We start from the raw sequence: 174,594 nt of genomic DNA, 5'->3' as shown, positions 1-174,594 counted from the left end.
GCCCGACATGGCTCAGGCGGGGGGTACCGACCCGGCCAAGCTGCCGGCGGCGTTGGCTGGCGTCACGGAGTGGGTGCGGGCTCAGGTCTGACCGACGCGCGGCGCGGCCGATACGGGGACAGCGCACCCCGAAGGCGAAGGCGATAGAATCGGCAGGTTTCCGCCTTCGCGAGCGTCGCGCCCCGCGCTCCCCGTTACGACCCATGAGCGAATATCAGTACTGCCCGCGCTGCGCGACGCCGCTCGTCGAGCGGTCCGATCCCGCCGAGGATGGCGGACGGCTCCGGCGGATCTGTCCCGAACAGGGCTGTGGCTTCGTGCACTGGAACAACCCCTTGCCTGTCGTCGCGGCCATCGTCGAATGCGAAGGCAAAATCCTGCTTGCCCGCAACGCGGCGTGGCCCGAGGGTATGTTCGCGCTGATCACGGGTTTTCTCGAACACGGGGAGACACCCGAGGCCGGCATCGCGCGCGAGGTGCGCGAAGAGACGGCGCTCGAGGCCGATACGATCGATCTCGTCGGCGTCTACGAGTTCATTCGCAAGAACGAGCTCATCATCGCCTATCACGTGCGCGCGCATGGGACGATCGCGCTTTCGCCGGAATTGCTCGAGTATCGGCTCGTCGAGCCGGCCAAGCTGCGTCCGTGGCGCGCCGGGACAGGCCAGGCGGTGGCGGAGTGGATGCGGCGCCGCGGCTTGCCGTTCGAGTTCGTCGACAGGCCCGGGCAATAGGCTACCGGTCGCCCGTCGCCTTCACGCTTCATCTCTTAACGACACGGCTGCACGCGCATGAAAAAGCCCCTCGCACAACCGCGCTCCGCCTATCGCCACTTCCTTCCCATCACAACGCGCTGGATGGACAACGATGTCTACGGACACGTCAACAACGTCGTCTATTACAGCTACTTCGATACGGTCGTGAACGAGTACCTGATCCGCACCGGTGTGCTCGATGTCGAGCAGGGTGCGACGATCGGCCTCGTCGTCGAGACGCAGTGCAATTACTTCTCTCCGCTCGTCTTTCCCGAGCGCGTCGAAGCGGGGCTGCGCGTGGCACGGCTCGGCACGTCGAGTGTGCGCTACGAGATCGGGCTCTTCAAGGAGGGGGCCGACGAAGCCGTCGCCCAAGGGCACTTCGTGCATGTTTATGTCGATCGCGCGACGCGCAGGCCGGCCGCATTGCCCGAAGCATTGCGCGCGGCGCTCGCGCCGCTCGTCGTCGAAGCGCGAAGCTGAGCGGGCATGCAGGCCTTCGTCGTCGATGCGCTGAACGGCGTCAGCTATGGATTGCTGCTGTTCATGCTGTCGTCGGGGCTGACGCTGATCTTCAGCTTTCTCGGCGTGTTGAACTTCGCGCATGCGAGCTTTTACATGCTGGGCGCTTATATCGGCTGGTCGCTCGCCGCGAGCGTCGGCTTTTGGCCCGCGCTCGTCGTGGCCCCGCTCGCCGTAGCGGCGCTCGGCGCGCTCGTCGAGCGCCGGCTGCTGCGCCAAGTGCGCGCACACGGCCCGCTGCATGAACTGCTGCTGACGTTCGGGCTGGCCTATCTTGTCGCCGAAGCGGTCAAGCTCGTTTGGGGACTCGGCGTGCTCGCGACGCCGGTACCTCCCACGCTCGACGGCCCGCTCATCACGCTGCCGTTGCTTCATGGCGCGACGCTGTCGCGGTATCGCCTCTTCGTCATGATCGTTTCCGTCGCGACGCTCGCGGTGCTCTGCGCCGCCTTGCGCTTTTCTCGCGCGGGCCTCGTATTGCGGGCCGCATTGACGCACCGCGGGGCCGTCGAGGCGCTCGGCCACGACGTGCCGCGCATCGGCATGCTCGTCTTCGCCCTCGGCACGGGGCTGGCGGCGCTCGCGGGCGTAATCGGGGCACCGCTGGCCGTCGTCGAACCCGGCATGGCGGAGGCGGTCGGATCGATCGTCTTCGTCGTCGTGATCGTCGGCGGTCTCGGCTCGCTCGGCGGAGCCTTCGCCGGGTCGCTCTTGATCGGGGTCCTGCAGACGTTTGCCGTCGGCAGCACGCTTTCGCTCGGCAGGCTCGCGGCGGCCCTCGGCGTCCGCTTGCCCGTGGCATGGGCGGCGCTCAGCGTATCGCAGATCGCGCCGCTCGCGCCTTACCTGCTGCTCGTGGCAATGCTCGCCAGCCGGCCTGGCGGGCTTCTCGGGACCCGGGCCGACGATGCCTAAGCTCGCTCGCGAAGAAGCGCCGATCGATCGCGGCGTCGGTGAAGCGCTCACGTCCCCAGCCGGCGCCGCCGCACCTTGGATCGCCCTCGCCGTGTATCTCGGCCTGCCGGTATTCGTCGTGCATGACAGCGCGCTTTTCGCTTTCCTTGCGCAAAGTGCCGTCATGATTGTCCTTGCCCTCTCGTACAACCTGCTGCTCGGCCAGGCAGGTCTACTATCATTCGGCCACGCGGCCTATGCGGGGCTCGCCGCGTTCGTCGCCGCGCACATGTTCAATCGTGGCGGCATCGCACTACCGTGGCTCCCCCTCGCGGGCGGTGCGGCGGGCGCCGCGTTCGGAGCGGTGTTTGGCTTCGTCGCCACGCGGCGCGCGGGAACCGCCTTTGCCATGATCACGCTCGGTATCGGCGAGCTTGCGTCGGCTGCGGCATTGACGCTGCCAGCCGGATTCGGCGGGGCTGCGGGCGTTTCGATCGATCGCGCGAGCGGGCCGCCCTGGGGCGGATGGACGTTCGGGCCGACGCGCGAGGCGTATGCGGTCATTGCCGTATGGGCTTTGTTGTCAGTGATTGCCATGTTCGCGCTCACGCGCACGCCGTTGGCTCGTGTCGCGAACGCCGTGCGCGACAATGCGGCGCGTGTGGCGGCGCTCGGCGTCGATCCACGCCGTGTCCGGTTTGTCATGTTCGTCATTTCATCGTTCTTCGCAGGCGTCGCGGGGACGCTAGGGCTCATCGATATCGAGCTCGCGTCGGCGGATGGCGTCGGCATGGCGCGCTCGGCAAGCGTGCTGATCGCGACGGTGATCGGCGGCTCGGCGACCTTCTTCGGGCCTGTTGCGGGCGCACTCGTTTTGTCAATCTTCAGCGTCGTATTGGCAGGCTTGACGCGCGCCTGGCCGCTCTATCTCGGGCTCTTGTTCGTCGTGGTGGTGATGTTTGCGCCGGACGGCATTGCCCGATGTCGGGGCAGGTCCCGCTCGCGTGTCGCGCGGTATGGCTGGCGGAAGACGTCCTTTGCCTGCGCGCTGGCGATCATTAGCGCGCTTTCCTGGATAGCCGCACTCGTGGTGACGGTCGAGACAGTTTACGCACGCCGTTTTGCAGCCGATGGCGGGGGCCACTGGTCATTGGGATCAGTGGCGTTCGACATTGCCTCACCGTCGACGTGGGTGGCTGTGGCGGCCCTCTGTTGCCTCGGGGCCTTTGCTCGGCATAATGCGCGCCGACAACTGCCACAGCGAGAGGACGTTCGATGACGACAGCCGAGGCGTTGCGGCTCGATGGCATCACGTGCCGGTTCGGGGCGACGCGAGTGCTTTGCGGGGTCGACTTGTCGGTTGCGGTGGGGGAACGGCGCGCATTGATCGGTCCGAACGGCGCCGGCAAGTCGACGCTCTTCAACGTGATGGGCGGCACCTTGCGGCCGGACTCAGGGCGCGTCGTGATCGCCGGCGACGACGCGACGGACAAGAGCCCTGATGCGCTCGCGCGCATGGGGCTCGGACGCAGCTTTCAGACGACGCGGATATTCGCCCGGCTCACTGTGCTCGATAACTTGCGCTGCGCGGCGCTATGCGGGCGCAGCGGTCAACGTGGCCGACTGCCAGGGCCGGGTGGGCTAGGGCGACTGTTCGCGTTATTGAGATCGTGGAGCCGCTCGCCCGATATCGAGGAGCGCGCGCAGCACACGCTCGAGGCACTCGAGCTGAAACATCTCGCATTCGCCTTGGCGGGGACGCTCAATTACGGCACGCAGCGCCGGCTCGATCTCGGCATCGCCCTCGCGAGCGGCGCGCACACGTTGTTGCTCGACGAGCCGATCGCCGGCATGAACCGTGAGGAAGCGGCGCATGCGGTCGCGCTGCTGCGTGAAGTCAGCGCGGACAAGACGCTCGTGCTGATCGAGCATGATCTGGATGCCGTATTCGCTCTCGCGGATCGTGTGTCCGTGCTTGTCGCGGGGCGCGTCATCGCGACGGGGACGCCGGCGCAGATCCGTGCGGACGAGGCGGTCCGGGCTGCCTACCTTGGCGCGACGCCCATGAGGGATCGGCGATGAGCGCGCTCATGCAGACGCGCGATTTGCGCGCTTGGTACGGCGAGGCGCAGGTTTTGCATTGCGTCGATATCCACGTCGAACCGGGGGAAATCGTCGCCTTGTGCGGCCGTAACGGCTCGGGACGTTCGACATTCGCCAAGGCAGTCGCTGGCCTCATTCGGCGAGCGGGCTCCGTCCGCTTTGCGGGCGAAGAGTCGATTGCCTTGCCGACGTTCGAGATCGCCCGGCGAGGGGTGGGCTACGTGGCTGAACAGCGCGATGTGTTTCCGACGCTGACGGTCGATGAAAATCTGCGGCTTGGCGTGAAGCCGGGAAGGGCAGCGCGTGCGACCACGGTTCGCTTCCTGCATGAGGCGTACTCGCGGTTCCCGCTGCTCGCGCAGCGCCGCACGACGCGGGCGGGCGTGCTGTCGGGCGGCGAGCAGCAACTGCTTGCGCTTGCACGCGCACTGATGGGCGAGCCGCGGCTGCTGATCGTCGACGAGCCGACCGAAGGACTCTCGCCGCAGGCCGTCGAGGCGGTTCAAGCGTGCCTGGCCGGGGTGCGAGCGAGGGGCGGCGCGGTCATATTGATCGAGCAGCGGTTGACGACGGCGAAAGAAATCGCCGACCGGGTGGCGGTCATGGGGCACGGACGAATCGTATTCGATGGCCGCGCCGAAGATCTCGATACTCGGGTCGTCGACGAATGGATCGCGTTGGGCGGCGCTCCCGGCGAATGAATATCACGCCGCGTCGTGGCGCCGGCTCTCACTGAATCGCGCGGCTTCAGCGATCGTCGAAAATCATCGTTCCGGTGAAATACCCGGAATTGCCGATAGTCCGAATGTTGTCGCAACCCCGTCAATGAGAGAGGTCGGGCGGCTAGGATCGCTCAGCTGCCGGAGCCGGCGGCATGGGCGCGACAAGTCTTGTGACCGCGTTTCGCCCATCAACCTTGAAAGGAGAAATGCATCGTGAGCGATCCCGTGTTGCATGTCACCAACCATTCGACCCGAGACGTCTTCATCGCGGGGGATCCAAACTGGGACGATCAGCAATTGATGATCAACGGACAGCGAGCGAAAGGCGGGCAGCGGCTGGCCCCCGAGCAGTCCGCGACCGTGAGCGTCCGCTGGGGGCCGCAGGAGAATGGCGACGAGCATATGTTGGGCGTCATCTTCGCTGACGGCCGCCGGTACCATTACGGCCCCGCGGGTGCCTATCAGATGTCGATCGGCCAGCATCCGGAAACCGGCTTGCTCGGCGTCAGCGACGAGCACGTGATCAAGCGCCCGGCCATTCAATACGCGACGACGAACCAGACGCCCTGGTCGATGGACGTCGAGTTCGTCGATGCCCGTGTGAGCGAGTCGCCGCGTAATCTCGCTTTCTAATTCGCCTAACGAGCATCCCGCTGCATGATCCAATCATGCGCGGGATCGTTCTTGAAATGCCAGACGCGCTGCGGGCCGGCCATGACGTTCAGGTAGTACGAGTCGTACCCGTACGGCACGACGACCGGATGATAGCCGCGCGGCACCATCACGACGTCGTGGTTCTCGACCGCCATCGATTCGTCGATGTCGCGCAAGTCGGTATAAACGCGCTGGAAAGCGAATCCTTGCGACGGATCGAGGCGATGGTAATACGTCTCTTCGAGCGCGCTCTCGAGCGGGATGTTGTCGGCGTCGTGCTTATGCGGCGGGTAGCTCGACGAGTGGCCGCCCGGCGTGCGCACCTCGACGACGAGCAGCGATTCCGCCGGCTCGGTCTGAGGCAGGATGTCGCAGACGTAGCGCGTATTGAGGCTCTTGCCGCGCACCGACCGGTTCATCTGCGACGGTTCGATGAGGCGCATGCCGTAGCGGCCTTCCGCCGGCGCGCTGGCCACGCCGAGCTCGGCGTCGCGTTCCGCACGCACCGTGGCGCGCACGTTCGGCGGCAGGTAGAGCGCATAAGGCGCCGCATCCTCGAATACGCTGTCGCGCGCGCCCAGGCTCGAGAAACGCTGGCCGTCGGCTTCGATCGTGACCGCACCCGTCAGCACGACGATGCAGACTTCGCGCGCGGCTTCGTGCACGTACAGCAACTCGTCGCGGCCGAGCCGGTACGCGGCGAACCCGACGTACCGCCATCCCGCCGATTCGGGCGTCACGCGCGCGATGGTCATGCCGTCGCGTTGGGCTTTGACTAGTAGAGTCATGCGTCCTCCTTGATGGCTTCTCGCTGCGCAAGCGGTGCATCGACGAGCGTGCGCAACGTACGATAGCCCTTTTCCGCGTACTCGTAGCTCCGCGCGATAACCGGATCCTGTTCGGCTTCGACCACGAGCCAGCCGCGATAGCCGATCTGCTTCAGCCTGTCGATGACGGCCGCGAAATCGACGGCCCCGTCGCCGGGCACCGTGAATGCGCCGTTGATCACGGCCTCGAGAAAACTCCAGTCGCGATTGCGCGCGAGCTTGACGACGGCCGGGCGCACGTCCTTGCAATGCACGTGGCAGATGCGCGAGGCGTGGGCATCGAGCGTCGCGAGCGGATCGCCGCCCGCGAACGTGATATGGCCCGTGTCGAGCAGCAGGCCTACGGCTTCGCTCGTGCGCCGCATCAGTTGATCGACGTCGGCCGGCGTTTCGACATAGGCGCCCATGTGGTGATGATAGGCGACGCGCACACCGTGCGAGAGCGTATAGCGCGCGAACTTGTCGACGCGCTCCGCGTACCTTTCCCATTGGGCATCGTTGAAGAACCTGGGGCGCTGAAAAAGCGGTACGGGCGAGCCCTGGATCGTGCCCGAAACTTCGCCGTAGACCATGACGGTCGCTCCGTTTTTCGCGAGCAACTCGAGATGCGGGCCCACGGCTTCGATTTCTTCCTCGACGCTGCGCTCGGCGAGCCGGCCCGAGTACCAGCCCGAGACGAGCGCGAGATCGTACTGGGCAAGCAGCGTTTTGAGCGCCTGCGGCTCGCGAGGGAACTTGTTGCCGAGCTCGAAACCGGCATAGCCGATCCGGCGCCCCTCGGTCAAAGCGACCTCGAGCGGCGTTTCGCCGCCGAGCGACGGCAGATCGTCGTTCATCCACGACAGCGGGTTGATGCCGATGCGGACTTCGAAGGCGGTCATGCTCAATCCTTTAATCTATGACGTGATGTTGCGTAAGGTGTCATGGCGGCGGCTTGCTGCCTTTCGTCAGCCTCGCTTGCGCTCCGCCACCTTCGTTTCGTAAGCCGCACGCGCATCGCGCACCTGTTCGCGCGTCGAGACGGCAGGCACTGCGACTTCCCACCACCAGCCGCCGTCCTCCGTCGTGCGGGCGGGATCGGTATCGATGACGAGCACGCTCGTCCGGTCCGATGCACGTGCACGATGAAGCGCGGCCTCGAGCTCGGTGACGTTCGCAACGTGCTCGGCATGGGCCCCGAGCGAACGCGCGTGCGCGGCGAAGTCGATATCGGGTGCGCCGAGCGGGCCTTGCAGGCAATCGTCGAGCAGGTTGTTGAACGGCGCGCCGCCGCAAGCCTGCTGCAGCCGGTTGATGCAGCCGTAGCCGCGGTTGTCGAGCACGACGATGATGAGCTTCGCGCCGAGCATGACCGATGTGGCGATCTCGCTATTCATCATCAGATAGCTGCCGTCGCCGACGACTACGACGACCTCGCGCTCGGGCCTTGCAAGCTTGGCGCCCAGGCCGCCCGCGATCTCGTAGCCCATGCACGAGTAGCCGTATTCGACGTGGTAGGCCCCGGGGCGGCCCGCGCGCCAGAGCTTGTGGAGCTCGGCGGGGAGGGTGCCCGCCGCGCAGACGACGATGTCGTTCTCGGGCGAGCGTGCCGCCGAGCGCTGGATCGCGCCGATCACGTCGGCGTCGTAAGGCAGCTTGCCCGGTTGCGGCTCCGCATGCGTGCGGCGTCGCACCGTCTCGCGCCAGTCGATCGCGAGGGTGCGTGCCCGCTCGGCCCACGCATCGCGCGCCGTCCAATCGGCGAGGCAGGCGCTCAGCGCATCGAGCGCGGCGCACGCGTCCGCCACGACAGGAAGCGCGCGATGCTTGATGCCGTCGAACAGGTTCGCGTTGACGCAAACGACATCGGCGTGCGCAAACAGCGTATTGGAGCCCGTCGTGAAATCCTGCAGCCGCGTACCGATCGCGAGCACGCAATCGGCTTCGTGCGCGAGCGCGTTCGCGGCGCTCGAGCCCGTCACGCCGACGGCACCGACGTTGAGCGGATGATCCCACGGGAGCGCGCCCTTGCCGGCCTGCGTTTCGCCGACCGGCACGCCGTGGCGCTCGGCGAACTCGCGCAGCGCTCGCGTGGCGCCTTCGCTATACAGGACGCCGCCGCCCGCGACGATCATGGGGTGCGAGGCGCGCGCGAGCCGCTCGACGGCGACATCGAGCTCGACCGGGCTCGGCGCGGGAGCCGCGAAATGGACGACGCGTGTTTCGAAGAACTCGACGGGATAGTCGAACGCCATCGCCTGTACGTCTTGCGGCATGGCGAGGGTGACAGGGCCGCACAGCGCGGCATCGGTCAGCACGCGCAGCGCGCGCGGCAGTGCCGTCAAGAGTTGCGCCGGGTGGAAGATGCGATCGAAATAGCGCGAGACAGGCTTCAGCGTATCGTTCGCGGAAATGCCGCCGTCCTGGAAATCTTCGACTTGCTGCAGGACCGGATCCGGCGCGCGCGAGACGAAGATGTCGCCCGGCAGTAGCAGGACCGGCAAGCGGTTCACGTGCGCGAGCGCCGCGGCGGTCACGAGATTGGTCGCGCCGGGGCCGATCGAAGTCGTCACGGCCATCATGCGCCGCCTGAAATGCGCCTTTGCGTACGCGATCGCGGCGTGCGCCATCGCCTGCTCGTTGTGCGCGCGCAGGGTCGGCAGCACCTCGCGATGTTGATAGAGCGCCTCGCCGATCCCCGCAACGTTGCCATGGCCGAAGATCGCGAAGACGCCGCCGAAGAGGGAGACCGTCTCTGAGCCGCCGTTGCCGTCGCCGAGCGCGACGCGCTGCGCGGCGAGATAGCGGACGAGCGCCTGCGCCGCCGTCAGGCGGACCGTGCTGCCCGCCGCGGTGGCCGTCACGCTTGACGTGCCCTCGCTCACGGAGATGGCTGGACCGTTCATGCTGCCTCCTTGCGGGCGCTGGCGGCGTGCGGCGGCGTGCCCGCGCGCGCCGCGCGCCATGCGCTGATCAGCGTTTCGAACGTGCCGCGCACGCTGGCGACGACCTCTTTGTCGTCGATCTCGCCGGCAAGCCACGCGCGGCTCGGCTCATGAAAAATCGTACGTCCGACCGTGAAGCCCTTGCAGGTCGTCGATGCGGCCGCTGCCCGGAAACCCTCGCTCAACTGATCGACGGCGGCCGACAGCCCAAGCAGCACGACACCGCGACAATACGGATCGCGTTCCGCAATGAGCGCATCGATCGCTTTCCATTGCTGAGACTCCATCGGCGCGAGCTTCCACCATTCGGGCTGGATACCGAGGTTGTAGAGCCGCTTCAGCGCGCGATAGACCGTGTCCGGTGCATCGGGCAACGAGGGCCGCTTCGGCGGGATGACCTCGAGCAGGAGTTCGTGGCCGCTTGCCTGCACGGCGTCGTAAAGCGCGCGCAGCTGCGCTTCCTGCTCGAGCCGTTCCTCGAGCGGGTGATCGGGGTGATAGTGAACGAGGCACTTGACGACATGATCGCGCGGCCAGCTGGCAAGCGTCGTGCCGATCGAACGGCCGTGGTCGAAGACGAGCGGCATCGAGCCCGGCAACTCGACGGGTCTGCCGATCCACCATCCGCGGCCCGTGGCGGCATTGAGCGCGTCCTGGCCGTAGCGATCGTCGATCAGGACGCCGATGCGGCCTTCGAGACCTAGCGATCGTTCCGTTTCGCCGACGGCTTCGACGAAGAGTTGCTTCAGCCGCGAAATCCGGTCTTCGCTCGCGCCCGTTTGTTGCGCGAGCTCGAAGAACTGGTTGCGATGATCGAATGCGAACCCGAGCACTTCGTCCCAAACGCGGCGCTTCACGCTCACGCGATGCAGGCGCGCGAGCGTTGCATCGCGATCAGGCCTGCGCATTTTGAGCGGATCGCGCTCGGCCGCCGCGCGGAAGTAATCGAGCTCGGCCGGTGTCGGCATGGCCGGCGCGCAGCCATGGCGCGAGACGACGAGCGCGCCGCAGATGTTGGCGGTATGCGCGCAACGCTCGAGCGGCGCGTCGCGCAGCCACTCGGAAAGAAACCCGGACGCGAATGCATCGCCGGCGCCGAGCACGTTGAGCACTTCGACTTCGACGCCGCGATAGGTCGGCGCGTCGTCGATCGAGGCGGGCACCCTGCCGTCGATGATCGTGCAGCCCAGCGGCCCGCGCTTGACGACGAGCGTTGCGCTCGTCACCGCGCGCACCATCGTCAGCGCATCGATGAGTTCATGCTTGCCGCCCGCGATGCGAAACTCTTCCTCGGTGCCGATCACGAGATCGAAGAGCGGCAAGATCCCATGCAGATGCGCGGTCACGCTTTCGCTCGCGATGAAGCGCGTTTCGCCGTCGGCCTTTCCGGTGAGGCCCCAGAGCACGGGGCGATAGTCGATGTCGAGCACCGTGCGCACGTGATTGCGGCGCGCATACTCCAGTGCCCGGCGGCTCGCGCGGTTCACGCGCTCCGTGGAGAAGTGCGTGCCCGTGATCAAGAGCGCCTTGCTCGAGGCGATGAACGCTTCATCGAAGTCGCGTTCGTCGATCGCCATATCGGCGCAATTCTCGCGATAGAAGATGAGCGGGAACGTATCGCGGTCCTTGATGCCGAGCAGGACGAGGGCGGTCAGCCGGTCGGGATCGATGCGCGTATGGCTCACGTCGCAGCCTTCTTGCGTGAGCGTTTCGGTGAGGAAGCGGCCCATGTGGTCGTTGCCGACGCGCGCGAGCATCGACGAGGCGAGCCCCAGGCGCGCGCAGCCGAACGCGATGTTCGCCGACGAGCCGCCCAGGTACTTCGCGAAGCTCGAGACGTCTTCGAGACGCGCGCCGATCTGCTGCGCGTAGAGATCGACGGCGAGCCGCCCGAGGCAGATGATGTCGCGCGTCCGGTTGGGCGCGAAGCGGCTCGCGTTGGGGTTGGCAGCGGCGGGGGAGTCGTGGGAGGCAGCCATGGAAAGTCCTGAGTAAGCGGTAAGCCTTTTATCGCGCCGAAGCGTCAAATCGTTGCGCCGTCGAGCTCGGCGATCATCTTTTGCATCTCCGCGCCGCCGGCCATCATGTCGAGCACGGCGTCCTTGCTGATCGTTTCCTTCGTGAACGTGCCCATCGAGCGTCCGCGATTGAGCAGCGTGAACGAGTCGCCGATCGGGTAGGCGTGATGGACGTTGTGCGTGATGAAGATGACCGAGATGCCGCGCTCGCGCGCCTTGTGAATCAGCTTCAGCACATTGAAGCTTTGCTTGACGCCGAGCGCGGCTGTCGGCTCGTCGAGGATCAGCACGCGCGCGCCGAAATGGATCGCGCGCGCGATCGCGAGGCATTGACGCTCGCCGCCCGACATCGTGCCGATCGGCTGGTTCGGGTCGCGCACGTGAATGCCCATTTCGGCAAGCTTGTCGCGCGCCGTCGTCGCGGCCGTCTCGATGTCCATGACGTTGACGAGGCCGAAGCGCTTCTTTTGCGGCTCGCGGCCCATGAAGAAGTTGCGCGCGACCGACAGCAGCGGCACGAGCGCGAGGTCCTGATAAACGGTCGCGATGCCGCGATCGAGCGCGTCTTTCGGCGACGCGAAATGCACGGGCTCGCCGTCGACGAGGTAGGCGCCTTCGCTCGGCTGATGGACGCCGGCGAGCGTCTTGATCAGCGTCGATTTGCCCGCGCCGTTGTCGCCGAGCAGGCAATGCACTTCTCCGCGGCGCAGCCGCAGCGTCACGTCCTTCAATGCGATCACGTTGCCGAAATAGCGGCTGACGCTCTCGAGGGCGAGGATGTAGTCGGCTTGCTCGGGCGCGGCTTCGACCGGCGTCTTGACCTCTTTCGCGGATTCCGTGTTCGGTACGGTGGTGGTCATGATGTTCTCCGTTGCGTTCGACGTTCGACGTTCGACGTTCAGCGCGAGGCCGCCACGCGGCTGCGGACGTAGTGATTGAAGAGCACGGCGAAGAGCAGCATGATGCCGAGGAAGACGCGGAACCAATCCGAGTCGATGTTGGTGTAGCTGATGCCGATCTGCACGACGCCGAAGATCAGCGCGCCGAAGGACGCGCCGACGACGGAGCCATAGCCGCCCGTGAGCAGCGTGCCGCCGATGACGGCCGCGATGATCGCCTCGAATTCCTTTTGCAGTCCGCGGTCCGCGGCGGCCGAGCCGATGTCGCAGACTTGCAGCACGGCGAACAGGCACGAGCAGAATGCGGTCAGCACGAAGAGGCGGATCTTGACGCTCTTGACGGGCACGCCGACGTTCTTCGCGGCATTCGCGTCGCCGCCCACCGCGAAAATCCAGTTGCCGAAGCGGGTCTTGGCGAGCGTGAAGGCGCCGATCGCGGCGAGCGCGAACCACCAGACGATGACCTTCGGCACGCCCGGCACGAGCGGCTGGCCGTTGTCGAGCAGCTTGACGAGACCGATGTGGCCGAGCCACGTGAAAAAGCCGTGAAAGGCGACGCCTTGGAACAGCGCATGGGCGAGGGCGCTCTTCGCGGCGACGTCGCCGACACCCGAAATAATCGTGCGGTCGGCGAACATCACCGAGAGGGCGAGCGTCAGTCCGCGCAGAATGAAGAGAAACGCGAGCGTCACGATGAACGAGGGCAGTCGCGTGCGCATGACGAGGTAGCCGTTGAGCGCGCCGAGCGCCATCGACCCGGCGAACGCGAAGAGGATCGCGAGCTCGATCGGCCAATGAAAGTACATCGTCGGCAGCGCGACCATCATTCCCGCGAAGCCGATCATCGAGCCGATCGATAGATCGAACTCTCCCGCGATCATGAGCAGGCACGCGCCGACGGCGAGGATGCCGAGATAGGCCGCGACCTGCGACCAGTTCATGATCCCGTCGAGGTTGAACATGCCTGAATCGCCCGCGCCGAGCGCGAAGACGATGAAGACCATGACCGTGCCGGCGAGTGCCGCGAACTCGGGCCGGCCGAGCAGGTGCTTGAACCACGATTCGCGGCGCAAGCGCTCGTCGGCGGCGGTTGGGACGGCAGGCACGCTGCCCGCCGGGGGGCTCGACTGCTCGGGCTTGCTCACGTTGCCGTGGTGGAAGTGGTCGACGACGCCCATCGAATGTCTCCTAAGCGCGCGGATGGATCGGCGGAGGCGCTCCCCGGGCCGGCCGACCCACGCCGCGCTAAAGCTGGTTCAGAGTTGAAACTACGCCTGGCGGGCAAGCATGGCTGCCTGCTTCAGCGGTACTGGCCTGCGAATTTGACGACTTTGTCGATGTTGTCCTTCGTGATGAAGCCGGGGCCCGAGCGGATCGTCGTCGGGTCATAGACGGGCTGGAGCCCGTACTCCGCAAGGCGCTTCTTGAATTTCTCGTTGCTTTGCAGAATCTTTTCGATCTTGGCCGGGTCCGTCACGTGGTCCTTCTTCACGATCGCGAGCACGGCGACAGGGATATAGCCTTGCAGATACGGCTGCTGGTCGATCGCGAACTGGATCGTGCCATCCTGAATGCCCTTCGCGATGTCATCCGAGAAGTCGAACGTCGCGAACCAGATCTTGCCGGCCTTGCCCATGTTCTTGAGCGCCTTGATCGTCGGCTCCGCCGAATTCGGCCCGAGCGCGAGGACGCCGCCCGTATCGGGGTGGTTGCGCAGATAGGCTTCGACCTTCGTCTGGATGCCAGTCGGGTCCGTGCCCGCGTCGAGGGTCGAGCTCTTGAAGTCGACGCCGAGCGCCTCGGCAAAGCCGCGGCAACGCTCGAACGATGCCGGGTTCGTCGCATAGTGGTTGACGCAGAGGAACGATTTCACGCCGGCCGCCTTGGCCTTCTCTCCCGCCGCATGACCGGCAGCATATTCGGGCTGGCCGATGTGCATGATGGCGCCGAGTTCCTTGCTCTGCTTCTCGGTGCCCGAGTTGATCGTCACGAGCGGGATGTGCTTGTCCGTCACCTTCTTGATCGCGCTTTTCAGCACGTCGTAGTCGGCGATCGTCACGATCACGCCGTCATAGTTGCGCGCGGCGGCTTGCTCGATGAGGCGCGACATATCCGAAAGATCGCCGTTCGGCGGGTTCCGGTAATCGGTCTGAACATTGAAGTCCTCGTCGGCCTGCTTGATTGCGTTCTTGATCGTGTTCCACCACGAATCGGAATCGGGCGCGTGGCTGATCAGGACGAAGTGCGCGTCGGCAGCTTGCGCGGCCGGTGCGGTGAAGGGGCCGAATGCGAGCGCGAGCCCCGAAACGAGCGTTGCGGCGAGCGTCTTCAGCGCGGCCTTGCGGTTGCCAAGTCTCATTTGTCTCCACCTGTTGGAAGTTATGTTGTCTCGAACGGCCCGGTGAATGGGCTACGTGAGCCGTTCACGGAAAGAGTAGGCGAACTTGCGGCGAATTGCAAAGAAAATTTCATCTCCGGAGGGAATGGAAAATCCATTCCATTTCGTCGTGGCGTTGCCTATAATCGGCATCAATCGCTTCTCGCGTGAGCGGTTCGCCGCGCGGTCCGAAACGCTTCGAGGCGAGCGCGGCCGGGAACGGCGGCAATGGCGGGACGATGGGGCAGATGAGCTCGGCCGCCCGGGCGCGGGCAGACTGGCGGGGAACGACGAGGAATGGAAGCCATGCAGGAAGACAGCACCGACGAGTTGCCGAGCGTCGACGAACTGATGCAGCGTGTCGCGGATTCGTACGAGTCGCTGCCGCGTCAGTTGAAGAGCGTCGCCTCGTATCTGGAGCAGCATCGCTCGAGCGTGATGGTGGACCGCACGAGCGACATCGCGGCGAGTTGCGGCGTGCACCCGTCCGCCGTCGTGCGGTTTGCCCAGCGCTTCGGCTTCTCCGGCTTCTCCGACCTGCAGGCCGTCTTCAAGCAGGCGTATACGGGGCAGAGCCCATCGGGGCAGACCTACAAGCAGCGCATCCGCAAGCTCATCGACGACAAGCCGGGACGCCTTTCGGGTCGTGCCGTCGCGCGCGAATTCATCGTCGCGTGCAAGAACGGCCTCGACGAGCTCGATTCGTCGCTCGACGACGAGCAGTTCGACCAAGCCGTGACGATGCTCGAGCAAGCCGAAAACATCTATGTGGTCGGCGTGCGGCGCTCGTTCGCGGTGGCGAGCTACATCGCCTACGCACTTCAGCACACGGCCAAGCGCGTGCATCTCGTCTCCGGGTTCGGCGGCATGTATCGCGAGCAGATCCGCAGCGTAAAAAAGGGCGACGTCGTCATCGCCATCAGCTTCGAACCTTATGGCCGCGAGACGCAGTACTGCGTGCGTCTCGCCCATCATCATCAGGCGCAGACGCTCGTCATCACGGACAGCCGCCTGTCGCCGCTCGTGCGCTACGCGAGCGCGCCGCTGTTCGTGAAGGAAGGCAGCGCGTTCGCGTTTCGCGCGCTGACGAGCACGATTTGCCTGTGCCAGGCGCTCTTTATCGCATTGGCGTACAGGCTCGAACTCAAAGTGGAAGAGTCCAAGGACACTGGAGGATACGATGACTGAGAAGGGACACGGCGCGATGGACGTCGTGGTGTTCGGCGCGGGCCGCATCGGCCGCATTCATGCGGGCAATCTCGCGCGGCAGCCCGGCGTGCGGCTCAAGTACGTCGTCGACGTCAACCGCCAAGCGGCCGAAGCGCTGGCTCGCGAGCACGGCGCCGAGGCTGTCGAGGCCGACGTTGCGCTTGCCGATCGCGGGGTGGGCGCGAGCGTCGTTTGCTCGAGCACCGATACGCATGCCGATCTCATCGAGCGTTCGGCGGCCGTCGGCAAACACATTTTCTGCGAAAAGCCCGTCGACCTGACCGTGGCGCGTGCCCAAGCCTGTGCGCAGGCCGTCGAGCGGGCCGGGGTGGTCTGCATGATCGGTTTTCAGCGCCGTTTCGATCCGACCTTCGCCGCCGTGAAGGCCCGGCTCGATGCAGGCGAAATCGGCACGCCCGAAATGCTCGTCGTCACGAGCCGCGATCCCGGCGCGCCGCCCGTCGAGTACATCAAGCGCTCGGGCGGCATCTTCAAAGACATGCTGATTCACGACTTCGACATCTTCCGCTGGATTCTCGACGACGAAGCCGAGACCATCCACGCGACGGGCAGTTGTCTGACGGATCCATCGATCGCGGAGGCGGGAGACGTCGATTCGACGGCGGTCACGATCCGCACGAAGCGCGGACGCCTCTGCCAGATCAATACGACGCGCCGCGCCGCCTATGGTTACGACCAGCGGTTCGAGGTGCTCGGCAGCGGCGGGATGCTGCAGGCCGGCAACGTGCGGCCCACCGAGGTGACGGCGTTTTCGGCGAAGGCGGTCTCCACCGATGTACCCGAGCCGTTCTTCCTGGAGCGTTATCGCGCGGCCTATGCGCACGAGATCGCGCACTTCTTCGAGGCGGTGACGCGCGGCACGCCCGTGCGGACGACGATCGCCGATGGCGTCAAGGCGCTGGAGCTTGCCGAAGCGGCGACGCGTTCATGGCGCGAAGGACGCGCCGTGCGAATCGGCGAAGAGGCTTGAGAACGATACGGCCGGAAGGCGAGAGACAAGACGAGGAGTGAGACGATGACGACGTCAGTCAAGCGCACGCCCGTGCGAATCGGCGTGGTGGGGCTCGGCCGCCTGGGCAAGCGGCATGCGATGAATATTGCGTACCGTGTGCCGGGCGCCGTGCTCGCCGCGGCGTGCAGCCCCGTCGAGGAGGAGCGCGCGTGGGCGCGCGAGGCCCTGCCGGAGCCGCGCGTTTATGAGGAGTACGAAGCGTTGCTGGCCGACCGCGACGTAGATGCAGTCTGGCTCGTCACCCCGTCGTCGCTCCATGCGGAGCAGATCGTGGCCGCATTGCGGGCGGGCAAACACGTGTTCTGCGAGAAGCCGCTCTCTCTCGATGTCGCCGAATGCGAGCGCGTGCTCGCCGTCGCACGCGAGTATCCGCATTTGCAGGCGACGATCGGGTTCATGCGCCGCTTCGATCCGAGCTATGTCGATGCCTACGAGAAGATGACCGCCGGCGCGATCGGCCGGCCATTCATGATCCGCTCGCAAACGACTGACAAGAACGATCCGGAAGGATTCTTCGTCCGTTTCGCGCCGACTTCGGGCGGCATTTTTCTCGACTGCACCGTTCATGACATCGACGTGGCGCGCTGGTTCTTCGGCAATGCGCGCGCCACGCGCGTCTATGCGACGGGGACGATCGCGCTTCACGAAGGACTGCGCGAGTGCGGCGATGTGGATAATGGCGTCGCGGTGGTCGAGTTCGAGGGCGGGCGGCTCGCCGTGTTCTATGCGTCACGGACGATGGCGCACGGCAACGATACGCACAGTGAGGTGATCGGTACGGCGGGGGCGCTGGCGATCGGCCATTACCCGCGGGCGAACCGCGTCGATATCTACGATGCCGACGGGGTCCGCAACGAATGCACGCCGACGTTCTTCGAGCGCTTCGAGGAAGCGTTCCTGCGGGAAGCGCAGGCTTTCGTCGAATCGGTGCGACGGCGAGGAGGGGAAGGCGGTGCAACGCTCGGCGAGAACGATACGCAAGTCGGCGCGACGCTCGCTGACGCGCTTGAGGCGACCCGCATTGGACATGCGCTGCGCAAGGCATTGGCGACTGGTCAGCCGGTGTTGTTGTAGCCTCCACCGAATAACGGCAGTCTCGGATGTCCTAAAATCCGAATGGTTGCCCTCGCCAATTGAGAATCCCTGTACCTTCGCGTCGAACCAGTTGTTTAATTTCGCGTGAGGTAGATCGCTTTGTCCGGTAGCCCCAAACTATATAGGCCGACGCCCGAAGAAGATGCCGCGATTCTGCGCGGCATTGACGAGGATCCCGACACGTACATCCCGTCCGACGAAGAGTTTGCGCAAATGAAGCCACGTGGAACGCTGCGCAAGCGACCAACTCAAACGGATCCGATGTTGTGCGGTAAAATCGGACGGTCGTTCTTCCCGCAGTCGACCGATTCGGCTGAACGCGGGAGGGTTCTCCTCGAAGGTCGATCGCCGATGGAAATTCACAAGGAAGTCGATGCGCGCGGGCTCAACTGCCCGCTGCCGATTCTGCGCGCCAAAAAGGCGCTTGCCGACATGCAGAGCGGCCAAATCCTCAAAGTGCTCGCTACCGATCCGGGCTCTCAGCGCGACTTTGCGGCGTTCGCCAAGCAAACGGGCAACGAGATCGTCGAGAGCTCCACTACGTCCGACAAGACGTTCGTCTTTCTCATGCGTCGTCGCTGACCGCAGCCACGCACCCCCCCGGCCCGCACGGATGCACCGGTAGCGACCGACGTCCGCGCGGTGCTCGCAGTCGATTTCCCAAATCAAGCTCGGCCCTTTTCCGGGGCTCCCTGATTCCAATCGTCCGGGAAATTCCCTTCGCGCACATACCGTCCCGTTAAAGCTCGCGTGGCACCGGCCGTTAACGGGCTTTGGGCGCCGTCTGCCGAGAAGCACCCGCTTACGCGGTGCCGCGGGCGATCCACGGCCGGTGCTCACGACCGGCGCCCGGCATCACGCCGTGGCGCACGATCCATCAAGATCAAGGAAACGACCAATGAAGAAATGGATGGGTGCCGTTGCCGCTGGGGTGGTGGCGTTGGCAAGCGCGTCGGCTGCGCACGCGCAGGTGACGCAGGAAGTTTATGGGCAGGTCGGCACCGAAGGCGTGGGTATCGGCTACGGCCACGTGCTGGGCTCGATGTTCAACGCCCGCGCCGAGTTCAGCGGCTTCGCGCTCTCGCACAGCTTCAATGCGGGCGATCTGCACTACGACGCGACGCTCAACCTCTATCACGCCGGACTTTACGCCGACTTCTTTCCGGCGCCGAGCGTGGTACCGTTCCGGCTCACCGCGGGTGTGCTGATCGGCGGCGATAACGTCGACGCGACGGCGCAGGCCATGTCGGGCACCTATACGATCAACGGGCAGACCGTTTCGGCCCAAGGCCAGCAGATTCATGCGAAGGCGAGCTTTCCGACGCTGCGGCCTTACATCGGCCTGGGCTTCGGTCATTCGCCGCATGCGACGAGAGGATGGGGAATGTTCTTCGATGCGGGTATCGCCTATGGCAAGCCGCATGTCGACTTCGATGTGCCTGCTTCTATCGCGACGGCGGCGGGACAGGCGAACGTCGATGCGGAAGAGCAGGACCTGCGCAACAAGGTCCAGCGCTACCACATCTATCCCATCGTGAAGGTCGGCGTGACCTATCGATTCTAAGCGCGCGCCGTTCGTCTTTCGCTCGAGCGTTCGACGATACGAGTCACGCTCGAGCGCCCCGGGGGGCACGTTGCCCCTCGGGTTTGCGACATTAGCTGTCCATCACCGGCGCACGCGTGCGCAGATAGTTCGCGAAATCCTCCGAGACTTCGGGGTGACGCAACGCGAACTCGACCGTCGCTTTCAGGTAGCCGAGCTTGCTGCCGCAGTCGAAACGCGTGCCGTGATACTTATAAGCCAGCACCTGCTCGTCGGAGAGCAGCGACTGGATCGCGTCGGTCAGCTGAAGCTCGCCGCCCGCACCGGGCTTGATCGAGCGCAGATGCTCGAAGATGCGCGGCTTCAGCACGTAGCGGCCTACCACGCCCAGGTTCGACGGGGCGACGTCGGGCGCCGGCTTCTCGACGATGCCGGACATCTTGATGATGGCGTCTTCCCATTCCTTACCATCGACGATCCCGTACGACTTCGTGTCTTGCGGCGGGATCTCTTCGACGCCGATGACGGAGCTGTGGTAGTGGTCGAAAACGTCGACCATCTGCTTCATGACGCTCGGCACGGCATAGAGCAAGTCGTCGGCGAGGATCACGGCGAACGGGTTGTCGCCGACGAGCTTCTCGGCGCAGAGCACCGCGTGACCGAGCCCGAGCGCTTCGGGTTGGCGCACGTAGAAGCAATCGACATGGCTCGGCTTGATGCTGCGCACGAGTTCGAGCAGCCGCTCTTTGCCGCGCGCCTCGAGCTCGGCCTCGATCTCGTAGGACTTGTCGAAGTGGTCCTCGATCGCTCGCTTGCTGCGGCCTGTCACGAAGATCATCTCGGTGATGCCGGCCGACATCGCCTCTTCGACGGCGTACTGGATCAGCGGCTTGTCGACGATCGGCAGCATCTCCTTGGGACTCGCCTTGGTGGCGGGAAGAAACCGTGTGCCGAGACCGGCCACGGGGAAGACTGCCTTGGTCACTTTTAGCATGGCATTACCCTGGTTTGTCGATTGCTCAGTCGTGTCGAATGCTCGTTGGAATAAATGACTCGTCTACCCTACGTTATGCGGGCAAACGTGCCAGCTGCGCGCTCAGCTTGGCGACAGTATCCCGATATTGTGACAGCCTTTTCTGCTCCTGCTCCACGACCGCAGCCGGTGCTTTTGCGACAAATGCCTCATTTCCGAGCTTTGCCGCACATTTGGCGATCTCGGCATCGAGACGAGCAATTTCCTTGCCTAGCCGTTCACGCTCGGCCGCCACGTCGATTTCGACCTTCAGCACGAGCTTGTCGGAACCGGCAATCGCGATCGGTGCGCCATGCGCTTCGGCATCGAGCGTGGCTTCGTCGGCGATGACTCGCACTTCCGAGAGCCGCGCCAGCGCTTGAGCGTACGGCGCGAACGTGCGCCATGCCTCGGCATTGCCATGCACGAGCAGCGGCACCTTGGTTGCCGGCGAGAGGCTCATCTCGCCGCGCAGGTTGCGGCACGCATCGATCGCGGCTTTGAGCTCGTCGGCCCAGCGCTCGGCCGCCTCGTCGATCTTCTTTTCCTCGGCACGCGGATAGCGCTGCACCATGATCGACGCCGCGCCGTCGGCCGCGTCTTGCGGCCATGCGTCCGTGAGCGGCGCGACCTTCTGCCAGAGCGCCTCGGTAATGAATGGAATGATCGGATGGGCAAGACGCAGCACGGTCTCGAGCACGCGCAAGAGCGTGCGGCGCGTGGCGCGCTGCTGCTCGGGCGTGCCGTTCGTCAATTGGACCTTGGCGAGCTCGACGTACCAGTCGCAGTACTCGTCCCAGACAAACTTGTAGATGGCGTTCGCGACGTTGTCGAACCGGTAGTCGGCAAAACCTTTCTCGACTTCGGCTTCCACGCGCTGCAGCAGCGAGACGATCCAGCGGTCCGCATGCGAGAACTCCGTGTAGCCGCCCGGTCCGCAATCGCCAGGCGCGCACGGCCCCGGCTTGCTGAAGCCGCAGTCGTGTCCCTCACAGTTCATCAGCACGAAGCGCGTCGCGTTCCAGAGCTTGTTGCAGAAGTTGCGGTAGCCCTCGCAGCGCGCGAGGTCGAAGTTGACGTTGCGGCCGAGCGTCGCCATCGATGCCATCGTGAAGCGCAGCGCATCGGTTCCGAACGAGGGGATGCCGTCCGGGAACTCCTTGCGCGTCTTCTTCTCGATCGAGCTCGCCTGCTTCGGATTCATGAGCCCGGTCGTGCGCTTGGCGACCAGCGCTTCGAGCTCGATGCCGTCGACGATGTCGATCGGGTCGAGCGTATTGCCCTTGCTCTTCGACATCTTCTGGCCTTCGTGATCACGCACGAGCCCGTGCACGTACACTGTGTGGAACGGTACCCGGTCCGTGAAGTAAGTCGTCATCATGATCATGCGCGCGACCCAGAAGAAGATGATGTCGAAGCCCGTCACGAGCACGGACGACGGCAGGAAGCATTCGAGATCCTTCGTCTGCGCCGGCCAGCCGAGCGAGGAGAACGGCACGAGCGCCGACGAGAACCAGGTATCGAGCACATCGTCGTCACGCCTCAATGCGCCCGTGTAGCCACGCGCGGCGGCTTGCGCGTGCGCCTCGTCCTCGCCGCGCGCGACGAACACTTCGCCGCTCTCGCCATACCAGGCCGGAATCTGATGGCCCCACCAGAGCTGGCGCGAGATGCACCAATCCTGAATGTTTTCGAGCCACTGATAATAAGTGGTCGTCCAGTTCTCGGGTACGAATTCGATCTCCCCTTGCCGCACCACTTCGAGCGCGCGCTCGGCGATCGACTTGCCCGGGTGGAAGGTCCCTTCGGGCGCCGGCTTGCTCATTGCGACGAACCACTGATCCGTGAGCATCGGCTCGATGACGACACCCGTGCGATCGCCGCGCGGCACCATGAGCTTGTGCGGCTGCACCGATTCGAGGAGGCCTTGCGCTTCGAGATCGGCGACGACCCGCTTTCTGGCCTCGAACCGGTCGAGCCCCCGGTAAACGGCGGGCGCGTTGTCGTTGATCTTCGCGTCGAGCGTGAGGATCTCGATCTGCGGCAGACCGTGGCGCTGGCCGACCTGGTAGTCGTTGAAGTCGTGCGCGGGCGTCACCTTCACGACGCCCGTGCCGAATTCGCGATCGACGTAGTCGTCCGCGATGATGGGGATTTCGCGATCCGTGAGCGGCAGCTTCACGCACTTGCCGACGAGATGGCGATAACGGTCGTCTTCCGGATGGACCATTACTGCGACGTCGCCGAGCATCGTTTCAGGGCGCGTCGTCGCGACCGTCAGGTGTCCGCCGCCCTCGGCGAGCGGATAGCGGATGTGCCAGAGGTGGCCGTTCTCTTCCTCGCTCACCACTTCGAGATCGGATACGGCCGTGAGCAGGACCGGGTCCCAATTCACGAGCCGCTTGCCGCGATAGATGAGCCCTTGCTCATAAAGGCGCACGAACACTTCGACGACGACTTTCGACATCTTTTCGTCCATCGTGAAGTACTCGCGCGACCAGTCGATCGAGGCGCCGAGCCGCCGGACCTGGCCCGTGATCGTCGAGCCCGATTCGCGCTTCCACTCCCAGACGCGTTCGAGGAACTTGTCGCGGCCGAGGTCGTGCCGCGAGACGCCTGCCTTATCGAGCTGTCGCTCGACGACGATCTGCGTGGCGATACCCGCGTGATCGGTGCCGGGCAGCCAGAGCGTGTTGTCGCCGAGCATCCGGTGGTAGCGCGTCAGGCCGTCCATGATCGTCTGGTTGAACGCGTGGCCCATGTGCAGCGTGCCCGTAACGTTCGGCGGCGGCAGCTGGATCGAGAAGCTGGGGCGGCCCGACTCGAACTTCGGGGCGGCGTAGCCGCGTTTCTCCCATTCGGGACCCCAATAGGCCTCGATCGTCCGAGGCTCGAAACTCTTCGCCAGCGTGGTGTCGCTCATGGTTCAAATCCGCCGAAAGATGCGTAAAAAGATCGTGGAAAATGCGTCGAAACCTTGAATTATAAGCGCCCGCGGCCTGCTTGAGCCCGCTTGGCCGTTCGGCCGAGGGCTTCGCGCGGCATCGCGCCGTATAATGGGCGCCGCGCCCCGCTTTTCCGCTCTCCGAATGCCCGATCTGCTCGCCAATCTCAACCCCGAACAACTTGCCGCCGTCACGTTGCCGAACGAGCCGGCGCTGATTCTGGCCGGCGCCGGCAGCGGCAAGACGCGTGTGCTCATCACGCGGATCGCCTGGCTGATCCAGCAGCGGTTCGCCACACCGGCGACGGTGCTCGCCGTGACGTTCACGAACAAGGCCGCCCGCGAAATGATGGGGCGGCTCACGGCCTTGCTGCCGATCGATACGCGCGGCATGTGGATCGGCACGTTCCACGGCCTTTGCAACCGGATGCTGCGCGCGCATCACCGCGACGCCGGCTTGCCCGCGACGTTCCAGATTCTCGATACGGCCGATCAACTCTCGGCGATCAAGCGACTCATGAAGGGCCTCGGCGTCGACGACGAAAAATGTCCGCCGAAGAACGTGCAGTACTTCATCAACAACGCGAAGGAACAGGGCCTGCGGCCGGATCAGGTCGACGCGACGGACACCTTCAACCAGAAGTTCGTCGAGCTTTATCGGGCGTACGAGCAGCAGTGCCAGCGGGAGGGGGTGGTCGATTTCCCCGAACTGCTGTTGCGCTGCTACGAATTGCTCACCCACCACGCGCCGCTGCGCGCCCACTATCAGGCGCGCTTCAAGCACATCCTCGTCGATGAGTTCCAGGACACGAACAAGCTGCAGTATGCGTGGCTCAAGCTGCTGGCGGGGCCGTCGAATGCGATTTTCGCGGTCGGGGACGACGATCAGTCGATCTATGCGTTTCGCGGCGCGAACGTCGGCAACATGCGCGATTTCGAGCGCGAGTTCAACGTACGGCATCTCATCAAGCTCGAGCAGAACTATCGCTCGCACGGGCATATTCTCGACGCGGCGAACCAGCTCATCGCGAACAACGCGCGCCGGCTCGGCAAGAATTTGCGGACCGACGCAGGTCATGGGGAGCCCGTGCGCGTCTACGAGGCCGCGACCGATACGCAGGAAGCAGCCTGGGCCGTCGAGGAGATTCGCGCGCTGATGAACCAGGGCCTGGCGCGCGGCGAGATCGCGGTGCTCTATCGCAGCAACGCGCAGTCGCGCGCGATCGAGCACACGCTCGTCAGTGCCGGGATTCCTTATCGCGTCTATGGCGGCTTGCGATTCTTCGAACGCCAGGAAATCAAGCATGCGCTCGCCTATTTGCGCCTGATCGATAACGCGAACGACGATACGGCTTTTGCGCGCGTCGTCAATTTTCCGACGCGCGGCATCGGCGCGCGCACGATCGAGCAATTGGCCGATGCGGCGCGGCTTTACAACTGCTCGATGGCCGCGGCGATCCCGTATGTGACGGGCAAGGCCGGATCGAGCCTCGCTTCGTTCGCGAATCTGATCGCGAAGATGCGCGCCGAAACGGAGCGCATGAGCCTGCCCGAGACTGTCGAATACGTCGTGCGCACGAGTGGACTTGCCGAGTTTTACGAGGGCGAGCGCGAGGGGCAGGACAGGCTCGAAAACCTGCAGGAGCTCGTCAACGCGGCGACGGCGTTCGTCAGCGAGGAGGGCTATGGGCTCGATACGCCCGCTCGCTCGATACCGCTGTCGCGCGGGGCGAGCGCCGCGCCCGAAATCGGCTTTGCTCCCGACGAGGCCGGCGATCCCGCGACGACGGTGCTCGATGCGCCGGGGCTCGACGAGCCCGCGCAGAATCCCGACCTCATGACGCCGCTCGCGGGCTTTCTTTCGCATGCGTCGCTCGAAGCCGGCGAAAGCCAGGCGCAGGCCGGCGAAGACGCCGTGCAGCTGATGACCGTCCACGCGGCGAAGGGGCTCGAATTCACGGCCGTCTTCATCACCGGACTCGAAGAAGGGCTGTTCCCGCACGAGAACAGCGCCATCGAGCCCGAGGGGCTCGAGGAAGAACGCCGGCTCATGTACGTGGCGATCACGCGCGCGAAGGAGCGGCTCTACCTGTCGCTCGCGCAAAGCCGGATGCTGCATGGGCAGACGCGCTACAACATCCGCTCGCGGTTTTTCGACGAGTTGCCGCAGGAAACGCTGAAATGGCTGACGCCGAAGGCGGAGGCGGGAGCACGCTGGGGCGGCCGCTCCGACAATGCGGGCTGGGGGCGCGATTGGTTCGCGCGCCCCGATCGGCAGCCAGCGCGCTACGGTGGGAGCTACGGGGGCTATGCCGCCACGGAAGGCGCCGCGGCCGCGCTGCCGGCGTTCGCGAACGAGCAGCGCGAAGCGGACACGGGCTTTCGCGTCGGTCAGCAGGTGTTCCACACCAAGTTCGGCGAGGGTGCGATCACCGCGCTCGAAGGCAGCGGTGCCGATGCGCGCGCGCAGGTGCGGTTCAAGCGGCACGGCGAGAAGTGGCTTGCGCTGGCAGTGGCGAAATTGCAAGTGGTCGAGTGAGGATCGAGTGAGCGAGAACGACGGTAAGGCTAACGCAACGCCCCCCTTGGGCATTTTGGCGGCGCTGCCGCAGGAACTCGGCGATCTCGTCGACGCGATGCGTGCGGAAGGAACGATGCGCACGGTCACGCTCGGCCGTCGTGACTACCATACGGGCACCGTGCACGGCGTGCCTTGCGTCGTGACGCTCGCGCGCGTCGGCAAGGTGGCGGCCGCGGCCACCGCCGGCGCGTTGATCCATGCGTTCGGCGTCGGCAAGATGGTCTTCACGGGCGTCGCGGGCGGCGTCGGGCGTGACGTCCGCGTCGGCGATATCGTGGTAGCGGATTCGCTGTTGCAGCACGATCTCGATGCTTCGCCGATTTTTCCGAAATACGAGGTGCCGTTGCTCGGGCGTGCGCGCTTCGACGCGAATGGGGCGCTGGCCGACCGTCTCGCGGCGGCGTGCGAGCGATTCGTGACCGACGAAGGCGCGACGCTGACAGCGCGGTTTCGCCTCGATGGCGTGCGCGTGCATCGTGGAATGATCGTGAGCGGCGATCGGTTCGTTTCGAGCGAGGCGGAGGTCCGCGCGCTTGCGCTGGCGCTGCCTGATGCGCTCGCCGTCGAAATGGAAGGCGCTGCGATCGCGCAGGTCTGCTACGAGCACGATGTGCCGTGCGCGGTCGTGCGCACGATTTCGGACACGGCCGACGATCATGCGCACATGTCGTTCACATCGTTTCTGACCGATATCGCCGGCACTTACTCTTCCGGCATTCTCCGGCGGTTTCTCGATCTCTACGCGGCGGCGTAAGACAAAACGGGCGCCGCCTGGCGCCCGCTTGGGCACCATAGGGGCCTGACCAGCAGGCCTACGCCCTCGCGCGCTTGCTCTCGAGATTCGGCAGGAACACCGTCAGTATCCCGAGCAGCGGCAAGAACGAGCAGACCTTGTAGACGTACGAGATGCTCGTCGCATCGGCGAGATCGCCGAGCACCGCCGCGCCCACCCCGCCGAGACCGAACGCGAAACCGAAGAAGAGGCCCGCCACCATCCCGACGTTGCCGGGAATCAGCTCCTGCGCGTAGACGATGATGGCCGCGAACGCCGAGGCCAGCACGATACCGATCACGACGGTCAGCACACCCGTCCAGAAGAGGTTCGCGTAAGGCAGAAGCAACGTGAACGGCGCGACCCCGAGAATCGACACCCAGATCACATACTTGCGGCCGATTCGGTCCCCGACCGGCCCGCCGATGATCGTGCCCGCCGCGACGGCCGCGAGGAACACGAACAGATGGATCTGCGCGGCCTGCACGCTCAGATGGAACTTGTCGATCAGATAGAACGTGAAGTAGCTGTTGATGCTCGCGAGGTAGAAGTACTTCGAGAACACGAGCAGCACGAGTACGCCGATCGCAAAAGCAACGCGTTGCTTTGAGAGCGTCGGATGCGTGGCCCGGGCGCCGCTCTTCTTCTTCGTGGCCGGATGGCGGCTGTACCAGCGGCCGATGTTCGCGAGCACGACGATCGCAACGAGCGCCGCGACCGAGAACCAGGCGATGCTGCGTTGCCCGTGCGGAATGACGATCATTGCGGCCAGCAGAGGGCCGAGCGACGTGCCCGCATTGCCCCCGACCTGGAACAGCGACTGCGCGAGCCCATAGCGGCCGCCTGAAGCCATCCGGGCCACGCGCGACGATTCGGGATGGAACACCGAAGAGCCGCAGCCGACGAGCGCGGCCGCCAGGAGCAGCACCGGAAAATTGGGCGCAACCGACATCAGCACGAGGCCCGACAGCGTGAAGCCCATGCCGACGGGCAGCGAGTAGGGTTGAGGCCGCTTGTCGGTATAGAACCCGACGAGCGGTTGCAGAAGCGACGCGGTAATTTGATAGGTGAGCGTGATCAAGCCGATCTGAGCGAACGAAAGCGAGAAGTTCGCCTTCAGCATCGGGTAGATGGCGAGGATCAACGACTGAATCATGTCGTTCAGCAGATGTGAGAAGCTGATCGCGCCGAGCACCGGATAAGCGGTGCGCTGAACGGTCGAGGCGCCAGCCGCGGACTGAGGCGGCATGGAGGTCGCGGCGTTCGCCGCAAGGGCGTTTTTCTGCATTGCGAGCTGTCCCGATAGAAGGAATATGAATCCGACGCAGCGGCGTGGCAGTCCCGGTCACCCCGACCGGCGCTGCCCCTGACCCGAGCAAGCGCTGACGCGTCAGCCACGGTGGCTGTTTCGATCAGTTTAGTGTGTCGCGTCCGGACGCCTCAGACAATTTTTGTCGAGATCGAGACATCGGCACCCATTCCATAGACGATTTCGCGGCGCCGTTGTTCGCCGGGGACGAAATCGAAAGGGTCGCTTTCGCCGGCGCCCTTTTTAGCCCCAAGCGTTTTTTGTCTAGCTATAACCGTGCTCGCACGCGGGGAGTGCGCGCGGCTTCCAACGGTTCGCATGCGGGTTTTACCCGGGCCGCGGACACTCAAGCGGGCTGCGCCGCATGCCGTTAATAGAGGATAAGGCCGTATCCAGGCCATCTGCGCGGCTCATGAGGCGGCGCGTCATAAGAAGGGGGTTCATATGAAGGCAGTTTCGCTCGGCAGGCGTTCGGCAGCCGGCTTCATTCCGAACGGCGCGGCGGCCGGCGGTCAATCCGGTCATTCCGGTCAATCGGAAGCCGGTGCGCAAAAAGCGGCGGTCAAGGCGTGGCACGCCGGCCTGTCGGTAAAGGCATCGTTGCGGCTCGCTTTTGCGGTGCTGCTGGTGGGCACGCTCGCGATCGGCATCTTCGCGCTTGCGCAGATCAGCCGCCTCAATGCGTCGTCGAAGTCGATCTACGATCAGGGTCATGTCGCCAGCCGCGCCGCCGAGGAAGTGCGCGCGGGCGTGCTGCGTGCGAGCCGGGCGCAGAAGACGCTCGTCACCGCGACGACCGCCAAGGAGCGCGACGAGCTCGGCGCCGACATCGACAAGGGCCTCGCCGCGATCAACGGGGAGCTCGATACGCTGAAGCAGTACACGGACGCCTCGGACAGCGTCGCGCTCGCTCAGCAAAAGAAGCTGGCCGAGGCCGTGGCAGCCTGGGCCGCGCATCTGCGCGATTTCGTGACGCTCGTGAAGGCGCAGCCGCTCGATCTCACGCAGATGAACTGGCAGGTCGGGACGCAGGACGTTTCGCTGCTCGTCGAGACCGGCAAGCTCGAGAAGCTCGTCGACGAGCTCGTCGCGCAGCGCGGCGTCGAGGCGAAACAGACGATGTCCGCCGCCGCGTTCATCTTCAAGTCGTCGTTCGTGATGATGGCGGTCATGACGGCGGCGCTCATCGTCGTGGCGTTCGTCGTCAGCGAATGGGTCGTGCGACGGCTCACGCGTCAGCTCGGCGGCGAGCCGGCCTATGCCAAGGACATCGCAAGCCGCATCGCTGCGGGAGACCTCGCCTATCCGATCGCGCTCGGCAAGAAAGACGGCTCGAGCATGCTCTATGCGCTCGCCGAGATGCAGACGGGCCTGGCCGCGACGGTCGGCGAAATCGCCGCGAGCGCCGAGGCGATCGCTTCGGCCGCCGGCGAAATCTCGATGGGCAACCTCGATCTCTCCCAGCGCACCGAAGCGCAGGCCGTGTCACTCGAGCGGACCGCCTCGAGCATGGAAGAGCTGACCTCGACGGTGCGCCAGAACGCCGACAATGCCAAGCAGGCCAGCTCGCTCGCGAACAACGCCTCCGAAATCGCGTCGACGTGCGGCGACGTCGTTTCGCGCGTCGTCACGACGATGGCCGAGATCAACGACAGCGCGAAGAGCATCGGCGACATCATCGGCGTTATCGACGGCATCGCGTTCCAGACCAACATCCTCGCGCTGAACGCGGCGGTCGAGGCGGCGCGCGCGGGAGAGCAGGGGCGCGGCTTCGCCGTCGTGGCGGGCGAAGTGCGGTCTCTCGCGCAGCGCAGCGCCGGCGCCGCGAAGGAGATCAAGACGCTCATCAATACTTCGCTCGAACGCGTGCAAAACGGCTCGGGCCTCGCCGAGGACGCGGGACGGACGATGGACGAAGTCGTGAAGGCGGTCAAGCGCGTCACGGACATCATGGGCGAGATCTCGGCGGCCTCGTCGGAACAAAGCGCCGGCATCGAGGAGATCAATCGGTCGGTCACGCAAATGGACGCGGGCACGCAGCAAAACGCGGCGCTTGTCGAAGAGGCGACGGCCGCGGCGCGCTCGCTCGACGATCAGGCCAAGGCGTTGAAGCGCCTCGTCGGGCAGTTCAAGCTGCGCGGGCAGGGCACGTTGGCGAGCAGCCGCTAGTCGCCTTCGCTGTGACCAGGTGCTAGCGCGGCGAAAGGACCACCGTGCAGGTCGTCCCCGCCGCGAGCACGAGCCCGTCCGGCACTTCGTCGATATGGATGCGCACGGGCACGCGCTGCGCGAGCCGAACCCAGTTGAAGGTCGGATTCACGTCGGCGACGAGCTCGCGGCTTTGCGGATTGTCGCGATCGTAGATGCCGCGCGAAATGCTTTCGACGTGACCTTTCAGGACGCCGCCGCTCATCAGCCGCATTTCGGCCTTGTCGCCGATCTTGACGCGCTCGAGCCGCGTTTCCTCGAAGTAGCCGTAGACCCAGAACGAGTGGCTGTCGACGATGGCGAGCTTCGGCGTACCTGCCGTCGCATAGTCGCCGCGATAGACGGAGAGGTTCGTCACGTAGCCGTCGACGGGCGAGACGACCGTCGTGCGCGATAGATTGAGCTTGGCCGCGTCGAGCGCGGCGAGCGCCTGGCGGTATTGCGCCTCGGCGCTCGCCGACGCTTGCAGCGCGTTTTCGCGGCTTTCCTTCGAGACGACGAGACTATCGAGGTCGGCGCGCCTTTGCGCTTCGGCGCGGCGCATTTGCAATTCGGCCTTGCGCGCCGCGACCGCGGCCTCGGCCTGCTCGACGGCGACTTGATAGTGCGACGGGTCGATCCGCATCAACACCTGGCCCTTGGTCACGAGCTGATTGTCGGCGACGGGCAGCTCGACGACGGCCCCTGAGACGTCGGGCGCGATCGTCACGATCTGCGCACGCACGCGGCCGTCGCGCGTCCAAGGTTCGTCCATGTAGTGGATCCAGAGCGCGCGCCCGATCGCGAGCGCGGCGACGAATATGATCGCCGTCGCAAGAAAGCCTATGAGTTTTCTCAGTATCATGGTTCAGCTCGAATATTGGCTCGATCGGTGAAGGTCGATGTCAACGGTAGACGGCGAGCCCGAGCGCCCCGCAGACGATGACGAGCAGGCTCGCGCGAAAAAGCGCCGGGTGCCAGACGACGCGATAAAGGCCCAACGCGCCGAGCAGCCGGTCGATGGCCCAGGTGAGCGCCGCGCCGGCGATCGATAGCGGCACCATGGCGGGGATGTAGGCGCCGAGCAGGGCAATGTCACGAGGCATGGGAAGCTCCGGTCTCGGATGCGCGGGCGCCAACCTCTTCACGGGCGCCCGGCGCGAAAGCGGCGAGCGGCGAATGCGGGTCGATGAGCGCCGTGCGCACGAAATGCAGATGGCTGAGGATGCGCTGCAGCCGGTGGCGCTCGTCGCGCGGCGGCTCGAATGTGATCAGCGCCTGCTGCACGGCGGCAATCGCGTCGATGGTCGCGGCGAGCGCGGCGTCGAGGCTGCGCGCGCTCGGACGCTCGAAGAGCGTCACGAGCGCACCGCGTGCCCTCGAAATGCCGCGGCGCCACGGCATCGAGGCCGCATAGCGCGGATCGGGCGGCAACGCCTCGAGCTCGCCACGCAAGTCGATGACGGCATGGCCGAACTCGAGCACGACGACGAGCCAGGCGAGCGCCTCGCGTGGCGCCTCGCTCGTCTGCTGCTCGATCGCATGCGCCTGAAACGCGAGATCGCGCGCGCGGCTTTCGAACCGTCCGCGGACCCGCGCGAGCGGCGCGCGGCATGCGAGGACCACCTGGCGTCGCAGATCGGCGATGAAATGCGCGCGCAGCCACGGCGTCGAAGGCGGCACGATCAGCGCGAACGCAAGCGCACAGGCGAGCATCGACAGCACCAGCGCGAACGCGCTGTCGGCATAGCCGGACGGATCGTAGCGCATGACGTTGTCGGGACCGGCCAGCGTACAGAAAAAGATGCAATAGCCGGCGCCCATGCCGGCGATCTTCGGCCGCGTCGTCAGGAAGACGCCGAATGCGAGCGGAGGCGTCAGCGCGACGCAGAGCATCGGCAAGCCGTCGATATGCGGATAGACGCCGAACTCGACGACGAAGCCGACGATGGCGGCCAGCACCGTGCCGATGCTCATCTGCGTCGCCATCCGTGTAGGTGTCGGCGACGACGATGCGAGCGCGGCCGTCGCCGCGGCGACGAAGACGAGCGTCCCGCCGTTCGGCCAGGCGGTCGCGATCCAGAACGCGCTCAATGCTGCCATCAGCAGCGCGCCGCGTACGCCCGCGATCGCGGTCGCGACCGCGTTCGTCTTCGGCTCGTAGCGTTCGGGCGAGCGCTCGCGCTCGTGCGTCGCGGTGGCCAGCGACGCATAGGTGAGCGTGTAGGCATGCATGTCGTCGACGAACCGGTAGAGCAGTTCCGACGCGGTATCGAAGTCGAGCAGCGCGCAATCGGGCCGCGTTTCGATGAGCACGGTACGCGTTTGGCGCACGCGTCTCGGCAATTCCGCCTTGTAGGTTTGCAGCGTTTGCGCCGCGCGCGAGGCGTCGGCCGCCGAAAGCACCGGTTCTCCCGGCGTTTGCAAGAGCGTGCCCAACTCCACGAAATACGGTTCGAGTGCTTCCGTCGTCTCGGTCGCCTTTTGCGCGCGCAGGCGGTTCATGAGCTGATGCAACGCATGAAGCCGCGTGGACGCGGTCATGAACTCGCTGTTGAGCCGGGCGAGACGATTGCTGCGCAGGCGCGTCTCAGGCCCTTCGAAGACGGCGATGCTGCGCATCGCCTCGAAGCCGACGAACTCCGCCAGAAACTGAGCGTTGGTGCGTTCGACATGAGCGGGCTCGATGCGCCTCGCGAGCACGGCCGCGACATAGTCGACGAATCGCGAGAATCGCGCGCGCACGGCGCTGCGCATTTGCTCGCTCGCATGCTGCGGCATGACGAGCGCGCTGACGAAGCCGGCGCAGAGCACGCCGAGCGTGACTTCCGAGACGCGCGTCATAGCCGAGATGAACGCGCCGTTGGGCTGCTGCGCGGCCGGAATGCCGATCAGCGCCGCCGTATAGCCGGCCAGCAGGAACCCGTACGAGCGGAAGTTTCGATTGCGCGCCGCGCCGGCGGTGCAGATGCCGGTCCAGAGCGCGAGCGCGCCGAGGAAAAGCTCAGAATGCTGCGCGAACAGCGCGACGAGCACGAGCGTCGCGACGAGACCGACGAGCGTACCGCCGATCCGGTAGAAGCTCTTCGCGAGCACGGCGCCGCTTTGCGGCTGCATGACGATGAAGACCGTCGTCATGGCCGTGCGCGGCTGCGGCAGGTCGAGCCGCATCGCGATCGCGAGCGCGAGAAAAGCGGCGGCGAGCGCTTTGAGCAGATAGACCCAGGTGAGGCCGTCGGTACGCCACCAGTCGACGAGCGCCGCGCGCACGCCGGTGGCGTTCGAGGAGGCGGCGCTGGCCGTTGCGGTGTCCGACATCGTCCGTGCCCTCCGTTCAATGCGCGCCGGCGGCGGCCGCCTTGGCCGCGGCTGGCGCGGCGCCGCCTGTTGCGTTCTTTGTCGCCGCGTCCGCGGAACGATGCGCGCCTAACAGTTTGCGCGACGGTTCGAGGCCGGTGTCGTCGGGGCCGTCGGCGGGCACGGTGAGGCCGCCGCCGAGCGCGCTCATCAAAGAAGCATAGGCGGCGAGACGATCGGCGTGCACTTGCGCGACACGTTGCTTTGCGTCGAGCCAGCGGGTTTCTTCGACGATGACGTTGACGTAGTCGGTGAGGCCACGCTTGAACCCGAGCGCCGAGAGTTGGTAGCTGCGTTGCGCGGCATTCACCGAGCGTTCCGCGTCGCTTTGCTGCTTGGCGAGCGAGCGCAGCGTCACGATCGCATCGGAGATTTCCTTCAGCGCTTCGACCACCGACTGATCGTAATGGGCGACGGCTTCGTCGTAGCCGGCCGTCGCCGCGCCGAGCCGGCCGCGCAGCGCGCCGCCGTCGAAGATCGGCAGCGAGAGCGCCGGACCGCCGGTCCAGCCGCCGTTGGCGGCATGCAGGAATTGGAACAGCGGCCCCGCCACCGCGTAGCCGCCGAGCGAAGCGACGAGATCGATATTCGGATAGAAAGCCGCGTGCGCCACATCGATCCCGCGCGCCTGCGCCGCCACGGCCCAGCGTGCCGCGACGACGTCGGGCCGGTGGCCGATCAGCTCGGCCGGTACCGTGGACGGCAACGAGGCCGGGGCGGAAAGCGAGAGCGTGGGGCGAGCGAGTGCCGCACCGGCCCCGGGTCCCTTGCCGAGCAATGCGGCAAGCCGGTTGCGGGCGAGCTCGATCGCTTCGCGCCGGGCTTCTATCTGGCGCTCGTACTCCGGCAGCGGCGCCTCCGCTTGCGAGAGATCGAGCTGCGTGCCGATGCCGCCGGCGAGACGCCTCCGGGCGAGATCGGCCAGTTGCTTCTGGCGCGCGAACACATCGGTCGCGATGTCGAGCAGCTCATACTGCTCGGCGAAATCGACATAGGCGCGCACGACGTTGACTTCGAGCTCGAGCTGGGCGGCGCGCGCATCGGCCGCGCGCTGACGGGCGACATCCAGGGCGCGCTCGGTGTCGTTCTTGTCCTGCCCCCAGAAGTCGAGGCGATAAGTCAGGCGCAACGCGCCCACGTTGTTCCAGGTAGTGGCGTTGGCGAGCGGGCCCGGGCCATAGTAGACGTTGTCGGGCCAATGCTCGCGCGTGACCGACAGGCTGCCTTCCAGTTGCGGCGATTCGGCGGCCTCGGAAACGCCGGCGAGTGCGGCGGCCTGGCGCACGCGCGCCGAGGCTGCGGCGAGTGTGGGGCTGCCGGAGGTCGCCGTCTCGATGAGCGCGTTCAATTGTGGATCGCCGAATGCCCGCCACCAATCGCTCGCGGGCCAGTGCGCGCTCGCGTCGGCCTCGCGTATGGCATTGCCGACATCGAACGAAGTCGGATCGGGAAGGCGCGATTGCGGCGCGATGCCGTGAGTGCTCGCACAGCCGGCAATTATTATCGGCAGTGCAAGAAACGCGAGCACGACGCTTCGTTTCCGGGTGAGCGACTGCACGACTGTTCTCCTTGGGCGGCGATATCGACTACCGCCGATTATATTTTTCGGCTGATTGTCGAATAAGTCGTAACGGTGTAATGGATCTTTACGGTAACTGAGACAATCGGCATTGCTGATCGTGCAACAATCTGCCTTGCGTGGGATCAACAGGGGATAGTATGGACACGCTGCAAAACATGCGCGTTTTCGTGCGTGTCGTCGAGTCGGGAAGCTTCACTGCGGCGGCACAACACTTGAATACGACGACGGCCTATGCCTCGCGCGCGGTGTCCGATCTGGAAGCGCATCTGCACACGCGACTTTTGAACCGGACGACACGGCGTATCGCATTGACCGAAGCGGGCAAGCGCTACTTGCAGCGGTGCGAGCAGATCCTTGCCTATGTCGAGGAGGCAGAGGCGGAAGCGGGCGACGCGCATGCTCGCCCGTCGGGCAGACTGCGCATCCACGCCATGGCGAGTTTCGGCGGTCATTACATCGTTCCCGCCGTCGGCCGATACCAGCAGCGGTATCCCGACGTCTCGGTCGAATTGACGCTGTCGCAGCGAATCCCGGATCTGCTCGATGAGGGTTACGACGTTTCCGTGGTGCTCGGCTACCATCTGCCCGACTCGGGGCTCGTCTCGCAGCGGCTCGGCAGCGCGTTCAGCATTGCGTGCGCGTCACCGGCCTACCTCGAGCGGCACGGCGTGCCCAAGACGCCGGCCGACCTTTCGAATCATGTCTGCCTGCGGCTCGTCACGCCGGGCTCAGTGTTCGACAAATGGAATTTCGACGGACCGCAGGGTGTCGAGTCCTACACGCTGCCGCCGGCGCCGTTCCAGGTCAACGGCGCCGATGCGATGGCGATCGCGGTGCGCGAGGGGATGGGGATCGCCATCTTGCCGACCTATACGGCCATGAACTGGCTCACCAATGGCGATTTCGTCTGGATCATGCCCGAGTATACGTCGCAGCCGATGACGATTCACGCGCTCTATTCGTCGCGCGAATACCTCGATGCCAAGATCCGCACGTGGGTCGATCTTCTGCGCGAGCAACTCCCTGAGACGCTCGCGGCCGAGGAGGCCGCATTGCGTCGGCATACGCGCGTCTAGACGACCCGCGGGTTCGAGACAAAAGGGCGATCAGTGCTTCGTGCGGTGCCAGTCGAGCATGTGATGGGCCGCGAGCCAGTGATGGATGAAGCCCTCGCCGTGTTCACGCTTGTATGAGAGCGACTCGAAGACCGTCAGTGCGAAAAGCACGAGCAGCCCCACCGCGAGTCCGACCAGGCCGGCGATCGATTCAGCGTCCATGGCAATTCCTCCTTCCGCCATTGCCGGTGACGAAATGCACGCCACCGCGGGCGACGAATACATATTAGGACACTCGGGGCGGGCTTGGCGGGCGACAGGAATCAGCACGAAAGCGCCACGCTCGATCGACACGGACGACGTCGGCGCCTCATTGCGATCTCTGCGCGAGAGCGGCCCTTTCACGCGATGCCTTGACGGCGGCGTGGGGCGCATTTCGTTTAGACTCGCGGTTCCCCTTTGCACGGAATCTTCATGAAACGATTCGCTCTGGCGGCCGCGGCCGCCGTCTCCCTGCTGGCCGGCTGTGGAGATGCAACCATCCATCACCATCGCGCACCGCAGGATCCGCCCGATTACCATGGCGTGCCGACGGACACACGCCCGCCCGCGATGATCGATGCGCCCGGTGCACCGGGCGCGACTCCACCGCAATAAAAGAGGTGCCGGTGCGGTTCGAGGCCGCTCTCTTTTCGTAGCCGCTCGCCCGCGCCGCCTCGGTCAGCGTGCTCGGTAACGAATCGCAACACCGCGCCATGATGTCGGAGGAATGCCGTGCGTTAAAATCGGCGCGTTTTGCTCCGACCGATCCACGACACCGAGTACGTACCGATGAGCTCAGCCGCCCTTTCCAAATACGATCCCTTCGCACGCCTGCTGCACTGGCTTATCGTCGTTCTGCTGGTGGCTCAGTACATCGTTGCCTGGACGATGCCGGAGATTCATCGCGGCACGCAGCCTCTCGGGCTCATTACCTGGCATCTCGAGCTTGGGACCGCCATCATCGCCATCATGATCGTGCGCATCGTCTGGCGCTTCACGCGACATGAGCCGGATGTCATCGAAGCGACGCCGTTCATGCGTCAAGTGGCGTGGCTGACGCATATCCTGCTTTACGTGCTCTTGTTCGTCGAGCCGATCTTGGGCTGGATCAATGCTTCGTCGCGCGGCTGGTCCGTGACGCTCTTCGGCACGATACCGCTCCCGCCGCTATCGGCGACGGGTTCCGCCCTCGGTCACGAAATGGGCGATGTTCATCAGGTCGTCGCATGGGCGCTGCTCGGACTGGTCGGGCTGCATGTGGCCGCCGCGCTCTTCCACCACTTCTTCCTGCGCGATGGCGTGTTGCGCCGGATGGCGTGAGCGCATGCCCCGTCTTTGGCGCAATCGGGGATTCGAATCAACATGTGGGAATTCCCCGATCCAATCCTCGGGTGTTTGAAATCAGCCCGGACGCAATGTCTTTTAGAGCGGCTCCGCGAGGAAGTACTCGCGGACTGCGCTGACAAAATAAATCGGTAAATCCAGAAGAATAGCCGGCAATAAATCTGAAAATCGGGAGAATAACGATAGCTACGGCTCGCGCGACCGTGTGTCTGCCCCAACAGACAAGGCCGAGCGCCGATGCGAAACTGCATTCGACTCAGTTGGCCGTTATGTGCGCTTTCCTCCATGAGTCTCTGACATTACTTCGTCTCGGCCGGCCATTAGGTTCGAAAGACGAATTAATCGATTGTCGATTCCGAGGGAAGCGGCTAAATTCCTAATCGGCGCATGGCGAACCGGTCCTTTGCCTTAATGCGCCGAACCCCCGTTGGCCCGGCCTCGCCGGGCTTTTTTTTGTGCGCTGCGCCAAGGTGTAACGAAACGCTGACACTTTGCGCAATGGCGCGCCCGCGAAAGCGCTCGACGGGACGGGGCGCCAACCGCTCGTCTCAGCCAATGTTCCCATCCCCGCGCGGCATTCCGAGCGCGGCGTCCCACCGTTAGGCGCCCGGCATTTTCCTTGCTTCTTGCCGTCCCTTCGAGCAACCCAACCCATCCCCCACACTTTCGAAGGAGATTTCCCCATGGCAGTCGATTTGACCTTTCGCGCCGGCGAGGCGACCGTACTGGCCGCCGAGGGCCAGGCGACCGATGCGATGCCGGAGATATTGATCGGCCGCGTCGACGGCCCGGTCGGCCATGCGTTCGCGAGCATGATGGCGCAAAGCAAAGGGCACACGGCGATGTTCGCGATCCGCGCGTGCAATCAAATGGTACGGCCCGCCACCATGATTGTTCCGAAGGTCACGCTAAAGGATATGGCGACCATCGACCTTTTCGGCGGCGTGGTGCAGTCCGCTACCGCGGATGCCGTCGTCGATTGTCTGATCGAAGGCATCCTGCCGAAGGATCTGGCGAACGAGCTCTGCATCATCAGCCTCGTATGGATCGATCCGCGATGCGTGACGGACCCGGATCTCGACAAGAAGGACATGTACCGCACGAATTACGAGGCGACGAAACTCGCGATCCAACGTGCGATGAACCACGAACCGAGCGTCGACACGCTGATCGCCAACCGCCATACCATCAAGCACGATATGGATGATTGGAGTTGATCGGCGGCGGCGAACGCCGCAGGCCGCTTGCGTAGGTTGCCCGTAGCAAGCGGCGCCTGTTGTCCGAATCGCGCCGGCCCCGAGGGCCTAGCCCTCAACGAGCGGGCAGATAGCGCGCCGGATCGATCGACTGTCCCTTGTAGCGCAGCTCGAAGTGCAGCGCGACGCGATCGTTGTCGGTATCGCCCATTTCCGCGATCTGCTGGCCCTGCGCGACCGCTTGTCCTTCCTTGACGAGCAGCTTCCGGTTGTGCGCATAGGCCGTGAGGAAGTCGGCATTGTGCTTGACGATGACTAGGTTGCCGTAGCCGCGCAGGCCGTCGCCCGCATAGACGACGGTACCCGGCGCCGCCGCGACGACGGACGTGCCCGCCGAGTTCGCGATGTCGATTCCCTTCGAGCTGCCGCCGTCGAAGCCGCGCACGGTCGTGCCTTGCGCCGGCCAAATGAGCTTGATCGCATTGGCTGGTGCCGCCGGCACTGACCCGAACGCGGCGCGCGCCGCGTCGCGGTTTGCCGCGCCGGCGTTGGACGTCGTGCCGCGCGGCGTCGCTTCGGCGGACGAGCGCGGCCCGTTCGAGCTCGTCGACGCGACGTTGCCGGGCGGCTCGACGCGCAAAACCTGGCCGACTTCGATGGCGTTCGGATTCGACAGGTTGTTCCAACGGACGATGCTCTGGACCGACTGGCGATGCTCACGCGCGATTTGCGTCACGGTATCGCCGCGCTCGACGCGGTAGTACCCCGGTTCGACAGGCGCCGTGCCACATGCGGCGAGCACGGCCGCAAGCGGCAGGCAGGCGAGCCGCTTCATTGTTGTTCTCAGCATTGAACCTCGCTTGGACTTCGACTTCCACGATTGCTTAGGTTTCGCTTCGCGCGCGCAAGCCCGGAAGGGCGCCGCGCGAGAAAAACGTCTGATTTTAGCGGGTGCGAGCGTGCCGCCGCCGTTTCGGGCCGAAATTTGCCGAGCGCGGACGGGCGGCTCGAGCGGGCGCGCTCGGTTTTCAATCGATTGAACCGCCGAATGCCGCCGGTCAAAAAGCGACGCTCAAGGCTTCGCAGCCGTCAGCGAGACGCGGATTCTGAGCGCCGCCTGTTCGTGCTCACCGGGCGCGAGCCAGCGCAGGCCGAATCCGTTGTGGATGGCGTCGGGCAGCCCGAGCCACGGCTCCACGCAGTAGAAGTCGGAACGCTCGTTCTCCGTCCAGCTTGTCACGGCGTACCAAGGCACCGAGCCTGGCCGGTTCAGGTCGATCTCGATTCGCTTGCCGAGCGGCGCGCAGGTGAGCCGCACCGGTTGCTCGGGAACGTCTTGCAGACAATGAAAGCGGTCGTGGATGCGCGCTTCGTCGAGCGTATAGCGCGGCTCGCCCGCCTCGGGCGCGCTGATCGACCCGTCTTCGAGCTGGCGGCGCCGCTCGGTCGGTGGCAGCTCGAGCGTCGTTTCGCCGCGCAGCGTGTGCGGCACGGCGAAATAGAAATGGTGGCCCGCGTAGTAGGGGAGCGGCGCATCGCCCATATTCGCGGTCGTCAGCGTGACGTCGAGAGTGCAGGCATCGACGAGCCGGTACTCCGCTTCGAAGCGAAAGCCGAACGGGTATTGCTTGCGCGTTTCGTCGGTGTCGGCGAGCGTCATGCGGATCCCGCGGCCGTCGGCGTCGAGCGCCGGCGAGAACGGCAGGTCGCGGGCGAAGCCGTGCATCGGCAGCGCGCGGACCACGCCCGCCCTGTCGCGCCACTCGCCGATGCGGCCGTCGACGCGGTGACGCGCCAGAAACGGAAAGAGCAGCGGATTGCCGCCGCGCACGCGCGCGAGCTGGGTCCAGTCGGCTTCGTCGGGCCAGAAGACGATGGGCTCGTCGCCGATCGTCCACGAGAGGAGGCGGCCGCCGAATTGCGGAGCGACGCGCAGCAGCGAGTCGCCGTCTACCAGTTCCACGATGTCGTGCTGTTGAAAGAGTGTCATGCGGTTCTCGCGCGAAATGGGTGATTGCTCGCTTCGGCCGAGCGCCGGACGCCCGGGCCGAAACCGTGATTGTGCGCGAGGTTGGGCTCCGGAAAAACCCTTGGTGGGGAAATCGTGGGTTTTGCCCGCGGCGCGGACTCGCCGATAATGCGCCTTCGCGCCCGCTGTCTGTTCGCCGGGCCGCTTTTCTCGTTCACGCGTCCGCAAGGGCCGCGCCTCGTCAGGGGAGATGCATGGATCTGGCAATGGCAATGGGGCTCGCGTTGTTCGGCATGTTCGCCGGCAGCACGGTGCTCTTCTTTTATCGGCTGGGCCGGTAATATCCTGGGTCGCGGGTCGCCTGGTCTCTCGCCGGCGAGCCCCTTGACTTCCCGGTCGGCGCTGCGATCGACAGGCGCGCTCGAGTCGCGTCTCTTTCTCGGTTCTTTCGTTTCCTTTCGGTTCGCGCCGAGCCGCCCCGTCCCGAGCGTTGCTCGATAGGCCAATTCGCGCGATTTCGGTGACAGTCTGTCCTGCGCGCCCGTGACAATTGACGGCGCTCGGCCTGCCCGCCTTCGCCGTGCATGAGCGATCGATTCGCCGCGTGCCGGGGCGTGCCCGTCTGTCCTCACCGATGATCCGCATTGCGGCGCGTTGCGTCGCCGTACCCGCTCGGCATGAAGCCTGCTTAGCGCGTGAGAAGCTCGGCGGGCGGCCGACGAGGAGACCGATCGATGGCATTGGGCGAGAAGCTGCAAGATTGGCGCGGCAACGCATTGCGCCTCGAAGACGAAGTCGGCAAGGTCGTGATCGGGCAGCAGCAGACGATCCGCCTCATCAACGTGGCGCTTTTCGCACGCGGCCACGTGCTGCTCGAAGGCGGCGTCGGTGTCGGCAAGACGACGGTGCTGCGTGCGTTCGCGCGTGCCGTGGGCGGCGAGTTCGAGCGCGTCGAGGGCACCATCGACCTCATGCCGGGTGATCTCGTCTACCACACCTACGTCGACGCCGAGGGCAAGCCGCGCATCGACCCGGGACCGCTTTTGCGTCACGGTGAGCGGCTCACCACGTTCTTCTTCAACGAAATCAACCGCGCGCGCCCGCAAGTCCAGTCGCTGCTGCTGCGGGCAATGGCCGAGCGCTCGGTCTCGGCATTCGACCGCGAATATCGCTTCCCGCACATGACGGTGTTCGCCGATCGCAACAAGGTCGAAAAGGAAGAGACGTTCGAGCTCGCATCGGCCGCGCGCGACCGCTTTCTCTTCGAGCTCAACATGCCGACGCCCGCCGACAGCGCCGTGCGCCGCGCCCTCGTGTTCGATACGGCGTTTCACGATGCCGATGCGCTGATCGGCGAAGTGCGGCCTGGCGTTGTCGCCTGGGAAGAGCTCAATGCGATCGGCGCCGCGATCCAGCAATCGATCCATGCGAGCGAGACGATCGAGCGCTATGTGCTCGACATCTGGGACGCGACGGAGAATCCGCGGCGCTTCGGCATCGCGCTCGAGGGCGTCGAGATGGATCGGCTGGTCCTCGCGGGCGCAAGCCCGCGCGGCATGAGCGCGCTCTTGCGCGCGGCGCGTGTCAGCGCCTGGCTCGCCGGGCGCTCGCATCTCACGCCCGAGGATATTCATGCCGTGCTCGCCGCCGCACTCGGTCATCGCGTCTTCTTCACGCCGATTTACGAATTTCGCCGCCAGGAGCTCGCGCTGGCGCTGATCGAGCAGATCGTCGCCCGAGTCGCCGCGCCATGACGCAAGTGGGACCCTCGATGAGCGGACGATGAACGGAGCGCGCGAATTCCACTACCGGTTGCCGGTGCGCGCGAGCGGCGTTCGACCGGGCTCGCATCCGGGCACGAGCTTCGGCCCTGGCCAGGAGTTCGCGATGCACGCGCGCCTCGTGGACTATCCGGATCCGCGCCGGCTCGATTTGCGCGCGAGCGTGCAATCGGTGCGCAGTGAATGGCTCGTGCGGCTTCATTTGCAGCGCGTGGCCGTGCCCGTGCATGTGCTCGTCGATGTGTCGGCTTCGATGTGCTTCGGGAGGTCGCGGCCGAAGCTCGACGTCGTCGCCGACTTTGTCGAGGCGCTCGGATTCAGCGCGTTTCGCAGCGGCGATCGCGTCGGCATGACGGCGTTCGACGACGACGAACGCGACGATCTCTTCGTGCCTGCCCGCTACGGCCGCGGCGCCGGCGAGGCCATGGCCGCCCTGTTGCGCGGCACGGCGGCTCGGCAGGCGGAACCGGCTGCCGTCGCGGCACGGGCACGCGGCGATGGGGCGCGCGGTCTCGCGCGCGCAGTCTCGAAGCTCGCGGGCCGCCAGGGGCTCGTCTTCATCGTCTCGGACTTCCATTGGCCGCTCGACGCACTGCCCGCGACACTCGACATGCTCGTGCATGCGTGCGTCCTGCCGATCGTCGTCTGGGACGAGTCGGAACTCGCGCCGCCCGGCGACGGCGCGCTGCTCACGGTCCGCGATCTGGAGTCCGGTGCGAAACGCACTCTGTGGCTCTCGAAGCGCGTGCGCGCCCAATGGCGGGACGCCGTCGCGCAGCGGCGGCGCGCGCTCGCCGAAGTCTTCGCGAAGCATGCGATGAAGCCGTTTTACCTCGTGGGCGACTTCGATCCCGACGAGCTCTCGCGCTATTTTCTGGAGCAAGGCGCATGATGCGGCGCGATCGATATCCGCTCGATATGCCTCGTCTTGCAGCCGCGATTGCGCTTGCTTGCGCGCTCGCGCTTGCCGGTACGCCTCTCCCCGTCGCCGCGGCGGACCTGCAGGCGAAGGTCGATGAACCGCGTGCGTTCGGGCACACGATCGGCGACGTATTGACGCAGCGGATTCTGCTGGCCGCCGGCGATCACGATCTCGGCCGCGTGGAGCTTCCGTCGGCCGGCCGGGTCGACGTCTGGCTCGAGCGCCGCGCCGCGCGCTTGGAGACGGATGCCGAAGGGCGCCGCTGGATGATCGTCGACTATCAGGTCACCAATTCGCCGCGCGACATCACGCGGATCGCGCTGCCCGCGCTCGCCTTGAAGACGGCCGCCGGCGACGTGCTGCACGTGCCGGAGTGGCCGTCGAGCGTCGGTCCGCTCGTGCCGGACGCCGCGACCGACGCCGCGGCGTTGCGCACGATGCAGCCCGATCGCGCGGCGCCGCCGGCGGCGCTCGCGCCAATCGAGCGCCGGCTCGCCGTGACGCTCGCATTGCTCGCAGCCACGCTTGTCGCATGGGCCGTATGGTGGATCCTGCGTAATCGGCGCGAGGCCGCGCGACTGCCGTTCGCGGTTGCCTGGCAGCAGATGCGGCGGCTCGGCCCGAGCGAGGAAGAGAGCGATGCCGCCTGGCGCGCACTGCACCGGGCACTGAACGAGACGGCCGGGCGCGTCGTCCATGCGGGATCGCTGACGATCCTATTTTTACGCGCCCCATGGCTGCTGCCGTTGCGGCCGCGCATCGAGCAGTTCTATCGACAGTCGGAAGCGCGTTTCTTCGCCGTGGCGGCGGGGGACGAGATGCGGCGAAGCGGGCACGCGCAGGCGAACCCTGTCGTGGCGAGCGATGCAGGTCACGATGTCGAAGCAGGGTCGACCGGTGACATCAGCGACATCAGCAATATCAGGGACGTCGGCGACGGTATCGGGGGCTCCCGCGACGGCGCTTTGCGCGGGCTCGTGGCGCTCAGTCGCGCGCTGTTTCTAGCCGAGAGGCGCCGACACCCATGAGCGCGCCCATCGATTTCGCCTCGCCATGGATGCTGTGCCTGCTGCCGCTCGCACTGCTGCCGCTCTTGCCGCGACGCGACGAAGCGCTGCCGTTCTCATGGTCGGCCTGGCTGCCGCCCGATCGCGTGGGCCGCGTGCTCGGCTGGGTCGCGCGCGCCGCGGCGGCGCTGGCGATGGCCGCGATCGTCGTCGGGCTCGCGGGGCCGGGTCGCTCGCATCTGGAAGCGCGGCGCACCGGGCGCGGCGCCGAGATCCTGATACTGATGGACCGCAGCGGCAGCATGAACGACGTGATGGCGAGCCGCGGCGTCAATACCACGGGCGATTCCAAGAACAAGGTGGCGCGCATCGCGATCGGCGAGTTCGTCGACGGACGGCCGAACGACCGGTTCGCATTCATGATGTTCGGCATCGCTCCGATCCTTGCCGTGCCGTTCACGTTCGATCACGCGATCATCCGCGCGGCGATCGACGGCACGCAAGTCGGCCGCGGGATGCCCGATACGCAGCTCGGACGAGGGTTGCTCGCGGCGATCCGCCAGTTCGACGGTCTGCCGTGGACGGGACATCGTGCGATCGTCATGGTGTCCGATGGCGGCGCGCAGCTATCGCCCGACGAGCGTCGGCTCATCGCCGAGGGGTTGGCGCGCAACCGGATTGCGCTCTACTTCATCTATTTGCGCGGCAGTATCTATAGCGCCGAGCTCGGCGCGGCGGTCGGCGCCGGCGACACTTCGCCCGAGGCGCAGCTGCATCGTTACTTTCTGACGTTGAGGACGCCTTATCGGCTCTATCAGGCCGGCGATCCCCGCGCGATGGCCGAGGCGATGAACGAGATCGGCCGGCAACAGAGCTTTCCGATCGCATTCGACGAGCGTTTGCCGCGGCAGGATCGCAGCGACGTTTGCTACGCCGTCGCGCTGGCATGCTGCCTGATCCTGCTCGCCTCGCGCATCGTTCAAGTACGGAGTTGGGCTTGAGACGCATATCGGTTCATACCGCATTTGCCGCCGTGGCGACGGTCTGTGTCGCGCTAGCGGGTTACGACGCCGTGCGGCTCGGCACGGCGAGCCGCATCGATGACGAAGTGCGGGCGATTGCGAACGCGAAGCGCCCGACGGTTCGCAACGAGCCCGTGGTGTCCGCGGTCTCGGCGAAAGGGCCGGCTTTGGCGTCCGATACGGCGGGTGATCCCCCAGCCGGCGACCACGCGCCGCGCGCGGTCCAGCTCGCTCAGGCGATCGCGCTGTCGGCGGCCGGACAATATGCAGCCGCTGGGCGGCGCTTCGAGGCGCTCGTCGAAGACGGGCCGCGCGATGCGATCGGGCGCGCGGCCCTTTTCGATCTCGGCAACCTGTACCTGCGCGAGGGGGCGGGCGAGACGGCCGATGCGGTTCGCTCGCTGCCGATGATCGAGCAGGCGAAAGCGCGTTACCGCGCGCTGCTGCGTGTGGCGCCCGACGACTGGGATGCCCGCTACAATCTCGAGCGCGCGCTGCGGCTTGCGCCGGAGACGCAGGAAGACATGGATGCCTCGAAGGCGGTCACGAAGCATGGCGTCCGACTGCGCGGCGCGCAAAGCGAGGATCTGCCGTGAAGCCGGGCGGGCTCGCATGCGCACTGCTCGGGGGCCGCAACTGGGCGGTGGCCGGCGCGTTCGCGCTGCTCGCGCTCGCACTGGCGTTCCCGCGTGTCGAGCTGCCGCGCGACACCTTCGACTACATTGTGACGTTCGATATCACGCAGAGCATGTATACCGAGGACGTCAGCGTCGCCGGTGCACCGCTCAGCCGGCTCGCTTTCGCGAAGTCCGCCATGCGCGAGGCGCTTGGGACGCTGCCGTGTGGATCGAAAGTCGGCTGGAGCGTCTTCACGGGACAAAATACGTTGTTGCTGGTGCCGCCGATCGAGGTTTGCCGCAGCTATGACGCACTGCTTGCCTCGCTCGACGCCATCGACGGACGCATGCGCTGGACCAACTGGAGCCGTATCGCCGAGGGTGGCGTCTACTCGGCCGTGCGAGTCGCGCGCACCGTCGGCCGCAATGTGGACGTCGTCTTCATCACGGATGGACAGGAGGCGCCGCCGATCATCCCATCGAACGCGCCGTCGCCCGACATTGCTTTGCCCGGCGTGACGGGCTGGCTCATCGGTGTCGGCGGGGATCAGCCCGCTCCGATCCCGAGGACTGACGCGAACGGCAATCGAATTGGCTACTGGAGTGCGTCCGAAGTGATCCAGGTGGCTCCCGCGCCGGGGGCTCCCGCCTCGTCGTCGAGCGGTTCGGATGCGTCTCCCGCGACGGCCGAAAGCCACGAAGAGCTCTCCGAGCTGCGCGGCGAGTATCTGTCGGCGCTCGCCGAGCGCATCGGCTTCGGCTATCGTCGGCTCGTCGATGCCGGCTCGCTTGCCGCGGCGTTGCGCGACGCGCGCTTCGCTCACCGCACGCGCGTGCCGACCGACGTGCGCTGGGTGCCGGCGCTCGCCGCGTTGCTGCTGCTGGCCTGGCGGTACAGCGGCGGACTGAGGCGGCGCCGCGCCGCCGCGCTCGATTCGGGAAATACTCCCGGGCCGTCCGCGGCCGGGCAGGTTCGCGATGGGCTAAGCTTTGTCGCATCCCATTCCGAAATCGATGGGGCGTAGTGTCCTGTCCCGGGACGGGGGCACTAGTAGCCCGCGTGGCGGCGCACCTCCCGCGCCGCTCCGAATAGAAAGGAGAACTAACGATATGGTGGGGACATCCTGGCGAACGGCTCACCGGGAAGCGCGCACGCCGCGCTTGCCTGTATCGGACGGCGGGTTGACGCGTCGTCGCGCGCGGCCGACGGCGCTCGCCGCCGGCGCGCTCCTCGCGGCCGGTGCAATGCTCGCAGCCGGCGCGGCGCACGCTGCCGCACCCGTCGCTTACGTGACGAGTGAGAAGGCCGGCATCGGCGTCATCGATCTCGACAACCTGACACTCGAGAAAACTTTCTCGATCGGCGCGAGCGGTCCTCGCGGCCTGAGCCTCAACGAGGACGGCACGCGTCTCGTCGTCGCCGACAAGAACACGGGCGAACTCGCCGCCGTCGATACGCGCACGGGCAAGGTCGTCGAGCATGTCAAGGTCGGCAAGAACCCGGAATACGTCCGTGTGCATAACGGATACGCGTATGTGACGTACGAGCCGGGCGAAACCGGGAAACCGGAGGGCAAGCCCGACGGCAAGCCGGGCGCGGACGACGATGATGCGAACAAACCCCCGGCCGAGATCGCGATCGTCGACATGAAGAGCTGGCGTGTGATTCACCGCGTGGTCAGTGGACATGAGACGGAGGGCGTCGAATTTTCGCGCGACGGCAAGCAGATGCTCGTGACGAACGAAGGCGACGATACCGTCTCAGTCTACGAAGCGAGAAGCGGCAAGCCCATCACGGTCGTCAAGCTCGCGGCGGGCGGACGGCCGCGCGGCATCAAGGCCTCGCCCGACGGCAAGGAATACGCCGTCACGCTCGAATCGCTGAGCAAGCTGGTGGTACTCGATGCGAAGGACTTCCATGTGGTGAAGACCGTCGACACGAAGCTCGGGCCTTACGGCGTCGTCTACGGGCCGTCCGGCAACCGGCTGTTCGTCGCGGCGGGGCGCGACAAGACGCTTCAGGTCTTCGACGCGCATACCTATGACCATCTCGCCGATGCGCCGATCGGCCAGCGCTGCTGGCACTTCAGCTTCACGCCGGACGACTCGAAGCTGATGTTCGCGTGCGGTCGCTCCAACGCCGTCTATGTGCTCGACGCGAAGACGTATGCGCCGATCAAGCAAATCGGCGATCTGCCGCTCGCGTGGGGGATCGTCACCTATCCGCCGAGCGACGGATCGATCGAATCGCGCTGAACCGAATCAATCCCATCGATAGCGCAGGCCGACCCAGACGCCGCGCGGCGCGCCCACGCCGACGAACTGCTCGGCGACGGGGCTCGCGCCGTTGAACGTCTGGTTCGGTCCCGTGAAGACGTTCTCCCCGAGCACGCCGAAGCTCGCATAGCGTTTGTCGAGCAGATTCGTCACGCGTGCATAGACTTCGAGCTGCTTCGTCACACGATAAGTCGTGTCGAGATCGATCAGAAAATAACCGGCGAGCTTGCCGTTCACGTCCTCGTTGTTTTCGTCGCCGCGCGCGAAAAAGGCGCTGCGATAGCTGAGGTTCGCGCCGATGTCCCACTGATGCGTGGCGCTGTAATCGAGGCGCAGCTTGACGGTATGGGCCGGAATGCCGGGGATGTGAGCGCCGGGCTTGACGGTGATGTCGCCGGCGGCATCGGCGCTCGAATTCGCCGGGACGTGCTCGGTCCACGACGAGCGATAGGTGGCGTCAATATAGCTGTAGCTCGCGCCGAGGGCGAGCGGGCCGAACTGCGTGCGGCCGGCCAGCTCGATGCCCTGGCGGCGCGTTTTGCCGACGTTCTGGAAGAAGCCCTGCGTACTCGCGGCGCTGCTGATGAACTCGATGTCGTCGTCGAGCGTCGTACTGTACGCGGCGGCGCTCCATGTCGTCGCCGAGCCGATTCGCCCGCGCGCGCCGATTTCGAACGTCTTCGAAATGACAGGCTTGAGCGCCGGGTCGGCCAGGAAATCGTTCGGCAGCGAGCAGGGCGCGTTAGGATCCGCGCAGGCGAGCTCGATCGCGGTCGGCGAGCGCATCCCTTCGTTGTAGGTCGCGTAGGCCGTCAGCGTCGGCGTCGGGTTCCAGTTGATGCCGACGGCCGGATTGAAGCGCGAGAAAACATGGCGGGCATTCAGCAGCGGCTGAGTTCCCGTTTGGTCGGCAATCTGCGCGCTCGACCAGTTGTAGCGTCCCGAGAGCGTGAGCGCCCATTGCTTCGTCAGCGAAAGCGTGTCCGTGAAATAGACACCGTAGCTGGCGTTGCGCGTCTTCGCGTCCGTCTTCAACGCGAAATCATCGATACCGATTGCTCCGCGCGACGCATTGAAGACCGCGTCTTGCGAGGATGCCGTGTAGCGCGAATTGGCGATATCGGCGGCGATGCCCGTGACGAATTGATTCTCCATGCCGGCGAGCTTGCCGAGCAGCGTCAACTGCAGGCTGCCGCCGTAGCTGTCCGTCGTCGCGACGGCTTGCTGGTTCGTCGCCTGGACGGTATCGACGTTGCCCGTCGCCGGATCGATCGTGCCGAAATCGGTGTTCTGGTTGCTCGCGAAATTGCTGTTGCGATAGTGCCGGTAATAAAGATTGCCCGAGAGCTCCACGTTGTCGCTGATCGTGCGGTCGCCCGAGAACGTCAGATACCCCACGCTGTTCTTGTTTCCGTCGGGATAGGTGTACGGTTGCGAGGGATTGCCGAGGAACGAGCGCGGCAGCGTTTGTGCGCCGGAAAGCTGGTTGTCCGCGCCGCCGGCCGACAACGAGAGCGTCGTATCGGCGTCCGTATAGCGCAGCTTGCCGAATGCCTGGCGGACGCGGCTCCAGTTTTGTTGGGCCCACCCGTTGTCGTTCTGGGCGTTGGCCGTGAAGTAGTAATCGAGATTCGAGCCGATCGTGCCGCCTTGTTCGATCTGCGCGCTCTTGCGGCCCCACGAGCCGGCGCTCACCTCGGCTTCGCCGCCGGGGCTCGTCTTGCCGTTTTTCGTCGAGATCGCGAGCGCGCCGCCCAATGTGTTGAGACCGTAGGTCGGATTCGAGCCGGGGATCAGCTGAATCGTGTCGATCGCTTCCTGAGGGATGAGGTCCCAGTTCACGACATCGCCGAAAGGTTCGTTCACGCGCACGCCGTCGAAGAACACCGACAGGCCCTGCGGCGTGCCGAGGAGCGGCGAAGCGGTGAAGCCGCGGTAGTTGACGTCGACCTGATACGGGTTGCCCTGCGCCTCGTTGATGTCGACGCTCGGCAGGTTTTTCTCGAAGTAATCGGTGATCGTCGCGCGATGCTGTCGATCGAGATCGCGCGCACGCACGGTCTGAACGTTGGCCGGCACTTGCGCGAGTGGCGTGCCGAGACCGAGCAACGGAGTGGTGCCGATCACGACGACGGGCGCAAGGACGTGCGCTGTGTCCGCGCTCGAGGTGGGAGCCGGTGCGGCTTGGACCGATTGTGATGGCGTTGCCGTCGCGGGAGCCGGCGCCGAAGTGGAGGAGGCGGCGCTCACCGCGGACGCCGCGCCAGGTTGCGTTTGCGCGAAAACGGCGGCGGGCATGCCCGCGAGCGCGCCGCCGACAAAAAGGGCGACGCCGGCGCGTCGTTTGAACGGAGGCCCGCTGCGCTTAGTACCCATTGTCTCCACTCCTGCCGGTTTATTTTGGTCGTGCGTGCTTCGTCGGCTTCTCGCAGGACATCTTGCGACGATGCTGGCTATCGCTATGTTCGAAGCTTCGCATGCAGCGGGCGTAACAGACCCAGGAGGTTTTCCCGATCTGACGACGGGTCGTCTCCCGCGTTGGCGATGGCCGTGTCCCGCACCGCCGAGCCTCGGTACAATCGGCGCGTGAGCCCCTCCGAACGCGACCGCCCGAGCGCACCGCCGCCCCGCACGCCACCGCCGCCGCATGCCGCGGCCTGGCGCGATCTCGCCTGGGTCGTCGGTGCCACCGTGCTGACGCTCGTATTCAGTGCGATCTTCAACCTGGGCGAGCACCTTTACCGCTGGACGCGCGGCGTGGAGCGCCTGCAGCTCGACGAGATGCCCGTCGTCCTTTGCGTGCTCGCGGTCGGTCTCGCCTGGTTCGCGTGGCGGCGCTATCGCGACGCGCAACGTGAACTCGCGTGGCGGCATGCGCTCGAGCAGGAGGCCGAGCGCCTGCTCGCCGAAAACCGTCAGCTCGGCAGAGAGGCGCGCGATGCCGAAGAGCACGAGCGGCGCCGCCTCGCGCGCGAGCTTCATGACGAGCTCGGCCAATACCTGAACGCGATTTCGCTCGATGCCTCGCGTATTCGCGACTTGTCGGCGAGCGCGCAGCCCGAAATTCATCGGCTGTCGCTCGGCGTCGTGGAGAGCGCGATTCATGTCTATCGACAGATCGGCGGCATGATTCGCCAGCTAAGGCCGGTCGGCCTCGACGAATTCGGCTTGCCGACCGCGCTCGAGCACTGCGTCGACGGCTGGCGCGAGCGGCTGCCCAACGCTTCGTTCTCGCTCACGATCGAGGGCGACTTCGCCGGGCTTTCCGACGCCCTGAACATCACGCTCTACCGGTTCGTGCAGGAAGGGCTCACGAACGTATCGAAGTACGCCCGCGCGGCGAATGTGGAGATCTTCGTCGTGCGGGGAACGCGGGAGGCCGACGAAATCGTCGTCACGCTGACCGACGACGGTCCCGGCACGGACCTGAGCCACCCGCGCGGCGGGCTTGGGCTCATCGGCATGCGCGAGCGCGTCGAGGCACTCGGCGGCGAGTTTCACGTCGCGAGCCGGCCCGGCGGCGGCTTCTTCGTCTGCGCGCGTATCCCGGCTCAGGCGGGGCTGGCCGAACCGGTCAGGTGAAGCCCGAGGCGGCTCGCAATCTGGGCGAGCTGCACGCCGTTGTCAGCTCCGAACTTCTGCCGGATCGCCGACTGGTGATTGGCGACCGTCTTCTGCGAAAGACCGAGCTTTTCGGCGATCGTCGGCAGCGTATAGCCTTGCGCGAGCATGCGCAGCACTTCGAACTCGCGCGCCGAGAGCTGCCGCCCGGGTGGGCCCGCGGTGAACGAACTGCGCATCGCGAGCGCGCGCGACACGTCGGGGCTCAGATAGCTGCCGCGCCGCGCGACGGTATCCACTGCTTCGACGAGCACGTCGGGAGCGCTCGCCTTCGTGACGTAGCCGAGCGCTCCGGCATTGAGCGCGCGGCGCACGAAGAGGGCATCTTCATGGACGCTGAAAATCAGCACGCGCGCGTCGGGCTCGCGCGCGTGCATCCTGCGCATCGCCTCGATGCCGCTCGCGCCCGGCAGCGAGACGTCCATGACGACGACATCGGGACGCAGCGCGCAAAACCGCTGGTAGGCCTGCGCGGCGTCGGCGGCCTCGCCGCAGACGCGCACATTGCCGCTGACTTCGAGCAGCCGGCGGTAGCCTTCGCGGACGACGGCATGGTCGTCGACGAGCAGCACTGAAATGTCCTGGTTCATCGCCGTGCCTCCGGCGTGGGCTCAATCGGGATCTCGCCTTGCGAGGCGAGCTTGCGCGAATTGCTGTCGCTGCGAAAGAGGATCGGCTGCTCGTTGGGGGCGGCCGTGCCGGGTGCTAGTGCAGCGTGGGCTTCGCTCGCTTCGCGCGCGCGTTCGACGAAGCGCACGACTTGCTCGTGCGCGGGCGACTTGTCGCAGACCGGATCGGCGTTCGCCGCATCGCCCGTCAGCAGATAGGCCTGGCAACGGCAGCCGCCGAGATCGTTGGTTTTCTCGTCGCAGCTGCGGCACGGCTCCTTCATCCAGTCAAAGCCGCGAAAGCGGTTGAACGCCGCGCTTTCGTACCAGATGTCCGAAAGCGGCGTGTCCCTGACGTTCGGGAACGTGAGCCCCGGCAAACCGCGCGCCGCATGACATGGCAGCGCCGTGCCGTCGGGCGCGACGCCGAGGAAGACGGCACCCCAGCCGTTCATGCAGCGCTTCGGACGCCGCTCGAAATAATCGGGTACGACGAAGAAAATCCGGCAGCGCTCGCCGTGCGTCTTGCGATAGCGTTCGACGACGGCCTCGGCGGCCTCGAGCTGCTCGCGCGTCGGCAGGAGTTGAGCGCGGTTGGCAAAGGCCCAGCCGTAGTACTGCGTGTTGGCGAGCTCGAGATACTCGGCGCCCATTGCAAGCGCCATCTCGATGATCTTGTCGACGTGCGGCAGGTTGTAGCGATGCAGCACGCAGTTCATGACCATCGGGAAGCCGTGCGCTTTGATCGAAGCCGCCACACGCCGCTTGAGATCGAACGTGCGCGTGCTGCTGAGAAAGTCGTTGAGCTGTTGCGTCGAGTCCTGAAAGGAGAGCTGAATGTGATCGAGGCCGGCGGTCTTCAGGTCGTCGAGCCGTTTATCGGTCAGACCGATGCCCGACGTGATCAGATTCGTGTAGAAGCCGAGCTTGCGCGCCTCGCCGACGAGGATTTCCAGATCGTCGCGCATGAGCGGCTCGCCGCCCGAGAAGCCGAGCTGCGCGGCACCGAGCGCGCGCGCCTCGCGCAGGATGCGCACCCATTGGTCGGTATCGAACTCGCGCGTGTTCGTCGCGTAGTCGACCGGGTTGTAGCAGAACACGCAATGGAGCGGGCAGCGGTACGTGAGCTCCGCGAGCAGCCAAAGCGGCGGGGCGACGCCTTCGGGCTTGCGCTCGGCGCTGGCGGTTGCCGCGGCGGTGGGAGAGGAGAGATCGGTCATGGCGTCTACTCCAGCCAGCCTCGAGTGCGCGCCTCCGTCACGAACGCGAGCACCTCGCCGCCGATGCCGGTCGCGTTGAACGCCTTCTCGAGGTCGGCAATCAGCATGTCGATGTCCCGTGTGCCGTCGCAGCGCTTGAGAATCTCGGCCGCGCTCTGGTTGAGCTTCACCATCCCTTCAGGATAGAGCATGACGTAGGCGTTCTGCGCCTCTTCCCATTGCAGGCGGAAGTGCGATTTGAGGCGCAGGTGCGCCGATGGGGGCGTTGACTGCGCCGCATCGTCTGGCGTAGGAGCGTTCGGATTCATCACGGGAAAGCCTTCTCGATGGAGTCGAGCATCGACCAGAGGATATCGAGCTTGAACTGCAGGATCGTCAGCGCGCGCTCCTGTTGATCGCGCCGTCGGAAATGATCGAGCGTCACCTTGAGCCCGTGCTCGACGTCGCGTTGCGCGAGCGCGATGCGCGAACGGAAATAGGCGAGCCCTTGCGGCTCGATCCACGGATAATGCTCGGGCCACGATGCCAGGCGGTCCTTGTGAATCTGCGGCGCGAACATCTCCGTCAACGACGAGCAGACCGCCTCTTGCCACGGCGCGCGGCGCGCGAAGTTGACGTACGCATCGACGGCGAAGCGCACGCCGGGCGTCACGAGCTTGAGCGACCAGAGATCGTCGCGCGACAGCCCGACCGCGTCGCCGAGCCGTGCCCACGCCTCGATGCCGCCCTCGTTGTCGCCGTAGCCGTCGTGATCGAGGATGCGCAGCACCCAGAGCCGACGCGTCTCGCGATCGGGGCAGTTCGAGAGAATCGCCGCATCCTTCAGCGGGATCTTGATCTGGTAGTAGAACCGGTTCGCAACCCAGCCGCGAATTTGCTCGGGCGACGCGCCGCCCGTATTCATCCGCACATTGAACGGATGATGGATGTGGTAGGCCGCGCCCTTCGCGCGCAATTGCGCTTCGAATTCCTCGCGCGTCCAGGCCGGCTCGCTGGGGGCGACATCGCGCACGGGGGCGGTGCCGAATGTGTCGTTGAGGTCCATTGTTGGTCGTCTCCTCACAACTCGAACGTCATACCGTCGTAGGCCACTTCGATGCCGTGCTCGTCGAGCACGCGTCGCTCCGGGCCATCTTCGATCAGGATGGGGTTCGTGTTGTTGATGTGAATCAGCACCTTGCGGACAGGCCGCTCGCGCGCGCCCGAAATCGAATCGAGCACGGCGATCATGCCGTTCTCGCCCGACTGCGCGAGATGCCCCATGTCGGCCGCCGTCTTCTTCGAAAAGCCGAGGCGGATCATTTCGTCGTTGGTCCACGTCGTGCCGTCGACGAGCAGCAAGTCCGCCCCGCGCATCGCCTCGAGCACGTGCGGCTCGAGCTGGCCTAAGCCCGGCGCGTAGAACGCGCGCCTGCCCGTGGCGAGGTTCGTCACGACGAGACCGATGTTGTCGCCGCGCTGGGGCGCCGCGCGATGCGGAGAATAGGGCGGGGCCTTGCTGAGAAGCGGCAACGGGTCGATTCGCACGCCGGGCAGAGCGGGAATGTCGAGCGGGCGGCCGTCGAGCGCGATCGGACGATGCTCGACGCCGCAGTAATGCGAGAGGATCGGCCCGATCGGAAAGCCCGTGCCGAGATCGCCCCAGACGGCTTCGGTCGCATAGAGCGGAAGCGGCGCGCCGCGCTCGCGCAGCATCAGAAGGCCGGTCACGTGGTCGATCTGCGCATCCATGACGAGCACGGCCGCGATGCCCGTGTCGCGCGCTTGCCGAGCCGGCTGCAGTTCCGGGTTCGCGGCGATTTGCGCGAGCAGGTCCGGCGACGCGTTGACGAGGAGCCAGTCCTCACCGTTCGCGCTGACGGCGATCGACGACTGTGTGCGTCGCGTCGCTTTGACGGTGCCGCGTCGCACGCCGTCGCAGTTGCGACAGTTGCAGTTCCATTGAGGGAAGCCGCCGCCGGCCGCGGAGCCGAGCACCCGAATCTTCATCGCGGCTGCCCCCGCCTGTCGCTCGCAGTCGATTTCGCCCCGCGCGGCAACATTCTCGCGAGCGTGCCGTCGTGATCGATCAGCTCATGCTTCGCCACGCCGGCGATATGGAACGCGATCAACGCGATCAGCGCGAAGGCGATCACGTGATGCGCGCCGAAGAAAATCGCACGCAGCCCCGCATCGTCCCAGCCCCATTTCGGCAGCAAGATGCCCCAAAACCGCGTGCCGTAAGTGTTGAACGAGGAGCCGAGATAACCGGTGACCGGCATCGCGACCATTCCCACGTATAAAAAAACCTGCGTCGTGCGCGCGGCGGCGCGTTGCCACGGTCGCATCGGCGGCAGCGGCGGCCGGTGAACGGCCGCGAGCACCACGATACGGATAAGCACAAGCAGGAAAACTGTCAGCCCGAGCGACTTGTGCAAATTGATCAGCGTCGCTTTGACGGGCAGGCCTTTCGGCAGGCCGACCATATAGAGGCCGAGCGCGATGAGCGCGAGGATCGCGATTCCGATCAGCCAGTGCAGCACAATGAGGCCTGGCGCGAAGCGCGCGGTGCCGCTCGCGTCTCGCTCGTCACGCGTCCCTTCGCGCTCCGGGCGCGCTCCGCTTTCTCGCTTGGCGCGCGGCGCCGAATCGAGAAAGTCATGAGTCCTTCCGGCGGAGTTATCCACGTCATCCTCCTCGATCACTCGATTCCTTCGACTGTCACCACCGTATTGCTTCCCTCATTGAGCGCCGCGGCGCACGCGAGTTCGATGCGCGGGCTCACTCCACGATCAGTATTTCCCCTCGTCCGTCCACGGCCAGGTCGCCCGCATAGCGGGTGGGAAGCCGGTTCGCGGCGAAGCGCGAGAACGGCGCCGGCGCCGTGGCGAGGCTGCGCGCGAAGAGCGCCCAGAACACCTCGAATCCGCGCCCGCCGTCGACGAACGTCGCCGGCAATGCGGCTGGCCGCGTGGCGAGGACGAGCGTGCCGCGCCGCATCCCATACGCATAGTGTGCGCCGAGCTGGCCGCCGATGCAGATCGTGCCGGCGACGAGGCGCGAGGCCGCGAACGCGCCGCAATCGCCGCCGACGAGCACGAGTCCGCGCCGCATCCGGTCGGCTAGCCGTTGGCCGGCGCTGCCACCGATCATGAGCGTGCCGCCCGTCATGCCTTCCATTTCGCCCGCGCGCGCGCCGGCCGCGAAATCGCCGCAGTCGCCGGCCACGGCGAGCCGGCCGCCGCGCATCTCACAGCCGACGAAGTCGCCGGCGTCGCCTTCGATCGTCAGCGTCCCACCGCGCATTTGCGCGCCCGCGTAGTCGCCGATCGGGCCGCGCACCGTCAGCGTGCCGGCATCCATGCCTGCGCCGAGCCGTTCGAGCCAGCGCGCGTCGCCTTCGATGACGACGGCTGGTGCCGCGGCCTCGCCCGCATGGACGCCCGTCGTCGCCGGCGCGCTCTCTTCGGTGCGTGAAACGTCGAACAGGTCGGCGACGGCAAGCGTCTGCGAGCCGGCTCGCAGGGCGAGCCGCTCGATCGACGCGAGCGGCAGCGCGTCGAGTCGCGCGGGCGTGAGCGGCGAGCCGTCGACGGGAAAGGCGGGCGACGCCTTGAGGCGCAGGATCGTCGTGCTCATGCGCGCTTTCCTCCGACGCCGGCGGAAAGGCGCCGCAGCGGAAAGTGATAGGGCCCCAGCTTGCCTCCGTAGTTGCCAGCCGAAATCCGCAACACGCCGGCGTCGCGGCCGAGCGCGGTCGCGGCGACGATGCCGGCCGTCATGGCCGAGCCGACGTCGGCCTCGGTCAGCCCGTCGATCACGATCTCGAGCACGCTGCCGACTTCCGTCGTCAGCTCGGTCCGCGTGGTGAGCCCCGTCAGCGTCGGGCAGAACGCGTCGTTGGTCGACGCCGTCGCGCCCGCGTACTTGGAGCCAACCTTCGAGCCCGAGCGGACGATGCCGCCCGGAAACGGCAGGATCACGTTCGGCAGCGCGCGCATCGCGGCGACGGCGGCCTCCGTCGCGGCGAGCGCCGCCTCGGTGTCGCGCGCGATGAGCAGCAGATTGCCGCCGCCGACGGCCTTGACCGTGGGCACCGTATCCTCGCAGACGAACTCGCCGTCCATGACGGGCACGCGCCAGTAGCGGCGGCCGTCGATCATCTTCGAGATCTGCCAGCCGTCGCCGAAAAACCGCAGTTGGCTGCCCAGATCGGCGTTGTCTGAGAGCGGCGCCTGGCTCGTGGCCGGGTCGATGCCGGCATAGACGGCGGTAGTCGGGCACGTGAGGACGCACTGCCCGACGCGGCGCCCGAGCTGCTTGGCGAGCTCCTTCGACGAAACCGCGAACAGCAGCACGGCGACGCCGGGCCGGCCGTCGGGCGTCTCGCCGGCCGCGCAGTCGCGCTCGATGCCGGCCTCGCAGCCGCAACCGATCACCGATGTGGCGAAGCCGGCGAGCGAGTTCGCCGCGTGGCGCGCCCAAGTCGGCGTGTGCGCGGTGATGACGAGCCGCGTCGCCTTCATCGGGAAGGCTTCGGCGAACGTGTCGTCGATGACGGTGCCGTTGATTTCGAAGGGGCTCGTCATGGAAGAGTTCAACGCGAAGGTTGCGCCGAGCGCGGATGGGCGAGACATTCGACGGGCAGCAGCCGGCCGCCGCGGCAGCAGACGCATGCCTCGTCGTCGCTGATCGCCGCATGCGCGAAATTCGTCGTCAAATGACGCTCGCTATAGGCGGCGATCGTCTGTTCGATGCCGCGGTCGAACTCGGGTGTAACGAAATGGATGCCCCCTGTTGGTGCCGCGATCAGCGTGCCGTCGCGCGCGATCAGCTCGCCGTCCTTGAAGACGTAGGCCGGCATCGAGAACATGCGCTCGCGGTCGGCTTCGTCGCGATAGACGGCGATGTCGGCCGCCGCGCCCGCGCCGAGGTGTCCGCGATCGGTCAGGCCCAAGAGCCGCGCCGGACCGGCGCGCGTGATGATCGCGATCTCGTAGAAAGAGAACTCGCGCGTCAGCTGCGGCAGCGCGCTCGCGACCTGCGCCTCGGGATGCAGCTTCGCCAGCTGTTCGGCTCGAAACGAACGGTCCATCAGCAGCCGGATCAAGTGCGGATAGCTCGTGAACGGTCCGCCGTTCGGGTGATCCGTCGTCATCGCGACGCGCCACGGGTCGTCGACGAGCAGGAAAATCTCGAGCCCGATGATCCATTGCAGGGCGTTCACATAGCTCTTCTCGCGATAGCGGAACGGCACGATGCCGCAGCCCGCGTCGCACTCGATCTCGCCGAGGATCCACTTGCGCGGCTTCGCGAGCGGCGCGTTGCGAAACTGCATCATTGTGTCGCCCGACGCGGTCACGGTCTGGCCGAAGATGACTTGCCCGACATCGATCGAAACGTTCGGCCGTGCGTTCACGGCTTCGGCGATCGCGTGCGCCCCTGACGAGAACTTGCGCGGCCCTTCCGTTCCGTAGCTGTGGAACTGGATGTGGGTCAAATGGATCGGCAGGCCATCGGCCGCGTCCATCGTCGCGATCGTCGAAGCGATGTTGCCGGGCACGCCGAGATTGCTCGAATGCACGTGCAGCGGATGCGGAACGCGCAGCTCGGTCAACGCTCGCGTGAGCGTGCGGACGACGTCGCGTGGCGTGATGCCATAGCGCGCGTGCCGCTCGTCGACGTCGAGCGCGCGCTGGTTGAACTTGAACGCGGAGATGCCGCCCGGGTTCACGACCTTCACGCCGAGCGCCTTGCTCGCATTGAGCGTCCAGCCGACGTAGTCGCGCAGACGCTCGAAGTCCTCGCCCGACGAGAGCAGCTGCAGGAACAGCTCGTCGTTGCCGAGCATGACGTAGGCGCCATGGTCGATGATCGGCGTGTCACCCATCTCGAGGTGCGCGTGGCGCGCGTTGCTCGGCAACATCGCGGGCTCGAACGCGGCGGTGTAGCCCATCTCGGCATAGCGGTAGCCCGTGGCGAGCGTGCCTGGCGTGCAGGTGCCGCACGAGGGCAGGCGCAGGTAGCGGCCCGTCGCTTCTCGCTTCGACTCGTGTCCCTGCGCACCGCGCTCGGCACCGGCGGCGGCGTCGATCGATTCGAGCGCTTCGTGCATTTCGCGCACATCGCGCGTTGCGGCTGAAGTCGCCGCCAGCTCTCGACTCCGATGGTCTTCGGGCAGCAAGAGGCGCGAGAGATTCGTTTTTCCGCCGCCGATATGCGAGTGCATGTCGATGCCACCCGCCATGACGATCATGCCGGTCGCGTCGTACTCGCGGTCGACGGGCGAGCCGTCCGGCAAGGCGATGATGCGGCCGTCGCGGAACGCGATGTCACGGCGCTCGCCGTTCACGCCGTTGGCGGGATCGTAGACGGTGCCGCCTTTCAAACGGATCGTCGTCATGATCGGGCCTTCCGCGAGAATGCGGCGAGCCGCTCGTCGAGGCGCGAAGCGATCGTCGCGATCGTAGGCAGTGAGCTCGCGCGCGCGGCCGCGAGCGGCACGACGACGGTCGCGTCGAGTCGGAACAGATGGCCATCGCTATCGATGCCCGGCGTGGCCGCGGGAATGAACACGGTTGGCGCGCCGCGCGCGGCCGCCTGCTCCGCGAGCGCCGCGTGGCCGACGATGATGGCCGGAACGTCGGCCGCGAGCGCCGGCGGCCAAGGCGAGGGGGCGAGGGAGGCGACCCAGAGCAGCGCGTCGATATGACGGTCCGCGATGAGGCGGGTCGTGCGATAGCGATGCGCGTCGTGATCGAGGGAGGTTCCGCCGCTGCCGTCGCCGTCGCCGTCGCCGTCGTCGTCGCCGCGCGGGGCCGGCACGCGCAGCGGCAAAGGCAGACCCGAGAGCCAAGTGACGGCCTGATTGACCGTGAGGGCGCCGTCGGCGCCGCCGAGTGCGAATGTAGCCGCGCGCGTCTTGTCGTTGATCGCCTTCACGATTCGCTGCAGCCCTTCGATCAGAAGCGAGGCACCCGCCTGGCCGTGACTGCGCACCAAGGCCGCCGGCTCATAGACGAGCACGGCGTATTGCGCGACCGCGATTTTTTCGGCAAGCGACGAGAGTGCGTCGATTGTCGCGGTGCCGTCGTGCCGCAAGGTGCCGAGCGACGAAGGCAACCGTCCGAGCGAAAGCGCCGACCATAGCGCGACCAGATCGAATGGATCGGCGTGCGGCAGCATCGTTTCAGTGCGCACGTGCGGTGAACCCGCGGCGCCGGGATCAGCCTCGCAACCGACGAACACGTATTCGCGCGCGAACTCGGTCGCGCCGAGCATGCGTTCGTAAAAGCGCGGATAGCCTTCGGACGGGCGGCAGCCGAAGAAGATCAACAAGTCAGCGCGCGTCCGGAGCTCGGAAAGGGTCGCGAAAAACGAGCCTCGGTCCTGTACGACGCGCGTGGCGGCGCTCATCGCTTCGCCGTGCAAATGATCGAGCGTCGCACCGCACGAGGCCGCGAGCGCGTAAAGCGCGCGTGCGCCGGCCACATCGGTGGCGAGCGCGCCGAAGAGCGGGTGGCGCGATGCGCCGAGTATCTCGGCCGCGCGCTCGAGCGCCGCATCGAGAGCGACGGGTGTCCCGTCGACGAGAGCGGACAGTGCGTCGGAGGTGCTGAAGCCGGCGAGCGCTTGCGCAAGGCGGGGGCAGTCGTGCCCGCTCGCCGCGAGCGCGCCGTCGGACTGCGCGGTGATCGCGAGGTCGTCGCAAAGCAGCGGGCAGAACGGGCAGGTCCAATCAAGCACCGTGATGGGCGCAGCGGAATTCGATGCGTCTCGTGAGCCGGCGCTCGTCGGATCGTTGGGCGGAAATGACATGTCGCGGCTTCAGCAAGGTCTATGCCGGGGAGCGTCCGTGCGGATGCCTAAAACTCAGCGCGCGACGCACGGATCGGCGCAAGCCCGTTTCATCGCTGTGCGCGGCGGGCCGCCCTCATGGATTGTCGCCCCAACCTTCGCCCACTATGTGGTCGGACGATTGTTCCGGCTCGTGCGGGCGACCGCACGTGCGGGCCGTGCCGTTCCTGTACAGGTTGTGTGTCGTTTTGGAGCAGAGTGTCACCCGCGAAGCCTCGAGCGCGATATCGGCCCGCCGTCCGTTTTCATCCTTCACCGGACGGGCGCATGGCATGGAACTTGTGAGCAAGGTGTCCGTCGTGCAGCGCCGAGGCGATGAGCCAGCCTGTCGCGCCGGCCGCGGCAGCGGCCTCGAGATCCGCCTGGTCGCGGATGCCGCCGGCGCCGATGACAGTCGTGCCGAGTGGCGCGCGCTCGCGAATTCGCGTGAACGTCGCAAGGTCGGGACCTTCGTAGCTGCCCACTTGATCGAGCGTCATCGCGATGACCCGCGACGGCCACCAGGCTGAAGACCGATCGAGCGCGGCATCGCCGATCAGGCGGCCCGCGCGATGGTCGAGCGAAAGGATCGGTGCGAATCCGTCTGTCTCGGCCGCGCGCAGGGCATCCGGATCGCGCAGCGATTCGGTGCCGAAGATGGGAACGAGCGGTGCGAGCGGCGAGCGATCGCGAGAGGCGGTGCGGCTATCCGCGGAGTCGATTCGCTCGATTCGATCGAACAGCGCGCGCATCGCGGCATAGTCGGCAAAGCCTGCGTCGAGCCAGATTTCGATGTCGGGCAGCATCGAGCGCAGCGCGGCGATATGCGCGGCGTGGTCGCCGCGGCCGTGAGCGAGGATCGCGTCGAGGTCGGCGATGTAGAGGGTCGTCGCTCCGATCGCGGCGACGAGCGCGCGTGCGAGCGAAACCGGCTCGCTCGTGCGGGCGAGCGGCGAACGGATCGGGCGGTACGTCGCCCGTTCGCCGCGTTGGGCACGTACGGCGTGGCCGTCGAGCAAGTCGAGAACCGGTATTACCTGCATGGGGCATCCCTTGGCCAAGATTTTTGTCTACGAGTATCTCACCGGCGGCGGCATCGATCCGGCGCTCGCGTGCCAGGGCAGTATCGCCGATCTGTCCGCGCTGATCGGGGAAGGGCGCATGATGCGCAATGCGCTTGTTGCCTCGCTCGCGTCGATCGACGGTGTGAGCGTGACGTTCGCCTCGTCCCGTTTCGAGGCGTTCGATCGCGCCGCCGCGCATTACCGGCCGAACGCGGGCGAGGCCATACCGGCGTTCGTCGCCCGCATGGCGCGTGAGCACGATTACGCCTGGGTGATCGCGCCCGAATGTGACGGCTTGCTTGGGCAGCTTCACGATGCCGTCGGTGCCGAGCGCTGGCTCGGCTGCACCAAGGAGGCGATCCGCATCGCATCGAGCAAGAGCGCGACGTCCGCGCGGCTCGCCGCGCGCGGCATCGCGACGACGGAAGCGCTTGATCCGTTGAACCCGTTGAACTGCGCGGGGCCGGGCGACGGGCGTTGGGTCGTCAAACCCGACGACGGGGCGGGCAGCCTCGACACGTTCGTCTTCGATTCGTATGCCGCCGCGTGCGCCGACTACCAGAGGCGTCTCGCCGCGGGCGGCAGGCCCGTGCTGCAGGCGTGGGTCGAGGGCGAGCCGCTGAGCCTCTCGCTCGTTTGCCGGGAAGGCGACGCGGAGCTCGTCAGCGTCAATCGACAGCGGATCGATCTGATCGAGCGCCACGCACCGGGCACGCAGATGCGCGTCGTCGAGTTCAGTGGCGTGCTCGTCGACGCGATCGACCTAGACAGCCCTCGCGGGCGAACGCTGGCAACGCTCGCGAAGCGCGTGGCGGCGGCGATTCCCGGCCTGCGCGGATTCGTCGGCGTGGATCTCGTCTGGCATCCCGAGCGTGGGCCTGTCGTCGTCGAGATCAATCCGCGCCTGACGGTTGCCTACGCCGGCCTCGTCGCGGAAGACGACGGCCGCGCCCGCCGTCTCACGGAGGCGCTCCTTGCCGCGCACGGTGTGAGGCTCGCGCGATCGGCGCCGTCCGGTTACTTTGCGATGCGGGCCGCCTGCGGAGTCGCCTCGTGAGCGTGGCCGACTCGCTGCTCGCCAACGGCCCGTTCACGTTCGGCTGGGACGTGGGCGGCGCGCATCTGAAAGTGTCGCTGGCGGGCGCGGACGGCAGGGTGCTCGACGTCGGCCAGTGGGCCTGCCCGCTCTGGCAAGGTCTCGATCATCTGAACCGCACGATCGATCTCGTGTTCGCGCGCTGGCCGTCCGCACGCGGCGACGATGCCGAGCATGCGGTGACGATGACGGGCGAGATGGTCGACCTCTTTCCAAGCCGCGAAGACGGAGTGCGCGTACTGGCCGCTACCCTGGCCGAACGACTCGGGCCGCATCTGCGCATTTACGCGGGCGCGCTCGGGTGGCTCACGTCGGAAGAATGCGCATCGGGCTGGCGCAGCGTGGCTTCGGCGAACTGGATTGCCACGGCCAGCCTCGTGGCAACGTCGTTGACGAGCGCGATTCTCGTCGACATCGGCAGCACGACGACGGACATCGTGCCGATCGCGGGAGGCCGCGTCGCGGCGCGCTCGACCGACGATGCCGGCCGGCTCGCCACCGGCGAGCTCGTCTATCTGGGCGCCGTTCGTACGCCGCTTTGCGCGCTTGCGCAGCGCGTCGCGTTCGGCGGCGCCCAAGTGAATGTGATGAACGAGTGGTTCGCGACGACGGCGGACGTCTACCGGCTGACGGGCGAGCTCGATCCGGATTGCGATGTCCAGCCGAGCGCGGACCACGGCCCGAAGACGGAAGCGGGCAGCCGAGTGCGGCTCGCCCGGATGATCGGCCGCGATGCGGGCGACGCGACCGATGACGATTGGCACGCGTTCGCGATGCAATGGCGTACGTTGCAACTGCGTGAAACTGCGCTGAATCTGGCGCGTGTCGAGGCGGCGCATCAGGCGCTGGCGCATGCGCCCATCGTCGGCGCCGGTTGCGGGCGCTTTCTCGCGCGTGCGCTGGCGCGTGAGGAGGGGCGCGGCTATATCGACTTCGCGACGCTGGCAGGCGCATCGGCGCGGCTCGCCGATTGGACGGCGACTTGCGCGCCGAGCGTGGCCGTCGCGTTGCTCGCCACGCGGGAGCGGGCGGCGCGCGATCGGATGGCGGTTCGCGACCTGCGAGCGGCAGGGTCGGCGGGATGAGCGCTGCCGCGTGGAGGCGCGGCGGGGATTAACGATGGGCGGGAAAAAAGACCGCGAGCTTCGCAGCAATTGGCGGCGGAGGTTGGCGGGCCAAGGAACAGGTAGTGAATCGACGAGAGGATCCAGGTCATGTGGGTGGTCAAGATCGGGGGCAGCCTGAGTCACGACCCGACGTTGCGGATGTGGTTGACCGAGCTCGCCGAGGTGGGCGGCGGCCGCGTGGTGATCGTGCCGGGCGGCGGCGACTTCGCGGACAAGGTCCGTCAATACCAGGCCGAGTGGCGCTTCAACGATCTTGCGGCTCACAACATGTGCCTGTTGGCGATGACGCAATATGCGTTGCTGATGCAGGGGCTGCTGCCTGAGCTCGTGCTCGCGTCGAGCGAGGCGAAGATTCGGCGCGCGCTGCGCGCCGGCCGCGTGGCGGTATGGGTGCCCACGGCTTTGATGCGCGACACGCCCGATTCGATGAGCAACTGGGACACGACGTCGGACAGCCTCGCCGCATGGCTTTCGACGATGCTGAACGCGGAGCGGTTGATGGTCGTGAAGTCGTGCCCGATCGACGCCGACGAGCCGCTCGAGTCGCTGGCGGCGAATGGGGTCGTCGACCGGCGGTTCGTCGATTACGTGAGGGAAGCGAACTACCTCGTCGACCTTATCAGCAAGGACGATATCGAACTGATGCGCGACCGGTTGCTGAACCCGACGGCCGCGTGGGCGGCCGATCGGGCGGGGGGGATGGTCTAAGGGCGCGGCGAAAGCCGAACGTCGTCCTGCGACGCTGCCTCGCCGACCGTACCCGCCGGCCGGTGCAGCGCTTCGGCCCATTTGGCGACGCGGCCCGGGTCGATCGCCGAGCGGCGCCCGTCGACGCAAAGCGCTCCCCGAAAACCTGCCACGTCGGGCGCGAGCGCCAAAATTCGATCGAGCTGCGCCCAGCCGAGCGAGCCCGCGATTCCGCTCATCGCGCCGCGTTTGCGCGCGACGCCGAGCCAGCGCCCGAGCGTGGCTTCGTCGACATGGTCGAAGAGCGTCCGCCCGTCCTTGCCCGCCGTATCGAACATGATGCCGACGAAACCGAGCGACGCCGCGTGGTCGACGAGCTCGCCGTCGACGCCCCCGTCGCAGAGCAGCACCGGGACGACGGCGGCCGGCAGGTTCGCGAGCTCATCGAGGCAGCGGCGCGCCGCATGCCCGGGCCTTACGCCGACTTTCACGTAATCGACGCCGGCGTTGCTGACGTCGAGAACGCGCGCGGCGATCTCGTCGAACGCCTCCGTTTCGACATCGCCGATCGTCGCGCTGAGCGGTTTCACGGGATATTGCGCCCGCAGCGTCGTCGCGATCCGGCCGATCCGCTCGATCGGCAGCCCGCCGAGCGCGCCGTCATGGGGTTCCTTCAGGTCGATGAGCTCGGCCCCGGCAGCGGCGGCGGCAAACGCTTCTTCTTCCGAGCGAACGCTCGCAAGCAATGCGGTCATATCGATCTCCCGAAGTCGGACGATTTCAGTTTCAGTGGGAAGCGTGTTCGGCGGCCGCCGAGGCGCTCTGACGGTGGCGCGCAATGGCCGCGAGCAGCCATTCCCAAGCCGTGCGCTCGCGCTCGCCCGCCGTTTTGTCGATGGCAATCTGCAAATAGGCGATCTCTCGATCGACTTTCTCGGCCGGCAGCATGAAGAGCCGGCTCACGAGCACCGCGCCTTCGACGACGGCGGCCTGCGCGCGGTTGAATCCACGAAACGACTCGTGCTGCTCAGTGTGCACGCAGCGCATTCGCAGCACCGGACGCGTCTCATCGTCGTCGATGCGCTCGAGCTCGAGCTCGGTGTGCGCAAGCGATTCGGCAAGCCGCACGCTCGCGACGCGGCTCGCCGCCACTGTCGGCCAATCGGTCGCCGAGCGCGTCACGCAACCCGCGAAGACTCGCACGTCGGTCGTGAAATTGAGGACGGCCGCCCGCGTCGCCACGATGTTGTCGAGCGTCACTGACGGCCGAAACGGGGAAAGGATCGCGAAATCGTCCTCGTAGCGCACGCCCATCGGTGCGATATGAGGCCGGCCGTCATGCGCCGATGTGGTAACGATCGTCTCGAAGATCATGTCGGGAACGGTTACTCGGTAGCCTTGAGCACCTGCTCGTCGCAGTGACGATCGGCCGGCCGGTTTCGCGAAGGGACGAGAGCCGCGAGCCGCGGCTCCCGAAACGGCTTAGCGAGTCGCGATGTACATCGTGATTTCGAAGCCGAAACGCATGTCGGAATAGCTAGGTGTCGTCCATTGCATCGATAGTCCCTCCATACGGTTTTGCGAGAAATACCGACCGCTCGCCAGGCGCGATGCCGGATCTCGATCGGCCCCCGCGGCTACGCAAGCTCCATGCCGGCTCTTGCGCCGCATTTCGCCGCCTCTCGCCGCTTGCGCGCTCGTGTCGCGCCAAGTTGAGTATGACAGGTGTTACGCAATCGTGCAGGGCGATCGATCGACGACACCGCCGATTTCCGCGTCGCTTCGTTGCGCGCTGTCCGCCGCCTCCCACTCGCTCGACCTGTGTTACGAAAACGCAGCAAAGTGTGCCACCCGTCGCCGACACTACGGCCTTGCTTGTCACGCTTCGCTTTCAAATGCACTGCAACATGCGATGGTTCCGACACTGTCGCTGACGATCGGCCCCGATTGACTCGATTGGACAGGCGTCGTTCGGTCATGAGCGAAGGCGAAGAACTGGCCTTCTTCGTGTTTCTCCTGCATCCCGCAAACCCGCTCCGTCATCCGCAATCGATAAGGAGTCCTTTACTTTTCGCGAAGCAAATCGTGAATTTTCATTAGGGACGAGCTTGCTTACAGTGCGGATCAAGCGCTTCGATTTTCCCTTCGATTTCCCGCTTACGAAGCGCATCCGACACGAGGACACGTCATGAACGATTTCAGCCAGGCAGCCGTCCAGCCGGAGGCCAAGAAGCGCAATCGCTACGCCGCCGGCGTGCTGAAGTACCGCGAAATGGGCTATTGGCAGCCCGACTACACGCCGAAGGACACGGACGTCATCGCGCTCTTCCGCATCACGCCGCAAGAGGGCGTCGAGCCCGAGGAGGCGGCGGCGGCCGTGGCCGGCGAATCGTCGACGGCCACCTGGACCGTCGTGTGGACGGACCGCTTGACGGCTTGCGACATGTATCGCGCCAAGGCCTATCGGATCGAGCCGGTGCCCGGCGCGAGCGCCGCCGAGCCGCAGTACTTCGCCTATATCGCCTACGAGCTCGATCTGTTCGAGGAAGGATCGGTGGCCAACCTGACGGCCTCGATCATTGGCAATGTCTTCGGCTTCAAACCGCTCAAGGCGCTGCGCCTCGAAGACATGCGCATACCTGTTGCTTACCTGAAGACGTTCCAGGGGCCGCCGACGGGCATCATCGTCGAGCGGGAACGGCTCGACAAATACGGTCGGCCGTTGCTCGGCGCGACCGTGAAGCCGAAGCTGGGCCTGTCGGGCAAGAACTATGGACGCGTCGTCTACGAAGGATTGAAGGGCGGGCTCGACTTCCTGAAGGACGACGAGAACATCAACTCGCAGCCGTTCATGCATTGGCGCGACCGGTATCTCTTCGCGATGGAGGCCGTCAATCGCGCGCAAGCGGAGACGGGCGAAGTCAAGGGGCATTACCTGAACGTGACGGCGGGGACGATGGAGGACATGTACGAGCGCGCCGAATTCGCGAAGCAGCTGGGCTCGTGCATCGTCATGATCGATCTCGTAATCGGATGGACGGCGATTCAGTCGATGGCGCGCTGGGCGAGACGCAACGACATGATCCTGCATCTGCACCGGGCCGGGCACGGTACGTACACGCGGCAACGCAATCACGGCATCTCGTTCCGGGTCATCGCGAAGTGGACGCGCATGGCCGGCGTGGACCACGTGCATGCGGGCACGGCCGTCGGCAAGCTCGAGGGCGATCCGCTCTCCGTGCAGGGCTACTACAACGTGTGCCGCGAGGCGCGCAACGAGGTCGATCTGTCGCGCGGGATTTTCTTCGATCAACCGTGGGCCGGCCTGCGCAAGGTGATGCCCGTGGCGTCGGGCGGCATTCACGCGGGGCAGATGCATCAACTGGTCGATCTGTTCGGCGACGATGTCATCCTGCAGTTCGGCGGCGGCACCATCGGACACCCGGCCGGCATTCAGGCCGGCGCGATCGCCAATCGCGTCGCGCTCGAGGCGATGATCAAGGCGCGCAACGAGGGCCGCGACATCGCGCACGAGGGGCCCGACATTCTCGAGGCGGCGGCGCGTTTTTGCACGCCGCTCAAGCAGGCGCTCGATACGTGGAAGGACGTGACGTTCAACTACGCGTCGACCGATACGCCCGATTACGCCGTCACGCCGAGCGTGGCTTGAAGTTGTCCGTTGCGACGCGTCGTCGCTTACCGCACCGATCGAAGGTGCCAATCGCCAGCTTTTGGGGAGCTTTGTCATGCGCATTACGCAAGGGACGTTTTCCTTTCTGCCCGATCTCACCGACGAGGAAATCCGCCTGCAGATCGACTATGCCCTGAGTCAGGGCTGGGCATGCTCGGTCGAATTCACCGACGATCCGCACCCGCGCAACACGTACTGGGAGATGTGGGGTCTGCCGATGTTCGACCTGCGCGACGCGGCTGGCGTGCTGCAGGAAGTGCGCGCCTGCCGCGCCGCCTATCCGAACCACTACATCAAGGTCAACGCGTTCGATTCGGTGCGCGGCTTCGAGACGATGCGGCTCTCGTTCATCGTCAACCGGCCCGTCGAGGAGCCCGGCTTCCGGCTGACGCGCACGGACGGCGAGGGCCGCGTGCAGCGCTACAGCATGACGAGCTACGCCGGCGAGCGGCCCGCCGGCGAGCGCTATGGCGTCAAGCGTTGAGGGAGCCATCATGTCCGAAGAAAGCGTCGATCTGGCCCGGCTCTATCGCGATTCGGGAATCGCCGAGGTGCTCGACGAGCTCGATCGCGATCTCGTCGGTCTAGCGCCCGTCAAGACGAGGATTCGCGAGATCGCGGCGCTCCTCATCGTCGAGCGTGCCCGCTCGCAGCTCGATCTGGCGAGCGGACCCCCGACGCTGCACATGTGTTTTTCGGGCAATCCCGGCACAGGCAAGACGACGGTCGCGCTGCGCATGGCCGAGGTGCTGCACCGGCTCGGCTATATCCGCCGCAACCACCTCGTCTCGGTCACGCGCGACGATCTCGTCGGCCAGTACATCGGCCACACCGCGCCGAAGACGCGCGAAGTGCTCAAGCGCGCAATGGGCGGCGTGCTGTTCATCGACGAGGCCTACTACCTCTACCGCCCCGAGAACGAGCGCGATTACGGCCAGGAGGCGATCGAGATCCTGTTGCAGACGATGGAGAACCAGCGCGACGACCTCGTGGTCATTCTCGCGGGTTATGCGACAAGAATGGAAACCTTCTTTCAGAGCAACCCCGGCTTTCGGTCTCGAATCGCGCATCACATCGAGTTTCCCGATTATGAGGAGTCGGAACTGCTCGAAATCGCCGAGCGCATGCTCGCCTCGATGCATTACGAGTTCGATGCCGATTCGCGCAACGCGTTCGCCGAATACATCGCGCGCCGCACGCGGCAGCCGAACTTCGCGAATGCACGCTCGGTGCGCAACGCGCTCGACCGCGCGAGGTTGCGGCAAGCGCGGCGCCTCTTCGCCGCGGCGCTCTCGAATGGCCGGCCGACCGATACGCACACGCTGATGCGGATCACGGCCGAAGACATCCGCGCATCGCGCGTGTTTGCCGGCGAGAGTGCGCCCGCCGAACCGCGGACGATTGCGCAGGCGGCTCGCAAAGGCGAGACCGCGCCACCGCCCGGTCAGATAAGAGAACCCGCCTAGGAGAAGTGCCATGCAAGACGGACGTACGACGCTTTCGAAGTTCCTCATCGACACACTCGACAGGCAGCCGTCGCCCGTCGCCGCCACCGGCTTGTCGGCACTCCTCATCGACGTGGCCGCCGCGATCAAGACGATCTCGTCGGCATTGACGCGCGGCGCGCTCGGCGGCAACTACGGCTCCGCGCAGACGGTCAACACGCACGGCGAGGAGCAGAAGAAGCTCGATATCGCAACGAACGAGATTTTCGTCCAGCACTGCGAATGGGATGGATTGCTCGCGGCGATGGTCTCCGAAGAAATGGAGAGCGTCTATGCGATCCCATCCGCCTACCCGCGCGGCGACTATCTGCTCGCGTTCGATCCGCTCGACGGCTCGTCGAACATCGACATCAACGGCGTCGTCGGCTCGATCTTTTCGGTCCTGCGTTGCAAGGACGGCGAAGCGGGCGAGGCGGGTTTCCTGCGGCCGGGTCACGAGCAGGTGGCCGCGGGCTATGCCATCTATGGTCCCTCTACGATGCTCGTCCTTTCGGTCGGCAACGGGACGCACGGTTTCACGCTCGAGCGCGACGTCGGCAATTTCGTCCTCACGCATTCCGATATCCGTATCCCCGAGGAGACGAGCGAGTTCGCGATCAACGCATCGAACGAGCGATTCTGGGAGGCGCCCGTGCGCCGGTACGTTCAGGAGTGCAAGGACGGCCGCACCGGTTGTCGCGGGCGCGACTTCAACATGCGCTGGATCGCATCGATGGTCGCGGAAGTTCACCGCATCCTGATGCGCGGCGGCGTCTTCATGTATCCGCGCGACTTCAAGACGCCTTCGATGCCGGGGCGGCTGAGGCTGCTCTACGAAGCGAATCCCATGAGCTTTCTCGTCGAGCAGGCGGGCGGTGCGTCGAGCACGGGGCGCGAGCGGATTCTCGATGTGACGCCGAGTGCGCTGCACGAGCGCGTGCCCGTGATCCTCGGCTCGCGCAACGAAGTCGAGCGGATCGCGCGCTACCACCGCGACTTCGATCGCGGCGAGGACAAGCCGTTCACCTCGCCGCTCTTTCAGCCTCGCTCGTTGTTTCTGCCCGAGGCGCCTGTTTGAAGGCGACTCTAGGCCGCACCGAATAGCAAGCAACCATTGGAGACACGAGGCATGTCCGTCAAGCATCCGATCATCGCCGTAACCGGCTCGAGCGGCGCCGGTACGACGACCGTCATGAAGAGCTTCACGCATATCTTCCGACGCGAGCGCATCAATGCGCAGATCGTCGAAGGCGATGCGTTTCACCGCTACGACCGCCTTGGCATGCGCGAAGCGATGCAGCAGCGCGAGCGCGACGGGTTTCGCAACTTCAGCCACTTCGGCCCCGACGCCAACCTGCTCGACGAGCTCGAGGGCCTCTTCGCCTCGTACGCCGAGAACGGCTCCGGCCGGTACCGCCATTACGTGCACGACGACGCCGAGGCTGCGCAGTTCGGGCAAGACGCGGGCACGTTCACGCCGTGGCGCGACATCGAGCCCGGCACCGACCTGCTTTTCTACGAGGGGCTGCACGGAGCGGCCGTCACGGATTCGATCGACGTCGGCCGGCATGCGGACTTGCTCGTCGGCGTCGTGCCGATCATCAACCTCGAATGGATCCAGAAGCTGCATCGCGACCAGACGATGCGCGGCTACTCGCACGAAGCCGTCGTCGATACGATCCTGCGCCGCATGCCCGATTACGTGAACTACATCTGCCCGCAGTTTTCGCGCACGCATGTCAACTTCCAGCGCGTGCCGACCGTCGACACGTCGAATCCGTTCATCGCGCGCGAGATTCCTCAGCCCGACGAGAGCTTCGTCGTCATTCGCTTCGCACGGCCGAAGGGGATCGACTTCCAGTATCTGCTGACGATGCTGCACGACTCGTTCATGTCGCGGCCGAACGTCATCGTCGTGCCGGGCGGGAAAATGGGGCTCGCGATGCAGCTCATCTTCACACCGATGATTCTCCAACTGATGGATCGGCGCGCGCGCGCATGACGCCCGCCGTGATCCCGACGCATAGGGGCATCCCAATGAATGCCATAGCAGAGCCGTCCCCCACGCTTGCGCCAGAGCTCATGGCCAATGCGCTGCGCATGCTTGCCGTCGATGCCGTGCAGCAGGCGAATTCCGGTCATCCGGGCATGCCGCTCGGCATGGCCGAGATAGCGGTTGCGCTTTGGAGCCGCCATTTGCGGCACAATCCGCGCAATCCGGGCTGGCCCGATCGCGATCGCTTCGTGCTCTCGAACGGGCACGGCTCCATGCTGCTCTACGCGCTGCTCCATCTGACGGGCTATGACCTGCCGGTGGAGGAGCTCAAGCGTTTTCGCCAGCTCCATAGCAAGACGCCGGGGCATCCGGAGGTCGGCGTCACGCCCGGTGTCGAGACCACGACCGGGCCGCTCGGGCAGGGCTTCGCGAACGCCGTCGGCATGGCGCTCGCCGAAGCGCTGCTCGCGCGCGAGTTCAATCGGCCCGGTCATCCGATCGTCGACCATTACACGTACGTGTTCCTCGGCGACGGCTGCCTGATGGAGGGGATCTCTCACGAGGCGGCGTCGCTCGCCGGCACGTTGAAGCTCGACAAGCTGATCGTGCTCTACGACGACAACGGCATTTCGATCGACGGTCACGTCGAGGGCTGGTTTGCCGACGATACGCCCGCGCGCTTCGCGTCGTATGGCTGGAACGTCGTGCGCGACGTGGATGGGCACGACGTCGAGGCGGTCGATCGCGCGATCGACTCCGCGCACGGCGCTGGCCGCCCGACGTTGATCTGCTGCAAGACGGTGATCGGCCGCGGGTCGCCGACGAAGTCGGGCACGCACGATGTGCACGGCGCGCCGCTCGGGGCCGCCGAGATTGCGGCGATGCGCGACGCGCTCGGCTGGCCGTATCCGCCGTTCGTCGTGCCGGACGAGGTGCGCGCGCAATGGGATGCGACGGTGCGCGGCGCCGAGCTCGAAGCGCAGTGGGCGCAGCGCTTCGCGTCGTACCAACAGCACTATCCGCGCGAGGCCGCCGAATTCGAGCGGCGCACGCGCGGTTCGTTGCCCGAGAGCTGGACGGCCGCGACGCGCATGATCGTGCATACGGCGAACGGCGCGGGCCAATCGGTCGCGACGCGCAAGGCCTCGCAGCAGGCCATCGAGGCGCTGGCGGCAACGTTGCCCGAGTTGCTGGGCGGCTCGGCCGATCTCACGGGTTCGAACCTGACGGACTGGCCCGCGTCGGTAACCGTGCGCGCCGACGAGCGCGGACTGCATGGCGGCAACTACGTGCACTTCGGCGTGCGCGAGTTCGGCATGAGCGCGGTATTGAACGGTGTCGCGCTGCATCGCGGCTATTTGCCGTTCGGCGGAACGTTTCTGACGTTCTCCGACTATGCGCGCAACGCGCTGCGGATGGCGGCGCTGATGAAGACGCGCTCGATCTTCATCTTCACACATGACTCGATCGGGCTCGGCGAGGACGGACCGACGCACCAAGCCATCGAGCATGCGGCGAGTCTGAGGCTGATTCCCGGGCTCGACGTCTGGCGGCCCTGCGATACCGTGGAGACGGCGCAGGCGTGGATCGGCGCGGTGGAACGGCAGGGGCCGTCGTGCCTGCTGCTGAGCCGGCAGACGCTGCCGTTCGTCACGCGCAGCGATGAGCAGGTCGGTGCGATCGCGCGTGGAGGGTATGTGCTGCGCGATTGGCCTTCCGCTTCTGCAGCGACGGAACCCGGATCGAATGCGGCTTCGCAAACGGTGAATCCGGCATCGATGCGACGCCTCATCCTGATCGCCACGGGTTCGGAAGTTTCGCTCGCCTTAGCCGCGATCGAACCGCTGGCCGAGAAGGGCATTGCCGCTCGTGTGGTTTCCATGCCGTCTACGTCCGTGTTCGAGCGTCAGCCGCAGGGTTGGCGCGATGCCGTGCTGCCGCCCGGCGCACCACGCGTGGCCGTCGAAGCGGGCGTGAGCGCCTATTGGCGGCAATACGTGGGTTTCGACGGCGGTGTGGTCGGCATCGATACGTTCGGCGAATCGGCGCCGGCCGGCGCGCTCTTCACCTATTTCAATTTGACGACGCAGGCCGTCGTGGATGCGGCATGTCGCATAGCCGGCGATTGATGCGCTCGTGACGTCGCCGTTTCCTTCTGGCGGTGACAAGGCACGGCACGGCACGGCTCGGCTGCAAAGATTCCGATCAACTTCGCATCGCAATCCTGAGGAGTCCTAATCATGGCGTTCATTGCACTACGGCAATTGCTCGATCATGCGGCCGAACATGGGTACGGCGTTCCCGCGTTCAACGTCAACAATATGGAGCAGATCCACGCGATCATGCAAGCGGCGGAGGCGACCGCGAGCCCCGTGATTCTTCAGGCCTCGGCGGGCGCGCGCAAATATGCGGGCGAGCCCTATCTGCGGCATCTGGTGCTGGCGGCAATCGAGGCGCATCCCGACATTCCGGTCGTGCTGCATCAGGATCATGGCGCGAGCCCGTCCGTCTGCCAGCAGGCGATCCGCTCGGGGTTTACGTCGGTCATGATGGACGGCTCTTTGATGCCGGATCAGAAGACGCCGGCGAGCTACGACTACAACGTCGAAGTGAGCCGGCGCGTCGTGGATGCGGCGCATGCGGTGGGCGTTTCGGTCGAGGGCGAGCTGGGCTGTCTCGGTTCGCTTGAAACGGGCGAGGCGGGCGAAGAAGATGGCGTAGGGGCGGGGGGCAAGCTTTCGCGGGAAGCGCTGCTGACCGATCCCGAGCAGGCCCGCACATTCGTGGAAGCCACTGGCGTCGATGCGCTCGCGATCGCGATCGGCACCTCGCACGGCGCGTTCAAGTTCAGCCGACAGCCGACCGGCGACATCCTCGCGATCGATCGGATCGCCGAGATTCACGAGCGGCTGCCCAACACGCATCTCGTGATGCATGGCTCATCGTCGGTGCCGCAGGAATGGCTCGAGGTGATCCGCGAGTACGGCGGCGAGATTCCGACGACCTACGGCGTGCCGGTCGGGGAAATCCAGCGGGGCATTGCGCACGGCGTGCGCAAAGTCAACATCGATACCGATATCCGACTCGCGATGACGGGCGCGATGCGCAAGGCGTTCGCGCAGGCGCGCTCCGAGTTCGATCCACGGCAGGCGCTCAAGGCGGCGACGGCGGCGGCTAAGGGCGTTTGCATCGAACGGTTCGAGGCGTTCGGTTGCGCGGGGCAAGCGAGAAATATCAAACCGCTGCCGCTCGAGGCGATGGCGCAGCGGTATCACTGAATGCGCGAGCGGGGTCTGCTATTGGCGAGGCAGATCGATGACAGGCGCAAATGGTAGTTGCTCGCATTGAGAGATCTTGCGAATCCTGCATCGATCTCTAGGGCTTCGAAAGCAGCGCCGCGACGCCACGCGAGCCCGTTTGCGCAGCGATGTCAGCCGCCGTCATGCCGCGGTTGTCGCGCAGCGAGGCATCGGCGCCGCGCGCGAGCAGCAGCTTGACGGTATCCGCCTGATCGTAGCCGGCCGCCCACATGAGCGCAGTCAGATCGTTCTTGTAGCGCGTATTGACTTCGACGCCCGCGTCGAGCAGTCGCTGCACGACGGCCGTATGTCCTTGCCCCGCCGCGTAGACCATTGCCGTCTTGCCGACCTGGTCCGTCGCGCCCGGATCGGCGCCATGCTCGAGCAGCAACGTGACGACGTCATCATGTCCCTCGTAGGCGGCGGCCAGCAGCGGAGTGATTCCATGGACGTCGGCCTGGCGCACGTTCGCGCCGTGCTCGATCAGAAGACGTGCGGTTCCGGTCGCACCTTTCCTGCACGCGGTGATGAGCGCCGTATCGCCTACTCGGTCACGAGAATCCACCACCGCGCCTTCGTCGAGCAATGCTCGCACGGCGTTCTCGTCTCCTGCTTTTGCAGCAACGAGCAGTTGCTGATTCAACGGCTTATCGTCTTCGGCCAACGCGCTCGTCGGCGCGAGCGCCGTCAGTGCAATGGCGCATGCCTCAACGAAGATCGATGCCTTCGTTGGCCACCGCCGTCCGGCCATCGGTCTCATAGTCGATACTCCTACTGCAGGTTGGCAATATAGGCGGCCAGGTTCTCGATATCTTGATCCGACAATCCCTTCGTCACGCTCGTCATATTCCCTGCATCGTTGGTCCGCCGATGCTCGCGAAAATCCTTCAGCTGTTTGACGATGTATTGGGGGTACTGCCCGGCCACGCGAGGGATCTCATTCTGCCCTTTGAACTCGCCGAGGTGACACATCGTGCAAAGCGTGTCCGCCGCTTTCTTTTGCCCGGCTTCGATTTGCGCCGCGTCGGCTTTGACGGTCACCGGCGCCGGCTTTTGCGCCGCGAAGTAGTCGGCGAGATCGAGCATGTCTTCGCGCGACAGTCCGGCCGCGACCGGCGACATGCGCGGATCGCTGCGGCGCCCCTCCTTGAAGTCGCGCAATTCGAGGTAAAGATAGCGCGCCGTCTGCCCGGCGAGGATTGGGTAGTCGGGATTCGTCGAATTGCCCATCGGGCCGTGGCAGACGGCACATGTCGCCGCCTTGGCCTGTCCGGCGGCCGCATCCGCGTACGCGTCCGCCGAAGCGAGGGAAGCCACCCCCAAGCAAAGCAGCAAGCTCGCCCGCGCGAGGCCTGCCCCGCTGATCGGGCGAGCGGCAGCGGTCGATGGCGCCGGCGCTCGCCGTGTATTCATGGCAACGCGAAGACGATGATGGCGTTGCCGCGTTTGTAATCGAGCTGAGTGTTGCCGCCGGCGGCGACGGCCACGTATTGCTTGCCGTTCAACATGAATGACGTAGCGGGCGCATTGACCCCTGCACCGCATTGGAACTCCCAAAGCTTCTTGCCCGTCGCCGCATCGAACGCGCGGAAATAACCGTTGCCCTCGCCGTTGAAGACAAGCCCGCCCGCCGTGGCGAGCACGCCGCCAATCAGCGGCTGGTCCGTCTTGAACGACCAGGCGATCTTGCCGGTATCGACATTGACCGCGACGAGCTTGCCCCACTGCGCTTCCGAAGGAATGACCTTGAACGCGCCGCCGAGCCAGAGCTTGCTGCCGCCCGGATAGGGCGTCTCCTCGACTTGATAGGTCATCGGCTGATGCAGGTTGGCGGCATAGGCGAGGCGTGTCTTCGGGCTGAACGCCATCGGCGACCATTCGACGCCACCGTTCGCCCCGGGAAGCATGCGCGCGCCCTCCGGTGTCGGCAGCGTCCACATGTCTTCCTGCGGAATCATCGCTTCCGAGAATCGGATCAAATGCCCGGTCTTGCGATCGTGGACATAGACGTGCCCGGTCTTGCCCGCTTCGATCACGCCCGGAATCATCTGACCGTCCGGCCCGCGCACGTCGATGAGGATCGGCGGGCTCACCGCGTCGAGGTCCCAGACGTCGTGCGGGATGTACTGGTAGTGCCACTTGTACTGGCCGGTGTTGAGGTCGATCGCGACGAGCGAGTCCGTATAGAGGTTGTCTCCGGGCCGGATCGCGCCGTAGAGATCGGGCGAGGGGTTGCCGACCGCAAAGATCGCCGTATTCGTCGCGCGATCGATCGCGGGCGTCATCCATACTCCACCGCCGAGCGTCTTGTAAAAGTCGCCGCCTTTATCGGCGAGCTGTTTCTTCTCGGCGTCGATGTCGCGGTGCAGGTCACGGCCCGTCGCGTCCTTCGTGGCCCAGACGCCTTCCTGGCCCGTTTCGGGAATCGTGTAAAACGTCCAGAGCGGTTTCCCCGTACCAACATCGAAGGCTTTGACGAAGCCGCGAATCCCGTACTCGCCGCCGTTCGTGCCGATGAGGACTTTATCGTCGACGACGACGGGCGCCATCGTCTCCGAGTAGCCGAGATCGGGATCGCCAATCTGGGTTTCCCATAGCAGGTTGCCGGTTTTCGCATCGAGCGCTATGAGCTTCGAATCGAGCGTGCCCAGGAACAGCCGGCCGCCCGACACCGCCACGCCGCGATTGTTGGGCCCGCAACAAAATGTGATGATCTGCCCCATTTTGTGCGTGTAGTGCCAGAACTCCCGGCCCGTCGCCGCATCGATTGCATAGACGTGATCGAACGACGTGGTGATGAACATGATCCCGTTGACGACGACGGGAGCGGTCTCCATCGATTCATTGAGCGCCGTCTGGAAGATGAACGCCGGTTTCAGCCGTGAGACGTTGCCTTTGTTGATCTGTGCGCCGGGGTAGTAGCGCGTCTGCGCGTAAGAGCCGTTCGCCGAGAGCCAGTCGGCCGTATTGCGCCACGAAGCGTCGAGCCGCTCCTGCGTCACGGGTTGCAGTACGTCGGGCATCTGCGCCGACGTGGTCGTGTTGGTTGCGCGGCTCAGCACTTCTTGTTGCCCGAAAGCGGCCGACGCCGTCAACATCAGCGCGAGCATCGTGAGGCGAACGGGCAGGGTTCCGAACGTGGTTTTCATGGGCGTCTCCTCGCTTCTCTTTTCGGCATTGGCCCGCGTCATCCCGCGCGTGACGGCCATGCCTGATTCAGCGTAGGCGAAGTGCCCCTCTTTTTTCGGACAGGGTAAAGTCGATTACGCCGATCGATGGCGCGGCGAGTCAATCCTCTGACGTTCAGGACTACTCAGCTTTTCTCCTGGTGCTTCGTCATCGTCGTGCCCGGCGCACAGTAGGCGCCCAGATCTTCTTCGGTCCGCTCGACGGCGCATCCCCACTCGAGCGGCGTGTCCTGATTGAAACGCTTGCCCAGCTGCCACGCGATCTCGGCCCGCCCGAGTTGAACACCCATATAGAAGGCATGACCGACATCGGTGCCGAACTGGAGATTCGGATAGAGCGCGAACGGATCCGTGTCGCGCCAATGGCCGTCGCGGTTGTAGACGTGCAGTCCATCGGCCGCCACCTGCACGCGAAAATTCGGGTCGCGCACGCCGCTCGCGAACTCGTCGATCTCCTCGGCGCTGTAGGGAAACGGCCGCCGTTCATGAACGGTCGCAAGCGCGCTGCCGATACCGCCCATTCCCTTGGGCAGCGCCTGAGCCTCGCGCGCGGCGTGCATGACGCGGCGCGCCACGTCGGCTTCGCGCACGGCGCGCCGCGCATGCAGGCTGACAGACGTCGTCAGCACGGCGGCAACGCGAAGCTCGGCCGCCATGCCGAGCAGCACCGCGTTGATGCCGCTCGTATCCGCTTCGGTCAGCTCCGTCACGTTGCCGATGCCCATCATGATGGGCGCGTCGGGATACCGCTCACGTAATGCGACGTATCGCGCGATCGAACTCGCGAGCCCGAACGGAATCGGGTCGAGGATCGGATCGGCGAGAAACGCGCGCCCGCGTGCGGCGAGCGCCTCGATCGCCGCATCGAGCGAGGCGGTATCGCCGGGGTCGCGCGCAACGAGGATCGGTGTCGACGGCACTTCGTCGGCGACCCACAAGGTGTCGAGGTTGAGGCTCATCAAATAGTCGGCGCCCGCGCGTCCGCCGCGCAGCAGCTCCTCCGTGCGCATCGAGTCGACGCTCACACGGAATCCTTCAGACTTGAGCCGGCGGACCGCGTCTTCGAGATGCGGAAACGGCGTTTCCGGCAGACAGCCGACGTCGATCACATCGGCGCCCTGTGCCGCATAGGCCCGTGCGCGTTCGACGATGCCGTCGAGGTCGAGCCTCGGGGCATCGACGATTTCGGCGAAGATCTCCGTCTCGTAGCGAGAGAGATCAACGGTCCGCTTCTTCTGACCGAAGAACTGCGGCAGGTCCTTGACTTCCTCGGGGCCGCGCTCGACGGGCACGCCGTAGTGCGCGCTCAGCGCCTCGAGATCGCCGCGGCAGCGTCCCGGCACGATCACGCGTTGCGCCGAAAGGGGGGACGGGAGGCGCCGTCGAATCATATCGGCCGTCATCAAGGCGGCGACCTGCAGACCGAGTTCGTGGATTTCCCACGTGAACGCCGTCGGCGCCATGCTTTCGAGCACGCGCGTGAGACTCGGCTGCGCGAGGCGGCCCGTCAGGAAGAGGATGTGGTCCATGCGAGATCGAGCGTCGCAAGCCGTTCATCGAGCGCGGCCTCGAGGCCATCGAGTGAGCGGACGAGCGTCGTATGCGCGAAGCGCGCGAGACGCTCGACGTTCTCGAGCTCGATCGCACGCGGTCTGAGTTCCACCCACTCGTCGGGTGCCTGCGTGACCACGGTCGGTTCGGTGTCGCATGCATAGACGATGCCGGGAATGCACTGCTTGCCGGCTTGCGCGTACATGTTGGTCGGCAACGTGTCCGAAATTCCGAATGCGCACTTGGCGACGGTGTTGCTCGTGGCCGGCGCGATGACGATGGTGTGATAGAGGCCGTGATAAAGCATGCCGACCGGCACGCCGCTCGCGCTGTTGTCGCGCACCACGCGAAAGTGCTGCCTCAGCCGCTCGAGCGGCCACCCGTAAAGCGGCAGCACCTCTTCAGCGGCCCTCGAGAGAAACAGGTCGGTGCGCGGCAACCGCAGCGCAAGCGCAAGCGATTCTTCGAGCATGTGCCCGGAGCCGGTCACGCACCACGCGAATCGAGCGTCGGGCTTGAATTCGGTGAGACGGCGAGCGGGCTCGTGACTCATGCGTCGAGCGTGACCGGCGAGCCGTCGTGCGAGAGGCGGATATGCAGTCGATGCATCTTCCGGTAAAGCGTATTGCGACTGATACCGAGCGCCTTCGCGACGTTGCTGACGTTCCACCGATGTTCGTCGAGCATGGCGAGCACGGTTTCGCGCTCGTTGAGCTGGATCGCGTTGAGCGAGGAGATATCGGCATCCTCGGCGAGATGCGGCAACTCGGGCGCCGCGATGCGCGACGGCGCGGCAGGCGCCACCGCAATGCTTGCCGGAGGTTGGCTTGCCTGCAGCACCTCGGGCGGCAGGTGCGCGCACTCGATCAGATGGCCGTCACAAAGCGCGATCGCCATCTTCAGCACGTGGCGCAACTGGCGGATGTTCCCGGGCCACGCGTAGCCGAGCAGCGCGCGTTGCGCCTCGGGCGTGAGCTCGGGCACGTCGGTGCCTTCGCACTCGGTCTCGAGCAGGTGATGAATGAGCGGCAGTTTATCGATGCGCTCGGCGAGCGCCGGCAGGTTGATCTCGATCCCCTTCAGTCGATAGTAGAGGTCCTCGCGAAACTGTCCGCTCTGCACGAGTTCGAGCAGATTGCGGTGGCTTGCGCTGATCAGCTGGAAATCGACTTTCACCGTCGTTTCCGCGCCGAGCGGCGTAACCTCGTGCTCCTCGATGACGCGCAAGAGCCTCGCCTGCAGCGCGAGCGGCATATCGCCGATTTCGTCGAGAAAGAGCGTGCCGCCGTTGGCTTGAACGATCTTGCCGCGCCGGCCTTCGCGCTGCGCGCCGGTGAAGGCGCCCGCGCGATAGCCGAAGAGCTCGCTTTCGATCAGGTTCTCGGGCAGCGAGGCGCAGTTCACGGGCACGAACGGGCCATTGGCAAGCGGGCTGATGCCGTGCAACGCCTGCGCGAAGACTTCCTTGCCCGTGCCGGTCTGGCCGCGCAGCACGATCGGGATCTTGCGCTGGATCACGCGTGCAGCCAGTTGAATTTGCGACGCCATGCGCGGATCGCCGAACTCGAGGTGCGAAATCTTGTCGAGGCGGCTCGCCGTCGCGGGCGCATGGGGCTCGCGCGCTGGCCGGCGCACCGTGGGATCGGTGACGAAAACGCGCGTCGTGCTCGCCGCGCTGCCGGCTTGCGCCGTCTGCGCGACGAGAAAGAAGCGATTCGTGCCGTTCGCGCTATAGACGGTGATCGGATGGAACGATCCGCGTATGCTGCGCGCGATCATCTCCTCGATCGACGCGTTGAAGGCCTCGTCGATCCGCTTGCTGCGCAACTCTTCGAGCGAGCGGCAGCCGAGCTGGAACGCGGCGCTGCGGTTGGCGGCGAGCACCGTGCCGTCGTCGTCGACGGCGATCTTGCCGCCGTGCAGCGTGCCGACGAACTCCGGTCGACTGTGAAACTGGATGATGTTCGCGTGGCGGTAGCGCGAGGAGAGCAGCCGATTCTCGATCATCTGCCTCGACATGCCGACGAGCACGAGCGAATGTTGCTGCAAGAGCTTCGAGCGGCTCGTCACATCGAGCACGCCGGCGATCTCGCCGCGATCGTCGAAGATCGGCGCGGCCGAGCAGGTGAGCGACGTATAGCGCGCATAAAAGTGATCCTGCTGGCAGACGGCCACGCAATCGCGTTCGGCGATGCTCGTGCCCATGCCGTTCGTGCCGGCTTCGCGCTCGCTCCAGAGCGCGCCGATCCGGAAGCCGTCCACGGCGACCGCTTCGGCGAACGGCGTGGACGATACCTGATGGACGATCACGCCGTCGGCGTCGACGAGCACGACCGCGAGCTCGGGATCCGCGAGCTGCTGGTAAAGCGTCGTCATCTCGAGCTTCGAGCACGCGATCAAATCGCCGACCGCTTCGCGCCGCTCCGCGAGCTCGTGCTCGGTCAGCACGGGCGGCGTCACGAACCGGCCGGGATCGAGGCGAAACTCGTTGATGCAACGCGCCCACGATTGCGCGACGGGCTCGCTCATCGGACGGGACGGCAAGTGGTGATTCACTACGTTCAGTACTTCTCTGACGTGCGCACTGCTGTCAGCGAGCAATGACATGGGGTTGTCTCCACGGCGTGCAACATCGCAGGGTATGCGGACAAGATGCATGGGCCGCTGCGAGTGCCGCTCTATTTAACGTTGTCCCCTTCGCACCGCGGTTCATCCTCTACCGCGCGCGCCACGGCTTCGGCCTGCTTCGCCCCTTGCGGCGGGTCTGATCAGGCGTCATGCGATCGGTCGAAACATCCGATCTGTCTCAAAAACTTTACCCTCGATGGCGCGCCTGTTCAATAAGTAGTCGCATTATGTGAGACACCACGCGCGCGATTCTTGCTTTACTTGCCGGACGTGTCTCGCGTCGCCGCCACGGCTCGCCATTGTTGCAGGTTCGGCACAAGCTGTCGCGCGACCGAGATTGTTCTGCTTTTCGTCCCCTATTGCCGAACCACGGCGGAGCCTCAATCATGGATCGTATCGACACCACTCGGCTTGCGCCGTTTCCGTCCGGACCCCATGCGGAAGAGCCGGCAATCGCCGGATCGCCGCACAGCCGGCCGGCCGTCGCCCAGGCGCTCGATATCGTTTTCATCGAAGGCTTCGTGGGACAGACGGTAATCGGAATCGACGCCCCCGAGCACCACGCGCCGCAGCCGGTGCGCATGGACCTCGCCGTCGGCGTGCCGATGCTGAAAGCCTGCGTCACCGACCGCATCGAAGATACGATCAATTACGCCGAAGTACGAGGCGCGCTGCATGCGCTACTCGCGTCGCACGGCGTCGAGCTGCTCGAGGCGCTTGCCGAGAAGGTCGCGCACTTGCTGATTCGCGACTTCGGCGCGCATTGGGTGCGTGTCTCGATCGCCAAGCCGGCCAAGTTCGACGATGTGACCGCGGTCGGCGTGACGATCGAGCGGCGTCGCGGCGCGCGGCCGAGCGTCGCCGGTACCTGGGCCGCGCTCGGGGCGGGGTTCGTTCCGAACTGAGCCCGGCCGGGGCTTCGCCGCTCGAAAGCGGGGAGCCGGGGCCTGTGCCGCCGAGTCAGTCGGTTATCGCTGTGGCAAACCGCAAGCGCGATACGCGTCGGCCTGCAAAGTCTTGAACGACTTCGTCTGATGCCTCGCCGTATCGGTGCGGAACTCGGCACCGCCTTGGCCGCCTAGAGACGCATACTTCGCGAACGTCGATTCGTCCACGAACTCGTCGTACGGAATGACCGCGGCGATTTTGTCGATCACGCACGAGCATTTGTAGACGTTGGCGAAATCGTGCCCGTTGTCGTCCATGCAGGTCAGCACATATTCGACGCGGCCTTGCGTCGGATAATCGTAGCCTCCGTGAGCGGCACGCGGGTCGACCGTATCGCTGCCGGCGGCCAACGCATAACCGCCCCATGCCAGGCAGGCGCCAGCGATCAATGCGCGACATCGGGTTCTCATCTTTGCCGCCTCTCTCGGTTGTCTCCTCTATCCACGATATGCATAACCGTTGCGGGTGTCGATTGGAGTAAACGCTCCGGCAAAATCCCGATGCCGCAGCGTCCCGGGGGGCACGCGCCCCCCGGCCGGAACGAGCATGACCGCCTGCTCGCCTCGAAAGTGGGACGCGTTACTTCGGCGAGAACGGGTGGTGGACGGATGCCTTTTGCGAAACCACGTCGGCCGCGGTCGGCGTGCCGGCGATCGCGCGTTCGATGGATTCCCTCGTCGCTTTGTAGTTGAAGTCGAAGATCTTGGTGTCGTCCTCGGCCTCCCAGTGGATGAACACGCCGACGCAGATGAAGATGTCGTCGGCTTCATCCTTCGGGATCGTACCGGCCTCGACGCAGTCCGCCACGGCGCGCGCGACAGCGGCTTGCGCGGGACCGAACATCTGCACCGCTTGCTTCGCGCCTTTGATCGTCACCTTGTTGAACAGCACCGTATTGGGCTTGGTGGGCAGGTTCGGCGCGACGACCGCGAGCAGCGTCGTGAAGCCGTCTTTGTTGTTGGTCAGTGCGTTGCAGAACGCGGTCTCCGCGGCCGAACCGCGCGGTCCCATGATGAGGTCGACGTGCGCGACCTCATTGCCGTCGCCGATAAGCGACTCACCTACCAGGACGCGATTGATCTTGGCCATGCTCTTCCTCCAATCGGTGGATATGGACTTTCTGTGTGTTGGGCGCCCTCGAGCGATTTGTGCGGCGCGCCGTTCATGCGAGGGCGCATGCCGGGCGCGTAGTTGTCGAATCGATGCACGGTGGCGTTACCTAACAGTTTTCATGCCAGTCGGGGCGCGATCGCCGCGGCGCCATCTTCCGCTCGGCTCATGGGGTGGCGGCGCTCAACACCACGAACATCGTGGCCACCGCGAGGTCCGCGCTGGTGCCCGGGTTCAGTCCGCGCGTCTTCAGTTCGGAGTCCCAACGATCGAGCTCCACTGCGGCCGCCGGCTCATCATTCGTCAGTGCGTTGCGCCAGCGCGCATGCTGCGAGCGCGCCGCGAGCGTGACACTCTGCGCCAGCGGCACGCCGTGCTTGCGCACAATGTGCGAATCGGGCCAACCGCTCAGATACGTGAAGAAGGCTTCGAGAATCGCGAGCTCGCGGTGTTGCTCCGGCATGTCGAGCACGGCGGGCAGGCCGCGCTCGAAGATATCGGCGAACCCGTTCGCATACTGGCGTGCGATGCTGTCGCGCTCCGCGGCAAGCGACATCGCCGTTCGCAGATCGACGGTCGGCTCGGCATGGACGGATTGCTCGGGCGCGTCGCCGAGCCCGCCCGGGTTCGCCAGCGCGATGGCGCGGTAGGCCGCGCGCGCGTCGTCGACGGTGAGCCGCGCGAGCGTGCGCTCGAGTTCGGCGCGCCAGGCGCTCGCGCGCGGCGGTGCCGTGAACGCGTCGAGCGCGGCGGCCAGCGGCGCCACGAGCAGGACGATGCCGAGGTTGGTGTTGCAATCGACGGCCGCGCGCGTCGCGCGGATCGCTTCGAAAATGCGCGTGCCGACGGACGCGCCGCTTATGAAGAGCGGACCAGCCGACGCCTTCGCGCTTGCGATGAACTGCGCGGCGACCATGCCGTGCCCCGCACTTTGCGCGCTGACGTTGCCCGGTTTGGCAACCTCGACGTCGAGCCGGCAAGCCGCGAGAAACGCGCTATAGGCTTTCGCGAGCAAGGGTTGGTGAGAATGGAGCGCTTCAACCATGACGCTGAGGGAGTGCCACGATGCCGGCGCCGTCGACGCCGGTTTCGCTACGGATCGCCGCGAGCTTGCGATCGAGCAGATCGTCGACGAGCGCGCGCGCGATGTCGACTTCGACGACCGATTGCAATCCGCGCCAGGCCGCGACGCCATTGACTTCGAGCACGAGCGGTTCGTCGGCTCGATCGGGGTTTGGAATCAGGTCGACGCCGGCATAGTCGAGCTCGAGCGCGCGGGCGGCGCGAATGGCCGTTTGCGCAAGCGCCGCGTCGAGCTCGGCGCGCTCGCATCGCGCACCACGTGCGAAATTGTGGATCCAGCCTTTGCCGCCGACCCGCCGCATCGCCGCAACGGCCTGGCCGCCGATGACGAGCACGCGCCAGTCGAACCCCGCGCCCCGGCGTGCGTGCTCCACATAACGCTGCAAGTAAGCAACCTCGTGATAAGCCGCGAGCGATGGCAGCGGTGCAAGCTGCCCGGCCGACGGCCCACGACGCTTCGCACCGACGCGCCGCAAGCCGCGGCCTTGCGATCCGAACAGCGGTTTGACGACAAGACGCCGCCCCGCGGCGGCTTCGCGCATGACGAGCCTTTGTGCGAACGCGCTCGATTCCGACGCCCAGGCTGCCGGCGTCGGCACGCCGTGACGATGCAGCAAAAAGCTCGTCATCGACTTGTCGACGCTGCGCTCGATCGCGCGCGCATCGTTGTAGACGGGCACGCCGAGCTCGCGCAGCGCGTGCAGAATACCGAGCCTCAGCGTCACCTGCTCGAACGTGCCGCCTGCTATTGCCCGCACGAAGACGGCGTCGGGCAGGCCGCGACCGAAGCCGGGCACGGCGAGCCCGTGCGGCGCCCATGTCGTATCGATGCGGCAGTCGGCCAGATCGACGCAACGCGCCTCGACGCCGCGCGCGCGCAGCGCCTTCTTCAGGCGGCCCGTGTGCCAGCCGGTCTCGTCGGTCATGATCGCGACGCGCAGATGGCTCGGCGTCGCCATCGTATCGAGATCGGGGAGAGAAGCGATCGTCACGATGCGTCGGCGGGGCCGCTCCATTGCTCGTGCAGCAGGCGGGCGTCGACGCGCCCGCCGTGCCAGGTCGCGCCGCTTTCGAGGCTGCTGACCCAGACCTCGGCCGGCGCGAACAAAGCCGGATCGATCTGATAGAAGTCGTAATTGAACGACGTGAAGATCTCGGCGAAGGGGCGCCCGTAGTCGCGCGAGTTCGACGCGGGCAATTGCTGCGCGAGCGTCTTCGCGGCGGCGTCGGTCCTCACCGTGAGATGGACGCGTCCGCCGTAGAGAATCGCGTCGTTCGTGCGGCCCATCGCCGCGATGCCGTCGGGCGCCGGCGGCGGCAACGGCGCCGAGCCCGACCCTTCGACTACTTCGGCGAGGTCGATGCCCAGCACATGCGTTTTGTGCAGCGCGACTTCGACCACGCGCGCGACGACCTGCACCGTGCCGGCGATGGAGTGCGTCGGCGTGGTCACGATCGTCAGGGTTTCGGGCGCGAGTCCGCAGTCGAGCGCGACTTTGTCGATGACGACTTGCGGCGGCAGACGATCGACTTCGAGCACCAGTACGCCGCGCGCATGACGATCGCGATAGCCGAGCTCGGCGAAAAGGGGCTCTTTCACGGCGAGCGCGCGCGCCGGCCCTGAGCCGAGCGAGAAGAACTTCTTGCCGCCGGTCTGCTCCTTCGTTGCCGAGAGGCTCCAGCCCGCGTACTGGCTTCCGAGGCACGAGAGCACGGGCCAGGAGGTCTGCACGTCCACCATCGTCGGCCAGATCGGCGCGCTCTCGAGGCTCGAGCGCACGGCGACGTCACCGAGTCCGCCCATGCAGATACGCGCGACGAGCACGCCGGCCTCGATGCCGCCCGCCGCGGCGACCCCCGCATCGACGAGCACCGTGCCGGCTTCCGTCCGAGTCGACGAGACGCGCAGCCGCCCCGCTTCGTCGAGGAGGCGGGCGACGAGAGGCTCGCTCAGGGCGTTGACGCTGAGCGTCGCGAGGCCGTCAGGGCCGCTAGCCGTGCTTGACGAGGAGGACATGATCAGGCTCTTCAAAGGTGTCGATTCGTTCGAGCATGCGCTCGCGTTCGTTGTCGAGGGCTTGCTCGACCGTGTCGCGCGACGACGCCGTGGCGACGAGCGTGACGAGCGGCTGGCCCACTTCGATGCGCGTGCCCGGCATCGGCACGTCGCGGCAGCCCGGGTCCGCCGCGCAGGCATCACTGAGCGCGGTGGAGCAGGTGAGCGCACGCGGCGCGAAGAGGACCTGCTGACCCGCGCAGCGCGCGGCACGGCCGCGAGGCGCGTTCGGCAGTAGCCCGCGCAGGCAGGCGTCGAGATGACAGGCGATGAGGCCGAACGGCCAGTGTTCGCGCCAGGCGACCTCGTAAAGCGCCATCGTCGACGACGGGCGCGCGTTGATTTCGAGCAGCGAGAAGTCGTCGCCGTCGAGCAGAAAGTCGCAGCTGTTGAGACCCGTGAGACCGGCGTGCGCGGTGACGGCGGCGATGGCGTCGCGCAGGCGGCGCGCGAGCGCCTCCGGCAATTCGACGGGTCCTATCGAGCCGGTATGAACGAACGGCGAAGCCCCGATCGCCGCGGTCAGCTGCTCGGCGAAACCCAGCACTTGCGCGCGGCCGCGCGCGGCCACGAACAGCGCGGAAAACGGTCGTCCGTTCGCCCGGCGCTGGAAATAGCCCAGTCGCGCACCCGGCTCGGCCCACCGCGGCGCATTCGCGGCCGGCACGACGTGCGTGCCGCCGCAGCCGTCGGCCTCTTTGAAGAGCCACCCCGGCTCGGCCGGCCGCGTCGTCGAGATCGGCGGATGGGCAATGCCGAGCGTGTCGAGCAGCGGAAAGAACCGCGACGGATCGCGCACTGCGGCGGCCGCCCGCGAGTCGTTGCCGATCAGCATGGGCAGGCCGCGCATCTCGCTCAATTCGTCGATGAGCGGCTCGGTGCCGCTGCCCGCGATCCAGCCCACGACGCGCGGCAGTCGAGCGACGCGCCGCAGCGAGGCGACGAGCCGCTCGCGATCGATCGCGAGCGTCTTGCCGCCGACGTCGAACCAGAGCGACGACGCGGCGCGCGTGTCGCGATCGCCGAACAGGTCGAGCGCGGCCACACGCAGGCCGGCCTGCCTGGCGGACTCGGCGAGCATGCGAGCGGAAAGCGCCGCGACGGCGACGAGCGGCGCCGCACTGGAGGGAGCGACCGAGACCATCTGCATCGATGCCTGTGAAGCGTGAGCACGATCGGGCATGGGCGTCAGCCGAGGCCCGCGGCGACGGCGCGCGCTTCGTCGAACGCCTGAGGGAAGCCGAGATAGACCGGCTTTTTGCTCGTCCGCATCTGCACGAAGAGCCGATGCTCGACCTGGTATTTGACGTTGCCGATTGCCAACGCGCCGATGCCGATCGGGCTTGCATCGCCGTTCGGGCCGATCGGCTTGCCGTCGTTCATCACGTTGACGCCGGCGATGCCTTCCGGCGGCACGGCGTTGACGTCGGCCGCGACGAGCAGGCGCCGCGCGTGCGCGAGATCGTCCGAGCTCGCCACTTGCACGCCGGCCGTGGCCGTCGCGAGGAGAATCTCCGTGTCGGCGAGCGCGCCGCGCAGCGCCTCGGGCGATTCGACGCCGACCGCCGTCGTCGCGATCCCGAAGCGCTCGTTGATCTCTTCGCTGACTTGTTGCGCGCGCGAGAGCGACGCATGACTCGCGAGCGTGACGTCGGCACCGAGCGATGCGGCCATCGCGGCCGCCACCCGGCCGACGGCGCCCGTGCCGCCGAGAATCAGCACGCGCTTGCCGCCGAGCTCCATCTCGTGCGCGCGCTTCAGATGTCGCTCCACGAGCGCGACGAGCGCGGCGGCCGTCGTATAGGAGCCGCTCGGATCGGCGAACACCGAGACCTCGAACGGCGGCACCATCGACTTGCGCGCGGTCTCGAGCATGTCGGCGGCGAGCATCACGTCGCGCCCGCCGATGAAGATGCCCGTACGCGATACGCCTTTCGGCCCGCGCGAGAAGATTGCGTCCTGCGTGAGATTGGTGACCATGCCCGCATCGACGCCGCAGTACGGGACGATGACCTGGTAGCCGGCATCGGCCGCCATGTTGACGTCGAACGGGCTCATCTGCGGCGTGGCCGTGAGCATGTGGAGGATATAGGGCCTTTCAGTGGCATCTGACATGGCGGAGCACTCGCGTTGCTGTCTTGGGTTTGGTGGTGATCGCTCAGGCGGCTCCGATGCGCGCTTCGTGCATGCCGGCGATCCGGACGACGGCGCCGCGATTGCGGCCGGTCACGAGCGCGCATTCGATATGGGGCTTGGCGCTCGCCGCGTTGCGCGCCGTCAGCAGTGCCGCTTCGGCTTCCTGCGGATCGGGCAGGAATGCGAACCCTGTCGGCCCCCACGATGTCTGTCCGATTCCGGCTCGGTGGCGAGCCGCCACCGCGCGCAGCGCTGCTTCGACGTCGGGGCTCGAGAACACGCCGCCCTGCACGGGCGCGAAATACTCGCCGATCGTTTGCTGCATCTCGGTGATGCCGTGCCCGAACGCCTCGAAGTCGCATTCGGCGGCGCCGGGCACGATCTCCATCAGCACGAGGTGGCAGAGATGGGCGGCAAGGGCGCGCGGAAACGGCGGCAACGCCGCCAGGCCGCGGCGCTCGGCTTCGCCAGAGAGGCCCTCGCGCGAATGGTCCGTCACGAGCAGCACGCGCCAATCGTCGGGAAACGGCTGGCGCGCGACGAGCGGCGGCAAGCCGCGGGCATTCCTGTCGGAGCGGGCTCCGCCGTCGACGATGAGCCCGCCAGAATCGAAGCCGAGGATGCCGATGCCGGAGCGGCGCCCGCGGCCCAACAGCTCGGCGAGCTCGGCTGTCGTCGCGGCTTTTCCGGCGAGGCGGACGTAGGCCGTGCCGATGGCGAGCGCGAGCTGGGTGCCTGAGCCGAGGCCGCTATGCGCGCGCGGCGTGCGCACGACGTCGATGGCGACGGGCGTTGCACCGTATGCGCTCCGCAGCCGGTCGAGGCACAAGGCGATACGCTCGCGCTCTTCGATCGAGCACCGGCCGCCGATCACGTCCGATTCGGCGATGCGCGCATCGATCTGCGTACCGAGGCCGTCGACCACGAGCCCGATGCTGCCGAAGACGCGACCGAGCGAGCCGCTGGGATCGAGAAATCCGAGGTGCAGCCGGGCGGGCGCCTCCACGGTAACGGTGGCGCGATGAGCGGGACGACGAAAATGAAGCGGCATCGCAAGGATCCTCGTAGGGGGCTTGAAGCCGGCGGATGCCAAGCAGGAGCCGTACCAATCCTCGAGCTGCCCGCCCCGCCGAGCGGCGGCGCGGTTCGGCTGTATGCCGGTTTGACGGCCTCGCGCTCCGTGCGACGCATTGGCCTAAGCGTTTTGTGCCGGGCGAGGCGCACTGTGTCACCGCTTGCGGGGCTTTCCCGCGGCCGCTTGTGAGCTTGAATCAGGCCACCGGCTGGCGCGGGCGGCGTGCGGGTCGTCGGGCAAGGCCGTCTCGGGGAAGCCGGCGGGTCCCGCCGCAGGGCAGGGGCTGCGGCTGCGGCGAACCGTGGGTCAACCTTGTCACGGATTGTTCTTGGGCGCGTCGTACTTGATATAGCGAAAACGCTGATCGTCGGACGGCGTACCCTCGAGTGGGCCGCCTTCGCGCCCCGGTTGCCACTGAACGACTTCCTCGATCTTCTTCGCGAGGGCGAAGTCCTTGTCGGTGATGCCCTTGGCCGTGTGCGTCATCAGCTTGACGATGACGAACGCATAGGAAACCGTGAGGTCCGGATGATGCCAGGCTGCCTCCGCAAGATGGCCGACGGTGTTCACGACCATCAACGTTCCTTTCCAGCTTTCCGTGCGGTACTTGCGCCGCAGCCAGCCGTCGTCGAAATACCAGTGTTCGAGCGGACCGACGAGACGCTCGCGAATCTCTTCCTCGGAATAGACGCGCTCCTGATGGGTCATGACTTTCGCTCCTCGTTTAGGACACCAAAGAAAGATTAGACACCAAATAAAGACCGGACCCGCAAGCGGCGGACCCCCGATCCATGCGTCGAGGCGCGGCGACCGGCTGTCGCTGCCGCAACGCTCGTCCGCGCGGCCTGCCCACGCCGCTATCGCGGAATTGACACAGTATGTCTCGCTTCGAGACGAGCGGTCCGGCACGTTTCGTTGCGGCGACGGCTGCGACGCTCAACCGGAGCCACATGACGCACGCTCGCCGCCCGCGCGCGGCGCCTGCTTGGGAAGGCCGCACAGTACGGCTTTGCCGCGTCCGGTCCGATCTTGCTGCAGTGCGAGAAGCGCAGATCGGCATGGAATATGCGTTGCCCCGCCATACGCCATGAAGCCTGCCGCCCAAAGCGCAAGCGGCAAGTCGAGCAGCAGCGATCAAGCATAACGGAACGGCTCTCGGGTAGCTGATGCAGGAGAGAGCCCACAAAAAGAAGCAGGTGAGCGGCGTGGATCGTTACCCGCATCCGTGAGGGCGCGCCCGGTGCGATGAGGTAGCGTGGGTCATTCGTTCGTGAGTTGAACAGCAAGACAATTCTGGAGGAGACATGAACTTACGCACCATGGTTCTTGGGCTCGCGATCCTCGTTACCGCGGGCCTCAATTCGATGCTGGCGCAAGCCGATCCCGATCTCGATGCAGCAATGAAGAACACGTCGAACTGGGCTTCCCAGGCCGGCGACTACGCGAATCACAGGTACAGCACGCTCAAGCAGATCAACGCGAACAACGTGAAGAACCTGCAGGTCGCGTGGACGATGTCCACGGGTGTGCTGCGCGGTCACGAAGGCTCGCCGCTCGTCATCGGCGACACGATGTATATGCATACGCCGTTTCCAAACAAGGTGACAGCGATCAGCCTCAAGGATCAGACGTTTCTATGGGTGTACGAGCCGAAGCAGGAGGACCAGGTCGTTTCGGTGATGTGCTGCGACACGGTCAATCGCGGTCTCGCCTATGGCGACGGCAAGATCTTCCTGCAACAGGCCGACACGACGCTCGTCGCGCTGAACGCGAAGACGGGCGACGTCGTCTGGACAGCGAAGAACGGCGATCCGAAGAAGGGTGAAACGAACACGAACGCTCCGCACGTATTCGGCGACAAGGTGCTGACCGGCATCTCGGGCGGCGAGTTCGGCGTGCGCGGCCGTGTCATCGCCTACAACATCAAGGACGGCAAGCCGGCCTGGACCGCGTACAGCACCGGTCCCGACAACGAGATGCTGTTGGACCCCGAAAAGACGATGACCTATTCCGACGGCAAGATGGTGCCGGTCGGCGCGGACTCTTCGTTGAAGTCGTGGAAGGGCGATCAGTGGAAGCTCGGCGGCGGCACGACCTGGGGTTGGTATTCGTACGATCCGAAGCTGAACCTCGTCTACTACGGCACGGGCAACCCCGGTACGTGGAACCCGACGCAGCGGCCCGGCGACAACAAGTGGTCGATGTCGATCTTCGCTCGCGATTTGAATACGGGCATGGCGAAGTGGGTCTATCAAATGACGCCGCATGACGAATGGGACTACGACGGCGTCAACGAAGTGATCCTGGCCGACCTCACGATCAACGGCAGCAAGGTGCCGACGCTCGTGCACTTCGACCGCAACGGCTTCGGCTATACGTTGAATCGCGAAACAGGCCAGTTGCTCGTCGCGCAGAAGTATGACCCGGCCGTCAACTGGGCCTCGAGCATCGACATGAAGAGCGGTCTTCCGGTGCGTGTCGCGGCGTATTCGACGCAAGCCGCCGGCGCGGATCACAACGTCAAGAACATCTGCCCGTCGGCGCTGGGCTCGAAGGACGAGCAACCGGCTTCGTTCGATCCGCAAACGAACCTCTTCCTCGTGCCGACGAACCACGTCTGCATGAACTATGAGCCGTTCGAGGTCGATTACACAGCCGGCCAGCCGTACGTCGGCGCGACGCTCGAGATGTTCCCGGGGCCGAGCGATCCGGGCAAGGGCGGGCCGAACGCCGGCAAGACGATTGAAAACTCGATGGGCAACTTCATCGCCTGGGATGCCGCGAAGGGCAAGATCGTCTGGTCCAAGCCCGAGAAGTTCTCGGTCTGGTCCGGTGCGCTGACGACGGCGGGCGGCGTGGCTTTCTACGGCACGCTCGAGGGCTACCTCAAGGCAGTCGACGTCAAGACCGGCAAGGAGCTCTGGAAGTTCAAGACGCCCTCGGGGATCATCGGCAACGTCTTTACCTATGAGTACGACGGCAAGCAGTACGTCGGCGTGTACTCGGGCATCGGCGGGTGGGCCGGCATCGGTCTCGCCGCGGGTCTGAAGAAGTCGAGCGAAGGTCTCGGCGCCGTGGGTGGCTATCGTGAGCTCGCGAAGTACACGGCGCTCGGCGGCACGCTCTTCATCTTCGCGTTGCCTTCCGCCGAAAAGAGCTGAAACCGGCGGTAGCCGGCAGAAGTTGGAAGTCGTTGGACGCCGCGCGGCCGGTGTCTTGATGGCGAGTTCGCGGCTCGCGGCACCGGCATCGTTTTTTACTCGCGCCCGCGCAAAGCCAAGTGTGTCAGGGCATCACAATGAAGGAGACGTTGGTATGAAAGGCCGCTCAATCTTGTTGCTGACGACAATGACCGTCGCCGTCGTCGCATTGCCGGTTGTCTATGCGCAGTCCAAACCGGCGATGGCCGAGCAGGTGGCATACAAAGTCGAAGGCAACGCGGTCGACAAGAAGACGTTCGACGGCTGGCATACGTGGCGAGCCCTCGATTGTGAGCGCTGTCACGGCGCTCAGCAGCAGGGAATGGTTGGACCGTCGCTCATCGACGCACTCAAGCAGATCGACAAGAACGAATTCCATCGCACGGTATTCGGCGGCCGCGTGGCCAAGGGTATGCCCGACTTCAGCTCGAGCGAGCGGATGCAAAAGAATTGGGAGAATCTCTACGCCTATCTGAAAGGGCGATCGGACGGCAAAATTCCTCCCGGCGATCTGAAACTGCTCGACGACGGAAAATAAACCCGGCGCCGAATGCCCTGCGCCCCCGTTGCGGATCTTCCGCAAGCGGGCGGCGCGCGGATGCGAGCATAGGGTTGTCCATCTTTCCGGAGGTCATCGATGCGTCACAGCAAACGAATGTCCGCGCATACCGCGCTTTTGGTCGTGGCGCTCGGCGCCACCGCGCTTGCGAGCGCGGCTGTGCGCGCGGACGGCCCAACGTTGCCGAACAACGACGGCGCGGACGGCGTGCTGAGAGTTTGCGCCGATCCGAACAACATGCCGCTCTCGAATGACAAGGGCGAAGGCTACGAGAACAAGATCGCGGCCGAGATGGCCCATGATTTCGGCTACAAGGTCGAGTACACCTACTTCCCGCAGCGCATGGGCTTCGTGCGCCACACGCTGCGCGAAAAGCTGCCGAATAGCGAGCGCTTCAAGTGCGATCTCATCATCGGTGTGCCGAAAGGCTATGATCTGACGGCGACGACGCAGCCCTACCTGCATTCGACGTACATCATGGTGGTGCCCAACAAGCCGGAGTATGCCAACATCAAGACGCCCGACGATCTGTTGCGCTTGCCACCTGATGAACTGCACAAGCTGCACTTCGGCATCTTTTCGCAGACGCCGGCGGTGGACTGGCTGCTCGCGCACAACCTGATCGATCAGGCCTACTCGTATCAAGTGCAAAGCGGCGATCCGGCAGCTTACCCCGGCGAGCTGATCGAGCGTGACCTCACGGCCGGCAAGATCGATGTCGCGTTCATCTGGGGGCCCATCGGCGCTTACTTCGCGAAGCGTGCCGGCGATGCGGTCAGGGTCGTGCCGTTCCCGCCGGAAAAGGACATCCACTTCGACTATCGAATCTCGATGGGAGTGCGCCACGGCGAAAAGGCGTGGCACGACAAGGTCGATCAATGGATCGGCGCCAACCAGGACAAAATCGACCGGATTCTCACGAGCTACAACGTGCCGCTCCTCAAGCCGATCGATACGCCCGACGAGAAGAAGGCAGGCGACTAGCGATGAAACGCGTACGGCGGCCGTTGAGCCGCATTTCTCGCGCAAGCGCGTTCGCGTCGCTGCTGGCGCTCGCCCTAGCGGGCGCACTGGGCCCGCTCGCCGCGCGCGGAGCGACGAACGAGGCCGCCTCCGCGGCGTCGCAGCCGTCGACCGAAATCACACCGGCCGAGAAGCTTATTTTCACGACCGATCATCTGCACGATGTCGCGCCGCAGACGGAACTCGACTACGCGATGGAAGCCTCGGGGAAAGACGCGGGCGCGGCCGACGTCGTGCGCGTCCTCGTCACGAGCCAGGGCAACACGAAGGGCGACGCGAAAGTCTCCGATCACAGCGGCGCGGTGCCGTTGCCGACGAGCGGGCTGCCGTGCAACCCGGTCATCATCTACTTCCTCGAGCGCGACATCAGCGAGATGCAAACGCTGACCGGCGGGCAGAAGCGCTACTTCCAGCAGCGCTTGCGGCTCGCGCTCGCGCAAGGGCCGACGATCGCGTCGGCGACGAGCCGCATCGGCGGCAAGCCCGTGGCCGTGCGGCAGATCGTCGTTCAGCCCTATCTCAACGATCCGAACGCCGATCGGTTTCCGCAGTACACCGGCAAGCGCTATACGTTCGAGCTCGCCGACGCATTGCCGGGCGGGGTCGCGCGGATTCGCACCGAAGTGCCGGGCCCGAACAACGACTTCGTGCATCCGCTGAGCACCGAGACGTTGACGTTCCAGGCTGCCGTGCGCAAGTTGCCCGAGTCCGGCAAGACGGCACCCGAGAAGTCTTCCGGCGCGCCGCGGGCGAGCCGATAGCCTCAGCACGCGGGTGTCCGCTTGGCGGTGCCCGCGGCGGTTCGGCCCGCGCGCCGTCGCTTCCCCCTCCCTGCAAGATGTAAGGGCCGACCGTGAACTTCATTCGCTCGCTGACTCTGCGGCAGCTGCAAATCTTCATCGTCGCGAGTCGCCACGCAAGCTTCGCGCGCGCGGCGGAGGAGCTGCATCTGACGCAGCCCGCCATCTCGATGCAGATTCGTCAACTCGAGGAGGCGATCGGGCTCGCCTTGTTCGAGCGCGTCGCACGCAAGCTCACGCTGACCGAGGCCGGTGAGCGCCTCACGCATCACGCGAGCCGCATCCTCGGCGAGATCAAGGATGCCGAAGACGCGATGATGTCGCTTCAGCTCGCCGACAGCGGGTCCATTGCGGTCGGCATCGTCAGCTCCGCGACTTACTTCGCGCCCAAGCTGCTCGCGCTCTATTCGAAGCAATATCCGAAGGTCGACGTCCATTTCTCGGTGGGCAACCGCGAGATGCTGCTGCGCCTCCTGCAGGACAACGCGATCGACCTCGCGCTGATGGGGCGGCCGCCCGCCGAGCTCGATACTGTGACCGAGCCGCTCGCCAGACATCCGCAGGTCCTCATCGCGCCGCTCACGCATCCGCTCGTCGGCGCGCGGCGCTTCGATCTGCAGGAGTTGCGCGGCGACACGTTCCTGTTGCGCGAGCCGGGCTCCGGCACCCGCATGGCGGCCGAGGAAATGTTTCGTCAGCACCTTTTCACGCCGGCGAAGATCGTCACGCTCGGCAGCAACGAGACGATCAAGCAGGCCGTCATCGCGGGCATGGGCGTGAGCCTGATCTCGTTGCACACGCTGCTGCTCGAGTTGCGTTCGGCAGAGCTTGCGCTGCTCGACGTGAACGGCACGCCCATCGAGCGCACCTGGCAGATCGTACACATGCGCACGAAGCAGCTTTCGCCGACGTGCGTCCTCTTCAGACGGTTCCTGCTCGAGCATGCGGCGCCTGCCCTCGAGCGCGAGTATGGCGGCTTCGTTCCGCAAAAGAAAGCGTCGCGCGTCGCGGCGCAGGAAGTCCCTTCGAATGGCGCCGACGAGGGATGAACGGGCTCTGAGCTAGACTGTCGGACGCCCGCCTCTAGAGCCGCCTTCGACATGGACACGCTGGAAACGCTGGACACGCCGGTATTGCCGTTCACCTACGATGAAATCGATCGATGGATCGCTTCGCTTCAGCCTACGCTTGCTCGCGAAGCATTTGCCTGCGCGATCGGAGTCTTGCGCGGCGGAGCGCCGCTGGCGCTGATGGTTTCGCACGCCACGGGCGTCCCGTACGCATCGTTGCGCTATGAACGCGCGACGCGGCGCGTCTCCTGGGATTCATCGATCCCAATGCCGCCGCCGGGAAGCAAAGTGCTGATATGCGAAGACATCGCCGGCGCGGGCCACACCCTCGCCGATTGCATCGATTTCCTGCTCGGGCACGGTCTCGACGTCAAGACGATGACGGTCGCCTACGACGATCTGAGCCGCATCCGGCCTGATTACGGCATCGACGGCCGCGGCTATTTCCCGCTGATGCCGTGGGAGCGCCACGCCTATACCGACGCCTATCGCGCGAGCTGGCGACGCACGCGGGCCGGCACCGCCGGCCCCATCGGCGAGGACCATGAATTCGCCGTCTACGCGATCGATCTCGACGGCGTTCTGCTGCCCGACGTGCCGCCGCATCGCTACGAGGCCGACCTCGCCGCGGCGCTCGCCGAGCGGGACGAGCTCCCGCCCTATGCGCATCTTCCCGAGGTCGATTTCGGGCGCACGAAGGCGATCGTGACGGGCCGGCCCGAGATGGACCGCGCGCGCACGGTCCACTGGCTCGCGCGCCATGGGTTCGACGGTCCGCATCTCGTCATGCGCGATCCCTCGAGGCATGACGACAGCCCCGAGCAAGTGGCGGCACACAAGGCGCAGGCCGCGGTGAGGCTCGCCTGCACGCATTTCGTCGAGAGCGATCCCGTACAAGCGATCTTCATTGCGCAATATGCGCCGCTCTTGAGAGTCGTCTGGTGGGACGCCGGGCGCAAGGCCGCGCGATTGATCGCGGCGCAATCATGGCGCATCGCCGCGACCGGGGTCGAATGACGGCGGCGGCCATGGCGGACGGCAAACGCGCACGCCGGAGCGCCGCGCGCGCTGCCCGGCTAGACCGGGGCGCGAGTGTCCTGCGTCGGCGCACGATAGCGATAGATGGCGGCGAGTCCCGTGCGCGAAGGCATCCGCTCCGGAGGCAGCACGATGACTTCGCCGCCGTTGCGCAGCACCTCCTGCGCGACATCGTTGAGCAACGTATCCACTTCGCGATGACCGCGGTGCGTCGGCTCGGCCAATTGCTCCTCCGTCTTGGGCTGGCCGTTCGGTAGCCGGTCGGTCTCGACGAGCAATGCGTCGACGCGGCCCTCATGGGCGGCTTCGACGACTTCCGCCGCGACGTCGGTTGCAAGCGCTTTCTGCGTGGCCTCGCGATACTCGTCGAGACGCGCTTCGACGGGCCGCTCGAAACGGTAGGCGAGTGCACGCGCGGCGACGGCCGCCAGCTCGTCGGCCTTTGCGTCGCCGAAATATCGGTCGATGCGTTCCTGCAGTAAATGGGGGTTCGTCGATACGCGTCGGAACAGCGCCTGATGCTCGGGCGTTGCGGCGAGCAACAGCGGCAGCCGCGAGGGCTGTGAATGGTGTTCGCATACGCCGCGCGCCACCGCGCGGAAGAAGCGTTCCTCGTCCTCGTTGACGACGTCATGCTTCGAGCCGCCGCCGTGATGCGCCGTGTAGCGGTCGCCGCGGTTTTCTCCGCCTTTTGCGCCTTGCACACGATCCTCGCTTTCGGGCATCGTGGCCGGCACGTCCAGCGCGCTGCGTGGTATCGATCGGTGAAGCTCGACCGGCGCGACATGACGAATTGTGCCCTCGTAAAGCGCTGCGCGATGGCGAGACAACAGCAGCAATTGGAACGGGTCGGCGAACTGGAATTGCTCGATGAGCGGCTTCAGATAGAAGGTATCGGCTACCACCGCGCGCTCCGGCACTTCGTCCGCGAGCTTCACGACATGGAAGAAGCCGGGCGCGCCGTAGAGGGCGACGCCTTTGAACGTATGGTCCCAGAAGCCGCGCTCACTGATGAGCGCATCGAACCGCGCGACGATGGGATCGACGATGGCGCGCGGATGCCGGGCGTTGGCATTCTCGCGCAGCCGCCCGAGGAGAGTCCGATAGCGGAGCACGTCTTGCTTGCTGTCGGGAAACGAGCCGTGCACCGGTTGACAGAGGGTGAGGCAGGGGGCTTGTCGCGGTGAGAGCAGCGTGGCGATATCGGGTTGACGGCGTAAATCCATGCGATGCTCCTCGAGAGGTGGGACATTCGGTTAACGTCGCAACGCATGTGCCCGGGGTGCCAGGCCGCGCGTGGCGCGCCGAGACGGACGACGGCACTCGGCGCAAAGCTACAGCAGACCGATTTGTCTCGCCGTGGCGTCGATCGCCGTTTTGGCCTTGGCGACGATCTCGTCGATCTCATGATGCGTGACGACGAGCGGCGGCGACAGCACCATGCGGTCGCCCGTCGCGCGCATGATCAGATTACCGTTGAAGCAGAAGTCGCGGCAGAGCAGGCCCACTTCCGGACCGTTGGCAAAGCGCTTGCGTGCGCGAGGATCTTCGGCGAGCTGCAGCCCGGCGACGAGCCCCGCGCCGACCACCTCGCCGACGATCGGGTGGCCGCCGAACGCGTCGCGCAAACACCGCTGAAAGTAGGGTCCCGTCTCGTGCTGGACATGCTCGACGATCCCTTCATCGCGCAAGAGCTTCAGGTTCGCGATCGCGACGGCCGCCGCGACGGGGTGTCCCGAGTAGGTCAGACCGTGATTGAACTCGCCGTTGTCGATGAGGGCGCGCGCAATGCGATCGTGGATCGCCACCGCACCCATCGGTACATAGCCGCTCGTCAGGCCCTTCGCGAGCGTCATGAGATCGGGCGAGACGCCGAAGTATCGGTGCGCGAACCATTCGCCGGTGCGACCGAACCCGCCGATCACCTCATCCGCGGCGAGCAGTACGTCGTACTTGCGGCAGATGCGCTCGATCTCGGGCCAATAGCTCGACGGCGGAAAAATGACACCGCCCGCGCCTTGAAACGGCTCGCCGATGAAGGCGGCGACGTTCTCGGCGCCGAGCTCGAGAATTTTTGCCTCGAGCTCGCGAGCGCGCGCGAGACCGAACGCTTCGGGCGTCACATCGGCCGGCGCTTCGCCATAGAAGTAGGGCTGACCGATATGCACGATATGGTCGACCTTCGCCGGCATCTGCTCATGCATGTAGTCCATGCCCCCGAGCGTCGCGCCGGCGATCGTCGAGCCGTGATAGGCGTTCTTGCGCGAGATGACATACTGCTTATCGGGCCGCCCCTGCGTTGCCCAATAGCGATGGACGATGCGCAGGACCGTATCGTTTCCCTCCGAGCCGCTGTTGCAATAGAAGAAGTGATTGAAAGGCTCGGGTGCAAGTTCGGCAAGCAGTGCCGAAAGCTCGATGACAGGCGGATGTGTCGTCTTGAAGAACGTGTTGTAGTAGGACAGCTCACGCATCTGCCGATAGGCGGCGTCGGCGAGTTCCTGCCGTCCATAGCCGACGTTGACGCACCAGAGGCCGGCCATGCCGTCGATGATGCGATTGCCGTCGGAGTCCCACAGGTAGACACCGTTCGCTTTGACGATGACGCGACTGCCGATCTGATTCAGCGTGCCCATGTCGGAGAACGGATGGAGATGATGCGCGGCATCGAGCGCCCGATACTCGGCCGTGCCGCGCGTGGTGGTCGTGGCCGCGTGCGGGAGTCCGGCGAGGTCCGTGCGGGCCATCTCGACGGTATCGGCCTGCGGCAGCGCCGCACCGGCGCGCTGCGGCGGGTAGGTCGAGGTTTCGAGTTCGTGGCTCATTTTGATTCCTTCGTTTAGACGTTGAGCAGCAGATGCTTGCGTTCCCACGAGCTGATCACGCGGAAGAACGCGTCGTACTCGGTTTCCTTCAGCACGAGATAGGCTTTGACGAACTGCTCGCCGAGGATCCCCGCGAGCGGCTCGCACGCGGCCATCAGCGTCAGGCCTTCCTCGAGGTTGCGCGGCAGCTGATAGGGCATCCGATAACCATTGCTCGCAAGCGGCTCCGTCGGCGTGAGACGCTGCGTGATGCCGAGATAGCCGGCTGCAAGCGTGGCCGCGATCACGAGATAGGGGTTGCAGTCCACGCCCGGTATTCGATTCTCGATTCGGCGCGCCGCCGGCGCCGAATGCGGAATGCGAAAGCCGACGGTGCGATTGTCGTAGCCCCATTGCACGTTGATCGGTGCGGCCATGAAGCGAGACAGGCGGCGATACGAGTTGATGTAGGGCGCGAAAATCGGCATCAGCGCGGGCGTGTACTTTTGAAGGCCGGCGAGGTAGCTATAGAACATATCCGTCGGCTCGCCGCCGGCGCCGGTAAAGAGGTTGCGCCCGGTCTCTTTGTCGATGAGGCTTTGATGCACGTGCATCGCGGAACCGGGCTCGCCTTCCATGGGCTTGGCCATGAACGTCGCATACATGTGGTGACGCAATGCCGCCTCGCGCACGGTGCGCTTGAACAGGAATACGCGGTCGGCGAGATGGAGCGGATCGCCATGAAGGAAATTGATTTCCATCTGCGCCGCGCCTACCTCGTGAATCAGCGTATCGACCTCGAGCTCCTGGATCTCGCAGTACTCGTAGATGTCTTCGAAGAGCGGATCGAACTCGTTGACGGCTTCGATCGAATAGGCCTGCCGCCCGGTTTCCGCTCGACCCGTGCGACCGACGGGCGGGCGCAGCGGCAGGTCCGGGTCTTTGTTCATGTCGACGAGATAAAACTCGAGCTCCGGCGCGACGACGGGCTTCCAGCCCTTCGCTTCATAGTGCTCGAGTACGCTGCGCAACACATGGCGCGGCGAGATCGCGACCGGCGTGCCGTCGAAGTGGACACAGTCGTGGATGACTTGCGCGGTCGGGTCGACAGCCCACGGAATCATCCGAATCGTCGACGGATCGGGCACACAGACCATGTCGGGGTCCGTTACGCCAGTGAGGCTGCTGTCGTCCGGGTAGTCACCCGTGACCGTCTGGATCATCACGGCCTGCGGCAGGCGCATCGCCTCGCCCGACTCGAACTTGCTGCGCGGGATGATTTTGCCGCGCGCGATGCCAGCCATGTCCGGGATGATCGCCTCGATCTCGGTGACGTGGTGCTTTCTCAAGAATTCATCGATGTCATACATGATCGTTCTCGTTGGTTTGATGGTGCCGGCTCGCGTCGCCCAAGGCCTTCAAGGCCGGACATAGGGGGACGCGACTTCGCGGCAACGCGCGTCATGCGTGTTGCCGGGAAGGGGAGCATGCACGCCGCGTCAGCGGACGGTGCCGCGTGTGACGAAAAGCCAGACGCTCGGCACGGATCGATCGCGCCGGCTGGCCGTCAGGCGATGTGCGCGTCGATGCACATGCGCCGGGCATGCAGCGAAGGGAAGGGGGCTGGAGAAAGAGACGCTACGGCAGCAGCGAGGCGACGCCGTCCTTATCGACGGCAACGAATGCGCGGGACGAAACGAGGTTGTGGCGCCGCACGGAGCGACGGGACAGGACGGTGGAGACGGACGAACACCGGCGAAACTCGAGCGTGCCGCCGCTGCCGTCGGCTGGGGCGCAATCGCCGCGAAGATACCTCGCTGGCTGAGTGCGGTTCCATCTAATAAAAGGGCCTCGGGCTCTCACGATGACCTCGACTAAGGCAACGTATTTCGAGCATATACGAGCGCTAAAAAACTCGTCAAATGTGTTGTGAGAGAAAACGTTGCCAAGTGTCTGCTGAAGCTGCTACAGACTCCTCGCAGCCCGACGTGCCGAGGAAAGAAATGCGCAATTAAATTCGGGAGTCAACATGAAACGACGCATCTCGCATCGACGATATTTCGATTTTTTTGATCGCTTCGACGATTAAATAGCCGCATTAGACGGGATAGATTGACGCGTCGCGTGGGCGCGAACGTGTCGCGGCGAAGCGTGACGTCGAACTCAAATTGGCGCGCGCGCGACGGCATTGAACGCCCCATCTGCCGCGCAAGCCGCGAAGAGCCACCGCCGGAAAGCCGGCGCCGCGGGCGCTTCGGGGCGCGCGGGAGGGCAGACGAGAAAATACCCGCGTGGCGTCGTGACCGGCGTATCGAAGAGCGCCACGAGCTGGCCGGTCGCGATGAGGTCATCGACGAGCGGCGACCAGCCGAGCGCCACGCCTTGATGGGTCAGTGCCGCGTGCATGACCAGCGCGTAGCTGTTGAAGGTCAAGCCATGTTCGTCGGGCGGCGCGGCAATGCCGTAAGCGTTGAACCAGCCGTTCCAGTCGAGCCAGCGCTCGGGCTCGGTCGGCTGCACATGCAGCAACGGAAGGGCGCGCAGATCCGCGGGTGCGGCGAGCGTCGAATGAGCCGCGCGAAACGCGGGCGAGCAGACCGGAATCACCTGCTCGGGAAAGAGGCGTGTCGCCGTGCAGGGCGACCAATCGCCGTCCCCGAACGCAATGGCGACGTCGGCGCGGTCGCGGCGAGGATCGAACGCGTGCTGCGATGTGACCACCTTCACGTCGAGATCCGGCATCGAGCGCCTCAGGCCGGTGAGGCGCGGCATCAGCCAGTAAGTGGCGAAGCCGGCGTCCGTGAGGATCGTCAGCGCGCCCTTGGCACGCCTTGATCGGATGTCGGCCACGGCATCGCGAATCGTCGTGAAGCTCTGGCGGACGGCTTCGTACAGTCGCTCACCTTCGGGCGTCAGCGTTACGCCGCGGTGACCGCGTTCGAATAGCGGCGCGCCGAGGTCTGCCTCCAGCTGGACGATGCGCTGGCTGATAGCGGGCTGCGTCGAATCGAGCTCACGCGCGGCCGCGCTGAAGCTGGCCAGTCGCGCCGCGGACTCGAATACCGAGAGCGCTTGCATAGGCGGCAAACGATCGTGTCCAGACATAAGCGCACCTAATAGGGCCATAAGTTTTGGGCGACTTCACACGCGATTAATGAGCCGACATATTCGATCCCACTCGCTCGGGACGCAGCGCGGATCGAGCGGCGGGTGCATTCGGTAGGCACGGCGAAGACTGCCCGCGAGCGCACCCCGTTTCGCATCTGATTTTAATCGGGCCCGTTCATGAATCCCAGCGCGAGAAAAAATATCCTTATCCTGATGGCGGACCAGATGACGACTTCGTCGTTACGGTCATACGGCAACACCGTCTCGAAGACGCCGCGCATCGATGCGCTTGCGCGCGGCGGCGTCGTGTTCGACTCGGCCTACTGTGCGAGTCCGCTTTGCGCGCCCTCGCGCTTTGCCCTGATGGCGGGCAAGCTGCCGTCGAAGATCGGCGCCTACGACAACGCGGCCGAATTCCCCGCCCAAACGCTGACGTTCGCCCATTATCTGCGCGCGGCCGGCTACCGCACTGTACTGTCCGGCAAGATGCATTTCTGCGGCCCCGACCAGCTACACGGTTTCGAAGAGCGCCTCACGACCGACATTTATCCCGCGGACTTCGGCTGGGTGCCCGACTGGGACCGGCCTGACTCACGGCCGAGCTGGTACCACAACATGAGCTCGGTGCTCGATGCCGGTCCGTGCGTGCGTACCAACCAGCTCGATTTCGATGACGAGGTGACGTTCGCCGTGCGGCAGAAACTCTACGACATGGCACGCGAACGTCAGGCAGGCAGCGATCTGCGGCCGTTCTGTCTGGTCGCTTCGCTGACGCATCCTCACGATCCGTACGCGATTCCATTGCCGTTCTGGAACCTCTATCGCGACGAGGACATCGACCTGCCGCGCGTGACGCTCGGCTACGACGAGAGCGACGCACATTCGAAGCGGCTGAGGCACGTCTGCGAGAACGACCGTACTCCTCCCACCGAAACTCAGATTCGCCATGCACGCCGTGCGTACTATGGAGCGCTTGCATACGTGGATGCGCAGTTCGGCGCGATGCTCGACGCGCTCGAGGCAACGGGATTTGCCGACGACACGATCGTCATCGTTACGTCGGACCACGGCGACATGCTCGGCGAGCGAGGCCTCTGGTACAAGATGACGTTCTTCGAGAACGCGGCGCGCGTACCGCTGATCGTGCACGCGCCGACGCAGTTCGCGCCGCATAGGGTGGCCGAATCGGTCTCGACGATCGATCTGCTGCCGACGCTCGTCGAGCTCGCAACCGGGGCGCGCGAAACTGCATGGCCCGATCCGGTGGACGGCCGCAGCCTCGTACCGCATCTGCGCAACGACGGCGGCCATGACGAGACATTCGGCGAATATCTTGCCGAAGGCGCCGTCGCACCGATCGTGATGATCCGGCGCGGGCCGTACAAATTCATCCATACACCGGCGGATCCCGATCAATTGTTCGACGTCGAGGCCGACCCGCTCGAGCTCGTCAATCTGGCGGAGAGTCCGTCGCATACGCAGCGCGTCGCGGCATTCCGCGCGGAAGTCGCGCAGCGTTGGGATCTCGACGCGTTGCATCGGGAGGTGAGCGCGAGCCAGCGCCGCCGGCGTTTCCATTACGCGGCGACGACACGAGGACGAATTCAGTCGTGGGACTGGCAGCCGTTCACCGACGCAAGCCAACGCTACATGCGCAATCACATTGAACTGGACACGCTCGAGGCGATGGCGCGCTTTCCTCGCGTCGTGCGCGAGTGAGCGACCGCCGGCGGCAACGGAAACCCAATCTAGACGCAGTCAAAACAACCCCACGCAGGAGCGGAAATGAAACGAAACGAACGCCAATGGGCGAGGAGCACCGTATCCACGATTCTATTCGTGGCCGCCGTGTTGCCCACGCTCGCGACGCGCGCGGCGGAGCCGGGCAGTTGCACCGAAGTTCGCATGGCCGATCCCGGGTGGACCGATATCGACGCGACGAATGCCGTGACAGGTGTGCTGCTGAAGGCGCTCGGTTATCGCCAGAGCGTCGCCAACCTTTCGGTGCCGATCACCTACGAAGGCTTGAAGAAAGGGCAGGTCGACGTGTTCCTCGGCAACTGGATGCCGGCACAGGGCCCACTCGTGAAACCGTTCATTGCCGAGCGCTCCATCGACGTGCTGCACGCCAATCTGACCGGTGCAAAGTTCACGCTCGCGGTACCCGATTACGTCGCGGCGGCCGGGGTCCATTCGTTTGCCGATCTCGCGAAACATGGCGAGCAATTCGGCGACAAGATCTACGGCATCGAGCCGGGTGCCCCCGCCAACCAGAACATCACGAAAATGATCGGCGACAAGGCGTTCGACCTCGGCGGTTGGTCGCTCGTCGCGTCGAGCGAGACCGCGATGCTGACGCAGGTCGAACGCGCGGTTCGCGACAAGAAGTGGATCGTGTTTCTCGCGTGGGAACCGCACGTGATGAACACCAAATTCCATCTCGCCTATCTGTCCGGCGGCGACGCGTATTTTGGGCCCGATTATGGCGGCGCAACGGTGAACACGGTGACGCGTGCCGGCTTCGCGGGGCAGTGCGCGAACCTCGGAAAACTGTTCAGGCAATTGACGTTCAACGTCGAGCTCGAAAATCAGATCATCGCCGACGTGCTGTTGAACAAGGCCAACGTGCATACTGCCGCCCTCGATGCCCTCAAGGCTCATACGAACCTGCTCGGACCTTGGCTCGACGGCGTGACGACGGCTACGGGCGCCGACGGATTGCAGGCAGTCAAGGCTGCGCTTGGCGAGAGCAAACAAAAATGACTAGACTACCTGCCCCGATATCATTCGGCCTTGCATTGGCCCTGGCATCCATACCCGCTCTGAGCCAAGCCCAAAGCAGCGTCACGCTATACGGTATTCTCGACGCCGGCATCACCTACGTGAGCAACAGTGGCGGCTCACACGTAATCAAGTTCGACGATGGGGTTTCATACGGCAACCGCTGGGGGCTGACCGGCACCGAAGATCTCGGCGGCGGCCTCTCCGCGGTGTTCGCGCTCGAAAGCGGCTTCAAGCTCGGCACCGGCAAGCTCGCGTTCGGCGGTGCCGAGTTCGGGCGACAAGCCTATGTGGGTCTATCGAACCGGTGGGGCACGTTATCGCTCGGCAATCAGCTCGATATGACCGAGGAAATGGTCTTCCTCTACAACGTCTCCGCCTGGGCAAGCGGCTACGCCATCCATCAGGGCGACTTCGACCGTTTCAACGGCGATCGGCTGCCGAATTCGGTCAAGTTCCTCTCGAAGGACATCAGCGGGCTGAAGTTCGGAGGCATGTGGTCCTTTGGCGGCGTTGCGGGCAACTTTCACGAGGACAGCGCGTACAGTGTCGGCGCCCACTATGCGCACGGAAACTTCACGATCGGTGCGGCCTATACTCAGTTGAACAATCCGCATGGCATTTACGCGTTCGATCCTTATGCGATGATCGGCACGCACACGTTCCTCGGCAAACCGACGGTCAGCGTCGATCCCGCGACCGGTGCCATTACCGATTTGTACGCGAGCACGTCTTTCCCGGTGGACAAGCAAGGCACGTTCGGAATCGGCTCGAGCTACGCGCTCGGTGCCGTGACCCTGATGGGGAACTTCTCGTACACGACGATAAAGGCGTTCGGCGAATCGTCGCACATGCAGGTGCTCGAGGGCGGGGCGTCCTGGCGAGTGACGCCCGCCTTCAGCGCGATCGGCGGCTATCAGTACACACGCTTCGAAGGGCACCACTGGAATCAGGTTTCGGCCGGAATGCACTACCTCCTCTCGAAGCGCACCGACGTCTATGTTTCCGGCGACTACCTGAAGGCATCGAGCGGCGTAGACGCGGTGATCGGCTATAGCTTTGCGCCGTCCACCACCTCGACGCAGGCGGATATCCGGATCGGCATGCGTCACTCCTTCTAGTCGATCTGCGCGTAGTCTGCGCTCAGAATGCTATCCCGCCTGCTTCACCTGAAAGATCCGCACTGCGTCGGCGAGCGTGCGTGACTGCTCCTGCAACGAGCCGGCCGCGGCCGATGCCTGCTCGACGAGCGCCGCGTTTTGCTGCGTGACGTTATCGATCTGCGCGATCTCGACGTGAATCTGCTCGATGCCCGAGCGCTGCGCGGCGCTCGCGGTGCTGATCTCGCCCATGATCAGTGCCGCCTCTTTCACGCTCGTCACGATCTGTTCCATCGTCTTGCCGGCGACGTCGACGAGTCGCACGCCGGCTTCGATTCGCTCGACAGACTTGCTGATGAGCTCGTTGATTTCCTTCGCGGCGGTCGCGCTGCGCTGCGCGAGTGCGCGCACTTCGGTCGCGACGACGGCGAAGCCGCGTCCCTGCTCGCCGGCGCGCGCGGCTTCCACGGCCGCGTTCAGCGCGAGAATGTTCGTCTGAAACGCAATGCTGTCGATGACGCCGATGATGTCGCCGATTTTGGTCGCGCTCGAGTTGATCTCGCTCATCGTCGTCACGACCTCCGTCATCGTGCGTCCGCCATCGGTCGCGACCTGACTGGCGAGCGCAACGAGCTGGTTGGCCTGCTTGGCATGATCGGCGTTGTGCTTGACGGCGTCGGTCAGCGACGCCACGGAGTGCGCCGTGCGCTGCAAGCTGAGCGCCTGCTGCTCGGTGCGCGAGCTGAGATCGTTGTTGCCCGCGGCAATTTCGTTCGAGGCCTGCGCTACCGTCTCGGCCGACTGCCGCACGTCGGCGATGGTCGTCTGCAGCTTTTTGCGCATCTGGTTCAGCTCGTAGTTGAGCCAGGCGATTTCGTCGCGACCGGACGACTCGATTTTGGTCGCGAGGTCGCCATTGGCGATGCGGCCGACGGTGGCGACGACGTTCTCCACGGGGACTTTGATGCTGCGCCGAATGCTCCAGCCGAGGAGTGTACCGAGTGCAACGGCGATCGTAGAGCCGATGCCGACGACGGGCAGAAGCGCATCGGCCATTCGCGCACCGTCGGCGGCGGCCGCCGCGGCTGCGACGCCCCTGACTGCCCATATCGCCGTGGCGCTCGCGCAGAGCACGAGCAGCGTCATGATGGCGAAGCCCGCCGATATACGCGTCGTCAGGCGGAAGTTGGAAAGCTTGATCATCGTCACCTCGAAAGCTCGTGTTGCGTTGCCGGGCGGCGGGCCGATGGCCGTGTGCGCAGCCGTGCTGCGCCGGTCGCCGCTGCACGTATTTACGGCGCGCCGGGCCCGTTCTCCGCACGCGGGTTTACACGGGGAGAGCAACAGTTTTGCTGAGATTTTCGAGGCGATCGATAACCGATCGTTTAGGCAAATGACGCTATCGTTTTTCCTTGTGGCGCGGCTTCATCAACACCTTGATGGAATCGAGAGAGTTGGCGACCTTGATCGCCTCATCCCACTCTTCGAGCGAAAAGCCGTGCGTCACGATGCCTTTCGACGTCACGAGCCCGCGCGCGAGCAGATCGATCGCGATCGGGTAGCAGTAGGGGCCGAGGTGCGCGCCTCGGAGGTCGAGCTCCTTGCGGTCGCCGATGATGGACCAATCGACTGATGTTTGCTCGCCGAACACCGAGAATTCGACGAAGCGCCCGAGCTTGCGAATCATCTCGAGTCCTTGCGGCACGCCCGCCGGCGCACCCGTCGTTTCGATGTAGACGTCGCAGCCGTACTGATCGGTGAGCGAGCGCACGATGGAGATCGCGTCGTCCTTGCGCGGGTTGATGATGACGTCGGCGCCATATTCGCTCGCGAGCGCGAGCCGCTCGTCGACGAGATCGACGACGACGAGCTTCTTCGGCGTCTTCAGATGCGCCACCTGCGTCATCATCAAGCCGAGCGGCCCGGCGCCGGCAATGACGACGACGTCGTCGAGCTGAATGTCGCCGCGGTTGACCGTATGGATCGCGCAGGCGAGCGGCTCGATGATCGCGGCGTCTTCGAGCGAGATCCCGAGCGGGATCTTGTGCACGATCGCCGTGGCGGGAATTCGCATGTATTCGGCCATGCCGCCATCCGCGACCTCGCGCTGAAAGCCGAAGATGTTGTGGACCTCGCACATCCAGTACTGGCCCGATTTGCAATACCGGCACTTGCCGCAAGGCACGATCTGCTCGGCGATCACGCGCTCGCCGATGCGCACGCCAAAGTGTTCGGCCGCGCCTTCGCCGAGCTCTTCCACGTAGCCGAAGAACTCATGCCCCGGAATCACAGGTGCCTTCACCCACGGGCTGGGCCCGCCCCAGAACATCTTCGCGCCCGCATAGCATTTGCAATCGCTTGCGCAAATGCCGCAGGCGGCAATGCGGATGACGAGCTCATTGCGGCCCGGCCGCGGCCGCTCGACGCGCTCGACGCGATAGTCGTTCGGCGCATGGCAGACGACGGCCGTCATCGGCGACTTTGCTTGCGATTCGCTCATCGATCACTCCATGACGATCTGGACTTTGACGTCGGTCGGCTTGCCGCTCGCCGCCTCTTCGAACGCTTCAATGCCGCGCGAGAAAGGGAAGGAGCGCGAGATGAACGGTTTCACGTCGACGCGGCCCGATGCGATCAACTGGATCGCGCGCGGGAACATGTTCGCGTAGCGGAAGACCGACTCGATCCGCGCCTCCTTGACTTGCAGCGCGACGACATCGACGGGAACGGCGTGCTGCGGCATGCCGACGAGTACGAGGCAGCCCCCGGGGCAGAGCAGGTCGACGATCCCTTCGAAGGCCTTTTCACTGCCGCTCGCTTCGAAGACGACGTTCGCCCCCCAGCCGTCGGTGAGCTCGGCGACGACATCCCGCACGCTTTTCTCGCGGATGTCGACGCAGGTGACGCCCGTTACCCCCCCGATCAAATCGAGCTTCTCGGGAACGAGATCGCTGACGATCGCGCGGCTGCAGCCGCCCGCGAGCGCGGCGAGCGCGCACATCATGCCGATGGTGCCGGCGCCGAGGATGACGGCGACGTCGCCCGGCTTGATCGACGCTTTCGTCGCGGCTTGCAGCCCGATCGAAAGCGGCTCGACGATCGCGCCTTCGGCAAAACTCACGTTGTCGGGCAGCTTGTAGGTAAAGGCGGCCGGATGGACGACGAACGGTGCGAGACAACCGTGAACGGGAGGCGTTGCCCAGAAGCGCACCTTCGGATCGAGGTTGTACATGCCTTCGCGCACGGCGCGGGAACTCATGTCGGGGACGCCGGGCTCCATGGCGACTCGGTCGCCGACTTGCAGATGACTGACCTCGTCGCCGACTTCGACGATCGTCCCCGACGCCTCATGGCCGAGCACCATCGGTTCGTTGACGACGAATGGCCCGATGCGCCCGTGCTGGTAGTAGTGAATGTCGCTGCCGCAGATGCCGACCGTATGAATACGGACGCGTACGTCGCGCGGCCCGACGGCTTGCGGCAACGTGAAGGGTCGCAGCCGGATGCGGCGCGCTTCTTCGAGAACGAGGGCTTCCATTTTCTTCCTTTGCTGATGGGTACCGGCCGATCGCCCGATCGGCCGGCGGGTTATCCGGCAAGAAAACCGCCGTCTACGGCGAAGCTGACTCCGTTGATCATGCTCGCGTCCTCCCCGAGCAGATAAGCGATCGTGCGGGCGACTTCGTCGGGCTCGGCGAAGCGGCGCAGCGGAATGCGCGCGCGCATCGGTGCCGCCTTGTCCGGGTCGCTCCAGGCTTTGACCGCCATCGGCGTCAGCGTGACGACGGGATTGATGGCGTTGACACGGATGCCGTGCTCGCCGAGCTCGACGGCCATGACACGCGTCAGGCCATCGAGCGCCGCCTTCGACGCGCAGTACGAGGCATGCAGCGGCAGGCCGATCTGGGCCGAGATGCTCGACACGTTGACGATGGCGCCGCCCGCCCCTCGCGCGATCATGTTGCGCGCGCATTCCTGAGCGACGATCAGCGCGGCGCGGACATTGACGGCCATCGTCGAATCGAATGCGTCGACGGTCGTATCGAGGAACGGCTGCAGCTCGACGGTCCCGGCATTGTTGACCAGCAGATCGACGGGCTGGGCACGGCGGGCGGCCGCGCGTGCCTCGTGCGCGTCGGCGAGATCGACGCAGAGCGTCTCGCAACCGATCTCGCGCCTCAGCGCGACGAGGTCGGCTTCGGTACGGCTTGCCGCGATCACGCGCGCACCGCGGGCGGCCATCAACAGCGCGGTCGCATGGCCGATACCTTTGCCGGCCCCCGTGATCAGCACCGTTTTTCCGGCGAACTCGCGGCTGCGGTCCATCGATGTCATCGCCATCTCTCTCTCAGGGTTCGTCGACGAGCCGACGCGCCATGTCTTCATCGGTGATGAGCACCGACACATACCGCCCCCGCAATGCGGCCCGCGTGACGAGAAACTTCTTGGCTCCGCCGCTGACGAGCACGACGCGTTTGATCTGGCGCAAGTCGTCGAGCGCGACCGCGACCGTGCGCCGGTTCAGCGGATGATTGATGAGCTTGCCGTCCTCGTCCATAAAATGGCCGAGCATGTCGCCGACGGCCCCCGTCTTGCGCAGCGTGCGCAGATCGTCCGGATTGTTGATGCCGTACGTGATCACGAGCGATTCGGTCAAGTCGCCCGCTGTCAGCAGGGCCAGGTCCGCGTTGCGCGCGCGTTCGTACGCCTCGCGGATCGCTTCCTCCTGCAGGATGACGTCGCGCGCTTTCTGGCTGCTGACGTAGATCGGCGCCGCGAACAGATAGCCGTCGGCGTGGCAGAGGTTGGCAAAGTCGGAGACGATGTCGAACGTGTTGATGCTGGGACAGTGCGAAAGCCCGCCTTGCAGCGAGACGGCCGAGATCGGGCCGTACGCGCGCTGCGGCAATGCGCGCAAAACGGCACGGATCGTGCGGCCCCAGCCGAGGCCGATCGTATTGCCGGACTCGATCTGCTTGGAGAAGTAGGCCGCGCCGCCGATGCCGAGCGCCGCCATGTTCGCTTCAGGCGTTGCCCCGCTCGGCACGACGACGGCCGCCGCGAGCCCAAAGCGCTGCACGAGCTGCGCTTCGAGCGCGACGCAAGGCGCGATGCGGCTGTTGATCGTGATCTGCACGAGCCCCGACTCGCGGCTCGCCGCAAGCAGTCTGTTCACGCGCACGCGGTTGCTGCCGATGTGCTGTGCGATCTCCTGCTGCGTGAGATTGCCGACGTAGTAGTGCCAGGCCACGCGCGCTTGCAGCTCTTCCTCGGTATCGATCGAGTCGTCGGCTTCGACGAGCGGAGTGGGCGTTTCCGTCTTGCTCATGGTGTTGGATCGGGATGATAGGAAACGGGCGGTTATACCATTCGGGCATCATTTGACCGCGCCCATCGTGAGGCCTTGCACGAGTCGTCCCGACACGAGCAGCGCGAACACGATCATCGGCAGTACGATCAGCGTGCCGGTCGCCATGATTTCCCCCCAGGGCAACTCGTAACCGCTCATGTAGCTCGTCGCGGCGACGGGGGAGGTGACGGCGTCCTCGCGTGTGAGAACGAGCGCATAGAGCAGATCGTTCCACGAGAAGATGAATGCGAAGATGGCCGACACGACGATGCCCGGCATCGCGAGCGGCAGATTGATGCGCCAGAAGACGCGCCACGGCGACGCGCCGTCGAGCCTTGCCGCTTCGTCGAGCTCGACCGGAATGTTGCGGAACTGATCCGTGCAGATCCAAACGACGATCGGCAGCGAGAACGTCAGATAGAGCAGGATCAGGACGATATGCGTATCGATGAGGTCGAGCTTCGTCGCGATCAGAAAGAACGGCACGGCGAGGACGATGGGGCTCACCATCCGGTTCGAGATGAACCAGAACCAGAGATCCTGCTTGCCGCGGAACTCGTAGCGTGCGAGCGCGTAAGCGGCGGGCGTCCCGAGCAGGATCGCGAGCGCCGTGGTGCTGCTCGCAATGATCAGTGAGTTGACGAGGCTGCCGAGCACGTCGTGCTGGAAGAGGGCATCGGTGTAGTGGCTCAGCGTGGGCTTGAAGATCCAGCGCGGTGGGTAGGCGAGCGCATCCGCCCGGTCCTTGAGGCTCGTCGTGACCATCCAGTAGAACGGGAACACCGACGAAAGAAACACGATCAGGAGCCCTAAGAAATGCCAGACTGTTGCGCGCTGTCGCGCGGCGCGGGCGCGTTGGGAGCGTGACGTCACAGTCGTAGTCATGATGCCTCCCGATAGACGAAACGGATATAAAGGCGCGAAAGGACGATCGTCAGGATGAGCAGCAAGATGGCTTGCGCCGAAGCCATGCCCTGATCGAACAAGCGAAAGCCGATGCGCTGGATGTAGACGCTGACGAACTCCGTTGCGGCGCCGGGGCCACCGCGCGTCATCGTGAAGACGGCGTCGAACATCTTGAGCATGTCCGCGGAGCGCAAAATCATGATCGCCGTCAACCCGGGCAGCAGGAACGGGCGCTGCAGATGCCAGAGCACCATCGTCCATCGCGGCGTTTCGAGTCGCGCCGCCTCCTCGGCTTCTTTCGGCACCATCGAAAGGCCGGCAAGGAAGATCAGCGCGCAAAACGGCGTCCACTGCCAGACGTCCATGATCATGACGGCGACGAAGGCGAGCGTCGGATCGCCGAGCCAGTCGAGCGGCCCGATGCCGAGAAAGCTCAGCAGGTAATTGGCGACGCCGAACTGCCGATTGAATAAGAGCCGGCCGATGAGGCCGACGACGGCGTAAGTGGTCGCCATCGGGATCACGAGGCTCACGCGCGCGAGCGAGCGCATCCAGGCGAGCCCGGCGCGATGCAGCAGCAACGCGGCGAAAAGCCCGAGCGCGATTTCGATGGGCAGGGTAAGGCAGAGAAACAGCACGGTGCGGCCGAGCGCGTCCCAGAACGACGGATCGGTCAGCGTCGCGACATAGTTGTCGAAGCCGACGAACGGCGTGCCGGCTTCGGGATTCGCGAGCTGGTATTGATGAAACGAGTTGTAGAGCGCGACGAGCAGCGGGTAGATTCCGATCACCGCCAGCGCGAAGATCGCCGGAAGCAGGAACCAGAACGCCGGCGAGCGCGGCAGCAGCCGCATGCGTGCGGCCGCGCGGGCCTTGCCCGCATCGGCGGCGGGCGAAGCGGTGCTGTTCGTCATGGCACCTCTCGAAAGTTGCGTCGGCCGCATCGCAATGCTGACTCCTTTATTTCAACAGGGGTTTCTTGCCGTCGTAATAGCCGGCCTTGTCGAGGATCGCGTCGACCTTCGTATCGATCGTCTGTGCCCCATCCTTGACGGAAACCTGACCCAACATCATCTTCGTGCCCCATTCGCCGATCACTTCGGAGATGGCGGGCCATTCCGGGAAGCGAGGACGATAATCAGGCACGCCGCCTTGCCACGACTCGACCATCGGCTTCACGAACGGATACTTCTGCTCGATGGCCGGATCCTTGTAGACGGACATGCGCGCAGGCACGCCGCCCGCCTCGAGGTAAGGCTTGGCCATTTGCTCGGACGTGATCCATTGGATGAAGAGCCAGGAGGCCGCCTGTTTTTTGGCGCTCGATTTCGCGTTGACGGCGAGCGAGAATCCGCCGAGCGCGGGCTTCAGACCGGCCGCGCCGCGCGGCTCGGTGGCCACGCCGAGACATGAGCCGATCTTCGACTTCGTGGGATCGGTCAGCGTGGGGTAGAAGGCCGACCATTCGGTGATCATTGCAACCTGCCCTTGAGCGAGGGCGTTGACGGCCTCGGCATGATCGAAATCGACGATGCCGGGCGGCATGTACTTCATGAGCTTTTGCCGATACTCGAGGCCTTCTTGCGATTGCGGCGACAACAGGTTCGCCTTGAACTTCGCATCGAGCAGGGAGCCGCCGTTCGGCCAGAGCACACGCATGAAGCTATCGGCCGACTGCGTCTCGCCGCGGCGCGATTGCAGCGCGAATGCATACTGGTTCTTCGCGGGATTCGTCAGCTTCGGCGCATAGGTGTTGAGCAGCTCGTCCCATGTCTTCGGCGGTTCGCTGAAACCGGCGTCCTTCAGCATACATTTGTTGTAGAAGAGCAGGCCCGAGTAGTTGTCGAACGGCAGGCCGTAAATCACCTTGTTCCAGGTGCCGAAGGAATCGAGCAGGATGGGGAAGAAGTCCTTCAGGTTCAGGTTCGGGTCGGCGAGCTTCGCATCGCTGGTGAATTTGCTGATCGGCACGAGCCACTTGTTGCTCGCGAACTCTCCCAGCCAGACGACGTCGACGAGCACGATGTCCTGAGCGCCGCCGCTCGCGAAGTTCAGCACTTCCTTCTCGCGCGTGCTTTCATAAGGAATCACGTCCCACTTGACCTTGATCCCCGTCTCCTTCTCGAACTGCGGGATCAGCTTTTCCGCGGCGGCGTAGCCGGGCCGATCGAGAAAGATGGCGTTGATGGTCGTGCCCGAGTACGGCGCCGACGCTTCCTTCAGCGTCCACGCGGAGGCTTGCGCGCAAGCAAAGAGCGTCGCGGTTGCGACGCCCAACGTCAAGGCCTTCTGCCGAAGGAAGCGATTCTTCATTACTGTCTCCTGGTTTGTTCTGTCGGTTGCACCTATCCTTGCGGGTGCCGTTACGTCGACCTGCCATGCGTTCAGGTATGGCCCGCGTCGACCTCGAGCGGCCCTCGTTTCACTTGTAATTTCAGGTTTACAAATGTATATTTTGGCGAGCGGCAGATGTCAAGAAAAATGTGATCAGGAGACATGCATGAGTGCGGTGCAGTTGCAGCAGATCCGCAAGACGTTCGGCGGCATGGAGGTGCTGAAGGGCGTCGACATCGAGGTCGCGGATCACGAGTTTCTCGTTTTCGTCGGCCCGTCGGGTTGTGGGAAGTCCACGCTGTTGCGCACGATCGCAGGCCTCGAGCGTGTGGATTCGGGGGCCGTCATGATCGGCGGCGAGGACGTGACCGACCTCGAGCCTTCGCAGCGCGGCGTGGCGATGGTGTTCCAGTCCTATGCGCTCTATCCGCACATGTCGGTCTACGAGAACATCGCATTCGGCTTGCGCATGCTGAAGCTGCCGCGCGACGAAATCGAATGCCGCGTTCGCCGCGCGGCGGACATTCTGCAGATCGGTCAGTTGCTCGAACGGCGTCCGCGCGCGCTATCGGGCGGACAGCGGCAGCGCGTCGCGATCGGCCGCGCGATCGTGCGCGAGCCGAAGGTGTTTCTTTTCGACGAGCCGTTGTCGAATCTCGATGCCGCCTTGCGAGTGCAGATGCGGCTCGAGCTGATCAAGCTGCATAAGCAGCTCAATGCGACGATGATCTATGTCACGCACGATCAGACGGAGGCGATGACGATGGCGGACCGCATCGTCGTGCTCAATCACGGAAAGGTCGAGCAGATCGGCTCGCCGCTCGAGCTCTATCGGAATCCTCGCAATCGCTTCGTTGCGGGGTTCATCGGCTCGCCGAAAATGAACTTCCTCGACGTTCGCGTACTGTCGCGCGAGCGGGGCGGCGTCACGATCGAAATGCCGGGCGGTGCGCCGCTCGCGGTGCCATCGAGCGCCGACGACGTGAGCGCGGGGCAAACGCTGACGCTCGGTATTCGGCCCGAACATCTGATCGAGGAAGGCAGCGCAATAGAAGGTGGCCTGGCGGGAGAAGTGAACGTGATCGAGCATCTCGGCGGCGAGACGCTCTTGCACTTGCGTCTTGCCGACGATAGGACGATTCAGCTCAAGGCTTCGGGCGAGTCGAAGACCGCTGAAGGGCAAAGGATCACGGCGGGGTTCAGCGTTCGCCATGTCCATCTCTTTCGTGAAGACGGCGCGTCGTTACGCGATAGGCGCACAGTCGCCGAACCCGCTGCCGCATGAGGGCATCGATCTGTCGATCTGTCGGCGTGGAACCTCGCTAGCGAGCCGGCGATCGGAACGTTCCTAAAAGCTGCCGCATAGCCGCGAGCGCCTAGCGCGCATGCAGCTGTTCGTCTTCGATGTCTGTTCGCCAGACCGCTTTTTCGCAGCGTTCAGGCTCGCCGATCGCGAAGGCACGGAACTTGCCCCCGGTCCAGCAACCGTTCACTTATTTTTCCGCCTTTCCCGTCTCCCGCGCGACTGCCTTGCAGATGTTCCAAACCGCGAACGAGCCGCGGACAAGCGGAGTGAAATCGCCGTCGAGGCGTCGTCAGCAGGGGGAGACAAATGAACGCACTGGATCAATGGCTGCTCTCGGTCATGTATCGCACGGCGGGCCACTCGCCTGGGCTTGCTCGAGTGGCCGAAACGATCGTCAATATGTATTTGATCAAGGGCACGGTGTTGATCGCTTTGCTCTGGTGGATCTGGACGAGGCGCGAGCATGCGACGGCGGAAAGAAGCGAGGAAAGGCGGCGGGACCGCGAGATCGTCGTGATCGCCGTCTTGAGCGGCCTCTTCGCGTTGCTCGCGGGACGCCTGCTGGCACACTATCTACCATTTCGCCTGCGGCCTTTCTACGAACCGCAGCTACGTTATCTGTATCCGGAGACGACGTCTCCGGACCTGCTGCCTCGGACCTGGAGCGCGTTTCCGAGCGACCACGCGATGCTCTGGTGCGCCATCGCGGCCGCGATCTTCGTCGCATCACGCGCCGCGGGCATCTATGCATTGCTCCATACGGCCGTTCTCATCGGTTTGCCGCGCATTTATCTTGGCCTGCACTACCCGACGGACGTCATTGCGGGCGCTGCGCTCGGCATCGGCATCGCATGCATTCTCAACTACGCGCCGATCCGCTCGCGCGTGGCGGCGCCCGTGCTCGCGTTGGCGAGGTATCGGCCCGGTCTCTTTCACGCCTTGGCATTCGTGCTCTGTTTCGAGCTGGCGACGCAGTTCGATGAATTCCGTGCACTGGCGCACGACATGTCGAGCGCGATGGCAGGCGTCGTCTGACCACTTTGCTCAGTGCAGCGTTCGTTCGGGCTGCGAACTGCAAAGGCCGCGCGGCTCGTCGATCGAGGCGCGCGCCTTCGCGACTGTATTGCAGATTTTTTACAAGCAGACCCCTAAATTTTCATGCTGGATCGGTTGAAGACGCTTTGTCAGCGTCGTCGAACAGGGAATTGAGCGCAGCGCCCGTCACATTTGTCCTCGCCGCACATCTAGCCGGCGGTGCCTCTGACATCGACGGTGTCGCCCCGTATTCAACGCGCTGCAGGCGTCCAGGTTTGTGATCAGGTTTGTGATAAAATTTGTCCAGATAAGCGGTATCCAGGCTTGTTACTGGACAAAAATGTCTTCTTTCTCATTGGCGCTTCCCGACGAGATATGCCGGGAATTGGGGCAGCGAGTTCGTGACCGGCGCGTCGGCATGAACCTGCCTGCATCAGAGCTGGCTGCCCGGATTGGCGTTTCGCATCGCACGGTCCTTCGCTTCGAGGCGACGGGGAAATGCACGCTGGATACGTTCGTGAAGATACTCGAGGCACTGGGTGCGATCGAGGATCTCCAGCCGGTTTTGGCGGCGCCGGTACAGTCCATAGCGGAGATGCGTGAACGCGCCACGGCCAGCACGCGCAAGCGCGCCTATCGCAAGGGAGCGCATCAGTGAAAGAACTCCGCGTGATCTATCGGGGGTGGAGCGAGCAGTTCGATCTCGCGATTCTGGCTGACGACGGTCGCAACGTCCTGTTCGAATATACGCCGCAGGCACTGGCCCGCGGTCTGGAACTCTCACCGATCAACCTTCGCTTACGGTCCCAAGCCTACCCAGACCAGCAGTATCAATATGTGTCGATGCAACGCGTGCCGGGGCTGCTCCAAGACGCGCTACCTGACGCGTGGGGCTACCGTGTCATGGCGAGCCGGATGCGCGCCTACAACGTCGATTTCGCCACGACCAGCACCCTCGAGCGGCTGGCCTTTCTCGGTGAGCGCACGATGGGTGCACTAACGTTCGAGCCGGCCTCCGGGGATCCTGCCAGCATCCAGGGTGCTTCGCTGCGCGAGCTGATTGACGATTACCGCGCGCTGATCACCGACGACAGCCACATTCTCCTGCCGGAAATCGCCCGAGCCGGTGCGTCCCCGGGCGGCGCACGTCCGAAAGCGATGGTGTGGTATCGAGCATCCGACGACCAGATGACGACGCGTGAGGGTGAACTGGCCGGCGCGGAGCCCTGGCTGGTGAAGTTCCCGGCCGAGGACGATGCCGAGGATAGCTGTGCGCTGGAAGCGGCCTATGCCGAGATGGCTCAGGTCGCTGGACTGGGCTTCATGCCGTTCCGGTTCTTCGACCTCGGCGGTCTCTGCGCTTTCGCAACGAAGCGATTCGATCTGATCGACCACCAGCGGGTGCACGTCCATACTCTGGCGGGATTGCTCCATGCGGACTTCAGGGTTCCCTCGGCCGGATACGGACTGTTTTTTCGGGCGGCGCGGCAACTTTCCCGTGACGTCCGCGAGGTCGAGAACGCTGTCCGGATCTGCGTCTTCAACATCCTGATGAACAATCGAGACGATCACGCCAAGAACGTGTCCTTCTTGATGGATGCGCAGGGGCAGTGGAAGTTGGCGCCGCCGTACGATCTGACTTACTGCCCGGGCTACCAGGGTGAGCACTTCATGGACGTCGCAGGAGAAGGCCGCAATCCCGGACGAGACCACGTGATTCGGGCTGCGGGGCAGGGAGGAATCGCGCCAGCGCGGGCCGAGCAGATTGTCGACGAAATCCTCGAAAAAGCCGATTCGCAGGCATGGAACCGGGCCGTCTCGAACTATCCGGTTCGGCCGAGAACGGCTCGTGACGTGGGGGCGCGTATCGAGGCGAACCGGAGAATGCTGCAGAAGCGGATTGCCTGAATAGGCGGCCTGTCTGCCTTGAAACGACGCGGAATTGCAAGCTCGGGCGTGCCCCACTGGTTGAGCGAGTAAGGGATCGCCTTGGCCAGACAAGCGCGGCGATAGCCGGCCGCTGAGCGTCACCACTTTTTTACGCGTTTTTTATACGTCCGTCGTCACTCTTAGCGTGGCGTTTACCCGGACTCGTCTACGCTTCGCGCTGTCCTGATCCGCTAGGGGAGAAAGAAGCGTGGACCTCGTGTACATCATCGGCACCGCCGTCCTTTGCGGGCTGTTCATCGCATTGGCCACCGGGTGCGAGAAACTGCGCAGCCGTGCACCGGGAGGTCGTCCATGATCGCGTGGATGATGTGGCTCGCAGCAGCCTCGACCCTCCTATTGCTCACGTACCTCGTGTACGCGTTGTTGCGTGCGGAGGACCTTGAATGATGAGCGCCAACGACTTTTTTCAGACGGCGCTGTTCATCGTCGTCCTGATCGCGGTCGCCGTTCCGCTTGGCCGCTATATGACGGCTGTGCTCGACGGCTCGTCGGTCGTCGTCCGCAAGATCGGCAGGCCAATCGAGCATTCGATCTACAGACTCGCCGGCATCGATGCGCAGGCGGAAATGTCCTGGAAGACATATGCGGTCGCCACGCTGCTGTTCAACGCACTTGGCGTACTCGTCGTCTATGGCTTTCTTCGGCTGCAGCAGTGGCTGCCCGCGAACCCCCAAGGCCTCGGCCCGATGACGCCCGATGCCGCTTTCAATACTGCGGTCAGTTTCGTGACGAACACGAACTGGCAGGACTACACGCCCGAGTCGACGGTCAGCTATCTGACGCAAATGGTCGCCCTGACGGTGCAGAACTTTCTCTCGGCCGCCACGGGTATTGCCGTCGTCGTCGCGCTAATCCGTGGTTTCGCGCGTCACACGGCAACGACGATCGGCAACTTCTGGGTCGATCTGACGCGCATCACGCTCTACATCCTCGCGCCGATCTCGATCGTTCTAGCGGTGTTCTTCATCGGTCAGGGCGCAATCCAGAATTTCAAATCGTACGAGGACGTCCCGACGCTGCAAGTCACGACCTACCAGACGCCAAAGACGGATGCACAAGGCAATCCGATCAAGGACGCGAAGGGCAACCCGGTCATGCGGGACGTCAAGGCCGACAAGCAGACGATTGCCATGGGGCCGGTCGCCTCACAAGAAGCGATCAAGATGCTCGGCACGAACGGTGGCGGCTTCTTCAACGCGAACTCGGCGCATCCGTATGAAAACCCGACGCCGCTCTCGAACTTCATGCAAATCATCGCAATGCTCGCTATTCCGGCCGCACTGTGTGTCGTGTTCGGCCGGATGGTCGGCGACCGTCGGCAGGGCTACGCCGTGCTCGCGGCGATGACGATCGCCTTCGCCGTCGCATGCTGGGGCGAAATCTCGGCCGAGCAGTCGGGCAATCCGTCGTTCAACTCGCTTCACGTCGACCAAAGCGCCTCGGCGCTGCAAGCGGGCGGCAATGCCGAGGGCAAGGAAGTGCGGTTCGGCATCGCGCAGTCGGGCATCTTCACCGTGGCGACGACGGCGGCTTCCTGCGGTGCCGTCGACAATACGCACGATTCGCTGACGCCGATGGGCGGCTTCGTGCCTCTGTTGCTCATTCAGCTTGGCGAGGTCATCTACGGCGGGGTCGGCTCGGGCCTTTACGGCATGCTTGTCTTCGCGTTGCTGGCGGTTTTCGTCGCGGGTTTGATGATCGGGCGCACGCCCGAATACGTCGGCAAGAAGATCGAGTCGTTCGAAATGAAGATGGTGTCGATCGCGATTCTCGTCACGCCGTTCCTCGTCCTCGTCGGCGCATCCATCGGCGTGCTCTCGCCGCTCGGCACGGCAGGCATCGCGAATCCGGGGCCGCACGGGTTCACCGAGATTCTCTATGCGTTCAGCTCGGCGGCGAACAACAACGGCAGCGCGTTTGCGGGCCTCTCCGTCAATACGCCGTTCTATAACGTGTTGCTCGCGATTGCGATGTGGTTGGGCCGCTTCTCGACTATCGTGCCCGTGCTCGCGATCGCGGGTGCGCTCGCGAACAAGAAGCGGATCGCTGTGACAGCCGGCACGCTGCCGACGCACGGGCCGCTCTTCGTCGTATTGCTCCTGGGCACGCTCGTGCTCGTCGGCGCGTTGACCTATGTGCCGGCACTTGCACTGGGCCCCGTCGTCGAGCATTTGCAGATGATCTCGGGTCATTGATTTCGAGGAACTATGTCCAACATCACTCAAACGCCTGCCCATCGTTCCGACAATCTCGGGCAGGCACGGACCGCGGCGCGCTCGATGTTCGATCCGGCGCTCGTGAAACCCGCGATCGTCGATTCGTTCAAGAAGCTCGCGCCACGCACGCAATTGCGCAACCCGGTGATGTTCTGCGTCTATCTCGGCAGCATCCTGACGACGATACTATGGGTCGCGGCGATTGCGGGCGAGGCCGAAGCGCCCGCCGGATTCATCCTTGCCGTCGCGCTATGGCTCTGGTTCACGGTGCTGTTCGCGAACTTCGCCGAAGCGTTGGCGGAAGGTCGCTCGAAGGCGCAGGCCGCTTCGCTCAGGAGTGCGAAGCATAACGTGATCGCCAAAAAACTCGGCGAGCCGCACCCCAAGGCGCCCGTGCGCATCATCGCGTCGACGGATCTGCGCAAAGGCGACGTCGTGCTCGTCGAAACGGGCGATACGATTCCGGCCGACGGCGAGGTGATCGAGGGCGTCGCGTCGGTCGACGAGTCCGCGATTACCGGCGAATCGGCGCCAGTCATCCGTGAGTCGGGTGGAGACTTTTCGTCGGTGACGGGCGGCACGCGCGTACTGTCCGACTGGATCGTCGTGCGCGTATCCGTCAATCCGGGTGAGGCGTTCCTCGACCGGATGATCGCCATGGTCGAAGGCGCGAAGCGTCAGAAAACGCCGAACGAGATCGCGCTGACGATTCTGCTCGTCGCGCTCACGCTCGTATTGCTTTTCGCCACCGCGACGTTGTTGCCTTTTTCGATGTTCTCCGTGGCTGCGGCAAAGATGGGGCACGTGGTCTCGATCACGGCGCTCGTCGCCCTGCTCGTCTGCCTCATCCCGACGACGATCGGCGGTTTGCTGTCGGCCATCGGCGTGGCCGGCATGAGCCGAATGATGCAGGCGAATGTGATCGCCACGTCGGGTCGCGCGGTCGAGGCGGCCGGCGACGTGGACGTGCTGCTGCTCGACAAGACGGGCACGATCACGCTCGGCAACCGGCAGGCCTCGGCGTTCGTGCCTGCGCCAGGCGTGACGGAGGAAGCCCTCGCGAACGCCGCGCAGCTTGCGTCGCTGGCGGACGAGACACCCGAAGGCCGCAGCATCGTCGTGCTTGCCAAGCAGCGCTTCAATATTCGCGAGCGCGGCATGGCCTCGCTCCATGCGCAGTTTCTCGGCTTTACCGCACAAACGCGCATGAGCGGCGTCGACTTGTCCCCGAAGGGAGATACCTCGGGTGCATCCCCCGTGGCAACGCATGAAATCCGCAAGGGTGCGGCCGATGCGGTGCGCCGGTATGTCGCGGAAAACGGCGGCCGCTTTCCGCAGGAAGTGCAAAAAGCGGTCGACGACGTCGCGCGCCGAGGCAGCACGCCGCTCGTCGTGGCCGAGAAGCTCGGCTTGCCGGGAGCCGATCCGGGCGGCGCACGCGTGCTTGGCGTCGTCGAGTTGAAGGACATCGTGAAGGGCGGCATCAAGGAGCGCTTCGCGGAATTGCGCAAGATGGGGATCAAGACGGTGATGGTGACGGGCGACAACCGGCTGACGGCGGCGGCCATCGCGGCCGAAGCCGGCGTCGACGATTTCCTCGCCGAGGCCACGCCCGAGGCGAAGCTGACGACGATTCGTTCGCATCAGGCCGAGGGGCGGCTCGTCGCGATGACGGGCGACGGCACGAACGATGCGCCGGCGCTCGCGCAGGCCGACGTCGCGGTGGCGATGAATACCGGCACGCAAGCCGCGAAGGAAGCGGGGAACATGGTCGATCTCGACTCGAATCCGACTAAGCTGATCGAGATCGTCGAGATCGGCAAGCAGATGCTGATGACGCGCGGCTCGCTGACGACCTTTTCGATCGCCAACGATGTCGCCAAATATTTCGCGATCATCCCCGCGGCATTCGCGACGACTTACCCGCAACTGCGCGTGCTCGACGTGATGCACCTCGCATCGCCGGCATCGGCGATTCTTTCGGCGGTCATCTTCAACGCGCTCATCATCGTATTCCTGATTCCGCTCGCGCTGAAGGGCGTTTCGTACCGTCCGCTCGGAGCGGCCGCGCTGCTGCGTCGCAATCTCCTGATCTACGGCCTCGGCGGTCTCGTCCTGCCGTTTCCGTTCATCAAGCTGATCGACATGGGGCTCGCCGCGATGGGTTGGGCCTGACTTCCTGAATTCGGACGACCATGAAAAATCTATTGCGACCTATGCTGGTGCTCTTTGCCGCGATGACGGTGATGACGGGCATCGTCTACCCGGTCGTCGTGACTGCGATCGGTCAGGCCGTGTTTCCGCGGCAGGCGAACGGCAGCATCATCGAGAAAGACGGCAAGCCCGTCGGCTCCGAGCTGATCGGCCAACAGTTCGATGCGACGTATTATTTCTGGGGCCGGCTGTCGGCTACCACGCCGAATCCGTACAATGCGCAGAGCTCGGGCGGCTCGAACCTCGGGCCAACGAATCCCGCGCTGGCCGACGAAGTGAAGGACCGGATCCGGGCGCTGCATGACGCCGATCCGACGAACACGGCGCCGGTGCCCGTCGATCTCGTGACTTCATCGGGCAGCGGCCTCGATCCTGATATTTCGCCGGCGGCCGCCGCTTATCAGGCGGCTCGCGTTGCGAAGGCACGGGGCCTGCCACGCGAGCAAGTCGACGAGCTGATCGCGCGAAATACCTCGGGGCGCCAGCTCGGTCTGCTCGGCGAGCCGCGTGTGAAGGTGCTGGAACTGAATCTGGCGCTCGACGCGATCAAACCGTTGCATTGAACTCGGCAGGAAGGCCGGCAAACCAAGGCAGGTCTGCTATGCAAAACAGGGATGGATACATGCCGATGACTCGGCTCCATCGAATCGAGGGGCGGCCTACGTATGGAACGACCTGATCCCGACGCGCTGCTCGACAAGCTCCAACGGGAAGAAGAGAAGCAGCGGCGCGGTCGGCTGAAGATTTTTTTCGGGGCGTCGGCCGGCGTCGGCAAGACGTTCGCCATGCTGCAGGCGGCCCGACGACGCAAGGAAGAGGGCGTCGACGTGGTCGTCGGTGTGGCCGAGACACACGGTCGCAAAGAGACGCTCGCCTTGCTCGAGGGCCTGGAGATCGTCGCGCCGGCCAAACTCGAGTATCGCGGCCGGCTGCTCGCCGAGTTCGACCTCGATGCCGCGCTGGCCCGAAAGCCCGGACTGATTCTGATCGACGAGCTCGCGCACTCGAACGTCCACGGCTCGCGCCATCTGAAACGCTGGCAAGACGTGCATGAGCTGCTCGATGCCGGGATCGATGTCTATACGACCGTCAACGTCCAGCACCTCGAGAGTCTGAACGACGTCGTCGGCCAGATCACCGGCATTCGCGTATGGGAGACGGTGCCGGACCGCGTGTTCGACCTGGCCGACGAAGTGACGCTCGTGGACCTCCCCGCCGAGGAACTACTGGATCGCCTTCGCGAGGGCAAAATCTATCTGCCGCACCAGGCCGAGAACGCGGTTCGCAACTTTTTCCGCAAGGGCAATCTCATCGCATTGCGTGAACTTGCGTTGCGACGCACGGCCGATCGAGTCGATGCGCAAATGCGCGAGTACCGCGCCGATCAGTCGATCGAGCGGATCTGGCAGGCGCGCGAGCGAATCATCGTGTGCGTCGGCGCGGGGCCGGAAAGCGGCACGGTGGTGCGCGCCGCAGCGCGGCTGGCGGCGAGCCAGAAGGCCGATTGGCTGGCGGTGTACGTGGAGACGCCGAAACTGCAGCGCCTGCCCGACGCGATCCGCAAGCGAACGCTCGACGCGTTGAAGCTCGCGTCGGAACTCGGTGCAGAGGCAGTGACGCTTCAAGGCGAGGACGAGACTCGGACCTTGATCGCCTACGCGCGGATGCGCAACGTATCGAAGCTCGTCGTCGGCGCGTCGGCTTCCTGGGGCCTGCATGCGCGGCTGCGGCGATCGACGGCCGAACGCCTGATTCGCGCGGCCCGCGATATCGACGTGACGCTCGTCAACACGGGCACAGTGCGCGACGAAGCCGTGCGTCGAGAGTCGGCAGCCCGCTTCGCGGGACTCGGCCTGGGCCGCGGCCGTTCGAAGCCGACCGCGTATCTGTATACGATCGGCCTATGCGCGGCGATCACGGTGCTCGCGAGCCTCACGCTCGACAGCATCTCGCTCGCGAATCTCGTGATGCTTTATCTGCTCGGCACGATCTTCACGGCTGCGCGGCTCGGTCGAGGGCCCGGCGTGCTGTTTTCGTTTCTGGCCGTGGCGTCGTTCGACTTTTTCTTCGTGCCGCCGCGCATGTCGTTCACGGTCTCCGATACGCAGTATTTGCTGACGTTCGCGGTCATGCTCGTCACCTCGCTGACGATCAGCAATCTGACGGCGAGCCTGCGCAGGCAGGCGCGTGTGGCGACGATGCGCGAGCGCCGCACGGGCGCCATGTTCGCCATGACGCGCGAGCTCGGCGCCGCGCTCACGACCGCGCAGATCATCGAGATCGGGTCGCGCCACGTCGCGGAAGTTTTTCGGGCGCGCGTCGCGATCTTGCTGCCGGACAGCGGCGAGCAAGTCCGCCAGAAGGTCGACAACCCCGATCCTGCCCTTGCGCTCGGCGAATCGGAGCTCGACAACGACATCGCGCAGTGGGTCTACGATCAGCAAAAGCCGGCCGGCTGCGGCACGGATACGCTGCCGGCCGCAACGGCGCTCTATCTGCCGTTGAAGGCCCCGATGCGCACGCGCGGCGTCATTGCGCTCGTGACGCCGCGCATGGAGGAGGTTCAGGTGCCCGAGCAGCGCACGATGATCGATACGTTCGCGGCGCAGATCGCGCTGGCGCTCGAGCGTGTTCACTACGTCGAGATCGCGCAGGACGCGCTCGTCGTTATGGAGTCCGAACGATTACGCAACTCGCTGCTGTCCGCGATCTCACACGATTTGCGCACGCCGCTGACGGCAATCGTCGGCTTCGCATCGATGCTCGCCGAAGCGCCGGGCCGGGCCGAAGCGTGTACGCCGAGCGCCGAAGAGCTGGCCGAAGCGATCCACGAAGAAGCGCTGCGCATGACCGGGCTCGTCACCAATCTGCTCGATATGGCGCGCCTGCAGGAAGGCAGCATGCGGCTCAATCGTCAGTGGTCGTCGATCGAGGAAGTGGTCGGCGCGGCACTTGCAGGATGTCGCCGCATGCTTGCGGGCCGAAGCATCGAAGCGCACATACCCGCCGATTTGCCGCTCGTGCAGCTTGACGCGGTGCTCGTCGAAAGAGTCTTCGCGAATCTCTTCGAGAACGCGTCGAAGTACACGCCGGCTGATTCGCCGATCGTCGTCGCCGCGGCCGTGGCGATGGAAGGGGGGCGGCGCTTCGTGAGACTGGACATCGTGGATAGCGGACCTGGGTTACCGGCGGGCATGGAGGCGCGTGTATTCGAGAAATTCACGCGCGGCGAAAAAGAATCGGCGAAGCCCGGAATCGGCCTCGGCCTGGCTATCTGCCGCGCGATCGTCGAAGCGCACGGCGGCCGGATTGGGGCGGCCAACAGAACGACCGCCGACGGCACGGTCCGTGGAGCAACGTTCTGGTTCACATTGCCGGCCGATGAGACGCCGCCCGAGACGCCGCCGATCGATGCGGACTCTGCCGAGCAGGAGGCTCCGGCGGCGGCTCGCGAGCGCCCGGCAAGCGGGCAAGCGCGACTTGCCCCGCCTGCCGGGAATGAGCCGCTGCCGCCTTACGCGGCGAAGAAGACGAACGGCAAAATCGAAACGAGGTAGATGACGAGGCCCGTGACGGCCATGCCGGCTACGATCGCCATCGCGGCAACCGCCGCGCCGATGAGGACGAGCGCCACGAGCTTTTGTCTTCGCGCGTGCCGTCGATCGTAGTCATGCAGAGGGAGCGGCGGGTCGACTTGCTCTTCGTCGCCTGCCGCGTGCTTCCATATTGTGATGCGAAGCATGACGTTCTCCACGGAACGACCGACGCTCGTAAACTGGACGTAATCATTGGCGAATAGCGGAGGTCGGCGCTGCTTACGCAAGTCCCGTGCCGAGCGCTCCACACGCGCATCGAAACGGGCCGAGCCCCCGCGCTAAGTCGTTCGCGCGGCTTGGGCGGCGCAGTGAGACAGCGCTGAGATAGCCGCCTACCAGTTTAGGTCAGCGCGTGGCCGCTTCATAGCAGTGCGTTGCGCACCTGCACGGACAGTTCGATTGAGCGTACCCGGCGCGTCAGCTTTCCGCGGATTGATTGCGCGAATGGGAAGGGGCGGCATCGGCGATTGCTTGCGCGCTTGGCGCCGTTGGCTCCACCGTATGGCTGTCGTCCTTGAGCGCGACGCCCGTGAGCCCCAAGCGCCGTGCTTGCACGAGCAAGTAATGGAGTTTGTGGGCGGCGCTATCGTATGCGAGCCCTTCGGGCCGCACGTTCGAAATGCAGTTACGCTCGGCGTCGTTGCGGCCGACCCGCGGCTCATAGGTAAGGTAAATACCGAGGCTGTCCGGCGAGCTGAGCCCGGGCCGCTCGCCGATCAGCATGACGACGAAGCGGGCACCCAGGATTTGTCCTATCTCGTCGCCGAGCGCGACGCGCGCCTGCCGCGCGACGACGATCGGCGCAATTTGCCAGTCGTCGAGTTTCGGGCGCAGCGCGGTCAGCAACGGAACCGCCTGCCTCGACGCAGCGAGTGCCGAGAGACCATCGGCGATGACGAAGACGATGTCGGGGGTGCCCGACGCGCGCCGCGCGAGTCGATCGCGGCTGTCGTCCGACAGGCGGCGCCCGAGGTCGGGGCGCCTCAGGTAGTGCTCACGATCGACGGCGGCGCTATGCACGTCGAGCGATACGAATGCTTGTTCACGTAGCCGCTCGTGCAGCGCCTCGGCATCGAGCGGCTGATGCACGGCATCGCGCGCCTGAGCGTGCGCCAGATTGAACGCAAGCAGCGGCTCGGTGGGGAGGCTCACGCCGGCGCGGCCGAGCGCAATGCGCGCCTGCGTGTATTGCCGCAGCGCCTGCCAGGGATTTTTCTCCAGGAATTCGCTCATAGGACTCTCTTCTCGTGCACCGCGGCTATTGACCCATCCATTCGCGCACGCCCTCGATGAGCGGTTGACCTCCCGCGACGGGAAGCAGCGCGCCGTCGCCGTCGGCGATTTGCATCGATCGCAGCCATGCCTCGAATTCGGGCGCGCGGCGCAGACCCAGCACTTCGCGGACATAGAGGGCGTCGTGAAACGAGGTGCTCTGGTAATTGAGCATGACGTCGTCGGCGCCCGGCACTCCCATGATGAAGTTGACGCCGGCCACGCCGAGCAGCGTCAGCAGATTGTCCATGTCGTCCTGATCGCTCTCCGCATGGTTCGTATAGCAAATATCGCAACCCATCGGGACACCGAGCAGCTTTCCGCAAAAGTGGTCTTCGAGGCCGGCGCGTATGATTTGCTTGCCGTCGTAGAGGTATTCGGGCCCGATGAAGCCGACGACCGTGTTGGTCAAGAGAGGCTTGAACCGGCGGGCGACGGCGTAGGCGCGTGCTTCGCAGGTCTGCTGGTCGACACCGTGGTGCGCATTGGCGGACAGGGCGCTGCCTTGACCTGTTTCAAAATACATCACGTTGTCGCCAATGGTGCCGCGCTTGAGCGAGAGTGCCGCGTCGTGTGCCTCGTCGAGAAGCGCGAGCGAAACGCCGAAGCTCGCATTGGCTTGCTCGGTGCCCGCGATCGATTGGAAGACGAGATCGACGGGCTCGCCTTTCTCGATTGCCGCGATCGTGTTGGTCACATGCGTGAGAACGCACGACTGCGTCGGGACATCGTAGCGGCGGCGGAATTCGTCGATCATGGCGAGCAGTGTCGTGATCGCCTGCGGGCTGTCCGTCGCGGGATTGATGCCGATCACCGCGTCGCCGCAGCCGTAGAGAAGCCCGTCGAGCATCGAGGCGGCGATGCCTTTTACGTCGTCGGTCGGGTGATTGGGCTGCAGGCGTACCGATAACCGGCCCGGCAACCCGATTGTGTTACGAAAGCGCGTGACGACGGGCCGCTTGCGCGCGACGACGATGAGATCCTGATTGCGCATCAGTTTCGAAACGGCCGCGACCATTTCCGGGGTGAGACCGTCGGTCACACGGACGAGCGAGTCGGTATCGGTCGTGCTCGAGAGCAGCCAATTGCGGAAGTCGCCGACGCTCAGGTGCGCGATTTCCGAGAACGCCTGCGCGTCGTGCGAGTCGATGATGAGGCGCGTGACCTCGTCGCATTCGTAAGGAACGACGGGCTCGTCGAGAAAGGCACGCAACGGCACCTGAGCGAGCGCCATTTTGGCGGCGACTCGCTCCTCCTCGCTCGCGGCGGCGATGCCCGCGAGCTGGTCGCCCGAGCGTGGCGGGCTCGCTTTGGCAAGCAGCGTCTTCAGGTCGGCGAACCGATAGGTGCGAGCGCCGATCGTCTCGGTACAGTTCATTCGGACTCCTGTCTGCCCGCCGAGGGGCGCTAGGGACTCACTCTTCGAGTAGCGCGTCGACCGATGCGAGCTGCTGCTGACTGCGCGTCATGACCGAAATGGTGGAATGCGTGCGTCCACAGGAACGCGGATGCCGACTCGATACTACGGCGCCAGAAATCCGCCGTGTTATCGGAAATCGGCAAATTTCATGCGGACGCGGCACGAGGCTAGATAAAGCTCGCGCCACCGTTGACGGGCACCGTTTGGCCCGTGATGAACGCGTTGCCAACGAGCATCAACACGACATCCGCGACCTCGGCGGCTTCTCCCAAGCGGCCGACCGGCAGTTTAGCGGCGACGTTCGATTCCTTGAGCGGTCCGGCCATTTCCGTGTCGATCGGTCCCGGCGCCACGGCGTTGACGGTGATGCCTTCGCGCGCGAGGCGCGCCGCATAGCCGCGTGTGAGGCCCTCCAGGCCGGCCTTCGATGCATTGTAGTGGACCCCGACGATGCCTGGGCCGCGCGCCGCGGCTGACGAAACGTTGACGATGCGGCCCCACTGCTTCGCGCGCATGCCGGGCAGCGCCGCTTGCGTGCAGAGAAACGCCGATTTCAGATTGACGGCGAGCGTGCGATCGAATTCGGCTTCGGTCAGGTCGGCGAAGTCGACGATCGTGGCCGTGCCGGCGTTGTTCACGAGCACGTCGATTGTGCCCAGGCGCGATTCGACCTCTTGAAACATGGCTTTGACTTCGTTGCCGATCGAAACATCGGCACGGACGGCGATCGCGCGGCCTCCGGCGCGTTCAATCGCCGCGATGACCTCGGCGGCTTCATTCTCGCGTTGCCGGTAGTTGACGGCAACAGCCGCGCCGGCTGACGCCAACGCAATGGAAATGGCGCGGCCGATTCCACGCGAGCCGCCGGTTACGAGCGCGACGCGCGAATTCAGTGCGGTATTTGCGGGCATGGCGAACTCCTTTTTGCAGGTGCACGGGCTGTGCGACTGCTCTGCGGCGCGAGACATTGCGCCGCCCGAGCGTTGCGGGTTTTTTGCTGGCTAGTTTGCGGCCTGCTTGATAATACAAACAGACGTCGCCACGGAGAAACCATGAGCAACGCTGCCATGCGGCTCGACAAAGTACATCACATCGCCATTATTTGTTCGGACTACGAGCGATCGAAGCGGTTTTACACCGACATCCTGGGCTTTCCCGTCATCCGCGAGACGTGGCGTGCGGAGCGTCGCTCCTGGAAGCTCGATCTCGCCGTGGGCGATCACTGCCAGATCGAATTGTTTTCGTTTCCCGACGCGCCGCCGCGGCCTTCCTATCCGGAGGCAAGGGGCCTGCGCCACTTGGCGTTCAGCACTGACAACATCGACCGGTGCGTCGACTGGCTCATCGAAAACGGGGTCACGGTCGAGCCGGTTCGGCTCGACGAGCTGACCGGTCAACGCTTCGTGTTTTTCAGCGACCCCGACGGATTGCCGATCGAGCTCTACGAGGAAGCCGTCGGCGGCTGCTCCGGCGGCGAACCCGGCTCCGCGGGCTGACCGGGGGCGGGCTCCGGCGTGCCGATATCAGGCACATCCTCCGGCCTGCCGGGCGTCGGAGGGTTCGGAATGGTAGGCTGATCGGGGATAGGGGGATCCGAGGACATCTGGCCTCCTGCGTGTGTGACGCCGCATACGCACCGGCGACATGCGGGCATTGTCGGTATCGGGCGAGCATCGCCCGTTCCCGGCGGGTACGCGAAGTGCGTCCCGGTACGTATCGATCGCGAACCCAGGCCCCAACCGCCGCACTCAATCGTCAGTACTGCGAATCATGGCTCACGCCGATGCCGTTGTCGGATTCCACAGCGAATGGGCGAGGGTAGGCGCACTGCGCATGCATGCCGTCGCGGCGCCAGGCCCTCAGCGGCCCAGGGGTCTGCCGTTCGTCCTCGTGCACGGGCTCGGCCTCTCGCACGAGTACATGATGCCGACAGCGGAGTGTCTCGCGCGCAGGTTCGAGGTCTTTGTCCCCGATTTGCCGGGCTTCGGCGAAAGCGAGCATCCGGATCGTGTGCTCGACATCGGCGAGATGGCGGACGCGCTCGTCGCGTGGATGGATGCGACGGGGCTCGTGCGCGCCGCGTTGCTCGGCAACTCGCAGGGATGCCAGGTCATCATCGACCTCGCCGCGCGCTATCCGGAGCGCATCGCGGCGGGTGTCCTGCAAGGGCCCACCACCCCGCCCGAAGAGCGCTCATGGCTACGCCAGTTCATTCGTTGGCGGCAAAACGCTCCGTACAATCCGCCCGAACTCGATACGATCAGCCACGAGTCGTATCGCAAAAGCGGCTACCTGCGAATTCTGCGCACGTTCCAATACGCGCTCGACGATGCGCTCGAAACGAAGTGCCAACGCATTCGCGTGCCGATGCTCGTCGTGCGCGGACAGCACGATCCGATCTGCCACGAATCGTGGGCGGAAGATCTGGCCGCGCGCTTTCCGGCCGGCCGAATCGTGCTGATCCCGCGCCAGGCGCATACGATCGTCTACACTGGGCCGGCCGCGCTGGCGTCGGTCGCGGCTCAATTCATCGAGGAATGCGCGGAGCTTGGGGCCGGCCCTGAGCCGCAGGGTCGAAGGCGAGACGGTGCGACGAGCGGCTCGTGATCGCATCGCGCTCGAGCCGCCTAACTCGCGCTCGTGGCCCGTTCCTTCTCCTGCGTATCGAGCAGCACGCCGCCCGCCGCCGCGGCGAGCACGATCATGATCGTCCCGACGACCCACGAGAAGTACCAGGCCCCGTAGTCCCCGACCACCACGCCGGCGACGATGGCGACGACAGCAGCCGCCATCAACATCACGAAATGCAGAAACGTCTTCATTGAGCACTCCTAAATAAGTATCGATTTGTCGGTGTATCGATTTGTCGGTGCGAATCAATACGCATGTGGGTCCGAGGCGACATGCCCGGCCTTGACCTTGCCGCGCATGACGTAGAAAGCCCAGCTCGTGTAGGCGAGAATCGCCGGCATGAAGACGCCGGCCCATCCCGCCATCCAGATGAGCGTCGTGCGGCTCGACACGGCGTTCCAGATCGTCAGGCTCTGAGACGGGTCGCTCGACGACGGCATGAGGAACGGGAACATGCTCGCGCCGACCGAGCCGATCACGCCGATCCATGCAAGTGCGCCGGACCACCAGGCCAGCGTCGACCGATTGGCGCGCACCATCAGGAAGCCGAACATCATCGCGCTGAAGCCGAGCGCCGGCACCAGCCAAAGGATGGGTGCGTGGCGATAGTGATCGAGCCAGGCCCCTGCCGCGAGCCGCACGGTTTGTTGCAGCGGCGTTTGCGCGGCCCCGGGCGCCGGCGCTTGCAAAAGCTGGTAGCCGGATAGCTGACTGACCCATACGCCGCCGATCGCGAACAGCAGGAGCGCGACGACGATCGCGATGCTCGCGGCGCGGCGTGCGCGCTGCTGCAGGGCGCCGGGTTCCGACCGGCCGATCAGCATCACGCCGCCCATGTAGATCGACAGCGACAGCGCCAAGAGCCCGCACAGGATCGCGAACGGGTTCAGCAGGCTCAGGAAGCTTCCCGTGTAGAACGAGGTGAGATCCCAATCGAAGTGGAACGGCACGCCGAGCAACATGTTGCCCATTGCCGCGCCGTAGACGAACATCGGCACGACGCCGCTCACGACGAGCGCCCAATCCCAGACGTTGCGCCACGTTGCGTAAGGGAGCTTGCTGCGGAATTCAAAGCCCAGCGGACGAACGATCATCGTCCAGAGCAACAACAACATCACGACATAAAGCCCCGAGAAAGCGGTGGCATAAAGGAGCGGAAACGCGGCGAAGACGGCACCGCCTCCGAGGACGAACCAGACCTGGTTGCCGTCCCAATGCGGCGCGATTGTATTGAGCGCGACGCGGCGCTCGGTATCGGTCCGGCCCACGAAACGCAACAGCGCGCCGACGCCCATGTCCATGCCGACCATCGTCGCGAGGCCCATCAGCAAGACGCCGAGCAGTGCCCACCAGATCAACTTGAAGACGAGATACAGTTCCATTTCACTGCTCCGTGCGCAGGGAGACGAGCGCGGCCTGCGCGGTGACGAGCTCGCCCGAGCGCGCGGGAACCGGGCGGCGCGGCTTTTCGTCGGCATGGCCGCAGCGATCGCCGTGGTCTTCGGGACCTTGCCGTATCGCTCGGACCATCAGGTAAATCTCGACGACGGCGAAGATCGAATAGATCAGCGCGAAGCCGACTAGCGAAAACACGAGGTATTCGACGCTGTGCGTCGATGCCGACATCCAGGTCGGCAGTACGCCGAAGACCGTCCACGGCTGGCGACCGACCTCAGCGGTCAACCATCCCGCCTCGCAGGCGATGAACGGCACCGGAATCATCCAAGGCGCGAGCTTGAGAAACGTACGCTGTCGATCGACGTCGCCGCGCAGCGAGAGGATCACGGAGATGACGAAGTACGCGAGCATCAGCAGCCCGCAGCCCACCATGATGCGGAAGACCCAGAAGATCACGACGACGTTGGGAATCGCATCCTTCGATGCCTTCACGATGTCGGCCTCGGTCGCCTTCGAAACATCCTGACCGGCTGCGTAACGCTTGACGAGAAAGCCGTAGCCGAGATCGGCCTTGTGCGCTTCGAACTGCGCGAGCGCAGCCGCGTTCGTCGGATCGGCGCTGAGCACCTTCAATGCCTCGACGGCGGGAATCCCGTTTCGAATGCGCTGTACCGCGTCGGCCTCGATTCGATCGATGCCGGGTACGGTCTTGTCGAACGTATGGGTCAGAAGCGGAGTCAGCACGTACGGAATCTGGACGCTCCAGGTGTTGCGCTGTTCGTTCTGATTCGGCCATGCGGCGACCGTGAACGGCGCGGGCGCCTTCTCGGTTTGCCACATGGCTTCCATCGCGGCGAGCTTCGACGGCTGAGCATGTCCGCCGACGAAGCCGAGCGCATCGCCGAGCGTAATGACGCCCGCCACGGAAAGCACGCCGAAGAGACTCGCGATGCGAAACGAGCGCTTGGCGAGATCCATGTGGCGGCCGCGCAGCATGTAATAGGCGCTCACCGCCGTCACGAAGACGGCGGCCGTCACGTAACCCGCGATGCTCGTATGCACGAACTTCGTCTGCGCGTCCTCGCTGAAAAAGAGCGCGCCGAAGCTCGTCAGTTCCAGACGCATCGTCACCGGATTGAAGAGCGCGCCGTTCGGATTCTGCATGAAGCTGTTGCCGACGAGGATCCAGAGCGCGGACAGGTTGGAGCCGAGCGCGACGAGATAGGTGACGATCAGATGCTTGCCCTTCGAGAGACGCTCCCAACCGAACGCCATCAATCCGACGAAGGTGGACTCCATGAAGAACGCCATCAGGCCTTCGATCGCGAGCGGTGCGCCGAACACGTCACCGACGAAGCGCGAATAAAACGACCAGTTGGTGCCGAACTCGAACTCCATCGTGAGGCCGGTCGCGACACCGAGTGCGAAGTTGATCAGGAAGAGCCGGCTCCAGAACTGCGTCATGTCGCGGTAGATCTTCCGGCCGGTGATCACGTAGACGGTCTCCATGACCGCGAGCAGAAACGACAGACCGAGCGTCAGCGGGACGAACAGAAAGTGGTACAGCGCTGTGACGGCGAACTGCAGCCGCGACAGTTCCACCACGGTGTCGCTAATCATTTGATGGGTGCTCCAATGCAAGCCGTTGTCGAAACTGCGGATGGCGGGCGGCGGTGGTGTCACGATAGCGATGGACGGTATCGTGGGCCGTCGCCGCCTGCGCCCAGGCGAACTTCTCCGATCGGCGTGGAAGGTCGAATGCGGGGGAGAGCCAACGTTGAGAATTCTAGTTAAGCGAGCGACGAATCATTGCGGCATACCGTCGCAACGAGATGGGCCAAGTTGTCGCAGGCAGCTCGACAACGCGAGCGTTTCCGTCACGGCTTGCCACCGGTGCGACGAATTGCGCAGTCCGCGCGGCACGCGGTTCTGCTAACTTGCGGGCTGACCGCGGTCATCGGCAGGTCGGCTGGTATCAACCGCTCTCTCGCCCTCTCAGCGAGAAGGACGCATACGAAAAGCCGACAGCTTCCCTCGACGTCAGCTTCGCTTCGATATGAGCCCGAGCTTTACCTCTCAGCAAAAGAAGACCCTCGATGCATGGCTCGCGCAACGCGCCGTGCGCATACGTTCGCCGCTCAGACTCTCCGTCGCGGCCGGATTCGTCGCGGGCCTGCTCGTCGTTGCGCAAGCCGCGTTGCTATCGTGGAGCGTGGACAAAGTCGTCGTCGGTCGTGCGTCTCTCACGCAAGTGTGGCCCGTGTTGGCCGTCATGCTGCCGCTGATTGCGCTGCGTTTCGTTGCCATGCAGGCGGCGGAGCGTTTCGCCTTCGTCGGCGCGGCGACGATTCGCACGCAGTTGCGCGGGGAGCTCCTGCGCAAGATTCACGCGCTCGGTCCGGCATGGCTGCAGCGCGAGTCGAGCGGCGCGTTGTCGAGCCATCTCGTCGGCGGCATCGAGGCGCTGGAAGGTTACTACGCGCGCTGGCTGCCGAATCGCGCGCTGACGGCGCTGCTGCCGCTCGCGGTCCTCGTCGTCGTGTTTCCCGTCGATTGGGTTTCGGGGCTCGTGCTCGCGCTGACTGCTCCGCTCATTCCCGTGTTCATGATCCTGCTCGGCAAAGATGCCGTGGCGGCCAACCAGCGCCAATGGCGCACGCTCGCGCGGCTCAGCGCGCGGTTTCTCGATGCGCTTTCGGGCATGACGACGCTGCGGCTCTTCAACGCCGGCCGCCGCGAGGCCGAAGTCGTCGCGCGCGTGTCGGAGGCCTATCGGCAAAGTACGATGTCGGTACTGCGCATCGCCTTCCTTTCATCAGTCGCGCTCGAGTTTCTTTCGACGGTCAGCATCGCGATCGTAGCCGTGCTCATCGGCTTCAATCTGCTTTACGGAAAGATGCATTTTCAGCCGGCGTTTTTCGTGCTGCTGCTCGCCCCCGAGTTCTATTTGCCGTTGCGCACGCTCGGTACGCACTATCACGCGCGCATGGAAGCGATCGGCGCGGCCGAGCGGATCGCGGAAATTCTCGCGACACCGGAGCCGCAACGTGGCGAGGCCAAGCAGAACTTGAAAGCGGCACGCGGCTATGGCATTCGCTTCGAGTCCGTTTCGTTCTCATACGGCGATGGCCGGCCAGCGCTGAACGATCTCGACTTCACGGCGGAATCCGGCAGCATGACGGCGCTCGTCGGCGCGAGCGGTGCGGGCAAGAGCACGGCCTTGAGCCTGCTCCTCGGCTTTGCGCACGCAGACAAGGGGCACATCTGGATCAACGACCAACGGCTCGACGTCCTCGACGATGCAAGCTGGCTCGCCAGTGTGGCCTGGGTTCCGCAGCGCGCGCACGTCTTCGTCGGCAGTGTGCTCGACAACCTGCTGATCGCGCGCCCTGACGCCACGATGGCGATGGTGCGCGAAGCGGCCGCGCTGGCGGGCGCCGATGCGTTCATCGCGGCGCTTGCGCGCGGTTACGCTACGCCGCTCGGCGAGCGCGGAGCGGGGTTGTCGGGTGGGCAGGTCCAACGCCTCGCGCTCGCGCGCGCGTTCCTCAAAGACGCACCCGTCGTATTACTCGACGAGCCTACCGCCCACCTCGACGCGCGCAATCAGGCCCAGATTCACGAGGTCTTGCGCCGCCTCGCGCATGGGCGCACGGTGCTCGTCGTCGCGCATCGTCCCGGGACGGCACGGCTCGCCGACAAGATCGTCGTGCTCGAAGCCGGGCGGGCCATCGAAGCGGGCGCGCATGAAGCGCTGCTAGCCCGGCAGGGGGTCTATGCGCGACTCGTTCGTGCGCATACGCCTGATCCGATCGGTGCGGAGTTCGCGACTCGCCTATGAACGACATGGATGACAAGGATTTGCCACGCGATGCCGCGGCATCGCCGGAGATCACCGGCAACGACGCGCGCACCGATCTCGCGCGCCTCTTCATGTTGTTTCGCCCCTACTGGCGCTGGATGGCGCTCGGGGCCGGCCTGTCGCTCGTCACGCTGCTCGCGAACGTCGCCTTGATGGCGATCGCCGGTTGGTTCATCGCTTCGATGGCGCTGGCAGGGCTGACGCAGGCGGCCTTCGACTATTTCACGCCGGCCGCGGCGATCCGCGCCTGCGCGATCGTCCGAACGGCGGGCCGCTATGTCGAGCGGCTCGTCACGCACGAGGCCACGCTGCGTCTGCTCGCCGAGCTGCGGGTCTGGTTCTTCGTGCGCATCGAGCCGCTTGCGCCGGCCCGACTGTCCGATCTGCGCGGCGCCGATCTTCTCGGCCGTATTCAGGCCGATATCGACAGCCTCAACCACGTTTATCTGCGCGTCTTCGTACCGGTATTCGTGGCGGCGCTCGGCTCGCTCGTCATCGTGGCGGCGGCGGCAGTGGTCAATGCGTCCGCCGCTGCCGTGCTGCTCGTCTTTCTGATTCTTGCCGGTGTCGCACTGCCGGCGCTGCTCTTCGCGCGCGCGAGCGGACCATCGCGCGCGGTCGTCGCGCTGCGCGCGCGAATGCGCGAGACGATCGTCGATAGTCTGCAGGGGCTTGGCGAACTGCGCGTCTATGGGGCCCGTCCTCTCTATGCCGAGCGCGTGGATCGCTTGTCCGAGCATCTGGCGACGGTGCAGGGCGACGTGAGCAGGCTCAACGGTTTCTCGCAAGGCGTCCTCGCCGCATCCGCATCGCTGGCGATGTGGGTCACGTTGCTGCTGACGATTCCGCGCGTAAGCGACGGCACGATGCCGGGTGCCGATCTCGTCATGCTTGCGCTATGGATGCTGGCGAGCTTCGAGGCGGTGCTGCCTTTGCCGCTCGCCATGCAGGTGCTGGGCGAAAGCCTCGCGGCCGCGCGCCGCATCTTCACGCTCGTCGACGCGAAGCCGGCCGTCGCGGATCCCGCGCACGCTGCTGCCTTGCCGTCGGGCAGCGATCTGTCGTTCCGTCATGTGCGGATGCGCTATGGCGACGACGCGCCATGGGCACTCGACGACATTTCGTTCGATCTGCCGGCGCGCGGCCGCATTGCCGTGGTCGGCGAGAGCGGGGCCGGCAAGAGCAGCGTCGCAAATGTGCTGCTGCGGTTCCACGATTATCAGTCGGGCAGCATCCGCTTGGGCGGCGCGGAGCTGCGCGAGTGCGTGGGCGGTGACATACGCGCGCGCATCGCCGTCGTTGCTCAGGACACCTATCTTTTCAACGCGACGATTCGCGACAATCTTCTGATCGCCCGGCCCGATGCGGACCAGGCGATGCTCGAAGCGGCTTGCCGGAGCGCTCAACTGCACGATTTCATCGCGGCGCTTCCGGAGGGCTACGAAACGGAAGTGGGTGAGGCCGGCGCGCGACTCTCGGGCGGCCAGGCGAGGCGCCTCGCCATCGCCCGCGCCTTGTTGACGGACGCGGCGATCCTCGTGCTCGACGAGCCCACCGAGGGGCTCGATACGGTGACGGAGCGTGCGCTGCTAGCCGCGGTCATGAAGCTGATGGAGGGGCGCAGCGTGCTGCTGATCACGCACCGGCTCTCCGCGCTGACCGAGTTGGTCGACGAAGTGCTCGTGATGGAGGGTGGGCGCATCGTCGAGCGCGGCACGCCCGGTGTGCTGCTCGCCGGCGAGCGGTGTGCTGCTCGCCGGCGAGCGATCGCTTCTTCCGCGGTGATCGGGCTCTCGCGCCGCTGACCTCCGAGCGGATCCGCCGCCGGCCCGAGACCTTACGCATTGGGCGGCGGGGCTTCGAGCGCATCGGCCGCGCGCGTGCCTTGCGCCACGACGCGATTGCGCCCGGCCAGTTTTGCTTCGTAGAGCATGCGGTCCGCTTGCTTCAGCAAGTGCGCGACGTCGGCGCCGTCCTTCGGCTGCGCAAATGCAATGCCGAAGCTCGCGGTCATCCGGAAGCTCGTGCCGGAGTCGGTCGGGAGCGCGATGCCGGCGATATCCTCGCGCAAGCGCTCGGCGGCATCGCGTGCGTCGCTGCAGGTGCCCACGCGAGTGATGACGGCGAACTCTTCGCCGCCGATGCGGGCGACGATTTCCGAGCGAGCGAAATGCCGCCGGCTCGCCCGCGCCACGAGACGCAGCGCTTCGTCGCCCACCGCATGGCCGTGGGTGTCGTTGATCCGCTTGAAGTGGTCGATATCGAACATGATGAGCGCGATCCATGTTGCGTCGGTCCGCGGTTCGCCGCAAAGCGCTTGCGCCTGCTTTTCGAAAGCGCGACGGTTGAGCAGGCGCGTGAGCGGATCGGTCTCGGCCATGAGCGCGAGTTCCTGCATCAAGCGGACGCGTTCCGCTTCGAGCCGCGAGCGCTCGACGCTCGTGGCTTTCAGCACCTCGATCGCGTCGAACATTTCCCGGACTTCGCCGTGCACGGACGGTACCACGACCTCCTTCGTGAGATCGCCGCACGCGATCGCGCGAATGGCCGTCGTGGCTTGGGCGAACGGACTGACTACCTCGCGGCGCAACTTGCGCACGATCCAGCCGAGCACGGCAAGCAGCGCGAATTCGCCGATGCCCGTTGCGGCGAAGGCGCACAGCGCCAATGCGCGGTTGCGTTGCAATTCTTCCTGCGCGGCATCGAGGATTGCATCGCGAAACGCGACGATCGAGCTCATGTCCGGGACGTAGTGCGCCGCAAATACGGCGGTCGTGGTGTCGGCGCCGCCAGGCCGGCTAGCCAGCGCTTCGATCGTACGGAAGTAGGTCAAGTCCTCGCCGAAATACCGGATATGCATCGTATTGAAGGCTTGCGTGGCGAGATCGGGGTGGTCTGCCATGCGCAGATCCAGCATGGTCTGCAATTGGTCGATCCGGCCGCGTGTGTGCTCGATCGTGAGCTTCTCGTCGAGCGTCAAGGGCCGACGCATGGCCAGCGCGCCGGTCAGATGCGAGCCGAGGCGTCCTGCCTGCTCCCGCAGCTCCGCCGTGAGCCTCGCCATCATCAGACAGTTGAGCGTGCCCGCGTCGCCGCGAGCGACAGTCGTCGATTCAGACAACAGCAAAGGCGCGATGCCGTCTACGACGGCGAACATCTGCCGCACGGCCGCTTGTACGGCGTCGTTCTGGCGCAGCGAGCGGGGCTGGCGGGCGAGACGGTCGACGTTGGCGCGCGCCTGCGCGAGCTGCGCCTTCCATTTCGTCACCATCGTCAGCGCGGTAGCGCACTGACGACATTCGATGGGCTCGAGGGTGGCGGTCAACTCGGCGATCGACTCGTCGCTGGCGAGGCGTGCGCGCGAAAGGGCGACCGCCTGGGGTGCCGGGGTCGGCACATCCTCGCCGAGCACGGCGTTCATCGGGCCCCGCTCGGCCGAGACTTTTTCCATCACGACGAAAGCCGCGCGCAGCGATACGAAACTCTTTTCGGATCTGTCCGCCACGACGAATGCCGACCATGCATGCGCCAGCAGCCAGGAGCAAAGCGCGAGGATCGGCACGAGCGCCAGTGCGATGACTACGTTGAAGCGGCGCCCCATCGGCATCCGCGCCAGCAAGGTATTGAGCATGATGGATCCGGCATGGGCGGCCCCGGGGGAAACGCGAGGTGGCGTTGCCGCGAATCCACCGCGGCGCGCGCCTCATGCCGTCGGCTGCTGTCGCGTTCTCGCGCTTGGGGCCGCTTCTGCCCGTCTTATCGGCCACGGGCGCCGGATCTTTAGGACAACCAAGCGTTTTTCCTCTCTGGATTAGGGAATTCCTTACAGCCGAGCGGGGCGCGTTATGGCATTTTCCTATGCGCATCGCGTACGATCTTGCGATGCATCGTCCTGCGGCCGCGCTCGCGGCCATGGTGTTCACGCTTAGGACATGTTTTCCGCCGGCTCTACCGGCGGCCCCATTTTGAATTGCCTCATGCACCTCAGCCGAGTCGTCCGTAATCGTTGCTCCGCCGGCGTTCGAGCGAGCGGGGCATGCCGCTGGCATCCGTGGCTCGCGCTGATCGTTTCGCTGGTGGTGATCGCGTCGCCGCCCGCGTTCGCGGAGCACTTCAGCATCGTCTACCCGCGCGCGTCGAACCGCGTGGACGGGAGAGCCGAATTCATCAAGGCCCTCATTCAGCTTGCGATGAGCGAGACGCATTCGGATTGCACGATCGAGCCCTCGCGCGATGTCATGGAGCGGTCCCGTGCGCTGCGAGAGCTCGCCGACGGCAAGACAGTCAACCTCCATTGGGCGAGCATGTCGGCGAGCGACGAGGCGAACTTGCGGCCGATTCGCATTCCGTTGTATCGCGGCCTGATCGGATTGCGCGTGTTCATCATACGAAAGGACCGCCAGCCCGAGTTCGATCGTATCGACGATCTCGATCAACTGAAGAAATTGACGGCGGGGCAGGGCTTTAGCTGGGTGGATGTCGGCATTCTCAGAAACGCGGGCCTCAAGGTCGAGACGTCGACCTACGATTTGCTCTTCAACATGACGGAAGCGGGACGAGTCGACTATTTCCCTCGCGGGCTGGTCGAGGCCGGCGCCGAAGTGGCCGCGCGGCGCGCAGCCGACCCGGACCTCGTCGTCGAAGGCCATCTGCTCCTCGCTTACCGCTCCGACTTTATTTTCTATACGAACAAACAGAACGAGCGTCTCGCCGAGACGCTCGAGAAAGGGCTCGCGGCCGCCTACGCGGACGGCTCGTACATGCGGCTCTTCAACAGCGACCCCTATGTCCAAAATGCGCTTGCCATGACGGCGCCCGCGCGGCGGAAGATCATCTGGCTACCCAATCCGTATCTCTCCGCCGCAGACCGGCAAATCCCCGACAAGTACTGGATGTCGCTCAGCGAATGAGTGGGCGGCGAGCGCGGGGTAAGGATTTTCTGACGCGATATTCATCGTTTTGCGCGGCCGTTTCACGGATTTTCCTGACCATTGGCGCGAAGGCGATGCCGTGAACACGTGCAAAATACGGGCGATGCATACCGGTTTCTCCGCGAACGGAATGATGAACTTCAACGCGCTAGCCGCTGCCCGAGGGCCGTTCGAACGCCTGCGCGGCAGTGTCGTCGTGCGGCTCCTCGCGATCGTCTTCGTGTTCAGTTGCGCGGTGACGGTGCTGCTGACGGCCGTGCAACTCGATCGCGACTATCGCAAGGGCGTGGCGCTCGTCGAAGAGCGGCTCTCGGATATCGGCCGCAGCTATGGTGCGAGCCTGGCCGAGGCGCTCTGGCGGCTTGATCGCGCGCAACTCGAGCTCGAGGTCGACGGCATCGCGCGTCTTGCCGATATTCGCGCCGTCGAGGTGCGCGAGATCGGTCCGTCGCCGATGGTGGTTGCGAGCGGCACGCGCGGCGGTGCGGCTGTCTTCTCGCGCGACTACCCTATCGTGCGGCACGCGCAAGGCGGGGCCGATCGCGTGATCGGCACCCTCCATGTCGAAGCGACGCTCGATGATCTCTACCGGTCGCTGATGCGAACAGCCGTGCTGATTCTCGTCAACCAAGCCGCGAATACATTCCTCGTGGCGCTTCTCATCACGTTCCTGCTCGATCGAATCGTCATGCGGCATCTGACGGCGCTCGCGCGCACAGTCGATCACTACGACTATCGCTATGCGCCGAGCCCGCTCATGCTCGATCGCAGGCGTCCGTCCGTGCCGGATGAGCTGGAGCGCATGGTGACGGCGTTCAATGCGATGGGCGCGCGTCTTTATCGCGCCTATCTGGACGAGCGCGATGCGGCGACGGAGCGCGAGGCGCGTCGCACGGCCGAGGCGGCAAACAGCGCGAAGAGCGCCTTCATTGCAAACATGAGCCATGAGCTGCGCACGCCGCTCAACGGAATTCTCGGCTGCGCGCAAAATCTCAAGCGCGACAGCACGCTTTCCGATTCGCAGCGCGAGTCCGTCTCCGTGATCCTGCGTTGCGGCGAGCATCTGCTCGCGCTGATCCATGACGTGCTCGATTTCGCCACGATAGAAGCAGGCAAGCTTCGTGTCGACATCGGCGAGGTCGAGCCCGCCGCCGTCGTCGCATCGATTCATGGCGCCATCGCCATGAAGGCGGCCGACAAGGGGCTCGCATTCGTGTGCGAGATCGCGCCGGACGTTCCGCGCTGCGTGAGGGCCGACGAACGGCGCTTGAGGCAGGTGCTGCTCAACTTGCTGACCAATGCCGTCAAGTTCACCGCGCGCGGCGGCGTGGGTCTCGACGTGACGTGCGCGCCGTCGGGCAGCGTACGCTTCGCGGTCCGCGATACGGGCATCGGCATCCATCCCGATCAAGTCGAGACGATCTTCCATCCGTTCGAGCAAGTCGCCAGCACCGGCGGCCGCGATGCCGGCATCGGTCTGGGACTCGCGATCAGCCGTCAGTTCGTGCGTGCGATGGGTGCGGAGATCGAAGTCGAGAGCAGCGTAGGGGAAGGCAGCGTCTTTCGCTTCGATCTTCCGGCGGCGGCGCAAGCGGGCCGCGGGGAGGCCCGCGATGGGGAGCCGCTCGAGCGGCCCCGCTTGTCGCTCGAGCGGTTGCCCACGCCCGGCGTCGAGCGAATGAAGGAGCTTCATTGCCTCGCGCGGATGGGCGATATGCGCGGCGTGCGTCGCTGGGCCGAAGCGATTGCCGTCGCGGATGCGCGCCACGCCTCGTTTTCGGCGGCCCTCGACGCACTGGCGCGGGCCTATCAGTCGAAACAGCTGCTGGCCTTCGTCGAGCGGCATCTCGATACAGGGAGCGAGCCATGACGGCCATCGCAATGACGGCGCAGTCCCCGCCGGCTTCGCTGCTGATCGTCGACGATGCGCCCGCGAACCTCGGCGTCGTCGTCGACAATCTGACGGACCGCGGCTTTCGCGTCCTCATCGCGCTCGACGGCGAGGAGGCGGTCGAGCGCGCCCGCTTCTCGCTGCCGGACCTTATATTGCTCGACGTCAAAATGCCGGGCATGAGCGGATTCGAGACATGCCGCGAATTGAAGGCCGATTGGCGCACGCGCGACATTCCCGTGATCTTCATGACGGCGGCCGACGACATCGACAATAGGGTCGAAGGTTTCGATGCGGGCGGTGTCGACTATGTGACCAAGCCCGTGCGGATCGATGAAATGATGGCGCGCATCAACGTTCATCTGGAGATGCGCGCGATGCACAGGACGCTCGTCGAGAAGAACCGGCGCCTCGAGAACGAAGTGGCCGTGCGAGAGTGCGCCGAGCGTGAACTCTCGCGCATTCGGGACGAGCTCGAGGCACGCGTCGCCAAGCGGACCGAGGAGCTCGCGCGGGCCAACGTGGACCTGCGCGCGCAGCAGCGCGAGCTGCTCGAGTCGCGCGAGCAATTGCGCGAGCTCGGCGCGCACATGGAGGCCGTTCGCGAAGAAGAGCGCAAGCGCATCGCGCTCGAGGTCCACGACGAGCTGGGACAACTGCTGACCGCGCTCAAGATGGACGTGTCGCTGCTGAAGATGCAGCTGACCGATTCCGAGCTGCTCAGGAAGGTCGCGGAGATGCGCGAGCTCGTCGAGAAGACGATTCTGATGGTCCGCAATGTCGCCAACCATCTTCGGCCCGCGGCGCTCAACTTCGGCCTCGCGTCGGCGCTCGAATGGCTGGCCGAGGACTTCGGCAAGCGGACGGGCATACCATGCCAGTTCCTCATGAATGCATCGGAGCCGGTGCTCTGCGACGCGCATGCGACGGCGGTTTTTCGCGTCGTGCAGGAATCGCTCACGAACGTCGCGCGCCATGCGCAAGCGACGCGTGTGCATGTGACCGTTACGCGAAACGACGCGGGTTTCGAACTCCATGTGAGCGACAACGGTCGCGGCTTCGATCCCGCGGTCGCCGCCGGCAAGCACGATTCATATGGCTTGCTCGGCATGAGCGAGCGCGCCAGGCTGATCGGCGCCTCGTTACAGATCGACAGTGCCCCGAAGTCGGGCACCGTCGTCTCGATCAGCGTTCCCTTCAACACCCATAGCGGAAAGCAACATGATCAGAATCTTGATCGCCGATGATCACGCCGTCGTGCGTAGCGGACTGAAGCAGATCGTCGCGACGGCGGCGGACACCGTCGTCGTCGATGAAGCGGCGAGCGGCGCCGACGTGCTGGCGAAGCTGCGCGCGAACGCGGTCGATCTGCTGACATTGGATATGACGATGCCCGGCATCAGCGGCGTCGACCTGATTCGGCGCGTGCATGCCGAGTATCCGGCCATGCCGATCCTGATTCTCAGCATCCATAACGAAGCGCAAGTCGTTTCGCGCGCGCTGCGCGCGGGCGCCTCGGGCTACGTGACGAAAGACAGCGATCCCGAGATTCTGCTGGCGGCGATCCACAAGCTCGCCGCGGGCGGGCGGTTCATCGATCCGCAACTCGTCGACGCGATCGTATTCGAGCGACACTCGGGCGACACGCCGCCGCATGGGATTTTGTCCGATCGCGAATTCGAAGTTCTGCGCCTGCTGGCGGCGGGAAAAAGCATCAACGAGATCGCCGACGCGTTTGCGCTGAGCGCAAAGACGATCAGCACGCACAAGCGCAGGCTGATGCAGAAGTTAGGGCTCAGCAACAGTGCGGAGCTGATTCGCTATTCGATTCGGCACGGGCTCGTCGCCGAGTAGGATGAAGCCGAAGCGGGGCAGGGCGGCCGGCTCCGTAGCCGAGCGCCCGCCTCGCACAGAACATCGACTTTCGGTCTCGCTAATGCAGCTTGCCGAAGATGACGTCGGCCCCCTCACCGGGCGAGAGTCCAACCTGAAAATAGCCTTCGAGTCGCTCGGCAGTCGCATTGTCGAGCTCGTATTCCGGCTCGACATAGCCCTCGCTGAGCGCGAAGTGGTACCAAGTCATGATCCATTGGCGCAGAGCGGTTTCTTCGGGCAGCAGTTCCCAAACTTCGTGATCGACGGCGCAGGTGTTCATGTCGACGCTCCGGTACGTTAAGGGACGATGATCGTTCGGCATCGCTGCCGCGAGGCGCGGCGGCCGCGCCGGCCCGCCGCTCGTTTGCCTCGAGATTCATCCTACGCGGGTCACCTGGGTTCTTCGATAGGAAGAGGCGGATTGTCGAGTAGGGATAGGTTGCGTCGCTTGTAAGGATTTTCTGGCAAGGTGTCGGTGCTCGAGCGGCGGCGCGCTCGGCTCGCCGCTCGCGCCATGCCGGGGCGCGTCCTCCCACGCCGCATCGCAGTCGGTTCGAGCCAGGCTACGGAATCAACCAGAGTGCGGCAGCGTAAATCAACAGCGAAACGACGAACGTGATCGCCGTATAGCCCATTACGCGCTGAATCTTGATGCCCGCGATCGCGACGACCGGCACCGCCCAGAACGGTTGCAGCATGTTCGAGACGTTCTCGGCCATCGCCACGCCCATTGCCGTATGCGGCAGCGAGGCGTTCAGGCTCAGCGCGGCGGGCAGGACGAACGGACCCTGCACGGCCCAGTGGCCACCCGCGCTCGGAATCAGAAGTGTGATGATGAGCGAGCTCAGGTAGCTCCAAAGCGGCAGAGACGCAGGCGTCGCGATCGTGACGAACGTTTGAGCGATCGTCGACGCAAGCCCGGTGCCGATCATGATGCCCATGATCCCGCCGTAGATCGGGTACTGCAGCAGCATCGAGCCGGTCTGCCGCGCGGCGCGCCGGATCGCATCCGCATAAGCGATCGGCGAGCGCTGCAGCGCGAGGCCCGCAAGCAGAAAGAGCAGGATCGTCGTGTTGATGTCGAGCTCGAAGCCCTTCTTGTACCAGGTCGTTCCGAGGTAACCGCAACCGAGCGCGAGCAGCAGCAGTGTACCGAGCACCGAACGCTCGGCGCGCGCCGCGAACGATGTCGCGGGCGCCGTGCGGCCGTGCGCGTCGTGTTCGGGCGCGGCGGCCGGCTCGTCGGCGGTGAATGCGACGACGTCCTCCGCCTTCGGATGCATCCGTACGAAGATAAACGCCATTACGACGACGACGAGTATCGTCGGCACGTAGACAAACGGCGCGAACACCGTTTCATTCAAGCCGATTACATGGCCCGTCGCCTTTTCGACGAGGTTGAGCGCGTTGCCGTGAGAGGCCTGCGAGAGCGCGATCGAACTCGAGAGCCCGCTGTTGCAGACGGACCAGGCGGAGTAGCTGCCCGCGACGAGCCAGGCGAAGTCGACTTTCACGCGCCGCGCGATCTCGCGCGCGAGCAACGCCCCGACCACGAGGCCGAGACCCCAGTTGAGCCAGGCCGCGAACCCGACGACGGGGAAGACAAGCAAGGCAGCGCGGGCCGGTGTGCGCACGGCCGAGGCGAGCGCGCGCAGCCCGCGCTGGACGACGGGCGCATCGGCGATCGCATAGCCGGTGGCCAGGATGAGAATCATCTGCAGCGCGAAGCCGAGGATCTTGAACGTTCCCTCATACCAGGAATCGACGATCGTTTCGATCGAGTGCTTCGGCGCGAGGCCCAGGGCGAGAAGAATGACGACGAAGGTCAGCCCGAGCGAAAGGACGAACGGATCGGGCATCAGCCGCTCGAATGCATAGACGAGGCCGGCCACGATGCCGCGCCGCGGCGCCCCCGATTGCGCCACGTCCGCCTTGAAAGAAGTCTGCTTCATGTCTCCGTTTCCATTGCATGGCCGCTCGTCGAATGTCCGGGAGCGCGCCGCCGTTGACGGAACACGTTCGAGGGTCGACGAGCGGGCGAGATAGGCACGCTGTTCGACTATCGAACAATCATCCATTTTTCGGCCATCCAATGTAGGCGGCGGACGGGGGACGAGTCAATCAGGAGTCCTGAAAATGCGTGCGGTGATCGGACATGGCCGCTCGGTCGTCGACCGTCGATCGAGACTGAGAGGAGTGCAGGGGCGTGACGACCGGCACGGGATTTTATATAGCCGCGGTTCGTTGACCGCTCCATACGAATACACTATCCTGCGCCTCGCGGACAACAAGGCCGTTACAACGGCACAATAAGACCAAGGGGCTGGTTGGTGATATTCAGCAGCATCGTCTTTTTGGGGCTTTTTCTCCCCGTCACGTTCTTCTCCTACTATCTCGTACCGGTGCGTTGGCGCAACGTACTGCTCGCAATCGCCAGCGTCGTTTTTTATGCATGGGGCGAGCCGCGGTATGTGATCTTGATGATCGTCTCGGTCGCGGCCAACTTTTCGCTGGCCATCGCGATCGACCGTGCCACGAGCCGGCGAGTGCTTTTGCTGACGGCTGCCGTCGCGCTCAATCTCGTGCTATTGGGCGTCTTCAAGTATGGCAATTTCGTCGTCGATAACGTCGACTGGTTGCTGGAGCGATTCGGCGTCGAACGTATCGTCTTGAAACCGATCGACATTCCGATCGGAATATCGTTCTACACGTTTCATGCCATCTCGTATCTGATCGATATCTATCGGCGCAACGTGAAGCCGAATAGAAGCATTGTCGAGTACAGCCTTTACATCATGCTGTTTCCACAACTGGTGGCGGGCCCGATTATTCGATACAAGGATGTTCACACGCAGCTCGCCAGGCGAGCCTGCTCCATCGACGACGTGAGCGCCGGAATCGTGCGCTTCACCATGGGCCTTTCGAAGAAAGTGCTCATTGCGAACCAACTGGGCCTCGTTGCCGACACGGCGTTCAACGTTCCCGGCGATCAGCTCGGGCCGGCAGTGGCCTGGCTCGGGCTCGTTTGCTACACGTTGCAGCTGTACTTCGATTTCTCGGGCTACTCGGACATGGCGATCGGCCTCGCTCGCATGTTCGGTTTTCGTTTTCCGGAGAACTTCGATTACCCCTATACGGCCACATCGATTCAGGACTTCTGGCGACGCTGGCACATTTCGCTCTCCACCTGGTTTCGCGATTACATCTATATCCCGCTCGGCGGCAATCGCCGCGGCGAGGGGCGTACGCTCGTCAATCTCTGGACGGTATTCCTGTTGACCGGGCTCTGGCATGGCGCGAGTTGGAACTTCGTCATCTGGGGCGCTATTCACGGTTTCTTCCTGATGATGGAGCGTCTAACGAGGAACGGGGGACGCCTTCGCCTCGCTGCCGTCCCGGTCTTTGTTCGACGGCTTTACGCCGTGCTCGTCGTCATGTTCGCCTGGGTCTTCTTTCGCGCAGCTTCGCTCGAACAGGCGTTGCAGTATCTGCAGGCGCTGGTCGGTCATTGGCCGAAGGCGCAATGGACGGTATCGGCCGAGCAGGTCTGCTCGCAGCAGACCGGGATACTTCTCGTGGTGGCCGCAATTCTGGCCGGGGGCTTTTATCCGTGGCTCGCGCGGAGGTCCGACGCGCTATGGCGCGGCCTGGCGCGGCGCGCGCTCGATGGCTGGGCACGCCTGGTACTCGTCACGCCCGCTTTGATATTGAGCAGCATGTCGCTTGCGCTGGGCCAATACAACCCGTTCATCTATTTCCGGTTCTAAGGCACATGAGCGACCTAGCGACAAAAAGGTCACCGCCGCGGATAGCGTTGCAGCGCGGCCATCGTCGATGCGCCGCCTGACGAATCGCATCGTCCTGCCGGTCGTATTTTTTCTTCTTTTGTCATTGCCGGTGCTTTGGTTCGGAAGACCGAGCTTTGTACCGGCGCTCGAGGAAAACCGAGCGCCGACGCCATTTCCGCGTTACACGCTGTACTGGTTTCGGCATTTCGAGCGTTGGTTCGACGACCGATTCGGCATGCGCGATGCGCTCGTCTACTATGGCTCGCGACTGCAGATGGCGCGCACGGGTTCGCCGATGGATCCCGAGGTGGTGGCGGGGCGTGACGGGTGGTTCTTTTTCGATCGGCACTATTCGCCGGGACACCCCCACTTCGCGGAGATGTTCGGTCAAACACCGCTACCCGATTCCGAATTGCAGACCATCGCGCGCAATTTGACGCTCGCACGCGAGCGGCTCAAAAGCTGCGGCATTCCGTTTTACCTCGTGCTCGCGCCGGACAAGCAGAGCATCTACCCGGAAAAGCTTTGGGTGCGTCCGCCGGAGAGTGCCGTCACACGCACGGATCAACTCGTACGCTACCTTGCTTCGACGGACCCGGCGCTCAAAGTCATCGATTTACGCGAGCCGTTGATAGCGGCAAAAGCCACGCAGTCCTACGATCTCTATAAGCGAACCGATACGCACTGGAACACGCTGGGCGCGTTCATCGGCTACCGGGCAATCACGAAGCAACTCGTTGCGGACGGGATCACGAAGGACTCCCGTCATGTGCGCTTCGACGACTACCGCATTGCCCGACATCCGTTCGACGGCGGTGACATCGTGGTGAACCTGCTGTCCCTGCGCGGCTACTTCAAGGACTACGTCATCACGCTCGATCCGGTCGAACCGCGTCGCGCGTATTCGATCAATCTGCCGGGCTGGCCAGCGCAAGGCGCCGAATTCACGTCAACCGAGAATCCGGCTGCGTCAGGCCGATTGCTGCTCCTGCGCGATTCGTTCGCTGGGGAACTGATGCCGTTCCTGGCCCAGGATTTCAACCGGATGTATTCGTTCGCCGAGCATCGCGTGGACGGGGCCCGGGTCCGCAGAGCGAAGCCCGATGTCGCCATGCTCGAGATCGTCGAGCGCAACCTCGAGTCTCTCGAAGACGGACCGACGAATCTCGATCAGGCCTGCAAGCCGATCAGCTCGCCAGCTTCCTGAACGTTTCGAGCACGGCCTCGCCTTTGAACGGCTTCACGATCCAGCCTTTCACGCCGGCCGCCTTGCCGCGATCCTTCATGGCCGGGCTGCTTTCCGTCGTCAGCATGATGACGTTGACCGCCGTATTGCCGAGCTCGCCGCGGATCTTCTCGACCATCGTGAGGCCGTCCATGTTCGGCATGTTGACGTCGCTGACGACGAGCTTGATGCCGGGATTCGTCCTGAGCTTCGTCAGGCCGTCCTTGCCGTCGACGGCGGTGTCGACATCGAGTCCGTTCTTGCGCAGGAAGCCCGCCACTTCGTCGCGGACGGTGCTCGAATCGTCTACGACCAGTATCTTCGCCATGTTTTTTCCTTCCTTTCCGAGTAGTGCGTTTCGATCGTCAGAAAAGCTCGAGTTCGCCGCTCGTCTGCAGTTCGCTCGACGATGTATCGGCGACGAAATCGATCGTGTCGTGCGCTGAGACGCAAAGCGTCGCGGCGAGCCGCACGCTGCCTTCGATCACGATGTCGTAAAGCGTTTCGAAGCCAGGATGCAATTGGTCGAGATGCGCGATGCAGGCGCTCGCGAGCACATACGGCGTCGACATTCCCAGGTCCGGAAAATGCTCGACGAGCGCCTGATTGATCGCCCCGCAGCAGAGATTGGCCACTTCCATGAACGCGTCGGCCAGCGGCCGCTCGTCGTCGCCCTTCACGAAGTATCGGCGCGTCGCCTCGTCGTCGCTGAAATGCAGGCCGAGCAGCAGGCGAAACGAGATCGAGGAGATCGTCAGCACAACGACTTTCTCGTTCTTGCCGATCTTGTGTGTGCCCGGCTCGGCTCGCTCGAGCTCGCAGAGATGGCTCTCGTCGGCGACGAGGCGCGAGCGCGCGGCGCGCTCGAAGATGCGCTCGAAGCTGTCCTTCGCTTGACTGCTGATCACGTCGATGCCTGCAGGATCTTCGATTCGAGTTGGCTCGCGAGCGCATCGACGCTGCCGAGCGATGCGGTGATCATCTTTCCGCCGGCCTGAATGTCCTGAAACGTGGCCGTCGTGATGAGGTCGTTGCGGTTCAGGCTGTTCTGATAGCTCTTCGAGAGCTCTTGGGAGCGGGTCGCGAGCGTGCGGACTTCGCTCGCGACGATCGAGAACCCGCGCCCGGCCGTGCCGGCCCGCGCGGCCTCGATCGATGCGTTCAACGACACGATCAGCACATGCGCGACAATCGCGGAGAGCTCCTGATTCTTTTTATGCATGTCGTGGTTTTGCGTCATCAGCGAGATCATCTGCTCGTGCCAGCGCTCGAACGTACCCGAGAGACCGCGCAGGCGCGCGGCCTCGCCGGCGAGCCGGCGCGCGTCATCGAGCCAGGCGGCCTTTTGTGCCTCGGCGTTCGCGAGGGCGGTGCCGAGGTCGCTCGCGTTCCCGATCGCCCTGGCGAGCTCGCCTTCGAGCTCGGCGATGCGCGAGCCCGCCTCCTGCAGTTGCCCCTCGTATTGCTCGATTCGTTGGCGCTCACGCGTCTCGGCGACGGAGAGGGCGGTTTGGCGCTGCGCGTCGACCTGGGCATGGAGCCGCGCGGCCGAGCGCTTGGTTGCCCAGGCATGCCAGGCCAGGGCCGCGATCAGCGCGACGATGCCGCCGATCAATGCTGCTGCGATATGACTTGCGTTCACTGCTCGTTCCTTGCTGCGTTCATTCGGCTAGCGCGTCGAAGCGAAACTGCCCTGGGCGTGTGGAATCGCGATCGAGACTATCGACGGCGAAGCGCTCGGGGAGCGAGACGATCGTCTGGAAATGGCGATAGGGCGCACCCTTGCGATCGTCGGTGAAGCGCAGCTCGATCGAGCCGTGTTCGCGTTTCACGAAGCTGCGCACCGCATCCATGCCGACGCCGCGTCCCGACACCTCGGTCACTTGACCCGCGGTCGAAAAGCCGGGCTGGAAGATGAGCTCGGCGATCGCCTCGTCGGTCAGCGCTGCATCGGGTGCGATCAAGCCTTTCTCGGCGGCGACACGCTTGATGCGATCGAGCGCGAGGCCGCGGCCGTCGTCGCTGAGCGTGATCTGCAGCGCGCCGTTGTCGATACCGACTTCGACGTCGATGACGCCCGCCGCGGGCTTGCCTTGCTTCTCCCGCTCGCTTGCGGGCTCGATGCCGTGATCGATGGAGTTGCGCAGCAAGTGCGTGAACACATCCTTGAGCAACGCGGCAACCTGATTGCGCACGCGATAGCCGTTGTCGTCGATCCGCACTACGGGGGTCTCTTTGCCGAGCTCCTTTGCGAGCGAGGGCAGCGACTCGAGCGGGCCGGAGAGCACCTGGCCGATCGTTTCCGTGCCGAAGAGACGCAACGACTGACGCAGCGAATCGCGCATCGTCAGCAACTCCCGGACATTGGCCGGATCGGCCTGATCGATGAGGCGCAGGCTGTCGTGGATGTGCGCCTCGTCGACGACCACATAGCGTTCACGCTTGTCGCCCGCACCGGGCCCCTTGCGCCCGAGGCTCACTTCGCTGATCCGCGCGTAGTTTTCGATCGCCTCGCGCACGCGCATGAGGTCTTGCATCAGTGCCTGCTGATTCCAACTGTCGGCCGCTTCCGAGCGGCGCAACTCCTCATAGGCCTGCTCGGCCTCATGCACGATGTTGGTCAGATGCTGGAGACTGTAGGTGCGCGCGTTGCCCTTGATCGTATGCATGTTGCGGAACAGCTCGGCGATGGCGGACCCGTTCGGCTGCTCGTGCTGGCGGATGATCCGCTCGTTTTCGCTGATGAAGCGCGTCGAGCTTTCGACGAAGTGATGGAACTTGTCCTGGCTGACCGCAAGAATCTCGCCGATGATCTCGAGCCGCCGTTTTTGCTCGCTCGCTTGCGCGGCGAGCTTGCGCAGCTCGGTGACGTCGCGCACGCAGAGCATGAGGCGCACGATCGTATCGGTCTCGTCGGTAATCGCCGACCAGCTCAGGTCGAGAATCTTTTCGCGGCCGTCCGGCATTCGCTTCGTGATCTCGTTCACGAGCAGATGCTGATTGAACTCGAAGTTGATGCTGTCTTCGCCGAGACATGCGTGGATCGCCGCATCGATCTGCGAAAGCGCGTCCGCGCCGAGTTCAGTGTCGTTGAAGACGAGATCCATCAGCGGGCGGCCGGCGATCTCTTTCGTCTCGAAGATCGTTTCGAGGTAGACCGAGTATTCGGCATGAACGACGGCGCCCGCCACCGCCGTCAGGATGCCTTGCGGCATGTTCTGCAGCATCGCCTGGATGTCGGCCGTCTTTTGCTTGAGTTGCGCCGAGCTCAACTGGATCTTTTCGATCATCTCGTTGAAGGCGACGATCGAGCGGCCGATTTCGTCCATGCGGCCCACGGGCACGCGCCGCGTGAAGTCCTGGCTCGATGCGATCTCGCTCATCTCCTGCTGCATGCGGCTCAACGGACGCGTAATTTGACGGTAGAGCAGCAAGCCAATCGCCGTCAGCAGAATCACCGCGCCCGCGGTTACGCCGCCGATCGCCGTCGTCGTCGTGGCGAGCATGCCGTTGAGTGCGTCGATGGCGTCGTCCTTCTGGCGGTTCTTCTCGATACGCAGCGTTTCGACGATGCCTTCGAGCTCATCGCGGTACTGGGCGACGTTCGCGAAGAGATACGCTTGCGCGAGCGCGTCCTTGCCGTCGGCTTTCATCTTCGCCGTGTCGGCGATTGCGGCGAAATAGTTGTCGAGGCTCTCGCGCGCCTGCGTCACCAGCCCCTGCTGAGCATGGCTCGCCGCGGCCTTCGCCTGCAAATCGAGCCCTTGGCGAAGCTGGGCCTCCTTCGCTTTCAGCTGGTCCTGAGCTTGAGCGACCATGTTCGCATCGGGCGCGTAGACGAGCGTCATCGTGGCGATCTGCACATCCTTCACCGCGGAAACGAGGTCGGCGGAGGCGAGCGCGCTCGGCACGACGCCCTGGGTCACCTGTTTGACGTTCACCGCGCTCGTGCGCGTCTGATACACGGCGTAGATGCCGATCGCCGACAAGGCGACGAACATCAAGACGACCAGCAAGGTAATACGATGCCGGATGCTCATATGCACGATCCCCGATGCAAAACTGCAATTCATTGTGACTTCATGTCATGTCAGTGCGCGCCGCCCGCTTGTTCTTGGGAGCGGTTTGCGGCGCGCCGGCGATTATGCCGGGGCGAATGTGACCCGGCGATGACGGGTGGCGCTCGGCGTTAACGGTCTGTCAACGCAAGCAGGCTTCGCCGAGATTGGCCCATCGGCGTGACATGAGTCGTTGCCGGGATATGTGGCATACACATTGCGTGACCGTGATCGCCCTACGGACATTTCGAGGAGAGCCATCATGCCCGAGCGGAAAACAGTCGCACGTGCCCAAGCCGACAAGCGTGCGGGCAAGGCGCCGACCACGCAGGCCGGCGAGTTCGTGAAAGAGGAAGTCGAGCATGTGCGTGCCGGCAAGCACGGCGTGAGATCGGCCAAGCAAGCCGTTGCGATCGGCCTTTCGAAAGCCCGGCGCGCGGGTGTGCCGCTGAAGCCGCCGAAGAAGGGAGCGACGAGCGAAGCGACGCGCAAGAAGGCGGAGAAGGACACCGCCGCGGGACAGCACGGCACGCCGAAGCATTCGCCGAGCAAAGAGACGAAGGCCAAGCGTGCGCGCACGACGGAAGGCGTGCTCAAGCGAGAGAGCCGCGCGGGTGCGTCGAGCGAAGCGATGGCGAAGCAGGCGAAGTCGGCCGCGGCCAAGCGGCCGGCGGCGAGCCGTTCGGCGGCGGCAAAAAAGGCCGCCCATACGAAGGGCGCTTCGACTCGTTCGACCGCCGCGAAGAAGGCCGCCCATACGAAGGGGGCCGCGGCTCGCTCCGCCGCGGCGAAGAAGGCGGCGAAAACACGCGCCGCTCGCGCGCATCACTAAGGCGCACATGACATGTGCGATTGGACGAGGCGCCAGCGGGCATCGCCCGACTGGCGGACAATGGAGATTCGACGAAACCCGGAGCAGAGATGACCGCGTATTCCCAAACCGCGCCGGCGCGCGCCGAAGTCGACGAGCTGACCGGTGCGACGATCCTCGAGTTCGGTACCGATTGGTGCGGCTACTGCCGCGGCGCGCAGCCGTTGATCACGGAGTCGCTCGCGCGCATTCCGCAAGCGCGCCACCTGAAGATCGAGGACGGTCCCGGTCGGCCGCTCGGCCGATCGTTCAAGGTCAAGCTGTGGCCGACGCTGATCTTTCTGCGTGACGGCGTCGAAGTGGCGCGCGTCGTGCGTCCGCCTGACGTCGCGTCGGTCGACGCTGGCGTCGCCGCGCTCACGGCCGCTGCTTGACTGACGCGGATTTTCCTGCCGCGCAGGCGACCTTCGAGATTCGCTCGAGGGGCCGCGGCAGCGCTTTTCACGCGTACGCCGCGGCGATAGGCGCGCGGCGGCTTATTCGGGCGTCGTCTCGACTTCTCTCGCGGTCCAACTCACGCTCGAGACACCCTTTTCCATGCTGATCCGGCTGGCGATGTGCTCGAGTCTTGCCTGGTCCTTCGGATGGGTGCGACAGGTCGCCGTGACCTCGAGACGCGGAGGCTCGCCTTCGCAATCGCGGCTCGTGAGACTCTGGAACGACAGCGGTTCGGCATACATCGCATTCGAGAGCACGGCTCGGATGTGCACTTCGTCTTCTTCCCGGCAGACGACGGTCAGTTCGTACTCGCGTATGAGGTCGGCGTTGCCGACGGGTGCGGCATTGATCGCGCGGCTGAGCTCGCGCAGCACGGTGTTCGTACCGAGCACGACGATCGTGCCGGCGATCGCGGCACCGTAGAACCCCGTGCCGGCCAGCACGCCGACGGCGGCGGAACACCAGAGCGTCGCCGCGGTGTTGATTCCCTGGATCGATCCCTTCTCACGCATGATGACGCCGCCGCCGAGAAAGCCGACGCCCGAGACGACGTAAGCGGCGATCTGCGTGACGCCGGTGCCCATCAGCGTGCCTAGCGACACGAAGAGGCAAGCGCCGCTCGCGACGAGCGTGATCGTGCGCAACCCGGCCGTGCGCTGGCGCATCTGTCGCTCGATGCCGATTGCGACTCCGCACGCGAACGCGGCCAGGAGCCGCCAGACGAATACCTGGGTCATGGGCAGGAAATGGGGAGGGCGCCTCGCGGATCCGTGCGCCAGTGCCAGGCGCGAGGGTGGCGTGATTCTAGTGGGCGCCGCCGCGCCAGGTCAAAAGTGTTGTGCTGCTGCAACGCATCAGGTCAGTGAAGCGGTAGAAATCAGGTCGTCTGCAAAAAATTGCTGCAATGCACTAGACGAGACCTAGGGAAAACCCTAGAATTGAACTCAGGGAAAACCCGTACTCAAAGGGAGTCGCCATGAGCTTTGTTCTCGCCTTGTTCCAGAAGATCAACGATCTTTTCGCGTCGCCGCATCTGCCGCTCGACTCCGACTACTCGTTCCAGGCGCGCTATCGCGAAGCCGAGCGCCTTCGCACGGCGCGCGCCACGGTGCTCGGCATCCGGCTCGTCGACTGAGCGAGCGAACCGAAGGTCGACAAGCTTGCCGCGCGAAAGAGCGCGGCCTGCGATAAACACCGTCGGAAATGCAAAGGGACCTCGCGAGCACCTGACGGTGCCGGAGGTCCCTTCTTTTCATCAGCCCGCCGCGAAGCGGGCTTTTTCTACTTTATTGCCCCGTGTATCCGAGAGGTGCCGTGGCGTTCGCCTTCGCGACGGTGGCATTCGTGGACACCACGTAGATCGGCGATTCCGTCAGTTTCAGCGTCGCGACGCCGTTCGAATACGGCACGGTGCTCGCGTTGCCCATGACATCGAGGACGGTCACGTTGCCGCTCGTGCCCGCCGAATCGACCTGCAGCCCATAAGACGTGCTGTACGTCGAGCTATAGGAACCCGACGACGTCGGCCACTGCGCGTTGTTGTGCGTCCAGAGGGCGGTAATGACCTTGCCGCCGTTGAGCTGTTGGAACGCGTAGCCGTACACCATCGTCGGCAGGCCGTTCAGCCGTCCGAGCGTCTGCGTGCCGTCGACGATTCGCGTCATCGCGGCGAACGCCATCGCCTCCGGCTTCGGGCTCAGGTTCGTCGCACCGTATGCGCCTTGCGCATCGGAGAGGTCAAAGAACGATCCATAGCCGACTTCGTCCGGATAATCCGGGCCATAGAAGAAGTACGTCACCTGCGCGCCCTCGCCGAGAATGATCAGGTGGGCGCGTGCCGCGATCGCAGCCTGAGCGTAGAGCTGGTTCGACGACGGCGAGTTCGCACCGTACGAGATACCCGGGTCGTAGCTGATGCCGAGTTCCGTCGACCACAGCCGCATGTTCGGCTTGACGGACTGCATTTGCGAGCGCAGCTGCTGCATCTGCTTGTCGAGCGCATTGGCCACGTTCGCCGGATTCGGATCCGTGTCGTAGAGCTCGGGCGGATGCGACGGGTAGGTGCCGGCGTTGTAGTAGCCGTGCGTCGTGATGCCGTCGATGTACTGACCGAGGCCCAGCGCCGCGTACGTCTGCAGATAGCCGCTCGTGCATTCCGTCTGGCAGTTCGCGACGAGCGGATTCGTCGTGCCCATCACCACCGCGTTCGGGTCCGTCGAGTGCAAGCCCGTATAGACGGCCTTATACATCGCGACGAAGTTCGATTGCGAATCGGTCCACTGCGGCTCCCACGTCACCTGGTAGTAGTCGTTCTGCTGGGTCGGGAAGTAGGTCTTCCGGACGTTGGCCGTATCCGTGCCGACGCGCGCCATGTAGTTCTGGTAGTAGCCCAGATCGGACGGCGCGTGCGTGTCGTCCTGGAAGCCGCCGGTCGGGCTCGCCCAGGCCGGGATGCCGTCGAGGCGGACGAGGCGCATGATCTTGCCGCTCGTGTACGACGGGTCGAGGTTCGAGAGCGACGGCGTCCAGGTGTTGGGACCGTTCGGCTCCATGGCCGAAAGCTCACGATCGTCGATCGTCTGCGAAATGCCGAGCGCCGCGAGCGCCGCCGCGTTGCTGTTGAAGCCCTGCATGCCGAAGCGGTGCTGTTCCTGATGCGCGAACGAGACGGCCGGAATCACGCCCGAAACGTTGGGCAGAACGCCGAACGTCGCAATGCCGGTCGGACGCGTGCCGGCTTGCGGCAGTGTGCCGCCCGCCTTCGAGAGCGTGGCCGTCACGGCGAAGTAGCCGCCGAGCGTCGATTTGCACGAAAGGGTGTTCGTCTGAGTGCCGCTTGCCACCGCGAACGTGCCGCTGCCCTTGACGTTGCCGACGTGATCCTGGATCGACCAGACGACGTTGTCGGCCGCGGGAGCCGCCGTCACGAAGGACAGGTTGAATGCGCTGCCTTGCGCGAACAGGCGCGTGCCGTCAGCCGTCTTGACGTCGGCGCTGATGAGGCCGTTCGCGGAGCCGCCGGAGGAGGCGGTCGGCGTCGAGCAGCTGATCGTGCCGCTGGCTGACGAGGTGGACGTCGAGTTGCTCGTCGAGCTCGTGCTCGTCGACGTTGAGCCGGACGTGGAGGTCGTGCCCGAGGTCGATGTCGTGCCGGAGGTCGAAGTCGTACCGGAGGTCGACGTGGTACCCGACGTCGACGTGGTGCCGGAGGTCGTGCCCGTCGTGGACGTCGACGCCTGGATCCAGCAGTACTTCGTCGAGCCGTAGGCCGGGTCGTTGCCGAATGTGCCGTTGTTACAGGCAACGCCGTTCGTGAAGATCGCCGACATGTTGTTGGCGGTCGTGCTCGACCCGTAAAGGACCGTCTTCGTCCCGGAGAACGAGCAGTAGCCGCCTTCGGTCGCGCATTGCGTCCACGCACCGGAAGTGCTCGTCGTGCCGGACGTGGTCGTTCCCGAGGTGCTCGTCGTGCCGGTCGTGCTCGTGCCGGACGTCGTGCTGGCGTACCAGCACGACTTCGTGTACCCGTAGGCCGGATCGGTTTGGGAAACGACGCCGTTCGAGCAGCTCACGCCGTTCGTGAACGGGCCGTTGATGTCGTACATCGTTGACGTGCCGAAGACGACCTTCGCGCTGCCGCTGAACGAGCAGAAATCATTTTCCGATGCGCACAGCTTGTAAGTCACGCCGCTGATCGTCAGCGTACTTTGTGCGTGCGCACTCGAGGGCCAAAGGCCCACAAAATTAAATACGACCCCTAAAGAAATCAGTATCCATAGTCGTAATCTATACATTGATTCGACTGATCTTGGGGGCGAACAAGGAAAAAAAGAAACAAAAGACCGCACGGTGTGACCTCGCTTCGTCGCTGTTGAAGGCTGACGAATTAAGCCTGTAGGGCACGTGCGAAAAGTTGATCTGGATCAATGAAAAAAATGGGGACGCGCAAAAACTGGAAATAAGTATGAGGAAAAAAGGAAAAGATTGAGTGGTCGCCTTCCATTTTCCGCCAAATCGATTCTTGTAGTGCCGATTTTGGCAGGTAAATGGTGCCGGTGAGCAATATTGAATTGCCGCTGATTTTGAGCTTGACAGTCATCGGCAATGATGCCTCGGGATGAAAGCTAACCCATGAGGTATGACTGCAAGAAATGCGCAGCCGGGGTGCATTTGGCTCTGCGGTGGTGCATTGCATGCGCTAAATGTGTGCGCTTTCCTGATGGGTTCGAGCGTAGTCCCGTGAACCTCTATGGTGCGCGGTAAGGCGCTGCGCAAAGCGATTGCACCGACAGAGTACGCGAATTCCCCTCTTTGGTACGATCCTTGCTGCTTCTGCCCATTTTTTGCGCAGACCTATTAGTCCTATGAATGAGCTGAAATCGGGCGCCGACACCTTGTTCCTGCTGCTTGGCGCCGGAATGGTGCTTGCCATGCACGCCGGATTCGCGTTCCTCGAGCTTGGCACGGTTCGCAAGAAGAACCAGGTCAATGCCCTCGTGAAGATCCTCGTCGACTTCGCCGTTTCGACGATCGCGTACTTCTTCATCGGCTACACGATCGCGTACGGCGTCGAGTTCTTCGGCGATGCGACGACGCTTGCCGAGCACAACGGATACTCGCTCGTGCGGTTCTTTTTTCTGCTCACGTTCGCCGCCGCGATACCGGCCATCGTCTCCGGTGGGATTGCCGAGCGGGCGAAGTTCAACCCGCAGCTTTGCGCGACGTTCTTGCTGGTTGGCTTCGTCTATCCGTTTTTCGAAGGCATCGCCTGGAACGACCGGTTCGGATTGCAGACCTGGCTGACTGCTGTCGCGGGGGTGCCGTTTCACGATTTCGCCGGCTCCGTCGTCGTTCATGCGTTCGGCGGCTGGGTGGCGTTACCGGCCGTCCTGCTGCTTGGAGCGCGACGCGGCCGGTATCAACGCGATGGCCGAATTTCGGCTCATCCGCCCTCGAACATCCCGTTTCTCGCGCTGGGGGCCTGGGTGCTTGCCGTAGGCTGGTTCGGGTTCAATGTCATGAGCGCGCAGACCATCGACAAGATCAGCGGACTCGTCGCCGTCAACTCGCTGATGGCGATGGTCGGCGGCACGTTGACCGCCTGGCTCGCGGGACGCAACGACCCGGGTTTCAGCTACAACGGCCCGCTCGCGGGGCTCGTCGCCGTCTGTGCCGGCTCCGACGTCATGCATCCGATCGGTGCGCTCGTGACCGGTGCCATTGCCGGGGGACTCTTTGTCTACATGTTCACCTGCGTGCAGAATCGCTGGCGTATCGACGACGTGCTCGGCGTATGGCCGCTGCACGGTTTATGCGGGGCATGGGGCGGCATCGCCGCCGGCATTTTCGGATTAAAGGCGCTTGGCGGGGCAGGGGGCGTCTCGTTGTTGGCGCAATGCGTCGGCACGATGGCGGCCATCGTCGTTGCCACGGCGGGCGGTGCGATCGTTTATGGCATTCTGCGGGCAACGGTGGGAATCAGGCTCGACGAGGAAAACGAGTTCGACGGGGCGGACCTGTCGCTTCACAAGATCAGCGCCACGCCGGAGCGTGAGACGGTGGTCTGATCGACGAACCTGCGCGAGGTGGCTGAGAAGCTCGTTCCCCCGATCGAAAGGGATAGAAGGAGTCAGGCCTTGATCGCGCTATTTACCGATTTCGGCGCCGACGATATCTACGTCGGCCAGATGAAAGTCGCGCTGCTGCGGCATGCGGCGGCCGGCACGCCCATCGTGGATGTGCTGCATGAAGTTCCGAACTTCGATGCGCGGGCGGGCGCGCATCTGCTCGCCGCGTTGCGAGCCTGGTATCCGGATGGCACGGTGTTTCTGTGCGTCATCGATCCGGGCGTCGGCAGCGAACGGGGCGCGGTCGTCGTGCAGGCGGACAGTCAGTGGTTCGTCGGGCCCGACAACGGATTGCTCTCCGTCGTGGCGGCGCGCGCGTCGCGGACTCGGGCGTGGCGCGTGACATGGCGTCCGGCCGGGCTCTCGGCGTCGTTTCATGGTCGCGATTTGTTTGCGCCGATGGCGGCATGGGTCAGCGTTGCGGGCGATGCCGATCGGCTGCCGCTCGATAAGCTCGAAGCCATGTCGGGGCTCGATGTGCAATTCGGAGAGGGCGATCTGGCGGAAGCGATCTATGTCGATCACTACGGCAATGTGTTGACCGGGTTGCGCGCGAAAGCGCTGTCGACCGACGCGCGGCTGCGGGTCGGATCGACGGATGTCGCGTATGCACGCGTGTTCGCGGAAGTCGCGGCCGGCCAAGCGTTCTGGTACGTGAACTCCATCGGGCTCGTGGAAATCGCGGTCAATCGCGGCAGCGCCGCGGCGTTGCTTGGGGTTGGCGTCGGGGATCCGGTGCAGTGGATCGTTTGACCGGTTGCACGACGTCAGCTGCGCAAGTTCAGCGATGCGGATGTGCTTTGACATAGTCGAGCAATACGTCATTCATGCGAGTTTGCCACCCGTTCCCCTCCGACCGAAAGTACTCGAGAACCTGGGCATCATAGCGAATGCTCACCAGTTCTTTCGGGTAGTTGCCCTTGGGAGGGCGGCCCATCCGCTTCTGTTCGATCACCTCGGAAAACGGCCGCATCCGCTTGATCTGTTCTGTCGATACCTCGTAGGTATCCGGGTCAGATGCGATGCCTCGGTTGATTTCCGCGTCTTCCTGAGGGGTGGGCGGAATCAATTTACGCTTGCTCATAGTCTCGTTGCTCCCGCTTGTTCGCCTTACGTAGGCTGATGATCCTGATGGCATCGCCGCGATATGTGAAGACCACACAGTACAAGCGCCCATCGATAGGGCCAAAACCGATGTAGCGGTCCTCGCTATAGTCGACTCTCTCATCCTGATCGACCCTCAAGGCGTTCCAGTCGAGACGCGCGGCGTATGTCAGGGGTACACCGTGCTTTCTGAGATTTGAAGCGCTCTTGTTCGGATCGAAGGTAATTTCCATGCATGAAGTATTGTAGCTACAAAAGTCGTCTTCCTGTCAACGGCTGTATGCCTAACGTGATCCACGGTCAGTGCGCCATGTCGGTCTTCGGCTCGACCTAGTCGGCGCATCGGATAGCGAGCGGAATCGCCTCGTCGATTTCCGGTTCGATGCCCGAAACGTTCGCTAGCAGGTCGGGAAGAGTTCGGCCCTGCCGATCGCAAGTGTGTATGCCGACGGTGTCGGCGAGCGCAACATGCGCGCAAATTCAGCCTACGAGACTATGTACCCCGCCGTGGAGAAGCGAACGTGTGCGCTATTCGTCTTTGTCTCGAATACCACCGTCGCGTGCGTGACGGCACGCATAGGCCTTTTTGCACGAGCGCACACACTGCCCGACGAACCGGGCTTGGTCGAGCGCCGGGGTCTGGCTATCCGGCTCGGTTTCCTGGAGCCGATGCACTACCGGCAATGTTCGATCCGGCAAACATCATCACTGAAACGGAGATGATTGCGCTGCGCTTAATTATTTCGGACTCCTAATAAAATGGCGGGCTGATGCGATGTGGAGTGAGCGCCCAAAGGGTTCTCGCCTTCAGGCTGCTCACGGGAAGCTATGCCGACGAACGCTGGCTGATATTCCGATGGCGCTCTCGCGCGGCTTTGCCCGGGAGATGCGCCGCGCGGATGAATTGACGTTGTAAATCAAGGCGTTGGCGCCTACACTGAAGGAACGTCACATTGTGATCAATTGTCTCCTGGCAAAGCCCAATAATCAGAGGGAGCCTGATCCATGTTCCAGCAAGTTCTCAATCCCACGGGCAACCTTTTCGTTTCCTGGTTGCTCGCCCTCGTGCCCGTCGTCGTTCTCCTCGTCCTGCTTGCCGTCTTTCGGGTTTCCGCCTGGATCTCCGTATTGATCGGTGCGATCGTCACCTTCATCATCGCCGCTGTGGTCTGGACGATGCCGGTGACGACGGGGATCAGGGTTTTCGCGTACGGGTCGCTGACTGGCATCTGGGCCGTCGATTGGATCACGTTCTGGGGCGTCATGCTGTTCAATTCGTTGACGCTTACCGGCGTATTCGACGACTTTCGCCGCTGGCTCACGACGCAGGGCACCGCGGACGTGAGAGTCCAGACGATCATGTTTGCCTGGGCATTCGGCGCGTTGCTCGAAGGGTTGGTCGGCTTCGGCTATCCGTGGGCGTTCGTGGCGCCGATACTGATCGGGCTCGGCATTCCGGACCTCGACGCGATTCGCGTCGCCGCGCTCGCCAATAACGCGCCTGTTTCATACGGCGCGCTCGGCGTGCCGATCATTGCGCTCGGGGCCGTGACGGGCCTGCCGGTCCTCGCCCTTTCTGCCTCGGTCGGGCACATTGTGGCCATTCTCGCGTTGCTTCCGCCGTGGGTCCTGATCTATCTGGTGACCGGTCGAACCGGTCTGCGCGACGGCTGGCCGCTCGCCGTCGTCGGCTCGCTCGCCTATATCGCGGGGCAGTATCCGGTCGCGGTATACCTCGGCCCCTATTTGCCCGATGTGACGGGCTCGATCGTCTGCTTTGCGGCGCTCTTCGTGCTGCTCAAATTCTGGCGTCCGAAACGCACGCTTGGCTATGGCGGAAAGCCGATCGAAGCGGAGGCCGCCGGGGGCGCCGGCGAAGCGCACGGGCTGACGAGCGCGCAACTCATGCGTGCGTGGCTGCCTTTCATCGTGCTTATCGTCGTGGTGGTGCTTTGGACCGGGCCGTGGTCTCCGTTGCCGAAGATCGTCTGGGTCAAGCTCTCGGCAGCCGCCGGCTCGTCGATCCACCCCGGTACGCAAATCAGCGCGGTCTTCTCGTTTGCGCCATTCATCGGCGGCACGGCGATCTTCGCGTCTTGGCTGATCACGGCATTGCTGATCGGCATGAAGCCGGCGCAGTACGCTGAAGCGTTCAGCCGGACCTGGCATCAGATGTGGGGAGCGTTGCTCGTCGGCATCTTTATTTTCGGTCTCGCCTACGTCTTCAATTTCTCGGGCATGGCCGCCTCGCTCGCCGAGGGATTTTCGAAGATCGGGATCGCTTATATCGTCGTCGCGCCGATTCTTGGCTGGATCGGTGTAGCGCTGTCCGGCAGTAATACATCGACCAACGCCATGTTCGGTTTCTTCCAGGTGACGGTCGGCCGCTTGCTTGGCTTTCCGATTCTGCTGCTACCGTCGCTGAACTCCCTCGGCGCTGAAGTAGGGAAGCCCGTCGCGCCCCAAACGACGAGCGTCGGCGTATCGACGAGCCGTTTCGTGCGCAACGAAGGGGAGGTGATTCGTCACAACATGGGATGGACGTTCATCCTGTTGGGCTATCTCATCATCATCGGGGTGGGATTCTATCTGTTGGCGCCAAGGGTCATGACTCTGGCGGGGGCAGGCGGTTAGCGGCGGCCGCGAGCTTGCCGCCATTCCACTTACTAGATGGTGCCGAACAGCGCTCGCGGCCGATCCCGCAATCGCATGCGCCGTCGTATGGCGCGGAGCCCGAGATCGTCAAGATCGGATTCGCGGGACCGCTGACGGGACCGGTCGCCCGCGTCGGCAAGGACCTCGAAAACGGCGCGCAACTCGCCATCGACGAGGAGAACGCGAAGAACCCGACGATCGGCGGCAAGCCCGTGAAGTTCGTGCTCGACGTGCAGGATGACCAGGCCGATCCGCGCGTTGCCGTCCAAGTGGCGCAGAAGATGGTCGATGGCGGCGTGGTCGGTGTCATCGGACACTACAACTCAGGTTGCAGCATTCCGGCGTCGGCGGTCTACCACAAGGCGAACGTCGCGATGATCACGCCGGGCTCGACCAATCCGGTGTTGACTCATCAGGGCTTCGCCAACGTATTCCGCACGATGGGACACGACGGCATCGGCGGGGTGATCGCCGGCGAGTTCGCGGTGCAGCAGTTGAAGGCAAAGCGGATCGGCATCATCGACGATCGCACCGCTTTCGGCCAAGGGCTTGCGGATGCGTTCGAGAAAGGCGCCAAAGGAGCGAACGGCAATGTCGTCGATCGCGAATTCACCAACGACAAGGCCGTCGACTTTCGCGCCATCCTGACGACGCTCAAGCAGAAGAACGTCGACATGATCTTTTTCGGCGGGCTCGACGAGCAAGGCGCGATGCTCGTCAAGCAGATGCGCTCGCTAGGCATGCCGGCCCATCTGTTTGGCGCGGGCGCGCTCAAGAGCAATGCGTTCGTGCAGATCGCCGGCTCGGCGGGAGAGGGGACGCAAGACCTTGAGCCGGGCCCCGCGTTGGACAAGCTGCCCTCGGCTCAGGCATTCGCGAAGCGCTACAAGGCGCGCTTCAACCAGGACGTCGAGCTCTATGCGCCGTTCGCCTATGACGCCGCGCTTGCCATGCTCAAGGCGATTCACGACGCTGACTCGCTCGATCGCGCCAAGATCGTCGCGGCTTTTCCGAAAGTCACTGTCACGGGCGTCACAGGCAAGATCGCATTCGACGGGAATGGCGATTTGATCAAGCCGCCGTACACGCTCTTCGAAGTCCAGCAGGGGCAATGGAAGAGTCTGCGGACGGTGGGCGGCAACGGCGTCTGACGCGTTGGCCGCCAGCAAGATCACACGTAGTAGAGGCAGGTTATCGAGCTATGTGCACGAGCGGTGGTGGCGCCGCGAGAATCTCGACGCCCCCTGGCGCAAGCTCGAGGGTCTTCGCAGTCACTCGTTCGCCGGAGAGCGCACTCGTCCATTCACCGCCATGGACGTCCACGCGCTTGCGTTCTTTCGTCAGGTTCAAGATGAATCGAAGGCGTGTCGTGGCCGAGCCTCGGACCGCTGTCTCCACGCCTTCGGGTAGATCGGGCATGCAGTCGACGTTCAGATCGGCCGCAATTCGACCGAGCAGACTCTTGGTCGCTTCATCGTCCAGCACTGTTCCGACGTAATAAACGGTGCCTTTGCCGCAGACGTTTCTCGTCACGGCCGCGCGTCCCGCGAAATACTCGCTCGAATAGACCGCCAACGTTTCGGCTGTGGTTGGCGAAAGGACATCGCACCACTGCGCGCATTCAAATTCACCGCCGGCTTCGAACTTGACGCGCTGCCGGTCCTTGCCGACAGGATCGTATTCATCCACGACAACGCCTGCGAGCTCCGTAAGCAGGTTCGGCAAGCGATCCGGCAGGCAGACGTTGTTCATATTCTTCACGCCCGAGCGCGTCGTTAGTACCAGCGTGCCGCCTCGCTCGACGTACTCGCGCAGCCGAGCCGCGATGTCGTCATCGATGAGATAGAGCATCGGCGCGGCGACGAGCTTGTAACTGCCGAAATCATCCTTCCAGTTGATCACGTCGGTGCCGACACCGATCCGCACGAACGCCGAATGCAGCCGCTTGAAGTTGCCGAGGTAATCGAAGCCGTCGGATTGCGGTTGAATCTGAAGCGCGTTGAGTTGCTCGTGCGAAAAGAGCATGGCCGCATCGTGATCCGACGTCGTGCCCTCCAACAGCGGAGCGAGCCTCGCCGCTTCGCGACTGAATTGTACGAACTCTTCAAAGCGGCGGCCCGGTACGCCATGATGATCGAGCAAACCATGCCAGAACTGCTCGGCGCCGATGCGGGCCGAGCGCCATCGAAACTGGACCACTGCGTCGGCGCCGCGGGACACGCTTTGCCACGCATGCGCGCGGATCATCCCAGGAAAGGGCGTCCGCGACATCGGATACCAGCACCCGGGCGTTCCGCTCAGTTGCTCCATGACCCAGAAGTTCTTCCGCTTGACGCCGCGCGTCAGATCCAACGTCAGCGCGCCGTGATACATCCTCGATTTCGAGTCGTCGAAGAGGTCGGTCGCCGGGTAATAGTCGACAGATGCAAAGTCCATGCTGTCGAACATGTCGTAGTAGTCGGCCGTGACCGGGTATCCCCACAGGTTATGCGTCACGAACTTGCCCGGACTGTTCCGGCGAATGATGTCGGCCTGGAACGCGTTGAAATCGGCGACAGAATCCGAGCAGAAGCGGCGGAAGTCCAGCAGGAACGACGGATTGAGATAAGGCGAACCGCCCAGCGGCGTGCGGACCTGCATCCAATCGCTGTACTCGCCGCTCCAGACGACAGTACCCCACTCGCGATTGAGATTCTCGATCGTTTCGTACTTGCTTCGGAGCCAGGATCGAAAGCGTCGCGTGCAATGCTCGCAATGGCAGTCGTTGGCCGCGAGCTCGTTGTCGGTTTGCCAGCCGATGACGGCGGGGTTCGGACCATAGTGCTTCGTTAGCCGGTCGATGATCCGCTCGCCGAATTGACGCAACGACGGGCTGTTGTAGCAGCGGTGAAGGCGCACGCCGGGGTAATGCGTGTGCCCCTTGTTGTCGACGGGCAGTACGTCAGGATAGCGGTGCGTGAGCCATACGGGAGGCGTCGCCGTAGGCGTACCGAGCACGATGCCGATGCCATGACGCGAGAGGATATCGATAGCTTGGTCCAGCCAGTCGAAATCGAACGTGCCTTCGGTGGGCTCGAGTCTCGACCATGCGAATTCGGCGAGGCGCACGATCGTGATACCCGCATCCTTCATTTGCTGCGCGTCCTGCTCCCATGATGCGGGGTCCCAGTGCTCGGGGTAGTAGTCGACTCCGACTTTCATCAATTCATCCTTTCATTTGAAATGGCAGACGCAAGCGATCTCGCGAGCGAGTCGAGCCGAGTCGCTCGCGGCACCTGATCTGGAGATTCGTTTGCTCATCCCTTCGTCGCGCCGAACGTCAGGCCAGCGACGAAGTGTTTCTGCATTGCGAAAAACAGCACGACCGATGGCAGGGCAGCCAGCAACGACCCGGCCGAGACAAGGTTCCAAGCTGTTGTCCATTGCCCCTTCAGCGCGGCCACACCGACGGTTATCGGGGCTGCCTCGTCACCCTGTGTCAGGCAAAGCGCCCAGAAGTAGTCGTTCCATACGAACGTGAAAACGAGAATCGAGAGCGCGGCGAGTGCGGGCGCGATCAACGGCAGGATGATTCGGCAAAAAAGCTGCCACTCGTTGGCGCCTTCGATACGGGCAGCTTCGACGAGCTCGTACGGCAGTTCCTTGATGAAGTTACGTAAAAACAGCGTGCAAAAGCCCGTCTGAAACGAAAGATGGAAGAGAATGAGCCCCCAAACAGTGTTATAGAGCCCGAGATCCAGCGTCAACTGGCGCACGGGGACCATCAACACTTGGATCGGTACAAAGTTGCCGGCCACGAACGTTCCCAAAATCGCGGGGTTGCCCTTGAAGGGGTACGTCGCGAGTGCGAACCCGGCCATCGCGGCCAGGGCGATCGCCCCGGTCACTGATGGAATCGTAACGAGGCAGCTATTGAGGAAGTAATGCAACATCGGTGACCCGAAGAGCACCGTTCGGTAGTTTTCGATCAAGCCGAATTGCCTGGGCCAGCCCCAGTAGTTTCCAATCATCAATTCGCTCGACGAGCGAACCGAAGTGACGACCACCGCAATGAGCGGCAGCAGCCAGATGGCGAGCGCGATCGGCAACGATATCTTGTAGAGCGTTCGTCCGACCGGACTCCACCTGTCGATGGGCGTGGGATACATGGCGGGTCTTCCTTGTTACCGGTCCGTGTGGAGCAGGCGGCGCAACTGATAGACGATGAACACGAGCATGATGAGAAAGAGCACGACCGCGATCGCCGCCGAGTAGCCGTATCGGAAGTACTTGATCGCCTGGTCGTACATGAAATAGGCGAGGACCGTCGAACTGTCGAACGGCCCGCCGCCTGTCATGACCGCGATGAGGTCGAAGCTGCGAAGCGCGCCGATGACAGTCAGGACGACCGATAGAAAGGTTGCCGGCCGCAACTGAGGCAAGACAACGTGCCACAGTAGCGACCAGCCCGTCGCGCCTTCGATGCGGCCCGCTTCGATGATTTCCGGATTGATGCTCGTGAGATTCGTCAGGTAGAGCAGCATGCAAAACGGGATTTGCGGCCACAACGCGGCTCCGATCACGCCGAGCGTCGCGTAGCGCTCGTCGCCGAGCACGGGAATGCCATGCCCGATGATGAGCTTCAGGAGACCAAACGCCGGGTCGTAGAACCAGCTGAAGACGAGGCCGACCACGACGCCCGACAAGACGAACGGCGAGAAGAACAACGACTTGACGAGCCGAATGCCGCGCACTTTCTGGTTGAGATAGAGCGCGAACGCGAGGCCGATCGGCGGCGCGAGCAAGAAGAGCACGAGCCATAGCAAGTTGTTCTTCAACGCCGTATAGAACGTGCCCGTATGCAGGAGCTCCTGGTAATTAGCGAGCCCGACAAAGACCTTGTCGCTCATGCCGTCCCAGCTGTAAAAACTCAGCCAGACGCTGCTGATGATCGGGTAGATCACGTAAATGCAGAACATCGTGCAGGCAGGCAGCAAAAACAGGATCGCGGCCCGCTTGCGTCGGCTCGCGAGCGGGGCGGACCGCTTGGATGTCGAGACGTGACGGATCGAATAAGGTGAGTCTGCTGGCGAACCGTCACTGACCGATGTTCTCGTTTCGGCGGAAGCCATGGCCCGGCCTCGT

The 174,594-nt window shown here is 64.7% G+C and carries 154 protein-coding genes; 73 read left to right on the top strand and 81 right to left on the bottom strand.

The window, feature by feature from the left end; all coding sequences use genetic code 11:
* Positions 1-203: 203 nt before the first annotated feature.
* The 7 genes from C9I57_RS06040 to C9I57_RS06010 all read left to right on the top strand — a co-directional run bounded on the left by C9I57_RS06040 (position 204) and on the right by C9I57_RS06010 (position 5,629).
* Complete coding sequence (locus C9I57_RS06040) at positions 204-734, top strand: NUDIX domain-containing protein (protein ID WP_107149698.1); 531 nt, start codon at positions 204-206, stop codon at positions 732-734.
* 57 nt (positions 735-791) lie between these two features.
* Positions 792-1,238, top strand: coding sequence for an acyl-CoA thioesterase (locus C9I57_RS06035; protein ID WP_107149697.1), 447 nt, complete (start codon positions 792-794; stop codon positions 1,236-1,238).
* A gap of 6 nt (positions 1,239-1,244) precedes the next feature.
* Positions 1,245-2,192 carry a branched-chain amino acid ABC transporter permease gene (locus C9I57_RS06030; protein WP_107149696.1) on the top strand — a complete coding sequence of 316 codons (948 nt, stop codon included), beginning with the start codon at positions 1,245-1,247 and terminating at the stop codon, positions 2,190-2,192.
* Entirely contained in the window at positions 2,185-3,450 is a 1,266-nt protein-coding gene (locus C9I57_RS06025; RefSeq protein WP_107149695.1) for a branched-chain amino acid ABC transporter permease, read from the top strand. The genes C9I57_RS06030 and C9I57_RS06025 overlap by 8 nt, the downstream gene beginning before the upstream one ends.
* On the top strand, positions 3,447-4,253 hold the full coding sequence (locus tag C9I57_RS06020) for an ABC transporter ATP-binding protein (RefSeq protein WP_107149694.1): 807 nt from the start codon (positions 3,447-3,449) through the stop codon (positions 4,251-4,253). Before C9I57_RS06025 ends, C9I57_RS06020 begins: the two co-directional genes overlap by 4 nt.
* Entirely contained in the window at positions 4,250-4,975 is a 726-nt protein-coding gene (locus C9I57_RS06015; RefSeq protein ID WP_107149693.1) for an ABC transporter ATP-binding protein, read from the top strand. Before C9I57_RS06020 ends, C9I57_RS06015 begins: the two co-directional genes overlap by 4 nt.
* Positions 4,976-5,209: 234 nt before the next feature.
* Positions 5,210-5,629, top strand: a complete 420-nt coding sequence (locus C9I57_RS06010) for a hypothetical protein (RefSeq protein ID WP_107149692.1) — start codon at positions 5,210-5,212, stop codon at positions 5,627-5,629.
* Positions 5,630-5,634: 5 nt separating this feature from the next.
* Here the strand turns inward: C9I57_RS06010 and iolB are convergent, their stop codons facing one another.
* From iolB to C9I57_RS05975, 7 genes are all read right to left on the bottom strand, one after another.
* Complete coding sequence (gene iolB, locus C9I57_RS06005) at positions 5,635-6,438, bottom strand: 5-deoxy-glucuronate isomerase (RefSeq protein WP_107149691.1); 804 nt, start codon at positions 6,436-6,438, stop codon at positions 5,635-5,637.
* On the bottom strand, positions 6,435-7,358 hold the full coding sequence (gene iolE, locus C9I57_RS06000) for a myo-inosose-2 dehydratase (RefSeq protein WP_107149690.1): 924 nt from the start codon (positions 7,356-7,358) through the stop codon (positions 6,435-6,437). The genes iolB and iolE overlap by 4 nt, the downstream gene beginning before the upstream one ends.
* Before the next feature lie 66 nt (positions 7,359-7,424).
* Positions 7,425-9,362 carry a 3D-(3,5/4)-trihydroxycyclohexane-1,2-dione acylhydrolase (decyclizing) gene (gene iolD, locus C9I57_RS05995; protein ID WP_107149764.1) on the bottom strand — a complete coding sequence of 646 codons (1,938 nt, stop codon included), beginning with the start codon at positions 9,360-9,362 and terminating at the stop codon, positions 7,425-7,427.
* Positions 9,359-11,380 (bottom strand): bifunctional 5-dehydro-2-deoxygluconokinase/5-dehydro-2-deoxyphosphogluconate aldolase, encoded by a 2,022-nt coding sequence (locus tag C9I57_RS05990; protein WP_107149689.1) that lies wholly within the window; start codon positions 11,378-11,380, stop codon positions 9,359-9,361. Before C9I57_RS05990 ends, iolD begins: the two co-directional genes overlap by 4 nt.
* Positions 11,381-11,424: 44 nt before the next feature.
* Positions 11,425-12,279 (bottom strand): ATP-binding cassette domain-containing protein, encoded by an 855-nt coding sequence (locus C9I57_RS05985; protein ID WP_181321736.1) that lies wholly within the window; start codon positions 12,277-12,279, stop codon positions 11,425-11,427.
* A 38-nt stretch (positions 12,280-12,317) separates the two neighbouring features.
* Entirely contained in the window at positions 12,318-13,496 is a 1,179-nt protein-coding gene (locus C9I57_RS05980; protein ID WP_107149688.1) for an ABC transporter permease, read from the bottom strand.
* 122 nt (positions 13,497-13,618) lie between these two features.
* A complete protein-coding gene (locus C9I57_RS05975) occupies positions 13,619-14,677 on the bottom strand; it encodes a sugar ABC transporter substrate-binding protein (RefSeq protein ID WP_107149687.1) in 1,059 nt (352 codons plus the stop codon).
* Positions 14,678-15,001: 324 nt separating this feature from the next.
* Here C9I57_RS05975 and C9I57_RS05970 point away from each other — a divergent pair, with 324 nt between their 5' ends.
* The 5 genes from C9I57_RS05970 (at position 15,002) to C9I57_RS05950 (ending at position 19,596) form a co-directional block, all read left to right on the top strand.
* Positions 15,002-15,883, top strand: coding sequence for a MurR/RpiR family transcriptional regulator (locus tag C9I57_RS05970; RefSeq protein WP_107149762.1), 882 nt, complete (start codon positions 15,002-15,004; stop codon positions 15,881-15,883).
* On the top strand, positions 15,876-16,895 hold the full coding sequence (iolG, locus tag C9I57_RS05965) for an inositol 2-dehydrogenase (RefSeq protein ID WP_107149686.1): 1,020 nt from the start codon (positions 15,876-15,878) through the stop codon (positions 16,893-16,895). The genes C9I57_RS05970 and iolG overlap by 8 nt, the downstream gene beginning before the upstream one ends.
* Positions 16,896-16,940: 45 nt before the next feature.
* Positions 16,941-18,011 (top strand): Gfo/Idh/MocA family oxidoreductase, encoded by a 1,071-nt coding sequence (locus tag C9I57_RS05960; RefSeq protein WP_107149685.1) that lies wholly within the window; start codon positions 16,941-16,943, stop codon positions 18,009-18,011.
* Between the two features lie 372 nt (positions 18,012-18,383).
* The gene (locus C9I57_RS05955; RefSeq protein ID WP_018438946.1) at positions 18,384-18,614 is read left to right on the top strand and encodes a sulfurtransferase TusA family protein; all 231 of its coding nucleotides are present in this window, start codon (positions 18,384-18,386) and stop codon (positions 18,612-18,614) included.
* A 316-nt stretch (positions 18,615-18,930) separates the two neighbouring features.
* Positions 18,931-19,596, top strand: a complete 666-nt coding sequence (locus C9I57_RS05950; protein ID WP_107149684.1) for a hypothetical protein — start codon at positions 18,931-18,933, stop codon at positions 19,594-19,596.
* 91 nt (positions 19,597-19,687) lie between these two features.
* On the opposite strand, the gene galU is transcribed toward C9I57_RS05950, so the two are convergent.
* Together galU and C9I57_RS05940 are read right to left on the bottom strand one after the other, a co-directional pair.
* Positions 19,688-20,569, bottom strand: a complete 882-nt coding sequence (galU, locus tag C9I57_RS05945; protein WP_107149683.1) for a UTP--glucose-1-phosphate uridylyltransferase GalU — start codon at positions 20,567-20,569, stop codon at positions 19,688-19,690.
* Between the two features lie 73 nt (positions 20,570-20,642).
* On the bottom strand, positions 20,643-23,510 hold the full coding sequence (locus C9I57_RS05940) for a valine--tRNA ligase (RefSeq protein WP_107149682.1): 2,868 nt from the start codon (positions 23,508-23,510) through the stop codon (positions 20,643-20,645).
* A 166-nt stretch (positions 23,511-23,676) separates the two neighbouring features.
* Between C9I57_RS05940 and C9I57_RS05935 the strand changes: the two genes are divergently transcribed.
* Both C9I57_RS05935 and C9I57_RS05930 read left to right on the top strand, forming a co-directional pair.
* Positions 23,677-26,070 (top strand): UvrD-helicase domain-containing protein, encoded by a 2,394-nt coding sequence (locus tag C9I57_RS05935; protein WP_107149761.1) that lies wholly within the window; start codon positions 23,677-23,679, stop codon positions 26,068-26,070.
* Between the two features lie 7 nt (positions 26,071-26,077).
* A complete protein-coding gene (locus tag C9I57_RS05930; RefSeq protein ID WP_107149681.1) occupies positions 26,078-26,866 on the top strand; it encodes a 5'-methylthioadenosine/adenosylhomocysteine nucleosidase in 789 nt (262 codons plus the stop codon).
* Between the two features lie 58 nt (positions 26,867-26,924).
* Here C9I57_RS05930 and C9I57_RS05925 read toward each other — a convergent pair whose 3' ends face one another.
* Positions 26,925-28,172: an MFS transporter gene (locus C9I57_RS05925; protein ID WP_107149680.1), complete on the bottom strand. Its 1,248-nt coding sequence runs from the start codon at positions 28,170-28,172 to the stop codon at positions 26,925-26,927.
* Between the two features lie 465 nt (positions 28,173-28,637).
* Between C9I57_RS05925 and C9I57_RS05920 the strand changes: the two genes are divergently transcribed.
* Entirely contained in the window at positions 28,638-30,362 is a 1,725-nt protein-coding gene (locus C9I57_RS05920; protein ID WP_107149679.1) for a methyl-accepting chemotaxis protein, read from the top strand.
* Between the two features lie 22 nt (positions 30,363-30,384).
* On the opposite strand, the gene C9I57_RS05915 is transcribed toward C9I57_RS05920, so the two are convergent.
* From C9I57_RS05915 to C9I57_RS05900, 4 genes are read right to left on the bottom strand one after another with little or no spacing between them, the layout of a single operon-like run.
* Positions 30,385-31,245, bottom strand: a complete 861-nt coding sequence (locus C9I57_RS05915) for an efflux RND transporter periplasmic adaptor subunit (protein WP_107149678.1) — start codon at positions 31,243-31,245, stop codon at positions 30,385-30,387.
* 40 nt (positions 31,246-31,285) lie between these two features.
* Positions 31,286-31,486 carry a DUF1656 domain-containing protein gene (locus C9I57_RS05910; protein ID WP_018438937.1) on the bottom strand — a complete coding sequence of 67 codons (201 nt, stop codon included), beginning with the start codon at positions 31,484-31,486 and terminating at the stop codon, positions 31,286-31,288.
* Positions 31,476-33,698, bottom strand: coding sequence for an FUSC family protein (locus tag C9I57_RS05905; protein WP_107149677.1), 2,223 nt, complete (start codon positions 33,696-33,698; stop codon positions 31,476-31,478). The genes C9I57_RS05910 and C9I57_RS05905 overlap by 11 nt, the downstream gene beginning before the upstream one ends.
* 16 nt (positions 33,699-33,714) lie before the next feature.
* Complete coding sequence (locus C9I57_RS05900) at positions 33,715-35,295, bottom strand: efflux transporter outer membrane subunit (protein ID WP_258187520.1); 1,581 nt, start codon at positions 35,293-35,295, stop codon at positions 33,715-33,717.
* Positions 35,296-35,456: 161 nt separating this feature from the next.
* Here C9I57_RS05900 and C9I57_RS05895 point away from each other — a divergent pair, with 161 nt between their 5' ends.
* Entirely contained in the window at positions 35,457-36,395 is a 939-nt protein-coding gene (locus tag C9I57_RS05895; RefSeq protein ID WP_107149676.1) for a LysR family transcriptional regulator, read from the top strand.
* A 30-nt stretch (positions 36,396-36,425) separates the two neighbouring features.
* On the opposite strand, the gene C9I57_RS32645 is transcribed toward C9I57_RS05895, so the two are convergent.
* The gene (locus tag C9I57_RS32645; RefSeq protein ID WP_181321735.1) at positions 36,426-36,596 is read right to left on the bottom strand and encodes a hypothetical protein; all 171 of its coding nucleotides are present in this window, start codon (positions 36,594-36,596) and stop codon (positions 36,426-36,428) included.
* 252 nt (positions 36,597-36,848) lie between these two features.
* Between C9I57_RS32645 and C9I57_RS05885 the strand changes: the two genes are divergently transcribed.
* The 3 genes from C9I57_RS05885 to fae (C9I57_RS05875) all read left to right on the top strand — a co-directional run bounded on the left by C9I57_RS05885 (position 36,849) and on the right by fae (C9I57_RS05875) (position 38,977).
* A complete protein-coding gene (locus C9I57_RS05885) occupies positions 36,849-37,031 on the top strand; it encodes a hypothetical protein (protein ID WP_181321734.1) in 183 nt (60 codons plus the stop codon).
* 174 nt (positions 37,032-37,205) lie between these two features.
* Entirely contained in the window at positions 37,206-37,736 is a 531-nt protein-coding gene (locus tag C9I57_RS05880) for a cytochrome b (protein ID WP_107149674.1), read from the top strand.
* A 707-nt stretch (positions 37,737-38,443) separates the two neighbouring features.
* A complete protein-coding gene (gene fae, locus C9I57_RS05875; protein ID WP_107149673.1) occupies positions 38,444-38,977 on the top strand; it encodes a formaldehyde-activating enzyme in 534 nt (177 codons plus the stop codon).
* 94 nt (positions 38,978-39,071) lie between these two features.
* Here fae (C9I57_RS05875) and C9I57_RS05870 read toward each other — a convergent pair whose 3' ends face one another.
* Together C9I57_RS05870 and C9I57_RS05865 are read right to left on the bottom strand one after the other, a co-directional pair.
* The gene (locus tag C9I57_RS05870) at positions 39,072-39,806 is read right to left on the bottom strand and encodes a peptidoglycan DD-metalloendopeptidase family protein (protein WP_181321733.1); all 735 of its coding nucleotides are present in this window, start codon (positions 39,804-39,806) and stop codon (positions 39,072-39,074) included.
* Positions 39,807-40,028: 222 nt separating this feature from the next.
* Positions 40,029-40,946 carry an aldose epimerase family protein gene (locus C9I57_RS05865; protein ID WP_107149671.1) on the bottom strand — a complete coding sequence of 306 codons (918 nt, stop codon included), beginning with the start codon at positions 40,944-40,946 and terminating at the stop codon, positions 40,029-40,031.
* Positions 40,947-41,659: 713 nt separating this feature from the next.
* Here C9I57_RS05865 and C9I57_RS05860 point away from each other — a divergent pair.
* From C9I57_RS05860 to C9I57_RS05830, 7 genes are all read left to right on the top strand, one after another.
* A complete protein-coding gene (locus tag C9I57_RS05860; protein WP_107149670.1) occupies positions 41,660-42,679 on the top strand; it encodes an AAA family ATPase in 1,020 nt (339 codons plus the stop codon).
* A 28-nt stretch (positions 42,680-42,707) separates the two neighbouring features.
* Positions 42,708-43,598, top strand: coding sequence for a DUF58 domain-containing protein (locus C9I57_RS05855; RefSeq protein WP_107149669.1), 891 nt, complete (start codon positions 42,708-42,710; stop codon positions 43,596-43,598).
* Positions 43,595-44,656, top strand: a complete 1,062-nt coding sequence (locus C9I57_RS05850) for a calcium incorporation protein MxaA (protein WP_258187519.1) — start codon at positions 43,595-43,597, stop codon at positions 44,654-44,656. Before C9I57_RS05855 ends, C9I57_RS05850 begins: the two co-directional genes overlap by 4 nt.
* A complete protein-coding gene (locus C9I57_RS05845; RefSeq protein ID WP_107149668.1) occupies positions 44,653-45,636 on the top strand; it encodes a vWA domain-containing protein in 984 nt (327 codons plus the stop codon). The genes C9I57_RS05850 and C9I57_RS05845 overlap by 4 nt, the downstream gene beginning before the upstream one ends.
* A complete protein-coding gene (locus tag C9I57_RS05840) occupies positions 45,633-46,253 on the top strand; it encodes a hypothetical protein (RefSeq protein ID WP_107149667.1) in 621 nt (206 codons plus the stop codon). Before C9I57_RS05845 ends, C9I57_RS05840 begins: the two co-directional genes overlap by 4 nt.
* Positions 46,250-47,299 (top strand): VWA domain-containing protein, encoded by a 1,050-nt coding sequence (locus tag C9I57_RS05835; protein ID WP_107149666.1) that lies wholly within the window; start codon positions 46,250-46,252, stop codon positions 47,297-47,299. Before C9I57_RS05840 ends, C9I57_RS05835 begins: the two co-directional genes overlap by 4 nt.
* 220 nt (positions 47,300-47,519) lie before the next feature.
* On the top strand, positions 47,520-48,530 hold the full coding sequence (locus tag C9I57_RS05830) for a beta-propeller fold lactonase family protein (RefSeq protein ID WP_107149757.1): 1,011 nt from the start codon (positions 47,520-47,522) through the stop codon (positions 48,528-48,530).
* 6 nt (positions 48,531-48,536) lie between these two features.
* Here C9I57_RS05830 and C9I57_RS05825 read toward each other — a convergent pair whose 3' ends face one another.
* Positions 48,537-50,927, bottom strand: a complete 2,391-nt coding sequence (locus C9I57_RS05825) for a TonB-dependent receptor (RefSeq protein ID WP_258187518.1) — start codon at positions 50,925-50,927, stop codon at positions 48,537-48,539.
* A 168-nt stretch (positions 50,928-51,095) separates the two neighbouring features.
* Here C9I57_RS05825 and C9I57_RS05820 point away from each other — a divergent pair, with 168 nt between their 5' ends.
* Positions 51,096-52,133, top strand: coding sequence for a sensor histidine kinase (locus C9I57_RS05820; RefSeq protein WP_258187517.1), 1,038 nt, complete (start codon positions 51,096-51,098; stop codon positions 52,131-52,133).
* Here C9I57_RS05820 and C9I57_RS05815 read toward each other — a convergent pair.
* From C9I57_RS05815 to C9I57_RS05765, 11 genes are all read right to left on the bottom strand, one after another.
* On the bottom strand, positions 52,103-52,762 hold the full coding sequence (locus C9I57_RS05815; RefSeq protein WP_107149665.1) for a response regulator: 660 nt from the start codon (positions 52,760-52,762) through the stop codon (positions 52,103-52,105). The genes C9I57_RS05820 and C9I57_RS05815 overlap by 31 nt on opposite strands.
* Positions 52,759-54,000 (bottom strand): pyrroloquinoline quinone biosynthesis protein PqqE, encoded by a 1,242-nt coding sequence (gene pqqE, locus C9I57_RS05810; RefSeq protein ID WP_107149664.1) that lies wholly within the window; start codon positions 53,998-54,000, stop codon positions 52,759-52,761. The genes C9I57_RS05815 and pqqE overlap by 4 nt, the downstream gene beginning before the upstream one ends.
* Before the next feature lie 5 nt (positions 54,001-54,005).
* A complete protein-coding gene (gene pqqD, locus C9I57_RS05805) occupies positions 54,006-54,308 on the bottom strand; it encodes a pyrroloquinoline quinone biosynthesis peptide chaperone PqqD (RefSeq protein WP_258187516.1) in 303 nt (100 codons plus the stop codon).
* Positions 54,308-55,045 (bottom strand): pyrroloquinoline-quinone synthase PqqC, encoded by a 738-nt coding sequence (gene pqqC, locus C9I57_RS05800; protein ID WP_107149663.1) that lies wholly within the window; start codon positions 55,043-55,045, stop codon positions 54,308-54,310. The genes pqqD and pqqC overlap by 1 nt, the downstream gene beginning before the upstream one ends.
* 14 nt (positions 55,046-55,059) lie before the next feature.
* A complete protein-coding gene (pqqB, locus tag C9I57_RS05795) occupies positions 55,060-55,989 on the bottom strand; it encodes a pyrroloquinoline quinone biosynthesis protein PqqB (RefSeq protein WP_107149662.1) in 930 nt (309 codons plus the stop codon).
* Entirely contained in the window at positions 55,986-56,666 is a 681-nt protein-coding gene (locus C9I57_RS05790) for a cytochrome b (protein ID WP_258187515.1), read from the bottom strand. Before C9I57_RS05790 ends, pqqB begins: the two co-directional genes overlap by 4 nt.
* Before the next feature lie 94 nt (positions 56,667-56,760).
* The gene (locus C9I57_RS05785) at positions 56,761-57,618 is read right to left on the bottom strand and encodes a formylmethanofuran dehydrogenase subunit C (RefSeq protein WP_107149660.1); all 858 of its coding nucleotides are present in this window, start codon (positions 57,616-57,618) and stop codon (positions 56,761-56,763) included.
* Positions 57,615-58,568, bottom strand: a complete 954-nt coding sequence (gene fhcD, locus C9I57_RS05780) for a formylmethanofuran--tetrahydromethanopterin N-formyltransferase (protein WP_107149659.1) — start codon at positions 58,566-58,568, stop codon at positions 57,615-57,617. The genes C9I57_RS05785 and fhcD overlap by 4 nt, the downstream gene beginning before the upstream one ends.
* Before the next feature lie 8 nt (positions 58,569-58,576).
* Positions 58,577-60,382 (bottom strand): formylmethanofuran dehydrogenase subunit A, encoded by a 1,806-nt coding sequence (locus tag C9I57_RS05775; protein ID WP_107149658.1) that lies wholly within the window; start codon positions 60,380-60,382, stop codon positions 58,577-58,579.
* Complete coding sequence (locus tag C9I57_RS05770) at positions 60,379-61,797, bottom strand: formylmethanofuran dehydrogenase (protein ID WP_107149657.1); 1,419 nt, start codon at positions 61,795-61,797, stop codon at positions 60,379-60,381. Before C9I57_RS05770 ends, C9I57_RS05775 begins: the two co-directional genes overlap by 4 nt.
* 284 nt (positions 61,798-62,081) lie before the next feature.
* Positions 62,082-62,858 (bottom strand): HisA/HisF-related TIM barrel protein, encoded by a 777-nt coding sequence (locus C9I57_RS05765; RefSeq protein ID WP_107149656.1) that lies wholly within the window; start codon positions 62,856-62,858, stop codon positions 62,082-62,084.
* Between the two features lie 10 nt (positions 62,859-62,868).
* On the opposite strand from C9I57_RS05765, the gene C9I57_RS05760 reads away from it, so the two are divergent.
* The 3 genes from C9I57_RS05760 to C9I57_RS05750 all read left to right on the top strand — a co-directional run bounded on the left by C9I57_RS05760 (position 62,869) and on the right by C9I57_RS05750 (position 65,810).
* Complete coding sequence (locus tag C9I57_RS05760) at positions 62,869-63,936, top strand: ATP-grasp domain-containing protein (protein ID WP_107149753.1); 1,068 nt, start codon at positions 62,869-62,871, stop codon at positions 63,934-63,936.
* Positions 63,937-63,938: 2 nt separating this feature from the next.
* The gene (locus C9I57_RS05755) at positions 63,939-65,060 is read left to right on the top strand and encodes a hydantoinase/oxoprolinase family protein (RefSeq protein WP_181321740.1); all 1,122 of its coding nucleotides are present in this window, start codon (positions 63,939-63,941) and stop codon (positions 65,058-65,060) included.
* A 129-nt stretch (positions 65,061-65,189) separates the two neighbouring features.
* Positions 65,190-65,810 carry an amino acid kinase family protein gene (locus C9I57_RS05750; protein WP_107149655.1) on the top strand — a complete coding sequence of 207 codons (621 nt, stop codon included), beginning with the start codon at positions 65,190-65,192 and terminating at the stop codon, positions 65,808-65,810.
* Here the strand turns inward: C9I57_RS05750 and C9I57_RS05745 are convergent.
* The 3 genes from C9I57_RS05745 to pqqA all read right to left on the bottom strand — a co-directional run bounded on the left by C9I57_RS05745 (position 65,807) and on the right by pqqA (position 67,346).
* Positions 65,807-66,544 carry a (5-formylfuran-3-yl)methyl phosphate synthase gene (locus C9I57_RS05745; protein ID WP_107149654.1) on the bottom strand — a complete coding sequence of 246 codons (738 nt, stop codon included), beginning with the start codon at positions 66,542-66,544 and terminating at the stop codon, positions 65,807-65,809. The two genes, C9I57_RS05750 and C9I57_RS05745, sit on opposite strands and share 4 nt — an antisense overlap.
* A gap of 31 nt (positions 66,545-66,575) precedes the next feature.
* The gene (locus tag C9I57_RS05740; protein WP_107149653.1) at positions 66,576-67,163 is read right to left on the bottom strand and encodes a DUF447 domain-containing protein; all 588 of its coding nucleotides are present in this window, start codon (positions 67,161-67,163) and stop codon (positions 66,576-66,578) included.
* A 108-nt stretch (positions 67,164-67,271) separates the two neighbouring features.
* Positions 67,272-67,346, bottom strand: a complete 75-nt coding sequence (pqqA, locus tag C9I57_RS05735) for a pyrroloquinoline quinone precursor peptide PqqA (RefSeq protein ID WP_035468154.1) — start codon at positions 67,344-67,346, stop codon at positions 67,272-67,274.
* 631 nt (positions 67,347-67,977) lie between these two features.
* Between pqqA and C9I57_RS05730 the strand changes: the two genes are divergently transcribed.
* The 7 genes from C9I57_RS05730 to fba all read left to right on the top strand — a co-directional run bounded on the left by C9I57_RS05730 (position 67,978) and on the right by fba (position 76,238).
* On the top strand, positions 67,978-69,459 hold the full coding sequence (locus C9I57_RS05730; RefSeq protein WP_107149652.1) for a form I ribulose bisphosphate carboxylase large subunit: 1,482 nt from the start codon (positions 67,978-67,980) through the stop codon (positions 69,457-69,459).
* Positions 69,460-69,535: 76 nt separating this feature from the next.
* On the top strand, positions 69,536-69,964 hold the full coding sequence (locus tag C9I57_RS05725) for a ribulose bisphosphate carboxylase small subunit (RefSeq protein ID WP_107149651.1): 429 nt from the start codon (positions 69,536-69,538) through the stop codon (positions 69,962-69,964).
* A 10-nt stretch (positions 69,965-69,974) separates the two neighbouring features.
* The gene (cbbX, locus tag C9I57_RS05720; RefSeq protein WP_107149650.1) at positions 69,975-70,946 is read left to right on the top strand and encodes a CbbX protein; all 972 of its coding nucleotides are present in this window, start codon (positions 69,975-69,977) and stop codon (positions 70,944-70,946) included.
* Positions 70,947-70,956: 10 nt separating this feature from the next.
* Complete coding sequence (locus C9I57_RS05715; protein ID WP_107149649.1) at positions 70,957-72,042, top strand: class 1 fructose-bisphosphatase; 1,086 nt, start codon at positions 70,957-70,959, stop codon at positions 72,040-72,042.
* A gap of 51 nt (positions 72,043-72,093) precedes the next feature.
* A complete protein-coding gene (locus C9I57_RS05710; protein ID WP_107149648.1) occupies positions 72,094-72,966 on the top strand; it encodes a phosphoribulokinase in 873 nt (290 codons plus the stop codon).
* A 35-nt stretch (positions 72,967-73,001) separates the two neighbouring features.
* On the top strand, positions 73,002-75,089 hold the full coding sequence (tkt, locus tag C9I57_RS05705) for a transketolase (protein ID WP_107149751.1): 2,088 nt from the start codon (positions 73,002-73,004) through the stop codon (positions 75,087-75,089).
* A 111-nt stretch (positions 75,090-75,200) separates the two neighbouring features.
* Complete coding sequence (gene fba, locus C9I57_RS05700; protein ID WP_107149647.1) at positions 75,201-76,238, top strand: class II fructose-bisphosphate aldolase; 1,038 nt, start codon at positions 75,201-75,203, stop codon at positions 76,236-76,238.
* A 97-nt stretch (positions 76,239-76,335) separates the two neighbouring features.
* On the opposite strand, the gene C9I57_RS05695 is transcribed toward fba, so the two are convergent.
* The 6 genes from C9I57_RS05695 to C9I57_RS05670 all read right to left on the bottom strand — a co-directional run bounded on the left by C9I57_RS05695 (position 76,336) and on the right by C9I57_RS05670 (position 83,605).
* Positions 76,336-77,010 carry an ankyrin repeat domain-containing protein gene (locus tag C9I57_RS05695; RefSeq protein ID WP_107149646.1) on the bottom strand — a complete coding sequence of 225 codons (675 nt, stop codon included), beginning with the start codon at positions 77,008-77,010 and terminating at the stop codon, positions 76,336-76,338.
* A 20-nt stretch (positions 77,011-77,030) separates the two neighbouring features.
* Positions 77,031-77,672, bottom strand: a complete 642-nt coding sequence (locus C9I57_RS05690) for a c-type cytochrome (RefSeq protein WP_258187513.1) — start codon at positions 77,670-77,672, stop codon at positions 77,031-77,033.
* Entirely contained in the window at positions 77,669-79,357 is a 1,689-nt protein-coding gene (locus tag C9I57_RS05685) for a pyrroloquinoline quinone-dependent dehydrogenase (protein WP_440130180.1), read from the bottom strand. Before C9I57_RS05685 ends, C9I57_RS05690 begins: the two co-directional genes overlap by 4 nt.
* Positions 79,358-79,572: 215 nt before the next feature.
* A complete protein-coding gene (locus tag C9I57_RS05680) occupies positions 79,573-80,976 on the bottom strand; it encodes a DUF6513 domain-containing protein (protein WP_107149645.1) in 1,404 nt (467 codons plus the stop codon).
* Positions 80,955-81,551: a flavoprotein gene (locus C9I57_RS05675; RefSeq protein WP_107149644.1), complete on the bottom strand. Its 597-nt coding sequence runs from the start codon at positions 81,549-81,551 to the stop codon at positions 80,955-80,957. Before C9I57_RS05675 ends, C9I57_RS05680 begins: the two co-directional genes overlap by 22 nt.
* A complete protein-coding gene (locus tag C9I57_RS05670; RefSeq protein WP_107149643.1) occupies positions 81,548-83,605 on the bottom strand; it encodes a sigma-54-dependent Fis family transcriptional regulator in 2,058 nt (685 codons plus the stop codon). Before C9I57_RS05670 ends, C9I57_RS05675 begins: the two co-directional genes overlap by 4 nt.
* 407 nt (positions 83,606-84,012) lie before the next feature.
* On the opposite strand from C9I57_RS05670, the gene C9I57_RS05665 reads away from it, so the two are divergent.
* A complete protein-coding gene (locus C9I57_RS05665) occupies positions 84,013-84,531 on the top strand; it encodes a dihydroneopterin aldolase (RefSeq protein WP_107149642.1) in 519 nt (172 codons plus the stop codon).
* Between the two features lie 63 nt (positions 84,532-84,594).
* On the opposite strand, the gene C9I57_RS05660 is transcribed toward C9I57_RS05665, so the two are convergent.
* The 9 genes from C9I57_RS05660 to C9I57_RS05620 form a co-directional block, all read right to left on the bottom strand.
* Positions 84,595-84,984: a hypothetical protein gene (locus tag C9I57_RS05660; RefSeq protein ID WP_107149641.1), complete on the bottom strand. Its 390-nt coding sequence runs from the start codon at positions 84,982-84,984 to the stop codon at positions 84,595-84,597.
* Between the two features lie 169 nt (positions 84,985-85,153).
* Entirely contained in the window at positions 85,154-85,663 is a 510-nt protein-coding gene (gene fae / locus C9I57_RS05655; RefSeq protein ID WP_107149640.1) for a formaldehyde-activating enzyme, read from the bottom strand.
* 187 nt (positions 85,664-85,850) lie between these two features.
* Entirely contained in the window at positions 85,851-86,729 is an 879-nt protein-coding gene (locus tag C9I57_RS05650; protein WP_107149639.1) for a triphosphoribosyl-dephospho-CoA synthase, read from the bottom strand.
* Positions 86,722-87,726, bottom strand: a complete 1,005-nt coding sequence (locus tag C9I57_RS05645) for an ATP-grasp domain-containing protein (RefSeq protein WP_107149748.1) — start codon at positions 87,724-87,726, stop codon at positions 86,722-86,724. Before C9I57_RS05645 ends, C9I57_RS05650 begins: the two co-directional genes overlap by 8 nt.
* Before the next feature lie 29 nt (positions 87,727-87,755).
* Positions 87,756-88,784 (bottom strand): methenyltetrahydromethanopterin cyclohydrolase, encoded by a 1,029-nt coding sequence (gene mch, locus C9I57_RS05640; protein ID WP_107149638.1) that lies wholly within the window; start codon positions 88,782-88,784, stop codon positions 87,756-87,758.
* Complete coding sequence (locus C9I57_RS05635; protein ID WP_107149637.1) at positions 88,759-89,967, bottom strand: ATP-grasp domain-containing protein; 1,209 nt, start codon at positions 89,965-89,967, stop codon at positions 88,759-88,761. The genes mch and C9I57_RS05635 overlap by 26 nt, the downstream gene beginning before the upstream one ends.
* Before the next feature lie 44 nt (positions 89,968-90,011).
* A complete protein-coding gene (locus tag C9I57_RS05630) occupies positions 90,012-90,938 on the bottom strand; it encodes an NAD(P)-dependent methylenetetrahydromethanopterin dehydrogenase (protein WP_107149636.1) in 927 nt (308 codons plus the stop codon).
* 43 nt (positions 90,939-90,981) lie between these two features.
* Entirely contained in the window at positions 90,982-92,010 is a 1,029-nt protein-coding gene (locus C9I57_RS05625; protein ID WP_107149635.1) for a beta-ribofuranosylaminobenzene 5'-phosphate synthase family protein, read from the bottom strand.
* Positions 92,011-92,349: 339 nt separating this feature from the next.
* Positions 92,350-92,742 carry a 4a-hydroxytetrahydrobiopterin dehydratase gene (locus tag C9I57_RS05620; RefSeq protein ID WP_107149634.1) on the bottom strand — a complete coding sequence of 131 codons (393 nt, stop codon included), beginning with the start codon at positions 92,740-92,742 and terminating at the stop codon, positions 92,350-92,352.
* Positions 92,743-93,353: 611 nt separating this feature from the next.
* On the opposite strand from C9I57_RS05620, the gene C9I57_RS05610 reads away from it, so the two are divergent.
* The 6 genes from C9I57_RS05610 to C9I57_RS05585 all read left to right on the top strand — a co-directional run bounded on the left by C9I57_RS05610 (position 93,354) and on the right by C9I57_RS05585 (position 99,703).
* Complete coding sequence (locus C9I57_RS05610) at positions 93,354-95,195, top strand: methanol/ethanol family PQQ-dependent dehydrogenase (protein ID WP_258187531.1); 1,842 nt, start codon at positions 93,354-93,356, stop codon at positions 95,193-95,195.
* Positions 95,196-95,349: 154 nt separating this feature from the next.
* Positions 95,350-95,772 carry a c-type cytochrome gene (locus tag C9I57_RS05605; protein WP_018438874.1) on the top strand — a complete coding sequence of 141 codons (423 nt, stop codon included), beginning with the start codon at positions 95,350-95,352 and terminating at the stop codon, positions 95,770-95,772.
* A gap of 99 nt (positions 95,773-95,871) precedes the next feature.
* A complete protein-coding gene (locus C9I57_RS05600) occupies positions 95,872-96,777 on the top strand; it encodes a substrate-binding domain-containing protein (protein ID WP_181321732.1) in 906 nt (301 codons plus the stop codon).
* 2 nt (positions 96,778-96,779) lie between these two features.
* Positions 96,780-97,577 carry a hypothetical protein gene (locus tag C9I57_RS05595; protein ID WP_107149630.1) on the top strand — a complete coding sequence of 266 codons (798 nt, stop codon included), beginning with the start codon at positions 96,780-96,782 and terminating at the stop codon, positions 97,575-97,577.
* 92 nt (positions 97,578-97,669) lie between these two features.
* The gene (locus C9I57_RS05590; RefSeq protein ID WP_107149629.1) at positions 97,670-98,665 is read left to right on the top strand and encodes a LysR family transcriptional regulator; all 996 of its coding nucleotides are present in this window, start codon (positions 97,670-97,672) and stop codon (positions 98,663-98,665) included.
* Positions 98,666-98,734: 69 nt separating this feature from the next.
* On the top strand, positions 98,735-99,703 hold the full coding sequence (locus C9I57_RS05585) for a phosphoribosyltransferase (RefSeq protein WP_107149747.1): 969 nt from the start codon (positions 98,735-98,737) through the stop codon (positions 99,701-99,703).
* A 59-nt stretch (positions 99,704-99,762) separates the two neighbouring features.
* Here the strand turns inward: C9I57_RS05585 and C9I57_RS05580 are convergent, their stop codons facing one another.
* The 4 genes from C9I57_RS05580 to C9I57_RS05560 all read right to left on the bottom strand — a co-directional run bounded on the left by C9I57_RS05580 (position 99,763) and on the right by C9I57_RS05560 (position 105,633).
* Positions 99,763-100,950, bottom strand: a complete 1,188-nt coding sequence (locus tag C9I57_RS05580) for a baeRF3 domain-containing protein (protein WP_107149628.1) — start codon at positions 100,948-100,950, stop codon at positions 99,763-99,765.
* A gap of 108 nt (positions 100,951-101,058) precedes the next feature.
* Positions 101,059-102,471, bottom strand: coding sequence for an aspartate aminotransferase family protein (locus C9I57_RS05575; protein WP_219909855.1), 1,413 nt, complete (start codon positions 102,469-102,471; stop codon positions 101,059-101,061).
* A gap of 92 nt (positions 102,472-102,563) precedes the next feature.
* Positions 102,564-103,898, bottom strand: a complete 1,335-nt coding sequence (locus tag C9I57_RS05570; protein WP_107149626.1) for a glutamine synthetase family protein — start codon at positions 103,896-103,898, stop codon at positions 102,564-102,566.
* A 793-nt stretch (positions 103,899-104,691) separates the two neighbouring features.
* Positions 104,692-105,633 (bottom strand): choline sulfate utilization transcriptional regulator, encoded by a 942-nt coding sequence (locus C9I57_RS05560; RefSeq protein WP_107149624.1) that lies wholly within the window; start codon positions 105,631-105,633, stop codon positions 104,692-104,694.
* 180 nt (positions 105,634-105,813) lie between these two features.
* Here C9I57_RS05560 and betC point away from each other — a divergent pair, with 180 nt between their 5' ends.
* The 3 genes from betC to C9I57_RS05545 all read left to right on the top strand — a co-directional run bounded on the left by betC (position 105,814) and on the right by C9I57_RS05545 (position 109,538).
* Positions 105,814-107,355 carry a choline-sulfatase gene (gene betC, locus C9I57_RS05555; RefSeq protein WP_107149623.1) on the top strand — a complete coding sequence of 514 codons (1,542 nt, stop codon included), beginning with the start codon at positions 105,814-105,816 and terminating at the stop codon, positions 107,353-107,355.
* Between the two features lie 66 nt (positions 107,356-107,421).
* The gene (choX, locus tag C9I57_RS05550) at positions 107,422-108,399 is read left to right on the top strand and encodes a choline ABC transporter substrate-binding protein (protein ID WP_107149622.1); all 978 of its coding nucleotides are present in this window, start codon (positions 107,422-107,424) and stop codon (positions 108,397-108,399) included.
* Entirely contained in the window at positions 108,396-109,538 is a 1,143-nt protein-coding gene (locus tag C9I57_RS05545) for a porin (protein ID WP_107149621.1), read from the top strand. The genes choX and C9I57_RS05545 overlap by 4 nt, the downstream gene beginning before the upstream one ends.
* A 30-nt stretch (positions 109,539-109,568) precedes the next feature.
* Here C9I57_RS05545 and C9I57_RS05540 read toward each other — a convergent pair whose 3' ends face one another.
* The 8 genes from C9I57_RS05540 to C9I57_RS05505 form a co-directional block, all read right to left on the bottom strand.
* A complete protein-coding gene (locus C9I57_RS05540) occupies positions 109,569-110,720 on the bottom strand; it encodes a methyl-accepting chemotaxis protein (RefSeq protein WP_107149620.1) in 1,152 nt (383 codons plus the stop codon).
* Positions 110,721-110,916: 196 nt separating this feature from the next.
* Positions 110,917-112,017: an alcohol dehydrogenase catalytic domain-containing protein gene (locus tag C9I57_RS05535; RefSeq protein WP_107149619.1), complete on the bottom strand. Its 1,101-nt coding sequence runs from the start codon at positions 112,015-112,017 to the stop codon at positions 110,917-110,919.
* A 3-nt stretch (positions 112,018-112,020) separates the two neighbouring features.
* Entirely contained in the window at positions 112,021-113,055 is a 1,035-nt protein-coding gene (locus C9I57_RS05530) for an NAD(P)-dependent alcohol dehydrogenase (RefSeq protein WP_107149618.1), read from the bottom strand.
* A gap of 50 nt (positions 113,056-113,105) precedes the next feature.
* Complete coding sequence (locus C9I57_RS05525; RefSeq protein WP_107149746.1) at positions 113,106-113,852, bottom strand: SDR family oxidoreductase; 747 nt, start codon at positions 113,850-113,852, stop codon at positions 113,106-113,108.
* 13 nt (positions 113,853-113,865) lie between these two features.
* Positions 113,866-114,846, bottom strand: coding sequence for a sugar-binding transcriptional regulator (locus C9I57_RS05520; protein ID WP_107149617.1), 981 nt, complete (start codon positions 114,844-114,846; stop codon positions 113,866-113,868).
* A 48-nt stretch (positions 114,847-114,894) separates the two neighbouring features.
* Positions 114,895-115,752: a carbohydrate ABC transporter permease gene (locus C9I57_RS05515; RefSeq protein ID WP_107149616.1), complete on the bottom strand. Its 858-nt coding sequence runs from the start codon at positions 115,750-115,752 to the stop codon at positions 114,895-114,897.
* On the bottom strand, positions 115,749-116,687 hold the full coding sequence (locus tag C9I57_RS05510) for a carbohydrate ABC transporter permease (RefSeq protein WP_258187512.1): 939 nt from the start codon (positions 116,685-116,687) through the stop codon (positions 115,749-115,751). The genes C9I57_RS05515 and C9I57_RS05510 overlap by 4 nt, the downstream gene beginning before the upstream one ends.
* 46 nt (positions 116,688-116,733) lie before the next feature.
* Positions 116,734-118,086 (bottom strand): ABC transporter substrate-binding protein, encoded by a 1,353-nt coding sequence (locus C9I57_RS05505; protein WP_107149615.1) that lies wholly within the window; start codon positions 118,084-118,086, stop codon positions 116,734-116,736.
* 187 nt (positions 118,087-118,273) lie between these two features.
* On the opposite strand from C9I57_RS05505, the gene C9I57_RS05500 reads away from it, so the two are divergent.
* From C9I57_RS05500 to C9I57_RS05460, 9 genes are all read left to right on the top strand, one after another.
* Entirely contained in the window at positions 118,274-119,392 is a 1,119-nt protein-coding gene (locus C9I57_RS05500) for an ABC transporter ATP-binding protein (protein ID WP_107149614.1), read from the top strand.
* 327 nt (positions 119,393-119,719) lie between these two features.
* Positions 119,720-120,448 carry a phosphatase PAP2 family protein gene (locus C9I57_RS05495; protein WP_107149613.1) on the top strand — a complete coding sequence of 243 codons (729 nt, stop codon included), beginning with the start codon at positions 119,720-119,722 and terminating at the stop codon, positions 120,446-120,448.
* A gap of 277 nt (positions 120,449-120,725) precedes the next feature.
* Positions 120,726-121,106 carry a helix-turn-helix domain-containing protein gene (locus tag C9I57_RS32370; RefSeq protein WP_146166176.1) on the top strand — a complete coding sequence of 127 codons (381 nt, stop codon included), beginning with the start codon at positions 120,726-120,728 and terminating at the stop codon, positions 121,104-121,106.
* Positions 121,103-122,356: a type II toxin-antitoxin system HipA family toxin gene (locus tag C9I57_RS05485; protein ID WP_107149611.1), complete on the top strand. Its 1,254-nt coding sequence runs from the start codon at positions 121,103-121,105 to the stop codon at positions 122,354-122,356. The genes C9I57_RS32370 and C9I57_RS05485 overlap by 4 nt, the downstream gene beginning before the upstream one ends.
* A 333-nt stretch (positions 122,357-122,689) precedes the next feature.
* A complete protein-coding gene (locus tag C9I57_RS33665) occupies positions 122,690-122,785 on the top strand; it encodes a potassium-transporting ATPase subunit F (protein WP_219909854.1) in 96 nt (31 codons plus the stop codon).
* Complete coding sequence (kdpA, locus tag C9I57_RS05475) at positions 122,785-124,593, top strand: potassium-transporting ATPase subunit KdpA (RefSeq protein WP_107149743.1); 1,809 nt, start codon at positions 122,785-122,787, stop codon at positions 124,591-124,593. Before C9I57_RS33665 ends, kdpA begins: the two co-directional genes overlap by 1 nt.
* Before the next feature lie 84 nt (positions 124,594-124,677).
* Positions 124,678-126,789: a potassium-transporting ATPase subunit KdpB gene (kdpB, locus tag C9I57_RS05470; protein ID WP_107149742.1), complete on the top strand. Its 2,112-nt coding sequence runs from the start codon at positions 124,678-124,680 to the stop codon at positions 126,787-126,789.
* Positions 126,790-126,809: 20 nt separating this feature from the next.
* Positions 126,810-127,391, top strand: coding sequence for a potassium-transporting ATPase subunit KdpC (kdpC, locus tag C9I57_RS05465; protein ID WP_107149610.1), 582 nt, complete (start codon positions 126,810-126,812; stop codon positions 127,389-127,391).
* Between the two features lie 102 nt (positions 127,392-127,493).
* Entirely contained in the window at positions 127,494-130,385 is a 2,892-nt protein-coding gene (locus C9I57_RS05460; RefSeq protein ID WP_107149609.1) for a sensor histidine kinase, read from the top strand.
* Here the strand turns inward: C9I57_RS05460 and C9I57_RS05455 are convergent.
* From C9I57_RS05455 to C9I57_RS05440, 4 genes are all read right to left on the bottom strand, one after another.
* Positions 130,343-130,570: a hypothetical protein gene (locus C9I57_RS05455; protein ID WP_146166175.1), complete on the bottom strand. Its 228-nt coding sequence runs from the start codon at positions 130,568-130,570 to the stop codon at positions 130,343-130,345. The two genes, C9I57_RS05460 and C9I57_RS05455, sit on opposite strands and share 43 nt — an antisense overlap.
* 271 nt (positions 130,571-130,841) lie before the next feature.
* Entirely contained in the window at positions 130,842-131,657 is an 816-nt protein-coding gene (eutC, locus tag C9I57_RS05450; RefSeq protein ID WP_107149607.1) for an ethanolamine ammonia-lyase subunit EutC, read from the bottom strand.
* Positions 131,658-131,682: 25 nt separating this feature from the next.
* The gene (locus tag C9I57_RS05445) at positions 131,683-133,074 is read right to left on the bottom strand and encodes an ethanolamine ammonia-lyase subunit EutB (protein WP_107149606.1); all 1,392 of its coding nucleotides are present in this window, start codon (positions 133,072-133,074) and stop codon (positions 131,683-131,685) included.
* A 209-nt stretch (positions 133,075-133,283) separates the two neighbouring features.
* A complete protein-coding gene (locus tag C9I57_RS05440; protein WP_107149605.1) occupies positions 133,284-134,027 on the bottom strand; it encodes an SDR family NAD(P)-dependent oxidoreductase in 744 nt (247 codons plus the stop codon).
* 141 nt (positions 134,028-134,168) lie between these two features.
* Between C9I57_RS05440 and gloA2 the strand changes: the two genes are divergently transcribed.
* Together gloA2 and C9I57_RS05430 are read left to right on the top strand one after the other, a co-directional pair.
* Positions 134,169-134,612, top strand: coding sequence for an SMU1112c/YaeR family gloxylase I-like metalloprotein (gloA2, locus tag C9I57_RS05435; protein ID WP_219909853.1), 444 nt, complete (start codon positions 134,169-134,171; stop codon positions 134,610-134,612).
* A 274-nt stretch (positions 134,613-134,886) separates the two neighbouring features.
* Positions 134,887-135,723 carry an alpha/beta fold hydrolase gene (locus C9I57_RS05430; RefSeq protein ID WP_107149604.1) on the top strand — a complete coding sequence of 279 codons (837 nt, stop codon included), beginning with the start codon at positions 134,887-134,889 and terminating at the stop codon, positions 135,721-135,723.
* A 20-nt stretch (positions 135,724-135,743) separates the two neighbouring features.
* Here C9I57_RS05430 and C9I57_RS05425 read toward each other — a convergent pair whose 3' ends face one another.
* From C9I57_RS05425 to C9I57_RS05415, 3 genes are read right to left on the bottom strand one after another with little or no spacing between them, the layout of a single operon-like run.
* Entirely contained in the window at positions 135,744-135,938 is a 195-nt protein-coding gene (locus tag C9I57_RS05425; RefSeq protein WP_107149603.1) for a hypothetical protein, read from the bottom strand.
* A 54-nt stretch (positions 135,939-135,992) separates the two neighbouring features.
* Complete coding sequence (cydB, locus tag C9I57_RS05420; protein ID WP_107149602.1) at positions 135,993-137,129, bottom strand: cytochrome d ubiquinol oxidase subunit II; 1,137 nt, start codon at positions 137,127-137,129, stop codon at positions 135,993-135,995.
* Between the two features lies 1 nt (position 137,130).
* A complete protein-coding gene (locus C9I57_RS05415) occupies positions 137,131-138,765 on the bottom strand; it encodes a cytochrome ubiquinol oxidase subunit I (RefSeq protein WP_107149601.1) in 1,635 nt (544 codons plus the stop codon).
* A gap of 436 nt (positions 138,766-139,201) precedes the next feature.
* Here C9I57_RS05415 and cydD point away from each other — a divergent pair, with 436 nt between their 5' ends.
* Complete coding sequence (cydD, locus tag C9I57_RS05410) at positions 139,202-140,986, top strand: thiol reductant ABC exporter subunit CydD (RefSeq protein ID WP_107149600.1); 1,785 nt, start codon at positions 139,202-139,204, stop codon at positions 140,984-140,986.
* Positions 140,983-142,812 carry a thiol reductant ABC exporter subunit CydC gene (cydC, locus tag C9I57_RS05405; RefSeq protein WP_258187511.1) on the top strand — a complete coding sequence of 610 codons (1,830 nt, stop codon included), beginning with the start codon at positions 140,983-140,985 and terminating at the stop codon, positions 142,810-142,812. Before cydD ends, cydC begins: the two co-directional genes overlap by 4 nt.
* A gap of 32 nt (positions 142,813-142,844) precedes the next feature.
* On the opposite strand, the gene C9I57_RS05400 is transcribed toward cydC, so the two are convergent.
* Positions 142,845-144,638 (bottom strand): GGDEF domain-containing protein, encoded by a 1,794-nt coding sequence (locus C9I57_RS05400; RefSeq protein WP_258187510.1) that lies wholly within the window; start codon positions 144,636-144,638, stop codon positions 142,845-142,847.
* A 346-nt stretch (positions 144,639-144,984) separates the two neighbouring features.
* Between C9I57_RS05400 and C9I57_RS05395 the strand changes: the two genes are divergently transcribed.
* From C9I57_RS05395 to C9I57_RS05380, 4 genes are all read left to right on the top strand, one after another.
* Positions 144,985-145,917 carry a substrate-binding periplasmic protein gene (locus C9I57_RS05395; protein ID WP_107149599.1) on the top strand — a complete coding sequence of 311 codons (933 nt, stop codon included), beginning with the start codon at positions 144,985-144,987 and terminating at the stop codon, positions 145,915-145,917.
* Positions 145,918-146,071: 154 nt separating this feature from the next.
* On the top strand, positions 146,072-147,808 hold the full coding sequence (locus C9I57_RS05390) for a sensor histidine kinase (protein WP_258187530.1): 1,737 nt from the start codon (positions 146,072-146,074) through the stop codon (positions 147,806-147,808).
* A complete protein-coding gene (locus C9I57_RS05385; RefSeq protein ID WP_107149597.1) occupies positions 147,805-149,076 on the top strand; it encodes a response regulator in 1,272 nt (423 codons plus the stop codon). The genes C9I57_RS05390 and C9I57_RS05385 overlap by 4 nt, the downstream gene beginning before the upstream one ends.
* The gene (locus C9I57_RS05380) at positions 149,051-149,683 is read left to right on the top strand and encodes a response regulator (RefSeq protein WP_107149596.1); all 633 of its coding nucleotides are present in this window, start codon (positions 149,051-149,053) and stop codon (positions 149,681-149,683) included. Before C9I57_RS05385 ends, C9I57_RS05380 begins: the two co-directional genes overlap by 26 nt.
* Positions 149,684-149,762: 79 nt before the next feature.
* On the opposite strand, the gene C9I57_RS05375 is transcribed toward C9I57_RS05380, so the two are convergent.
* Both C9I57_RS05375 and C9I57_RS05370 read right to left on the bottom strand, forming a co-directional pair.
* On the bottom strand, positions 149,763-149,984 hold the full coding sequence (locus C9I57_RS05375; protein ID WP_107149595.1) for a hypothetical protein: 222 nt from the start codon (positions 149,982-149,984) through the stop codon (positions 149,763-149,765).
* Between the two features lie 283 nt (positions 149,985-150,267).
* A complete protein-coding gene (locus C9I57_RS05370) occupies positions 150,268-151,656 on the bottom strand; it encodes a TIGR00366 family protein (RefSeq protein ID WP_107149594.1) in 1,389 nt (462 codons plus the stop codon).
* A gap of 378 nt (positions 151,657-152,034) precedes the next feature.
* On the opposite strand from C9I57_RS05370, the gene C9I57_RS05365 reads away from it, so the two are divergent.
* Both C9I57_RS05365 and C9I57_RS05360 read left to right on the top strand, forming a co-directional pair.
* Positions 152,035-153,471, top strand: a complete 1,437-nt coding sequence (locus C9I57_RS05365; protein ID WP_107149738.1) for an MBOAT family O-acyltransferase — start codon at positions 152,035-152,037, stop codon at positions 153,469-153,471.
* 67 nt (positions 153,472-153,538) lie between these two features.
* A complete protein-coding gene (locus C9I57_RS05360; RefSeq protein WP_107149593.1) occupies positions 153,539-154,699 on the top strand; it encodes an alginate O-acetyltransferase AlgX-related protein in 1,161 nt (386 codons plus the stop codon).
* On the opposite strand, the gene C9I57_RS05355 is transcribed toward C9I57_RS05360, so the two are convergent.
* From C9I57_RS05355 to C9I57_RS05340, 4 genes are read right to left on the bottom strand one after another with little or no spacing between them, the layout of a single operon-like run.
* A complete protein-coding gene (locus C9I57_RS05355; RefSeq protein WP_107149592.1) occupies positions 154,680-155,045 on the bottom strand; it encodes a response regulator in 366 nt (121 codons plus the stop codon). The two genes, C9I57_RS05360 and C9I57_RS05355, sit on opposite strands and share 20 nt — an antisense overlap.
* 37 nt (positions 155,046-155,082) lie before the next feature.
* The gene (locus C9I57_RS05350; RefSeq protein WP_107149591.1) at positions 155,083-155,625 is read right to left on the bottom strand and encodes a hypothetical protein; all 543 of its coding nucleotides are present in this window, start codon (positions 155,623-155,625) and stop codon (positions 155,083-155,085) included.
* Positions 155,622-156,359, bottom strand: a complete 738-nt coding sequence (locus C9I57_RS05345) for a methyl-accepting chemotaxis protein (protein ID WP_107149590.1) — start codon at positions 156,357-156,359, stop codon at positions 155,622-155,624. Before C9I57_RS05345 ends, C9I57_RS05350 begins: the two co-directional genes overlap by 4 nt.
* 19 nt (positions 156,360-156,378) lie before the next feature.
* Positions 156,379-158,757 (bottom strand): ATP-binding protein, encoded by a 2,379-nt coding sequence (locus C9I57_RS05340; protein ID WP_107149589.1) that lies wholly within the window; start codon positions 158,755-158,757, stop codon positions 156,379-156,381.
* 280 nt (positions 158,758-159,037) lie between these two features.
* Here C9I57_RS05340 and C9I57_RS05335 point away from each other — a divergent pair, with 280 nt between their 5' ends.
* Both C9I57_RS05335 and C9I57_RS05330 read left to right on the top strand, forming a co-directional pair.
* Complete coding sequence (locus tag C9I57_RS05335) at positions 159,038-159,607, top strand: DUF6496 domain-containing protein (protein WP_107149588.1); 570 nt, start codon at positions 159,038-159,040, stop codon at positions 159,605-159,607.
* Positions 159,608-159,696: 89 nt separating this feature from the next.
* A complete protein-coding gene (locus C9I57_RS05330) occupies positions 159,697-160,020 on the top strand; it encodes a thioredoxin family protein (protein WP_107149587.1) in 324 nt (107 codons plus the stop codon).
* 102 nt (positions 160,021-160,122) lie between these two features.
* Here the strand turns inward: C9I57_RS05330 and C9I57_RS05325 are convergent, their stop codons facing one another.
* Positions 160,123-160,821 carry an MgtC/SapB family protein gene (locus tag C9I57_RS05325; RefSeq protein ID WP_107149586.1) on the bottom strand — a complete coding sequence of 233 codons (699 nt, stop codon included), beginning with the start codon at positions 160,819-160,821 and terminating at the stop codon, positions 160,123-160,125.
* 239 nt (positions 160,822-161,060) lie between these two features.
* Here C9I57_RS05325 and C9I57_RS32640 point away from each other — a divergent pair, with 239 nt between their 5' ends.
* A complete protein-coding gene (locus tag C9I57_RS32640; RefSeq protein ID WP_181321731.1) occupies positions 161,061-161,219 on the top strand; it encodes a hypothetical protein in 159 nt (52 codons plus the stop codon).
* A 151-nt stretch (positions 161,220-161,370) separates the two neighbouring features.
* On the opposite strand, the gene C9I57_RS05320 is transcribed toward C9I57_RS32640, so the two are convergent.
* On the bottom strand, positions 161,371-163,011 hold the full coding sequence (locus C9I57_RS05320) for a hypothetical protein (RefSeq protein ID WP_107149585.1): 1,641 nt from the start codon (positions 163,009-163,011) through the stop codon (positions 161,371-161,373).
* Positions 163,012-163,970: 959 nt separating this feature from the next.
* Positions 163,971-164,183, bottom strand: a complete 213-nt coding sequence (locus C9I57_RS05310) for a hypothetical protein (RefSeq protein ID WP_107149583.1) — start codon at positions 164,181-164,183, stop codon at positions 163,971-163,973.
* 265 nt (positions 164,184-164,448) lie between these two features.
* On the opposite strand from C9I57_RS05310, the gene C9I57_RS05305 reads away from it, so the two are divergent.
* Both C9I57_RS05305 and C9I57_RS05300 read left to right on the top strand, forming a co-directional pair.
* Positions 164,449-165,651, top strand: coding sequence for an ammonium transporter (locus C9I57_RS05305; protein WP_107149582.1), 1,203 nt, complete (start codon positions 164,449-164,451; stop codon positions 165,649-165,651).
* 69 nt (positions 165,652-165,720) lie between these two features.
* Positions 165,721-166,464 (top strand): SAM hydrolase/SAM-dependent halogenase family protein, encoded by a 744-nt coding sequence (locus tag C9I57_RS05300; protein WP_107149581.1) that lies wholly within the window; start codon positions 165,721-165,723, stop codon positions 166,462-166,464.
* A gap of 28 nt (positions 166,465-166,492) precedes the next feature.
* Here C9I57_RS05300 and C9I57_RS05295 read toward each other — a convergent pair whose 3' ends face one another.
* Together C9I57_RS05295 and C9I57_RS05290 are read right to left on the bottom strand one after the other, a co-directional pair.
* Positions 166,493-166,795, bottom strand: coding sequence for a BrnA antitoxin family protein (locus C9I57_RS05295; protein WP_107149580.1), 303 nt, complete (start codon positions 166,793-166,795; stop codon positions 166,493-166,495).
* Entirely contained in the window at positions 166,782-167,048 is a 267-nt protein-coding gene (locus C9I57_RS05290; RefSeq protein WP_107149579.1) for a BrnT family toxin, read from the bottom strand. The genes C9I57_RS05295 and C9I57_RS05290 overlap by 14 nt, the downstream gene beginning before the upstream one ends.
* A 772-nt stretch (positions 167,049-167,820) precedes the next feature.
* Here C9I57_RS05290 and C9I57_RS05285 point away from each other — a divergent pair.
* Together C9I57_RS05285 and C9I57_RS05280 are read left to right on the top strand one after the other, a co-directional pair.
* Positions 167,821-169,449: an L-lactate permease gene (locus tag C9I57_RS05285; RefSeq protein ID WP_107149578.1), complete on the top strand. Its 1,629-nt coding sequence runs from the start codon at positions 167,821-167,823 to the stop codon at positions 169,447-169,449.
* Positions 169,450-169,511: 62 nt separating this feature from the next.
* Entirely contained in the window at positions 169,512-170,621 is a 1,110-nt protein-coding gene (locus tag C9I57_RS05280) for a branched-chain amino acid ABC transporter substrate-binding protein (protein WP_107149737.1), read from the top strand.
* 40 nt (positions 170,622-170,661) lie between these two features.
* Here C9I57_RS05280 and C9I57_RS05275 read toward each other — a convergent pair whose 3' ends face one another.
* The 3 genes from C9I57_RS05275 to C9I57_RS05265 form a co-directional block, all read right to left on the bottom strand.
* On the bottom strand, positions 170,662-172,671 hold the full coding sequence (locus C9I57_RS05275) for a beta-galactosidase (RefSeq protein ID WP_107149577.1): 2,010 nt from the start codon (positions 172,669-172,671) through the stop codon (positions 170,662-170,664).
* A 95-nt stretch (positions 172,672-172,766) separates the two neighbouring features.
* Positions 172,767-173,618, bottom strand: coding sequence for a carbohydrate ABC transporter permease (locus C9I57_RS05270; protein WP_107149576.1), 852 nt, complete (start codon positions 173,616-173,618; stop codon positions 172,767-172,769).
* Between the two features lie 15 nt (positions 173,619-173,633).
* Positions 173,634-174,581, bottom strand: coding sequence for a carbohydrate ABC transporter permease (locus tag C9I57_RS05265; RefSeq protein ID WP_107149575.1), 948 nt, complete (start codon positions 174,579-174,581; stop codon positions 173,634-173,636).
* Positions 174,582-174,594: the final 13 nt, after the last annotated feature.

The organism is Trinickia symbiotica, from assembly GCF_003028655.1.
GTDB classification, from domain to species: domain Bacteria; phylum Pseudomonadota; class Gammaproteobacteria; order Burkholderiales; family Burkholderiaceae; genus Trinickia; species Trinickia symbiotica_A.
The sequence above is the reverse complement of the archived record's forward strand: the minus strand, read 5'-3'. Positions and strand labels throughout refer to the sequence as shown.

Excerpts from the sequence above, each read along its gene's own strand:
- C9I57_RS06040 (WP_107149698.1), top strand. The coding sequence starts at position 204 with ATGAGCGAATATCAGTACTGCCCGCGCTGCGCGACGCCGCTCGTCGAG.
- C9I57_RS06035 (WP_107149697.1), top strand. The coding sequence starts at position 792 with ATGAAAAAGCCCCTCGCACAACCGCGCTCCGCCTATCGCCACTTCCTT.
- C9I57_RS06030 (WP_107149696.1), top strand. The coding sequence starts at position 1,245 with ATGCAGGCCTTCGTCGTCGATGCGCTGAACGGCGTCAGCTATGGATTG.
- C9I57_RS06025 (WP_107149695.1), top strand. The coding sequence starts at position 2,185 with ATGCCTAAGCTCGCTCGCGAAGAAGCGCCGATCGATCGCGGCGTCGGT.
- C9I57_RS06020 (WP_107149694.1), top strand. The coding sequence starts at position 3,447 with ATGACGACAGCCGAGGCGTTGCGGCTCGATGGCATCACGTGCCGGTTC.
- C9I57_RS06015 (WP_107149693.1), top strand. The coding sequence starts at position 4,250 with ATGAGCGCGCTCATGCAGACGCGCGATTTGCGCGCTTGGTACGGCGAG.
- iolB (WP_107149691.1), bottom strand. The coding sequence starts at position 6,438 with ATGACTCTACTAGTCAAAGCCCAACGCGACGGCATGACCATCGCGCGC.
- iolE (WP_107149690.1), bottom strand. The coding sequence starts at position 7,358 with ATGACCGCCTTCGAAGTCCGCATCGGCATCAACCCGCTGTCGTGGATG.
- iolD (WP_107149764.1), bottom strand. The coding sequence starts at position 9,362 with ATGAACGGTCCAGCCATCTCCGTGAGCGAGGGCACGTCAAGCGTGACG.
- C9I57_RS05990 (WP_107149689.1), bottom strand. The coding sequence starts at position 11,380 with ATGGCTGCCTCCCACGACTCCCCCGCCGCTGCCAACCCCAACGCGAGC.
- C9I57_RS05985 (WP_181321736.1), bottom strand. The coding sequence starts at position 12,279 with ATGACCACCACCGTACCGAACACGGAATCCGCGAAAGAGGTCAAGACG.
- C9I57_RS05980 (WP_107149688.1), bottom strand. The coding sequence starts at position 13,496 with ATGGGCGTCGTCGACCACTTCCACCACGGCAACGTGAGCAAGCCCGAG.
- C9I57_RS05975 (WP_107149687.1), bottom strand. The coding sequence starts at position 14,677 with ATGAGACTTGGCAACCGCAAGGCCGCGCTGAAGACGCTCGCCGCAACG.
- C9I57_RS05970 (WP_107149762.1), top strand. The coding sequence starts at position 15,002 with ATGCAGGAAGACAGCACCGACGAGTTGCCGAGCGTCGACGAACTGATG.
- iolG (WP_107149686.1), top strand. The coding sequence starts at position 15,876 with ATGACTGAGAAGGGACACGGCGCGATGGACGTCGTGGTGTTCGGCGCG.
- C9I57_RS05960 (WP_107149685.1), top strand. The coding sequence starts at position 16,941 with ATGACGACGTCAGTCAAGCGCACGCCCGTGCGAATCGGCGTGGTGGGG.
- C9I57_RS05955 (WP_018438946.1), top strand. The coding sequence starts at position 18,384 with ATGGAAATTCACAAGGAAGTCGATGCGCGCGGGCTCAACTGCCCGCTG.
- C9I57_RS05950 (WP_107149684.1), top strand. The coding sequence starts at position 18,931 with ATGAAGAAATGGATGGGTGCCGTTGCCGCTGGGGTGGTGGCGTTGGCA.
- galU (WP_107149683.1), bottom strand. The coding sequence starts at position 20,569 with ATGCTAAAAGTGACCAAGGCAGTCTTCCCCGTGGCCGGTCTCGGCACA.
- C9I57_RS05940 (WP_107149682.1), bottom strand. The coding sequence starts at position 23,510 with ATGAGCGACACCACGCTGGCGAAGAGTTTCGAGCCTCGGACGATCGAG.
- C9I57_RS05935 (WP_107149761.1), top strand. The coding sequence starts at position 23,677 with ATGCCCGATCTGCTCGCCAATCTCAACCCCGAACAACTTGCCGCCGTC.
- C9I57_RS05925 (WP_107149680.1), bottom strand. The coding sequence starts at position 28,172 with ATGCAGAAAAACGCCCTTGCGGCGAACGCCGCGACCTCCATGCCGCCT.
- C9I57_RS05920 (WP_107149679.1), top strand. The coding sequence starts at position 28,638 with ATGAAGGCAGTTTCGCTCGGCAGGCGTTCGGCAGCCGGCTTCATTCCG.
- C9I57_RS05915 (WP_107149678.1), bottom strand. The coding sequence starts at position 31,245 with ATGATACTGAGAAAACTCATAGGCTTTCTTGCGACGGCGATCATATTC.
- C9I57_RS05910 (WP_018438937.1), bottom strand. The coding sequence starts at position 31,486 with ATGCCTCGTGACATTGCCCTGCTCGGCGCCTACATCCCCGCCATGGTG.
- C9I57_RS05905 (WP_107149677.1), bottom strand. The coding sequence starts at position 33,698 with ATGTCGGACACCGCAACGGCCAGCGCCGCCTCCTCGAACGCCACCGGC.
- C9I57_RS05895 (WP_107149676.1), top strand. The coding sequence starts at position 35,457 with ATGGACACGCTGCAAAACATGCGCGTTTTCGTGCGTGTCGTCGAGTCG.
- C9I57_RS32645 (WP_181321735.1), bottom strand. The coding sequence starts at position 36,596 with ATGGACGCTGAATCGATCGCCGGCCTGGTCGGACTCGCGGTGGGGCTG.
- C9I57_RS05885 (WP_181321734.1), top strand. The coding sequence starts at position 36,849 with ATGAAACGATTCGCTCTGGCGGCCGCGGCCGCCGTCTCCCTGCTGGCC.
- C9I57_RS05880 (WP_107149674.1), top strand. The coding sequence starts at position 37,206 with ATGAGCTCAGCCGCCCTTTCCAAATACGATCCCTTCGCACGCCTGCTG.
- fae (WP_107149673.1), top strand. The coding sequence starts at position 38,444 with ATGGCAGTCGATTTGACCTTTCGCGCCGGCGAGGCGACCGTACTGGCC.
- C9I57_RS05870 (WP_181321733.1), bottom strand. The coding sequence starts at position 39,806 with ATGCTGAGAACAACAATGAAGCGGCTCGCCTGCCTGCCGCTTGCGGCC.
- C9I57_RS05865 (WP_107149671.1), bottom strand. The coding sequence starts at position 40,946 with ATGACACTCTTTCAACAGCACGACATCGTGGAACTGGTAGACGGCGAC.
- C9I57_RS05860 (WP_107149670.1), top strand. The coding sequence starts at position 41,660 with ATGGCATTGGGCGAGAAGCTGCAAGATTGGCGCGGCAACGCATTGCGC.
- C9I57_RS05855 (WP_107149669.1), top strand. The coding sequence starts at position 42,708 with ATGAACGGAGCGCGCGAATTCCACTACCGGTTGCCGGTGCGCGCGAGC.
- C9I57_RS05850 (WP_258187519.1), top strand. The coding sequence starts at position 43,595 with ATGATGCGGCGCGATCGATATCCGCTCGATATGCCTCGTCTTGCAGCC.
- C9I57_RS05845 (WP_107149668.1), top strand. The coding sequence starts at position 44,653 with ATGAGCGCGCCCATCGATTTCGCCTCGCCATGGATGCTGTGCCTGCTG.
- C9I57_RS05830 (WP_107149757.1), top strand. The coding sequence starts at position 47,520 with ATGCTCGCAGCCGGCGCGGCGCACGCTGCCGCACCCGTCGCTTACGTG.
- C9I57_RS05825 (WP_258187518.1), bottom strand. The coding sequence starts at position 50,927 with ATGGGTACTAAGCGCAGCGGGCCTCCGTTCAAACGACGCGCCGGCGTC.
- C9I57_RS05820 (WP_258187517.1), top strand. The coding sequence starts at position 51,096 with ATGGCCGTGTCCCGCACCGCCGAGCCTCGGTACAATCGGCGCGTGAGC.
- C9I57_RS05815 (WP_107149665.1), bottom strand. The coding sequence starts at position 52,762 with ATGAACCAGGACATTTCAGTGCTGCTCGTCGACGACCATGCCGTCGTC.
- pqqE (WP_107149664.1), bottom strand. The coding sequence starts at position 54,000 with ATGACCGATCTCTCCTCTCCCACCGCCGCGGCAACCGCCAGCGCCGAG.
- pqqD (WP_258187516.1), bottom strand. The coding sequence starts at position 54,308 with ATGAATCCGAACGCTCCTACGCCAGACGATGCGGCGCAGTCAACGCCC.
- pqqC (WP_107149663.1), bottom strand. The coding sequence starts at position 55,045 with ATGGACCTCAACGACACATTCGGCACCGCCCCCGTGCGCGATGTCGCC.
- pqqB (WP_107149662.1), bottom strand. The coding sequence starts at position 55,989 with ATGAAGATTCGGGTGCTCGGCTCCGCGGCCGGCGGCGGCTTCCCTCAA.
- C9I57_RS05785 (WP_107149660.1), bottom strand. The coding sequence starts at position 57,618 with ATGAGCACGACGATCCTGCGCCTCAAGGCGTCGCCCGCCTTTCCCGTC.
- fhcD (WP_107149659.1), bottom strand. The coding sequence starts at position 58,568 with ATGACGAGCCCCTTCGAAATCAACGGCACCGTCATCGACGACACGTTC.
- C9I57_RS05775 (WP_107149658.1), bottom strand. The coding sequence starts at position 60,382 with ATGACGACGATCCGTTTGAAAGGCGGCACCGTCTACGATCCCGCCAAC.
- C9I57_RS05770 (WP_107149657.1), bottom strand. The coding sequence starts at position 61,797 with ATGTCATTTCCGCCCAACGATCCGACGAGCGCCGGCTCACGAGACGCA.
- C9I57_RS05765 (WP_107149656.1), bottom strand. The coding sequence starts at position 62,858 with ATGCAGGTAATACCGGTTCTCGACTTGCTCGACGGCCACGCCGTACGT.
- C9I57_RS05750 (WP_107149655.1), top strand. The coding sequence starts at position 65,190 with ATGTGGGTGGTCAAGATCGGGGGCAGCCTGAGTCACGACCCGACGTTG.
- C9I57_RS05745 (WP_107149654.1), bottom strand. The coding sequence starts at position 66,544 with ATGACCGCATTGCTTGCGAGCGTTCGCTCGGAAGAAGAAGCGTTTGCC.
- C9I57_RS05740 (WP_107149653.1), bottom strand. The coding sequence starts at position 67,163 with ATGATCTTCGAGACGATCGTTACCACATCGGCGCATGACGGCCGGCCT.
- C9I57_RS05730 (WP_107149652.1), top strand. The coding sequence starts at position 67,978 with ATGAACGATTTCAGCCAGGCAGCCGTCCAGCCGGAGGCCAAGAAGCGC.
- C9I57_RS05725 (WP_107149651.1), top strand. The coding sequence starts at position 69,536 with ATGCGCATTACGCAAGGGACGTTTTCCTTTCTGCCCGATCTCACCGAC.
- cbbX (WP_107149650.1), top strand. The coding sequence starts at position 69,975 with ATGTCCGAAGAAAGCGTCGATCTGGCCCGGCTCTATCGCGATTCGGGA.
- C9I57_RS05715 (WP_107149649.1), top strand. The coding sequence starts at position 70,957 with ATGCAAGACGGACGTACGACGCTTTCGAAGTTCCTCATCGACACACTC.
- C9I57_RS05710 (WP_107149648.1), top strand. The coding sequence starts at position 72,094 with ATGTCCGTCAAGCATCCGATCATCGCCGTAACCGGCTCGAGCGGCGCC.
- tkt (WP_107149751.1), top strand. The coding sequence starts at position 73,002 with ATGAATGCCATAGCAGAGCCGTCCCCCACGCTTGCGCCAGAGCTCATG.
- fba (WP_107149647.1), top strand. The coding sequence starts at position 75,201 with ATGGCGTTCATTGCACTACGGCAATTGCTCGATCATGCGGCCGAACAT.
- C9I57_RS05695 (WP_107149646.1), bottom strand. The coding sequence starts at position 77,010 with ATGGCCGGACGGCGGTGGCCAACGAAGGCATCGATCTTCGTTGAGGCA.
- C9I57_RS05690 (WP_258187513.1), bottom strand. The coding sequence starts at position 77,672 with ATGAATACACGGCGAGCGCCGGCGCCATCGACCGCTGCCGCTCGCCCG.
- C9I57_RS05685 (WP_440130180.1), bottom strand. The coding sequence starts at position 79,357 with ATGTTGACGGCGTCGGCCGCTTTCGGGCAACAAGAAGTGCTGAGCCGC.
- C9I57_RS05680 (WP_107149645.1), bottom strand. The coding sequence starts at position 80,976 with ATGGACCACATCCTCTTCCTGACGGGCCGCCTCGCGCAGCCGAGTCTC.
- C9I57_RS05675 (WP_107149644.1), bottom strand. The coding sequence starts at position 81,551 with ATGAGTCACGAGCCCGCTCGCCGTCTCACCGAATTCAAGCCCGACGCT.
- C9I57_RS05670 (WP_107149643.1), bottom strand. The coding sequence starts at position 83,605 with ATGTCATTGCTCGCTGACAGCAGTGCGCACGTCAGAGAAGTACTGAAC.
- C9I57_RS05665 (WP_107149642.1), top strand. The coding sequence starts at position 84,013 with ATGGATCGTATCGACACCACTCGGCTTGCGCCGTTTCCGTCCGGACCC.
- C9I57_RS05660 (WP_107149641.1), bottom strand. The coding sequence starts at position 84,984 with ATGAGAACCCGATGTCGCGCATTGATCGCTGGCGCCTGCCTGGCATGG.
- fae (WP_107149640.1), bottom strand. The coding sequence starts at position 85,663 with ATGGCCAAGATCAATCGCGTCCTGGTAGGTGAGTCGCTTATCGGCGAC.
- C9I57_RS05650 (WP_107149639.1), bottom strand. The coding sequence starts at position 86,729 with ATGGTTGAAGCGCTCCATTCTCACCAACCCTTGCTCGCGAAAGCCTAT.
- C9I57_RS05645 (WP_107149748.1), bottom strand. The coding sequence starts at position 87,726 with ATGGCGACGCCGAGCCATCTGCGCGTCGCGATCATGACCGACGAGACC.
- mch (WP_107149638.1), bottom strand. The coding sequence starts at position 88,784 with ATGTCCTCCTCGTCAAGCACGGCTAGCGGCCCTGACGGCCTCGCGACG.
- C9I57_RS05635 (WP_107149637.1), bottom strand. The coding sequence starts at position 89,967 with ATGGTCTCGGTCGCTCCCTCCAGTGCGGCGCCGCTCGTCGCCGTCGCG.
- C9I57_RS05630 (WP_107149636.1), bottom strand. The coding sequence starts at position 90,938 with ATGTCAGATGCCACTGAAAGGCCCTATATCCTCCACATGCTCACGGCC.
- C9I57_RS05625 (WP_107149635.1), bottom strand. The coding sequence starts at position 92,010 with ATGCCGCTTCATTTTCGTCGTCCCGCTCATCGCGCCACCGTTACCGTG.
- C9I57_RS05620 (WP_107149634.1), bottom strand. The coding sequence starts at position 92,742 with ATGACCCATCAGGAGCGCGTCTATTCCGAGGAAGAGATTCGCGAGCGT.
- C9I57_RS05610 (WP_258187531.1), top strand. The coding sequence starts at position 93,354 with ATGGTTCTTGGGCTCGCGATCCTCGTTACCGCGGGCCTCAATTCGATG.
- C9I57_RS05605 (WP_018438874.1), top strand. The coding sequence starts at position 95,350 with ATGAAAGGCCGCTCAATCTTGTTGCTGACGACAATGACCGTCGCCGTC.
- C9I57_RS05600 (WP_181321732.1), top strand. The coding sequence starts at position 95,872 with ATGCGTCACAGCAAACGAATGTCCGCGCATACCGCGCTTTTGGTCGTG.
- C9I57_RS05595 (WP_107149630.1), top strand. The coding sequence starts at position 96,780 with ATGAAACGCGTACGGCGGCCGTTGAGCCGCATTTCTCGCGCAAGCGCG.
- C9I57_RS05580 (WP_107149628.1), bottom strand. The coding sequence starts at position 100,950 with ATGGATTTACGCCGTCAACCCGATATCGCCACGCTGCTCTCACCGCGA.
- C9I57_RS05575 (WP_219909855.1), bottom strand. The coding sequence starts at position 102,471 with ATGGCCCGCACGGACCTCGCCGGACTCCCGCACGCGGCCACGACCACC.
- C9I57_RS05570 (WP_107149626.1), bottom strand. The coding sequence starts at position 103,898 with ATGTATGACATCGATGAATTCTTGAGAAAGCACCACGTCACCGAGATC.
- C9I57_RS05560 (WP_107149624.1), bottom strand. The coding sequence starts at position 105,633 with ATGTCTGGACACGATCGTTTGCCGCCTATGCAAGCGCTCTCGGTATTC.
- betC (WP_107149623.1), top strand. The coding sequence starts at position 105,814 with ATGAATCCCAGCGCGAGAAAAAATATCCTTATCCTGATGGCGGACCAG.
- choX (WP_107149622.1), top strand. The coding sequence starts at position 107,422 with ATGAAACGAAACGAACGCCAATGGGCGAGGAGCACCGTATCCACGATT.
- C9I57_RS05545 (WP_107149621.1), top strand. The coding sequence starts at position 108,396 with ATGACTAGACTACCTGCCCCGATATCATTCGGCCTTGCATTGGCCCTG.
- C9I57_RS05540 (WP_107149620.1), bottom strand. The coding sequence starts at position 110,720 with ATGATCAAGCTTTCCAACTTCCGCCTGACGACGCGTATATCGGCGGGC.
- C9I57_RS05535 (WP_107149619.1), bottom strand. The coding sequence starts at position 112,017 with ATGAGCGAATCGCAAGCAAAGTCGCCGATGACGGCCGTCGTCTGCCAT.
- C9I57_RS05530 (WP_107149618.1), bottom strand. The coding sequence starts at position 113,055 with ATGGAAGCCCTCGTTCTCGAAGAAGCGCGCCGCATCCGGCTGCGACCC.
- C9I57_RS05525 (WP_107149746.1), bottom strand. The coding sequence starts at position 113,852 with ATGACATCGATGGACCGCAGCCGCGAGTTCGCCGGAAAAACGGTGCTG.
- C9I57_RS05520 (WP_107149617.1), bottom strand. The coding sequence starts at position 114,846 with ATGAGCAAGACGGAAACGCCCACTCCGCTCGTCGAAGCCGACGACTCG.
- C9I57_RS05515 (WP_107149616.1), bottom strand. The coding sequence starts at position 115,752 with ATGACTACGACTGTGACGTCACGCTCCCAACGCGCCCGCGCCGCGCGA.
- C9I57_RS05510 (WP_258187512.1), bottom strand. The coding sequence starts at position 116,687 with ATGACGAACAGCACCGCTTCGCCCGCCGCCGATGCGGGCAAGGCCCGC.
- C9I57_RS05505 (WP_107149615.1), bottom strand. The coding sequence starts at position 118,086 with ATGAAGAATCGCTTCCTTCGGCAGAAGGCCTTGACGTTGGGCGTCGCA.
- C9I57_RS05500 (WP_107149614.1), top strand. The coding sequence starts at position 118,274 with ATGAGTGCGGTGCAGTTGCAGCAGATCCGCAAGACGTTCGGCGGCATG.
- C9I57_RS05495 (WP_107149613.1), top strand. The coding sequence starts at position 119,720 with ATGAACGCACTGGATCAATGGCTGCTCTCGGTCATGTATCGCACGGCG.
- C9I57_RS33665 (WP_219909854.1), top strand. The coding sequence starts at position 122,690 with ATGATCGCGTGGATGATGTGGCTCGCAGCAGCCTCGACCCTCCTATTG.
- kdpA (WP_107149743.1), top strand. The coding sequence starts at position 122,785 with ATGAGCGCCAACGACTTTTTTCAGACGGCGCTGTTCATCGTCGTCCTG.
- kdpB (WP_107149742.1), top strand. The coding sequence starts at position 124,678 with ATGTTCGATCCGGCGCTCGTGAAACCCGCGATCGTCGATTCGTTCAAG.
- kdpC (WP_107149610.1), top strand. The coding sequence starts at position 126,810 with ATGAAAAATCTATTGCGACCTATGCTGGTGCTCTTTGCCGCGATGACG.
- C9I57_RS05460 (WP_107149609.1), top strand. The coding sequence starts at position 127,494 with ATGGAACGACCTGATCCCGACGCGCTGCTCGACAAGCTCCAACGGGAA.
- C9I57_RS05455 (WP_146166175.1), bottom strand. The coding sequence starts at position 130,570 with ATGCTTCGCATCACAATATGGAAGCACGCGGCAGGCGACGAAGAGCAA.
- eutC (WP_107149607.1), bottom strand. The coding sequence starts at position 131,657 with ATGAGCGAATTCCTGGAGAAAAATCCCTGGCAGGCGCTGCGGCAATAC.
- C9I57_RS05445 (WP_107149606.1), bottom strand. The coding sequence starts at position 133,074 with ATGAACTGTACCGAGACGATCGGCGCTCGCACCTATCGGTTCGCCGAC.
- C9I57_RS05440 (WP_107149605.1), bottom strand. The coding sequence starts at position 134,027 with ATGCCCGCAAATACCGCACTGAATTCGCGCGTCGCGCTCGTAACCGGC.
- gloA2 (WP_219909853.1), top strand. The coding sequence starts at position 134,169 with ATGAGCAACGCTGCCATGCGGCTCGACAAAGTACATCACATCGCCATT.
- C9I57_RS05430 (WP_107149604.1), top strand. The coding sequence starts at position 134,887 with ATGGCTCACGCCGATGCCGTTGTCGGATTCCACAGCGAATGGGCGAGG.
- C9I57_RS05425 (WP_107149603.1), bottom strand. The coding sequence starts at position 135,938 with ATGAAGACGTTTCTGCATTTCGTGATGTTGATGGCGGCTGCTGTCGTC.
- cydB (WP_107149602.1), bottom strand. The coding sequence starts at position 137,129 with ATGGAACTGTATCTCGTCTTCAAGTTGATCTGGTGGGCACTGCTCGGC.
- C9I57_RS05415 (WP_107149601.1), bottom strand. The coding sequence starts at position 138,765 with ATGATTAGCGACACCGTGGTGGAACTGTCGCGGCTGCAGTTCGCCGTC.
- cydD (WP_107149600.1), top strand. The coding sequence starts at position 139,202 with ATGAGCCCGAGCTTTACCTCTCAGCAAAAGAAGACCCTCGATGCATGG.
- cydC (WP_258187511.1), top strand. The coding sequence starts at position 140,983 with ATGAACGACATGGATGACAAGGATTTGCCACGCGATGCCGCGGCATCG.
- C9I57_RS05400 (WP_258187510.1), bottom strand. The coding sequence starts at position 144,638 with ATGCTCAATACCTTGCTGGCGCGGATGCCGATGGGGCGCCGCTTCAAC.
- C9I57_RS05395 (WP_107149599.1), top strand. The coding sequence starts at position 144,985 with ATGCACCTCAGCCGAGTCGTCCGTAATCGTTGCTCCGCCGGCGTTCGA.
- C9I57_RS05390 (WP_258187530.1), top strand. The coding sequence starts at position 146,072 with ATGAACTTCAACGCGCTAGCCGCTGCCCGAGGGCCGTTCGAACGCCTG.
- C9I57_RS05385 (WP_107149597.1), top strand. The coding sequence starts at position 147,805 with ATGACGGCCATCGCAATGACGGCGCAGTCCCCGCCGGCTTCGCTGCTG.
- C9I57_RS05380 (WP_107149596.1), top strand. The coding sequence starts at position 149,051 with ATGATCAGAATCTTGATCGCCGATGATCACGCCGTCGTGCGTAGCGGA.
- C9I57_RS05375 (WP_107149595.1), bottom strand. The coding sequence starts at position 149,984 with ATGAACACCTGCGCCGTCGATCACGAAGTTTGGGAACTGCTGCCCGAA.
- C9I57_RS05370 (WP_107149594.1), bottom strand. The coding sequence starts at position 151,656 with ATGAAGCAGACTTCTTTCAAGGCGGACGTGGCGCAATCGGGGGCGCCG.
- C9I57_RS05360 (WP_107149593.1), top strand. The coding sequence starts at position 153,539 with ATGCGCCGCCTGACGAATCGCATCGTCCTGCCGGTCGTATTTTTTCTT.
- C9I57_RS05355 (WP_107149592.1), bottom strand. The coding sequence starts at position 155,045 with ATGGCGAAGATACTGGTCGTAGACGATTCGAGCACCGTCCGCGACGAA.
- C9I57_RS05340 (WP_107149589.1), bottom strand. The coding sequence starts at position 158,757 with ATGAGCATCCGGCATCGTATTACCTTGCTGGTCGTCTTGATGTTCGTC.
- C9I57_RS05335 (WP_107149588.1), top strand. The coding sequence starts at position 159,038 with ATGCCCGAGCGGAAAACAGTCGCACGTGCCCAAGCCGACAAGCGTGCG.
- C9I57_RS05330 (WP_107149587.1), top strand. The coding sequence starts at position 159,697 with ATGACCGCGTATTCCCAAACCGCGCCGGCGCGCGCCGAAGTCGACGAG.
- C9I57_RS05325 (WP_107149586.1), bottom strand. The coding sequence starts at position 160,821 with ATGACCCAGGTATTCGTCTGGCGGCTCCTGGCCGCGTTCGCGTGCGGA.
- C9I57_RS32640 (WP_181321731.1), top strand. The coding sequence starts at position 161,061 with ATGAGCTTTGTTCTCGCCTTGTTCCAGAAGATCAACGATCTTTTCGCG.
- C9I57_RS05310 (WP_107149583.1), bottom strand. The coding sequence starts at position 164,183 with ATGACTGTCAAGCTCAAAATCAGCGGCAATTCAATATTGCTCACCGGC.
- C9I57_RS05305 (WP_107149582.1), top strand. The coding sequence starts at position 164,449 with ATGAATGAGCTGAAATCGGGCGCCGACACCTTGTTCCTGCTGCTTGGC.
- C9I57_RS05295 (WP_107149580.1), bottom strand. The coding sequence starts at position 166,795 with ATGAGCAAGCGTAAATTGATTCCGCCCACCCCTCAGGAAGACGCGGAA.
- C9I57_RS05290 (WP_107149579.1), bottom strand. The coding sequence starts at position 167,048 with ATGGAAATTACCTTCGATCCGAACAAGAGCGCTTCAAATCTCAGAAAG.
- C9I57_RS05285 (WP_107149578.1), top strand. The coding sequence starts at position 167,821 with ATGTTCCAGCAAGTTCTCAATCCCACGGGCAACCTTTTCGTTTCCTGG.
- C9I57_RS05275 (WP_107149577.1), bottom strand. The coding sequence starts at position 172,671 with ATGAAAGTCGGAGTCGACTACTACCCCGAGCACTGGGACCCCGCATCA.
- C9I57_RS05270 (WP_107149576.1), bottom strand. The coding sequence starts at position 173,618 with ATGTATCCCACGCCCATCGACAGGTGGAGTCCGGTCGGACGAACGCTC.
- C9I57_RS05265 (WP_107149575.1), bottom strand. The coding sequence starts at position 174,581 with ATGGCTTCCGCCGAAACGAGAACATCGGTCAGTGACGGTTCGCCAGCA.